This is a genomic window from Caulobacter sp. GW821-FHT11E11 (assembly GCF_058808315.1).
On sequence record NZ_JBXARO010000007.1, the window covers coordinates 1 to 216976 of the forward strand.

Consider the following 216976-nt stretch of genomic DNA (forward strand, 5'->3'; position numbering starts at 1 on the left):
TCTTGCCATGGTCAACGTGACCGATGGTGCCGATGTTGCAGTGCGGCTTATTACGTTCGAACTTTTCCTTGGCCATCGTCTCTACCTTCGCGCCGGCGGTGTTATTGGGGGTAACTCATATGGGGAGCTGGAGCGGGTAGCGGGAATCGAACCCGCATCCTCAGCTTGGAAGGCTGCTGCACTACCATTGTGCTATACCCGCCCAATACCCGGTGGGGGCTAGCGGGGTCGCGATCGGCTCCCGGTCTTTCGGCTCTGGGACCATCCTGGGTTCAGGACGCCCTGTCTCCAGAACTCGTCGCGTGCATGGTGGGGGAAGCAGGACTCGAACCTGCGAAGGCGTACGCCAGGGGATTTACAGTCCCCCCCCTTTGCCACTCGGGACATTCCCCCAAGCACGCGACGGAGTTCCGAAGCCGGCGGCCTTTACCCGGTTCAATGCGCAACAGCAAGCCGTTGAACTTCGAACTGGAACAAAAGCTTCTTTGGACGGTGACGGACGATGCTAAGAGCAGCGCCGGCCGGCCGAGAAACCCTTGGGGCCCCAAATCGGAGCGCGTCTTATAGTGTCCTCTCATTCCGAACGCAACGACCGGAAACGTCCTTCTGCACCCGGACGCGATTTTCGTTCCAAGCCCCGGAAAGAAAACAACTTTTCTCGCGGTCAAGGTGACGCCAAGGACTGGATTTGGGGGACTCACGCCGTTGAAGCGGCGCTTTCGAACCCCCGCCGGCCCGCTCCGAAGCGCCTTCTGGCGACCCCTGACCGCGCCAAGCGACTCAGCCCCGATCTCCAGAAACTTTCCTGCCTGCAGGTGATGGAAGGCCAGGAGATCGCCAAGCAGCTGCCGCAGGGCGCCGTGCACCAGGGCCTGGCGCTGAAGATCGACGAGCCCGAGGCCATGAGCCTCTTCGAGATGGGCACGCCGGCGAAGGGCCTGCTGGTCATGCTGGACCAGATCACCGACCCGCAGAACATCGGCGCCATCTTCCGCTCGGCCGCCGCGTTCGGCGCGACCGGCGTCATCCTGCAGGACCGCCATGCGCCGATCCTGTCGGGCGTGCTGGCCAAGACCGCCGTCGGGGCCATCGACAAGGTGCCCTACGCCCGCGTGGTCAATCTGTCCCGGGCGCTCGAGGAATTGGCCGATCTGGGCTGGCGCGCCGTCGCCCTGGCTGGCGAGGCCGAAGAAAGCCTCGAAACCGTCTTGGACGGACAGGCGACCGTACTTGTTCTGGGTTCGGAGGGTGAAGGTGTCCGCCGCCTGGTCGCAGAGCATTGTGATGCTTTGGGAAAGATCCCGATGCCGGGCGGTTTCGAGAGCCTGAATGTCTCCGCCGCGGCCGCGATCGCCCTTTATGAAGCCTCGAAAGTTCGCGCCACGGAAGAAACCGGTTCGTGAATCCTCTTTAACCGTTTTGATTTCGTCGCAAGCTCGTGCTCTTCTCGCGAACAGTGGTCCGCGAGCGCCTGCTCGCGGAGAATTTCGACATGGGATCGGGGGACCCGATGTTTGTACGTAATGTACGCTTGGCCGCCCTGGCCACTTCGGCGGCCGGTGTGCTGCTGTTGGCCGGGTGCAGCGCTGGCGACCAGGCGAACACGCCGCCGCCGCGTAGCGATTATCAGGCCGATGCGAGTACGCCGGACCTGATGGGCGCCGCGCCGGCTCCGGACGCTAGCCAGGCCCAGGACGGTCTGCTGGGCGGTCCGGCCGCCGCCACGGGCGACACTAGCGTGACGTCGCGTCCGCTGCCGCCGCCCGAGCGCAATACGCATCTGAAGACCTGGCGCCGTCCGGACGGCACGCTGGTCACGGCCATGCGCCCGATCGCCAATCCGAAGGGCTCCAGCCGCCACGAGCAGCGTCCGGTCGCCAAGCCGCACCGCGTTTACGCCACCATCCCGGCGACGCCGAAGCCCGCGCCGGTCGCCAAGGCCCCGGTCGCCAAGCCCGTCGTGACCGCCAAGCCGGTGATCGTGGCCAAGCCGGTCGCGCCGAAGACGGTGGCTCCGGCCCCCGCGCCGGTGCAGGCCGCCAAGCCGGTCCTGCCGGCCAAGCCGCTGGACAAGCCGCCTGTCGTCGCCGTCACGCCGGCGCCCGCCAAGCCGGCGACCAAGCTCGAGAAGCTGCAGGCCGCCGTCGCGCCCGCCGCCACCAACGGCGCCGTCCTGGCCGCCGGCGAGAGCCTGGGCAAGAACCAGCCCGGCCAGGTGACCCTGTCGCTGCCGGCCACGCTGGGCGACCTGATCAAGCAGGAAGCCGCCAAGCTGGGCCTGACCAAGGCCGCCAAGAAGACCAGCGCCTACGCCGAACTCTCGGGCGAAGGTTATGAAGTCACCCCGAACGGCCGCCAGACGGCCGTGGTCAAGCCGGGCGAGCCGACCACCTTCGCGTGGCAGGTCAAGCCGGGTCCGGAAGCTAAGGGCCAGCTGAAGTCGGACTTCGGCGTCGAACTGAACGGCGCCAAGGAGCCGCAAGGCTTCGCCCTGGGCACGATCAGCAAGCGCGTCGCCGCCCTGCCGGAAAAGATCAAGAAGGGCTTTGGCGATCTGGACCTGGGCGTCCTGAACGGCAACATCTCGCTGCCGGGCCTGGGCGCCGTGTCCATGAAGACCGCCCTGGGCGTGGCCCTGGTGCTGCTGGCCCTGATCATCCTGGTCGGCGTCTCGCGCAGCGCTTCGGCTTCGCGCCGCCGCGCCGAGCGTCAGCGCAAGTACCGCACCCTGACCGACTATGGCCGCAACGAGATGGAATTCGAGGACGCCAAGCCGGCCTCGGCCCACGTCTCTTACGTGAACCCGTTCGTGGCCGCCGCCGGTGGCGCGGCCGTGGGCGCGGTCGCCGCTTCGGCCATGTCGCATCATGACGATCATGGCCACGGCCATGACGATCACGGTCATGGGCACGGTCACCACGACGCCCATGCCGCGCCGGCCGACCACGGTCACGGCCATGACGATCACCACGCTCCGGCCGACCATGGCCACGACCTGCACGCTCACGCTCATCCCGAGCCGCACGCGCCGGCCGAGCATGTCTCGTATGCCAACCCGTTCATGGCTAACACGTCGGGCCATGACGACCACGGCCACGGGGCTCACGCCGCGGCCGACCATGGTCACGGCCATGACGAGCACCACGCTCCGGCCGACCACGGCCATGGCGATCACGGTCACGCCGCCCCCGGGCACGACGACCATCACGGCGACCACGGCCATGCGGCTCATGACCCGCACCATGCCAAGGAACCCGAGCACGCCCACTAAGGCGTAGCGCCCGAAAAGCGGACGCCCCGGATCCCTGATCCGGGGCGTCTTTGCTTTTGCGCCGGACCCAGCGTTTTGCGCCTTGCATCACCGCGCGCGTCACCGCATTGAGGACGCATGTTCGAAGCTCTGACGGCCCAACTGGGCGGCCTGCAAGGTCCGCTGACGGCCCTGCTCCAAGTCCTGATGATCGACCTGGTCCTCGCCGGCGATAACGCCGTGGCCGTGGGCCTGGCCGCCGGCGGCCTGCCGCCCAAGGACCGCAAGAAGGTCATTCTGTACGGCCTGGGTGCCGCCGTCGTGCTGCGCATCAGCTTTGCCTTGATCACCACTTGGCTGCTGGGCGTCATCGGCCTGCTGCTGGCCGGCGGCTTTCTGCTGCTGTGGGTTTGCTGGAAGATGTGGCGCGAGATGCGCGAGCAGGCCGCTCACGCCGAGGCCATGGCCGCCATCGACGGCGACGACAGCACCGAGCCGGCCGTCCGCCAGGCCAAGACCTTCAAGCAGGCCTTCATCCAGGTGCTGATCGCCGACGTCTCGATGTCGCTGGACAATGTGCTGGCCGTGGCCGGCGCGGCCCGCGAGCATCCCGGCATCCTGATCTTCGGCCTGCTGCTGTCGATCATCCTGATGGGCGTGGCCGCCAGCGCCATCGCCAACCTGCTGCACAAGCACCGCTGGATCGGCTTCGTCGGCCTGGCCATCGTGCTGTATGTCGCCCTGCACATGATCTGGCAGGGCCACCGCAGCGTGGTCATGGACCTGCACCAGACCAGCGCCTACAACGCCGCCGCCCCGGGCCCGCTGGACATCAGCCCCGACGAGCTGGCCAAGCACAACAAGCACAAATAGCCGGGGCCTAGCGTCCCGACCTGCTTTGCAACCAGCGCGTTTAGCGCGCTGGTAGGGGCGGCAGATCCAGTCGCCGTAGCTCAGCCATCTTGGCGTAGAGCCGCAGGATCGCGTGGTGACGCGTGGTGTCTCCCCGCGTCTCGACCGCCTCGTGCAACCCGATCAAAGCCTTGCGCAAGGCCGCATTGACCCGGTCCAGCGCCGAGAAGGTCAGACCTTCCGTCGACGGAAGACCCGCGACATCCAGCCCATAGTCGGCCGCGGCCTCGTCCAGCACGGCGCGGATCGCCAGGTTCTCGGCCACGCGCGCGGCCACGCCGCGCTCGGTCTCCTGGGCGGCCAGCAGCGACAGGATGGCGACGATGGCGACCTTGCCGGCCATGAACTCGCCCTGCTGCTCGGGCGGGCCAGGATCCATCATGCACAGGAAGTTGCCGACCAGGACGTCGGGCAGGCTGGGCGTCATGACAGGTCCTCCAGGCGCAGCAGCATGGTGGCCAGGATCTCGTCGTGACGGCGCGCGGTGTACCAGCCAGAGACCGCCAGGATCGGCTCCTTGAAGCCGCCGTCGCGATATTCCTTAGCCGCCGAGGTCCAGATCGCCTGGCCCTTCACGGCCGAAAACAGCGACCACCAGGAGAGCGCGGCCTCGTCGACCGGCAGGCCGCTGGTCTTCGACCAGATCGAGAGCGCCTCAGCGCGCGGGATCATGCCGGCGACATTGGCGGCGTCGAAGTGACCCCACAACGGATCGATCGCCCAGGCCAGGTCCTCCAGCGGATCGCCCAGATGGACCATCTCCCAGTCCAGGATCGCCAGGATCTTGCCTGCCCCGTCATGCAGGAAGTTGCCGGTGCGATAGTCGCCATGCACCACCCGCACGGCGCTAGCGGGTGGCGGCGGCTTGCGGCGCAGGGCCCGGATGGCGGCGCGGACGATCGGCTGCGGATGCTGCTCGTCGGCCTCGATGACGTCGGACCATTGGCCAAGGGCCACGCGCCAGCAGTCTTCCCGCGCTGGCGCCGGCGCGGCCTTGGCCAGCGGCAGGCCAGCCGGGTCGGCGGCGGCGATGGTCCCGAGGATCTCGAAGAACCGCTCTCCGATCGCCCGCGCGTGGTCGCCATACGGCAGCACCGTAAACGGCGAGGCCGCCGCCCCGCCCTCGACCCGCTCCATGACGAAGAACGGCCGCTCCAGCTCTGCCCCCTGCGCGTCCATGGCCACCGGGCGCGGCGCGGGCAGCTTGTCGTGGAAGCTCTCCAGCGCCAGGTATTCCAGGTTCCGGTCCGTCTCGATCAGGCTGCCGGTAGGATCGCGGCGCAGGATCAACGGCCGGGTCTCGCCGCCGACCTTGGCGGCGAAGCGATAGGTCTCGCGGCTGGCCCCGCCGGGAATGCGCGAGAGGTCGGCGACCGTGACCGGCTGCCCCCAGGTGCGGGTGAGATACGCCTCCAGGCGCTCGGCCAGGCTCACGGGGCCATGTCCAGGATCGAGGCGAAGCCGGACGGCGCGTGGGGTCCAATCGCCAGCTGCTCGAAGACGCCCCTGCCCTTTCGCGTGCGACCCGCGCCGTCGACATAGGTCACGTCGCTCAGGGCCTGGACGTGCAGCAGATGCGGCATCTTGCGGTCCATGTCGGCGGTGACGAAGTCCTCGCGTTCGACCTTCAATGCGCCGTGGTTCAGGCCGTGGCCCCAGACCGGGTGGTTGTAGCCCAGGCCCAGCATGAAGAACTCGGTCTTGGGCTCGACCGTCACCGAGCCGTCGGCGCCCAAGTCCAGGGTCGCGGCGGCGGCGTGGCGCGTGCCGCTCTTCCAGTCGATAGCGCAGGCCGACTCCGCGAAGCCGCCGAAGTCCTCCTCGCGGCCGCCGTCCCCCAGCCAGACCGCGCGCCGGTTCCAGGCCCGGCCCAGCTCGTCGTCATTGGTGTGGAAGAAGAGACTCCCGTCCTCGAAATTGCACGGCGCCCACAGCCAGAAGAACTGCGGCAAGGCCGGCGGGGCCAGCTCCTGCGGATCGCGCGCGCCGACCGGCCTTACGCCCCACGACCGGTCACGGGTGCCGACGAAGCCGTCGACGCTGGTGCGTACGCCGTCGACCTCGATCCAGCCCGCGTAGCGGCCGTTCTGGGTCAGGCGGGTGTAGTCCAGCAGAGTGCGCGGGCCGTTGCGGCGGATGAAGCGCGGCTCCTCGATCGGGAAGGCGCGGCCTTCGAAGACGATCTCGGCTGTGATGTCGTGCTCCGGCGCGGCGACGGTCAGCTTCAGGCGCTGCAGCGGCGTCTCGACCGCGATGCTGATCGGCCCGACGCTCAGGTCCATCCGCTCCATCTTCAGCCAACGGCTGGCGTGGAGGTTCACCTGGCGGCCGCCCTGCATCACGCAAAAGGCCGCGTCGGCGATGTTGAGATGCGGGTAGACGCCGAACGCTGCGGCGAAGAACAGGTCGCTGCCGTCACCTACTGGCGCGTAGCCGTTGAAGAAGTAGCGATCGTAGAAGTTCCGATCCGTCCCGGCATAGGCCACGGGTTCGGGCGTCTGATGGATCGGGTAATCGTCGCCCCAGGTGAGCGCCATGCCGTCCTCCCCTGATCGATGCGGCGCTCTGCTGCGTAAGGAAGCGGCGTCGCTTTACGTCCAGGTGAACGACGTTAAGGTCGCGCTCTGCGATTGCAACGGTGACGGAACGTAAAGCGGATGAAGGCCTGGACACCCCGGATCTGGACGGGCCTGGCGGCGGTCAGCGGCCTGCTGGCCGTGGTGTTCGGCGCGTTCGCCGCACACGGCATGTCGCAGCCCAAGCCGGTCGAGTGGCTGCACACCGGCTCGCAGTATCAGATGGTCCACGCCCTGGCCGTGTTTGCCGCCTACGCCCTACATCGCGCGGGCGTCAAGAGCATGGGACTGGTCGCGGCGCTGTTCCTGGCCGGGACCGTGCTGTTCTCGGGCTCGCTCTACGCCATGGCCCTGGGCGGGCCTCGCATCCTGGGCGCGGTCACGCCGATCGGCGGCCTGGCGTTCATGATCGGCTGGGTCGTCCTGGCCTGGCGAGCCTTCACCCAGCCTCAGGCCTGAAGCTTCTTCCCACCCGGCAGGGCCAGGAAGAAGATCGACAGCGCCGAGCCGACCAGGCAGGCGAACATCACCCCGGCCACCGGACGCGGGCTACCGTCGTGCAGCAGGCCGCCGGCCCACGACGCCAGCGCGCCCGCCCCGAACGACGCCGAGCCCATCAGGGCCGAAATCGACCCGGCCCGGCGCGGGTCGACGCTGAGCGCGCCCGCCATCGTGTTGCCGCCCATCAGGCCGTACATCGACAGGGCGACGAACAGCAGCGGCAGCACCGTCCACTGACCGCCCCAGCCGGTGAAGGCCGCCAGACTCAGCAGGAAGGCCGCGACGATCGAGGCGATGCTGGCCTTGCTCAGCACCTGGTCCGGAAGGTTTCTGCGGAGCAGAAGCCGGTTGACCTGGCTGGCGCCGATGATGCCGACGGCGTTGAAGGCGAAGATCACATTGAAGACCAGCGGCGAGTGGCCATAGGTCCCCATGATCAGGTCCGGCGCGCCCGAGATGTAGGTGAACAGCACCGCGCCGTTCAGCGCGCCGGCCAGGGCGTAGCCCATCAGCCGACGCATGCCGAACAGGGCGACATAGGCCCTTAGCGGGTTCTCGCCCCGCGCCTGGGCCTCGGTCTCGGCCGAGCGGGACTCGGCCAAGCTGATCGTCACCCAGAGGCCGATCAGGAGGCCAAAGCCGACCAGGACCCAGAAGACGCCGCGCCAACCGGCCAAGAACTGCACGACGCCGCCGAACTGCGGGGCCAAGACGGGCGCCAGGCCCATGATCAGGGTCATCAGCGACAGCACGCGGGCGGTGTCGGCATGGCTGAAACGGTCACGCACCACGGCGCGGGCGATCACCGCGCCCGCGCAGCCGCCCAGGGCCTGGACGAAGCGGGCGGCGATCAGGATCTCGATGCTGGGGACCAGGGCGCAGACCGCCGAGGCGACGATGAACACCCCGATCCCGACCAGCATCGGCAGTCGGCGGCCAAAGCGGTCAGAGGCCGGGCCGTAGATGATCTGGCCGATCGCCATACCGGCGAAGAAGGCCGCCAGGGTCGTCTGGGTCTGCTCGGGACCGGCATGCAGGCTGCGACCAATCGCCGGCAGGCTAGACAGATACATGTCGATCGACATTGGCGCGAAGGCCGTCAGCGCGCCCAGAAGCAGGACGAGACGCCACGGAACGGCGGCGGGCGGCTGGGCAGTGTCGATCATGCGGCCTTTTACGCCCGTTCGGCCGCGGGGAAACCTCAAACCTCCCGTAGAGGAACCTACAAATGGCGCTTGCCCGCCTGACGGGAGCCCTTCAAGTTATCGCCAATCATATAAAGCGGCGGGAGGACGAGCGGTCATGACAGTCAAGAATCCAGGCCTGCCCGAGCCCCAGTACGCTGACGTCAACGGCATCCGCATGGCCTATTACGAGGCCGGTCCGCGCGTAGGCGCGCCCATCGTCTTCTGCCACGGCTTTCCGGAACTGGCCTTCTCGTGGCGTCACCAGATCGCCGCCCTGGCCGCCGCCGGCCGCTGGGTGATCGCACCCGACCAGAGGGGCTATGGCCTCACCCCGGGCCCCGAGGACATCAAGGCCTATGACATGGAGCACCTGACCGGCGACCTGGTCGGGCTGCTGGATCACCTGGGCGTCGAGAAGGCCGTCTTCGTCGGCCACGACTGGGGCGGCATCGTCGTCTGGCAGATGCCGCTGCTGCATCCGGACCGGGTGGCGGGCGTCATCGGCCTGAACACCCCCTTCACCCCGCGCCTGCCGCTGGATCCGATCGAGATGTTCCGCAACGCCTATGGCGAGGACATGTACATCGTCCACTTCCAGAAGCCCGGCGAGGCCGACGCGCGACTGGGCGCGGATCCGGAGCGGACCATCCGCTTCTTCATGCGCAAGCCGAAGGGCAGCCAGGACGAGTTCCTGGGCCGTCCCGCCGAGCGCCGCAGCCTTGCCCTGCAGGACGCCCTGCTCCACTACGACCCGGCAACCGACGACAACCAGTTCCTTCAGCCCGACGAGCTGGCCTTCTTCGTCGACGCCTTCACGCGCACCGGCTTCACCGGCGGCATCAACTGGTATCGCAATTTCACCCGTAACTGGCAGAAGGCCGAAAGCCTGCCGCGCCGGATCGACGGCATCCCCTGCCTGATGATCATGGCTGAGCTGGACGTCGTCCTGCCGCCGGCCATGGCCGACCGCATGGGCGACCAGATCGCGGATCTCGAGAAGGTGCTGATCGAGGGCAGCGGCCACTGGACCCAGCAGGAAAAGCCCGCCGAGGTCAACGCGGCGATCCTGGACTGGCTGGACCGGAAGTTCCCGGCCTAGTTCCGGCCTAGTTCCGGGACGCCAGCATCAGCTCGGCGCGCCGGCGCATGGCGGCGGCCAGCTGCAGCATGGCCAGGGCCGAAACCGGGTCGCGCTCGCCCGCCCGCATCGAATAGACGCTGGCCATGGCGTACAGCGCCTCGGCCTTGTCGACGCCCTCGGCCCCGAACATCTCACCGATCTGACGGTCGAGTTCGGCCAGCTGCGCGGGATTGAGCATCTCGAGCAGTTCGTCGTCTGAATAGTCTTCAGGGGTCAGCTGAGTCATGGGCGGCAACATACAGAACCGGACGAAAGGCGCGAGCCCATCCCAATCCTCCGTTCACAGGCGGATGGGAAACACGTTAGGGTTAGTCTCATGGATCGTAACGCTTCCGCCGCTGTCATGGGTTCCATCGGTCGTCGCGGCCTCTTCCGTGAGGTCGAGCCGTTCTCATTCGGCTGGCTGCCGACCGGCGGCCCGCACGAGATCTATTACGAGGAATGCGGCAATCCGCGGGGCAAGCCTTGCGTGATCCTGCACGGCGGCCCGGGCGGCGCGGTCAATCCGACCATGCGGCGGTTCTTCGACCCGACCAAGTGGCGCATGACCCTGTTCGACCAGCGCGGCTGCGGCCGCTCGCGTCCGAACGCCAGCCTGGACGACAACACCACCTGGAGCCTGATCGAGGACATCGAGCGCCTGCGCGAGCATCTGGGCATCGAGAAGTGGACCGTGTTCGGCGGCTCGTGGGGCTCGACCCTGGCCCTGGCCTACGCCATCAAGCATCCCGACCGCGTCTCGGGCCTGGTGCTGCGCGGCATCTTCCTGCTGACCGAGCGCGAGCTGCGCTGGTTCTACCAGGAAGGCGCCTCGATGCTGTTCCCGGACGCCTGGGAACGGTTCCTGGCCCCGATCCCGGAGGACGAGCGCGGCGACCTGATGGCTGCCTATCACCGTCGTCTTGTGGCCCCCGACCGCCGCGTGCAGCTGGAAGCCGCCGCCGCCTGGAGCCAGTGGGAAGGCGACACCATCTCCCTTCGTGGTCCCGAAGCGCGGCCACCGAAATTCAATGAAGAGGACTTCGCGATCGCCTTCGCACGGATCGAGTGCCACTTCTTCACGAACAAGGGCTTCTTCGAGCAGGACGGCTGGATCCTGAAGAACATCGACAAGATCCGCCACATCCCCGGCTGGATCGTCCAAGGCCGCTTTGACGTCGTCACCCCGCTGGACAGCGCCTGGAAGCTGCACAAGGCCTGGCCCGAAGCCCGCTTCGACATCATCTGGGACGCCGGCCACGCCTCGACCGAGCCGGGCGTCATCGACGGCCTGGTGCGGGCGACGGAAGCGGCGCTGGTCAGCTAGACTGAGGAACCGAAAACCTCGTCCTTCGACAGGCTCAGGATGAGGTTTTCTACTGAACCGCCACAAAAGTAGTCCTCATCCTGAGCCTGTCGAAGGACGAGGACGGCCCCGGGGCCTTAGACCAGCGAACCCTTGCCGCTGGTCACTTCGGTGTAGCGGTGCACGCGCACGGACTGCACGAGGCCAAAGCCGACCATGACCGTCAGCATGACGGTGCCGCCGTACGACAGCATCGGCATCGGCACGCCCACGACCGGGGCCAGGCCCATGACCATGGCTCCGTTGATCAGCACATACAGCGAGAAGGTCGCCGTCACGCCTGCCGCCGACAGGCGTCCGAAATGGCTGTGGCTGATCGAGGCGATGCGCAGGGCCATGAAGATCACCGCGCCGTACAGGAACAGCACGCCGAAGCAGCCGACGAAGCCGAACTCCTCGGCCAGGGTGGCGAAGATGAAGTCGGTCTGCTTTTCGGGCAGGAAGTTCAGTTGGCTTTGCGAGCCGAGGCCAAAGCCCTTGCCCAGCAGACCGCCCGAGCCCAGGGCGATCTTGGACTGCAGGATGTGATAGCCGTCGCCCGAGGGATCCTTCTCGGGGTTCATGAAGGTCAGGATGCGGTTGCGCTGATAGTCGTGCAGCCCGAACATGATGAAGGGCGGAACGGCCACCGCGGCCAGGGCGCCCAGCGCGGCCATGATCCGCCAGGACAGGCCCGCCAGCACCATGATCGCGCCGCCGGTCGCGCCCAGCAGGATGGCGGTGCCCAGGTCGGGCTGCTTGGCAACCAGCAGGAACGGCACGCCGATCATCGCCGCCGGGATCAGCAGCCACCACGACAGCCTGGCCCGGTCGGCCGAAAGGCCGTGATAGAAGCGCGCCAGGGCCAGCACCAAGCCGATCTTCATCACCTCGGACGGCTGGAAACGGAGTGGCCCAATCTGCAGCCAGCGCTGAGCGCCCAGCGAGATGTCGCCGACCAGGTCCACGGCGACCAGCAGCAGCACCCCGACCACGTAGATCGGATAGGCCGCGTTGAACCACCAGCGCAGGTCGCACATGGCCAGCACGATCATGATGATGAAATAGACGCCGAACCGCAGCAGGTGGCGGTCGGCCCAGGGTTCCCACGAGGCCCCGGCGATCGAGAACAGCATCAGCCCGCCCGTCCCCGCGATCAGGGCCAGGACGAGGCAGAAGGTCCAGTCGACCTCCATGAACTTGATGATCGGGCGATCGCGTTCGCCCGGCCGGGTCAGGCCGCCGCTCAGGGTCATTGGGGGCCTCCCTGCGGTGTAGTGGGGGGAATAGCGTCCGGCGCGGGCGGCGGCGTCTCGACCGGATCGTCCGGCGCGGCGCCTTCCACGATATCCTCCGGGACCAGCTCGGGCAGCGGCGTCGGGTTCTCGATGCGGGCGCGGATCTCGGGATCCTTCAGCAGCGCCACGCGCATGACCTCGCGGGCGCGCGGGGCGCCGGCGACGGCGCCGCCCAGGCCACCGTGCTCGATGATGACCGCCACCGCATAGCGCGGTGCGTCATAGGGGGCGAAGGCCACGAACAGGTTGTGGTCCCGCAGTCGCCAGCTGGTGGCGTAGCCCTTGCGGTTCTTGACCCCGTCATAGCTGCGCACCTGGGCGGTGCCGGTCTTGCCGGCCATCTGCACGTCGCCCAGACCCAGCTGGCTCTGGCGATAGGCGGTGCCGCGCACATCGTTGGCCACGGCCGCCATGCCGCCGCGCACATATTCCAGATGCTCCTGCGTGAACGGCAGGTCGGGCACGGCCGCGCCGCTGGGCTGCTCGACGCCGCCCACCGACTTGATCAAGCGCGGGTTCAGGGCCTTCTTGCCGTTGGCCAGGCGCGCGGTCATCACCGCCAGCTGCAGGGCGTTGACGGTCAGAGCCCCCTGCCCGATCCCGTAGCTGGGGGTCTCGCCCGGAAACCAGATCTGGTTGGCCGGATTCTTCTTGAAGGCCCGCTTCTTCCAGGCCCGGTCGGGGACATTGCCCTTCTTCTGGCCGGGAATGCCGATATCGAACAGCTGGCCAAAGCCCATGGCGCGCGCCGCGTTGGCGATGGCGTCGGGGCCGATCTTCAGCGAGGTCTGGTAGAAATAGACGTCGCAGGAGTTCTTGATCGCGTCGTGAAGGTTCTGCGAGCCGTGGCCCTTCGCCTCCCAGCATCGCCAGGTCCGGCCGCCATAGTACCAGCTGCCGCCGCAATGGATGCGGACCTCCGGGTCGATGCCGGCGGTCAGGGCCGCCAGGCCCACGGTCGGCTTGAAGGTCGAGCCCGGCGGGAAGACGCCGGTCAGCGACTTGTCGAGCATCGGCTTGCGCTCGTACTCGGCCAGGGCCTTGTACTCGGGACCCGACAGACCGCGCACGAAGCGGTTTGCGTCGAAGCTGGGAGCCGAGGCCATGGCCAGCAGGTCGCCGTTGCGGATGTCGATCACGACGATGGCGCCGCTTTCGTCGCCCATCACCTCGAGGGCGCGGTTCTGGATATCGGCGTCCAGGGTCAGGCGCACCTCGGCGCCCGGCGTCGGCGGGATGTCGCCGGCCGGATCCAGGCGCACGACGCGGCCTTGGGCGTCGACCTCGGTCTTGGTGGCACCGGCGCGACCGCGCAACGCCTTGTCGAAGGCCTTCTCGACGCCCTGCTTGCCGATCCGGAAGCCCGGGTGGTGCAGCAGTTCCTGGTCCTGGGAGGGGTCGTCCTTGGCCGCCGTCAGGTCGCGGTCCGAGACCTTGGCGACGTAACCGATCACGTGGGCGAAGGCGCCGCCGAACGGATAGACCCGCACCTCGCCCATGTCGGCGGTGACGCTGGGCAGTTCCGGGGCGCGGATGTTGATGCGCGAGAACTCCTCCCAGGAGAGGTCCTCCATCACCACGACGGGAGCCTTGCGCGGGGCGCGGGCCAGTTCCTTCAGCACGCGGTTGCGGCGCGCCTCGTCGATCGGCGCTAGCTTGGCCAGGTCGGTCAGGACGGCCTCGGCGTCCAGGCCCTTGTCCTTGTTGATCATCAGCCGGAAGTTCGGCCGGTTGGACGCCAGCGACACGCCGTTGCGGTCCAGGATCAGGCCGCGCGGCGGCGGTACCAGGCGGTAGTTGAACTGGTTGCCGGCCGAAAGCTTCTGGTAGCGCTGCGCCTCGACCAACTGCAGCTGGGCCAGGCGCCCGCCCAGGGCCAGGAGGCCCAGGCCCGTGAAACCACCCAGCAGGAACGCGCGTCGGTGGAAGACCCCCTGACGCTCGTTGACCTCGAAGAAGAAGATTGACGGTTCGCTCATGGCCTCACCGGAACCGCACGTCGGCGTCCTCGAAGCGATCGACCAGGCGGTGGGCGAACGGGAACAGCAGCGCCGTGACCAGGAACTGCCAGAAGACGGCCAGCAGGCTGGGCATGGCCAGGCTGTCCAGCATCGTGAACAGGAAGCCGCCGGTCATGGCCACGGCCGTCACGCCGGCGAACCAGGCCCACATCATCGGGCGGCTCTGGCCGGTCATGGCGTTGCGCAGGATCAGGACCATGGCGTAGGCGACCAGCAGCGACAGGCCCCACAGACCCGTCGGCCCGCCCCAGAAGATGTCCAGGAACAGGCCCAGGATCAGCAGGGCGAACGGCGCCAGGATCGACGGCCGGATCATGGCCCAGGCGAAGGCCGGGACCATGGCGAACACCGGCTCGGGCAGTTGCAGGCCCCAGATGCGGATCGGCGCGGCGAACAGCACCGTGGCCAGCATGCACATCAGCATCGGCACGCCCAGCCAGCGGCCCGGATTGAGGGCGCGGCCGCCGCTCATGCTCATCGGGGCGCTCCCGTCGGCGCGGGCGCCGGCGAGGTCGTCGCGGCGGCGGCCGGCTTGGGTTGCGCGGGCTTCGGCGCGGCGGGCTTGGGCGCGGTCGCGACCGGCGGCTTGGGCTGAGCGGTCGTGGCGGCCGGAGGCGTGGTGGTCGTCGGGGTGACCGGCTTCGGCGCAGGCGGCGCCGACAGGATCGAGGTCTGCGGATCCTCGGTCGTCACGGGCGGCAGGGTCTTGGCCTGCAGCTCCTTCTCGTTGGCCAGCTGGGCGAAGTCCTTGAACAGCAGGATGCGGATGAAGTCGATCGACGACTGGTCGGCGAACAGCACCACGCGCCAGCGGCCGTCCAGGCCCTTCACGGCCGCGCCCACCGGCAGGCCGCGCGGCACCACGCCGCCGTCGCCCGAGGTCACCACGCGGTCACCCTGCTGGATCGGATCGACGCCGCGCAGATATTCCAGCTTTGGATTGGGACCGCCGTCGCCGGTCAGGATGGCGCGGGCGTTGGTGCGGTCGATCATCACCGGCGTGCGCGAGGCGATGTCGGTGAGCAGCAGCACGCGGCTCACCCCGCGCGAGACGCCGACGATGCGACCGACCAGGCCGCGCTCGTTCAGCACCGGATTGCCGACCACGATGCCCTTCTCAGAGCCGGCGTCGGCCAGGCGGGTGTTGGCGAAGGGACCGCGACTGTCGCTCACTACGCGGGCGGCGGCCATCGGGATCGGCGGATCGGTGCGCAGGCCCATCAACGACTTGAAGCGCTCGTTCTGGTCCTGCAGGGCCAGGGCCCGGTCACGCCACTGGCGCATCTCGGCCAGCTCGGTCTTCAGGCGGCGGTTCTCTTCGGCGATGAAGAAGTAGCTGCGGACATAGTCCAGGCCCAGGCCCGTCCAGCGGCCAGGCGCGGCGATGGCGCCGCTGACCGGGCGCGCCACGGTGTCCACCGTCTGGCGGGTGACACCGTAGGCCTGCTCCTGGAGCGTTTCGCGGCGGTCGGCCAACAGGAAAGCGACGGCGATGACGGCCGCCACGATCAGGGCCACCGCCGCCGTCCAGGTAAGCGGCACTTTCAGGTCGCCGAGGGGACCTTCGCGAAAGGGCACGTACTTGTATCTCCCGGCGCCCCCCGAGGCGCCACTAGAGCAATATTAGCTTACGCCAGCGTGGATTCCAGGACGCCCTTCATCCACTTGGGATGTTCGAGAACCTTGCCGCAGCCCAGGGCCACGCACGACAGCGGATCGTCGGCCACCGTCACGGGCAGGCCGGTGTGGTCGCGGATCTCGGCGTCCAGGCCGCGCAGCAGCGCGCCGCCGCCGGTCAGCATGATGCCCTTGTCGGCGATGTCGCTGGCCAGTTCCGGCGGCGTGGCTTCCAGGGCTACCTTCACGGCTTCGACGATCTGCCCCACCGGTTCGGCCAGGGCGTCGGCGGCCTGCTTTTCGCTGATGCGGACTTCGCGCGGCACGCCCTGCATCAGGTCGCGGCCCTTGACGTCGATCGACAGGCCTTCGCCGTCGGCCGGGGCGCGGGCGGTGCCGATTTCCTTCTTGATGCGTTCGGCGGTCGTTTCGCCGATCAGCAGGTTATGGTGGCGACGCATGTAGCTGATGATCGCCTCGTCCATCTTGTCGCCGCCGACGCGGACCGAGCGCGAATAGACGATGCCCGACAGCGACAGCACGGCCACCTCGGTGGTGCCGCCGCCGATGTCGACGACCATCGAGCCGGTCGGCTCGTGGATGGGCAGGCCGGCGCCGATCGCGGCGGCCATCGGCTCGTCGATCAGGCCGACGCGACGGGCCGAGGCGTTCAAGCAGCTGTCGTTGATGGCGCGACGCTCAACGGCGGTGGCGCCCGACGGCACGCACACGATCACCTTGGGGTTCACGAAGCCCTTGCGGTTGTGAACCTTGCGGATGAAGTACTTGATCATCTCTTCGGCGACTTCGAAGTCGGCGATGACGCCGTCGCGCATCGGGCGGATGGCTTCCATGTGGCCCGGGGTGCGGCCCAGCATCTGCTTGGCCTCTATGCCCACGGCGTGGACGATCTTGCGACCGCCGACATTACGCAACGCCACCACCGACGGTTCATTCAGAACGATCCCCTTGCCCTTCATGTAGATGAGGGTGTTGGCCGTTCCGAGGTCGATGGCGATGTCGTTCGAGATCACGCCGAAGAGGGAAGAGAACATTGAAAACCCTGACTGAGGGGTATGAGGGGCGTAACGGGCGGGCAGATTGGTAGTCAGATCGGAGAAGCAGGGCCTTTTCCGTCCCGGGGACAGGGTCGGCGGAGAAGAAATGGCTCCTACTTCAATTCAATGCGAGGACAACATGATTCCCGCATTTAGGGGATTTCGCCCCAGCCCGCACGCCTTGTCGCCCGACGGGTGCGCCGCCTCCTGGCCGCGCCGTCGCCGAGACGACCGAAAGGCGCGCCGACGCCGCCCGTTTGCCCTGCGAAAGCGTTGATTTCAAGGTCTATTCGCGGGGTCTTCTAAGGCTTTTGCGGCCTAGCTGGCCAAGCACCCCAAAGTGGCGAAATCTAGCCGAGCGCGGCCATGACGACGCCGACCGCCGTTATCGCGCCCGCGGCCATCTGGAAGACGCTCAGACGCTCCTTGAACAGACGGCGTCCGGCGATGGCCGCGACGGGCATTTCGACCACCCCGACCGCCCTCACCGGCCCTACCGGCGACAAGGCCATGGCCGTGAACCACAGGCCCGAGGCCGCCGCGCCGCAGAAGCCCGCCCCCAGCGACTGCTTCCAGGCGGACACCACCGCCTTCAGGGCGTCCGGGTTGCGCCAGGCCAAATAGCTGGTCAGAGCGACGGTCTGGATGGCCTGGACGACCAGCACGGTCGTGAAGGCCGCCGCCGGGGGATGCACCGGGTCCAGGGCCAGGGCCGCCTGCCGGAAGCAATTGGCGCACAGGGCGAAGGCCGCGCCCGAGGCCAGGCCGGCCAGCACCGCGCCCCTGCGGATCACCACCTCGCCGCGCGGCCAGGAGAGTGCGGCGAGGCCTAAGGTCGCGATCAACCCGCCGGCCCAGGCCATCGGGCCTACATGGTCCTGGAACACTAGGGCCCCGAACACCAGGGCGAACGGCAGGCCGCTCTGCTGCAGGGCCGTGCCAAGAGCGAAGGACGAGCGGTGCATCGCCGTCAGCATCGCGGCGGTCGCGCCGATCTGGAACGCCGCGCCGGCGACGCAGGCGACCCAGAACCTGGCCTGCGGGTGGAAATCGAGCCCCGGCGTCAGCAAGACAGCGATCAGGGCGAAGACGGCCGCGAACGGCAGACCGAACAGGAAGCGGACCAGGGTCGCGCCCCAGGGACCCGCCCCGCCCATGACAGAGCGCTGAGCGGCGTTGCGGGCCACCTGGAAGACCGTGGCGGCGATGGTGATGGGGATCCAGATCATGGCTCAGCGCCTCGCCGCGACGATCAGGCCCGACGCCCAGGCCAGGCGCGTCACGATCAGGTCGGGATGAGTGTCCAACCGTTCGACCAGGGCGTCGACCCGCGCCTGGTGGCCTTCCGGCCAGTTCGGCTGGGGCAGCATGTCGTCGATGACGTACAGCCCGCCCCGCTTCAGCAGCGCCAGGGTCTCGTCTAGGGCCTCATACTTGCCGGGCCAGGCGTCGGCGAAGATCAGGTCCAGGCTACCCGGCTGCTGGCTGCGGACGTAGTCCAGGCCATCGGCCAGGACGAAGCGCAGGCGCTCGTCCTTCAGCTGCTCGCGGGCCACGTCCTGAACGACCGGGTCGACATCGACGCTGACCAGCCGAGCGCCGGCGTCCATGCCGTCCAGCAGCCAGGCGGCGGCCAGGCCCGTGCCGGTGCCCAGCTCGAGCAGCCGCCCGCCGGGCTTGGAGGCGGCCAAGAGGCGCAGCAGCGCGCCGGTATTGGCCTCGGAAGGCATGTCGAAGCCGAGCGCGGCCGTGCGCGCCTGGATCGTCGCCCAGGCGGCGGGCGCGGTGTGGGCATTGTCACCGAACATCTCGTCGTTCCTTACGCGGCCCTTACGCGGAGGGGCCTGTTTCCGAATGGAGCCTTTGCGGGCGTTGGACGCACAAACACGGGGTCGGCCCGCTTTGCGGACCAGTCAGAAGAAGGCTTACCGACCATGTCGCCCCACCCGCCCAGGAAAACTCCTCTTAGGCAGGCCGCCCAGTTCCTGCTGGGCGTGCCCACCGAGGGGATCAATCCCGCCCTCGACCGCATGCTGGACCTGGCCGAAGCCACACCGCTGAGCTTCGTGGCCGTCGCCGGACCCGGCGCGGGCGAAGCCATGTGCCAGCTGTGGCGTCGCGGCTATCAGCGCGTCGAGGCCGCCCGCCGGGCCACCTGTGGCGCGGCCGACGAGCGCAGCGACCTGCTGCTGGTCATCGATTGTCAGACCCTGTCCGACGCGCGCGCCGTCATCGCCGCGACCTACACCATGCTGCGTCCCGGCGGCACGCTGGTGGTCGACGCCAGCGCCCTGCTGGACGAGACGCCCCGCCGCGCGCTGTCCGACAGCCTGCGTGAGCTCGGCATGGACGTGCAGCCCCAGGCGCACCTGGGCGCCGAGATCCTGGCCACGCGGCCGTACAGCAATCGTCGCGCGGCCTAGAGGCTCGCGACGCGCTTCCGAATAGGGAGCTTGTGGGGAACCCGGCCTGGCGCATGCCCGGCCGGGTTTTCCAGTTTAGAAGCCGCTGGCGATCGCGGCTTCCGGCCGGCTCTTCTCCTTGCGGGCGAAGAGGTTGTTCAGCGCGTTGACATAGGCCTTGGCCGAGGCGGTGAGCGTGTCGGTGTCGGCGGCCGCGCCGGTGGCGATGCGGCCGTCCTCTTCCAGACGCACCGAGACCTGGGCCTGGGCGTCCGTGCCTTCGGTCACCGCGTGCACCTGGAACAGGCGCAGGGCGGCGCTGTGCGGCACGATCTTGTGGATGGCGTTGAACACCGCGTCGACCGGACCGTCACCGGTCGCTTCGGCCGTGCTCGACACGCCGTCGACGTCCAGGGTCAGCTCGGCCGACTGGCCTTCGGTGCCGGCCACCACGCGCAGGTGCGAGACGCGGATCTTCTCCGAGCCACGCGCCAGGGCGTCGTCGACCAGGGCGATGATGTCGTCGTCGTAGACGTGCTTCTTGCGGTCGGCCAGATCCTTGAAGCGGCCGAAGGCTTCCTTCAGCGCGTTCTCGCCCAGCTCGTAGCCCAGGTCCTTCAGCTTGGCGCGGAAGGCGTGGCTGCCCGAGTGCTTGCCCATGACCAGGCTTGACGGGGCCTGACCCACCGACTCCGGCGTCATGATCTCGTAGGTCTCGCGGTTCTTGAGCATGCCGTCCTGGTGGATGCCGCTCTCGTGCGCGAAGGCGTTCTTGCCGACGATGGCCTTGTTGTACTGCACCGGGAAGCCGGTGATGGCCGAGACGTAGCGGCTGGCGCGGGTGATGTGCGTCGTGTCGATGCCGGTCTGGTAGGGCAGACGGTCGCCGCGCACCTTCAGGGCCATGACGATCTCTTCCAGCGCGGCGTTGCCGGCGCGCTCGCCCAGACCGTTCACGGCGCACTCGACTTGGCGCGCCCCGCCCTGCACGCCGGCCAGGCTGTTGGCGACGGCCAGGCCCAGGTCGTTGTGGCAGTGGGTCGAGAAGATCACCCGATCGGCGCCCTCGACGTTGTTGACCATCCAGTGGAACAGATCGGCATATTCCGACGGATAGGTATAGCCGACGGTGTCGGGCAGATTGATCGTCGTGGCGCCGGCCTTGATGGCGGTCTCGATAGCGCGGCGCAGGAACTGGCGGTCGCTGCGGGTGGCGTCCTCGGCCGACCATTCGACGTCGTCGCGCAGGTTGCGGGCGTGGGTCACCGAGCGGGCGATGATGTCGATGACGGCGTCCGGCTCCATCTGCAGCTTGTGCTTCATGTGCAGGTCGGACGTGGCGATGACCACGTGGATGCGGCCGCGCTGCGTGGGCTTCAGGGCCTCGGCGCAGCGGTCGATATCGACCTGGTGGGCGCGGCACAGGCCGGCGATGGTCGAGTTCTTGACGATCTTGGCCACTTCACGGACGGCCTCGAAGTCGCCGTTCGAGGCGATCGGGAAGCCGGCCTCGATGATGTCGACCCCCATCTCCTCGAGGATCTTGGCCAGTTCCAGCTTTTCTTCCAGCGACATCGAGGCGCCGGGCGACTGCTCGCCATCGCGCATGGTCGTGTCGAAAATGACGACGTTGTCGCGCTTGTCGGAAGCGCTGTTTGCTACGGAAGTCATGGAGATACTCGTCGAATGGGGTGTCTGCGTGCGGGCTGCGGGTTCAACTGTCCCCTGTGCGCCCGGCCACGACGATGCGCGGCCCCTAGAGCGCCCAGGGGCTGGTAAGCAGAAGCGGAAGCAGCTTGCGCGCGACGGTCATGGCGCACTTTCTACACAGCAGCCCAGAATCGAGCAAGCAATTTGCGCCGGCGGAGCAATCGGCCGCAGCCAGCGCAATTATTTTCCACGCGTCGGTTAATTCGGACGCGTAACGATCGGAAAATCCGTCGGGAAGGCGTCGAACCATCCCGTCATCCGGCCCATCGCCGCGCGATCGCCCTCAAGCTTGACCTCCCCGCTCAGGATTTTGGGAAGCAGTGACGTCCCCCGGAACAGTGACTCCAGGAACACCGGCCGGGCCACCGTCAGGGTTGCGTCGGCCTTCTCGCCGCCCGTCGAGGGCTGGGCCACCAGGACGCCGTTGCGCACCTCGACCAAGAAGCGCTCGTTCCGGTCCGGGAAGGCGAACACGATCCGCAGCTTAGCGTCGCCAGCCTTGTCGGCGTTCAGGCGGATGGCCAGGACGTCGAAGATCATCTGGCTGTCCAGGGCGGTGATCATGTCCAGCGGGGCCATGGAGGCTGGCAGCTTGCGCACTCCGCCCCGCAGTTCGTCGGCGCCGGTCAGGTAGATGTTGCGCCACAGGCTGTTCTCGGTCTGGTAACCCATCTGCGTGTAGGCGGCGGCCAGCAGGGTCTTGGCCTCCTTGTCAGCGTCGTCGGCCATGACCGCGTGGTTCAGCAGGGACCCGGCCCAGGCATAGTCGCCCTTCCCCGCCGCCTCCTTGGCCATCGCCTTGACCTTGGCCGCCCCGCCCATGGCCGCGACGTAGCGCTTACCCGCATCGGCCGGCGGCGTGGGAACCAGGTGGGCCGGGTTGGCGTCGTACCAGCCCATGTAGCGCTGATAGACCGCCCGGCTGTTGAAGCTCATCGAGCCGTAGTAGCCGCGATTGAACCAGTCCTTGGCCAGGGCTGGCGGCAGTTGGATCTTCGCGGCGATCTCGTCGCCGGTCAGGCCCAGGTTCATCATCCGCACCGTCTGGTCGTGCAGGTACTTATAGGCGTCGCGATGATCGGCCAGGAAGTCGCGCACCACCGCCCCACCGAAGCGCGGCCAGCCGTGGCTGGTGATCATGGTGTCGGAGACGTCACCGAACAGCCGCAGGGACTCGGTCAGGTCGTCGGCCCAGGCCTTGCTGTCGCGGACCAGCGCCCCGCGTGGGGTGAGGATATTGTGCATCGAGACATTGGCGTTCTCGGCCATATCGAGAATGCGCAGGTCCGGGAAATAGAGGTTCATCTCGGCCGGGGCCTCGGTCGAGGGCGTGTACTGGAAGCGGACCTTCACGCCATCCAGGGTCAGCTCCTGGCCCGTGTGGTCGACGATCACCGTCGGCGGGATCAGGGTGATCGAGCCCCGCGCAATGGTCTGGCCGATGCCGGAGGTGATCTGCCCCTCCACGCCCGGCGGCAGCATGATGCCGAACTGGTACTGGGCCCGGCGGCTCATGGCGTTGCCGGCCAGGATGTTCTCGGCGGCGACCTCCTCCATGAAGCCCTTGGGCGCGACGATGGCCACCCGGCCGGCCTTGACGTCGACTTCGTCCACCACGCCCCGCACGCCGCCGAAGTGGTCGCTGTGGCTATGGGTGTAGACCACCGCCGTGACGGGCAGCTTGCCCAGCTTGTCGTTGACCAGGTCCAGGGCGGCCCTGGCCGTCTCCTTCATGGTCAGCGGGTCGATGACGATCCAGCCGGTGTCGCCGCGCACGAAGGTGATGTTGGAGATGTCGAAGCCGCGCACTTGATAGACGCGGTCGGAGACCTGGAAGAGGCCGTGCTTGGACAAGAGCTGCGCCTGCCGCCACAGGCTGGGGTTCACGGTCGCCGGCGGCGCGCCCTTGAGAAAGTCGTAGGCCGCCAGGTTCCAGGCCGGCTGGCCGTCGTCGCGCTTGATCAGCGGATCGGCGCGCGTGCCCAGGAAGCCCTTGTCGGCAAAGTCGAAGTCCTGGCGGTCCTCGACGGGCAGGGTCGCCGCGAAGGCCTTCTGGCGCTCGACGGTGATCGCGCTGGCCGGGTCCCCTGCTCGCGCCGCGCCCGCCGCCATAACCAAAGCCAAGACGCTGACGGCCAACATGCCCTTGCGCATCATCCCTCCGCTATTTGAAACTTTATAGTTTCATTCTACATAGCACTGATGAGCGAGGTCGCGAAAGTTTCCGTTCCGAGAGGCCGTCCCGGCCAGCCCAAGCCACGCGTCGACAAGGCCGCGCGGGGCCTGGTCGTGCTGGAAACCGCCGTCGAAGTGTTCGCCGAGAAGGGCCTGCAGGTCGCCACCATGCAGGACGTCGCCGACCGCATGGGCGTGGCCAAGATCCTGATCTATCGGCTCTATCCCTCGCGCCAGAGCCTGATCGACGCCCTGTTCGGCGAGATGCTGGCCCGGATCGAGGCCGACGCCGGCCGGCCCTGGGGCGGCTATGGCTCCAGTATCGCGCGGCTGGTGGCCTTGTCGCGGGGCAACCCCAAGCTGGCGCTCCTACTCCTGCGCGACGCGAGGGGCGCGCCGGAAGCCCTGGTCTGGCGAGAGGCCCTGGAAGCGCTGCTCACCAAGCTGATCGAGCCGTTCGTGGCGCCCACGCCCGGCGCCTCGGAGACGCAGAAGGCCACCTGCAAGCACGCGGCCCGCACCTTCATGCCGTTCGTGATCGAGGCCTGGGCGGCCGGGGTCGAGGAAACCGACGGCATGGATGACGAGACCCGCACGCGCTGGTTCGGCGAGATCGTCCGGGCGTGGCGCGAAGCGACCTACGCCGCGGCGGGCCTTAGCCCTCCGCCTCTTCCGCCGCCTCACGCTTCTTGAGCCAGGCGCGGCTGACCAGGCCCATGGCCAGCCAGATGACGATGGCCAGGGCGATCATGACGATGTGCTGCTTGCCGCCGCCCTTCATCGCCTGGACGATCGAATTGCCGGCGAAGGCGGTCAGGGCGATCTTCGGGATGATCCCGATGGCGGTGCCGGCCGCGAAATGGCGCAGGCGCATCGGCGTGACGCCGGCGGCCATGTTGACGACGATGAACGGCGCCGAAGGCACCAGGCGCACGATCAGGCTGGCCATGAAGCCATTCTTGCCGATCATCCGCATGAACTTGTTGACGCCCTCGCCCGCGAAGTCGCGCAGGATCTTCGCGCCATAGGCCCGGCCCAGCCAGAACCCGACCAGGGACGAGACCAGGGTGCCGATCCAGCTGTAGGCGAAACCCGTCCACGGTCCGAAGGCCACCACCGCCGCGGCGATCAGCACGAACTGCGGCACGCCCAGGAAGGCCATCACCGCGAAGGCCGCCACGGCCGCCGGCAGGGCCCATGGCCCGCTGGCCGCGCCCAGCCAGTGCTCGACCGCCGCCTCGCCGTTCACGCCCAGCAGCTGAGCGCCGAACAGGAAGACCACGCCCACGCCTCCGAACAGCACGAACGAGACCGCCACCGTGCGCCAGGCGCGGGCGTCCATGTTGGTGACGAAGTCGAGTATGCGGCGGATCACGGCCCCTCCTCGCGCAGGCGCCGGCTAGGGTCAAGCGGCGCCGCTGAAACGGCGGGCGGACAGGCGCTGCAGAAAGAGGCGTTTTTCCGGCGGGCGCCGCGAAACGCGATCCGGGGACACATGATTCGCCCATCACGACATTTCGGTTGCGTGAGCTTCACATGACAGCGTTACTTATCCACAGGCTGCAAGGGCAGAAAACCTTGGCCTGGTAAGGAGTTTGATCGTGAAGACCCTGGCTGTGATCTCCCGCAAGGGCGGCGCCGGCAAGACGACGCTTTCGGTCAACCTGGCCATCACGGCCCACCTGGCCGGCCTTAGGACCATGCTGGCCGACATCGACCCCCAGCGCTCGGCCTCGGACTCCCTGCGCGCCCGCACGGGCGACGGTCCGGTCCTGTCCGAGATCAACGCCGGCAAGCTGTTCTCGACCCAGGTCCAGGCCCAGCACAGCAATTACGACGCCCTGGTCATCGACACCCCGGCTGCGCCCGAGGCCGACGGCCTGCAGGCGATCAACTGCGCCGACCTGTGCATCCTGGTCTGCCGGCCGACCTTCCTGGACATCGCCTCGGTCGTCCGCTCGGCCGAAGCCGTCCGCCGCCTGGGCAAGAAGGGCTTGATCGTCCTCAGCCAGGCCCCGTCGCGCCGCAACGGCGTCGAGCCGCCCGCCGTGCTGAAGGCCGCCGAAGCTCTGCGCTTCACCGGCATGCCTTTGGCCCCCATCGGCCTGCGCGCTCGCACCGCTTTCCAGCAGTCGGTCGCCCATGGGCGTTCGGTGTGCGAATGGGAGCCGGGCAGCGCTGCCGCCGAGGAAATCTCGCGCCTGTGGGACCTGATCGCCCCGATGCTGCTGGGCCAGGAAGACATCCAGGCCCGCGCCGTCTAACTAGGCCGGATGAAGATTCTGGCCGTCTCCGGCAGCCTGCGCGCCGCCTCGTACAACACCGCCCTGCTTCACGCCGCCCGCGAGCTGGCGCCCGATGAGATGCAGATCGAGGTGTTCGGCCTAGGTGACCTGCCGTTCTTCAACCAGGACGTCGAGGAGCAGGGCGATCCCGCGCCCGTCGCCGCCTGGAAGGACGCCGTGCGCGCCGCCGACGGCCTGCTGATCGCCTGCCCCGAATATAATGGCGGCCTGACGGCGGTGCTGAAGAACGCCATCGACTGGGCCTCGCGCGGCAAGCCCGCCCCGCTGGATGGCAAGCTGGCCTGCGCGCTGGGCGCCAGCCCCGGGATCACCGGCACGGTCCGCGCCCAGGACGCCCTGCGGCTGAACCTCAAGCGCACCGGCGCGGATCTCGCCCCGCTCAGCGACATCCTGGTGGGCCAGGCCCACACCAAGTTCGAGAACGGGACCCTGACCGACGAGCGCACCCGCCAGGCGATCGCGCGTCACCTGGCGAGCTTCGCGGCGGCAGTCCGGGCCCGGTCCTGAGCTGGAGGGCCTAGTCGCCCGCCAGCTTCTTCAGGTCGTAGTCCGGTCCAAAGTCCAGCACGAACACCGGACCCAGCAGGACCGTCTGCTTGGCCGAGCCCAGGTGCAGCGACACGCTGCCGCCGCCGGCCGGGATGTCGATCAAGGCCTTGCCCGGCACGGTGTACATCTTCCATTCGCCGCCGACCTTGAGCCCGCCCTGCAGCGCCGCGTCGTACGGCGCGGCCGCCTGCTGGACGCGCACGGCCGAGATGTCGGCCGTCGCGGGACCGCCGTCGACGCTCTCGGCCTTAGCCCAGAACGCCACCAGCAGCACGTCGCCCTTGGTGACCTTGCCCGTGATGCCCTGCGAAGCGCCGACGCCCCAAGGCTGGTCGCTGGCCGCCTGGACCTCGACCTTCATGGCCCCACCGCCGGCGATGGTCTTGTCCTTGATGGGGCTGCTCTTCTGGCCCGCGCCGTAGATCGCCCAGTTAGCCGACGGCTTGTTGATCGCCTTCTGCAGGATGTCGCCGTCGCCGGACTGGGCGAAGCCCGACGAGGCCGCCCCCATCGCCAGCGCCACGATGGCCAGGGCGATGTACAGAATCTTGGTCTTCATGGTGGTTTCCCTCCCCCTTTTGGCCGTCATCGCGGCCTTGCGTTTCCCCCGAGGACCGCCTCCGTTCGCCGGAAGTCGACCCTACAAATGGTAGCGGTATCTTCGACTCTCGCCGCACGCAAGAACGCGCGTCCCCGAAAGCGTCGCCAAAATGTCTTGAAGCGTCGCTGAAAGCGCCTTGCTGCGTTGCGCCACGGCGAACGGGCGCGTAAACACCGCCGCAATCCTGAAACGGTCCCTCCAACAGACCAAGCCACCCCAGGGGAGTACTAAGATGTCGCTCGAGTCCGCCGCACTGCGGCGCATCGCACCGTCGGCCACCATCGCCATCAGCGCCAAGGCGCGCGCGCTGAAAGCCGCCGGTCGTGACGTGATCGCCCTTTCCGCGGGCGAACCGGACTTCGATACGCCGGACAATATCAAGAATGCCGCGATCGACGCGATCAAGGCCGGCCACACCAAGTACACCGACCCCGACGGCATGCCCGCGCTGAAGCAGGCGATCTGCGACAAGTTCAAGCGCGAGAACGGCCTGGAGTACAAGCCGAGCCAGGTCCACGTCGCCCCGGGCGGCAAGCCGGTGATCTACAACGCCCTGGTCGCCACGCTGAACCCGGGCGACGAAGTGATCATCCCCGCGCCGTACTGGGTGTCGTATCCCGACATGACCCTGCTGGCCGGCGGCACGCCCGTCTCGGTCGAGACCACCGCCGAGAGCGGCTTCAAGATCACGCCGGAAGCCCTGGAAGCGGCGATCACGCCCAAGTCCAAGTGGCTGATCATCAACAGCCCGTCCAACCCCTCGGGCGGCGCCTATACCCGCGCCGAGCTGCAAGCCATCGCCGATGTGCTGCTGCGCCACCCGCAGGTCTGGGTGCTGACCGACGACATGTACGAGCACCTGGTGTTCGACGACTTCGAGTTCACCACCATCGCCCAGGTCGAGCCCAAGCTCTATGACCGCACCCTGACGATGAACGGCGTCTCGAAGGGCTATTCGATGACCGGCTGGCGCATCGGTTATGCCGCGGGTCCCGAAGCGCTGATCAAGGCCATGGGCAAGATGATCAGCCAGACGACCTCCAACCCCTGCTCGATCTCGCAGTGGGCGGCTCTGGAAGCCCTCAACGGCACGCAGGACTTCATCAAGCCGAACGCCAAGCTGTTCCAGGAGCGCCGCGACCTGGTCGTGTCGATGCTGAACCAGGCCCAGGGCCTGCAGTGCCCGACCCCGGAAGGCGCCTTCTACGTCTACCCCTCGTGCGCCGGCCTGATCGGCAAGACCGCCCCCTCGGGCAAGGTCATCGCGAGCGACGAAGACTTCGCCGGCGAACTGCTGGAAGCCGAGGGCGTGGCCGTCGTGCACGGCGCGGCCTTCGGTCTGTCTCCGTTCTTCCGCATCAGCTACGCCACCGCCAACGACGTGCTGGAAGACGCCTGCCAACGCATCCAGCGTTTCTGCGCCAGCGTGAAATAGTCACTATCGGCCCCGCCGGTCTGCTCTCGGGTGGATCGGCGGAGCGATTTTATGCCGTTCATACCGTGGCGCCGAAACCCGAAGCGCCATAAGCACGCTAAGGGATAGCTGTCGCGCTTGGCGGCCACATGGAGGTCGCCGAAATGGCCCGAACGCCGAACTACTCCTTCGAACGTCAGGAACGCGAGCGCCAGAAAGCTCGCAAGGCCGCCGAAAAGGCTGCCGAAAAAGCCGCCGCCAAGGCCGCGCAAGCGGGCGAGACCCCTCCCCGCGACCAAGACGGCAATTGAAAGAACGTTCGTGATCACTTCGACTAACTACAACCACGAGACCGTCGCGCTCGACGGCGAGCATTTCTCCGGCTGCGAATTCCGTGGTTGCCGCCTCGTCTATTCCGGCGGCGAAGCTCCGATCTTCGACAACTGCCGCTTTGAAAACTGCGAGTGGAAGTTCGACGACGCCGCCGAACGGACCCTGGCCCACCTGAAGCTGGTCTGGAACAACGGCGGCAAGGCTCCGGTCCAGGCGCTGATCAAGGAAATCACCGGCGGTGGGCGCTAAGCGCCTAGCCTTCCGGGCGCACCTCGAACAATCGTTTGACGCCTTGTCTCGGCTTGCCCGAGAGTGTCGCCAAGAACGATAGAGGGAGGCGCGCCGTGAGATTGTCCGAGCCCAGGATCCGTCCGCTCGATCCCGCTGAGTGGACGCCCGAACAGGCCGAGGTCCTGGCGCCCCTGGGCGGCGGCGGGGTCATCCCGGCCGGACCGGTGCTGAACATCTTCCGCACCATGGCCCACGCGCCCAAGGCGCTGAAGGCGTTCCTGGGCTGGGGCAATTACGTCCTCTCCAAGAAGAACGACTTGCCGCCGCGCGAGCGCGAGATCGTCATCCTGCGCACCGGCTTTCTGTGCCGCAGCGGCTACGAATGGACCCAGCACGCCGAGATCGGTCGCCGCTGCGGCCTGACCGACGACGAGATCGAGCGCCTGAAGACCGGCCCCGCCGCCGGCTGGAGTCCTGCAGACACCGCCCTGATCCAAGCCACCGACGAACTGCACCACGACCACTTCATCTCGACGTCGACCTGGGAGGCGTTGCGCACGCACTTCAGCGAGAAGCAGGCGATGGACGTGGTCTTCACCGCCGGCCAGTACACCCAGGTCTCGATGCTGCTGAACACCTTCGGGGTGCAGCTGGACGCAGGCCAGACGCTCGATCCTGACCTGAAGGCCTTCTGACCATGCGCCTGGAAGGCAAACGCGCCATCGTCGTGGGGGCGGGCCAGACGCCGGGCGAAACCATCGGCAACGGCCGCGCCATCGCCCTGCTGTTCGCCCGCGAAGGGGCCAGCGTTCTCTGCGTCGACCGCCACCTGGACCGCGCCGAGGAAACCGTCTCCCTGATCGCCGCCGAGGGTGGAACAGCCCATGCCCTGGCCGCCGACATCCGCAAGGCCGACGCGGGCGACGCCATCGTGGCGGCGGCGCAGGCCCAGCTCGGCGGCCTGGACATCCTGGTCAACAATGTCGGCATCGGCGGCGGCGGTGACGGTCCGGCTCATCGCCTGACCGAGGACGCCTTCGAGCGCATCCTCGACGTCAATCTGAAGGGTCTGTGGCGCGTGACCCGCGCCGCCCTCCCCGTGCTGCGCGAGCAGGGGTCGGGCGCGATCGTCAACATCTCGTCCCTGGCCGGGATCGCTGGCGGCGGCCAACTGGCCTACGAGGTTTCCAAGGCTGGTGTAAACCGCCTGACCGCCAGCGTCGCCCAGGCCAATGCCGGCAAGGGCGTGCGCTGCAACGCCGTGGCTCCCGGACTGATGGATACGCCGATGGCCGTCGCCGGCATCGCCGAGATGACCGGCCAGAGCATCGAAGAGGTCCGCGCCAGCCGCAGCGGCCGGGTGCCGCTGGGCGGCGCCATGGGCACAGCCTGGGACACCGCCTATGCGGCGCTGTACCTGGCCAGCGACGAGGCCCGCTTCGTTACGGGCGTCGTGCTGCCGGTCGACGGCGGGATGTCGACCAGGATCGGCTAGTCGTTGATCCAGTCGGTGAGGCCCTCGCGGACATGGACCTCGCGCAGCGCAGGACGCCGGCGGATGGTGTCCAGGTAGCGCTTCAGATTCGGCCAGGCCGTGGCGGGCTTGGGCATGTTGCGGGTCCAGCGGCACAGGATGGTCGCCAGCAGGTCGACCGTCGTGAAGTGGTCGCCGACCAGGTAGTCGTGATCGGCCAGCCGCGCGTCCATCCGCGCCAGACCAGCCTCGATCCGCTCACGGGCGGCCGTCTGCACCGCCTCCTGCGCTTCCCCGCCCGCCGGTTCGTGCGGATAGAACCAGGCGCGGAAGTTGGGCTGGAAGCTATTGGCCAGCCACAGGGTCCAGCTCAGATATTCGGCCCGCGCAACAGACCCGAGCGGTGGGGCGAAGCCGGCCTCCGGGTGGCGTTCGGCCAGCAGGGTCGCGATGCCGGCCATCTGGGTGACCGGTGCGCCGTCGATGATCAGGGTCGGCACCACGCCGTCGGGATTGAGCGCCAGATAGTCCGGCGTCTTGTGCTCGGCCTTGTCGAAGTCGAGCAGGCGGGCCTCGAACGGGACGTCCAACTCCAGCAGCATCCAGTGGATGGCCGTACCGGCCGTGCTGGGCGAACCATAGAGCGTGTACATGCTTGGACCCTCCGCGCTGATGGGCGCGGATAGGCGGCTGCTTCTGCGGGCCGGTCAAGCAAAAGGCCCCCGTTCTCGCGAACGGAGGCCCTTCGAGATCAACAGCCGATCAGGCTCAGTGCTTCTCGCGCCACTGGGCCTTGGCGTCGTCCTTGGTCAGGGCCAGGTGGACCTTGTCGTCGTCGATATATTCCACCCACGACAGCGGGATCAGGTGGTGCTTGAAGCCGCCGCCCAGATCCAGCTTGGCCAGCTCGATCTCGCCGCCGGCGATGTGGTCCACCCGACCGACATGGCCGCCGTCCGAGCCGACTACTTCGTGATGTTCCTTGATCTGCGAGAGGTCGATCATCCGTCGTCTCCTGGGTTAAGCGGGACCGCCGAGGTCCCTCGGGAGATCAAACGGCCACCCCTGCTGCCAAGTTTCGGCTTGCGTCGCGATACAAGTCTTGTTCTTGTTAAGTTCTCATTCATCGAGGCCGTCATGCTGACCCTGTTCCACGCCCCGCGCTCGCGCTCGACCCGCTTTCTGTGGCTGCTGGAAGAGCTGGGCGCGGACTATGAGGTGAAGACGGTCGACATCTATCGCAGCTTCGGCAACACCGGCGCGCGTGACACGGCCAATCCGCACCCGCACGGTCAGGTGCCGGCCCTGCTGGACGAGGGCGTGCTGATCACCGAGTCCGCGGCCATCGCCCTCTACCTGACCGACAAGTTCCCGGCCGCCGGCATCGGCCCCACGATCGGCGATCCCCAGCGCGGTCCGTACCTGTCCTGGCTGGCCTACTATGCCGGGGTGCTGGAGCCCTCGGTCGTCAATCTGTGGAAGCAGCGCCAGGACGACGAGGACAAGAAGACCTACCAGACCCTGGACGATCGCCTGCGCACCACGTTGGAAAGCTCGCCCTGGCTGCTGGGCGACCACTTCTCGGCGGCCGACATCCTGTTTATCAGTCTCCTGCAGTTCGCCCGCCAGATGCTGCCGCCGCACGCGGTCTATGACGACTGGCTGGCGCGCGCCAACACCCGCCCCGCCCTGGCGCGGGCCCTCGCCAAGGACGACGCATGAGCCTTCGCCGCGCCCTTCCGCTGATCCTCGGCCTGGCCCTGGCCGCGCCCGCATTGGCCGATCCCGCGATCGGCAAGCGCGTCGACGCTGTCCTGGCCGACGATGCGGTGACCCTGACCGAGGCCGGCAAGACGGTGCTGGTCTATCGCACCAAGCCGCTGGATCCGGCGGCCGAGCCAGGGCGCGCCAACTATGTCGGCGCGCTCTACGCCCCCGACGGCACGGCCCTGACCGAGGACAAGCCCGGCGACCACCCGCACCAGCGCGGCGTCTGGTGGGCCTGGATGAAGGTGCAAACCGACGGCAAGACGGTCGCCGACGGCTGGTACATGAAGGGCCTGACCTACTTCGTCCGCTCGAAGTCCTTCCTCGGCGACGCCGAGGGCGGCGGGACCCTCACGGTCGATGTCGACTGGATGGTCAATTCGGGTCCGGAGCTGGCCTATGTGGCCCGCGAGACCACCAAGGTCACGGTGCGGCCGCTGAAGGCCGGCGCTCGCCGCGTGGAGTTCGACACCACGATCACGTCTCGCGTGGATGCTTTAGGCCTGGGCGGCAGCGAGGACGATCGTGGCTTCGGGGGCTTCTCGATCCGGCTGGTCGATCCCGAGCACCTGACCTTCTCGTCGGGCGGCAAGATGATCGTTCCCAACGGCTCGGCGATCACGGCCGGAGCCAATATGGGCTTTGCCTGGACCGACGCCGCCTCGCCCGCCTGGGCCGTGGGCCTGGCCTGCAAGGCGAACGGCCAGGCGGTGACGCGCTGGATGCTGTATAATGACCGCTCGATGCAGAACTGCGTCTTCCCCGGCCGCGCGCCGCTGGTCCTGAAGAAGGACGAGGCGCTGCGTCTGCAGGAGACGCTGGTCATCCGTCCCGTCGCGAAGAAGAAGCCCTGATTTCATGGCCGACATCGTCAATCTGAACCAGGCTCGCAAGGCCAAGGCCAAGGCCGACGACAAGGCCCGCGCTTCCGAGAACCGCGCCAAGTTCGGCCGCACCAAGGGCGAGAAGACCCTGGACGCGGCCCGCGCCGACAAGCTCAAGCGCGACCTCGACGGCGCCAAGCGCGAGGACTGAGCGCCTGGCTGGCTTGAAGAAACGCTCGGTGAACCTGGCCGGCCACGCGACCTCGCTGGCCCTGGAGCCGGAGTTCTGGGCCGTGCTGGAACGCGCCGCGACCGGCGAGGCGTTGAGCCTGGCCGGCCTGATCCAGAAGATCGACCTGGAACGGGGGGAGCGGCCGCTGGCTTCGGCGTGCCGGGTGTTCGCGCTGGCGCGGGCTAGCGCCTAGCGAAACCTCGTCCTTCGACAAGCTCAGGATGAGGTTTCTATTGGTACGGCATCAACAATAGTCCTCATCCTGAGCTTGTCGAAGGACGAGGACGGCCCTACCGCTGCTGCTCCACGGCCGGCCGCCGCTGGGTCGGGATCGGCATGGGCTGCGGGTTCGGCGCTTTGCGCAAGGCTGACGGGATGTCGCTGAGGCGCTGGCGCAGGTCGACCTGGTCGCCGGCCATCACGCCCAGCTTCCAGGCGCCCCAGACCGACAGCACCAAGACCGCCACCACCAGCAGCGCGGCCATGAAGCCGCCGCCACTGTCACCGCGATGGGCCTGTCCGTTATGAGCGAGGGTCTTAGCCATGATCAGCCCGGCGCTTTCGGCGCTTCCGGCAGCTTCGGCGCGTCGGGCAGCTTGGGCGCCGAGGCCGAGATGTTCACGTCGACCTTCTTCTTCTGGGTGAAGCCGCCGGACATCATGAAGAAGGCGAGCACGGCTACGACCACGACAAGCCCGCCCACGATGAACGCCAAGCCACTGTTGCCACCGCCACTGCTGGTACCTTCGGCCATGAGAGTCTCCGCGCCTGTTCGGCTGAGGTTGATGTTGGCGGATCAACGGTACGCGACGCGGGAGGTTCCGCTTCGAGGTCTGTAGGGACTTAAGTCGCGCGCACTTTGTGCTACATATGTTCCATGTATCCCGATGATGACTCGCGTGGGGCCCTTGGCGGATTCCCGGGCGACCTCCCCTCTCCGCGCATCTCCGACCTGGCCCGGCCTCAGCCGCCGGTAAGCGGTCATGCCATGCCCAACTACCTGGACGGCCTGAACCCCGAACAGCGCGAGGCGGTCGAGACGACCGAAGGTCCGTTGCTGGTCTTGGCCGGGGCCGGCACCGGCAAGACCCGCGTGCTGACCACCCGCCTGGCCCACATCCTGGCCACCGGCAAGGCGCGGCCGTGGGAGATGCTGGCCGTCACCTTCACCAACAAGGCCGCGCGCGAGATGCGCGAGCGGATCACCCACATCATCGGCCCGGAGGCCGAGGGCCTGCGCTGGCTGGGCACCTTCCACTCGGTGGCCGCCCAGATCCTGCGCCGCCACGCCGAGCTGGTAGGCCTGAAGTCGAACTACACGATCATCGACACCGACGATAACGAGCGGCTGCTCAAGCAGCTGATCGAGGCGGAGAACATCGACGCCAAGCGCTGGACCCCACGGATCCTGTCTCAGATCATCGACAACTGGAAGAACCGCGGCTGGACGCCCGACCGCGTCCCGACCAGCGAGGCCGGCGAGTTCGCCAACGGCAAGGGCATCACCCTATACCGTCAGTACCAGGAGCGCCTGCGCATCCTGAACGCCTGCGACTTCGGCGACCTGCTGCTGCACAATATCAGCCTGTTCACCGGCCATCCCGACGTGCTGGACGAGTTTCAGCGCCGCTTCAAATACGTGATGGTCGACGAGTACCAGGACACCAACGTCGCCCAATATCTGTGGCTGCGGCTGCTGGCCCAGGGCCGCCAGAACGTCTGCTGCGTCGGCGATGACGACCAGTCGATCTATGGCTGGCGCGGGGCCGAGGTCGACAACATCCTGCGCTTCGAGCGCGACTTCGCCGGGGCCAAGGTCGTGCGGCTGGAGTGCAACTATCGCTCGACCGAGCACATCCTGGCGGCGGCGTCCGGCCTGATCACCGCCAACAAGGGCCGCCTGGGCAAGACCCTGTGGACCCCCGCCAAGGGCGGCGAGAAGGTCAAGGTCAGCGGCGTCTGGGACGGCGAGGCCGAGAGCCGGATGATCGCCGACGAGATCGAGCGAGCCAAGAAGGCCGGCCGCAAATACAACCAGATGGCCATCCTGGTGCGCGCCTCGTTCCAGATGCGCGCCTTCGAAGAACGCTTCGTGATGCTGCAGATCCCCTACAAGGTGGTCGGCGGTCCGCGCTTCTTCGAACGGGCGGAAATCCGCGACGCCCACGCCTATCTGCGCCTGATCCAGTCGCCCGACGACGATCTGGCCTTCGAGCGCATCGTCAACACGCCCAAGCGCGGCATCGGCGACACCAGCGTGCAGAAGCTGCTGCAGATCGCCCGGCTCAGCGGCGTCTCGACCGTCGAGGCCGCCCGCCAGATCATCGCCAGCGACGAACTGCCGGCCCGCACGCGCACGGCGCTCAGCAACTTCATCCGCGACCTGGACCGCTGGCGCTCGCTGATCGGCAATGTCCACCATCAGCGCCTGCTGGAAACGGTGCTGGAGGAGAGCGGCTATACCGACGCCCTGCGCCTGGACAAGGGTCCGACCAGCCAGACGCGACTGGAGAACCTGAAGGAACTGGTCCAGTCGATGGGCGCCTTCGAGACGCTGGAAGCCTATCTGGAGCACGTCTCGCTGGTCATGGACCTGGACCGCGAGGCCACCGGCGACGCCGTCTGGATCATGACCCTGCACTCGGCCAAGGGCCTGGAGTTCCCGCTGGTCTTCCTGCCCGGCTGGGAGGAAGGCGTGTTCCCCAGCCAGCGCAGCATGGACGACAAGGGCGAAAAGGGCCTCGAGGAAGAGCGCCGCCTGGCTTACGTCGGCATCACCCGCGCCCGCGAGGAGGCCCGGATCAGCTTCGTGGCCAACCGGCAGGTCTATGGCCGCTGGACCTCGCAACTGCCCAGCCGCTTCGTCGACGAACTGCCCCTGGCCCACGTCGATGCGGCGTCCGAGACCGGCTATTACGGCGGCGGCCCGGGCATGCAGCAGACGGCCGCCTCGCGCTGGGACGACCCCGGCACCAGCGCCTTCCAGGCCGGCAGCTACGACAGCCCCGGCTGGAAACGCGCCCAGGAGCGCACGGCGGGCTTCGGCGAACGCAATCCTGCCTGGCGGGGCCCTCAAGGCGTCCGCGCCGGTTCGTCCGCCCGCTCGGCTCCGATCGAAGGCGAAGGCCGCCTGGTCGCCGTCTCGGCCCCGACCAACAGCGCCTACTCCCGCGGCGACCGCGTGTTTCACGTCAAGTTCGGCTACGGCCAGGTGACGGGGATCGAGGGGAACAAGCTGACCGTGGCCTTCGACAAGGCGGGCGAGAAGAAGGTCATCGACAGTTTCGTCGAGAAGGCTTGATCTCTCCCTTCCCCCTTGATGGGGGAAGGGTTGGGGATGGGGGTGACCTGCTGAACTGGCGGCGGCGCACTGCATCTGACGCTGTGATCACCCCCACCCCTGCCCCTCCCCCATCAAGGGGGAGGGAACGTGTTTCATCGACCTCGCGCCGAATGGCTGCGAGTTGGTGGGGAGGCGACGGAGCGGCCGGGCGAACCCGGAGACCGTGAGTGGTTGTGTGTTTCGGCTCGCTGACCGCTCCGCCAGGCTGTTCTTGTCCGTGAGGATGGGAGGCGTGAGCGTCTTTCAGCTCGGGTCCCCACTAGCCCCCGGACGGGCGCGGACCAAGTCGATCGGCTACATCCGTCTCGACCCCGACGATCCACGATAGGCGGCTTATACGATCACCGCCCTGTCGCTCCGCTGATGGCTTTGCCCCCAGAGACTGCCCGTTCGCCAACCGATCCGCCTAAAGAGTACGGATGGAGCGACTTTCGAGTCTCCAGGAACCGCCAGCGGCCCCGCTCAACCTAGCCCCGTCGCCGTTTTGGGCCGGATCCAAACGCCCTCCCCCGCGACGGGGATGGCTATGATTGTGCGGCGGTTCTGAACGCGGATCATTCAGGGGCGCGTAAAATCGACAAGCGCTTGATTTCGTTGCGTTCGATCTCGCGAATTCCGAGGATAGAGCCGGCTTAATCCCCGCGCCCCGATGCCGCAGGGGTTGAACGCGACAAACGGCTAACCATATGGTACTCAGGAAGCAGCCAAACGCTTCAGCCCAAGACGGCTGAACCTTCAGGCGCTCCTATCGCCCGCCGTCCTCGACGGCCCGGGCGGACACTCTCCACCCTTTATGAATATCGGGTCCGGCGACACGCCCGACCCCTATCTGGAACTTTATGAAAACCACTGTTACCCGTGAGGTCGCCGCCCAGCGCGCGCCCCGCAAGACCGCTACCCTTCACACCATCACGCCTTCGACGCGTCCCACCCAGTCCGACTGGGTCTGGCCCGGCCTGACCCGCGCCCAACTGCGCGACATCGTCATCGAGCAGATCGGCTAGCCAGCCAGGTCTCCCAGGCCCCGACCGCCACCAGCGTCAGGGTCGACAGGATCGACAGGACCAGCGGGCTGACGTGGCTCGCCACCGGGATCAAGGCGGCCAGCAAGGCCAGGCCGACGAGCCGCGTGCGCGACCACTGCTTGAACACCGCCAGCTTGAAGACCAGCACGCCGAGCAAGAACAGCGCCGGTCCGCCGATGACGGCGGCGGCGACCTTGGGATCGGCGTGCCCCACCGGATGGTGGATCACCCACTCGTCGCCCACGGCCGCCACGATGATCCCGGCGATCGGGATCAGGTGGCTGTAGGTATAGGCCAGGCGGGCGATCGCCCCGGGGTCCTCGGACTCGGCGATCGCCTCGCTGGCCGCTTCGGCGGTGAACGAGAAATAGATCCACCACATGGCGATGCTGCCGACCAGGGAACTGGCGAAGGCGGCGACCGTCTCGATCGTCCAGGGAATGCCGACCACGGTCGCCCCGGTGACGATGATCGACTCGCCCAGGGCGATGATCGTGAACAGCGCCGTGCGCTCGGCCAGGTGGCCGCCCTCGACGACCCAGTCGCTGGTGGCCGAGCGGCCCAGGCCCGGCGTCCAGAACCCCACCAGCGCCGACAGATAGTCGATGCCGATGGCCACGAGCCAGGCGATCACCCGCGCCTCGCCGTCCAGCAGGCCGCCGGCGATCCAGAACGCGGCCGACAGCGTCACCCAGGACAGGATGCGCGCGACGTTCATCCGGTGCGCCGGCTCGCGCCAGATGCTGATCAGGAAGAACAGGCTGCGACCGACCTGGATGAAGGCGTAGGCGCAGGCGAAGACCAGCCCGCCCTTGCCGAAGGCGTCGGGGATGGCGGCCGACAGCACCAGGCCCGCCCCCATCAGCAGGAACATCATCAGCCGCACCGGCACCCGCTCGGGATCCAGCCAATTGGTGATCCACGAGGTGCAGACCCACGCCCACCACACCGCCGCCAGCAGCATGGCCGCGTGCAGCACGCCGAGGCCTGTCGGATGGGCCAGGACGGCATGCGAAAGCTGGGTGACCGCGAACACGAAGACGAGGTCGAAGAACAGCTCCACATAGGTGACGCGGGCGTGTTGGTGCTCGTGGCGTTCGCGCAGCAGCGGGCGGGTCTTGGTCATGCGGGCTCCCTCTGTGGCCAGACTAAGGCGAGTCTCGCGAACCTTTTTGGCCTCTCGCGCGCTATGCCGACATGGACCAGCGGCTTGAACAGATCCTGCGCCACCTGAAGGCTTTCGCGGTCACCCGCCCGGTGGCCTATGGCGCTCCGGCCTGCGCCGTCGTCGGCATCCTGGCCGGCCTGGCCATGAAGACCGGGCCACAGGACGCCGGCTACATCGCCGAGATGGAACCGACGCGCGGCGTCTACGAGACGATGGCAGAGCCGACCGCGTGGCCGGCTGGCAAGATCCCCGACTATGTGGTCGGCACCGACTTCCTGAAGATGAGCCAGCCGCCGCCCGTGCAGATGGTCTCGTACGAAGAGCCGGTCTATACGCCGCCGCCGGCGATGGACGTCCCGCCCTATGTGCCGGCTCAGCATGGCCCGGCGACGCCGCCGCCCGATGCGGAGAGCACGCACCGCTGGGCCTCGCAGCGCGGCGATATCCTGGATGTCTCCCTGCCCGAGGACCGACGGCCGCAGCAGCCGATCCCGACGGTCCTGGCCGAGGCGGCCGACGTCGCCGCCACCGGCATGACCTCGCGCTGAAGGCTCGCTTTTTCGCGCCTTTGCCGCTAACGGAGCGGCATGACCGACTACACGCCCCAACAGATCGTCGCCCGCGGGACTCGCGCCGAAGCCGAGACCGCCGCCGACGCCATCGACAACCATCCGGGCCTGGAAGGCGCGACCTACTCGATCCTGGAAGAGGACGAGGACAAGAATGTCTGGCGCATCGACGCCTTCCCGACGACGCAGGAAGAAGACGACGGCGTCATGGCCCTGCTGGGCGAATACGACCTGAAGGTCAATCGCGACACCCTGGCCGACGCCGACTGGCTGGCCATGGCGCTGTCGGGCCTGCCGCCGGTGCGCGCCGGCCGCTTCTTCGTCTACGGCATGCACGATCGCGGCCGCCTGCCGGCCAGCACCGTCAACCTGCGCATCGAGGCCGGCGCGGCCTTCGGCACCGGTCACCACGGCACCACCGTGGGCTGCCTGCAGGCCTATGACCGCCTGCTGAAGGCTCGCCGGTTCAACAAGGTGCTGGACGTCGGCGCCGGCACGGGCCTGCTGGCCATCGCCGCCGCCCGCACGGGCACGAAGCTGGCCGTCGGCACCGACATCGACAAGCCGTCCGTCCGGATCGCCAAGGAAAACGCGCTGGTCAACAAGGCCAACGCGCGCTTCGTCCACGCCTCGGGCCTATCGAACAAGCTGGTCGCCCAGAATGCGCCCTACGACCTGGTGTTCGCCAACATCCTGGCCCGTCCGCTGATCAGCCTGGTCCAGGACATCAAGCACGCCCTGGTTCCAGGCGGCACCGTCATCCTGTCGGGCCTGCTGCGCACCCAGGAGCGGATGGTCAAGGCCGCCTACCTGTCGCGCGGCTTCAAGGTGGTCACCCGCATCCACCGCGACGCCTGGGCGACGCTGGTTCTGCAGCGCCCGTAGGAACTTACCTGATCGGGGTCACGTTTCTCCAGCCACAGACACCTGGCTGGAGGAGCCGCCCCGATGACCTACACCGACCCCAACATCCCGCCGCCGGAACGCCCTATTGAGCGTCACGTCGAGATCCGCGAGCGCAGCAGCGGCGGCGCCGGCTGGCTGATCGCCGGCATGATCGCCATCGTCGCCGTGGTCGCCGTCGGCTTCCTGATGATGCGTCCTACGACCAACGATCCCAACCAGCTGCAGGCCGCCCAGGAGCAGGGTCGCCAGGCCGGACTGGTCGAAGGCGCCCAGGGCGCGGCCCAGAACGCCCAGTTGGCCGCCGAGAACGCCGCCCGCGAAGCCCGCACCACGGCTGACCAGGCGCGCGCCGACACCGCGCAAGCCGCCCGCAGCGCCGCCCAGTCGGCCCAGGACGCCGCCGACCGCGTCGCCTCCAGCCCCAACGACCAGGCCGCCTCGCCGGACAACCCGCCGGCGCAACCGCCCCAGTAATCTTGAAATAATCCACCCTTTCCAGGGCCGGGTCGGGGGATTACATCCGAGGCATGCGCCAGACCTTCGATGAATCCACCGACCCGTCCTTTGGTCCCAAGCACGTCCCGCTGATCCGCGCCGCCATGGCCGCGCAGGGCCTGGACGGCTTCCTCGTGCCGCACGAGGACGAGCACCAGAACGAATACCTGCCCGCCGCCAACGACCGCCTGGCCTGGGCCAGCGGCTTCACCGGCTCGGCCGGAGCCGGCGTGATCCTGAAGGACCGCGCCGCCGTCTTCGTCGACGGCCGCTACACGCTGCAGGTCCGCGACCAGGTCGACCAGGGCGTCTTCGAGATCCGCGACCTCGTCGAGGGTGGCGTGCCCGCCTATCTCGAGACCGCCGAAAAGGGCGCGGTGATCGGCTACGACGCCCGCCTGCACAGCCCCGCCGCCCTGGACGGCCTGAAGGCCGCCGCCCACCGGGCCGGCGCGGTGCTCAAGCCCGTCGCCGCCAACCCGGTCGACCAGGCCTGGGGCGAAGCGCGCCCGGCCCAGCCGATGGCCCCGATCGTCCCGCACCACGTCGAATATGCCGGCGAGGAGTCGAGCTCCAAGCGCGCCCGCGTCGGCGCGTCGGTGGCCGCCTTCGGCGCAGACGCCACGGTGATCACCGCCCCGGCCTCGATCGCCTGGCTGTTCAACATCCGCGGAGGCGACGTCATCCGCTCGCCCCTGCCGCTGTCGCAGGCGATCCTGAACGCCGACGGCACGGCCCGCCTGTTCATCGAGCCGGCCAAGGTCACCGAAGCCCTGCCCGCGTGGCTCGGCAACCAGGTCTCGCTGGAGACGCCGGACAAGCTGGCCGAGGCGCTGGGCGACCTGTCGGGCAAGAGCGTCGTGGTCGACCCGACCCAGTCCTCGGCCTGGTACTTCGACATGCTGGCCGCCGCCGGCGCCAAGGTCGTACGGGCCATGGACCCCTGCACCCTGCCGCGCGCCTGCAAGAACGACATCGAGCTGGACGGCACGCGCGAGGCGCACAAGCGCGACGGCGCGGCCCTGACCCGCTTTCTCCATTGGCTGGCCACCGAGGGCCAGGTCAATCCGCCGGACGAGAAGGAGGCCGTCGCCAAGCTGGAAGGCTTCCGCGAAGCCACCGGCCGACTGAAGGACCTCAGCTTCGACACCATCGGCGCGGCCAACGGCCATGGCGCCCTGCCCCACTATCGCCCGACCGAGCGCAGCAACGAGCGCGCCGCCATGGGCTCGCTGCTGCTGGTCGACAGCGGTGGCCAGTATCTGGACGGCACCACCGACGTTACTCGCACGGTCGCCATCGGCGAGCCGTCGGCCGAGATGGTCAACCGCAACACCCTGGTGCTGAAGGGCCACCTGGCCATCGCCCGCCTGCGCTTCCCGGCCGGCACCACCGGCTCGGCCATCGACGCCCTGGCGCGGATGGCCCTGTGGGCCCACGGCCTGGACTACGACCACGGCACCGGCCACGGCGTCGGCGTCTATCTGGGCGTCCACGAGGGCCCGCAGCGGATCTCCAAGGCCCCGAACGTCATCGCCCTGCAGCCCGGCATGATCGTCTCGAACGAGCCCGGCTACTACAAGGACGGCGAATACGGCATCCGGATCGAGAACCTGGAAGTCGTCATGCCGGCCGAGGACGTCACCGGCGGCGACCGCCCGATGCACCGCTTCGAGGCCCTGACCCTGGCGCCCATCGACCGCCGCCTGATCGACAAGACCCTGCTCACGGCCGAGGAAATCGCCCAGTTCGACGCCTACCACGCCCGCGTGCTGGCGGAGATCGGACCTCGGGTCGAACCCGAGATCCGCGCCTGGATGGAAGAGGTCTGCGCGCCGCTCTAAGGCTCAGGTCGGCGCCTTGACCGCATGCAGGGCCATCTCGGCGGCGAATTCCGCGTCGCTGACCGGCTGCTGGGCCACCAGCAGGCTGCAGTCGACATTGTCGATGATGTACGCGCCCGACTTGCCGTTCCACCAGCGCTCCAGGAAACTCCGGCGTCGGTGGCCCAGCACGACCAGATCGGCGCCGACCTCCTTCACGAAGTTGCTGATGACCGGAGCCGGATCGCCTCGGTAGAGGTGGCCGGTGGCGTTCAGCCCGACGCTCCGCAGCTTGCCCACGCCCTCGTCGACCAGTTGCTGGCTGGCGGCGGCGATCTGCTCGGCCGCGCCGGGCTGCACGCCCTCGGCCATGGCCACGGCGGCGTTGTCGCCCAGAACGCAGAGCAGCCAGACCCTGGCCTCGCAGCGCAGAGCCAACAGCGCCCCCTCGCGGAGGGCGCTGCGCGCCTCATGGCTGCCGTCAAAGGCCAGGACGATCTTCTGATACATGCGCACCTCCCCCAAGGTTTGGGAGAAGGCTACGGGACGCCGGCCCCGGAGTCGACGCGCCCTATTTCAGGCGCGTCCACTTCTGGGTCTTGCACAGCGGCGCGACGATGCAGCCCTTCAGCTTCAGCTCGTTGGCGCTGAGCAGCTCGATCGTGCCCGAATAGGTGCCGCCGTCCTCGGGGTTGTAGACCTTGCCCCCGGTCCACTTGGTCGGGCCGCCGGTGAAGTCGTACAGCATCTGCAGGTTCTTCAGCGGACGGCCGCGCTGGGCCTCGTCCTTGTTCTTGACGTCCTTGCGGGTCGGGTCGGTCTTGATGTGGTCCGAGGTCACCAGCTTGCCGCACAGGCTGTTGCCGCAGCGGGCGATCTCGACCTGGCCGCCATTGCCGGGCGTGGACCACAGGCCGGTGACGTCGGCGGCGAAGGCCGAGCCCGACACAAGCGTCAGAGCGGCGGCGATCATGGCGGTGCGGATCATCTGTTTCTCCCTAATGCGCGTTTTCCAACGCGCGTTTAGGTCCCTCGTTGCGCGATAAGCCCAGTCAGGACAAGGCCGAAGGCAAAAACGAGGCGGGATTTCGAGTTGCGGCGATGCGCCTCAGCCAGCGAAGGCCGGCCGGCGATGCCGCGGCGCCCCACGCGGCGGCGTGTAGCCGTCGTGGGCCAGCCGACCCGGCGTCAGGCCGAGACGCCCCGGCAGGTCGCGCACCTGGGTGACGCCGTGCAATCCCATGGCCGCCAGGGCCACCTGCCCACAGGCATAGGCGTCGGCGGCCGCGTCGTGGTGGGCGAACTCAACGCCCAGGTGGCCGCAGACCACGTTCAGCTTGTGCGACGGCAGCTCCGGCCAGACGCCCCGCGCCACTTGCACCGTACACAGATAGTCGAAGCTCGGCGTCCGCACGTCGTAGTGCTCGCAGGTGCGGCGGATCACGCTGACATCGAACGAGGCGTTGTGGGCGAGAACCAGCGCGCCATCCAGCTCGGGGCGCAGGCGCTCCAGCACGTCCGGCCACTCCTCGGCGTCCTCGACATGCTCGGGCCCGATGCCGTGGAAGGCGATATTGAACCGCGCGAAGCGATTGCCTGGCGGACGGATGTAGTGGTGCTCGATCCGCGCCACCTGGCCGTCCTCGATCCAGGCCAAGCCGATGGAGCAAGGGCTGGACCGCTGCTCGTTGGCGGTCTCGAAGTCGAGCGCGATGACCTTCATTTGGCGACCATCTCCAGCCACTCGTCTTCGGTCATCACCTGGATGCCCAGTTCGGTGGCCGTCTTCAGCTTGGAGCCCGCGCCGGGGCCGGCGACGACGAGGTCGGTCTTCTTCGACACCGACGAGGCGACCTTGGCGCCCAGCCCTTCGGCCTGAGCCTTGGCCTCGTCGCGGGTCATCTTCTCCAGCGAACCGGTGAAGACGATGGTCTTGCCAGCCACGGCGGTGTCGGTCTTGGGCTTGGCGACCGGCTGGATGTCCAGCTGCTCCACCAGATTGGCGACCTTCTGGCGGTTGTGCTCCTCGGCGAAGAACCGGGCCAGGGACTGGGCGGCCACCGGACCGACGCCATCGACGGCGGCGAGGTGCAGATAGTCGTCGCCCGGCGCGCCCGAGGCGGCCTCGACCAGGCCTTGGGCGAAGGCGTCCCAGGTCCCGTAGCGCTGGGCCAGGGCCGCCTTGGCGGGCTTGGTCAGCTTGGGCACCGCGTGGCCGATCTTGATCTCCAGGTCGGCGGCCTCCGGCCACGGATCGGCCAACAGCCCGCCCTTCCCCGCCTCGATCAGCAGGTCCAGCGCCTTGGGGCCGACGCCCTGGGCGGTGGAAAGCTCCAGATAGGTCTCGCCCGGCAGCCCCTTGGCGGCGGCCTCGGCGGCGGCTTGCAGGTCCTCGAAGCGGTCGAAGTTGCGGGCCAGCACGGTCGAGGTCGTCTCGCCAATGTCGCGCGCGCCCAGGCCGTAGATCATCCGGTCCATGCCGATCGTGCGGCGCGCGTCGATGCCCTTGACCAGATTGGCGATCGAGGTCTCGCCATAGCCGTCGCGCTCGCGCAGGGCGGCCAGCTTCTCCTCGTCCTTGGCCAGGCGGAAGATGTCGGCCGGTTCCGTGATCCAGCCCTCGTCGAAGAAGGCCTGCAGCTGCTTCTCACCCAGGCCCTCGATGTCGAAGGCGCGCCGGGACACGAAGTGGCGCAGGTGCTCGACCCGCTGGAACGGACAGGCGAACTCGCCGGTGCAGCGGCGCACCACCGACTCCTGGCCCGAAGCGTTGACCTCTCGGGTCAGCGCCGTCTTCAGCGGGCATTCGCAGACGTGGGGGAATTCGTAAGGCGCCGGCGCCGGGTCGGGACGCGCCGCGATGTCGACCTCGACGATCTGCGGGATCACGTCGCCGGCGCGCTGCAGGACGACCGTGTCGCCGATGCGGACATCCAGGCGGGCGATCTCGTCGCCATTATGAAGCGTGGCGTTGGTCACCGAGACGCCGCCGACGGTGACCGGCTTAAGGCGCGCGACCGGGGTATGGGCGCCGGTGCGGCCAACCTGGATGTCGATGGCTTCCAGGATGGTTCGGGCGCGCTGAGCCGGGAACTTGCGGGCGATGGCCCAGCGCGGCGAGCGCGAGACGAAGCCCAGGCGGCGCTGCTGCTCCAGGTCGTCAACCTTGTAGACGACGCCGTCGATGTCGAAGTCCAGGGTCGGACGCAGAGTCTCGAACGCGGCATAGACGTCCAGTAGGCCCTGGGCGTTCTCGACCCGCTTGGCCGGCGGGGCCGTGGTCACGAAGCCCCATTCGGCCAGCTTCTCCAGCGCGCCCCACTGGCTGTCGGCGAACGGCGCGGAGACCAGGCCCCAGGCATAGCCGAAGAACCGCAGCGGCCGCTGAGCGCTGATCTTCGGATCGATCTGACGCAGCGAGCCGGCGGCGAAGTTGCGCGGGTTGGCGTAGGTGCGCTGGCCGGCTTCCTCGGCGGCGGCGTTGAAGGCGGCGAAGGCGGCTAGTTCGACATAGACCTCGCCGCGCACCTCGATCACGTCGGGCCAGCCCGAGCCCTTCAGGCGGTGCGGGATGTCGGCGATGGTGCGCAGGTTGGCGGTGACGTCCTCGCCTACCCGGCCATCGCCCCGCGTCGCGCCCTGGACCAGCACGCCCTTCTCGTAGCGCAGCGAGGCCGACAGGCCGTCGATCTTGGGCTCGGCGGTGTAGGCCACGGTGTCCGATGGCGACAGCCGCAGGAACCGCCGGATCCGGGCGTCGAACTCGGTCGCCTCGTCGTTGGAGAAGGCGTTGTCCAGGCTCAGCATCGGCACGCCATGCTCGACCGGCGAGAACTGCTCGGCCCGCGCCGCGCCGACCCGCATGGACGGGGAGTTGTCGCGGATCAGGTGCGGGAAGCGGGTCTCGATGTCGAGGTTGCGGCGCTTGAGGGCGTCGTAGTCGCCGTCGCTGATCGTGGGCGCGTCCTGCTGGTGATAGGCCAGGTCGTGGGCCGTCAGGTCGTCGGCCAGGCGCTCCAGTTCCTCGACGGCCTGGGCTTCGGTGAGGTCGGCGACGGGGATCTGAGACACGGGCGGCGAATCCAAGGCGGGAAGTGCGGGCAGGTTAGCAACGTGGCGCGATGCTTGCGACCGGAGGCTTGAAGGAGCCTTCGATGTTCAAAGCCGGCACAAACACCGCCCTGCCCGTCCTGTCGCGGGACGGTCCGCTGGACGCCCTGCGCTTCCTCGCGGCGCTGTTCATCGTGCTCTACCACGTGGCCGAGCGGGCCCCGGTGTCGCTGTTCAGCCTGAGCCCCGCCTTCGGGCGCGGTTATCTGGCCACCGACTTCTTCCTGATGCTGTCGGGTTATGTGCTGGCCCGGACCTATGGTCCGCGCGTGCTGGGCGCCGAGGTGGATACGCTAGGCTTCCTGAAGCGTCGCGTGCAGCGGATTTGGCCGTCGCACCTGGTGATGCTGGCCGCCTTCGTCGCCTTCTTCGTCAGCACGTCGGCGATCGGCCTGGCCCCGCAGAACCCGCAGTGGTTCCAGTGGGACCAACTGCTGCCGCAGATCTTCCTGGTCCAGGCCTGGTTCGTGCCAGGGACCTCGGGCTGGAACATGCCGACCTGGACCCTGTCGGCGCTGATCGTCGCCTACGCCCTGTTCCCGATGGTCTGGCGCAAGGTCGCCGCCACCCAGCGTCCGCTGCAGCTGCTGGCCATGGGCGTCTGCGCCTGGATCGCCATCGACTTCACCGCCCTGATGATCTTCGACGTGCCCAGCTACCAGCTGCCGTTGCGCTTTGGCCTGATCCGCGGTGTGCCACTGTTCATGATCGGCCTGCTGGTCGCTCGCCTGCCGGTCACCACCCTGGCCCGCCGCCAGGCCCTGCCGCTGGCCCTCGCGACCCTGGCCATCGTCATCGGCATCCAGGGCCTGGGGAACTTCGACCACTTCAGCCTAGCCCTGCTGGCTTTCCTGATCTACGCCGCCGGCGCTTCGAAGCCGCGTGCGTGGGCTTGGGCGGGTTAGGCCGGCAAACTGAGCTTCTCGCTGTTCCTGACCAATTCGCTGACGGCGGCCGTGTGGTTCGGCGTGGTGCGGATGGTCGAGAGCAAGCTCAGCCTGCCCGTTGCCGCGACCTGGGCGCTGTGGGCGATGGCCATTCCGGCGACGATCGTCGTGGCCTGGATGTTCGAGCGGATGGTGGATGCGCCGCTGCAGGTTTGGATCAAGGGGCGTTCCCAACAACCGCTCATCCCCGCGAAAGCGGGGAGCCAAGCGGCCTCTCCGCTGGCTGCACGGTTCGGGACTAACGCCTGACTCGGCTTGGGTCCCCGCTTTCGCGGGGATGAGCGGAGTGTGGGTTCAGGCGATTAACGCCCGCGCCGCCGCCCGCGCGGCCTCGGTGACCTCCGCCCCTGACAGCATCCGGGCGATCTCTTCCTCGCGCTGAGCCGGGGTGAGCGGTTCGACCTTGGTTCGGATCGAGGTGTCGTCGCCGGACTTGGAGATCCGCCAGTGGGCGTCGCCACGCGCCGCCACCTGGGCCGAGTGGGTCACGACCAGCACCTGGGCATTGGCCGCCAGGCGCTTCAACCGCAGGCCCACCGCATCGGCCACGGCCCCGCCGACGCCCTGGTCGACTTCGTCAAAGATCATCAGCGGCTGCGGACCGCCGCTACGGGTCGCCAGCGCCGCCTTCAGCGCCAGAGCAAAACGCGCCAGTTCGCCGCCCGAGGCGATGGTTTCCATCGGGCCGAACGGCGCGCCGGGATTGGTCGAAATCTCGAAGGCGATGCGGTCCAGGCCCGTTGGGCCGGCGCGGTCCTCGGGCAGAGGCTCGACCGCGACCCGGAACTTGGCCTTTTCCAGCTTCAGCGGCGTCAGCTCGGCCTCGACGGCCTTGGCGAGGGCGTCGCCGGCGGCGCGGCGTTCGGCCGACAGGGCTTCGGTGGCGTAGAGATAGGCCTCGCGGGCCTCGGCGGCCTCGGCGTCGGCGACCCTCAGGGCGTCTTCCGAGGTTTCGATGGCCTGCAGGCGGGCCGCGAACTCGGCGCGCTTGGCCGGCAGGTCCTCGACCAGGACATTGAGCTTGCGGGCCATGCCGCGCAGGGCGAACAGCCGCTCCTCGGCCTTTTCCAGGCGGTCGGGCTCGAACTCGAAGCTTTCGGCGACATTGTCGATCGCGGCCGTGGCCTCCTGCGCCTCGACGATGGCGCGGTCGACGGCCTCGCAGGCGGCCGACAGGCGGGTCATGGCCGTGCCCTCGGCTGGCGCGCCGGCCTGCAGGGCGCGGTCGCGGGCGCGTTCCAGGGCGCGATAGGCCTGGGCCAGCTTGCCCGTGAAGTTGTCGCCGCCCAGGGCGTCCTGGGCCGAGGCGATGTCGGCCATGGCCTTCTCGGCCGAGCTGAGCAGCGCCCGCTCATCGGCCAGGCTCTGTTCCTCGCCCTCACGGGGGTCCAGGCGGTCCAGCTCGGACAGGCGGAGGGTCAGTTCCTCGGTCTCGGCGGCCGCGCGGCCGGCCAGGTCCCGCAGGTCGTCGGCCTTCTGCCGAGCGGCGCGCCAGCCGCTCCAGGCCGCACCGACGGCGCCGACCGACACACCACCGAACGCGTCCAGCAGGCCGCGATGGGTCTTGGGATCTAAGAGGCCGACGGTCTCGTGCTGGCCGTGAACCTCGAGCAGCAGGGCGCCGAGGTCCTTGAGCACGCCGACGCTGGTGGCCTGATCGTTGACGAAGGCACGACTGCGACCGTCCGGCGACAGCTGGCGACGCAGGACCAGATCCTCGTCGCGGCCGTAGTCCAGGCCCTTCTCGTCGAGATAGGCAAAGGCCGGATGGTCGGCCGCCAGGGCGAACATGGCGGTGGCCGAGGCGTGGCCGGCGGCCCCTCGGCGCACCAGGCCAGCGTCGGCGCGCGCGCCGGTGGCCAGGCCCAGGGCGTCCAGGATGATCGACTTGCCGGCGCCGGTCTCGCCGGTCAACGCGGTCAGGCCCTCGCCGATGGCCAGGTCCAGGCTCTCGATGAGCACGACGTCACGGATGGAGAGGCCGATCAGCATGAAACGCAAGATCGCCGGGAATCAGAGTTTTTCAAAGCGCAAAGACAGAACAAAACAGGATCAGGCCGTTTCCGACGTCCGATCCTGTCGTCGTTACATGCCCAGAACGCCCATCAGGCCCTTCTTGGCCTTCTTTTCACCGGGAGGCGCCAGGGTCGTGCCCTTGTCGCGCGTCAGCACGCGTTCCAGCGCATTGCGCTTGGTGCCGGCCTTCAGCGGCTCGACGGCGGGACGCAGGCCGTTGTCGTTCAGCAGCTTGTAGGCATCGGCGTACCAGCGATCGCCCGGGAAGTTGTAGCCCAGGATCGCGCCGTTGCGCTTGGCTTCGTCCAGCAGGCCCAGGGTCATGTAGCCCTCGACCAGACGGAACAGCGCTTCAGGCGTGTGCGAGGTCGTCTGGTGACGCTCGAGCACGGTCTTGAAGCGACCGATGGCGGCCAGGGTCTGGCCGTTCTTCAGGTAATAGCGACCGATCGCCATTTCCTTGCCGGCCAGCTGGTCGTTGACCATGTCGATCTTCAGGCGGGCGTCGGTGGCGTATTCGGTGTTCGGATAGCGCTGGACGACGTCGCGCAGCGAGGCCAGGGCCTGCTCGGTCGCGGCCTGGTCGCGGTTCACGTCGACGATCTGTTCGAAGTAGCAGATGGCCTTCAGATAGAAGGCGTACTGGGCCGACGGGTTACCCGGGTACAGCGAGATGAAGCGGTCGGCGTCGCCGATGGCCTCATTGTACTGGTTGCCCATGTAGTGGGCGTAGCCGGTCATCAGGATCGAGCGGCGCGACCATTCCGAATAGGGGTGCTGGCGCTCGACTTCGCGGAAATAGTCGACGGCCTCGTTCCAGTTGCCGCGGTCCAGGCGATCGGCGCCCGTGGAGTACAGCAGTTCGACCGGGCGCTCTTCGTAGGCGAGGGTCGGCTTCTTGGACTTGCCGGCGCAACCCGCCACCGACACGGCGGCGAGCAGAGCGGCGATAGTGACGGCCGAACGTCCCGAGAAATTACGAAGCACGGAGTCTCTCACCTTAGAAGCAAACGCGCGCCCCTGCGCCGTGCAAGGCTTCTACACCACGCCGTGAAAGGCGCAAATGCGAAGGCCGAGCGCTAACGCCGGGGAGCTCCCCCTTTAAACCGCTTCAGCTAGTTCCGTCGCGAGAGCGCGAAGGCGCCAGGCGCGCGGCTGGGACAGCAACGCTCTAACCACGGCGTTATTGAGGCCGTGACCGGCCAGAACGCCTTCGAAGCGGCCCAGGATGGGCTTGCCCAGCACATAGAGGTCGCCGATGGCGTCCAGCGCCTTGTGGCGCACGAACTCGTCCGGACGGCGCAGGCCCTCCGGGTTCAGCACACGGTCGCCGTCGATGACCACGGCGTTTTCCATCGAGCCGCCCCGGGCCAGGCCGATGGCGCGCAGGGCCTCGACATCGCGAACGAAGCCGAAGGTGCGGCACTCGGACAGTTCCGAGCGGAACGATTCTTCGTCGACGACCAGATCCACGGCCTGGCGGCCGATGGCCTTGGAGCCGAAGGCGATCTCGAAGGCCACTTCGAAACGATCCGACGGCAGCAGGCTGGCGCGCTTGTCGCCCTCCTCCACCGTGATCGGGGCCAGGATCTCGATATATTGGCGGACGGCTTCCTGCTTGCGGCGGCCGGCGCGGTCCAGGATCTGGACGAAGGGCTCGGACGAGCCATCCATGATCGGCACTTCCGGGCCGTCCAGCTCGACGACGCAGTTGTCGATCGACAGGGCCGCCAGGGCCGCCATCAGGTGCTCGATGGTCGAGACGCGAACGTCGTCGCCATTGCAGATCACGGTGCCCAGTTGCGTCTGGCAGACCGACTCAGGCGTGACGGGGACACGATTGTCGCGGTCATGCAGATCGGTCCGCACAAAGACGATCCCCGCGTCGGGAGCCGCCGGACGCACCGAGACGCGCACATGCGTTCCCGTGTGCAGGCCGATCCCCGCAAAGATCACCGGCCCTGCGACCGTGTGCTGAAAATAACCCGAAGCCGACACTAGAGACCCTTATCGTTGGACGGACAGCTCTACGGCCGCCCTTTCGCCCCGTCTTAGCATCTAGGCTTGATGCTGCGTCGCGGCAAAGCAAAGTCTGTTTCGGATTGTTACGCGCTAACCGACGGATTTAATTACAGTTTTGTCACAGGAAAGCATGCGTCGAAACAGACCGCCGGTCGGCGATCCGTGCTCGGGAATCTCTTGCCTCGCTCCCCTAGCGAGTGGGCGAAAGCAGGACTAGGCTCCGCCGCCAGATGGGATAACCGTTTCCGGGAATTTCGGTTTCATGATCAAGACCTTGCGTTTCGCGGCCTCGGCCGTCGCCCTTGCCGCCGCCCTCGGTGGAGCGGCCTATGCGCAGGCGCCGCAAAAGCCTCACGTCTTCACCGCCAAGGCCATGGCCAGCCTGGATCGACTCAGCGATCCGCGCGTCTCGCCCGACGGCCGCTTCGTGCTCTATTCGGTGCGGACCATGGACTATCCGGCCAACAAGGCCGCGATGTCCCTCTGGATCAGCGACCTGAAGACGAAGATGGCCCCGCGCCGGCTGAAGATCTCGGACGGCGGCGCGTCCAGCGGCCGCTGGAGCGCGGACGGCAAGGCGATCTACTTCTCGTCCAGCCGCGCGGGCGGGACCGAGCAGGTGTTCCGCACCGACGCCAGCGGCGAGACCGCGACCCAGGTGACCTCGGCCCCGTTCGACGTGCTGGCCTACAAGGTCGCGCCGGACGGCAAGACCATCGTCATCGGCCAGGCGGTGTTCCCCGACTGCCCCGACTTCTCGTGCACCGAGGCGCGCCTCGCCGCCAAGACCGCGACCAAGGCCACCGGCGTCGTCTACGACAAGCTGTTCGTCCGCCACTGGGATACCTGGAACGACGGGACCAAGAACCACCTCTTCGCCTACAGCCTGGACGCCAACGGCGTGGCCGCGGGCCAGCCGGTCGATCTGATGAAGGGCTTCGACGGCGATACGCCGACCAAGCCCTATGGCGGCGACGAGGACTTCACGATCAGCCCCGACAGCAAGACGCTCAGCTTCTCGGCCAAGCTGGCCGGCAAGGACGAGCCCTGGACCACCAACTACGACATGTGGGGCGTTCCGCTGGACGGCTCGGCCAAGCCGAGGAACGAGACGGCCGACAACAAGGCCTGGGATACGGCCGAGATCTACTCGCCTGACGGCAAGATGACCGCCTATCGCGCCATGAAGCGTCCCGGCTTCGAGGCCGACCGCTTCGCGATCATGATCTGGGACGAAGCGACCAAGACGGAACGTGAACTGGCTCCGACCTGGGACCGTTCGGCCGACGCCATCGCCTGGAGCCGCGACGGCAAAACGATCTACGCCACCGCGCTGGACGTCGGCCAAGGCAAGCTGTTCGCCATCGACGTCAAGACCGGCAAGGTCACCGCCCTGACCGGCGATGGCCACGTCACCGCCTTCGACGTCGGCCCCAACGGCATCGTCTACGCCTCCGATTCGCTGAAGAGCCCGTCCGAGCTGTTCCTGCTGCCCGCCAAGAAGGGCCCGCCGATCCGCGTGGCCAGCGTCAGCGACGAGGCCCTGAAGGACGTCGCCTGGGGCGAGCCCGAGCAGTTCGACTTCAAGGGCTGGAACGACGAGACCGTGCACGGCTTCTTGCTGAAGCCCGCAAACTTCGATCCGGCCAAGAAGTATCCGGTGGCCTTCCTGATCCACGGCGGTCCGCAGGGCTCGTTCAGCAACAGCTGGTCGTACCGCTGGAACCCGCAGGTCTACGCCAACGCCGGCTATGCCGTGGTGATGGTCGATTTCCATGGCTCGACCGGCTACGGCCAGGCCTTCACCGACGCGATCAGCCAGCACTGGGGCGATCGCCCGCTGGAGGACCTGCAGAAGGGCTGGAGCGCGGCGCTGGGCAAGTACGGCTTCCTGGACGGCGACCGCGCCTGCGCCCTGGGCGCCTCGTATGGCGGCTACATGATCAACTGGATCGCCGGCAACTGGGCCGAGCCGTGGAAGTGCCTCGTGGACCACGACGGCGTCTTCGACACTCGCGCCATGGGCTACGCCACCGAGGAGCTGTGGTTCACCGAGTGGGAAAACGGCGGCGCGCCCTGGCAGCCGAACACGACCTACGACAAGTTCAACCCGGTCGACCACGTGGCCAAGTGGACCAAGCCGCAGCTCGTGATCCAGGGCCAGCTGGACTACCGCATCCCGGTCGAACAGGGCCTGGGGGCCTTCACCGCCCTGCAGCGCAAGGGCGTGCCCAGCAAGTTCCTGTACTTCCCGAACGAGAACCACTGGGTGCTGAAGGCCCAGAACTCGGTGCAGTGGCACAAGGAAGTGCTGGACTGGCTGGACCAGTGGACGGGGAACACGCGGCCCGGGAAGTAGGCCCCGGACCTAACCCCTATCCGCTCATCCCCGCGAAAGCGGGGATGAGCGGTGCTGGGCTGTTTGGCTCAGAGTTTTCCGGTGGCGACGGCGAACGTCAGTCGAGCCTTCTTTTCCAGCTCGCCCATCTCACGCCCAGCCATATAGGCCCGCGCCAGGGCCGCCGGCGCCACGGCCGGGAAGGCCGCCACGGGCAGGCCCTTCACCTCGCCGCGTGCGGCTTTCAGCTGATCCTCGACGCGGCGCTCCACGTCGGCCTGCGTCCAGTCCTCCGGCAGCCGCGAACGGTCTGCCTGCTTCAGCCGCCACAGACCCGACAGCCCCCAGGCCCGCGCCGCGCCCTTGACGGCGTGCGGGTCGGCGGTCGGATCCAGCCGCCGCGCGGCCAAGACCGCCAGCGCTCCGGCCGTGCCGTCGACATAGGCCAGCACCGCCGCCTCGTCCTTCAGTGGGCCTTCGTCCAGGTCGACGAAGCGAGCCTCTGACAGCGCCGCCAGGGCGTTGGGATCGAACTTGGAGGCGGCCAGGGCCTCGACATTGGGATGCTTGCGCGGGGCCTTGCCGGCCGCGATCTCTTCCATGGCCTCGCGCCACCAGGTCAGGCGGATCTCGCCCATCAGGGCGTTGGTGACGCCGCCGGCCACCCGGGCCAGTTCGTAGTTCATGGCGAAGAGCGCGATCACGTCGGCCCGCGCGGCCGCGTCGCCGATGAACCGGCTGGCCAGCCAGCGGTCGGGATCGACGCGGCGGACGAGATCGTCGAGGGTTTCGGTGTCGGCCATGAGCTCAAATAGAAAAGGGCCCGCCGAACTGGCGGGCCCTCCCCTTACAGCGTGTCGCGCCCGGCGTCAGCCGAACAGCGTCTGGTTCATCGCCATGGTCGCCAGCATCGGGATGCTGAGCAGGACGTTGGTGCGCGAGAACAGCATGGCCAGCTTGGCCGCCTTGGCCTTGGCGTCCGCATCGGCCTCGACGATGCCCAGGGCGATCTTCTGGTTCGGCCAGATGAAAACCCAGACATTGAGGAACATCACCGTGGCCAGCCACATGCCGGTGCCGATGAAGGTGAAGCCCATGTCGACGCCGGGCGTATAGCCGCCGGCCAGGCCCAGGGTGGCGGCTTCCAGCAGGTAGCCGCGGCTGAAGGCCAGGATCACGCCCATCACCCAGGTGAACAGCGCCGCCCAGCGGAACCAGAACAGGGCTTCCGGCGCGATGTACTTGCTGACCGCCGGCTTCAGCTCGGCCGGGATCTGCGGCATCACCCGGATCTGCACGAAGTTGAAGTAGTACAGCAGCCCGATCCACAGGATGCCGAACCAGACGTGCAACAGCCGGAAGATGGCTTGGAAATAGCTGCTGTCATGGCCGTGCGGGCTGTGCCCGTAGCCGATGATGATCACCAGGGCCAGCACGACGCTGACGATGATGGTGTTGCGGAAGTTCGAAAGCAGTCCAGACATCGGTTTCCCCCTCGGATCCCTATTGCTTGGACGGGACCTTAGGGCTGTTTCGAGAGTCGGGCAAAGCTCCGGTACCGGAGGTATCTGGACCTGCGGCTAGACCGCGATCAGCGCGGCGGCCAGACGGCGGCCTTCGCTGGCCAGCACGTTGTAGGTTCGTGCGGCGGCCTCGGTGCTCATGAACTCCAGGCCCAGGCCCGCGTCCTTCAAGGCGTCGCGGATGTGACGCGGCGGCAGGGCGTTGTTGAGACCCGTGCCCAGCAGCACGAACTCCACCGCCCCGCCGGCGGCGAACACCTCGGCGAAGGACTCCGGCGTCAGGTCCGCGAGCGACGTCGCGGCCCAGTCGCGCGGCTGATCCTCGATGATCAGCAGCGAGCCGGGCCGCCAGTCACCGGCGACCCGAAAGCCGCCGCCGCCCCAGGCGTCGATGGACGGCGGCTGACGCATCAGGGACGCGAGGCCGCGCCGAGCTTGATCGGCGTGGCTTCTTCGTCGCCGCGCTTCACGCCCCAGATCAGGATCATCGGCAGAGCGATATAGATCGACGAATAGGTGCCGATGATGATGCCGAAGATCATGGTGGTGACCAGCGGGAACAGCACCGGACCGCCGAACGCCATCGTGCCGCCCAGGGCCAGCAGGGCCGTGGTGCCGGTGATGATCGTCCGCGACAGACGCTCGTTTTCCGACAGGTCGATGATGTCGCGCAGCGGCGTCGTCTTGTACTTGCGCAGGTTCTCTTTCAGACGGTCGAAGGTGATGACCTTCTCGTTCATCGAATAGCCGATGACCGTCAGCAGGGCCGCGATCTCGGTCATCGAGAACTCGATGCGCACCACCGACAGCAGACCCAGGGTCAGGACGATGTCGTGGATCACGGCCACGACTGCGCCCGTGCCGTACGACAGGCCGAAGCGGAACCAGATGTAGCCCAGGGTCAGCAGCAGGGCGACGACCAGGGCCTTGAAGCCCGACATCAGCAGTTCGCCCGAGACCTTGGCGCCGACCTGCGAGCGGCTGGTCACCTTCAGGTCGGGGAAGCGCTTGACCAGCTCGGCCTCGACGTGAGCCGAGGCGGCGCTGGCGCTTTCGCCCTTGGCCGGCAGGAACTTGATCATCGCCGAGTTCGGCTGGCTGGTGAACGGCTGGACCTGGGCGTCATGGACGCCGATCTGGTCCATGGCCGTCCGCAGCTCCGACTGCGACACGACCTGGGCCCGGACGATTTCCAGCGCGTTACCGCCCTTGAAGTCGATGCCCAGGTTCAGGCCCTGGAAGAACAGCGAGGCGATCGAGCCGACGATCAGGACCGCCGAGAAGATGGCCGCGACGGGCGCCCAGCGCACGAACTGGTAGTGGGTCGAGCGCGGGATGTAGCGAATGAGGGGCCAACGCATGGTCGGATCTCCTATGCGATCGGCAGCTTCTTCGGCTTGGTGGCCTTGAACCACCAACCGATGAGCACTTGCGTGATGAAGATGGCGGTGAACAGCGACGTGAACACGCCGATCACCAGGGTCCAGGCGAAGCCCTTCACCGGGCCCGAGCCGAAGCCGAACATGATCATGCCCGAGATCAGGCTGGTGATGTTGGCGTCCAGGATCGAGGTCAGGGCCAGCCGGTAGCCGTGATCGGCCGCGGCCATGGGCGTGCGCCCGGCGTTGGCTTCGTCACGCATGCGCTCGTAGATCAGCACGTTGGCGTCGACGGCGACGGCCAGGGTCAGGATCAGGCCGGCGATGCCCGGGAAGGTCAGGGTCGCCTGGCTGAACGACATGATGCCGATGATCATCAGGACGTTGACCACCAGGGCGATGGCCGCGAAGCCGCCGAACAGGCCATAGGCCAGGACGACGAACACGAACATCGACGCGGCGCCGATGGCCAGCGAGATCGAGCCGGCCTTGACGGCGTCGGCGCCCAGTTCGGCGCTGACGGTGCGCTGGTCTTCGATGTTCAGCGGCGCGGGCAGAGCGCCCGACCGCAGCAGCAGCGACAGCTCGTTGGCGCTCTCGACCGTGAAGTTGCCGGTGATGATGCCGCTGCCGCCGGTGATGGCGCCGTTGATGGTCGGGGCCGAGATCACCTTCTTGTCGAGGACGATGGCGAAGCGCTTGCCGACGTTGCGGGCGGTGGCGTCGCCGAACTTGCGGGCGCCCGAGCTGTTGAAGGCGAATTGCACGACCGGGTGGCCGCTCTGCTGGTCGAAGCCCTGCGAAGCGTTGGTCAGTTCCTCGCCCGACACCACGGCCCGCTTCTTGAGCACGTAGACCGGCGCGTAGCCGTCCTCGCTCTGCAGCAGTTCCGAGCCCGGCGGGATGCGGCCGGCCTGGACGTCTTCCGGCGTGACCGTGTCGTCGACCATCTGGAAGGTCAGCTTGGCGGTCTTGCCGATGATGGCGCGCAGCTTCTCCGGATCGCTCTCGCCCGGGGCCTGGATCATGATCCGGTTATCGCCCTGGCGGTTGATCGAGGGCTCCTTGGTGCCCAGGCTGTCGATACGGCGACGGATGGTCTCGATCGACTGCTCGACGGCCTTGGCGGCGTCGGCGCGGATCGCTTCCGGCACGTAGCGCAGCTCGATGCGCTGGTCGGGCTTGCTGGCGATCGCCACGTCACGCCCGCCGATCACCCCGGCCATCGGCGCGCCGATGTTCTTGCGCAGGATGTTCAGGGCGTCGTTGTAGCGCGCGGCGTCACCGATGCGCACGTTGACCACTTCCCCCTGCTGAGCCAGTTCGCCGAACGGGATCTGCTCGGCGCGCAGCTGGAGACGCACGTCCTCGACCATGTTCGACAGTCGCTCGCGGCGCAGGGCCTCGGTGTCGACCTCGTACAGCAGGTACGAGCCGCCTTGCAGGTCGAGGCCGAGGTTCAGCTTCTGATGCGGCAGCCAGGACGGCATGGCGTCCAACGTCTTCTGCGGGAGGACGTTGGGCAGGGAGAACAGGATGCCGAAGATCACCGACAGCGTTACGGCGATGATCTTCCAGCGGGAAAGGGTCAGCATGGATCGTGACTTTTCAGGCGGCGCTACGAACGCCTCGAGACAGGGTGCGGTAGCGCCTTAGTTCTTGGCGTCGTTGGCCGGGGCCGGGTCGCCCTTGGCGCGGACCTCGGTGATCATGCCCTTGACGACCTTCACGGTCACGCCGCTGGCGATCTCGACGCCGACTTCCTTGTCTTCGACGCGGGCGACCTTGCCGATGATGCCGCTGGACAGCACGACGGTGTCGTTGCGCTTCAGGTTGGTGAGCATCGCCTGATGCTCTTTGGCGCGCTTCTGCTGCGGACGGATCAGCATGAAGTAGAACAGGACGACCATCAGGAGGATGGGCGCGAGTTGGACGATTTGAGCGTTCAGGCCGGACATGAGGACTCCAAGAAATTCCGTGAGGCGCGCCGCCTCTAGATAGGGTCGCGCCAAGTCGGCGGAAGCTATGCGTTCGCCTCCCCTTTTGCAATGCAAGCGCACCCGGTATGCAGCGTGCCCATGACTGAAGCGTCCACGCCCCTGCTCGCCCGCATCGCCGACGCCCTGGAGCGCCTGGCCCCGCCGCCGCCGCCCGCGCCCGATTTCGGGGCCGCGCGTCTGTTCCGGCACGAGCCGGGGAACGGGGCCTTCGTACCCGCGCCCGACTATCCGCTGTCGCTGGAGAGCCTGGTCGGCATCGATCGGCAGAAGAACCGCTTCGTCGAGAATCTCCGCCGCTTCGCCGTCGGCGTGCCCAGCAACCACACCCTGCTGTGGGGCGTGCGCGGCACGGGCAAGAGCTCAGTGACCAAGGCCGCCTTCGTCGCCCTGGCCGACGAATTCCCCGCGCTGAAGCTGATCGAGGTCGATCGCGACGAGGTCACGGCCCTGCCGCCGCTGTTCGACCTGCTGCGCGCCCGCTCCGAACGTTTCGTGGTCCTGTGCGACGACCTCTCGTTCGAGGACGGCGCGGCCGCCGCCAAAGCCCTGAAGTCGGCGCTGGAGGGCGGCGTCTCGGGTCCGCCGGAAAACGTGCTGTTCGTGGCCACCTCGAACCGCCGACACCTGATGCCGCGCGACCACGTCGAGCGCCAGGGCGCCATCGCCGCCGCCGAGAACGCGGAAGAAGAGATGAGCGTCTCCGACCGCTTCGGCCTGTGGATCGGCTTCCCGCCCATGGACCAGGACACCTACCTGGCCGCCATCCGGGGTTACGCCGAGCAGTTTGGCCTGCACGCCGAGGACCTGGACCGCCGCGCCCTGCAGTGGTCGACCCAGCGCGGGGCCCGCTCGGGCCGCGTGGCCTGGCAGTTCATCCGCGACCTGGCCGGCGAGCTAGGCGTGAAGCTGCCGGCCTAGTCCTTCAGGTACAGCCACTGCATGCCGCGCATCAGCCCGACCGGGAAGGTGGTTTCGTGGAAGCCGTCCTCGGCCAGGCTGGTCCGCACCTGCAGGCCTGGATAGTTTCGTGATTTCAAGGTCGCTGCGAGCAAGGCCTGGTCGGCGACCATGTCATGCTCGCAGCCCGGACAGCCGCCCGCGCCGGGATGCTCGCGCGAGCCGGTAGCCAGATAGATCCGGGCCTTCAGGTCTTTGTGGCCGGCCGCATAGGCGGCCTCGTCCTTGAGCGCCTGCGTGTCCGCGAACCAGATCGACGGGCTGGTCAGGATGTAGTTCTGGAACGTCTCCGGCGCGTGGAAGGCGATCCACAGGCCAAACAGCGCGCCATACGACTGGCCAGCCAGGGTGCGGTTGGCCGGATCGACGCGATAGCGCCCCTCGACCAGCGGCATCACTTCATCCTTCAGGAAGGCGAAGTGGGCGGGTCCGCCGCCGGTCTCGCCCTTGACCTGCGGATCTCGCCACGGCGTCAGGTCGCGGCGGCGGCTGTCGGCGGGCGCATCGCCCCTGGCCCAGGACAGGCCGACAATGACGAACTCGTTGAACAGCCCCTGGCTGAACGGCACGCGCGACAGGCCCGACGCCACCTGGAAGGTGTAGGGCCCGTCGGTCAGGTACAGCACCGGATAGCGCCGGCCGGCGTTCTCGGGCTTGCCGTAGCCCGGCGGCGTCTTGACGAAGATCTCGTAGTCGCGGCCGCCGGCCTTGGCGCGGATCGGGATGACGGCGCTGTTCTCGATCTCGAAGCCCTGCGACGCGCCGACCGGCCTGGCCGCCGTCGAATCCGAGCCCGCCCCGACCTCGACCTTGGCGACTCCGTCATCGCACGCGGCCAGCCCCAGCGAGAGCGCCGCCGCCAAACCCAGTTCACGCCACGCCATGGGTCACCTCCGACATCGGTACGTTCCGGACCCTAGGGCGACTCCCGCGCCATCACGGTTACCGGCGCGGCTTTTCCTGTGGATCGCGCCTTGCTACTCGATCAAATATGGGAATAGTTCTCGATTATGGGAATAACACTTGACCCCACCGAGCCTTCCGACCACGCCCTGGCCGCGCGGCTGGAAGCCCTGCGTCACGAACGCGGCCTGTCGCTGGACGCGGCGGCCGGGCTGACGGGCCTGAGCCGCGCCACCATCTCACGGATCGAGCGGGGCGAAACCAGTCCGACCGCCAACGCGCTCGGCCGGCTGTGCGGCGCCTACGGCCTGACCATGTCGCGGCTGATGGCGGCGGTCGAGGAGAACGCCCCTCGCCTGCTGCGGGGCGCCCAGGCCGCCCGCTGGCGCGATCCAGAGAGCGGCTACCTGCGCACCCTGATCGCCCCGCCCAGCCAGGACTACGCCACCGAGCTGGCCCTGGGCGAGCTGCCGGCCGGCGCCGAAATCCACTATGACGGCCGCCAGGCGCCGGGCCGCGAGCAGTTCTTCTACCTGCTGGAGGGCGCGCTGAGCCTGGATGTCGAGGGCGAGACCTACCGCCTGGAGCCTGGCGACTGCCTGCGCCACCGGGGCGTCGACGCCACCCGCATCGGCAATCCCGGCGAGACGTCCGCCCGCTACCTGATCATCAACAGCACGACGACCTGAGCCCATGTCCCTTCGCATCGTCCCCGGCGACTTCGATGACGCCCGCATCGTCGCCCTGCTGGCTGGCCACTTCGCCGCCATGCGCTCAACCGGTCCCGAGGAGAGCTGCCACGTCATGCCGCTGGACGCGATGCGCGAGGCGGGCCTGGACTTCTTCGCGGTATGGGATGGCGAGACCCTGGCCGGCGTCGGGGCGATCAAGCGTCTGGACGCCGGGCACGGCGAGATCAAGTCGATGCACACGGCCGCCGCCTATCGCCGGCGCGGCGTGGGCCAGGCGACGCTGGACTACCTGGTGGCGCACGCCAAGGCGTTGGGCCTCTCGCGGCTGAGCCTGGAGACCGGGGCCGGCGACTTCTTTGTTCCGGCCCGCGCCCTCTACGCCCGCAACGGCTTCGAGCCCTGCGATCCGTTCGGCGACTACAAGCCCGACCCGAACAGCGCCTTCATGACCCGCGCACTCGACTAGAGATTGCCGCCCTGCCCCGTCGGCGCGATAATGGCTGGACGTTCGCTGGAGGCGCCGATGGGCAAGCCCTGGTTTCGCACCAAAGTCTACGGCTACGGCGCCGGCTTCCCGTGCAGCTGGGAAGGCTGGGTGGTAATAGTGGTCTTCGTGCTGGCGACGTTCGGCCTGCACACCCTGCCGCCGGCGCTGACCACGGCGCTTCCTTGGCTGGAAACGACTCTGCGGGTGGCTCTGATCCTGGGCTTGATCCTTATCGCCTGGGCCAAGAGCGACAAACCCTGGTTCTGGCGCTGGGGCCGCAAATAGCAAAACGGCCCGCCTCTTTCGAAGCGGGCCGTCTTTCGTTCTAGCGCGGGAGCACCAGGCCGGGATCGATCGGCTTGGCCTTGTCCTTGACCGTGGGCGCATAGCGCATCTCGAAGTGCAGCTTGGGCTCGTTGGTGCCGCCCGTGGCGCCGACCGCGCCCAGCTGTTCGCCCTGGCGCACGGCCTGGCGCATCTTGACGTTGATGCTGGAGAGGTGGGCGTAGGCCGTGACCCAGCCGTCGGCGTGACGGACCAGAACCAGGTTGCCGTAGCTGGGGACCTGGTTGCCGGCATAGGCCACTTCGCCGTCGGCGGCCGACAGCACCGGCGTGCCCTGGGCCGCGCGGATGTCCAGGCCGTCGTTGCGCTGGCCCGTGCTCTTGGCGCCGAAGTCCGAGATGATCTCGCCGCGCACCGGCCAGGCGAACTTGCCCTTGCCCGAGGCGATGATCTCGGCCTCGGTCGGGGCGGCGCTGCTCTCGATGATCGGACGCGAGCTGGGCGGCGGGGACACCGGCTGGGCAGCGACCGGCGCGCTCGGGCGCGGATAGCTGTTGCCGCTGGGCGTGTACGGAACCGGCGCGGACGGCGTGGGAACCGGACGCGGGGCCGGGGTCTCGACCTTGGCGTAGGTGTTCGAGGGCTCAGACGGGGCCGGACGGCTGACCGTGGTCGTGGTCTTGATCGGACCCTTGTCCTTGAAGCCGTCGGGCAGGACCAGCTTCTGGCCCTTCTTGACCGAGGCGCTGGTCTTCAGGTCGTTCTCGGCCGCCAGTTCCTTGACGCTGACATTGAAGCGCTTGGCCACGGCGGTCAGGGTGTCGCCGCTCTGGGCGACATAGGCCTTGGACGTGGTCGCCGGACCCTTGATCCGGGCGCCCAGCTTCAGCGGCTTGTCGGTATCGAGGTCATTGGCGTCGGCCAACTCCTTGATGCTCATGTCGAACTTGCGGGCGATCGCGGTCAGGGTGTCGCCCGACTTGACCGTGTGGACCTCGCGCGGGCCGGCCACCGAGACGACAGCGCCGGTGACGCTGAGCGTGGTGGTGCTGGTCGTCGTCGTTTCCGCCGCCGGCTGATAGGTCGGACGCGACGGCGCGGGCGCCGAGGTGGTCGGAAACGAAGTCGTCGGACGCGTGGTCGGGGCGGGCTCGGCGCCGGCCAGGGTCGAGGAAGACCCAGGCGTACCCGGGATCACGGTAGTGGTCTTGGTCGGGCCCTTGTCCTTGTAGCCGTCCGGCAGGATCAGCTTCTGGCCCTTCTTGATCGCCGAGTTCGACGACAGGTCGTTTTCCTCGGCCAGGGCTGCGGCGGTGACGCTGAAGCGCTTGGCGATGGCGAACATCGTGTCGCCGGTCTGGACCACATAGGCCTTCTGGTCGTCCTTGGCCGGGCCCTTGATCTTCTGGCCGAGCCGCAGGTTGTAGGGCTTCTTGAGGTCGTTCAGTTCGACCAGTTCGGCGCGGGTCGAGCCGAAGCCGCGGGCGATGGCGTCCAGGGCGTCGCCGGACTCGACGACACGCACCTGCGGCTTGCCCGGGACGCTGACCACGGGACCGGCGACGGTGGTGGTGACGACGGTCCGAGGCGGAACCGGACGGATGACGGGTTGCGGCGCCGGCTGCGGCGCGGGCGGCAGCTCGGTGCGGCTGACCGGCGGCGTCAACGGCTGGCTCTGGATCGCCTGCGGCGGCGGCAGGGTCTCGGCCGCGTCGCGCTCGGTCGGGGAATTCTGGATCGGCGCGTCGGCCTGCGGCTGGGCCGGGGCCTGGCTGATCGGGAAGTTGGGGGTCGGACGCGTCGCGGCCGGCGCAGGCGCCTGGCCTTCACGCGCCGGATACTGCGGCGCGTCGGTCGCGCAAGCGGAGAGCGTTCCAGCCGTCAGGGCGATCACCGCCGCTTGCGTCCACAACTGCCTCATAACGTCTCCTTTCCCGCCGGAGCCACCAAAGGGCTCCGCCAGGGTGAATCAACCTTTAACACCGAAGGACGCGGGATGCCGCGTCCTCCAAACTCACTGATCCTTGGCGACGCCGGCCAGCAAAGGCACGAAGCGCACGTCGCAAAGAATCTCTACCCGGAAGCCCCCCTTGCCGTCGCCGGCGTAGCGGCGAAGGCTTTGCACAGGCCCCTTCCCGACCGGCGCGACCAGCACGCCGTTGGGCTTCAGCTGCGAAAGCAGCCGCTTGGGATCATCTTCGGCCGCAGCCGTGACCATAATACGGTCGAACGGCGCCTGTTCGGCCCAACCTTCGCCGCCGTCCCCGAACTTGGTGATGACGTTGGTCAGGCCCAGGGTGTTGAAGCGGCTCTCGGCCTCCTTCATCAGGGTCCGGTAGCGCTCGATCGTATAGACGAGGCGCGATACCTTGCTGAGGATGGTGGTCTGGTAGCCCGAGCCGGTGCCGATCTCCAGCACCCGGCAGCGCGGCTCGATCGTCAGGGCCTGGGTCATAAGGCCGACGATGTAGGGCTGGCTGATGGTCTGGCCGCAGGCGATCGGCAGGGCCGAGTCCTCCCACGAGCGGTCCTTGAACAGGTCCGGCGTGAACAGGTCGCGCGGCGTGGTCTCGATGGCCTTCAGCACCAGGGGATCGGTCACCCCCTGGTCGCGCAGGGCCTGCATCAGGCGCGGCAGGTCGGCCTTGGCGTTCTCGGCGGCCTTGGTCGTCCTTCCGCTCATAAGTCCGCCTTCAGCTTGGGCGGGGCGCCGCCCAGCACACCTTTCAGTGTGTGAACGCTTTCGTGGTGCGTCAGGTCGATGTGCAGCGGCGTGACCGAGATCCGGCCTTCATAGACCGCCCGCAGGTCGGTGCCCTCGGCCGGCTGCGAGGCCTTGGCCGAGAAGCCCATCCAGTAATAGTCGCGGCCGCGCAGGTCGGTGCGCTTTTCCATGTTGCGCAGCAGGCCGTCGCGGAAGCCCTGGCGGGTCACCTCGACCGCCGTGACCTCTTCGGGCGGCACGGCCGGGAAGTTGACGTTCATGACGACGTCCTTGGCCCAGCCGATCTCCAGCAGGCGCTGGACGATGCCGGGACCGAAGTGCTCGGCCGTCTCCCAGTGGGCGACGATCTCGTCGTGCCAATAGTTCAGAGCCTGCGACAGAGCGATCGAGGGGATGCCGTGGGCCATGCCTTCGATGGCGCCGGCGACCGTGCCCGACAGGGTGACGTCCTCGGCGACGTTCTGGCTGCGGTTGACGCCCGACAGCACCAGATCCGGCGCGGGGCCGTCGATCAGCTGCTGCACGGCCATCATCACGCAGTCGGTCGGCGTGCCCTCGACGGCGAAGCGGCGGTCGTCCAGCTTCCGCACGCGGATCGGGTCCGACAGGGTCAGGGCCCGGCTGGCGCCCGACTGCTCGTATTCCGGCGCGCAGATCCAGACGTCGTCGGTCAGGGCGCGGGCGATCTTCTCCAGGCTGGCGAGGCCCGGCGCGTGGATGCCGTCGTCGTTGGTGAGGAGGATCCTCACGCAGCGCCTCCGATGTGGGTGACGCCGCCCATATAGGGCTGCAGCGCGGCCGGGATGTGGATGCGGCCGGCCTCGTCCTGGTAATTCTCCAGCACGGCGACCAGGGTGCGGCCGACGGCCAAGCCCGAGCCGTTCAGGGTGTGCACGAAGTGGCCGCCCTTCTCGCCGGTCTTGCGGTAGCGGGCGTCCATGCGACGGGCCTGGAAGTCGCCGCAGTTCGAGCACGAGCTGATCTCGCGATACATGTTCTGCGAGGGCAGCCAGACTTCCAGGTCGTAGGTCTTCTTGGCGCCAAAGCCCATGTCGCCCGTGCACAGCAGCATGGTGCGGAAGGGCAGCTCCAGCTTCTTCAGCACGGCCTCGGCGCACTCGACCATGCGCTGGTGCTCGGCTTCCGACTGGTCCGGCGTGGTGATCGAGACGAGCTCGACCTTGTAGAACTGGTGCTGGCGGATCATGCCGCGCGTGTCGCGACCGGCCGAACCGGCCTCGGCGCGGAACGACGGCGTCAGGGCCGTCAGGCGCATCGGCAGCTCTTCCTCGGCCACCAGCTGCTCGCGGACGATGTTGGTCAGCGAAACTTCGGCGGTCGGGATCAGCCAGCGGTCGTCGGTGGTGTGGAACAGGTCGTCGGCGAACTTCGGCAGTTGGCCGGTGCCGAACAGCGCCTCGTCCTTGACCAGCAGAGGCGGGCTGATCTCGGTGTAGCCGTGCTCGACCGTCTGCAGGTCGAGCATGAATTGGCCGATGGCGCGCTCCAGGCGGGCGATCTCTTTCTTGAGGACCACGAAGCGCGCGCCGCTCATGCGGGCGGCGGCCTCGAAGTCCATGCCGCCGAGGGCATGGCCCAGATCGACGTGGTCCTTGGGCTGGTTCAGCTTGCCGGCCGGCAGGGCCTTGGCGTCGCCCCAGACGCGCTGCTCGACGTTACCGCTCTCATCCTCGCCCACGGGAACTTCCGCGGCCGGAACGTTGGGCAGGGACGCGAGCAGGTCCTTCAGCTTGCCGCCGACCAGGGCTTCCTCTTCGGCCGCGGTCGCCATGACGCCTTTCAGCGCCTCGACCTCGGCCATCAGGCGCGAAGCCTCGGCCTCGTCCTTCTTGGCCTTGGCCTGGCCGATCAGCTTGGAGCTCTCGTTGCGCTTGGCCTGGGCTTCCTGCAGGGCGGTCTGGGCCGCGCGCAGCTGGGCGTCCAGCTTGACCGCCTGCGCGGCCTCACCCGATCGCCCCTTGGCCGACCAGACGGCTTCAAAGGCTTCGGGATTGTCGCGGATGGCCTTGATGTCGTGCATCGAACGCTAGCTCGGAAGAGGCAGGAGAAACGCCCTCTCTAAGGCGCGTCGGCGGGGGCGCCAAGCTTTCCGGACGGGCTTGCCGGCTCTCAACGGCTTCGTGATCCGGCGCGACGACGGCGAAACCTGGGCGTCATTGCGCGAAATCCGGAAATCGAGACACGTGCGACCGCATGACGCAGGGCTGAAAAGCCATTCTTTCCCCATTTCCCAGCCGATCCGCACGATCGATCCAACTGTTAACGGAAATTAGCCGCACTTCCACACGCCGACTTAATCCCGATCCCCGAAAAGCCGCGCCAAGTTCAGTACGCGTCCTTTCCAGCGGCCCTCCCCGGCCCTCCCGATCATTCATTAGGACTGAGAAACACCATGAAGACGTTCGCCGCTTTCGCCGCCCTCGCCATCGCCGCCGCCGTCGCCGCTCCGGCCGGCGCCAAGACCGCCACTTCGGAAGTGCGCGTCTCGATCACGGGCAAGAACTCGGTCCAGATCGAAAACGAGATCAAGGCCGCCGCTGAAACCGTCTGCGCCGACGTCTCGAAGATCAACGCCGCCGACTGCATCGACAACGCCAAGACGACCGCTCACCGCCAGCTGGCTTCGATCCTGCGCGTCCGTGAAGCCGGCAAGACCCCGGCCACCGAAACCGTCTCGGTCGTCCGCATCGCTCTGAAGGGCAAGACCCGCGAGCAGATCCACGCCGAGATCCGCACCGCCGCCGCCACCGTCTGCAAGGCGCAGCCGAACTTCAGCGTCGTCAGCTACCAGACCTGCGTGACCGACACCGTTCGCGCCGCCAAGGCTCAGCTGCAGGCCCGCGTGGGCGTCGCCGCCTAAGTTTTCACTCGCGTAGTTGAGTGGAATACGGAGGGCTCCGCGGCTCAGTCGCGGGGCCCTCTTCTATGTCCGGGCTAGACCGAGACGATGTCCGTGCCGGCTTCCTCGTCGTCTTCGCGCTTGCGGCGACGTTCGATCAGCCACACGCACCAGATCGAGATCTCGTAGAGCAGGCACAGCGGCACGGCCAAGGTGATCTGGCTGATCGGGTCCGGCGGGGTGACGATGGCCGCCACCACGAAGACCGCGACGATGGCGTAGCGACGGCCCGTGCGCAGCATCTGCGAGGTGACCAGCCCGGCCAGGCCGCCCAGCGACAGCACCACCGGCAGCTGGAAGCTGAGGCCGAAGGCCAGCAGCAGCGTCGTGACCAGGGTCAGATATTCCGACACCCGGGTCTGCAACACCACCTTTACGCCCTCGCCGACGATCTGCTGGCTCAGCGAGAACCACAGCACGAACGGCAACATGACGTAATAGACCAGCGACGCGCCCATCAGGAACAGCACCGGCGAGGCGATCAGGAACGGCAGGAACGCGTTGCGCTCCTTCTTGTACAGGCCCGGCGCGACGAAGCGGTACAGCTGCCAGGCGATGATCGGGAAGGCGATGATGATGCCGCCGAACGCCGCCAGCTTGATGTTGGTGAAGAACTGTTCCAGCGGCGCGGTGGCCTGCAGGGTGATGTCGGCCAGCGACGCGGCCGGGACCTTCTTCACGCCGATCAGCGCCAGGATCAGGTCGAACGAGCCGTGATGGCCGCCGGCGTCCTGCACGGCCTTCAGCCCCTCGGCCACCGTGAACGGGCGGACCAGGAACAGGAAGATCGGCTTCACGAAGGCAAAGCAGATGCCGAACGCCACGGCGATGGCGCCGACGCAGATGATCAGGCGGGTGCGCAGCTCGACCAGGTGGTCCAGCAGCGGCGCGCGCGAGGACTCGATCTCGTCCTCGGTGTCGTATCCGATGGCTTTATCGTTCACGAGACGATGTCCGAAGCGGTCGAGCCGCCGGCCTTGGCGGCGCGCTTACGCGGCGCGCGCACGGCCTTGGGGGCTTCGACGGTAATGTCTTTCTTGGAGGCCGCGGCGACCGACTTCTTGCGCGGAGCGGCCTTGGCGGGCTCGACGATAGCCGGTTCGGCTGCAGCCACGGCCTTCTTGCGCGGCGCGCGCTTGGGCTTCTCGACGATCTCCACGCCCGGCTGAGCCGGCGGCAGGATCGAATTGTCGGTGGTCAGGGCCGGATTGTGGATCTCGCCCCCGGCATAGGGATGCATCTGGGTCGCGCCGCTGGACAGCGAGGCGTCGATGTCGGCGAACACCTGGTCCACACCCACATCCTTGGCGGCGTCGGCGGCTTCCTGCACCGGATTGGTGAACTGGCCCGAGCGCATGGCCTGCACTTCGCGGCGCAGCTCGTCCAGTTCCGACTGGCGGGCCATCTCGTCGAAGCTGGCCCGGAATTCGGACGCCATGCCCCGCATGCGCCCGACGAACTGGCCGAGCTTACGCAACAGAACGGGCAAATCCTTGGGACCGACCACGATCAGGGCGACGGCGGCGATGACAAGGAGTTCTGTGCCGCCGATATCAGGTAGCATGGACGCGCCTTAGAACGGCGGAGCCGACAGGCTCCCCGCGAGGTTGGATCGTCGCGCGGAGAACCCCTCCCCGCGCGCCTGAAGCCTTACGACTTGCGAAGCTCTTCGGCTTCCTGCTCGGTGCGCGGCAGCGCGCCCTTGGACTTGTTGTCAGCCACTTCGCTGCTCGTGTCGTCGTCCTTCAGGCCTTCCTTGAAAGCCTTAATGCCCTTGGCGGCGTCACCCATGATGCCCGACAGCTTGCCGCGGCCGCCGAACAGCAGCAGCACCACGATGGCGACGATGATCCAGTGGATAGGACCGAAACTTCCCATAACCGAGACTCCTTGCGACAGCGCCAGATAGCCGCTGAGACGCGTCGTTACAACATGTCGGAGAATATAGGCGCTCTAGGGGCCGCAGACCATCGTTCACCCTAGGGGAGCGAGCTCGCGAGAGGCCCGGCAAGTTCTGCTCGGTCAAGTTGACCGCCCGGCGCAGCTTCCACCGAACCCATACGCCACAAGTCTTTGAAAAGCATAGCTAAGCCTAGTTGGCGTGCTTCTTGCCAGAATGTCGCACCCCTTGTGTTCGGGAGCGCGTTCGCATGTCGATTTCCTCTATCGGTTCTTCCTCGCCCTATGCCGGCGCCTATAGCGGCATCAGCGCCTCGACGTCGTCGCCCGTGGGCAGCGAGCTGTCGGCCAAGGACGAGTTCCTGAAGTTCCAGGCCATGACCCCGGCCCAGAAGATGCGGGCCATGATGCTGGCCAAGCTGGGTGTGACGGAGGAGCAGCTCAAGGCGATGTCGCCCGAGGACCGCGCCAAGGTCGAGCAAAAGCTCAAGGACATGATCAAGCAGCAGGTCCAGAACGACCCGGACAAGAAGGGCAAGACCGGCCTGGTGGCCGATATCCTGGCCTAGCCGTCGGCCTTTTCCGGCTCGCCCAGGAAGTCCTGGGCGAATTCCGGTGTTTCGCCGTCGTCGAGGTCCAGCGGGTCCTCGTCCTCGTTCGGGCGCAGGCCCAGCGGATCGGGCACGTTGAAGCCCGGCGGCAGGTTCATTTCCAAGAGACCCGCGGCCTTCATCTCGGCGATGCCGGGCAGGTCGCCCAGATTGGCCAGGCCGTAGTGCTCGAGGAACGCGTCCGTCGTTCCGAACGTCACCGGCCGGCCCGGCGTGCGCCGCCGGCCGCGCATGCGGATCAGACCCAGCTCCAGCAGGACGTCGATCGTCCCCCGACTGGCCTGGACGCCGCGCACGGCCTCGATCTCGGCTCGCGTCACCGGCTGGTGATAGGCGACGATGGCCAGGGTCTCCTGGGCGGCCTTGGACAGGCGGCGCGGCTCCTCGCGCTCCTCGGTCATCAGGAACGACAGGTCGCCCGCCGTCTGGAAGCGCCAGCGCTCGGCCACGCAGACCAGCTCGATCCCCCTGCCCTCGTAGCGCGCCCGCAGGCTGGCGATGCCAGCGGCGATGTCGGCGCCTTCCGGCAGGCGCTTGGCCAGGTCGACGTCGCTCAGCGGCTCGGCCGCCGCGAACAGCAGCGCCTCGATGCAGCGCTCGACGAAGAGGGGTTCGAGTTCGACGGTCATTCCGTGATTTCCAGCGGTTCCGCGCGGGTCCGCAAGTAGATGTCCTCGAACGCCCCCATCTGGCGGGCCTCGAGGATGCCTTCCTTCACCAGCTCCAGCGAGGCCGACAGGGTCGAGGCCAGGTACGAGGCGGGCGTCGGGCCATCCTCCTCCTCCAGCGCTCGCTCGATCGGGGCGACGGTGGAGAGGACGGTCCAGTCCTCCATCTTGGGCAGCAGGCTGCGCAGGCGGTCGCGGGCGTCTTCCAGCGGATAGGCGGTCGGCGGGCGCGGCGCGTAGTGGCGGCTGTGCTCGCGCTTGCGCTGCTCGATATAGGCGCTCATCAGGCCGTAGAGGCTGCCCTCCAGCCGGGTCGACGAGACGATCTTCACGGCATCCGGATCGCCGCGCATGAAGACGTCGCGGGCCAGGATCGGGCGCTCCTTCAAGGCCTCGACGGCCTTGCGCATGACGTCCAGCTTGGCCAGGCGGAAGGCCAGCTGGGCGGCCATCTCCTCGGCGGGCGGCTCCTCGGCCTTGGCGCGTTCGGGCTTGGGCAGCAGCAGGCGGGACTTGAGGTAGGCCAGCCAGGCGGCCATTACCAGGTAGTCGGCAGCCAGCGAGAACCGCACGCGGCGGGCCTGCTGCACGAAGGCCAGATACTGCTCGGCCAGCTTGGTGATCGACAGCTGCAGCAGGTCGACCTTCTGGCTGCGGGCCAGCGCGAGCAGGACGTGCAGCGGGCCTTCATAGCCGTCGATGTCGATGACCAGCGCCGCGCCGTCTTCGGCCGCTTCGTCAGCGGCGGCAAAGTCGAAAGTGGGCTGGAAGCCCGTGCTCAAGCGTACTTGCCGTCGAACGCCGCGTCGAAGCGGGCGCGGGCCTGCTCCACGTCGAAGGGCTCGGGAACCTTGACCAGGCGGCCCATCACGGCCTGGGCGCGGCGGCGGGCTTCCTTGGAGAGCTTGCCGACGCCCGACATCACGGCCTTCATCTCGGCCATGTCGCCATTGCAGTGCAGGACGACGTCGCAGCCAGCGGCCAGGCTGTCCTTGGCGCGCTGCTTGAAGTCGCCCGACAGCGCCTTCATCGACAGGTCGTCGCTCATCAGCAAACCATCGAAGCCGATCGACTCGCGAATGATCTTCTTGATCGCCTTCTTGGACGTCGTGGCCGGGTTCTTGCGGTCGATGGCCGTGTAGACGACGTGGGCCGTCATCGCCATCGGCATGTCCGACAGCACGCGGAACGGCGCGAAGTCGCGGATTTCCAGCTCCAGCAGCTTGGCCTTCACGACCGGCAGCTCCAGGTGGCTGTCGCTCAGGGCGCGGCCGTGGCCGGGGATGTGCTTGATGATCGGCAGGACGCCGCCGGCCAGCAGGCCCTCAGCCGCCGCGCGGCCCAGGGTCGCCACCTGCTCGGGCGTGTCGCCATAGGCGCGGTCGCCGATGATCTCGTGGCCCTTGGGGTCGGGCACGTCCAGCACCGGCACGCAGTCGACATTGATGCCGATCGAGCGCAGGTCGTGGGCGATCAGGCGCGAACCCAGGCGGGTGATCTCGCGCGCCGTCAGCGGGTCGTTGGCGACCAGCTCGCCATAGGCGCGGCCCGGCGGATAGATGCGCCAATGTGGTGGCTGCAGGCGGGCGACGCGGCCGCCCTCCTGGTCGATCAGGATCGGCGCATCGGGCCGGCCCACCGTTTCGCGCAGGGCGGCGGTCAGCGCCCTCACCTGCTCGGGATCGGCGATGTTGCGCTTGAACAGGATGAAGCCCCACGGCTTCACGTCGCGGAAGAAGTCGACCTCTTCCCGCGAAAGCGTGGCGCCGGCGCAGCCGAGGATGGCGGCGGAAGACGAAGCGCCCATCAGCAGGCTCATTTGACGAAGCAGGACTTGCCCGAGGCCGAGATGGCCTCGCAGAACGCCTTGGCCGCTTCACGCGAGGCAAAGCCGGTGACCGAGGTGCGGTAGAGAGTGGCGCCGTTCTTGTCGATCGCCTCCACCTTCTTGCCCTTGCCGGACGCCAGGCCGGGGGCGAGGCGGGTGGCTTCGGTCCAGGCCTTGTCGGCCAGGGCGGGCGAGGACAGCGCGCCGATCTGCACCGAGGCCGGGCCCGAAGCGCCAACGACGGGCTTGGGCGCGGGCGTGGCGGCGGCGACCTGCACGGGCTTGGGCGCGGCGGCGACCGGCTTCTGGGTGGCGGCGGTGGCCAGGGATTCGATGGTCGGCGCCGGCTTCGCGGCCGGGGTCGCCGGTTGGGTGGCGGTCGGCGCGGGCTTGGCGGCCGGCAGAGCGGCGGTCTGCACCGGCGTGGTCGGCAGCGGCGCGGCCGGACGGGCCTGAGGCGTCTCGGGCGGCGCGGCGAAGGTCGCCGACGGCTGCGGGTCCTCGTTGTGATAGATCTGCAGGCCCGCGGCCGGATCCTGCGGCTGGTTGGCGGCCGCCGGCGGAGTCTTCATCTGGGCCACTTCGGTCCCGACCGCCTGCGGCGGTTCGTTCGGGTTCCGGATGCCGCCGCGATAGATCATGACCACGGCGACGACCAGCGTCACCAGCACCACCGCGCTGATGATCAGGGTCATGGGCAATGGGCGGGCGCCGCGCACGGGCTGACGCGCGTCGAACGACAGCGGCGCGTCGGTAGGCGGCGTATAGGCCCCGCGGTGCGGATCGGACATCTAGGCAGGCTCCAAATACTCGGGCGCGGATCGAACGCATCGAATCAGACGCGCGCGACCCTAGGTTACCCTTCGCCGACGCGTCCAAGAAGCGTCCGCCCCGCTCAGGTGGCAGACTTCACGCCGCTCGCGTCCCCGTTCCGAGTCTGAAGCCTTACGGCCTAGTTCCAGACGTCGAGGTGGAACAGCTTGCGATGTTCTTCTATCGCGAAGCGGTCGGTCATGCCCGCGATATAGTCGCAGACCACGCGCGCTCGACCAGCTTCGTCGCGGTTCTGCGACTTGGCGAACCAGACGGTCGGCAGGACCTCCGGCTCCTTCAGGAATAGAACGAACATTTCGCCCAGAATACGGCGGGCCTGGCTGCGCGTGCGGTTGACGCGCCAGTGGCGGTACATGCGCTCGTGCAGGAAGGCGCGCAGGCGGGCCAGGTCCTCGGCCATGTCCGGCGAGAAGGCGACCAGGGCGTGGTCCAGGCCGCGCACGTCGTCGGCCGACGACACGCCGGTGGCCGCCGCGCGCTGCAGGGTCTCGCCCATCACGTCGTCGATCATCGCGCCGATCATCCGGCGGATGGCTTCCAGGTGGGTCAGGCGCGGGTCGAGGTCGGGACGCTCGCTCTTCACCGCCGCCAGGATCGGGCCGATCAGCGGCACGTCCATCAGCTCGTCCAGGGTGAACAGGCCCGCGGTGACGCCGTCATCAACGTCGTGGTTGTTATAGGCGATGTCGTCGGCCAGGGCCGCGACCTGCGCCTCGGCCGACGCCCAGGTGTTGAGGCCCAGCTCGTACTCGTTGTCGTACTTCTGGATCGCCTTCCACGAAGGCTTGCCCAGCTTGTTGGTCACCGGACCGTTGTGCTTGATGATCCCTTCCAGGGTCTCCCAGGTCAGGTTGAGCCCGAGAAAGTCCGGATAGCGGTGCTCCAGTTCGGTCACCACGCGGAAGGTCTGCACATTGTGGTCGAAGCCGCCATACGGCTTCATCTGGATTTCCAGCTCGTCCTCGCCGGCGTGGCCGAACGGCGGATGGCCCAGGTCGTGGCCCAGGGCGATGGTTTCGGCCAGGTCGCTGTCCAGGCCCAAAGCCGTCGCCAGCGAGCGGGCCACCTGCGCCACTTCCAGCGAATGGGTCAGGCGGGTGCGGAAGTTGTCGCCCTCGTGCGCCACGAAGACCTGGGTTTTTTCCTTCAGCCGGCGGAAGGCCGAGGTATGGATGATGCGGTCGCGATCGCGCGCGAACGGTGTCCGCGTGCGGCTCTCGTCCTCCTGGAACCGGCGCCCCTTCGACCTGAAGGGATCTTCGGCGTAGGGCGCGCGAGGAACGAAGAACGGGGGCTGGGACATAAACCGCCTTTATCGCTTTGGACGATTTGGCCCCTTCCGAAGAGGCCGCGACACCCTCATATAGTCCGAAGGTGACTTTTCCACAGCCATGACCCAGACAGACTTAACGCTTTCCCAAAACGCCGCCCGCCGGATCAAGTCCATCGCCGCCAGCGAGGGCCGTCCCCTGATGCTGCGCGTCGCCGTCGACGGCGGCGGCTGCTCGGGCTTCCAATACCGCTTCGACCTGGTCGACACCGTCGAGGACGACGACCTGAAGATCGAGCGCGACGACGCCGTGGCGCTGGTCGACGTCGTCTCCCTCGCCCTGCTGAAGGGCTCGGAGATCGACTTCGTCGACGAACTGGCCGGCGCCGAGTTCCGCGTCCGCAATCCGAACGCCAAGACCAGCTGCGGCTGCGGGGTCAGCTTCTCGATCTGAAGCCGCCCCGCCTGACGGTCTTAGTTCATCGACATTGGAAGAAGCAGGCCACGGCGTAGGTCCCGTACGGCAGGCTGAAGATGCAGCCGAGGAACGCGGCGACCTTCTGGTACCAGAAGCGCTTCTTCATCGCCGTATTCCAGCAGCTCTGCCACTTGGTCTTGATGTTGTTCCAGACGCCCTGGGTGATCTTGCCGATCATGCAGGGGAAGAAGCAGTCCCAGAACCCGCCGCAGGCCATGGCGGCCGCCGTGGCGGCCTGGGCCTGGGTGCGCTCGATATAGGGCGCGGGGCTGTCGCCCTCCATGATCGAGGTGCTGTGGGTCGCGCCCTTGGGCCCGATCGACTCGACCGTCGCCGCGCCCTTCTCGCCGCCGCTGACCCGGAACAGATGCCGTTCGCCGTTGGCCAGCACGACCGCGAAGCTCTCGGCCATCACGCCCTTGGCCAGCGGCTTGAACTTGGCCGCTTCGGCCTTGGTCAGTTCGGTCGTCTTGCCCTCGCGGGCGTCCAGCTTGGGCTCTGGCCCGGCGGCCAAACCGATGGCCGGCGCAAAACCGAAGAAGGCCAGGCCCGACCACGCCGCCGCGCGCATCAATCCACGCCTGTCCATAGGCGAAGCAGCGACATGCGAAATCTTGGTTTTCATATGTTTCCTCCTTGCCCGCTCAATGAGCCGAGCACCAGCGGCCCGGACGCGGGGTCGCGACCGGGAGAAAAATCGGCGTTAAACGCTCGTTTTACCTAGGAAAGCGGCCCGAACACTTGCAACGCTCGGGAACAGGTCCAGCGGATACGGTAAGCTCCGTGGAGGACGTGAATACAGCGCCTTGCAATTCTGGCTGTCAAGCTGACGCCGCTCGCGCTCATGGCGAGAGTCTTGGGCGAGAGTCTTGGGCGAGCGTTCAGACCGGCACGAACTGCAAAAGCGTCAGCGCCACCGCGCCCCATGCCAGGGGGATGGCCATCGCCGCCCAGGCGATGACCGTCTCGCCCTTGCGCCACAGGATCCAGCCGGCCAGCGGGGCCAGCAGGCACACCACCCAGAAGGCGGCGGCGAACACGAAACCCAGCCAGGCGACGGGGTTCATCAGGTTGCCGGAGCGGTCGAAGACCAGCGGCGTGAAGATCGCCAGGATGCCGCCCAGCACGGCCAAGCCCAGGCATGCAGCCGTGGCCAGGACCATCAACAGGACCTGTCTCTTGTCGATCGTTTGTTTGCTCGACTTGAGCGCGCCTGTCATGGCCTCTAGCCTCCGCCCGCTGTCTGGAGCCGTCAATGCGTATAGCCACCTGGAACGTCAATTCGATCAACGCTCGCCTGGAAGGCGTGCTGGCCTGGTTCGAATCGGAAGCGCCCGACGTCGCGGTGCTCCAGGAGATCAAATGCGTCGACGAGAAGTTCCCGACCGAGGCCTTCGAGCGCCTGGGCTACAACGTCGTGGTCCACGGCCAGAAGACCTATAACGGCGTGGCCCTGCTGTCGAAGTTCCCGCTGGACGACGTGCGCAAGGGCTTGCCCTTCCTAGTCGACGGCGAGGTCGACGAGCAGTCGCGTTATGTCGAGGCGGTGATCAATGCGCCCACGCCGTTCCGGGTGGTCGGCATCTACCTGCCCAACGGCAATCCGCTCGGCACCGAGAAGTTCGACTACAAGCTGGCCTGGATGCGGCGGCTGCACGCCCACGCCCAGGGGCTGCTCGCTTTCGAAGAGCCCCTGGTGATCCTGGGCGACTACAACGTCATCCCCGAGGCCGAGGACGTGGCCAATCCTGAGGCCTGGCTGGGCGACGCCCTGTTCCAGCCCGAGAGTCGCGGCGCGTTCCGGGCGCTGAAGAACCTGGGCTTCACCGACGCCTACATGCAGGTCGACGGCGCCCCGGGCGGCTACACCTTCTGGGACTACCAGGCCGGCGCCTGGCCCCGGAACCTGGGGATCCGTATCGACCACCTGCTGTGCTCGCCCCAGGCCGCCGACCGCCTGGAGAGCGTCGTCATCCACCGCGACGAGCGCGACAAGGAAAAGCCCTCGGACCACGTGCCGGTCGTCGGCCACTTCAAGGATTAAAGCCGGACTCGACAAACCTCAGGCCTAGCGACAAGTATGTGAACACTCACTTCGGAGGTTCGCATACTTGTAGCCGCCGTGTTGATGCTGGCCCTGGCCGCCGAGGCGCCGGTGCGCACCCTCCATGACGCCACCATCGTCCCGGCGGACAGCAAGACGACGACGTTCCGCGAGGAACGGATGTGCGTGCAGCTGGGCGGGCGTCAGGTCTTGGCCCTGATGACCAGCGGCGAGGCCCGCTCCCGGCGCAAGCTGCAGCTGACCTTGGCCAGTTCCCCCGACGCCGACGCCACCCCCTGCCTGGCGGTGAAGGCGCCCTGATCTTCCGAGCGCCTGACCCTCTGTCAGGGAATCAGGACTCTCGTTAGCCTGCCCCCACTATGAGCGAGCTTGCCCGTCTCCTGTTGTTTGTCGCCATCGCCGGCACGGCGGTGACCTTTCTCGGCAGCCTGGCCATCTGGTACGGCGACGAGGACCGGCGCATTCGCCGCGCCCTGCGCAATGTGCTGAAAAGCGAGCCCGAAGGCGTGGTCGTCGCGCGCGGCCGGGGTCGCGGCGCGGGCTTCTCGTTCGCCACCAACCTGCTCGCCGTGGCCTGGGACCGGGGCGCCTGGTGCCTGGTCTATCGCCTAGACGAGATGATGGGCGCCGAGCTGCTGGTCGACGGCCAGGTGATGGGCCGCGTGTTCCGGGGCGAAGGCCGCCGGGCCATCGACCACGTCGCGCCCCAGGCCGAGCGGGTCACCCTGCGCCTGATCTTCGATGATCCGCGCCATCCCGACTTCACCCTGGACCTGTGGGCGCCGGGCGACGAGCAGCGCCGCGAGACCGCCTCGCCCACCGAACTGGTGCAGGAGGCCAACCGCTGGCTGGCCCGCTGCGAGGCCATCGTCCGCCGCCCGCTGCCGCCGCGTCCGGAAAAACCGGCCGCCGCCGCGCCGACGGTCGCAGCGCGTCCCGCTCCCGCCCCGCCACCGCCGCCCGTGGTCGACGACTTCGACGACGAGGCGTTCGAGGACGAGGACGACGACTTCCACGCGCCGCCCCCGCCCCTGCCCGACACCCCGCCGCCACTGCCGCGTCGCTCGTCGTTCAACGACGTCCCGCGCGCCGCCCCGGCCCGTCCGATCTCGCGCCCGACAACGCCTGCGCCTGCGCCCGCGCCGGCTCCGACACCCGCCCGCCCGGTCGAGCCCGACATGTTCGACGACCCGCCCTGGGACGACGAGGAGGACGCCCCGCCGCCTCCCCCACCGGAACCGGAATACAAACCCGTCTCGAAGGCTCGCCGCGAAACCGCCAGCGACCAGGACGAGCTGCCGTTCGACCTGGACGACTAGGGCCGATCACGCTTTCGACACCGGTAACCGTCGTTCTGCCGTTTTCGTTTGCTGCGACGCACAAGCGGGCGTAAAGCGCCGGCCGCCGGGCGTGAACCGGCGCTTTGGAGCCTCGTGCTTGCATGGCGGGTAAAGACCCCCTCGCCGCGTCCGATCCAGTCCCCTCGACAACTCAAGCTTCCCACCACGGTCACGCGGCTTCGCGTTTCTGGCCGTTGGCGCTGGGCAGCGTGGGCGTCGTGTTCGGCGACATCGGCACCAGCCCCCTCTACGCGTTCCGCGACGCCCTGGCCGAGGCCGCCCGCGACGGCCTGGTCCGTCCCGAGATTATGGGCGTGCTGTCCCTGGCCCTGTGGGCGCTGATCCTGGTCGTGACGGTCAAGTACGTCCTGTTCCTGATGCGCGCCTCCAACAAGGGCGAAGGCGGGGTGCTGTCGTTGATGGCCCTGGCCCAGCAGGGCGCGGCGGGCCGCACCGGCTTGATCTTCGCCCTCGGCACCATCGGGGCTGCCCTGTTCTACGGCGACGGCGTCATCACCCCGGCGGTCTCGGTGCTGTCGGCGGTCGAGGGCCTGAAGTCGGTGAAGGGCTTCGAGCACTGGTTCGGCACGCAGGAAGTCATCGTCGTCAGCCTGGTGATCCTCACCGGCCTGTTCAGCTTCCAGGCCAAGGGCACGGCCAAGGTGGCCCGGATCTTCGGCCCGATCATGGTCTGCTGGTTCCTGTGCCTGGGGGCCCTGGGCATCTGGCACATCAAGGACGATCCCAGCGTGCTGGGCGCGATCTCGCCGACCTATGCGATCTATTTCCTGACCCATCACGGCCTGACCGGCTTCCTGGTCATGGGCGCGGTGTTCCTGACCGTGACCGGGGCCGAGGCCCTGACTGCCGACATGGGCCACTTCGGCCGTGGCCCGATCCAGATGTCGTGGTTCGGCCTGGCCCTGCCGATGCTGGCGCTCAATTACTTTGGCCAGGCCGCCCTAGCCTCGAAGGCCCTGGCCATCGCCGAGGCCAGCGGAACCGCCCTGCCCAACGCCGACTGGTTCTTCCTGATGGCCCCGCACCAGTGGCGCCTGGGCCTCGTCCTGTTCTCCGGCGTCGCCACCGTCATCGCCAGCCAGGCGGTGATCACCGGCGCCTTCTCCCTGACCCAGCAGGCGATCCAGCTGGGCCTGTTGCCCCGCATGGACATCAAGATCACCTCGTCGACCGAGGCCGGCCAGATCTATGTCGCGCCGATCAACTGGCTGCTGTTCGTCGGCGTGGTGCTGGTGGTGCTGTCGTTCCGCTCGTCCAGCGCGCTCGCGCATGCGTACGGCATCTCGGTGACCGGCACGATGGTGGTCACCACCCTGCTGGCCTACATCGTCGTGCGTCACGTCTGGAAGTGGCGCCTGGTCACGGCCCTGGCCCTGATCGTGCCGCTGTTCGCCCTGGACCTGACCTTCTTCACCGCCAACCTGCTCAAGGTGCTGACCGGCGGCTGGGCGCCGCTGGCCCTGGGCGCGGGCCTGTGCCTGATGATGTCGATCTTCGTCACCGGCGCCGAGCGGCTGCGGACCAAGCTCAGCAAGGACGGCCTACCCTTCGCCGACTTCCGCGAGATGATCCTGCGCCGCTCCACGGCCTCGACGCCCGGCACGGCCGTGTTCCTGACCTCGGACCCCGACACCACCCCGCCGGCCCTGATGCACAGCCTCAAGCACTTCAAGGTGCTGCACGAGCGCAACGTGCTGCTGAAGGTGGTCAACGAGACCCGGCCCTACGTGCCCGACGCCGAGCGGATCGAGACGCAGAGCCTGGACGACCGCTTCTCGCTGGTCACCTTGCGCTACGGCTACATGGAAAGCCCCAACATCCCGCAGGCCCTGGCCGCCTGCCGCAAGCAGGGCCTGAAGTTCGACATCATGAGCACGTCGTTCTTCGTCAGCCGCCGCACCGTCGTGCCCTCGACGGCCAGCGACGCCCTGCCGGCCTGGAAGCGCAAGCTGTTCACCTTCCTGACCCGCAACGCCGCCGACCCGACGACCTTCTTCCACCTGCCGCCAGGGCGGGTTGTCGAGCTGGGGACACAGGTCAGTCTGTAGCGCTCTTCAGGTGCGCGGCCAGGGCGTCGATGAACAGGCGGGTCTTGGCCGGCACGAGGCGAGCGCTGGGATAGACCGCCCAGATCGACCACGACTCCAGCACCGCGTCGGCTAGCGGAACCTCGACCAGGCGGCCGGCGGCGACGTCCTCACGGATGTTCCAGTCCGACAGCATGGCCAGGCCCAAGCCGCCCAGGCAGGCCATGTGCAGGGTCTCGATCCCGCTGGCCGTGAAGCGCCCGGCCACCCGCTGCTGCACGGGCTTGTCGCCGATCATGAAGGTCCAGTGCGAGACGCCGGTGATCGCCAGGCACTGGTGGTCGGCCAGATCCGCCAAGACCTTGGGCGCGCCGTGCTCGGCCACATAGGCCGGCGACGCGTAGAGCTTGCGCGGATTGGCGTCCAGGCGGCGGGCGATCAGCGAGTTGTCGCGCAGCACCGCGATGCGGATGGCCACGTCGATGCCGCTGGCGACGATGTCGGTTATGGCGTCGGTGACCTGCAGGTCGACCTGCAGGTCCGGATTGGCCCGCATGAAGGCCGGGATCATCGGCGCCACCATCTTGCGCCCGAACGGAGCGGAGGCCGTCACCCGCAGGATCCCCGACGCGCCGGCGCTCGAGGGGCGGATCGCCGCCAGCGCGGCGGTCTGGTCCTCCAGCATGGCCTGGGCGTGCGGCAGGAAGGCCGCGCCCTCGGCGGTCAGGGACAGGGCGCGGGTGGTGCGGTGGACGAGGCGCGCCCCGACCTCCTGCTCCAGCGCCGCCAGCCGGCGTGAGGCCGCCATCGGCGCGATGCCCAATCGCCGCGCCGCCGCCGCCAGGCTGCCCACCCGCGCCGCCTCGACGAACACGCCGACATCCGTGAGGTCCATTATATCGAATTCCGATCGGCCGACTTATCACATACGCCCGATTATACGCGAAACCGATAGCTCATACATCCCGGCTCAACGGAGAGAGAACACTGCTCTCCATGGAGCCGACCATGACCTTCATCCTTCCCCGCGCCGCCTTCAGGGCCGCGCCACTGGGCCGGGGCCTGACCTTCGCCATGGCGACCGCCGCCGGGCTGGCGGTCGCCAACATCTATTACAGCCAGCCAATGCTGGGCCTGATCGAGCGCGAGCTACCCGGCAAGCTGACGGCGTTCGTGCCGACCGCCACCCAGCTGGGCTACGCCGCCGGCCTGCTGCTGCTGGCCCCGCTGGGCGACCGCGTCGAGCGCAAGACCCTGATCGTCGGCCAGTTCCTGGTGCTGGCCTTCGCCTCGGCCTTCGCCGCCCTGGCGCCTAGCGACGGCTGGCTGCTGGTCGCCTCGCTGCTGCTGGGCATGGCCGCCACGGTCGCCCAGCAGATCGTGCCGCTGGCCGCGCATCTGTCCCCGCCCGACAAGCGCGGCGCGACGGTGGGCGTGGTGATGTCGGGCCTGCTGTGCGGGATCCTGCTCAGCCGCACCGTGGCCGGCTTCGTCGGCACTGGCCTGGGCTGGCGGGCGATGTTCTGGCTGGGCGCGCCGATCGCCTCGTTGGCCGGCTTCCTGATGGCCGCCACCCTGCCCCGCAGCAAACCCGACAGCGACCTGTCCTACGCCGCCCTGCTGGGTTCGCTGGGCAAGCTGTGGACCGAGTTTCCCGCCCTGCGGCTGGCGGCCTTCACGCAAGCCAACCTGTTCGCCGCCTTCACCGCCTTCTGGACGATCCTGGCCCTGCACCTGCAGGAGCCGCGCTTTGGCCTCGGCGCCGACGTGGCGGGCGTATTCGGGATCGTCGGTGTCGTGGGCGTGATGGCCGCGCCCCTGGCCGGCCAGCTGGCCGACAAGCGCGGCCCGCACCTGGCCATCGCCCTGGGCGCGATCCTGACCCTGGTCGCCTGGCTGATCTTCGGCCTGTGGACCTCGGTCGCCGGACTGCTGGTCGGCGTGGTGGTGCTGGACTTTGCAGTTCAGGGCGCGCTGGTCTCGAACCAGCACCTTGTCTACGCCCTCAAGCCCCAGGCCCGCGCCCGGCTGAACACCCTGTTCATGGGCGCGATGTTCCTGGGCGGGGCCGGCGGTTCGGCCGCCGCGGCGGCGGCCTGGACCCACGGCGGCTGGAGCGCAGTGGCGGTGCTCGGCGGCGGCCTGGCGGTGATCGCCACCCTGCTGCAGGTGTCGGGAGGCCGGCGGCGCTAGCGGCCCTTGCGCTGCGCCGCCACGGCCTGACGGACGGTCCGCAGCCACGGATCGTCCGCCTTGGGCACGGCCAGATAGCTGGGCCCGCGACGCCGATCGTTTTCCCAAGGGATGACCTCCCCCACCAACGCCCCCTTGGCGTCGCGGAAGACGAGGTAACGCACGCCCTTCAGCGCGCCGGGAAAGGACAGGCAGGTGCCCGGCGTCAGGTTCAGCGGCGTCAGCTCCACCGCCGTGATCATGGGCGCATTATTGTACATCGCCAGGGACTGGATCGTGCTGTCCGAGCCCGGCCCGACGCCCGTCAGCTGGAAGCGCTTGGCGCCCTGCCCCTTCAGCGTCTCCACGACCCTGTAGCTGAGCCGTGTCACCTCGAACTCGTCGGCCAGCGACACCTGTCCTTCGAACAGATCCTTGCTGAAGCGGATCTGGTCGGGGCCGTTTCCAAACGCCTTTCGCGCGAACGGCGCCGAGGGCAAGCGTTCGGACCGCTCGACAACCACGATATCGATCGCGGCGGCATGGGCGACCAGGTGCTTGGCGATATAGGCCGGCGATGGCTGGCGCGTCCCCGAGGGAACACAGGCCAACGTTGCGCCCGCGCTAAGGCTCAGGACGGTCGCGACAAGGAGCGTCCCGAGCCGCTTCACGCCTTCAGCCCTGCGCCGCCCATTCCACCGCTAGCGCCAGGTCCAGCGCCCGAGCGGCTTCCTCGCCGGTAACCACCGGACGCGGCGCATCGCCCCGCACGGCCTTCAGGAACCCCGCGACCGACAGGCCCAGCGGGTCCTTGCCGGCCGGGGTCTCGGTGAAGTTCTCGATCAGCGGGAACGGGGTGGTGTTGCGGAAGGTGCGGGCCAGGAAGTCGATCTCGACCTCGCCCGAGGGATAGACGACCTTCATGGTCCGCTCGCGGGCCTCGGCGACGCGGGAGCTGTCGAAGACGGCGGTGAAGCCGTTGTCGAAGGTGGCCTCGGCCTTGACCCAGTCGAGCGAGGTCGAGCGGGTGATGGCTCCCTCGCCTTCCACCGCGATAGGCTCGCCGTCGCAGAGCGCCAAGGCCAGGTCGATGTCGTGGATCATCAGGTCCAGCACCACCGAGACGTCGAGATTGCGGTCCGAAGGCGTGCCGCGACGAACGGCTTCCAGGCGCAGCGGCTGTTCGGGAATGTCCAGCAGGCCCATGGCTTGGAACACCACCCGCTCCTGGTGGCCGCAGGCCAGCGGCACGCCGGCCTTGGCGGCGGCGGCGACCATCTTGTCGGCGTCCTCGGGCGACACGGCCAGGGGCTTTTCGGAATAGACCGGCTTGCCCGCCTTCAGCGCGGCCAGGGCCGGCGCGGCGTGATGGACGGCGGGCGCGGCGACCGTGACCACGTCGACCTGCGCCAGGAAGGCGTCGATGTCGTCGAAGGCTTTCGCGCCCAGCGGACCGGCCAGGGCCTCGGCCCGCGCCAGGTCGACGTCGTAGACGCCGACCAGCGTAACGCCGTCCAGCTCGACATACTTCTTGGCGTGATAGCCGCCGAACACACCGGCGCCGACGACGCCTGCCCTGAGAGGCGTGGAAGAAGAGTGGTCTTGGGTCATGCCGGCTGTCTACCGCGCTTCGGGACGGCTTAGAAGCACTGGAGACTTCCGTAAGGGCGCGCTAAACATCCGTTTAAATTAGCAACGCTCGCCAAGAGCAGTTGGAGGAAGCCATGACCACGTCGCGTGAGATCCGCCTGAAGAGCCGCCCCGTCGGCCTGCCCAAGTCCACGGACTTCGAACTGGCCAGCGTCGACCTGGCCGCGCCGGGCGACGGCGAGGTGCAGGTCAAGAACCTGTGGATGTCGGTCGACCCCTATATGCGCGGCCGCATGTACGATCGTCCCAGCTATGTGCCGCCGTTCCAGATCGGCCAGGCCCTGCAAGGCGGCGCGATCGGCGAAATCGTCGCCTCCAACGATCCGGACTACAAGCCGGGCGACATCGTCAACTCCATGTTCGGCTGGCGCGAAGCCTTCAACGCCCACCCGAAATCGCTGGCCGCCGCCGGCATGGGCGCGATCACCAAGATCGACACCCAAGGCGTGCCGCCCCAGGCCTTCCTGAGCGTGGTCGGCATGCCGGGCATGACCGCCTATGCGGGCCTGCTGCGCGTCGCGGCGCTGAAGGACGGCGACGTGGTGTTCGTCTCGGCCGCCGCCGGCGCCGTGGGCTCGGTCGTCTGCCAGATCGCCAAGCTAAAGGGCCACACCGTGATCGGCTCGGCCGGTGGTCCGGAAAAGGTGGCGTTCCTGAAGTCGATCGGCGTCGATCATGTCATCGACTACAAGGCCACGCCCGACGTCGTCGCCGAGCTGGCCAAGGTCGCGCCCAAGGGCATCGACGTCTATTTCGAGAACGTCGGCGGCATCCACCTGGAAGCGGCCATCAACTCGGCCCGCCCGTTCGCCCGCTTCGCCCTGTGCGGGATGATCTCGCAATATAACGAGACCGGTAAGCCGGAAGGCCCGTCCAACATCATCCTGGCGGTCGGCAAGAGCCTGCGCCTGGAGGGCTTCATCGTCTCGAACCACTACGACCTGTACCCGCAGTTCGCGAAAGACATGGCCGAGTGGATCAAGGCCGGGAAGATCACTTGGAAAGAGACCGTTGAAGAGGGCGTCGAGCGCGCGCCGGACGCTTTCATCAAGCTGTTCTCGGGCGAGAACATGGGCAAGATGCTGGTGAAGCTCTCCTAGGAGCCGCCTACTCGCGGGGCTCGAGCTTCGACACCTCGAGCCCCGTCGAGGTCTTCTTGAACTGGAACTTCACCCGCGTCCCCGGCGCGATCGGCGCCTCGGCGATCACGTCCGCATAGACCTTGAACTGGTCGCGGCCAGGCTTGAGGCCCCCAGCGCTCGCGCCGTCGTGATCGAGCGTGAGAATCTGGCCATCCAGGCTGGAAATCACCCCCTGCGCGTCATAGGCGGGTAGCGATTCCGTTGATGGCATGGCCTCGACCACGCCCGGTTTTGAACGGCCGTCTTGCGAAGCTTGACCGCATGCGGTCAAGCTCAGAACGGCAGCAGCGGCGACAAAATACCGAAAATTCATAGCCTTACCGAAATTCCCCAAATCGGCGAGCACCGCTCGTGCGACGCGTTTCCGATGTTTTTTCTCGCAACTGCGAAATCGGCGTGATTTCCGGTAGCGAATTTGTGATCGAAGTTTTACTGTAGGGACGACCGGCGGCTCTCCACGCCGGTTTCGACCGTCACCAAGCTGTCACAGACCGCCCTGCCCGTCCCTAGCGGATACGCAGGCAGGCGGAAAGAGGCTCCAGGCGTCGAAGCATGCGGAGAGAGCCCGGCCCGCCGGAAAAAGTCCGAGAACTGACGATATGAGCGATCGCTCCAGCCTCTTCGACGTGCGCTCCTCCACGAGCGTGACCCTCGATCAGGTCGTTCGCCGTGACACGGTCGAGATCCCGGCCGAGGTTCCGCTGGCCATGCCGGTCCAGCCGCTGGGCTTCTGGCAAGGCGGCTCGCGCCGCGCCGCCTCTGTCGTCGCCAACATGACGATGCGCCGCTGGATCGTGGCCCTGGCGACGATCGTCATGGGCTTCGCCGGCTGGAAGGCCACCTTCGACACCGTGGCCCTGGGCGGCGTGACCCGTCTGGAAGCGGTGGTCGTGGTGCTGCTGGCCCCGCTGTTCCTGGCGCTGTCGCTGTGGTTCTGCACGGCCGTCGCCGGCTTCGTCATCCTGCTGGGCAAGCCCAAGGATCCGCTGGGCATCGACGGCGAGAGCCCGATGCCCAAGCTGCACACCCGCACCGCCATCCTGATGCCGGTGCACAACGAGGACGCCGCCGGCGTCTTCGCCCGTCTGCGCGCCATGGACGCCTCGATCGCCGAGACGGGCCTCTCTCGCCACTTCGACATCTTCGTCCTCAGCGACACCCGCGACGCCCAGGTGGCCCTGGCCGAACAGGCCTGCTTCGCCCGCTTCCGCCGCGAGGCCCACAGCAACGTCTTCTATCGCGTCCGCAAGGAAAACACGGGCCGCAAGGCCGGCAACGTCGCCGACTGGGTGCGCCGCTGGGGCAGCGCCTACGAGCACATGCTGGTCCTGGACGCCGACAGCCTGATGACCGGCGAGGCCATGGTCCGCCTGGCCGACGCCATGGAGCGTCACCCGGGCGCCGGTCTGATCCAGACCATGCCGATGATCATCAACGCCCAGACGATCTTCGCGCGCACTCTGCAATTCGCCACGCGCCTGTACGGCCGCGTCGCCTGGACCGGCTTGGCCTGGTGGTCGGGTTCGGAGAGCTCGTTCTGGGGCCACAACGCCATCGTCCGCACGCGCGCCTTCGCCGAGACCTGCGGCCTGCCGCACCTGGGCGGCCCCAAGCCGTTCGGCGGCGAGGTCATGAGCCACGACGCCCTGGAAAGCGCCCTGCTGCGCCGCGGCGGCTGGAGCGTCCACCTGGCCCCGTATCTGGAAGGTTCGTACGAGGAGAGCCCCTCGAACCTGCTGGACTTCGCCACCCGTGACCGTCGCTGGTGCCGCGGTAACGTCCAGCACGTCCCGCTGATCGCCCTGCCCGGCCTGCACTGGATGAGCCGCCTGCACCTGGTGATCGGCGTGTTGAGCTACGCGCTGTCGCCGCTGTGGTTCATCGCCCTGTCGGCCGGCGTCACCTCGCGCGCCCTGATGCCCGAGCTGAAGAAGGCGGCCTTCACCATGGCCGACCTGCAAGCCGCCGCCCACGCCCTGATCGACTGGCGCGAGATCCAGGCCACCGCCTGGGCCATGATCATTACCTTCGTGCTGCTGTTCGGCCCCAAGATCCTGGGCTCGATCCTGGTCTTCTCGCGCAAGCAGGAAACCAAGGGCTTCGGCGGCAAGCGCCGCGTGGCCGCCGGCCTGGCCGTCGAGATGCTGCTCTCGGCCCTGGTCGCCCCGATGCTGATGTTCACCCAGACCCGCGCGATCGTCGAGATCATGGCCGGCAAGGTCGGCGGCTGGGCCACCCAGCGCCGCGACGCCGACAAGGTCAGCTTCAACGAAGCCAGCGCCGCCATGGGCTGGATCAGCGCCACGGGCCTGGTCCTGGGCGGCGTCTTCTGGTTCACGCCGGACCTGTTCACCTCGACCGCCCCGATCCTGCTGGGCCTGATCGTCGCCGTGCCGCTGACCATGCTGGGCGCCAACAAGGTCGCCGGCCTGAAGCTGAAGACCAACGGCCTGTTCATGACCCCGGAAGAGCGCCGCCCGCCGGCCATCGTCCGTGCGGCCCTGGGCCCGTCCTGCGAGCCGCCGATCCGCTGGTTCGCCCGCAACGGCAGCCCGATCGGCCCGACCAACGAAGTGCGCGACGCCGCCTGATATCGCGTCAAGCGCTTTCCTAGACTGGTCCGGAGGCTCCCGGGGGAGTAGAAGCGCGGCTTCGTTTCTCTCTCGGAGCCGCGTGCCGTGTCGCGTCTGTTCAGCGCCTATGTGATCGTCGACTGGAGCGCGGCAGCCAAGCCGACCACCGGCGCGGATTCCATCTGGATCGGCGTGCTCAAGCGCGACGTGCGCTTCCGGCTGACCTTCGAGAGCTACAACCCCGCGACCCGTGGCGAGGCCGAGACCCGGCTGGCCGCCATCCTCGACGACCTGAAGAAGCGCAACGAGCGGGCCCTGGTCGGCTTCGACTTCCCGCTGGGCTTCCCGCGCGGGCTGTCCAAGGCGCTGTCGCTACCCGGCGAGACCGCCTGGCGCGCGGTCTGGGACCAGCTGGCCAAGATGGTCAAGGACAAGGTCGACAACACCAACAACCGCTTCGGCGTCGGCTCGGAGATCAACCGTCGCCTGACCGGGGGTCCCTTCCCGTTCTGGGGCTGCCCGCCCAAGGACGCGCTGACGACCCTGCAGCCCAAGCGCCCGCGTGAGCATGGTCCGGATGACCTGCCGGAATTCCGCTACGCCGACGAGGCCGCCAAGGGCGCGCACTCGATCTGGAAGCTCTATTACAACGGCTCGGTCGGCGGTCAGGCGATCGTCGGGATCCCGGCCGTGCGCCGCCTGAAGGACGCGCGCGGCGACACCGTGCGGGTGTGGCCGTTCGAAACGGGCTTCAAGACCCTGACCGAGGCCGACCTGGAGGGCGTCGCCACCGTGGTCGCCGAGGTCTATCCGTCGCTGATCAAGTCCGTCCCGGGCGCCGGCGAGGTCAAGGACCTGGCCCAGGTGCGCGGCCTGGCCGAGCACTTCGCCAAGCTGGACGAGGCCGGCAAGCTGGGCGCGATCTTCGCCGCGCCCAAGAGCCTGTCCGAGGACGCTGTCGCAGCCGCCGAGACGGAAGAAGGCTGGATCCTGGGGGCCTAGGCCCCCTCCTCCTGCGCCAGCTTCCGATCGCGCCAGTCCAGCATTCGGAACCGGGTCAGCAGGAAGGCCGCCGCCAGGAAGCTGGTGACGATGATCGAGATCAGCACCCCGTTCAGGCCCATGCCGCGCGGAATGGCCAGGAACCAGGCCAGCGGCCCCATGACCAGGGCGTAGCTGATCAGGTGGGTCACCGTGGGGACCCACACCTCGCCCCGCGCCCGCAGCGCCTGGGCCGCCACGACCTGCACAGCGTCGGGGGCCAGGAAGAAGCAGGCCAGCACCAGGGCCGGCAGGATCAGCTCCAGCGCCGCCGGGTCGGTCGTATAGGCCATGGCCACCCAGTGGCGGGTCGGATAGAGCACCAGGCTCGAGGCCACGCCGACGGCGGCGATCACCGCGAAGGCGATCCAGCCCGCGCGCTTCATGCCTTCCGGATCGCGCGCGCCATAGGCCCGGCCGACCTGGACGGCCGTGGCGGTCGCCATGCCCAGCGGGATCATGAAGATGATCGCCGAGACGTTCAGCACCACCGTATAGGCGGCGACGGCCAGGGCGCTTATCCAGCCGCAGACCAGGTTCATGCCGGCGAAGGCCGAGACCTCGAAGAAGTTCGATGCGCCGGCGCCGTAGCCGATCTTGCGCTGCTCGATCTCGGCCGGGCGGTCGCGAGCGGGCTTGTCGAAGACGCCCAGCGCGCGGGCCTCCTTCATACGCAGCACGTAGATGGCCAGGGCCAGCATCAAGGCGGTGCGGGCGATGAAGGTCGACCACGCCCCGCCCGTCGCGCCCAGGGCCGGCAGGCCGAAGGTCCCTGGCACCAGCAACAGGTTGGCGGCCAGGTTGACGATATTGGCCAGCCACATGAACACCGCGCCCGGCCCCGGCCGCGACAGGCCTTCCAGCCAGAAGGTCAGGGCCACCGACACCGAATAGACCGGCAACGACAGCGAGAAGACGATCAGCGGCAGGGTCGCGCCGTCGGCCAGGCCGTCCTTCAGGCCCAGGCTGTGCAGGAACAGCGAGCCGAACAAAGCCAAGAGCGCCATCGAGCCCAGGCCCAGCCACAGGCCGTAGCTGAGGCCGCGCCGCAGCACCGCGCCGGTCTCGTGCCGCTTGCCGGCCCCGATGGCGCGGGCGGTCATCACCTGGATCCCGACAAGCAGGCCGACATTCATGGTCACGAAGATCGACGACGGCGCCCAGGCCATGGCGTGGAAGCCCAGCTGCTGGGCCGAGAAGTGGCCGACGACGATAGCGTCCGTCAGGCCCATGACCATGATGCCCAGGCGCGACAGGATCACCGGCCCCGCCAGGCGAAGCAGTTCGATCAGATCGGTCATGATGGGGCCGCGCGGCCGCTTCGGAGGAAGCGCCGTTCCGGCCGCGTCGCGCGGCATGGTCGTCACCAGATGTCAAAGAGGCCGGCAAGGTGGCCTATGCCTGCTTTTGCGGCAACACGCATTCGGCGCCGCTTGGAACATCGGTGGCGGCCAGTGGTTCTCCGGGCTCAGTCCTGCAGGAGCGCGCCGTGTCCGAGACCCAGACCCCCGAGTTCGAACAGACCGGCGAACGCGTCGCCCAGGCCTATCGCGACATCCAGGCGCCGCTGGACGCCAAGGAGCAGCGGTCCTTTGAGCCCAAGGAAGAGGACCACAACAGAAGCCACGCCATGCAGGCCGGCGCGCGCCCCTACCCCGCGCCGCCCTACCCCGAGCAGCACCAGGCCAAGCCAGGCGAAGAGTACAGGCTCGACCCCGCCCCGATGTATGACGCGCCCTTCTACAAGGGCTCGGGCAAGCTGGAGCACAAGGTCGCCCTGATCACCGGCGCCGACAGCGGCATCGGCCGGGCCGTGGCGGTGCTGTTCGCCCGCGAAGGCGCGGACGTGGCCATCGGCTATCTCAGCGAAGACACCGACGCCGAAGAGACCAAGGCCGCCGTCGAACGCGAGGGCCGTCGCGCCATCCTGCTGCCCGGCGACGTCGCCGACCCGGCCTATGCCAAGGCGGCGGTCGAGCGGACGGTGGCGCAGTTTGGCCGCCTGGACATCCTGGTCAACAACGCCGCCTTCCAGGAGCACGTCCTCGACTTCGAAGACCTGACCGAGGAGCACTTCGACCGCACCCTGCGGACCAACCTCTACGGCTATTTCCACATGGCCAAGGCGGCGGTGAAGCACCTGCCCAACGGCGGCTCGATCATCAACACCGGCTCGGTGACCGGCCTTCTGGGCAACAAGGATCTGCTGGACTACTCCCTGACCAAGGGCGGCATCCACGCCTTCACCCGCTCGCTGGCCACGCACCTGATCGAGAAGGGCGTTCGCGTGAACGCCGTGGCCCCCGGCCCGGTCTGGACCCCGCTGAACCCGGCCGACAAGCTGGGTCCGGACGTCGCCCAGTTCGGGGCCAAGACCCCGATGAAGCGGGCGGCGCAACCCGAGGAGATCGCGCCGGCCTACGTCTTCCTGGCCTCGCCGCAGATGTCGAGCTACATCACGGGCGAGATCCTGCCGATCATCGGGGGTTACAACGGGGGTTAGTGCGGCCACACCTCGGCCAGCACCTTGGCCTTGCCGTCCTTCAGGCTGACTTCCATCGAGGGCTCGTCCGGTTTGCCGGCCGCGAACAGCTCGTAGATCACCATGCCGTCGGTCTGCTTGCTCTCGATCACGCGGACCGGCTTGATGGCCTTGCCCGAGGCGGCGGCGGTGTCGCGCACCAGTTGCGGCGCGGAGGCCCAGGCGACGTCGCGCTGGGTCTCGACGATCTCCCAGGCGCCGTTCTTTTCCAGCAGGTCGAACTCGATCTCCGAGCCGTCCGGCATCACGCCCTCGACGTCGTAATAGCGGCGGTCGGCGCGTTCCTTCAGCTCGGCTTCCTTGATGGTCATGCCCGGCGCGGCGGCCTTCACGACCGAGGTGACGGCAACGGGGATGTCCTTGACCGCGACCTCGGTCACCTTGGTCTTGGGTCCGTCTGCCAGGGCGGCAGCTGGGGCGACGGCGAGCGCGGCGAGGGTCAGGATGAGGGCGCGGTTCATGGGAGGAATCTCCTGGTCTTCGGGAAGGATGGCCAGGGTTCTAGAACCCCGACGCTGACAACCGCCTGACGCATGCTATGCAATCGGCTCCGAACAAGGAGTCGCAAATGGCCCGCCGCGTCGCTCTCGTGTCCCTGCTCGTCGCTGACTATGACGAGGCGATCGGCTTCTATGTTGGCAAGCTGGGCTTCACGCTCGTCGAAGACACGGACATGGGCCACGGCAAGCGCTGGGTCGTGGTCTCGCCCGGCAGCGACGGCACGAACTTCCTGCTGGCCCGCGCCACCGGCGACCAGGCCGCCGCGATCGGCAATCAGGGCGGCGGCCGCGTCTGGCTGTTCCTGCACACCGACGACTTCGCCGGCGACCACGCCCGCATGAGCGCCGCCGGCGTCACCTTCCTGGAGGAACCCCGGCACGAGGCCTATGGCACGGTGGCGGTGTTCGAGGACCTGTCCGGCAATCGCTGGGACCTGCTGCAACCCAAGCACTGAGAAGAAAAATGGCCCGCCTGCTGACCCTCATCGCGGCGGTCGCCGCGCTCTCCACATCCGTCGCCGAAGCCGCGCCGAAGATCCGCGTGCTGTACCTCGACCAGTCGGTCGGCTTCGTGCACCGCCCCGTCGCGCGGCCCAAGAACAGCAACGGTCCGACGCCCTCCGAGATCGCCCTGGCCGAGATCGGCGCCAAGTCGGGGGCCTTCACGGTCGAGTCGACCCAGGACGCCCGCACCATCACGCCCGAGAAGCTGAAGGACGTCGACGTCCTGGCCTTCTACACCACCGGCGAACTGCCGATCCCGGCCGAGGCCTGGGGCGCGATCCAGAAGTGGGTCGAGAGCGGCAAGGGCGGGTTCCTCGGCCTGCACAGCTCGACCGACACCCATTGGGACTATACCGGACCCGGCCAGACCTATACCGCCTTCATCAACGGCAAGTTCGCCGGCCATCCGTGGACGCAGGGCACACCGATCACCGTCCAGGCTTTGGGCGGCAAGGACCCGCTCAACACCGCCTGGCCGGCCCGGTTCGCCTTCGCCGAGGAGATCTATCAGTACTCGGACTATGACCCCGCCAAGGTCCGCGTGCTGCAGGCCCTGGACTTCACCGAGACGCCGCTGAAGCGCCCCTGGTTCGTGCCCATCACCTGGACCCGCCAGATCGGCCAGGGCCGCCTCTACCACACCAATCTGGGCCACACGCCCAGCACCTGGGACGATCCGCGCTATCGCGCCCAGGTGCTGGACGCCGTGCGCTGGACCGCGCACCGGGCGCCGGGCTCGGCCAAGCCGAACGCCGACGAGCAGGCCCTGTGGGCCCTGCGCTCGCTGCTGGCCTATGACGGCCGCCCGAAGGCGGACGTCGACGCCCGCCTCGCCAAATTGGCCAAGGCCGATCCCGCCTGGCTGCGCGACGCCGCCGCCCGCACCGCCGCCCTGCGCCCGCTGTGGCCAGCCAAGCCCGACAGCGACAAGGCTCCGTTCGAGACGGCCTACAAGGCGGTGCTGGCGGACGTCGAAGCCAAGTCCAACTAGCGGCTCTCGACCACGTCCCCGCTGTCGATGGCGCCCGACGGCCACGGCGCGCGCTTGTCGCCGCGCACCCGCGTCAGGCCGATGAAGGCGCTGGGCACGCCCTCGGCGGCGAAGTCGGGGCCGTCCATCAGCTGGTAGTGCAGGTGCGGGAACATCGAGGTCCCGGAGCTGCCGACGGCGGCGAGCGTCTGGCCAGCCTTGACCTTGTCGCCCGCCTTCACCGTCACGCTGCCCTGCTTCAGGTGGCCAAGCGCGCTGTAGAGACCGTCGGCGTGGCGGATGATCACGTAGTTGCCCAGCACGAGGTTCGAGCGCGCCTTGAAGGTCGAAGGATCAAACTTGCCATCGTCGGTCTGGGCGTTCTCGGTATCGACCACCACGCCGTCGGCGGGCGCGCGGACCGGCTGGCCAAAGCTGAAATAGTCCTCGTTGCGCTTGGGATCGTCGCCGTGGTCCAGACCCATCTCGTCCAGCCGCACGAAGTCGTACGAATAGCGCATGGCGTTGCTGGTGAAGCCGAAGCCCACCAGGGCCGGATGGTGGTAGTCCCAGCGTCGATGGTGGGCCAGGTGGTCGTGGCCGTCCCAGACCCAGACCTTGCCGGCCAGCGGCATCATCAGCTTCAGGGCCGAGGCGGGAGGACTGCGAAACCCGGCCTTGGCCGAGCCCTTCACGGTCGCGCCCTCCCCTTCGCTGGGCGACAGCTCGACCCCGACCCGCACGCCACCGGGCGTGATGTCGGCCGGGATCACCGGGAACGGGTTGAACAACAGCCGCGCCTCGCCGGGCTTCAGCGGCGCGACGGCCAGGGTCTTGACCGAGGCGGCCACGCCATTGCCGTCGACGCGGCGCTCCAGCACCTCGCGGCCCGAGGCGTCGGCGATGTGGATAGTCAGCTGGCCCACCTCCAGCGGCTTGTCGCCGTCGTTGCGGACCAGGATGTCGAAATTGGCGCTGGGGCCTGCGGCGGTGGCTTCCAGATAAGGCCGCTCGGGCAAGATCTTGACGGTCTGGGCAACGGCGACGCTGGCGCACGAGGTCAACAGCAGCGCCGCGAGCGCGGTCTTCACGTGGTTCATGGGGTCCCTCCGAAGCGGACCCTGCCATGCGCCCTCGCGGTCCGCCGCTTAAACCTCCGTCATGTCCGGGCCGAAGGCTTCGGCGGCGTAGGTGCGCAGCTGGGCGGCGATGTCGACCGGCCAGGCCTGGATCCGCGTCTCGAAGCCCGCGTCGTCGCCGGCGAACAGGGCCCGCATGGCCTCCTCGAAGCCCGGCAGGTCGCCACCGATCGCCGAGGCGAAGCGGTAGGCCGCCTCGCGGGCGGCGCGGATGCGGTCTGGGCCTTCGCTCTCGCGGCGGGCGGCCTCGACCAGCTTGCGCAAAGCCACCGACGCTCCGCCCGGCTGGGTGGCCAGCCAATCCCAGTGGCGCGGTAGCAAGGTCACCTCACGAGGCACCACGCCCAGCTTGGGCCGCCCGCGTCCGCGTGGGGCTTCCTCCGGCGGCGCGAGGCGCGCGGTCAGGGCTTCCGGCCCGCCGCTAAGGTCGAAGTCGACGCCCCGGCCGTCGGGGCCGAAGATCAGGACGCCCGTCTCCCCCGCCAGCCGCTGGGCCGCCAGGGCCGCGTCCAGGCGCGAGCCGGCGGCCACGCGGTCCTGGCCGTGGAACACCACAAACAGCTCTTCCATCACATCAATCCCGTGGCGTTCAGCGCCGCGATCCAGTGGGCGCGGCGCTCCTTCAGTCGGCTGTCGCGCCCGAACTTGTCCAGCCCCTCGGCGTCGATCGTCTCGACCGGGTCGAAGGCGAGGGCCTCGGCCCCGTGCGCGGTCCAGGCCGCCTGCAGGGACCGCTCGCGATGCGAGCCCAGACGCAGCGAGAACCAGATGCCGTTCTGACGGGTGGAGAGATCGGCCGTCGACCCGACCCAGGCCTGGCCCGTCGCCAGGCAGCGCACGGCGTAGATGCCGGCCTCGACCTTGCGTTCCTTGTATGCGCGCAGCAGCGCCTTGCGTCCGGACATGGCGAACCTCTTTCCTGAGGCGCGCCTTTTACCCGGATGAAATATGGAGTCAATAAGATCCGGGTAAATTACTCTTTGTTGGACCGGTACGGGATGTACCCCCGTTCGACCATGCGCCGCGTGGCCTCATATACCGCCGACAGCTCGTCATAGGCCGACCGCAGGTGGGCCAGGCGCGCGACCTGGGCTTCGGACAACGAGGCCCCCGCCTCGGCCATCGATGCCGCCTCGGCCACCCACTTGGCGCGGGCGGTGGCGGCGGCGACGGCCAGGCGCTGGAAGCGCTCGGCGTCGACATGGGGGATGGTCGCGCCCAGCACGGCCTTGTTCGAGGCGAAGGCGGTGTAGTCGATCTGCTCGAGATAGCCGCGCAGCCGCCGCTGGACCTGGGGATCGACGTCGCTGGGCTCGAAGTGGTCGCCCGTACGCCGCGTGCTGGAAGTCATGATCGCCATGACGGCCTCCGATCCGGCCGGGAAGCGGCCGCTCAGACCTAAAGGGTGCGCCTTACAGTTTAAGGAGCGATTACAGCCAAGCCACTGACGCGGAGGTTGATTTATTACGCATGTGGCCTAGCCTGCCGAAAACGGAGACGCGCCATGCGCCTGATCGCCCCGCTGCTCGCCCTGGCCCTTGCGGTCGCGCCGCTGCCGGTCGTCGCCCAGACCCCGACCACATCGGCCGCCGGCAAGGCCTCCGACCAGGAGGTCAAGGATCGGGCCGTCGTGACCAAGGCCATGCAGGCCGCCTCGCTGCGGGCCGCAATGGCCTATGAGGCCGAGCTCGCGGAGGCGCTGCGACACGCTCCGGCCGCCTATCCGCAGATCGAAAAGCGCGACGGCGTGACGATCCTGCGCACCAACGCCAGCGACGGCAATGTGGGGTCGACGGTGCTGATGGCCCTGGTGGGCGCCGCCAGGGACGGCAAGTCGGCCACCGTGGTCACGACCTTCAACACCTATGGGATGGCCGCCCTGATGTTGGGCTCGATGGCCAACGAGCGTCGCGACCCGCGCGGCGCCATCGGCTATCTGGACAAGGGCCTGGCCCTGCAGCCGGACAACCTGATCCTGATCACCGAGAAGGGCATGGCGCTGACGGTGCTGCAGCGCTTCTCAGACGCCCTGGAGCTCTACCAGTCGGCCGAGGCCATCGACGACCTCACCAAGATGCTGGACCCGGGCGGCGAAGCCCGGCTGCTGCGCAGCAAGGGCTTCGTCCTGATCGAGCTGAAGCGCCTGGACGAGGCCGAAGCGACCTACCAGGCGGCGCTCGAGCTGGAACCCGACCACGCCGGGGCCAAGGGCGAGCTGGACTATATCCGCAAGCTGCGGGCCGGCGGCCAGCAGTCGGCGATCGGCCTGTTCACCGGTGACAAGGCCAAGGCCGGGAGCGCCGCCGACGCTGTCCCCGCCAAGCCTTAGCTGAGCAGCTTGCGGAAGCTGATACGCACCGTGCGGCCCAGCGGGTCCAGATAGTCCTTCTGATAGGCCTGCGGCGTGACGCCGTTCTGGTCGCGGACGGTCTGCTTGGCGTTCAGCAGGTTGTCGAAGTTCAGCGACACCTGGGAGCCCTTCAGGATCGGGAACTTGTCGACCGCCTTTTTGCGGGCCGGGACGCCGAAGTTGGCGAAGACGTTCACGCCCACGGTGGCGAGGTCCGAGAAGTAAAGGGTCTGGCCGCCGGTCGCGCCGCCGTTGACCCAAGTCGAGGCCTTCCAATTGCCATTGAAGCGCATGCCCAGGCCGTCCTTGAAGTAGCCGCCCTGGATCTGCACCTCATGCCGCGCCTGGCCGCTGCGCGAATTGATCGCCGAGCCATCCAGCTGGTCCAGGACCGGCAGGCCCTTGCGGATGGTGATCTCATCGGCCAGGCGCCAGGTGTGGTAGACCGACAGCTGGAACATGCCCTGCCCCGGCCGCATCATACCAGGAGGCGGACCGCCCATGCCGCCGCCCGGACCACCGGGACCACCACCGCCCATGCGCATCATGCCGCCGCCCCCCCCTGGGCCGCGACCACCGCCCGGACCGCCGAAGCCTCCTGGCGCACCCGGGGTCGGCGTGCCGATCGCCTTGAACAGGTTGAAGCCCCAGCGGATGTTCTCGTTCTCGGCGCTGGCGAAGTTCACCGGCCGCGCGTCGATCGATAGCAGGCGGCCGGTGGAGTCCCGCACGAAACGGTTGGGGAACGCGGCCTCCAGGTCCGGCGTGATGGCCGGGAACGAGGCGATCATGTTCTTGGTCTGCGCCCGCGTGTAGGTGGCGTTGAAGGTCAGCTCGACCTTGTCGATCGGCTTGTAGTTCACGCCCATCTTCTGGACCTGGCGGTTGTCGTTGCGCAGCGCGGCGTTGCCGCCGTCGGTGCGGCTGATGATCACCGTCTGGCCGGTCGTGAAGTCGAACACCGAGACGTTGGGGGTCACGACCACCGGATCGTTGATCTGGTTGGTCGAAGGCGCGCCCTCTTCATCCGTGAAGCTGGCGATGAAGCTGATTTTCTTGATCGGGCTCCAGTTCAGGCCGCCGCCCAGGGTTGTCAGCCCCCCCAGATCCGACAGGTTGTCGTAGCCGACGTTGAAGTTGGCCGACAGGTCGCCGGCCTTGGCCAGGAAGCTCTGGCGCGTGCTGGTCAGGGGTAGGTTGAAGCTGCTCTGGAAGCTCTCGGTGGTGCGGGTGATGTCCCGCATCGTGGTCACGCCCGAGCGGACGGTCTTGGAGTCCAGACCCTTGCTGTTGGCCCCGACCTTGAAGGTCGTCTGCACCGGACCGGCGGGCAGCTGGAAGAGGTTGCCGTTCAGCACCAGCTCGGCGCTGGCCGAGGTCGAGACCGAGTGGGCGGTGTCGGGCGCCGCGGCCCTGTACAGGCTGGGCGAGATGTAGCCGAACGGATTGACGTTCGGGTCGCGCGCCGTCACCGCCGCCTGGAGAGCCGTGATGTCCAGGCCCCGGCCCGTGGTGGTGTCGGTCGCTGTCCGGTCGAAGTCGCCGGTGACGTTCCAGCGCCAGTCCTTGACCCGGCCGTTGGCGGCCATGCTGGCCTGGGTGCGCAAGGTGTCGACGTCGCGAGCCATGGCGCCGGGGACGTCGATGAAACGATAGCCGGTCACGGCCTGCGAGAACGGCGAGAACGGGCTGCCGGCCGGCAGGGTAAAGGTCACGCCCGGCAGGCCCAGCAGCGCGCGGCTCTTGGTGTCCTCGACATTGCCGCTGACGGTCAGCTGGGTCTGCTTGTTGAGGTCCAGGCTGTAGGCGCCGCGCAGCGTGGCCTTATCGACCTGCGACATCAGCGAGCGGTCGCGGGTCAGGTCGCCGGTGTTGTAGCGATTGGCGCTGGAGACGAACTCCGACAGGTCCGCGCGGCCGACCAGGGCGGAACTGGGCACGCCGGCGAAGGTCACCGGGCCGCCGGCCAGGGCCGAGAGGGCGGGATCCAGCTGCACGCCGCCGATGCCGCTGACATTGCCCACGAGATCGAACGGCTGTCCGTTCGGCGTGCGAACGATGTCTCGGTCCTTCTCCAGAAGATACGGGTCGTGCTGCAGCTGGACGTCCACGTTCCAGCGGCGGTCGCCATTGATGTGAACGCGGTTGCCGCTCAGGTTGGGAACCGTGCGCCCGCCGTCGGTCGCGACCCACGCCATCGCCTGGGTCTGCAGCGCGTTGTAGTTCTTCTTGAGGATGATGTTCACGACCCGCTGGTCGGCCTTGTAGCCGTAGCTGAGCGCGACCTCTTCCGGCAGCACCTGGAACTTCTCGATCGCCTCGGGCGGGATCCCCTGGATCTCCTGGAAGCCCGAGATACGGCGGCCATTGACCAGCATCACCGGCCCGCCGCCGCCATCGCGGCCCCGCGTGCTGGTGGTCTGGGGCGTCAGCATGGTCAGCAGCTCGCCGATGCTGGCGGCGCCGAAGCTCTGGATCTCGGCCTCGCCCAGCTCGATCTCAGGCTCGATATTGCCCTCGACCTTGCCGCGCGGGTCGGCCTGGATGGTCAGGCCCTCGACCTCGTTGGGACCGTCTTCCTTGACCGGCGGAACCTCCGGTTTCTTCTGCCCTTCATCGCTGGCGGCGACCTCGGCCGGCGCGGCGAGCGGCGCCAGGGGCGCGGTCACGGCGGCGGTCGTGGGGTCGAGCGCGGCGGCGGCCAGCCCGTAGAGAAGCACGGTCGAAAGGGTCATAGAGGCCCGTGAAACAGGAGTGACGGAAGACGCCGACACGTGTCGCCGCCAACGCTGGGTTGCCGCTCCTTACGGGCCTGAGCCCCACCTCGCAACGCCCCCCGGCGTTAAGAAAAGGCAATGCAGCATAAAGCGCACACTGGTGTGTCCCATAGCCCCGATATCGGGCTCTGAGCGTTGAAATATCGTCACATTTTTGACAACGACATGTTGCTCGAGAAATGATGTTACAAATAGGAAACAAACTGCGCCGTTGGGTCGCAGGGCGTCTGGTCACGCCGGAATCGGCCGCCGCTCGCGGGACAGGCCACACGAGCGGCGCAACCTGAACGCGTCAGCGCTCCAGGAACGGCTGGAAGCCGCCGTAGATCATCCGCTTGCCGTCGAACGGCATCTCGGACTGGTAGTTCTTCAGCCGCTCGTCGGCCATGACCTTGGCGTTGATCTCGTCGCGGCTGGCGCGGTCCTTGTAGGTGATCCACGAGAAGATCACGATCTCGTCGTCCTTGGCCTGGACGGCGCGCGGGAACGAGGTCAGCTCGCCATAGGGCACGTCGTCGGCGATGCATTCGACGTAGGACAGCGCGCCGTACTCCGTCCACACCTCGGCCCCCAGCCGGGCCATCTCCTTGTAGGCGTCCAGTTTGTCCTTGGGCACCGCGAGCACGAAACCATCGACATAGGCCATGACGTTCCTCCTCTGATCGTCGTTGACGGACCAAGGACGTTCGACGGCCGGCGGTTCCGACAGCCTAGCGGACATCCTCGCGAATTTTCTGCATCAGCGCCTGGATGGCCTTGGCGTGACCGCCATTCAGGTCACTTTCCGGGAACACGATCATGGGCGTGTCGGGGGCCAGGCCGCGGCCCTCCAGGTCCTCGCCCTTGGGACCCTTGTAGACCTCGACCGGCAGGCCCAGGGCCCAGCCGTTCGGCAAGGGCTTGGGCATCTGGTCCGAGAACGCCCCGCGCGTGGTCCCGCCCACCTGCTTCACATTGGGCAGGGCCTTCATCATCAGGGTGAAGGTCTCGCCGGCGCTGACCGTGACGTCGCTGGTGACCAGATAGACCGGACCGGTGAACCGCGCCCCGCTGGCCGGCTCGACCCGCACGGGCTGCAGCGGCGCCTTCGCCCCGACGCCGACCTTCGAATAGGCCAGGTGAGACTGCTCGGCGAAGCGGCTGGCGACCCGCGCGCTGATGGTGTCGTAGCCGCCGCGGTTGTTGCTGATGTCGACGATCACCGCCTTGGCGCCGGCGAAGGCGGCGACAGCCTCGTCCAGGATGGCGTCCAGCGGCCGGGGATCGTCGGGCGCGGCGTTGCGGGCGAAGGCGCCCATGGTCACCAGGTTCAGATAGCCGATGTCGTCGACCCGGCCCCAAAAGACGCGGTTTGCGCCAGCCTGGCGGCCCTTGCCCTGCAGGACCTGGGTCAGGACCCCTTCGCGATAGGCGCTCAGCCAGGTCTTCTCGTCGCCGGCTGGATCGGCGGCGCGCACGCGCATCAGGGTCGGGGCGTCGCCGGGCTCCAGGTCGCGGCGATTGCCGTCGACCGTGCCGTGCAGTTCGACATGCGGGTCGTCCAGGCCGGCCAGCAGCTCCGACAGCGCGGTCCACAGCTGGAACTCGGTCGAGTTCGGCGTGACCTTGGCCAGCACGGCGGTCTTGCGCGCCTTCCAGTCGATGCCCGGACGCGCATAGAGTTCGGCGAAGGTGTCGGCCGCGAAGGCGACGATGCGGTCGGGCGTCCAGCCGGCCGCGCTGATGCAGGCGTTGGGGACGTTGGGCAGGCGATCGAACATGTACCGCGTGCCGTCCGGATCGCCGGTCAGGCTGATCGCCCCCTGCCCCTCCGGCCGCCACTGGCTCAGCACCCCGTCGGGATCAGGCTCGTTGCGCGGATCGGGATAGCAGGCCTCGCCGGCGGTCTGGAACAGCTGGGCGCCGTCCGGCCCGAACTGGACGATCCAGCCATAGCCCCGCGACTTCCACGCCCCCCGCAGCTCGGCCGCCACGGACCCGCCCTTGGCCTGCACCGGCCAGAACGGGCTTTCAGCCATGGCCGGCGCGGCGACGGACAAAGCGGCGACGGCCGCCAGGAGACTCAGACGTTTCATGGGCGCGACGGTGAAGATGTCTCCCCCGCCGCGCCAGTGAAATCACCACCACGCTCACAAGCACTTGGCTCGAGAGGCGTTAGGGGCGGACCCCATAGCCATCGCCCGGCGCCACCCACATCACCTTCTGGGACCCGAGCTGCGCCGCGGACTGGCCGTCGATGGTCGTTGACGTGACGAAGTCGGCGCCATCCGGCTTGTAGGTGGTGCAGATCTCCTTCCCCATCATAGGGGCCAAGGCTTGACCGATCTGCTGCCGGATCGTGTCGGCCACTTGCGGCGGAGCCGCTTGGCCGTTCATGGCGAACGCGGCGTCGCTCAGGTCCGGAAGCTGACCACAGATCGCGCCATTTTTGATGGAGACGGGCGCGACCGTGGTCATGGTCAAACCCATCTGCGGCGCCAGCAAGATCTCGGCCTTGTTCGAAATCGAGCCATCGGCGGCGAACACATAGCTCGCCAGTGAATGGCACGACTTCGTCGCCGTATTGGGCATGTGGCATTGCATCTTGCCGGTGCGAGCCGGCGCCAGCGGATCAGCGACGGTCGAGCTGCCTTGCAGCCCGACCAGGATCGCCAAGACAGGCAGCATCACGACTCGGTCTTCAGATAGATCTCCGACCCCTGCTCTTTGAACTTCTCGCTCATCTCGGCCATGCCCAAGGCCGCGTTATCAAGCTGGGCGTCGTTCGGCGCGAGGCCGGCGGCGAAGTCGCGGACTTCGTGGCTGATCTTCATCGAGCAGAACTTGGGGCCGCACATCGAGCAGAAGTGGGCGGTCTTGTGCGCTTCCTTCGGCAGGGTCTCGTCGTGGAACTTGCGGGCGGTTTCGGGGTCCAGGCCCAGGTTGAACTGGTCTTCCCAGCGGAACTCGAAGCGCGCGCGGCTGATGGCGTCGTCCCACATCGCCGCGCCCGGGTGCCCCTTGGCGAGGTCGGCGGCGTGGGCGGCCAGCTTGTAGGTGATGACGCCCGTCTTCACGTCGTCGCGGTCCGGCAGGCCCAGGTGTTCTTTGGGCGTGACGTAGCAGAGCATCGCCGTGCCGAACCAGCCGATCATCGCCGCGCCGATGGCCGAGGTGATGTGGTCGTAGCCAGGCGCGATGTCCGTGGTCAACGGGCCCAAGGTGTAGAAGGGGGCCTCGTGGCAGTGCTTCAGCTGCTCGTCCATGTTGGCCTTGATCTTGTGCATGGCCACGTGGCCCGGTCCTTCGATCATCACCTGGACGCCGTGCTTCCAGGCCACCTTGGTCAGCTCGCCCAGGGTGCGCAGCTCGGAAAACTGGGCCTCGTCATTGGCGTCGGCGGTCGAGCCAGGACGCAGGCCGTCGCCCAGCGAGAACGACACGTCGTAGGCGCGCATGATCTCGCAGATGTCCTCGAAGCGCTCGTAGAGGAAGTTCTCCTTGTGGTGGGCCAGGCACCACTTGGCCATGATCGAGCCGCCGCGGCTGACGATGCCGGTGACCCGCTTGGCGGTCATCGGGATGAACGGCAGGCGCACGCCGGCGTGGATCGTGAAGTAGTCGACGCCCTGCTCGCACTGCTCGATCAAGGTGTCGCGGAAGACCTCCCAGTTCAGGTCCTCGGCCACGCCGTTGACCTTCTCCAGCGCCTGGTAGATCGGCACCGTGCCGATCGGGACGCTCGAGTTGCGGATGATCCAGTCGCGGATGTTGTGGATGTTGCGACCGGTCGACAGGTCCATGACCGTGTCGGCGCCCCAGCGGGTGGCCCAGACCAGCTTGTCGACCTCGTCGGCCACGGTGGAGAGCACGGCCGAATTGCCGATATTGGCGTTGATCTTGACCAGGAAATTGCGGCCGATCGCCATCGGCTCCAGTTCGCCGTGGTTGATGTTGGCCGGGATGATGGCGCGGCCGCGGGCGATTTCCTGGCGCACGAACTCGGGCGTCACGAAGTCGGGGATGCTGGCGCCGAAGTCCTCGCCGTCGCGCACGCACGGACGGTCCTGCTCGCGGCGCAGGTTCTCGCGGATGGCGACATACTCCATCTCGGCCGTGATGATCCCGGCGCGGGCGTATTCCAGCTGGGTGACCAGCTTGCCCGGCTTGGAGCGGTAGATCGTGCGGCTGTTGTCCGGGAACTCCGGGGCCAGGTGCTTGCCCTGGGCGAAGCCGTTGTCCTCGGGCTTCACCTGGCGGGGATCGGTGACGATCTCGACGTCGCCGCGCGCCACGACGAAGGCCTCGCGGGTGCGCGGCAGGCCCTTCTCGATGTCGATGCTGACGGTCGGGTCGCTGTAGGGGCCCGAGGGATCGTAGATCGTCACCGGCGGCTCGTTCGCCGACGGGTGGACGGCCACCTCGCGGAACGGCACACGCAGCTCAGGGAACAGCTCGCCGGCCTGATAGACCTTGCGCGAGCCGGGGATCGGACCGGTCGAGATGCTCTCGGCCACGGATTTGATGGTCGTCTGGATATTCATAGTCGGGCGCTCCTTCGGCTTCGAGGAGACCCGGACGTGTCGCGCTAAGTCGGTTTACGGACGGGCTGCGAGAACACCGACCGCGTTCCCTCCCTTCGCCGGCATGACCCGGATCAGGTTCTACGGGTCAGGGCCAAGGCCCAATCTCAGCCGCGCAAGCGACCCCCCGGTGAACAACGGCCGGACACTAGGCCTGTTGACCTGAAGGTCAAGCGCCGCGTGCGGCCAGGATCACGAAGCCGTCAACGTCGTTACCTTTGCCCTTGCCGACACGAATGGAGCGTGACCGCCTCTGGTCACCGCCTCCGAGGGCAGATCCATGCAAGCTCAACCCGATCGCCGCGCCGTCCTGCTGGGCGCGCTCGCCGCCGGCCTGGCCACGCCGGCCTTGGCCAGGACCACCGCCCGCAACATCGTGCTGGTCCACGGCGCCTGGGCCGACGGCTCTTGCTGGAGCGAGGTGATTCCGCTGCTACAGGCCAAGGGCTTCAACGTCACCGCCGTGCAGAACCCCCTCACCTCGCTGGCCGACGACGTGGCGACGACCCGGCGGGTGCTGGCGCGACAGGACGGTCCCACGGTGCTGGTCGGCCATTCGTGGGGCGGCGTGCCGATCACCGAAGCGGGCCTGGATCCCAAGGTCACCGCTCTGGTCTATGTCGCCGCCCGCGCGCCGGACGTCGGCGAGGACTTCAACGCCCTGGCGGCGACCTATCCGACCATGCCGGTCCGGGCGGGCGTGGTGACGGTCGACGGGTATTCGTGGCTGAACAAGGATGTCTTCGTCCGTTTCTTCGCCGGCGATGTCGCGCCGGCGAAGGCCCTGGCGCTGTACGCCACCCAGCAACCGATCGCCGCCACGCTGTTCGCCGGCAAGACCACGGTCGCGGCCTGGCGCGAGAAGCCCAGCTTCTACGCCGTCTCGGCCAACGACCAGACGACCAATCCTGACCTGGAGCGCTTCGTGGCCAAGCGGATGAAGGCCACGACGATCGAGCTGCCATCCAGCCACGTGTCGATGATCTCGCACCCCAAGGCGATCGCCGATCTGATCGTCCGCGCGGCCGGGTGACGGTTATTTCACTTGCCGGCGGCGGGCGGCCACGCGATCCGGGAGACCGACGTTCTTCCGGAGATCCGCCATGATCCGCCGCCTGCTGCTGCCGGCCCTCTGCGCCCTGGTCGCCACGCCCGTCCTCGCCCAGGAGGCCTATCCGAAGCGGATCCTCTCCCCCGGCGGCGAGGTGATCATCCCGTCGGCGCGGTCCCAGAAGTCCTATGACGAGATCAAGTACGCCCCGGCCCGGCGCGTGGGCGACACCCTCTACGTCTCGGGCGTGATCGTCGGCCGGGCCAAAGACGAGGGCACGGATGCGGAGTCGTTCAAGACCCAGGTCCGCCGCGCCTTCGTCAGCCTGGACGCCACGCTGAAGGCGGCCGGGACCAGCTTCGACAATGTGGTGATGATCAACAGCTTCCACGTCTGGGAAGGCCCCGATCAACCGGCCCCGCGCTGGGAGCAGCTCAACCTGATCAACGCCGTGAAGAGCGAGTTCATCAAGGGCCCCAGCCCGGCCTGGACCGCCGTTGGCGCCACCGGCCTGCTGGCGCCGGGCGGCATCGTCGAGATCCAGCTGATCGCCTACGTGCCGCCGAAGTAGGTCAGCTTCGGTCGCAGAGACCAGCCTTGCGCATACGCTGGTCCAGGTCCTTGAGCTTCGGGTCGGTCGGATGCAGCTTGCACAGCGGCGCGGCCTCGCGGACAGCGTCCTCGTAGCGCTGCTGCGAGGCCAGGATCCCGACCAGGAAGTTGCGCAGATAGGCCTCGAAGTCCGGCCCCATGTCGCGCGCCAGGATCTCGCGCTCGGTCAGGGCCAGGCGGATCTCGGTCTCGGCGTTGATGTAGTTCTTGGCCTCGATATAGGCGTGGGCCATCTGCAGGCGGGCGCGCGGATCGCGCGGATAGGCGGCGACCAGGGCGCGGGCCTTCGCCTCGTTCGCCCAGCCCTTGGCGGGCAGCATGAAGTCGGGGACCAGCGGCTGGCCGCGCTCGATATAGCTCTGGTGGCGCGTGGCCACGAGGGCGAAGGCCAGCACGGCCATGGCCAAGCCTGCGCCGGCCAGGCCCCAAAGCAGACGGCTCTGGCGGGGGTTGTCGGTGTCTTCGTCCCAGGTGGCCAGCAGCACGAAGCCCAGCACCCCGCCGGCCACCGCGCCGCCCAGGTGGCCGTTGTAGTCGGTGGTCGAGCCCAGGGCCGCGCCGAACGGGATCAGCGACGGGATGAACAGGCGCAGGGTGATCCAGCGCAGGCGCTTGGCGTGCTCGTGCATCGACGGATGCAGGCTGCACATCAGGATCATGGCGAGCAGGCCCATGATCGCGCCCGAAGCGCCGACCGAGACCACGTTCTGCTTGTTCAGCAGCAGCGAGGCCAGCGCGCCGCCGACACCCGAGATCACGAAGGCCGCCGCCAGCCAGGAACGGCCGACGACCCGCTCCAGGGTGATCGCCGCGAAGGCCATGACCACCGCATTGCCGACGATGTGGGCGAGATTCCCGTGCAGCAGAGGCGCGGTGAAGATCCGCCACCACTCGCCGTCCTTGAAGACCAGGTCGCGGCTGACCCCGCCGACAGCGGTCAGGTGGTGGACGCTCATCTCCATGCCCGGCCCCATGGGCAGGCCCGCGGTAGGCTGGAAGATGAAGATCAGGGCCAACAGCGTCAGCAGGCCGATGCTGAGATACGGCGTCTTGTCGAAGCCCGTGGGCTCGATGCTGGCGACCGGCGCCCTGGCCGGCGGTGCGACGCGCTCGGGCGTCGCCGTCCAGGCCCGGGCGGGCTCCCGGGCTCCCTGGGGCGGCGCCGCGCGGCGACCGAACGTGGATGTCGAGGACATCGGCCTGGCTCCAACTCAACCAGGAGGATGCCGCGACATCCCTGACGTCCCGTAAATGGGTTTGGTTACTAGAGGCGTGACGCCGAGAAGGTGTCGCACGCGGCCGGGTCGCCCTGGTCGTAGCCGCGCGTGAACCAGCGCATGCGCTGGGCGCTGGTGCCGTGGGTGAAGCTGTCGGGCACGACCTCGCCCTGGCTGCGCTTCTGGATGGTGTCGTCGCCGACCGCCGCCGCCGCGCCCAGGCCGTCCTCGATGTCGGCGCGGTTGATGACGATCTTGCCGCCCGAGGCCTTGTCGGCATGCGTCGCCCAGACGCCGGCATAGCAATCGGCCTGCAACTCCAGCCGCACCGAGCCGCTCTCCTCGCCGCGCGCGCCCAGGCGGCGGGCCTGCTGGTCGGCGCCCAGCAGGTGCTGCACGTGGTGGCCGATCTCGTGGCTGACGACATAGGCGCGGGCGAACTCGCCCTTGGCCCCGAAGCGGCTCTCCAGCTCGCTCCAGAACGACAGGTCCAGATAGACCTTCTGGTCGGCCGGGCAATAGAACGGCCCCATGGCCGACTGGCCCGTGCCGCAGCCGGTGCCGGTGGCCTGCTTGTACAGCACAATGGCCTCGGGCGGACGGTAGTCGACGCCGGCGTTGCGGAAGATCGGCGTCCAGACATCCTGGTTGGACGCCTCGATCACGTCGATGAACTGGCCGTCGCGGTCGGAGACCTCACCGCGCGTCCCTTCCTGCTGGGCCGGCTGCTGCAGGCCCTGCGTCGCTTCCAGGGTCGTGCGCGGATCGATGCCGAACACGAAATAGCCGATGGCGGCCAGCACCACCGCGCCGATGCCGCCGCCGGCGATGCCGACAGGCCCCAGACCGCGCCGGTCCTCGATGTTGCCGGACCGGCGGCCGCCTTCCCACTCCATGGGTGATCCTTGCTGCTAGCGTTGTTTCGGTTCGCTGGCCGGGCGGATGGCCCGGATGCGTGCATTGCTCTCGGCCAGGGCTTCCTGCGTCAAGCGCTCAAGCTGGAGAGTCTGGGCGGAAAGGTCGGTGTCGCGCCGCGGCGGCTCGTCCGTCGTCAGCGGCCGCAGGCTGGGCAAGGCGCGCTGGGCGTCCAGGCCGCGCAGCCGCACGGCCGTATCGGCGCGGGTCTGGGCGTTGGTGATCTCGGTCTGGCTGGCCGACAGCTCGCGCCGCGCGTCCTGCAAGGCGTGCTCGGTCATGAAGCGGTTTTGCAACACGGTCTGGGCATAGGCCGCGCCGCCCAGCACGGCCAGGCTCCCGGACAGAAGACCGGCCGTCAGCAACAGAACTCCGCGCGTCATCGAACACTCCTGGCTACAGGGCGACCGACGACGCGCCGAGGCGTATCAGGGCCGCTTGACCGTGAAACGCGCGAGCTCGGTCTTCGGCGCCAGCCAGTCGGGCGCCAGTTCCGATGCACGGTTGTAGTCGCGATAGGCGGCGTTCAGGTCGCCCAGGCCCTCATTGGCCAGGCCGCGATTGAAGAAGGCCTTTTCGGGATCCTTCACGCCCAGGGCCAGGCCCCGGTCGATCTGCTCGACACCTTCGCGATAGCGGTCCTCGCCGACATAGGTGGCGCCGCGGTTCACATAGGCCTCGCCCAGGTCCGGATCGATGCTGGAGGCCTGGTCGAAGTCGGCGCGGGCGGCGCCGAACTGGCGCTGGCGCATCTGCAGCACGCCGCGGTTCACATAGGTCCGGGCGCGGTCGCGGAAGTTCAGGGTCTCGACCTGTAGGGCCGTGGTGCAGGCCAATACGGCCCGCCCGTCGGTGCGTCCTTTGAGGGCCGCATCGGAGCACTCTTGAGCCGCGCCGCTGCCGATCACCATGTTCGAGGCGGCGGCCGGGCCGGCAATGGACAGAAGCGCCGCCGCGCTCAGCGCGGCGAACGAGATCATTCGCATCATGTCGTCCTCCCATGGGCCGGTCTCGAGGCCGGCCCTAATGACAGGCATCATAGCACCAAGAGGTCAGGTCCGACATGGTTTCCACAGGGCGCGCGCGTGCTAACAGAGGCGGCGAGTCCCTTCAGGAACCGCGTCCCCATGCATCTCGCCCGCTTCCCCCGCGCCCGCTTCGCCCACCTGCCGACGCCGCTGGAGCCCCTGCCCCGCCTGGGCGCAGAGCTCGGCATCGACCTCTGGGTCAAGCGCGACGACTGCACGGGCCTGGCCGGCGGCGGCAACAAGACCCGCAAGCTGGAGTTCCTGCTGGGCGAGGCCCTGGCCCAGGGCGCCGACACGCTGGTGACGCAAGGCGCCGTCCAGTCCAACCACGTGCGCCAGACCATCGCCGCCGGCGCGCGCTACGGCCTGAAGACCGAAGTCATCCTGGAGGAGCGCACCGGCTCCAAGGCCAGCGACTACATGGGCAACGGCAACGTCCTGCTGGACAAGCTGATGGGCGCGGCGATCCGCTATGTGCCGGGCGGCACGGACATGGTCGCCGAGCTCGAGAGCACGGCCGAAAGCGTCCGCCAGCGCGGTGGCAAGCCCTATGTCATCCCCGGCGGCGGCTCGAACACGGTCGGCGCCCTGGGCTATGTCGACTGCGCCCGCGAGTTCGTCGTCCAGGCCGACAAGATGGACCTGAAGTTCGACCGCTTCGTCACCGCCACCGGCAGCGCCGGCACCCATGCGGGCCTCGTCGCCGGCTTCGCCGCCCTGTCGGTCGACATCCCGATCCTGGGCTTCGGCGTGCGCGCGCCCAAGGCCAAGCAGGAAGAGAACGTCTTCAACCTGGCCGTCGCCACCGCCGAGAAGATCGGCGCGGCCGGCCGCGTTAAGCGCGAGATGGTCGTGGCCGACTGCGACTATGTCGGCGAAGGTTACGGCCTGGTGGATCAAGGCGTGATCGACGCCCTGGCCCTGGCCGCCCGCACCGAAGGCCTGCTGTTCGACCCCGTCTATTCGGGCAAGGCGCTGAAGGGCCTGATCGACCAGGCCGGCAAGGGCGCGTTCAAGGGTGAGCGGGTGGTGTTCCTGCACACCGGCGGCGCGCAGGGCCTGTTCGGCTATCAGAGCATCCTGGAACCCGCGCTGTGAGCAAGATCCTGGGCGTTCTCGGCGGCATGGGCCCGGCCGCCACCCTGGACTTTCTCGCCAAGCTCCAGGCCGCCACGCCGGTCAAGCGCGAGCAGGACCACCTGCGCGTGCTGGTCGACATCAATCCGCACGTACCCGACCGCAATGTCAGCACGTCCGATCCCGGCCCGGTGCTCGCCGCCATGGCCAACGGCCTACGGGACGGCGGGGCGCAGGTGCTGGCCATCGCCTGCAACACCGCCCACGCCTATGCCGAGGCGGTCCAAGCCTCGGGCCTGCCGCTGGTCGACATGCTGGAAACGGCCGGCCTGGCTGCCCAGGCCAAGGGCGCCAGCGTCGTCGGCGTGCTGGGCACCAGCCTGGCGCTGGGCCTCTATCGCGACCGCTTCTCGCACATGGGGCTGGAGGTGGTGATGCTGGATGACCACGAGCAGGTCGAGTTCATGGCCCTGCTCTATCGCATCAAGCAGGGCGACCTGGGCGCGGCCTCCCGCGAGACCATGGCCGCCCTCGCCCATCGCCTGGTCGGCAAGGGCGCTCAGAGCGTGGTGGCGGGCTGCACGGAAGTGCCGCTGGTGCTGGGCGCGGCGGATCTGTCTGTGCCGTTCCTGGACGCGACGGAAGAACTGGCCAAGCGCTGCGTGGTCGCCTGCCTGGAAGCCTAGCTAGCTGTTCAGGGTCTTGAATGGGACGTCGTCGTTCGACGCCTCGAACAGGCCCAGGACGGCGGCCGCGCCGCGCGAGGCCTGGGCCATGCGCAGCAGCGCCGCGCGGGCGTGAGCGTTGTCGGCGATCTCGGCCTGTCGCTCGAGATGCTCGGCTTCGAAGATGTGATCGTTGCGGTTCCCCATGCCGCAAACGTTTACAGGACATGAATGACACCGCCATGCGACCGCTGGACGCACACCGTTCATTAACCAAGGTTTGGCGTGCGCCCGATTGTCACAGAATGTTAAATCGCAAGCATAGCGACAAATGAAAACGCCCCCGGACCTGGAGGGTCCGGGGGCGTTGTCCTGTTCCCCAACAGGACGGCGTCGGCGGCGCTGAAACACGAGCGCGGCGGCGTCGCCTCAAAACTGATGACGCCTATTTCGCCGAACGCAGATCGACAGGCAACGCGTCGCCCTGTCGCAGGCCCCATTTTGAGGAGCCGGTCAAGCTAGAAATCGTTTGCGATCAATGGGCTCGACCGGAAACCGCGCTTTCTCCCGCGACGAGGCGCCGCAGTCACACCCCCAAATGGGACCGGTCGCAAAAATGGGTGGTCAAATCGATGACACCGGTAGCAAGCTGCATTCAGATCGTCGCTGCAAGACGACGGGGCCCCCGCGGCCCGGGAGGAACGCTTCTAACGCATGCCCCTTCCGGTACGATGGCGGCTCCGCGCCTGTCGGAGTTATCGCATGCCGCTCAGCCCCATTTCCCGTCGCCGCCTGATGGCGACCACGGCCGCCGCCTTCGCGGCCGCCGGGACCTTCAGCCCACTCACGGCCTTCGCCCAGACCAGCAAGGGCCAAGCGCTGGACGTGATGAAGAAGGCCACCAGGTTCATGGTCGAGAAGGCCGCCTACAAGGGCGGCTATGTCTGGGCCTACCTGCCCGACTTCTCGCGCCGCTGGGGCGAGATGGAAGCCTTCCCGACGATGATCTGGGTGCAGCCGCCCGGCACCGGCACGGTCGGCCACCTGTTCCTGGACGCCTACCACGCGACCAAGGACGAGTATTACTACGACGCCGCCTGCAAGGCCGCCGACGCCCTGATCGCCATCCAGAACCCGGCCGGCGGCTGGAACTATATCGGCGACCTGGCCGGCGAGGCCTCGCTGAAGAAGTGGTACGACACCATCGGCAAGAACGGCTGGCGCCTTGAGGAATTCCAGCACTACTACGGCAACTGCACCTTCGACGACGAAGGCACCGCCGAGTGCTGCAAGTTCATGCTGCGCATGTACGTCGAGAAGAAGGATCCCAAGTACAAGGCCGCCTTCGAGAAGGCCCTGAAGTTCGTCCTCGACAGCCAGTATCCGGTCGGCGGCTGGCCCCAGCGCTTCCCGCTGAAGGACGAGTTCCATCACCACGGCAACCCGGACTACACCAGCTTCATCACCTTCAACGATGACGTGGTCGGCGAGAACATCGAATTCCTGATCATGGTCTACCAGGCCCTGGGCGACAAAACCGTCCTGGACCCCATCCGCCGCGCCATGGACTGCTACGTCGCCTGCCAGCAACCTGCGCCGCAGCCGGGCTGGGGCCTGCAGCACACCGTCGCCGACCTGAAGCCGGCCGGCGCCCGCACCTACGAGCCCAAGGCCTTCGCCACCCACGCCAGCGCCAGCTGCCTCTCACAGCTGATGACCTTCTACCAGCTGACCGGCGATCCGAAGTACATCGCCCGCGTGCCGGAAGCCCTGGACTGGCTGGACAGCGTGCGCCTGCCCGACGACGTCATGCCCGGCAAGGCCCGCTATCCGACCTTCATCCAGATCGGCAACGGCCGGCCGCTGTACGTGCACCGCACCGGCTCGAACGTCGTCAACGGCCGCTACTACACCGACGAGAACCCCGAGAAGACGGTCACCCACTACTCGTCGTTCCGCAATGTCGACGTCAAAGGCATGCGCGCGCGCTACGAGAAGCTGAAGGCCATGGGCCCCGAAGAGGCCAGCAAGCACTCGCCGCTGAAGGGCCAGCGCGCCCTGCCCAAGTACTTCATGGTCAAGGACCTCTCGGTCGACGACCTGACCGTCGGCGGCGACCTGTCCAGCTCGGCGACCAAGGGCGTCCAAGCCGATCCGGCCAAGGTCGCCAAGCTGACGGCCGAGCTGAACGCCGAGGGCTGGTGGCCCACGCCCCTGACCTCGACCAGCCAGCCCTATATCGGCGATGGCCCCGCCACCCCGACGCCGGGCGACTTCTCCGAGACCAAGGTCGGCGACAAGTACGACACCTCGCCCTATCCGGATCCGCATCCGGCGATCGGCATCTCCACGGGGGCGTTCATCGCCAACATGGCGACGCTGATCAAATATATCGACGCCTAGGCGATCAGACGCGTCTCGGCCGGCGTCACTTCGGCGAGCAGCCGGCCGAGCGCGTACTGATAGAGGGCGATGTCGTTCTGGTTCTGCGACAGCAGCTGGCGATGCGCCTTCGGGCTCAGCGCCGCCTCGCCCGCATCCTCGCCGCCCGTGACGTTCAGCCGACGCACGCCCGGCAGCTGCCCCGCGAAGGCCATGTCGGCCCAGGCCAGCGACTCGTAGGGGTGCTCGCAGACATAGAACCAGACCATCTGGTCGATCAGCGCCTTGGCCGAGGTATGGTCGCCCTCATAAATCGGCGACCAGCCCGAGCCGGTCAGCTGGCGGAAGTGGTGGTCATAGGTGTGGATGACCACCGCCGGGTCGTCGCAGGTCACGAAGTCATCCAGCGAGAGCTGCTTGGCCAGTGACACCGCCCGCCAACGCGGATCGCGCGCCTGGGCATCCCCCATCTCCACCACGTGGCGGAAATAGCGGTAGACCGAAACCACCCGGTCGACCGGCCAGCGGAAGTTCGTCGCCGCGGCCATTCCCTCGCCCACCGCCTGATAGATATCGAAGCCGTAGTGGCCGGCATAAAGCCCGTAGCCGGCGAAGGCGCCGTAGCAACCTGCGCGCGCGGCATGGTCGGTCGCATCGTTCTCGATCACCGGGCAGCGGCGCTCGGCGGGGAACAATCCCTTCAGGGCGGAGACCAGGGACGTCCCGCCCGCCTTGGGATTATGGAAGAAAAAGAGCCGCTCGACCACGCTCCGCCCCGCCGCTGACAAGGCGTCGAGTCGCGACACCTCAAGTTGTCTAACGTAGAAGCGTCACCATTCCGTCGTGAATTCGGCGGCGAACATGGAAAAAAGTCGCGGCGTGTGTTCGGCTGGAAATCATCCCGGCTCGGAATGCACGCGCCACATTTTCGAGCCCTCAGGAAACCGTCTCGCCCAGAGCCGCGCGCACGACGTCGGGAGCATGGTCGATGACCCGCAGATAGGCGGCCAGGGCGGCGTCCGGACGGGCGTCACCGTGCTCCAGGTCCTCCAGCAGGGTCAGGTCTATGTGGAAGACGCGGGCGAAGTCGGCCTGCGACAGCCCGGTGCGCCAGCGCACCGCCTGGACCAGAGCGCGGGCGGACCGAGCGCGCGCGGGGGTGGCGGCTTCGTCGATCGCGGGGTCTCGGGTCATCATGGTTACGCTCCTGGACTAACGCTCCCCCTGTGACGCCCTTTTAGGACGTCCCCATTGCAGAAATTCGACGGCTTTGAGTCAGGGCGTGTCTAGCGCGTGTTCGTCAGAGCGCGCGCCTTGGCGTCGACCTGGTCCACGCCGCGCAGGGCGTCGCCGGACGCCTCCAGCATGGTGTTGAACACCTTCAGGTCGCCGGTGGTGATGTGCTTGATCTTCTTGTCACGCGACCACTCCAGGCCGATCAGTTGACCCAGGCGGCAGGCCTTGGGCAGCAGGGCCGGCTGCTCGCGGGGGCCGCCTTTGATCAAAAGCTTGCCGACCACCTCGTTCCAGTTGGGCCCGCCAGGCAGGCACAGGGGCAGGTGATCGCAGTCGCCCGTCCAGAAACGCTTGTACCAGCGGGCGTGCTCGGGGGTGTCGTACTTCAGGGCGGTGCTGGGCGCGACGACGCCACGGCAGTCGCCGCGCACGAACTCGTCGGCGCGCGCGCTATTAGTCGTCAAAAACGCTCCGACCACGATCAAACTTAGAAAACGGATCAATCCGAAAAACCCCGAGACAAGCTGGGCTGTTCTTAAGACCGATCCTTCGACAAAAATGCGGCGGTGGCTTCGATCGCCTCGACCAGGCTTACCCGTTCCAGGGTCACCCCCTCGGGCAGGCTGGAAAACAGCCGCGTGGGCGCGGCGGCGTCCAGCATGACAAAGACGCCCCGGTCGTCGGCGCGGCGGATCAGGCGGCCGAAGGCCTGGCTGATGCGAGCGCGGGCCACGGCGTCGTCATAACCCTTGCCGCCGAAGCGCAGGCGGCGGGCCTTGTGCAGCACGTCCGGACGCGGCCACGGCACACGATCGAAGACCAGCAGGCGCAAGCTACGGCCCGGCACGTCCACCCCGTCGCGGATGGCGTCGGTGCCCAGCAGGCACGCGTCCTCCTCGGCCCGGAAGATGTCGACCAGCGCCCCGACCTCCAGCGGATCGACGTGCTGGGCGTAGAGCGCCAGGCCGTTGTCGGCCAGGGGCGCGGCGATACGTTCGTGCACGGCCTTCAGACGGCGGATGGCGGTGAACAGGCCAAGCCCACCGCCGCCGGCGGCCAGGAACAGCTCGCGCATGGCGGCCGAGACCTGGCGCGGGTCTTCCTTGTTCACATCCGTGACCACATAGGCCTTGGCGTGGTTCTCGTAGTCGAACGGCGAGACCAGCCGGAGCACCTTCGGCGCGGTCGGCAGGCGAGCGGCGCCCGTGCGCATCTCGGCCAGGGCGAACGGATCTTCAAGGGCCGGGTCGACCAGGGTGGCGCTGGTCACCAGCACCCCGTGGGCGGGCGACAACACCGCTGCGCGCAGCGGCTCGGTCGGGTCCACCCAGTGACGGCGGCAAGCGGCGTCGACGACTCGGCCGTACAGGAAGGTGGCCTCGAACCAGTCGACGAAGTCCGGGTCGGTCTCGCTGGGCTCGACGTCGTCGTCCTCGATGGCCTTCAGGATCGAGCGCCAGGCCGGCAGGGTCATGCGGGCGCGGCGGTCCAGGCCCCGCAGAGCCCCTTCGATGCGGGCGCGTTCGGAGGTCCCCAGGTGCTCGGCGTCCTCGTCCAGCACGTCTTCCAGGGCGCGGGCCAGGGCCAGCAGCGGGGCTTCGATGGCGGCCAGGGCCTTGGCGGCCTCCGGCGCGCGCTCACGAACGAGGTCGGTGGCGGGCCGCGCGTCGCATTGCAGGCCAAGGTCGGCCCCGCCGCGATCGCTGGTGCGGGCGCGCAGCTGCTCGATCACCGCGACCAGGAAGTTCTCGATCGGCCCGATCGGATTGATCTGGCCGTCCGGCGGCGCGACCCGGCCCGACCAGCCCTCGCCCGGCAAGGCGGCGGCGGCCTGGATGACCTGGTTCATCGCCCCCCGCGCGCCCTCGCGGTCGCCCAGGATGTCGAGCAGGCGCGCCTCCAGACCCCTGCCCCGTCGGCCGCGCCCCTCGGGTCCCCGGATCCAGCGGCGCAGCTCAGCGGCCTCCGCGCCCGACAGGGCAGCGGAAAAAGCGCTATCGGCGGCCTCGAACAGGTGGTGCCCCTCGTCGAAGACGATGCGCTTGAGGCTGGTGGTCTCGTTGTCGCTCTTCAGCCCCCGCGCCGTCCGCGCGCCGTCGAAGGCGGCCTGGGTCAAAACGAGGGCGTGGTTGGCAATGACGATGTCGGCGCGCTTGGACGCCCGCACGGCCTTCTCGATGAAGCAGATGCGATAATGCTGGCAGCCGGCGTGGATGCATTCGCCGCGCCGGTCCACGAGGTTCGAGGCGCTGGCCTGGGCCGAAGGCGGCACCGCCGACAGCGTCGGCAGCCAGGCCGGGAAGTCGCCGCCGGTCATGTCGCCGTCACGGCTGGCGCGCACCCAGCGGGCGGTCAGAGCCAGGCCGATCAGGTCGCCATTGCCCAACTGGGCGCTGTTGATCTGCTCCTGGAAGTTCAGCAGGCACAGATAGTTCTCGCGCCCCTTGCGGACGACGGCCTTCTTGGCCCGCTCCTTGGGGTCGGGATAGATCGACCGGCTCTCGCGCTCGATCTGGCGCTGCAGGGCGCGGGTATAGGTGCTGATCCAGACCGAAGGCCCATTGGCCTCGGCCCACAACGAGGCGGGCGCCAGATAGCCCAGGGTCTTGCCGACGCCCGTGCCGGCCTCGGCCAGCATCATGCGCGGCTCGCCCTCACGCTCTCGCGGCTGGAAGGCGAACGATGCCTCCTTGGCGTAGGTCGCCTGGGCCTCGCGCACCTCCTCCAGCCCCGAGCGTTGCAGCAGCTCGTTCAGGCGCAGTTCGACGCGTTCGGGATCGATCGGCCGCGAACCGGCCTCGCCGGGCGGAGCCTGGTCTTCCCATTCCAGCAGGCGCGCCCAGACGTCCAGGCCCGAGCCCCGGAAGTGGTTGCCGGCCTGGACCGAGCGCAACGCCCCGATCACGGCGGGGCCCCACGACCAACCGGCCTTGGCCAGCGTCTCGGCGACGGCCAGGGCCTCCTCGCGCGAGGGCACGGGCGCCAGGGCCAGGTCGCGCAGCAGGACGTCGGCGCTCTCGCGCAGGCTCTGGGCTTGCTCCGCCGCGCCATGCGGCTCGCGCAGGCCCAGCGCCATGGCCAGGCCCACCGCCGACGGCGCGCAGAAGGCGGCCGGGCGGACGAAGGCGTGCAGCTCCAGCACGTCGAACAGGCGCGGATGGCGCGAGGGCGGCGACAGGTTCAGGCGGCGGGCGGTCATGGCCGCGTGGGCCACCAGGACGGGGCCGTGCTCGAACAGGTCGCGGGCGTCCGGCGGACGCAGCATGCGGCCTTCGCCGCCGCCATCAGCCATGCCGGCGCGCGGCCCGGGCAGGACGACCAGGGCGGGAGCCAGGTCCAGAGTCGGTGGGAAAGCAGTCACGCGAGTCTGTTAGCAAAAACCGGCGCGAAACAGAATAAGAACAGGACGATCTAGCCGATCGAGCCGTCGTCTTCCTCGTCGTCCAGGCCCAGCAGCCGGTTGACCGCCTTCTGGGCCTTGCGGCGCAGCTCGGGGTCCTTGCTCTCAGCGGCCCGGCGGTACATCAGCAGGGCCAGCTCCTCGCTGGCCGCGATGCCCTGGCCGCGCTCGCACATGATGCCCAGGTCGTACCAGGCTTCGAGATAGCCGCGGTCGGCGGCCCGCTGGAACCAGCGCATGGCCTCGGTGTAGTTGACCGGCACGCCCTCGCCATTGTGGTGCACGACGCCCAGGTTCGACATGCCTGCGGCCAGGTCGTTACTGGCGGCGGCGCTGTAGAAGCGCAACGCCTCGCCGTGGTCGCGCTTCACGCCCGTGCCTTCCGAGTGCAGCCGGCCCATCTCGTTCATGGCGTCGGCCGAGCCCATCTCGACCGCCTTGCGCAGCATGGCCACGCCCTTGGCGTTGTCGACCCGCGTGCCGTAGCCATCCAGATAGGCCTCGCCAGCGCTATAGGCCCCGCGCGCCAGGCCGGCGTCGGCGGCCTTCAGGTACCAGGCGAACGCCAGGCGAGGGTTGGCCTTGATGCCATCGCCGCCTTCGTGGGCGACCCCGACATTGTACATGCCGTTCGGATCGCCCCGTTGCGCGGCCTCGCTGTAGAGCTTCAGCGCCGCGCGCCGGTCCTTCGGCACCCCGTCCGCCCCGTCGAAATAGACATTGCCCAGCTCGACCATGGCGTCGGTGTCGCCGCGCGCCACGCCCTTGCGCAGCCAGGCCAGGGCCTGGGGCACGTCGCGGGTGACGCCCTCGCCGTCCAGATAGAATTTGGCCAGGTCGACATAGCGGCTGGCGTCGCCGCCCTGGGCCTCACGCAAGGTCGCCTCGAAGGTCGCCTTAGCGTCGCCGGTGTCCGCCCATGCGAAAGGCCCGCCGGTCATCGCCAGCGTCAGGGCCAATATCGCGGGCAGCACTCTGGTACGCATCACGTCCCCACCGTCGCCTGATCGTCGGCATCGGCGGACGGGGCGTCAAGCCAGACAGCCTCCCGCGCGTTACCGTGCAACCGGACTCGCCCGATACGGGTTCAAAAGACGGGTGAAACAGAAGGGGAACATGCTATATCGCGATCAATGCTCGCAGGCGACGCCCTTCCCCAACGCTTCCAGGACTGGTTCGCCGCCCGCGGCTGGAGCCCCCGCGCGCACCAGCTGGCCATGCTGGAGAAGGCCCGCGAAGGCCGCGGCGCGCTGCTGATCGCCCCGACCGGCGGCGGCAAGACCCTGGCCGGCTTCCTGCCCAGCCTGATCGAGCTGGCCGAGCGTCCGCCGCGCAACACGCCGGCCGGGATTCACACCCTCTACATCTCGCCGCTCAAGGCCCTGGCCGTCGACGTCGAGCGCAACCTGCTGACCCCCATCCGCGAGATGGGCCTGCCGATCGTGGCCGAGAGCCGCACCGGCGACACCGGCGAAAGCCGCAAGGCGCGCCAACGGGTCAAGCCGCCGGACATCCTGCTGACCACACCCGAGCAGTTGGCCCTGTTCTGCGCCTGGGAAGGCGCGCGCGAATACTTCGCCGACCTGCGCTGCGTGATCATCGACGAGGCCCACGCCATCTGGCCGTCCAAGCGCGGCGACCTGCTGGCGCTGGACTTGGCGCGCCTGCAGCAGTTCGCGCCGAACCTACGGCGCGTGGGGCTGTCGGCGACGGTCGACGACCCGGACCTGGTGCGCAAGTGGCTGGGCGTGAACGGCCGCGACAGCATCGACCTCGTCCTCGGCTCCGGCGGCGCCCAGCCGGTCGTCGAGGTGCTGGTCTCCGGCGGTCGCGTGCCGTGGGCGGGCCATACGGCCGAGCACGCCATGGCCGAGGTCTATGAGATCATCAAGGCGTCCCAGACGGCCCTGATCTTCGTCAACACCCGCTTCCAGGCCGAGTTCGCCTTCCAGCGCCTGTGGGAGCTGAACGAGGCGGACCTGCCGATCGCCCTGCACCACGGCAGCCTGTCGGCCGAGCAGCGCCGCAAGGTCGAGGCCGCCATGGCGCGCGGCGAACTGCGGGCCGTGGTCTGCACCTCGACCCTCGACATGGGCATCGACTGGGGCGACGTCGACCTCGTCATCCAGCTGGCCGCGCCCAAGGGCGCCTCGCGGATGGTCCAGCGGATCGGCCGCGCCAATCACCGCCTGGATGAGCCCAGCCGCGCCCTGTTCGTGCCCGCCAGCCGCTTCGAGATGCTGGAATGCCGCGCCGCCGCCGACGCCATCCTGGAGAACCACCTGGACGGCGATCCGCCCCGTGTCGGCGTCCTAGACGTCCTGGCCCAGCACATCATGGGCTGCGCCTGTTCCGAGCCCTTCAAGCTGACCGAGCTCTATGACGAGATCTGTTCGGCCGGCCCCTATGCCGAGCTCTCCTGGGAAGATTTCGAGACCGTCGTCGATTTCGTCTCGACCGGCGGCTACGCGCTGCGCACCTACGACAAGTTCCGGCGCGTCGTGCAGACACAGGACGGCTTGTGGACCGCCCGCGACGGCCATGCCCGGCAACAGCACCGCATGAACGTCGGGGTCATCGTCACGCCCGGCATGATCAACATCCGCATCGGCGGCGGCAAACGCCCCATGGGCGGTCGTAAGATCGGCGAGGCCGAAGAAGGCTATTTCGAGCAGCTGACGCCCGGCGACACCTTCATCTTCGCCGGCCAGGTCTGGCGCTACAACAGCCTGGTCGGGGCCGACGCCTTTGTCTCGCCCGCGCCCAACGACGACCCGAAGATGCCCAGCTGGGGCGGCTCGAAGTTCCCGCTGTCGACCTATCTGGCCAGCCGCGTGCGCCAGATGATGCATGACGAGCGCGAATGGACCGCCCTGCCCGGTGATGTCCAGGAATGGCTGAGTTGGCAGAAGGTCCGCTCGGCGATCCCCGATGAAGGCGAGATGCTGCTGGAGACCTTCCAGCGCGGCAAACGCTTCCACATGGTCTGCTATCCGTTCGACGGTCGCCTGGCCCACACCACCCTGGCCATGCTGCTGACCCGGCGGCTGGACCGCCTGGGCGTCGGGCCGCTGGGCTTCGTCTGCAACGACTACGCGCTGAACATCTGGGCCCTACGGCCGATGGACGATCTGGATCTCGACGACCTGTTCGCCCAGGACATGCTCGGCGACGACCTGGAGGCCTGGCTGGACGAGAGCTTCATGATGAAGCGGGCCTTCAAGCATTGCGCCCTGATCGCCGGCCTGATCGAGCGTCGCCACCCCGGCGCCGAGAAGTCCGGGCGACAGGTGACCTTCTCGACCGACCTGATCTATGACGTGCTGCGCAAACACCAGCCCGACCATCTGATGCTGCGCTGCGCCCGCCATGATGCGGCCACGGGCATGCTGGACATCGCCCGCCTGGGCGACATGCTGACCCGCGTGCAGGGCCGCATCCGCCACGTCCGGCTAGACCGCGTCTCGCCGTTCGCCGTGCCGATCATGCTGGAGATCGGTCGCGAGCGCGCGCCGGGCGACGCGGCCGGCGAAATGATCCTGGCCGAGGCCGAGGAAGACCTGATCGCCGAGGCCATGTCGTGACGCGTTTCTCCCCCTCCACCTGCGGCGGCCTGCGGATCGCCCTCTCCAACGTCGAGGTCATGCTGCGCTGGTCCGGCGCCCTTTGGCTGGAGCGCGAGAGCACCCTGGTGGTCGCCGACCTGCACTTCGAAAAAGGCAGCAGCTACGCCGCGCGGTTCGGCCAGATGCTGCCGCCTTACGACACCCGCGAAACCCTGGACCGCCTGGACCGCGAGCTGGCCCTGCTCGCGCCCGAGCGGCTGATCTTCCTGGGCGACAGCTTCCACGACGGCGACGGCGAGGCGCGGCTGGCGGCCGACGACTACAAGCGGCTGGAAGGCCTGGCCCTGGGCCGGGACCTGGTCTGGGCGGTGGGCAACCACGACGCCGACGGCCCCAAGGTCCTGCCTGGCGACATCATCGACGAGGCGGCGGTCTCGGGCCTCACTCTGCGCCACGAACCCCTGCCCGGCGTCCAGCTGGGCGAGGTGGCCGGCCATCTGCACCCGGCCGCCAAGGTCTCCAGCGGCCGAGGTGTCACGCGTCGCCGCTGCTTCGTCACCGACGGCCAGCGTCTGGTGCTGCCGGCCTTCGGAGCGTTCACAGGCGGGCTGAACATCCTGGACGAGGCGTTCTCGAATCTGTTCGCCGGTCCGATGCTGGCTGGCGCCCTGGGTCCCAGCCGGGTCCACGCGGTGGGCATGAAGTCGCTGCGGCCGGACTAGTCCTGGCGGAGGATGCTCTCATAGTCCTGACCGCCGTAGAAGATCCCGACAATCACCACCTGTCGGCCCTTCAAGGCGTAGATGACTGTCACTCGCCGGAATGAGAGCGTGCGCAGGCCTGGCCGCACGTCGAAACGCGGCGCTCCGCGCTCGGGAAAATCGCGCAGACTTTCACAGCGCTCGACAATCGCGTCGGTGAAATGAGCTGCGGTGGTCGGCGACGCCTCGATGGCCAAGTAGTGGTAAAGCGCGAGAAGCTGAGCTTCTGCTTCAGGCGTGTAAGTGATCGCGTAGTCGCTCATCAGGCCTTGGTGGCGCGCGCGTGCGCGGCGGCAAGGCTAGCCCGTACATCCTTGCTAGAACGTCCTCTGGACGGGTCGGCCTCGAAGGCATCGTAGGCCTTGGCCGCCTCACCGTTGAGCCATGTCTCTAGCGCCCGCTCCTGGGCTTGGAGTGCGCGCAGACCTTCGCGGATCACTTCGCTCTCGCTGGCATAGGCGCCCGAGTCGACCTTGGCCCGGACTTGGGCGGCCATTTCGTTGGGAAGTGTGACGCTGAGCTGCTTGGTCGATCGCATGAGAGGCCTCAGATTTAGATAGGATTAAATCCCATCGCCTCGAAACCGACAAGCATGTCGCGCTACATATGCAGCGCCTGCTCCAGCGAAAACGCCAGCGAGATCGCCGCGCCGGCGGTCAGCAGGGTGCGCATGCGGGGGCGCCAGGTGGGGCCGTCGTGGTCGGTGACGTCCCAGACCCATTGCAGCAGGAAGACCAGCAGGAAGCCCGACAGCTGCCAGGCCGGCTCGAACTTCAGCTCGCCCAGCAGCAGACCGAATCCGGCCAGGGGGAACAGCAGCGAGATGCCCAGCACCGACCAGCGCGGGCTGATGTTCTCGATCTCGAGCCCGCTGCGCACGCCGCCGAAGTACGAGACCATCGCCGCCGAATAGGCCAGCAGTGAGATCAGCGCCGGCTTCTGCACGGGCCCGGGGCCGTAGCAGAACAGGCCCGACGCGAGGAAAAAGGGAATAAGGGTCGATAGGCCAAAGACCCATACCGCCGGCGGCACCGGCGTCCGCACCCCCGCGGACTCGTTCATGACTCAACTCCTTCGGAAGGCCACCGAAGCGGCCCACCCTGCCCCGAGCGCGACTATTACCGACACGAGCCCATAGGTCCACGGACGATCTTTGGAGAAGACATACAGGGCCCGCTCGGCCCCGGCCTTCTCGACCACGAAGGCGCGATCGCGGATCGAGATGGGCTTACCGTCCTGGAAGAGGACGATTCTGGCAGTGTATTGGCCGATCGGAGCCTCGGCGGGCAGATCCAGTTGGGCGCGGAACAGGCCCTTGTCCACAAAGCGGACGCCTTGCGGATCGGCGGCGTAGAGGCCGGCCTTCTCCTTCAGGCGCAGCACAGCGCGCCGCCAGTCGAGATAGTCGGCGCCGAGTCGGCTGACCACGACGTCACGGACGCCGTACGTCGTCTCGACCCGCTGCTCCAGCGGCGCGGCGATGGCGAGGTGCTCCAGCCCCGCGCCCAGGTGGCGCAGGGGCGCGAAGCCGGCGATGTCCTGCAGCTTGCGGGTCGAGGCCACGTGGTAGAAGCCCGGCGCGCCGCGGAACACCACCGGGCGGCTGTTCAGCCACAGGCCGGCGACCTGGGTCTTGCGGGCGATCCGCAGCGGCGTCTCGGGGCCACGCACGATGACGACGACGTCGCTGGGCTTGTCCTTGGGATCGAAGACCGCGCCGTACAGCACGATGCGCGCACCCCGGAAGCCTGAGCTGACCCGGATCTCGGTGTCGGTCAGGGCGGCCGAGACAGCCGGCGCCGGAGGCGCTTGAACGAGAGGCGGCGCGGGAGGCGCCTCGACCAGCGGGATCATCGCGCCACCCCGGTCATCAGGATGAAGGCCTCGTCGGGCTTGATGAACAGGTCCGCGCCCATGCGCAGGCCGACGGCCAGGACCAGCAGGGCCAAGAGCGCCCGCAGCTCCTCGGCGCGGAAACGGCCCGAGGCGCGCGCGCCCAGTTGCGCGCCGATCACCCCGCCGATCAGCAGCAGGGTCGCCAGCACGATGTCGACCGTCTGGTTGCGGCCGGCCTGAAGCACGCTGGTCAGCGAGGTGGTGATGACGATCTGGAACAGGCTGGTGCCCACCACCACCGGCGCGGGCATGCGCAGCAGGTAGATCATCGCCGGCACCAGGATGAAGCCGCCGCCCACGCCCATCACCGCCGACAGGACGCCGACAAACACGCCCAGCAGGATCGGCGGGATGACGCTGATATAGAGCCGCGAGCGCGGGAAGCGGACCTTGAACGGCAGGGCGTACAGCAGCGCCGGCCGGCGGTCGCGGCGGGGCTTGGGCGGCTGGCCGCTGCGACGGCGCAGGATGGCCCCGACCGACTCGGTCAGCATCAGCGCGCCGATCACGCCCAGAAACAGCAGGTACGAGACCGATACGGCAAGGTCGGCCTGGCCGATCAGGCGCAGCCAGCGGAACACCTCGACCCCGGCAAACGAGCCGATCGCCCCGCCGCTGGCCAGCACCGCGCCCATCTTGAAGTCGACGACACGCTTCTTGCTGTAGGCGATGACGCTGGAGACCGACGAGGCGGCGACGTGGTTGGCTTCGCTGGCCACGGCCACGACCGGTGGGATGCCTAAGAACACCAGCACCGGCGTCATCAGGAAGCCGCCGCCGATCCCGAACATCCCCGAGATGAAACCCACGAGTCCGCCCAGCACCACCAGCAGCAGCGCGTTCACCGAGACCTCGGCGATGGGAAGGTAGAAATGCAAAGCTCGCGCGGCCCTTGCGGCGTCAGGGATATCCCTGATTGCCGGTCGAGGCCTTGCGCGTCAACGCGTGCCTAACGCGCGTAGACCGACAGCTTGTTCAGGGTCTCGCCGTCGACGCTGCCCGAGGCCGGCAGGCCTTGGTCGCGTTGATAGGCGGCGATGGCCATGCGCAGGGCCGGCGAAGCGACGCCGTCGCGCGGACCTTGGTAGTAGCCCAGTTGCGACAGCACCCGCTGGGCCAGGCCCAGATTGGCGTTGGCGGCCGGGGCGGCGCTGGGCGACAGGCTGGCCGTGGTCTGGGCCTGCGGGCGGAAAGCCTGGGCTGAACGGTCTGCAGTCTGCTGGGCCTCGGCGGTCAGCTGGGCGCGCAGGGCCGTGGCGCGGCTGCGGGCGGTGGCGTCACCGGCGCGGCCGGCGATCACGTACCACTTGTAGGCCTCGGCCGGGTTCTGGCTGACGCCGTAGCCGCCTTCGTACAGCTGGGCGAGGTTGAACTGGCTGTCGACGAGGCCGAGATCCGCGGCCTTGCGGAACCAGGTGGCGGCGGTGGTCACGTTGCGCGGACCGCCCTCGCCCTTGAAGTAGTAGAGCGCCAGGTTGTGCATGGCGCGCGGGTCGCCACCGGCGGCGGCGCGTTCGCTCCAGCGGCGGGCCTCCGGCATGTCCAGCTTCACGCCGCCCTTGCCGGCCTCGTACATCTTCGAGAGGTAGAACTGGGCGGCGGGATACCCACCGTTGGCGGCCTTGCGCAGGCCGTCCAGGCCCGTGCGGTCGCCGGTCTCGATCTTGCGGACGCCGTCCTCGAACAGGGCTTTCGCCTCGTCGGTCGGCTGGGCCGGGGCGTCGGCGGCGACCGAGGTCGCCTGGCCAGCCGTCAGGGCCACGGCGGCGCGCGGGGCGCCCGGCGTGGTGTCGGCTTCCGGACCGTTGATCTCGACGTCGGACTTGCGAGCAGCGATGGCGTCGGCCACACGCGGCGGCAGCGCGCCGGCGCCGTCGGTGTTGAGCAGCAGCAGACCGCCGACGCCGGCGCCGACGGCGGTCGCCGAGCCGATGACCACGGCGACGACCGCCACGGTGGCGCCCAGGCGGTTCTTGGTCTTCTTGCCGGCGAAGCCAAAGCCGCTGAACAGCGACGAACCCGACTTGTCAGCCTTGGCCTTGGCCTTCTTTTCCGGCTTGGCCTTAACGTTACCCTTGGCGTCCGAGGCGGCCGCGGCGCGGGCGGCGGCGCGGGCCTGCTCGATGATGTCGCGGGTCGACATCGGACGGGCGGGCTCGGCGGGCGCGAAGTCGGAGACTTCCGGTTCGATCTCGTAGCGCGGCGCTTCCGGCTCGAAGCCGTCAGCCAGGGCGTAGTCGTCGTGACCGAAGGTGCGGTCTTCCGGCTCGGCGGCCGGGAACTCGGCGACGTCGTAGGCATGCGAGGGGGCCGACGCGCGCGACGGGGTCGGCGGGGCGTCGAAGACGTCCTCTTCCTCGATCTCTTCATGGCCGCTGAACGAGGCCGACTGGTTGAAGTAGCTCTCTTCGAACGGCGAGACCGGCGGCGGCGCGGCGCGAGCCGGCGCGGGGGCCGGGGTCGGCGCGGCGACAGGAACCGGAGCGGCCTCCAGCTTGCGCGCGGTGTCGTGCAGGCGGGTGTCGATCTTCTCGCGCGCTTCTTCCAGCATGCGGAGCGTGCGCTCCTCGCTCTGGCGGATGCGGTCGATCAGTTCCTGGCTGGAGCGCTCGTGACGCTGGTTCAGGCGCTCGGTGACGCGGGCGACCTGCTCGCCGACATCGTCGATGGCCAGGGCGTTGCGACGCTCGGCGCTGCCGATGCGCTCTGCCAGCTTCTCGGTGATGCGGGCGATTTCCGTGCCCAGCTTTTCCAGGGCTTGAGCCTGGACGCTGTCGGCGCGGTTCAGCTTGTGCTCGACGGTGGCGGCGATGCGCGCCACCTCCCCGCCGACCTGCTCGATGGCGGTGGCGTTGCGCTGCTCGGCGGCCTGGACGCGGCGGTTGAAGGCGTCGGCGACGCCGACCACTTCACGGCCCATGCGCTCGATGGCCTGGGCCGAGCGTTGCTCGGCGGCCTGCACGTGCGCGGCCATCTCGCCCAGCTTGCGCTCCATGCGGTCGAAACGACCGTCGGCGGAGTCGCGCAGCTTGGCGGCCATCTCGACGCGAGCGGCTTCCATCTTCTGGGCCAGGTTGGCGGCCAGGCTGTCCAGGCGCTCTTGCACGCCAGCGGCCGGATTGGCGCCTTCGACCGCGCCCATGCGCTGGTCCAGGGCCGAGAACGACGAGCTCATATCGCGAAGAGCCTCGCTGGTGCGGGTCTCGGCGGCTTCCAGGCGTTCGGCCAGGCGCGCCACGACGGCGTCGACCAGGGCAGACGGATCCTGAGGAGCAGCGACAGGTTGTTGTTCGTTGATGCGGGCTTCCAGGGCGGCGATCGCCTCCCGGGTGCGAGCCTCGCCGTCATAGAGATGACCGGCGACCTTGCCCAAGGCGCCTTCCAGGGCGCGCAGGGCTTCAGCCGAACGCGGGCCGGCCGCCTCGGTCTCGATACGACGCACGCGCTCGGTGGCGCGGGATTGCTCGGTCTTAAGCTCGTCCACAGCGCCTTCGAAACGGGCGGCGACGGCGATCTGTTCACGCTCGGATTGTCCCAAACGCGTGAGCGCGTCGCGGACCGAGTGGTCGATGCCGGAAATGGCGGCGGCGTTGCGGCCTTCGGCGGCCTCGATACGCTGGGTCAGGCGGTCCAGGGCCACGGCCACGCGGCCGACCTCGTCCGCCGGGTGTTCGGCGATCTCGATGCGCGACGGCGCGTCGTCCTTGACGATTTCCAGATAGGCGCGGTTCGGCGCGTTTTCAGAACCGGAATTAAGGTCCGGACCCTGACCATCGCCTTCGATGATCATGCGATTGAGCCATTCGCCCAGAGTCATGCCGGAGCGACGCGCGAGGTCTTTAGCGACCTCTCGTGCCTTGGGGTCGATCCCCTTTACGCTCCATGGCGACGCCGCAGTCATTGCGAATCGATCTCCTCGCATCTGAGGAAAACGCTAGTCACCGATTCCTGGGGTGTAAACGCGACCAAAACGCCAGATGTAGTGGTCAGACGATTCATTGTGGAGGAATCGGAACGGAGTCCCAAGGTTCTGTAGCGTGGTTAAAACGCAAGAGGGTTAACGCACGTTAACCATTTGCCAGGCCGATTGTCGCAGGCCTAGAAGCGGCCATGGACCTGACCCTAACGATCGCCGCCGCGGCAACGTTCCTGATCCTGGCCGTCTTCTGCGGCTGGCGCGGCGCGCGTCCGATCAATGTTCTAAAGGGCCCGCGCATGGTTCCGTGGCGCCCCTTGATGATGGTCTGCGTGGTCGGGCTGATGCTGATGCTGGTGCACTTGGCCAATCTCCTGGGCGTCCAGACCGGCAACCAGCAGCGCTACTAGGTCGCAGGAGTCGCACCCCTCAGTTGGGGGCCTTCTTGGGCCGTTTCGTCAGCCCCGACATGCCGCCCGAGGACAGCAGACCGATGTCGGCGAGCAGGAAAGGGATGGCCCACTTGTGGGGCGCGGCAATGTAGCGCGGCTGCCAGACGGGGTCGTACTTGTCCTTGTACCGCCGCACGCCCTGGAAATTGTAGATCTCCTCGCCGCGCTCGTAGAGCAGCCGGCCGACGCGCGACATGATCGGCGCCAAGGGGCGATCCTCCAGGCCGGCCAGTGGGGCCATGCCGAACTCGAACGCCTGGTAGCCCTCGTCCTTACCCCACTGCAGGAGCTCGACGAACAGGTAGTCCATGACGTTCTTGGGCGCCTCGTCGGAGTAACGCATCAGGTCCATCGAGAACGAGGTCTTGCACGCCGTCAGCCACATCGTGGCGAAGGCGACGATCTTGCCCTCCTCGCCCCGCACCACCGCGACCGGGAACTCGGCGACGTACCGCGGATCAAAACCGCCCATCGAGAAGCTCTTCTCGCCGCCGGCATGGTGGCTCAGCCAGGCGTCGGAGATCGCCTTCAGCTCGTCCATGATCGCTGTGGCGGCGCCCACGGGCAGGACTTCGAAGGCCGCCCCGCCCTCGCCGGCCTTGCGCCAGTTGCGGCGCAGCACCTCGCGGCGGCGGCCGGCCAGGCTGAAGGCTTCCAGCGGCACGGCGGCGCTCTCGCCGGTCTTCTGGATAGCCAGGCCCAGATCCACGGAATCGGGCAGGTCTTCGGGACCCAGGCCATAGAAACCCGCGCGCGCGGCGTGGGCGTCGGCCAGTTCGCGGAAGCGCCAGAACAGCTCCATGCGCTCCTCGTTCTTGCCGACCGGCGCCCCCAGCGCGATCCACGACCGCCCCCGCACGCCGAACATCAGGAAACTCTCGCCCGAAGCCGAGAACAGGAAGCGCTTGTCGCCCAGCAGAGCCAGGTTGGCGCTGGGCTCGGCGTCCTGCGCCTTGGCCAGGATGGCGCGGACCCGGTCGAACTCGGGATCGGTGTCATCGACCACCGACGGCGTCGCGGCGGTAGCGATCAGCCGCCAGATGCCGACGGCCAGCAGCACGATGGCCGCCGAGACCGAAGAGCGGATGGCGCGGGCGGCCTCGTCATGGTCCTGCAGCACCCGGATCCAGGACTTGTCGGCAAATTCCGTGTGGTTGAACGACCACCAGCCCAGCAGGCTGGCGCCGATCAGGGCCGCGGCGGCCGATAGCAGCCAGCCGGGCGTGATCTCCATGCGGGTCAGGGCCGCCTTGCGCGGGAAGGCGTCGTGGAACGGCAGGATGGCCAGGAAGCAGACGGCCAGCATCGCCGTCTCTTCCCAGTTCAGGCCCTTGAAGATGGCCAGCACCGCCGAGGCGGCCAGCACGATCAACGCCGCCCACCAGGCCGCGCCCAGCCGCGCGCGCAGGCCGAACGCCAGCAGCAGCAGGACCAGGCCCAGGATGGAGGAGAAGAAGTGGCTGATCTCGATCAGCAGGTCCGGCGCGAAGGCCAGCAGCAGCAGGAACCGGGTCGGCTCGGAGGGCGTCGCCCCCGAGGCCAGCAGCATGACCCCGGACGACGCGGCCAGGATCGCCGCCAGGGTCGGGGCGATCGCCAGGGCCGCGGGCCTGAAAACTGTCGAGGACATCCAGATCCCGGAATGACGAATCCCCAGCGGGATCCAGCAACAGGTCCTCCTATAGCGCGCAAACCGTGACATGGTCGCGGATCAAGATGCGAACGACTGTTTGAATCAACTTGCCGCCGCCGTCGCGTGGCGTAGTGTGTCGGGTAACAAGACGTCCGCTTAGGGAGATGAACGATGGCCGATTTCGGGGGAACCGAGCTCGACGCCTTCCGCGCCGAGACCCGCGCCTGGCTGGAGGCCAACTATCCCAAGTCCCTGAACGCCCCGATGGGCGAGGACGACGCCCCGTGGGGCGGCCGCAAGATGGTCTGGAAGAACCCCGACGCCAAGCTGTGGCTGGACCGGATGGCCGAAAAGGGCTGGACCGCTCCGATGTGGCCCAAGGAATACGGCGGTGGCGGCCTGTCCAAGGCCCAGAACAAGGTGTTGGAGCAGGAGCTGCGCCGCCTGAAGGCCCGCCCTGCCCTGATGAGCTTCGGCATCTGGATGCTTGGTCCGGTGCTGCTGGAATACGCCACCGAGGAGCAGAAGCAGCGCTTCCTGCCCCAGATCGTGAAGGGCGAGATCCGCTGGTGCCAGGGTTATAGCGAACCGGGCGCCGGCTCCGACCTCGCCTCGCTGCAGACCAAGTGCGAGGACAAGGGCGACCACTATCTGATCAATGGCCAGAAGGTCTGGACCAGCTATGCCGACCAGGCCGACTGGATCTTCTGCCTGGTGCGCACCGACACCACCAAGAAGCACGAGGGTATCTCGTTCGTGCTGTTCGACATGACCTCGCCCGGCGTCGAGGCCCGCCCGATCAAGCTGATCAGCGGCTCCTCGCCCTTCTGCGAGACCTTCTTCGACAACGTGAAGGTCCCCAAGGAGCAGTTGGTCGGCAAGCTGAACGGCGGCTGGGACATCGCCAAGCGCCTGCTGCAGTACGAGCGCCAGAACATCAGCGCCTCAGGCTTTGGCGGCGGTGGCGGTCTGTCCCCGGTCGAGGCCGCCAAGAAGGAGATCGGCGTCGACAGCGAAGGCCGCATCGCCGACGGCGACTTCCGCGCTCGTCTAGCCGCGCATTCGATGGACGCCCACGCCTTCATGCTGACCGTGCGCCGCGCCGAGACCGAGTCCAAGCAGGGCTCGGGTCCCAGCGCCGCCGTCTCGATCATCAAATACGCCGCCGCAAAGATGAACCAGGAGCGCACCGAGCTGTTGGTCGAGGCCCTCGGCCTCCAGGGTCTCGGCTGGGAAGGCGAAGGCTTCGCTGCCGAAGAACTGGCCGCCCCGCGCGCCATGCTCCGCGCCAAGGGCAACTCGATCGAAGGCGGCACCAGCGAGGTGAACCTCAATGTCGTCGCCAAGCGCGTCCTCGGGCTCCTGGACCACCAGTAGTCCGATGATCGAGTTCTGGTACGAGTTCGCCTCGACCTATTCCTATCCGGCGGCCATGCGCATCGAGCGGCTGGCCGCCGACAAGGGCGTGGCCGTGGCCTGGCGGCCGTTCATCGTCGGTCCGCTGTTCCATGAGCAGCAGGGTCTGAACGACAGCCCGTTCAACGCCGTCCCGGTCAAGGGCGAGTACATGTGGCGCGACCTCGAGCGCGTCTGCGAGGCCGAGGGCCTGCCGCTGCATCATCCCAGCCAGTTCCCGCGCAACAGCCTGCTGGCCGCCCGCGTGGCGCTGGTCGGGATCGAGGACGGCTGGACCCCGGCGTTCAGCCGCGCGGTCTACCAGGCCAACTTCGTCGACGACCTGGACATCGGCAGCCCCGAGGTCCTCAGCGTCCTGATCGCCGAGGTCGGCGCGGGTCCCGAGCACGTGCTGGCCGCTGCCCAGTCCGCCCCGATCAAGGCCCTGCTCAAGGACCATGTCAGCATGGCCAAGGAGCGCGGCCTGTTCGGCGCGCCCAGCTTTCTCACCGCCGACGGCGAGCTCTTCTGGGGCAACGACCGTCTGGAACAGGCCCTCGACTGGGCCGTCCGTCATCAATCCAGGGAGCACGCCTGATGGCCGTCCTGACCGAAGAACAGACCATGCTGCGCGACGCCGCCAAGGGCTGGGCCAGTGAAAGCGCGCCCGTCGGCGCCCTGCGCAAGCTGCGGGACGGCAAGTCCAAGCAAAGCTTCGACCCGGCCGCCTGGGCCGAGATGGGCGAGATGGGCTGGGCCGGGGTGATCGTCCCGGAAGAGCATGACGGCTCGGCCTTCGGCTATCTGGGCCTGGGCCTGATCCTGGAAGAGACCGGCCGCACCCTGGCCGCCTCGCCCCTGCTCTCCACCGCCATGATCGGGGCCTCGGCTCTGAACCTGGGCGGCTCGGACGCCCAGAAGGCCGCCTGGCTGCCCAAGATCGCCACCGGCGCGGCCGTCGCCACCCTGGCCGTCGATGAAGGCTCGCACCACAATCCGGCCCGCACGGCCCTGACCGCGACCAAGGGCGGCGCGGGTTACGTGCTGAACGGGACCAAGATCTTCGTGCTGGACGGCGAGGCCGCCGACCTGCTGATCGTCGTCGCCCGCACCAGCGGCGCCGGGACCGAGGGCCTGACCCTGTTCCTGGTCTCCGCCGACGCGCCGGGCGTGACCCGCACCCACCTGTCGCTGCTGGACTCGCGCGGCGCGGCCCAGATCGCCTTCGACGGCGTCGAGGTCGGCGCGGACGCGGTGCTGGGCGAGGTCGACAAGGGCTGGGCGGTCCTGGAGCCGGTGCTGGACCGCGCCTATGCGGGCCTGGCGGCCGAGATGCTGGGCAGCGCCTCGGCGGCCTTTGACATCACGCTGGACTACATCAAGACCCGCACCCAGTTCGGCCAGGTCATCGGCACCTTCCAGGCGCTGCAGCACCGCGCCGCCAAGTGGTTCACCGACATCGAGACCACGCGCTCGTGCGTCGAAGCCGCCCTGGAAGCCTTCGACGCCGGCGGTGACACCCGCGCCCTCGCCTCGCTGGCCAAGGCCAAGGCGTCGGAGCTGGTCCACCTGGCCTCCAACGAGATGGTCCAGATGCACGGCGGCATCGGCATGACCGACGCCCACGACAGCGGACTGTACATGAAGCGCGCCCGCGTCACCGAGGCCCTGTTCGGCGGCGCCAGCTTCCACCGCGACCGCTACGCCCGCCTGATGGGCTTCTGACTTTTTTGCTTACGCGCGTCCGGGCGGCGAACCGCTCCACACTTCGCCTGACGCGCTACCCCCAGTCCTGGGGATAGGCCCTTCCTACAGCCCCCGGATACCGTCGTTCTCGAACTGACGGACCGGGGGTCCCGCGAAGAGCGGGTTTCAAAGACGGCTTCCGTCCAGGGGAGCCATCATGACCAAGCTTATCGCCACCGTTACCGCCCTGGGCCTCGCCCTCGCCGCGACCGCCGCCCAGGCCCAGACACTGCAGCTAACCTATCCGACCGACGCGTCGATGAGCTGCGACCAGATCAGCGCCGAGATGACCCGCATGGACCAGGTGATGGGCGTCTCGAACGGCGCCATCGCCAGCGCCGAGGGCGCCGCGCGCGGGGCCGAGACCGCCGCCAGCCTGGGCATCAACGCCGCGCTCTACAGCGGCGCCCTGGGCCGGGTGCCTGGCCTGGGCATGTTCGCCAACGCCGCCGCCTCGCAGGCCAAGGCCGCCGCGGCCGCCAAGGCTCAGCGCGAAGCCCAGAACATCCAGATCGCCCAACAGCGTCGGGCCGTGATGGCCGGCCTCTACCAGGGCAAGTGCGGCGTGGCCGCCGCCGTGGTTCCCGCCACCCTGACGACCTCCAGCCCAGCGCCGGCCGCCCTGCCGACCCTGGCCACGACCCAGGACGTCATCCTGCGCGGCTCGGCCGCTCCTAACGGCGCGGCCGTCGGCACGGTCAAGGCCGGCGGCGCGGTCTATCCGACCGGCCAGCGCAACGGCGTCTGGATCGAGGTCGACGACGAAAACGGCGCCCGGGGCTGGATGTCCTCGGCCTTCGCCAAGGCGAAGTAGCCGGCCAACGCCCGGTCGTGCGACTTCAGGGTAGCTGGCGACCGCGCGCGTGGGACCAGGCGGCCAAGGCCCCCTCCCCTTCCCTAGGGTTGGGCCTCCGCCTGAGGCGTGGGATCCGCCGCCCGCGCCACCGGCCCTTCCTTGCGGTTCCCCGATCGCAAGGAAGGGCCCCCATGCCAACCGAATCCTTCAACTGGGCCGCCGCAAGGCGGCCCTTTTCTTTGCCTGCTCTAGATGATCTGAGGTTGAGGACGACTTAGACTGAGCAGTTATGTCGGGAACCCGACAAACATACAGCATGCCAAATGATCGATACCCACAAAGAGTTCGCCCGACTCTTCTCTTTTTGCCGCGCTCCTGACTGGATTGTGTCGGCTAAGCGACGGCGCGGCCCAGCTGTCCCACCTATAGCTTGCAACCCTTGCCGTGAGACGGCGTTCGATTCCCCATGACTGGGCCGTTAGCGACCTTGAAGAACCGCTTGCTTTCCGCATTGCCGTCCGAAGACAGGGGTCTGCTCACACCTCATCTTTCCACGGTCGACCTCGAGAAGGGCCGCCTTCTCTACGATCCGGGCGACCTGGTCGATCAGGTCTATTTCCCGATCGACTGCGTCATCTCGCTGATGACCCTGATGGAGAACGGCGCGGCCATCGAGTCGGCCACCATCGGTCGCGAGGGCGCCCTGGGCCTGATGGCCGCCGTCGCGCCGCGTCAGTCGCTCAGCCGCGCCATCGTCCAGGCGCCGGGCTCGGCCCTGCGCATCGCCTCTGGGCCGCTCCATGACGCCTGGAGCCGCAGCCCCGCCCTGCGCACCCTGGTCGATCGCCACAACGAAGCGCTGTTCGGTCACGCCATCCAGTCGGTGGCCTGCAACGCCCTGCACGCCGTCGAGGCGCGCTTCTGCCGCTGGCTATTGTCGTGCCACGACCGCTTGGACACCAACACCGTCAGCCTGACCCAGGAGTTCCTGGCCGACATGCTGGGCGTCCAGCGCACCACCGTGACGGCCGTCGCCGGCTCGCTGCAGACCAAGGGCCTGATCCGTTATCGCCGGGGCGTGGTCGACATCCTGGACCGCGCGGGCCTCGAGGCCATGACCTGCGAGTGCTACGGCGCCGTGCGCCGGGGCTACGAGCGGCTGCTGCCGGCCTCGTTCGCCTCATAAGGAAAATCCCGGGCCCTGGCCCGGGATCTCCAGTCTCAATCGATTAGCGGCGGCGGGCCGGCGATGGCGCGTGCGCCAGGCGCAGCAGGTTCGCCGCGCCCGGAGCGCCGAACGGCGTGCCGGCCACGACCAGCAGGCGTTCGCCCGGGGCGACCAGACCCAGCTCCAGGGCCTTGCTCGAGGCGTCGGTGGTGACGACCTCCAGGCTGTCGGGCTGGGCGCTGACGCGGGGCTCGACGCCCCAGCACAGGGCCATGCGGCGCACGGCGTTGATGTCGGGCGACAGGGCCAGCACCGGCTGCAGCGGGCGCTCGCGGGCCAAACGGCGCGCGGTCGCGCCCGTGGTGGTGAAGGCCACCAGGCACTTGGTCGAGCCGGACTTGGCCGCGCCGGCGGCGGCGACCACCAGCACGTCGGCGTCATCGTCGTCGTGCTTCTGTTCGGCCTGCATCACCTCGGGCCAGCGCGGATCGCGCTCAACCCGCTCGATGATGCGGTTCATCATCGACACCGACTCTTCGGGATATTCGCCGGCCGCCGATTCCGCCGACAGCATCACCGCGTCCGCGCCCTCATAGACGGCGTTGGCGACGTCAGAAGCCTCGGCGCGGGTGGGCGTCGGCGAGCTGATCATCGATTCCAGCATCTGGGTGGCGACGATCACCGGGATGCCGCGCTCGCGCGCCGCCCGCAGGATGACCTTCTGAGCCACCGGCACCTCTTCGGGGGCCATTTCGACGCCGAGGTCACCACGGGCCACCATGACGCCGTCGCACAGGTCGAGGATCGGACCCAGCACCTTCAGGGCCTGGGGCTTTTCGATCTTGGCCAGCACCGCGGCGCGGCCTTCGACGATGCGGCGCAGCTCGGCCATGTCTTCCGGGGCCTGCACGAACGACAGGGCGATCCAGTCGACACCGAGACGGAGGGCGAAGGCCAGGTCCTCGCGGTCCTTGGCGGTCAGGGGCGACATCGGGATGACGACGTCCGGCACCGCCACGCCCTTGCGTTCCGACAGCTTGCCGCCGTTGGCGACCGTGGTGTTGGCATAGCCTGGACCGGCGTCGGTCACGACCATGCGCAGCTTGCCATCGTCCAGCAGCAGGGTGGCGCCCGGCCGCATGGCGGTCAGGATTTCCGGATGCGGCAGGTGAACGCGCGTCTCGTCGCCCGGGGTCGGGTCGCTGTCAAAGCGGAAGGCCTGGCCGGCCTTCAGGATCACCGGACCGTTGGCGAACTTGCCGACGCGCAGCTTGGGACCTTGCAGGTCCGCCAGGATGCCCAACGGGCGATCGACGATCTTCTCGGCCTCGCGGATCGCGGCATAGACCGCCGCGTGGGTCTCGTGCGCGCCGTGGCTGAAGTTCAGGCGGAACACGTCAGCCCCGGCCTTGGCCAGGGTGACGATCATGTCGAGCGAACTGGAAGCGGGGCCGATCGTGGCGACGATGCGGGAGCGACGGGCGCGGATCATGCCGTCGCTCCTTCTTTTTGGATCAGCTTGGCGGACAGAAGGCGTCGCCCTCGTTGGAAGCCAGTCTGATTTCGGTGAATGACAGAGTCATGCGTCCGGCGGTGGACAGCGAGAAGGGGGACGAAACATGCGTCATGTCCGCGCCCTTGGCCTTGAAGCAGGAAAGTTTGATCTTGGCCGTACGCCATTCGCCGAGTTTCGCACCTGACAACGTTGACGTTACGTCTACCGTCGCCCCACAGGATTCGCCACAGGCGATGCCGAGGGAAACCGGTTTCTCTGGGGACGCATCGACCCGATAGCGGATCGAGACCGCCATGTCGCCGGTGGTCTGGCGCGACAGGTCGACGGGCTGTCCCAGCACATTCAACGAACCAGAACCCTCTCCGCTCCACGTCGCCTGGCGAGCGTTTTCCTGCGCGCCGGCGTCGACGGTTTTCAGCGACACGGCCCCGCCGACGTTCAGCGTCCACGGCGCGGGCGCGCGGCCGGCGACGAAGTAGCGGTCGACATTGGCCTCGGCGCTGGCCGCTCCGGGGTTCTCCGATAGCGCCGCGAGCTTCCCTCCATTTGGGCCCGGCTTGGCGTAGCTCAGGCCATAGCCATAGGGGAACAGCGGATCGTAGTTGGCGTCGCCGACGTTGAGCGGCTCCTGGTCGGCGCGCTTGGGCCAGCTGAACGACAGCTTGCCCTTGAAGTCGTTGCGCGGCTTGCCGGCCGCGTCACCCACCAGCACGTCGGCCACGCCGCCGCCTTCCGAGCCCGGCAGCCAGGCCGCCACGAAGGCGTCCGAGGCGTTGATCTCGGGATTGGTCCACATCGGCCGCCCGCTGAGGAACACCGCCACCACCGGGATGCCGGCGGCCTTCAGCTTCTTGAGCAGGGCCAGGTCGGTCTTGTCGCCCGGCTGGTACTCGGTGCTGGCGACGTCGCCCTGGAACTCGGCATAGGGGTTCTCGCCGAACACCACGATGGCCACGTCGGGCTTCTGCTTGAAGTCGCCCGAGGTCGACAGCTCGGCGCTGCCGCCGCCGGCCTTCACGGCCTCGGCGATGCCGCCATAGATCGACTGGCCGTGCGGGAAGTCGCTGTTCTTGTTGCCCGTGCCTTGCCAGGTCAGGGTCCAGCCGCCGGCCGCCTTGCCGATGTCGTCGGCGCCGTCGCCGGCCACCAGCACGCGGGCCGAGCTTTTCAGCGGCAGCACGCCGTCGTTCTTCAGCAGCACCAGCGACTTGCGGACCGCCTCGCGGGCCACCGCGCGGTGGGCGGGCGAGCCGAGCAGCTCGTACTTGCCCTCCAGCGGGCGCTTGTTCTCGAACAGGCCCGACTTGACCTTGACCCGCAGGATGCGGCGCACGGCGTCGTCGATGCGCGCCATCGGGATCTGGCCGGCCTTCACCTGCGCAAGGGTGTTGTCGTACAGGCCCTTCCAGCTGTCGGGGGCCATGATCATGTCCATGCCGGCAATATAGGCCTGGGCGCAGTTGGTGTTGGTGCAGCCCTCGACCTGGCCGTGGGCGTTCCAGTCGCCGACGACGAAGCCCTGGAAGCCCAGCTTGCCCTTCAGCACGTCGGTCAGCAGGCTCTTGTTGCCGGTGTGCTTGACGCCGTTCCAGCTGGAGAACGAGACCATCACCGACAGGATGCCGGCGTCGATGGCGGGCGGATAGCCGGCCGCGTGCAGGCGAACCAGATCCGCCTCGGAGATCTTGGCGTCGCCCTGGTCCTTGCCGCCTTCCGTGCCGCCGTCGGCCAGGAAGTGCTTGGCCGAGCCAGCCACGTGGGCGGCGCCCAGCGGCTTGCCGGCGACCAGCGGCCCCTGCAGGCCCAGGGTCATCGGGCCGGAATAGCTCTTCACCACTTCCGGGTCCTCGGCGTAGCCTTCGTAGGCGCGGCCCCAGCGCTCGTCGCGGGGCACGGCCACGGTGGGGCCAAAGGTCCAGTCGGCGCCGGTGGCGACCATCTCTTCTGCGGTGGCTTCGCCGATGCGGCGGATCAGGTCCGGATCACGCGCCGCGCCCAGGCCGATATTGTGCGGGAAGATCGTCGCGCCGACGACGTTGTTGTGGCCGTGCACGGCGTCGACGCCGAACATGATCGGGATTTCCTGGTGACCGCCGCGGTTCTCGAGCGCCGCGGCGCGATAGGCGCGGATCCACTCCACCCAGCGCTGGGGCGTGGCGCGGTCATTGCCGTCGGGGGCGCTGTTGCCGCCGACCAGGACCGAGCCCAGGCGGTACTTCTTGAGTTCCTCGGGGGTGATCGAGGCGCCATCGGCCTGAATGGTCTGGGCGACCTTCTCCTCGACGGTCATCTGGCCCATCAGCTGGGTGATGAAGGCCTCGGTCTTGGCGTCGGTGATCGCGGCCGGGCTGGCGGCCTTGGGCCACGCCTCCGGGTGCGCCGTCGCATCGCCAATATTACTTGGGGGGGTCTGGGCCGAGGCGGCGCTGGCCAATCCTCCGGCGAGGATCAAAGCCAGGGCGGAGGCGGCGGCAAAGCGACCGTATGCGGACATCGTGTTTCCCAGGATACGCCCGCCCCCCAGGCGGACCATGTGAACTGTAGAGAAAAGCGCTCGGCGCGGCGCTTGCGGGATGTCCGCGCCGAGCGAAAGAGAAGCGGTCAGGGCCGCTTGGAGGGGAGTGATCGTGCGCACAGGATGGCGCGACGGACGCTGGTCCGGTCAGGCGAGGTCATGGCGTTTCCTCCTGACGCCGCCTTACCGTGGGCGACCGTCTTGATCCCTGCGATCTCACGTAAAACGGACAGCGCTGTCAAGGATAATTGATTGCGGTAACATCGATCACATCCCGAAAAGCGGCTAACCCGGCGCTTGGCCGGTGGATTCCCGGACCACCAGCTCGAAGTCCAGCAGGCGCGACGGCGGCGGCGCGCCCTCCTCCCGCTCGACGCCGTGCATCAGCATGTCGGCGGCGGCGCCGGCCATGGCGTGGATGGGCTGGCGGACGGTGGTCAGCTGCGGCCAGGTGATCTTGGCCCCCGGCGTGTCGTCGAAGCCGGCGACCGACAGCTGAGACGGCACGTCCAGGCGCAGGCGGTTGGCGATGGCCATGACGCCCAGCGCCATGTCGTCGTTCGAGGCGAAGACGGCGGTCGGACGGTCGGCGCCGCCCAGCAGCTTCTCGGCCGCCTCGAAGCCCGAGCGGAACGAGAACCAGCCCTGCTCCACCCGGTCGTCGCGGATCGGCAGGCCGGCGTCGCGCATGGCGTCGATGAAGCCTTGGTGGCGATGGTGCGAGGCGCCGTGGTCGGGGTGGCCGATGATGAAGCCGATGTCGGTGTGGCCCAGCTCGATCAGGTGCTTGGTCATCTCATAGGCGGCCAGGCGGTCGTCCATGCTGACCCACGGGGCGCGGTCGACATCGCCGCCCGGGGCGATGCGGACATAGGCGACCCCTTCCCGCTCCAGCGCGGCCAGCACGATCGGATGGTCGCTGAGCGGCGGCGTCAGGATCACCCCGTCCATGCGCAGCGTCGCCAGCATCGGCGCGACCTGGTCCTCGACGTCGGCGGTCGAGTCGATCGGCTCGACGATCAGGTGGAACCCCTCCTGCCGGCAGCGCGCGATGGCGCCCAGCTGCACGTCGGTGACGTAGCCGGGGCTGGGGTTGTCGAAGAAGACGCCGATCAGATAGGCCTTCGAGCCCGCCAGGCTGCGGGCCGAGATGTTGGGGCGGTAGTTCAAGGCGGCCACGGCGGCCTGCACCCGGTCGCGGGTGTCGGCCTTGACGTTGGGCTCACGGTTGAGGACCCGCGAGACGGTCTTGATCGAGACGCCGCTCTCGCGCGCCACGTCGTGGATCGTGATCTTGGCGCTCAATTCCGTCCCTCGCCGCCCCGATTCGTTCGGTGTGGCGCATACTTAGCCATGACAAGGCTGTCATGGCGAGCCCCCGTCGCGCGCGCCCTAAAACCGCCCCAGGGTCCCCCTGGTATAACGTCGCTGCGTCCCGCGCGCGCGACAGAGGGGCTGCCTCGCATGAAACCATCCGACCTGATGACGGCTCTGGTCGTCGGGGCGTTCGCCATGGCCCCGTCCCTGGCGGCGGCCCAATCGTCCATCCCGCCTCAGACGCTGGGACGGCTGGATGTCCTGGGTCGCTTCGCCGCCGCGACGCCCTTCTGCGAGTCCCTCGGCTACACCCTGGTCGATCGCGACGGCCAGGCCTTCGCGGGCGAGATCGCCAAGATCGCCGAGCGCGTCGGAGCCAATCCGCAGGAGGCGCAGGCCGCGGTGGCCGCGTCGAAGGCGCGCGAGACCACCGAGACGCTGGCTGCGCGCGACCGGGTCCAGGCCAATCTGAAGGATCCCGGCGGAGACCGCGCCCTGCGCGAGTTCGCCGACGGACTGTCGGTCCGCTGCCGCCGCGCGGTCGACGATCCGGTGGGCAGCGTGCTGATGAAACCGCCGGCGGGCGCGGTCAGCACCCTGTCGCTGCGTTATGTCGACAGTCAGCTCGCGCCCTACGGCCGGGCCGGCTGGCAGTCGCGGTACGTGCTGGCGGGCGGCGAAGTGGCCGAGGCGGTCGGTACATGCGACGCGCGGCTAAGCCGCGCCCAGGGCCGCGCCTACCTGGCGGAGCTGCGGGATCCGACCCGCTTCTCGCCCGACATCAACGACACTATCCAGGCCTGGCTCGACACGCGGATCGCCCAGGGGCGCGAGGCCGCCAAGACGGCTCCGCCCAGCGCCGCCCAGTGCGGCCAGATGCTGGCCAAACGCAAGGCGACGCTGCTGAAAACGCCGGTGGACTAGCCTCTTTAAGAGACCGCCGCCCGGCCCTCCGGCGTCAGCGCCACCGCGGCGCCGATCAGCGCCGTGTGCGGGTGCAGGATGACGTGGGTCGGGATCGCCTGGGTGAAGCCCGACAGGCGGCCCTTGGCGTCGAAGCGCTCGCGGAACGGGCTCTTTTCCAGGATGTCGATGATGCGGGGCGCGATGCCGCCGGCGATGAACACGCCGCCCCGCGCGCCCAGGGTCAGGGCGATGTCGCCGGCCGTCGAGCCCAGCACCGCGCAGAAGCGGTTCACGGTGGCCAGGCTGTCGGCGCAGCCCTCGACCGCGCGTTCGGTGATCTGCTTGGCGGCCAGGGCCTCGACCTTGCGGCCTTCGGCGGCGGCCAGGGCGACATGCAGGTCTTCCATGCCCGGACCCGACAGGATGCGCTCGACCGAGACGCGGCCGCCGTCCAGCTGCTTGGTCAGGGCGCGCAGCACCTCGATCTCGACCTCGTCCAGCGGCGCGAAGGCGACGTGGCCGCCTTCGGTGGCCAGCGGGATCTCCTGGCCGTGACGACGCACCAGGCCGGCGACGCCGAAGCCGGTGCCCGGACCAAGGATGGCGAGATCGCCTTCGCCCGAGGTCGGCAGATGGCCGATCTGGCGCAGGTCCTTGGGACCCAGGCGCGGCGCGGCCAGGGCCTGGGCGGTGAAGTCGTTGATCAGCTTGGCGTTCCGGAAGCCGCCGGCGCGACGCAGGCTGTCTTCCGAGATCCGCCAGTCCAGGTTGGTCATGTGGACCGAGCCGTGCTCGATCGGGCCGGCCACGGCCACCACCGCCTGGTCGGGATGGCGCACGCCGACCTTCTGCAGATAGGCCGCGATGGCGTCCTCAGCCGTGCCGTAGTCCTCGCCCTTATAGGTCGTGGGCTCGATCAGGCGCGGGTCCTGACCGTCGAATTCGACCAGGGCGAAGCGGGCGTTCGTGCCGCCGATATCGCCGACGAGACCCAGACCCGGGCTGTGATTGCCGTCCATAACCTAGCGCTTCCTCAAGCAAAGACGGAGGCGCCGGCGTCGGCCGCGCCGACCCCGCTGCGCATCCACCCAAACAATTCCCTACCAAAGCCCGGCTTGGACGCCGGGACGTTCGCCGGCGTACGGGCCAGCAGCGCCGCCTCGTCCACCAGGATCTTCAATTCGCCGGTCTCGGCGTTGACGCTGATCACGTCGCCGTCCTGGACATAGGCCAGGGGCCCGCCCTTGGCGGCTTCCGGCGTCACGTGGATGGCGGCGGGGGTCTTGCCCGAAGCGCCCGACATGCGGCCGTCGGTGACCAGGGCGACCTTGTAGCCGCGGTCCAGCAGCACCGAGATCGACGGCGACAGGTTGTGCAGTTCCGGCATGCCGTTGGCGGCCGGGCCCTGGAAACGCATCACCACGACCACGTCGCGGTCCAGCTCGCCGCGCTTGAAGGCGGCGATGAAGTCTTCCTGCTCCTGGAACACGGCACAGGGGGCTTCGATCACGTGGTGCTCGGGCTTCACCGCCGAGATCTTCATGACGCCGCGGCCCAGGTTGCCGGCCAGCAGACGCAGACCGCCTTCCTTGCTGAACGGGTCGGAAACCGGACGCACGATGGCGGTGTCCAGGCTCTCTGCCGCGCCTTCGCGCCAGCTGAGGACGCCGTCCTCGAGGTGCGGCTCCTGGGCGTACAGCGACAGGCCCGGACCGGCGATGGTCTGGACGTCCTCGTGGACCAGGCCAGCCTTCAGCAGCTCGCGGATCACGAACGCCATACCGCCGGCGGCCTGGAAGTGGTTCACGTCGGCCGAGCCGTTCGGATACACGCGGGCCAGCAGCGGGGTGGCCTTGGAGATGTCGTCCAGGTCTTCCAGCGTCAGCAGCACGCCGGCCGCGTGGGCCATGGCGATGATGTGCAGGGCCAGGTTGGTCGAGCCGCCGGTGGCCATCAGGCCGACCACGCCGTTGACGATCGACTTCTCGTCGATCATCCGGCCGACCGGAATGAACTCGTTGCCTTTGTTGGTCACGGCGGCGGCGCGGCGCGCGGCTTCCTTGACCAGGGCTTCGCGCAGCGGCGTGTTGGGGTGGACGAAGGCCGAGCCGGGCAGATGGAAGCCCATCAGCTCCATCAGCATCTGGTTGGTGTTGGCCGTGCCGTAGAAGGTGCAGGTGCCAGGGCCGTGGTAGCTGGCCTGTTCGGCTTCCAGCAGTTCGGCGCGACCGACCTTGCCCTCGGCGTAGAGGGCGCGGATGCGGGCCTTCTCGCTGTTGGGCAGGCCCGAGGTCATCGGCCCGGCGGGCACGAACAGAGCCGGCAGATGGCTGAAGGTCAGAGCGCCCATCACCAGACCTGGGACGATCTTGTCGCAGACGCCCAGATACAGCGCCGAGTCGAAGGCGTCGTGGGTCAAGGCGACGGCCGTGGCCATGGCGATGACGTCGCGCGAGAACAGCGACAGCTCCATGCCCGGACGGCCCTGGGTGACGCCATCGCACATGGCCGGCACGCCGCCGGCGAACTGGGCGGTCGCGCCCACTTCACGGGCTGCGACCTTGATCAGCGCCGGATACTCTTCCAGCGGCTGGTGGGCCGACAGCATGTCGTTATAGGCCGAGACGATGCCGATGTTCGGCGCGTTCGGGTCCAGCGCGCGGACCTTGTCGACACCCGGCGAGGCGGCGAAGGCGTGAGCCCAGTTGGCGCAGGACAGCTTGGCCCGGCCCGGCTGGCTGTCGATCGCGTGCTGCATGTTGGCGAGGTAAGCCGCGCGGCTGTCCTTGCTGCGTTCGATGATGCGAGCGGTGACTTCGGCGATGACCGGGTTCATGGCGCTTACTCCGCCCAGAGGATGCGGACCTTGGCGCGGTCCTGCTTCAGGATGGCGGCGACCGGCAGGGCCGGATCGACGTCGCCTTCCAACAACGCTTTCTTGGCCGCGCCGGTGACCAGCAGCACGATCAGGTCGGTGCGGGTCAGGGCGGCCAGGGTCAGGCTCAGGCGCTGGATGTCCGGAGCCGGATCGCCGGGCGGCACGGCCAGGACCGAGCGCTCCGAATGCAGGTCCAGGCCGCGCGCCAGCACCGGATTGCCCGGGAACAGCGAGGCGAAGTGGCCGTCGGCGCCCACACCCAGCAGCACCACGCCGAACGGCGCGGCGGCGATGACGCCCTCCTCCGCCTTCAGCGCGCTCTCCTCGTGACTGACGCCCTCGAAGAACAGCGGCGCGAACTCGGCCTTGCCGGCCTCGCCCGTCAGCAGGTGACGACGAACCAGGCCTTCGTTGCTGCCCGGATCGGTCGGCGGCAGGAAGCGCTCGTCGGTCAGGGTGACCGTAATCTTGTCCCACGGCGCGGTCATGCCGGCCATGCGGTCATAGACCGGAGCCGGCGTCGTGCCGCCGGTGGCCGCGAAACCCGCCTTGCCGTGGGTGGCGACGGCGTTGGTCAGCGCCCCGATCAGGATCGAGGCGGCGGCGTCATAGAGGTCTTCGCGGGAGCCGAAGGCTTCGAACTTGGCCATGACTTAAGCCTTCCAGGACCGGCCGCCGGGCGAGATCAGCCCCTGCGACGATTGCGGCCCCCAGGTGCCGGCCGCGTAGTGGGCCGGCTCGATGCCAGCCTCGGCCCAGGCGGCCGAGACGGCGTCGATGAACTTCCAGGCCTGCTCGACCTCGTCGCGACGCACGAACAGCGTGCGGTCGCCGCGGAAGGCGTCCACGAACAGCTTCTCGTAGGCGATGCGGCGACGGCCGCCGCTCTGGCCGAACGACAGCGACAGCGGCAGCGACTGCAGGCGCATGCCCTCTTCCGACAGGCCCGGACGCTTGTTCATGATCGTCAGCGAGATGTCTTCGTCCGGCTGCAGGTCGATGACCAGGCGGTTGGCGCACAGTTCGCCGTCGGTCAGCGGGCCGAAGATGTTGTGCGGCAGCGGCTTGAACTGGACGACGATCTGGGTGCGGCGGTCCGGCAGGTTCTTGCCGGTGCGCAGGAAGAACGGCACGCCGTCCCAGCGCCAGTTGTCGATCGCCACCTTCATGGCCACGAAGGTCTCGGTCTTGGTGGGCTTGCCCACTTCCTCGACATAACCCGGACGGGCCGAGCCCTCGACCACGCCGGCCACGTACTGGCCGCGCACAGTGTCGTGGGCCACCGTCTCCTTGGTGAAGGGGCGCAAGGACCGCAGAACCTTGACCTTCTCGTCACGGACCGCGTCGGGGTCGAAGCCCGACGGCGCCTCCATGGCGACCAGGCACAAGAGCTGCAGCATATGGTTCTGCACCATGTCCCGCAGCGCGCCGTACTCGTCGTAATAGGGCCAGCGGTCGCCGACCTTCTCGGTCTCGGCGATGGTGATCTGCACGTGGTCGATCGTGTTGCGATCCCACAGGGGCTCGAACAGCACGTTGGCGAAGCGCAGGGCGGTCAGGTTCTGGACCGTTTCCTTGCCCAGATAGTGGTCGATCCGGAAGACCTGGCTTTCGTCGACCACGGCGGCGACGGCGGCGTTGGTGGCCTTGGAGCTCTCCAGGTCGCGACCCAGCGGCTTTTCCAGGATCAGGCGGGCCTTGGGACCGGTCAGGCCGGCGGCTTGCAGCGCCTGGCAGGCCGGGCCGTACAGGCTGGGCGACAGCGAGAAGAAGATCACCAGGTCGCCGTGGGCGCCGATGCGCTCGGCCAGCTTCTTGGTGTCGTCTTCGCTGGTGATGTTGGCGGGCACGTAGTCGAGGCGGGCGGCCAGACGGTTCCAGACCGCCTCCTCCACCGTCGCGCGCTTGCCCAGTTGCTCACGAACCAGGGCGCGATAGCTGGCGGCGTCATGGTCCGCGCGAGCAACGCCGATGATGCGCAAGTCGTGCGGCAGCAGTCGATCAAGTTCGAGGAAATACAGCGAAGGCAAAAGCATTCGCAGAGCCAGATCCCCCGCGCCGCCAAGCAGCACCAGGACCTCGCGGCCGTTATCGCCGTCGTCTTTTTTCTTCACCAATGTCGTCCACCCTATGACAACGTTGTCATGACATGCCTGCGGCAGAAAGGCAAGCACTCGCGGCTCCTCCCGTCATATGGGACAGGAGGCGGGCTCTAACTAGGCTAAACGTCTAGAGCCCGCCATAAGACCAATCGGGTTTTGACGGGTGAATTTTCGGTGACGCAGGCACGCTCCGAGGCCGGTCATGCCTCGAAGTTCAGCGAAATTGGCGCTGACGGGAAACGCCCTGCCCCAACAGCTCGCTTCAGCGAGCGCCGGCGGGCTTTCCGGTGCGGAAACGGTCCTTCATCCGGCCGATCCAGCCATTGAAGGCCTCGTTGTCGGCGGTGACGCGGCTGAAGTCGGACGCCGAGAGCGATTCGACATTCATGCCCTGCAGGGCCACCCGCAGGCCGTCCGGGTTATTGGCGCTGTCGACGAAACCCGACCAGCGCTGGCGCAGGCGGGCCAGCGACTTGTCGTCGTCGGCAAGGCTGTAGGCCACGGCCGCGCGCAGCAGGCGGGCCTCGTCGCCGGGAGCGAGAGCGCCCGGGGTCTTGAAGCGCTCGCCCAGCGACCGTTCGTACATCGCGCCGGCCAGCGGCCAGGTGTGCTGCTTCCAGGCGATCTCGGCGCGGATCTCCTGGCCGTCGCGGCTGGCGTCCTTCTCGATCAGCTCCACGGCGTCGTCGTAGCGGCCCAGGCTCATCAGGGCGCGAGCCGTGGCCAGGCGACGCTCGGCGTTCAGGGCTGGCGGCAGGATCGTGGACCGGGTCGCGTTGATGGTGTCCAGCGCGTCTTCCGGCTTCTTGTTCATCAGGTAGATCCAGGCCAGGTCGGTGGCGACCTGGGCCTTGGGCACGCCGTTCAGGCGGTTGTCGACCTGGTACTTGAGCAGCTTGCCGGCGTCGTCCAGCAGGTCGACATCGACCAGGCGGCGCACCAGGTTGCGAACCATCTGGTCGCCGTCGGCGCCGATCGGGGTCAGGTCCTGGAAGTCGTAGAACAGGCCCACGGCCTGGATCGGCTGCATGCCGTCGGCCAGGCCTTGCAGGAAGAGCTGGCGGAAGGTGTTGGACAGGTCGTTCTGCAGCGCCACGGCTTCCGGGCGGTCCGGCAGCTGGCGGCCGGCCGAGCGCAGCACTTCCAGCGCCTCGCGATAGCGGCCCTGGTCGATATAGAGCTTGCCCAACGCCCGGATGACTTCCAGCTCGACACCGTCGCCGCGCCAGCGATAGCGCAGCTGGTTCAGGGTCTCGGCGGTCTTGGCGGCGGTGATCTGGCCCTTGGCGTAGCCCAGCTGGGTCGCGTGCAGGATGGCGGGCGTGGCCAGGCGATCGATCGGCGACTTGGCGATGGCCTGGAACATGCGCTGCGCGCGGACCTTCTCGCCCTTGGCTTCGAAGATGCGGGCCTGGGTCAGGCGGATTTCCAGCTGGTCGGCGATCGGGACCTTGGGCTGGGCCAGGGCCTTGGTGATCAGCTGCATGGCGCCGGTCAGGTCGCCGACGCCCAGCGCCGCCTGAGCCTGGGCGTGCAGGAACCGCGCGCGCCAGACCGGCGGGAACAGGTCGAGCGCCCGACCACCGCCCGAGAACTTGCTGCGCGCATCGGCCCACTGGCCCTGCTTGGCCGAGATGTAGCCGCGCCACATGGCGCTGGACGGGTCGTCGCTGAGGACGGGCGAGGAGAAGTCGGCGTCGGCCTCGGTCAGGCGACCAGCCATCACCTTGGCCACGCCGCGCAGGCCGCGGAACTCGGCGTCGCCCAGCAGGGTCTGATGCTTGCGGCCCGCGGCGTTCAGTACGCCGATGGCCTCGAACGACATCTGCGAGCCGACCAGGAAGCGGGCCAGGGCCATGCGGGCGCCGGTGTCGCTGTCCTTGCCGTCGCCTTCCGGCGCGGCGGGAATGGCGCCTTGCAGGGCGTTGTAGCGGGTCAGGAACCCGCCCGAGCCGGTCTTGGGCCAGTTTTCCAGGTCGATCAGGGCCGGCATCGACATCGGCTGCGGCGCGCCGGCGGCGGCCTCTTCCGGCGGCGTGTTGGCCGAGATCGGCGACAGGATCAGGCCCTTGGGCCGGCCGATGCGCAGCAGGTCGCCGTCGGCCTGGACCAGGAGGTCGGTGGCGTAGGTCTCAATGGCCAGGCCCTGCACCGACTGCAGCAGCGCCATCTCGACATATTCGCGGCGCGACGGCAGGCCCTTGGACGGGGCCAGGGCCGGGGCCACGATCATCTTGTCGCCGACGGCCGGGTCGTCGACCCAGACCGCCTTGGTCACACCCGAGACGGTGGCCGACAGTGTCGCCGGGTGCACGCTCTCGTCGCGCGCCACCTTGATGACGTCGGGGCTTTCTTGCGAGCCGGGGCCCAGGCTGATCTTCCACAGACCGCCCTGCCCTTCGGCCACATAGGGCTTGCCGGCCTGGGTGACGATGCGCAGCGCGCTGTAGTCCGCGCCCTTGAAGACCTGGAACTTGGAATAGCCGATGCTGGACGAGGGCAGCTTGGAGGTGTCGAGGCGCGCGGGCGTGTCGAACACGATCCAGACGGCCTCGCCGCGCCGGAAGACGGCTGCGCCCGCGGGCGCAGCCCAGTTGAAGGCCAGGGTGACCTGCTGGTCCTGGCGCTCGAACTCGACCTTGACCACGCCGCCGGCGGGCATGGGGTTCGGACGGCCGATCGGCGCGGCGGCCGTGGCCGTCTGCTGGCTCGCCGGCGGCGCGCCCGGACGGGCGAAGATGTTGACGAAGTCGACGCCGTCGGCGTTGCCCAGACGCGCGTCGGCGTCGTCGGTCAGGGTCAGCACGATCTCGAGCACGCCGTTGACGTGGCGGGCCTCGGAGGCCTTCACCCAGCGCGGCGGGGCGATCTTCAGGCTGGAGAGATCGGGATTGGCGTCGCGGTTGAAGCGCAGCACCAGGGTCTGGCCCTCGCGGTGCGAGACCATCCGCGCGCCGCCGGCCCAGTGGAACTCGACCCGCGAGAAGTCGGCAGCTTGCGCGACGCGCACGTCCAGCGAGCCGCGCGCCGCGACGGGCGGCGGCGCGGCGTAGCCGGACGGCGCCAGCGTCCCCGCGATGACCGCGGCGGTGACGCTGGAGCGCAGGAGCTGACGAAGGGTCATGGGCCTCGCTTAGCCTGCTTTCTTGGGAGCCGACTTGGCCTTGGGCGCCGCGGCGCCGGCCAGACCGGCATCGGCCTGCTGCGTCGGCGCGGCCGCGCCCGGAGCGGCGGCGGCGGCGTTGTCGGCGATCGCGGCCTTGCCCTTTTCCACGGCCGGATTGGCCATGCGCGAGGCCAGGCGCTCGGTCAGGATCTTGGCTTCGCCCGGCGCCATGTTCGCCAGGATCTGCGACAGGGCGCGTTCCTTCATCTTGGCGGCGATCGGCAAACGAACTTCGTCTGAAAGCAGGGTGATGCGAGCGGCGGCGTCCTTGGGCTTCATGCCCTGATAGACGGTGACCAAGCGATCGACCTCGGCCTGCTTCTGGTTGTCGACCTGGCCCAGCAGCCCCTGGATATCGCCCTTCAGGCCAGTCAGGGACTTCATCTTGGCGTCCAGCTTGGCCTCGGCGGCGGCCAGCAGCTGCAGCTGGACGTCGATGTCCTGCTCGCGCTGGTCCAGCTGGCCGCGACGGGCGCCCAGGCTCTGCAGCACGCGCAGTTCGGCGGGCGACAGGCCGGCTTCCTTGGCCAGGGCGTCGGCCGATGGGGCGCAGACGCGCGGCGGCGGGGCGTTGGCGGCGGCCGGCTGGCCAGCGCCCTCGGCCGAAGCCGCCTGTTCGCCGTCCTTCTTGCCTTCCGGCTTGGCGACGCCTTCAGCGAAAGCCTTGGCCCCGCCCAGCAGGTCGGGCAGCGACTTGGCGCCGGCCATGGCGTTGATCGCCAGCACGCCGCCGACAGCGACGCCGACCAGGGGGAGGATGCGAGGAACGTTCTTCATCAGCGGGGCGCTCTGGGGTTGCTTCCGGGACGCGAGCCATCGGTCGGTCCGTCGAAGAGGTCATCATCGATCCGCGTCCGTGAACGCGGGGTTTCGCGGGCGGCGCTGGGGCCTCCCAGATTGGGGCGAGCGGCCGGCGGAAGGCGATCTTCGCGATCCAGCAGACGCTCGAAATCTTCGGCCTTCAGCCGGCGTTCCGGCTGAGCGGCGGGGTCAGGCTCACGGCGCGTCGGCGCCGGACGCTCGACGCGCTCCGGACGGGCGGCGGTCGGGGCCGGCAGCGGACGGCTGGTCCGCTCTTCCAGCTGGGCCGCCAGGGCCTGGGCGCGCTCGATGCGCAGCGCCAGGGTCTCGGCCGCCTCGTCGGTGGCCGCGCGCAGGTCGGCAAGGCCCTGCTCGGCGCGGGCCGCGGCCTGGTCCAGTTCCGTCACCGCCTTGGCGAAGCCCTCGTGGCTGTCGCGCAGGGCCTTCAGGCGGCGCTCGAGACGCCAGCCGAAGACCAGCGCCGCGATCAACAGCACCGCGAGGAACCCGTTCATGGCGAGGGCGATCAGGCTCATTTCAGCTTCTGCACGGCCTTCTTGGCGGCGGGCGTCAGCGGCGCCTCGGCCCGGATGGCGATCGAGTGGTTGCGACGCCCCATGCGGCCGCGCGTCAGCCGGATGGTCCCGGCCCGCAGCTCGACCAGGCTGTCGGGCGTGGCGTTCAGCATCAGCGTGTCGCCGACCTGCATGTTCAGCACGCGCGACAGCGGCACCTGCTGTTCGTCCAGCACGGCGCGAACCTCGGTCTGGGTGGTCCACAGCTCGGTGGCCAAGTGGCCTTCCCAGATGTTGTCGCGACCGAACTTCTCACCCATGAACTGCTGCAGCAGCATCTTCCGGATGGGTTCCAGCGTGGCGTAGGGCAGCAGCAGCTCGATGCGGCCGCCGCGGTCTTCCATGTCGATGCGCAGCTTGACCAGGATCGCGGCGTTGGCCGGACGGGCGATGGCCGCGAAGCGCGGGTTGGTTTCCAGGCGGTCCAGCGAGAAGCCGACCGGATGCAGAGGCTCGAAGGCGGCCTTCAGGTCGTGCAGCACCACTTCGATCATCCGCTGCACCAGCACGCGTTCGATCGTGGTGTAGGGACGGCCTTCGATACGCATGGCCGCGGTGCCGCGACGGCCGCCCAGCAGCACGTCGACGATCGAGTAGATCAGGTTGGAGTCGACCGTCAGCAAGCCGTAGTTGTCCAGTTCCTCGGCCCGGAACACCGCCAGGATGGCCGGCAGCGGGATCGAGTTCAGATAGTCGCCGAAGCGGATCGAGCTGATGTTGTCGAGGCTGACCTCGACGTTGTCGGAGGTGAAGTTGCGCAAGGACGTCGTCATCAACCGCACCAGGCGGTCGAAGACAATTTCCAGCATCGGCAGGCGCTCGTACGAGACCAGCGCCGAGTTGATGATGGCGCGGATGCCCGTGCGGTCTTCGCCGCCGTCGCCGGAGAGGTCGAAGCCCAGCAGGCTGTCGATCTCGTCCTGGTTCAGGATGCGCTCCGAACCGGCCTCGCCGCCGCCGTCGTCCCAGCCGCCCATGCCGCCGGAGAAGTCGCCGAACTCGTTGCCGCCGCCAGCATCGCCGCCGCCATCAAAGGCGCCGGGGGGATTTTGCGAGGCCCATTGGGCCATCGCCGCCTGATCGTCGATTTCGTCCGCCATGTTCATTTGCCCAACCAGCCCGAAGGCTAATTGATCAGCATCTCCTCGATGAGGACCGCGTTCACCTTGGCCGGCGCGGCGACCAGGTTCACCCGGCGCAGCAGCTCGACGCGTAGTTGGAAGGTGCCCTGCGAACCATTCAGGTCCTCGGGGCGCAGTTCGCGCAGGAAGGTCTGGAACATGTCCTGCAGCCTGGGCAGATTCGGCGTCAGCGCCTCGGCGGTGTCCTCGTCGGGCAGCTCGAAGGTCAGCTTCAGCTTCAGGAAGGTCGACTTGCCGTCGGCCGTCTGCATGTTCACGACGATGTCGGGCAGCGTGTAGAAGACCACGCCGTCGGGGCCTTCCTTGATCACGGGAGCCGGACCGCCGGCGGCAGCGCCTTCCTTGCCGCCTTCGCCGCCCTCGCCGCCTTCCTTCTTCTTCTCTTTCTTCTTTTCCTTCTTCTCTTCCTTGCCGTGCTCGCCGGCTTCCGCCGCGGGCTTGGGCTTCATCAGGAAGAAGGCCGCGGCTCCGCCGCCGCCCAGCACCAGGACGCCCGCCGCGATCGCGATGATCAGGATCGGCGGCTTCTTTTTTGCAGGAGCTTCGCCCTCGGCGCCCTCTTCGCCTTCGGGGGCGGGAGCTTCCTTTTCGGGTTTCTTGGCCACGCGTGCGGTTCCTTGGAATCTATACCCGTACACATGCGGGGGACATGGTTAACGATGTGTTTTGGAAGCCATTCTGTCGCAGGCTGAATCTGCCCGGCAGACTCCTCCACACACCCCTGCGTTAACCTTCCTATTTGTTGATTTATAACGCGTTTCAGGGCTGGCACGAAGGTTGCTTCTAGGGATGCGGCGCATTTGTCGCGCCAGTCGCCCCGAGTTAACTCGCCATGGACAACGCGCTCTACGTCGGCCTCTCGCGTCAGATGACGCTGCGCCGCCAGCTCGACATCGTGGCCAACAACATCGCCAACGCCAACACGACCGGCTTCAAGACCGAGGACCTGATGGTCCGCACGGAACAGGCCAAGCCGGCCAAGACCCTGGATGGCGCGGCCCCGGTGAAGTTCGTCCTGGACGACCGGGTGGCTCGCGACTTCACGCAAGGCGCCATGACCAAGACGGGCGGCGACTTCGACCTGGCCATCGAGGGCAATGGCTTCTTCCACATTCAGACCGCCTCGGGCGATCGCTACACCCGTGACGGCCGCTTCACGACCAATCCGGAAGGCCAGCTGGTCACCGAACAAGGCAACCAGGTCCTGGACGAAGGTGGCGGCGCGATCACCATCGACCCGACGCTGGGCCCGGTCTCGATCGGCAAGGACGGCACGGTCAGCCAGGGCGCGGTTCGCGCCGGCCGCATCGGCGTGGTCCGCCCCGACGACCTGGCCTCGTTGGCCAAGGACGGCGACAACCTCTACCGCAACACCACCAACACCACCCTGGCAGCCGCCCCGGACGCCCGCGTCCATCAGGGCATGCTGGAATCCTCGAACGTCCAACCGGTCATCGAGATCACCAAGCTGATCGAGATCCAACGCGCCTACGAGGGCGTGGCCAAGATGATGGACAACACCGCCGAACTCTCGCGCAGCGCCGTCGAGCGTCTGGGCAAGCTCAACTAAGGAACGCTAGCGATGCAAGCTCTCCGCACCGCCGCTTCGGGCATGTCGGCTCAACAGCTGAACGTCGAAGTCATCTCGCACAACATCGCGAACATGAACACCGTCGGCTTCAAGCGCCAACGGGCCGAGTTCCAGGACCTGCTGTACCAGCAGGTCGAACGCGCGGGTTCGCAGTCGTCCAGCAACGGCAACGTCGTCCCGACGGGCGTGCAGGTCGGCGGCGGCGTCAAGGCCGGCTCGGTCTATCGCATCACCGAGCAAGGCACTCCGACCCTGACCGACAACCCGCTGGACGTCGCCATCCAGGGCAAGGGCTATCTGCCGATCCTCATGCCCTCGGGCGAGACGGCCTACACCCGCGCCGGTAACTTCTCGACCAACGACCAGGGCCAGATCGTCACCGAGGACGGCTACACCGTCCAGCCGGGCATCACCGTCCCGCAGAACGCCACCGACATCATCATCGGCAAGACCGGCCTGGTGCAGGTGAAGCTGGACGGCCAGACCGACCCGCAGACGATCGGCCAGATCCAGCTGGCGACCTTCATGAACGAAGGCGGCCTGGAACAGATCGGCGACAACCTGCTGCTGGAAACCGCCGCCTCGGGCGCGGCCACCCTCGCCGCCCCCGGCGAGCCGGGCTTCGGCACCCTGATGCAGCACTACACCGAAGCGTCGAACGTCGACGCGGTGACGGAAATCACTCAGCTGATCACGGCCCAGCGCGCCTACGAGATGAACTCGAAGGTGATCACCACGGCCGACCAGATGCTCCAAGCCACCTCGCAGCTGCGCGGTTAAGATCATGAAGACCCTGCTCCTCGCCGCCGCCGCCACCCTGGTCATCACCGCGATCGCCGCCCCGGCCTTCGCCGGAACGCCTGTGACTCTGCGCAACGACACCACCGACTCCGACGGCCGCATCACGCTGGGCGACCTGTTCGACGGTGTCAGCGGCCCGGCCGCCAACCTGGTGGTCGCCGCCCGCATGGGCCCCACCGCCGTGCTCGATGCCGGCCAGGTGCAGGTCTCGGCCCGTCGCGCCGGCTATGACTGGACCAACGGCAACGGGATCCGCCGCATCATCGTCCGCGAAGGCCTCGACAACGGCGGCGTCTCGGGCAATGGCGTCGTTGGCGCCAGCGCTTCGCGCGGCAATGTGGAAGTTCTTGCCTATGCCCGCAGCATGGCGGCCGGCGAAATCGTCCAGCCCCAAGACCTGATCTACGTGAAGATGGCCGGCGCCCCTGCCGACGCCCCCCGCGACTCGGACGCCGTCATCGGTCTGGCGGCCAAGCGCCCCCTGCGTGAAGGCAGCGCGGTGTCCCTGCGCGATGTTGCCGCAGCCCAGGTCATCAAGAGCGGCGACCTGATCACCATCACCTACGACGAAGGCGGAATTTCCCTTACGCTTCAAGGGAAGGCCATGGCCGCCGCCGCGGCCGGCGACGTCTTCGCGGTCCAGAACATCCTCTCCAAGAAGATCATTCAGGCGGTCGCGACCGGTCCCGGAAGCGCCGCCGTGGGCCCGCAGGCCCGGAGCTTGCAAGCCCGTTCGCAACCCGTCCGTTTCGCCGCTCGCTAAGAGGTAGCCCACCCCATGCGTCGCCCCGTTCTCATCGCCGCCGCCGTCCTGCTCGCTCCGCTGGCCGCCTGCTCCACCGTCACCGAAGCCGTGAAGGGCCCGAACCTGGCCCCGGTCGGCTATCCGGCCGCCCTGGCTCCGATGGAGCAGCAATACGTCTCCTCGCGTGAGCCGGCCCCGCAGGCTGCCTCGGCCAACTCGCTGTGGCGCGTCGGCGCCCGCGCCTTCTTCAACGATCAGCGCGCCAGCCGCGTCGGCGACATCCTGACCGTGATGATCGACATCGACGACAGCGCCAGCACCAAGAACCAGACCGCCAGCTCGCGCACCTCGAACATGAAGGCCGGCATCCCGAACCTGCTGGGCCTGGAATCGAGCCTGGGCAAGGTGCTGCCGGGCGGCTTCGATCCGGCCAACGCCCTGAACACCAACTCGGCCACCACCAATGCCGGCGCCGGCAGCGTCCAGCGCTCGGAAAAGATCAGCCTGACGATCGCCGCCGTGGTCAGCCAGGTCCTGCCGAACGGCAACATGGTCATCCAGGGCACCCAGGAAGTCCGCACCAACGCCGAGCTGCGCCAGCTGACCGTGGCCGGTATCGTGCGTCCGGAAGACATCTCCTCGGCCAACACCATCAAGCACACGCAGATCGCCGAAGCCCGCATCAGCTACGGCGGCCGCGGCGACATCAGCCGCGTACAGAAGACCCCGGCCGGCCAGTCGCTGGTCGAGAAGTTCTCGCCCTTCTAAGCGAGACGGAACGTCGAACCTGACGGGCGCGGCGGCCGCAAGGCTTCCGCGCCCGGTTTCGTTTCAGGAGCCATTCGGGCCCCCGCTGCGTTGATCGAGCGAGGAGGACCATCCCATGGCGTCCCGCATCGCTCTTGCCGCCCTCGCGCTCATGACCGCCGGCCTGGCTGGCTGCGCGCACGAGAAGGTCGCGGAAGGCGGCTATCGCTGGGCCTATCTCGAAGCCGCGCAGGAAGCCCCGCGCCTGGCCTATGGCCGTCCCAACAGTGACGACGTCCTGCTGATGATCAGCTGCCGCCCCGGCCAGGATCAGGTCGATGTCTCGGCGCTGGGCCTATCGGGCTCGGAGATCGTCCTGACCTCGGGCCGGACAGAGAGCCGTTTCCCCGCCGACGCGCTGGAAGACGAGGTTTCTGGCGGCAAGCTGCTGGAAGGCCGCGGCCGCACCAGCGCCCCAGCCCTGGCCAACTTCCGCAAGTCGGGCGACCTGGACCTAATGGCCCAAGGCGCGCGCCACAGCCTGACGGCAGGATCTGCCGACCAGGGTCACGTGAAGGCCTTCTTCAAGGCCTGCGGGGTTTAGGCTTCAAGCCCGGCGGCCAGTCCCGGCCGCGCTGACATTGTCCATGCCCAGGGCGGATAGGGCGCCGCGCAGGATGCCGTCGGCGTCTAGGCCGGCCTGGGCGTACATGGCGTCGGGCTTGTCCTGGTCCTGGAAGACGTCGGGCAGGCACAGGGTGCGGATCTTCAGGCCGCGATCGAACGCGCCATGCTCGGCCAGGGCCTGCAGCACGAAGGCCCCGAAGCCGCCCATCGAGCCTTCTTCGACCGTGATGATCGCCTCGTGCTCGCGCGCCAGGCGCAGCAGCAGGTCGAGATCCAGCGGCTTGGCGAAGCGGGCGTCGCAGACAGTAGCCGAGAGGCCGCGCGCGGCCAGCAGGTCGGCGGCCTTGAGACTTTCCGACAGGCGGGTGCCGAACGAAACGATGGCGACGCTGGTCCCTTCGCGGACGATGCGGCCCTTGCCGATCTCCAGCGGCTGGATGTCGGTCGGCATCTCCAGGCCCAGGCCCTCGCCGCGCGGATAACGGAAGGCGCTGGGGCGGTCGTCGATGGCGGCGGCGGTGGCGACCATGCGGGCCAGCTCGACCTCGTCGGCGGCGGCCATCAGCACCATGCCGGGCAGAGCGCCCATGAAGCCGATGTCGAAGCTGCCGGCGTGGGTGGGGCCGTCGGCGCCGACCAGGCCGGCGCGGTCCATGGCGAAGCGCACCGGCAGGCCCTGGATGGCGACATCGTGCACCACCTGGTCGTAGCCGCGCTGCAGGAAGGTCGAATAGATCGCCGTGAACGGCTTCATGCCGTCGGCGGCCAGGCCCGCGGCGAAGGTCACCGCATGCTGCTCGGCAATGCCGACGTCGAAGGTGCGGTCCGGGAAGGCCTTGCCGAAGATGTCCAGTCCCGTGCCCGAGGGCATGGCGGCGGTGATGGCGACGATCTTGTCGTCCTTCTCGGCCTGGCGAACCAGTTCCTGGGCGAAGACCTTGGTGTAGCTGGGCGGGCCGGCGGCCGCCTTCTGCTGCTGGCCGGTGACGACGTCGAACTTGGCCACGGCGTGCAGCTTGTCGTCGGCGCCCTCGGCCGGGGCGTAGCCCTTGCCCTTCTGGGTGACGCAGTGGACCAGCACCGGCTTGTCGCCGAAGGCCTTGGCGTTCTTGAGCACGCTGACCAGGGCGTCCATGTCGTGGCCGTCGATCGGGCCGACATAGTGGAAGCCCAGCTCTTCGAAGAAGGTGCCGCCGGTGACCATGCCCCGGGCATATTCTTCCGCCTTGCGGGCCGCTTCACGCATCGGGGTCGGCAGCTTTTCGACGACCGTCTTGCCCAGCTTGCGCACCGAGCGGTAGGCGCCGCCCGAGACCAGGTTGGCCAGATAGGCGCTCATGCCGCCCACCGGCGGGGCGATCGACATGTCGTTGTCGTTGAGGATGACGATCAGGCGCTTGGTGGTGTCGGTCGCCGCGTTCATCGCCTCATAGGCCATGCCCGCGCCCAGCGAGCCGTCGCCGATCACGGCGATGACGCTGTTGTCCTCGCCCTTGGCGTCGCGCGCGGCGCAGAAGCCCAGCGCCGCCGAGATCGAGGTGGCCGCGTGGGCCGCGCCGAACGGGTCGTACTCGCTCTCGGCCCGCTTGGTGAAGCCCGACAGGCCGCCGCCCTGGCGCAGCGTCTTGATGCGGTCGCGGCGGCCGGTGAGGATCTTGTGCGGATAGGCCTGGTGGCCGACGTCCCAGATGACGATGTCCTTGGGCGTCTCGAACACGTGGTGCAGCGCAACGGTCATCTCGACCACGCCCAGGCCCGCGCCCAGATGCCCGCCCGTCACCGACACCGCGTCGATCATCTCGGCCCGGACCTCGGCGGCAAGCTGCTTGAGTTCCGGTACCGACAGGCCCCGCGTGTCGGCGGGCGAGGCGATGGTGTCGAGCAGTGGCGTTTTGGAAGACATGTTTGACAAAAGCGCGGTCAGTTGCGGCGGTCCAGCACGAAATCAACGCTTTCGCGCAGATGTTCGGCTCGTTCGCCAAAGATTTCGAGATGGGAACGGGTCTGGTCGGCCAGAAGCGCCACGCGCTCTTTCGCCGCGTCCAGCCCCAGCAGGGTGACGTAGTTGGCCTTGCCCATGGCGGCGTCCTTGCCGCCGGTGGCCTTGCCCATGGTCTCGGGGTCGCCCTCGGCGTCCAGGATGTCGTCGACGATCTGGTAGGCCAGCCCCAGGTCCTGGGCGAAGGCCATCAGCGCGGCGCGCTCGGCGTCCTTGGCCCGGGCGATGATCAGCGGGATCTCGAAGGCGAAGGCGATCAGGGCGCCGGTCTTCAGGCGCTGCATGCGCGCCACCGCGCCCAGGTCGTCGCGGACGCCCAGGATGTCGATCATCTGACCGCCAGCCATACCCTTGGCGCCCGAGGCGATGGCGAGCTTCCGCACCAGCTCCGAACGGACATGGCCGTCATCGTGGGTGTCGGGGTGGGCCATGATCTCGAAGGCGGCCGTCTGCAGGGCGTCGCCCGCGAGGATGGCGGTGGCCTCGTCATATTGCTTGTGCACGGTCGGACGGCCGCGGCGGACGTCGTCGTCGTCCATGGCCGGCAGGTCGTCGTGGACCAGGCTGTAGGCGTGGATGCACTCCAGCGCGCAGGCCGCGCGCAGCACCGGCCGCTCGGGCAGGTCGAACATCTTGCCGGTCTCGAGCGCGAAGAACGGGCGCAGGCGCTTGCCCGGGCCCAGGGCCGCGTAACGCATGGCCTCGGTCAGGCGGGTCTCCGGCCCATCGGCGCGCGGCAGCAATTCATCCAGCGCCACCGTGACGATGTCGGCGGCCTGGACGATGCGCCGCGCCAGATCGGACGGGGCCAGATCGGTCATCAGTTGAACTCGGCCGCTTCGGCGGCGACGGCCCCGCCTTGGCCGAGAACGATCTTCTCGACCTTAAGGCGCGCGGCCTCCAGCTTCTTCTCGCAGTGGGCCTTCAGGGCCGCGCCGCGCTCGTAGATGTCGATGGAGCGCTCCAGCGGCGCCTGGCCCGACTCCAGCTCGGCCACGATCCGCTCCAGCTGCGCCAGGGCTTCCTCGAAGCTCAGGGCGGAGATGTCTGCGGGGGGGCTGGCGGCGTCGGTCATTTCAACTCTCAGGTGAACAGGCGTGAGCCTAGTGTCCCAGGCCGACGCGAGCAACGGCCTAGAGCCTGGGCGTGGTTAAGGGAAGAGGGTTTGCGAGATCAGGGACAGATCAGGCGCGGCGGAAGCGCTTGATGCTCCAATAGGCGTGCCCCTCGTCGACCAGTTTCGTCAGGCCGCGCTGCTTGAGCGCATCGGCGATCATCCAGTTGAAGAAGCCGTGGGCGACCACCAGCACGTTCTGGCCCTGGTCCGACAACTCGACCAGCAGGTCGGCGGCCTTGCCGGCCCGGACCTCGGCCTGCGCGCGAGTCTCCTGGCCGCCGTGGTTGTTGAAGAACCACCACCAGAAACGGGCGAAGAAACCCAGGCGCTTGGGCGACATCTTCAGCCACAGCGGCCAGGGCGGCGGCGGCAGCGGGGCCTCGATGAACATCGGATCGGTGGCGAAGGCCCGGCCCCTGGTCACCGCCTCGGCGGTCTCGATGGCGCGGCGGCGGGTCGAGGCGATGATGGTGTCGACCTCGAGGGCGATGACGATCAGCTGGTCCGGCGGGGTCTGGCCTTCCTTCAGGCCGCCCACCTCGTAGCGCGCCCACCACTCGCCGTATTCAGGCGCGTTGAGCTTCACCTTGCGCGACAGGGCGGGTTCGCCGTGGCGGGCCAGGGTGATGACGCCCGGTCGCACGGGCGGGGATGCTTGGTCGGCGGTGGTGACGTCGGCCATGTTGTAGAGAAGTCGGTCGGCCGATGGCCGTTCCGTCCTCTCACCCCTCCTGAAGAGCGCGCACATGCGCGGCGGCGGAACGCCCCAGCGCCTGGAGGTCGTAACCGCCCTCGAGCGAGGACACAACCCGGCCCTTGGCGCGGGCCTTGGCCACCGAGACGATCGCGCGGGTCGCCCAGGCGAAGTCGTCCTCTTCCAGGCTCTGCGCCGACAGCGGATCGCGGACGTGGGCGTCGAAACCGGCCGAGACGATGACCAGTTCGGGCGCGAAGGCGTCGACCTTGTCCATCAGGCCCTCGAATCGCGACCGCCAGGTCTCGCGCGGCGCATGCGGAGCGACGATGGCGTTGGCGATGTTGCCCACGCCCCGCTCCGACGGATCACCGGTGCCGGGATACAGCGGCGACTGGTGGATCGAGGCGAAGAACACCGTTGGGTCGTTCTCGAACACCGCCTGCGTGCCGTTGCCGTGATGGACGTCGAAGTCGACGATCGCCACCCGCTTCAGCCCCGCCGCCTGAGCCGCGCGGGCCGCCACGGCGACGTTGGAGAAGACGCAGAAGCCCATGGCCGTCCCTGGCTCGGCATGGTGCCCCGGCGGTCGCACGGCGCAGAACGCCCGCTCGGTCTCGCCCGCCGCCACGGCCCGCACCGCCGCCGCGCAGGCTCCGGCCGCCCGCCGCGCCGCCGTCAGGCTGCCGGTCGACATCACCGTGTCCGGATCCAGCGACCGCCGGCCGCTGCTGGGCGCGGCGGCAAAAACGGCCTCGACGAAGGCTTGGGGATGCACCCGCAGCAGGTCCTCAACATCGACCAGCGGCGCGTCCTGGGGCTCCAGCTCCAGGTTAGGATCATCGTTCAGGGCGTCGATCACCGCCCGCAGGCGCTGGGGGCTCTCCACGTGGCCGTCGCCGGGCTGGTGGTCCAGCATGTCGAGGTGGGTGTAGAGGGCCAGGGTCATCGGTCAGCCGGCCTTGCGCTCAGGCTCGGCCGTCAGGCCCAGCACATTGGCGTCGCCCCAGGCCTTCAGCGCGCAGATCACCGGCTCCAGGCTCTTGCCCTTGGTCGACAGCGAGTATTCGACCTTGGGCGGCACCTCGGCATAGACCGTGCGGACGATCAGGCCATCGGCCTCCAGCTCGCGCAGTTGCTTGGTCAGCATGCGCTGGGTCACCGCCCCCAGCTTCCGACCCAGGGCGTTGAAGCGCATGCGACCGCTCATCAGGTGGAACAGGATGACGCCCTTCCACTTGCCGTCGATCAGGCCCAGCGCCGCCTCGACACCGCACTCCTTGGGGTCTTCCATCGCAGGCCTCACAGTATCCAATTGGGTACTACATACAGAAAATGACCGTACTTGCGAAGATCGTATCGTGGAGCGATCTCCCTGCTGCGGTTCGAAACCGCCCATCTTTCTGGAGACCAACATGAAGATCGTCGGCTTCCGCGAGCTGCTGCCCGCCACCGATCCCAACGCCCTGCTCGACCTGGAAGCGCCCGATCCCGTGGCGACCGGCCACGACATCCTGGTGCGGGTGAAGGCCGTCTCGGTGAACCCCGTCGACACCAAGGTCCGCAGCCGCGCCCAGCCGGCTGAAGGCGAGGTCCGGATCCTGGGCTACGACGCCGCCGGCGTGGTCGAGGCGGTCGGCGAGGCCGTCACCCTGTTCTCGCCTGGCGACGAGGTGTTCTACGCCGGCGCGATCCATCGCCCGGGCTCGAACGCCGAGCTGCACCTGGTCGACGAGCGCATCGTCGGCAAGAAGCCCAAGACCCTGGACTTTGCCCAGGCCGCCGCCATGCCGCTGACCTTCATCACCGCCTGGGAACTGCTGTTCGACCGCCTGGGCGTGGCCCGCGACGGCGGCGAGGGTCAGACCCTGGTGATCATCGGCGGGGCGGGCGGCGTCGGCTCGGCCCTGATCCAGCTGGCCCGCAAGCTGACCAAGCTGAACGTCGTGGCCAGCGCCTCGCGCGACGAGACCCGCCAGTGGGTCGAGGGCCTGGGCGCGCACCAGGTGTTCGACCACGGCCAGCCGCTGGCCGACGAATTGAAGCGCCTGGGCCTGGAAGCGCCGGCCTATATCGCCGTGCTGACCCACAGCGCCGAGCACTTCCTGCAGGTCTCGGACGCCATCGCCCTGCAGGGCAAGATCGGCATCATCGAGGCCGACGGCGACCTCAACATCCGCCCGCTGCAGGCCAAGGCCGCCTCGATCCACTGGGAATATATGTTCGCCCGCCCGCAAGGCACGCCGGACATGATCGAGCAGCACAGGCTGCTGACCGAAGTCGCGGACCTGGTCGACCAGGGCGTGCTGCGCACCACCCTGACCCAGGTGGTCGGCAAGATCCGTGCGGCCGACCTCCTGGAAGCCCACCGCATCGTCGAGAGCGCCCGCACCATCGGCAAGGTGGCGCTGGAAGGGTTCTAGAGCGCGTTGCAAAGGTCCGGTCATGGCGGCTACCAAGTCGTCATGACCGACACCCTTCGCCGCGCCACCATCGAAGACGCCGACACTGTGTCCAGCCTGGGCGCGCGGACCTTCACGGAAACCTTTGCCCACCTCTATCCGCCCGAGGACCTGGAGACCTTCCTGGCCTATGCCTACGGGCTGGAGCGGACGCGGAACGACCTGGCTCATCCCGACAAGGCGACTTGGCTGCTCGAGGACGAGGACGGCGAGGCGATCGGGTATGCTTTGGCTGGGCCGTGTGATCTGCCGCATGACGAGGCGAGCGCCACGGATGGTGAGCTGAAGCGGATCTATGTGCTGAAGAGCCACCAGGGTGGCGGGCGTGGGTCGTTGCTGCTGAACACGGCGCTGGACTGGCTGGGCCCGCGCAGGATCTGGATCGGCGTGTGGTCGGAGAACTTCGGGGCCCAGAAGCTGTATGGGCGCATGGGGTTCGAGAAGCTCGGGGAGTATTTCTTCAAAGTCGGCGAGACGAACGACCTGGAGTTCATTCTCAGGAGAGCCTGAACTTCCCCCCACCTGATCGCTTCGCGATCGTCCGCCCCCCCCAAGACGGGCGGAACATGATCCTTCTTCCCCCTCCGGGGGAGGAGCGCGCCAGCGCGGAGGGGGCAAGTTCTTCAGCTCGGTTGCGTCCCGTTTGAGAACCCTCCACAATCGAACATCTGTTCGAAAGCCGCGCCGATGTTCCTTCGCTTCTTCTCCGAGCTCCGCCAGGCCAAGGTTCCCGTCAGCCTGCGCGAGTACCTCCTGCTGATGGAGGCCCTGGACAAGGACGTCATCGATCGCCGGATCGAGGACTTCTACTTCCTGTCGCGCGCCAGCCTGGTGAAGGACGAGAAGAACCTCGACAAGTTCGACCGCGTGTTCAGCCACGTCTTCAAGGGGCTGGAGACGGTCAACGAAGGCCTCGCCGCCGACATCCCGGAAGAGTGGCTGAAAGCCCTGACCGAGAAGTTCCTCACCGACGAGGAGAAGGCGCAGATCGAGGCGCTGGGCGGCTTCGAGAAGCTGATGGAGACCCTGCAGGAGCGTTTGCGCGAGCAGAACAAGCGCCACGAGGGCGGCAACAAGATGATCGGCTCGGGCGGCACCTCGCCGTTCGGCAATAACGGCTACAATCCCGAAGGCGTGCGCATCGGCCAGGACAAGAGCCGCCACGGCCGCGCGGTGAAGGTCTGGGACAAGCGCGAGTACAAGAACCTCGATGACTCGGTCGAGCTGGGCACCCGCAACATCAAGGTCGCCCTACGCCGCCTGCGCAAGTTCGCCCGCACCGGCGCGGCCGACGAGCTCGACCTGAACGGCACGATCAAGGGCACGGCCGAGAAGGGCTATCTGGACATCCAGATGCGCGCCGAGCGCCGCAACGCCATCAAGGTGCTGATCTTCTTCGATATCGGCGGCTCGATGGACGGCCACATCAAGCTCTGCGAGGAGCTGTTTTCCGCCGCCAAGACCGAGTTCAAGAACCTGGAGTTCTACTACTTCCACAACTGCCTCTACGAGACGGTCTGGAAGGACAATAAGCGCCGCCACACCGAGAAGATCCCGACCTTCGACGTGCTCCACAAGTTCCCGGCCGACTACAAGATCATCTTCGTCGGCGACGCGACCATGAGCCCGTACGAGATCACCTATCCAGGCGGCAGCGTCGAGCACTGGAACGAGGAGCCCGGCGCGATCTGGATGCAGCGGGTCACCGACATCTATCAGAGCTGTATCTGGCTGAACCCGACGCCAGAGCGGCACTGGGACTACACCCAGTCGATCGGCGTGATGAAGCAGATCCTGTCGGACCGCATGTATCCGCTGACCCTGGAAGGCCTGGACAAGGCGATGCGCGAGCTGGTGCGGGGCTGACGCCCCTCCCCCTCGCGCGCCCTAGTGCGTCGCAGACGGATCTGCAGGGTGGCCGGCGATGTCGGTCGTCGTCGCCTGACCAACCAGGCCCACCGACGCGTCGTCATAGTGGTCGTTGGCGATCGTCGTGCCGACCTTGAACGTCGCGGTGGTCGCGCCGCCAAGCAGGATGAAGACGTCCTCGCGCCCGTCGCCATCCAGATCGAAGCCGACGCGGACGCCCGACACGACCTTACTCACGTCGGTCACCTGCGCGGCGGTCGCCTCACCCAGCGTCGCGCCTTGCGCGGCCAGCACGTCATTGACGGCCGCCGTGTTGACAACGGTCATCTCGCCCTTGCCCTGCACCGACAGGTGGTCGCCCTTGGCGGCCGAGAAGTCGAGCACGACGCCCAGCAGGGCGTCGGTCTTGTTCGTCGGCTGCTCGGCCGAGAGCAGGAAGGTGTCGGCGCCGGCGCTGCCGGACGCCACCACGCGCGCGTTCATGACGATGGTGTCGTCGCCCGCGCCGCCGTCGATGCGGTCGATCTGGCCCGCGCGCGCGCCGCCGCCGTCGATATAGTCGTTGCCGCCGCCGCCGGCGATCACGTCGCCGTCCGACGTGCCGTACAGGTAGTCATTGCCGTTGGTGCCGACCATCGCCGCCTTGGCGCCGGCGAAGGCCATCTCCCGGACATCGCCGCTGCTCAGCGACAGCTCGTACTGGCCTTCAGGCTCGGCTTCGGCCCGCGGCGCCGAGGCCGTGGCGACCGAGGTCGAGGTCTGGACGTGGGCCACGTGGGCGCCGTCGACCGCGGGCAGGCCGTCGTGGCTCTGCGTGGCGGTCTCGATCACGACGCCCCGGGCCGTGACGGCCTTCACCGGCGTCGCCGCCGCGGCCTCGCCGGCCACGTGGGCCTGCGGGGTATGGCTCTGATCACGATCGGCCTCGAGATTGAGGGCGGCGATCAGCTTGGACGCCACACTCTCGATCTCGGGATCGTCGACGCGCGGCAGGTTCTCGAAGTTCAGGCGGCCGGCCTCGCCCAGGTCGACGCCGCGCAGTTCCAGGTACAGGCCCACGGCGATGACCAGCGACAGGAAGGACTGGGCTTCGCGGCTGGACGGGTTGAACGCCACCACGACACCGGTGGGGTCATCGACGTTCGAGGCCAGCACATGGCGCAGGGCGCCCCACAGGCTGCCAACCTGGTGGAACATGTCGACCGCCGCATCGTGCACCACGAACTGGCCGTCGATGCGGGCGATGTGGACGACCACGTCCTGGTTGCCATCGGTGACGACGTACCAGGGATCGCCAGAATCGGTCTGGCCGAACACGCCGTCGACCTCGCCATAGGTCGAAGCCAGTTGCTGGGTGAGCAGCAACAGCAGGCCCCGCTCGTTCGCGGACCAGTCACTGGCCGGAGGCCGGGGGCTGAAGGCTAGGATCTCACCCATTCAAAGCTCGTCAGGCTTGCGCCGCTCTGTCCGCGACAGGCTCGGCCTCTTCGGCCGCGCCGTCGAACAGCAGGCGGTACAGCTCAGGTTCGTAGTATCGCAGCAATGTGCGGGCGAATTGCCCAGGTTCAAGCCCCAGGCTCTCGGCCCAGACGGCTTGGGCCTCGATCGGCACGCGACCGAGACCGTTCTCCACCTGAGACACGAAGGTGTAATAGCGCAAACCGGTCTTCTCGGCCAATTCCGCTTGTGTCAGGCCTACCGCTTCACGCGCAGCCTTGAGCCAACGCCCCGCCTCACGGCGGAGAGTCTTGGTCAACGCCGCCTTGGCGGGGTTCATCGCCGTTCTGGACATCGCTAAGCCGCTTCCGCGCCCAACTGCGGGCGCTCCCCTAGTTGTTACACATTGCGTAAAAACGCAACAATCCGTTGTCGACCCATCATGAGGTCTTGCGGATCATGTTTTCCGCACGTACAGTTTTTATGCAACTATTTTGAGCGCAACAAACGCATGTTCGTTTCGATCGATCCCGCCCACTCCCGCGCCGCAGCCCTGGCGCAGCCGCGCCTGTCGCTGATCATGGTCGTCTACATGACCGGTCCGGCGCTGATGGAAAGCGTGCGCCACGTGCTGGCCGAGCCGCTGGTCGAGGAATTCGTCATCGTCGACAACGGCTCGTCCCTGGCCGACGCGGCCTGGCTGCGCGAGCTGGCCCGCCGCGAGCCGCGCGTGCGGCTGCTGCAGGGCCTGGGCAATATCGGTTTCGCCCGCGCCGCCAATCTAGGCGCGGCCGCGGCCAAGGGCCAGGCCCTGGTCTTCCTCAATCCCGACGCGTTCCTGACCCCCGGCGCAGTGGCGGCCTTGGCCGACGCCGCCCGCGATCGCCCTTCGCCCTGCGTGATCGGGGCCCGGGTCTTCAACACCGACGGCACAGAACAGCGGGGCGCGCGACGCGGCGAGATCACGCCCGTCACGACCCTGCTTACCCTCTCGAAGCTTAGCGCCACCCTGCCCCCGCTGCGCCGCTTCGAGATCCACCGGGAGAGCGAAGCCCCCCCTTCGCACCCGGTGGACACCCCTACGATCTCGGGCGCCTGCTTCTACATGTCGGCGTCCGACTTCCACGTCCTTGGCGGTTTCGACGAGGGCTATTTCCTGCATGTCGAGGACGTCGACCTGTGCTGGCGCGCCCGTCAGCGGGGCGGCAGCGTGCTGTTCCAGCCCAACGCCCGCATCATCCACGTCGGTTCGACCAGCAAGGAAAACCCGCTGATCGTCGAGTGGCACAAGGGCAAGGGCCTGGTCCGCTACTTCCTCAAGCGCGCCGACAGCCCGCAGCGCAAGCTGCTGGCCCTGGTGCTGGCCCCGCTGATCCTGGGTGTGGCCGTGGCCCGTCCGCTGCTGCGCCAGCTGCGTCGTGGCCGCATGGGCCGTCCGGTCGAGCGCCTGGCGCCCCTAGCCAAGCCGCCCTTGACGAAATCGGCGGCCTGAAGCCTCACTGGATCACCCGAAGGTTGATCCCGTCATGCGCCGACATCTCGCTCTCACCGCTCTGACCTGCGCCCTGCTGGTCGCCTCGACCGCTCACGCCCAGCGCCAGCGCGGCGACGAGAGCTGGGGCAAGACGGGCGTGTCTTACCTGCAGTACCGCACCGACGCGGTCGAATGCGCCTATCGCGTAGGCCAGGACGCCCCGGTCGAGTACGCGCTGGTCGACCTGATCTTTCCGAACAACATGCCAGGGACGGCGGCCGGGTCCGACGCGATCTCCATCAGCCAGATGATCGAGGCGGCGGATCCGGGCAGCGGCCGCATGAGCCGCCCCTTCCGCCAGATCTCCAGCCAGCTTCGAGAACCGCTGGCCAAGTGCCTGGGCGAGCGCGGCTATCGCCGGTTCCGCCTGACCAAGGACCAGGTCAAAGAGCTGCGGTCGCTGTCGGCGGGCTCCAAGGCCCGGCAGGTCTTTCTGTGGAACCTGGCCGTCGACCCACAGGTCCAGCAGCGCCAGCGGCGCTAGCCCGTCGGAGGTTTCATGCAGGCCGCGTCGACCACGCTCTCGTCGAACGCGCCCGGCTCGGGCTTGGTCCAACCGCGCTCCTCGAAGGCGTAGGCCGTCTCGGCCCCCTTCAGATTGTTCTCGGGATAGCGATAGACCGCCAGGCTGCGGAACGCGCGCGTCTGGCAGTCGACGTCCTGGGCCATGCGTTCGGAGCGGAAGGTCAGGCCGGCCTCGCTTTGCGGCGCGCGGAACTCGTGGCGCACCCAGACCCGCTGCCAGGTCTGCCCCGCCGGCGTCTTGCCGGTCTTGGCGAAGGTGATGACGCCCTTGTCCTCGCCCACGCCCAGGAACGGCCAGCCGATCCCCTCGATACGCTCCGACCACCGGGGCGCGGCCTTGGTCTTCTGTTCGGGGGCGGTAATGGTGACGGAATCGATCTTGGACTGATCGTCCTGGGGCGGCGCGGAAACTGCCGCCGCCTGCCCGCCCAGGAGCAAAAAGGCCGTCAGCATGCCGATCATCGGTGAGTCCCCACGCGCTAAACGGGAAAAGCCTAAACGCGAACGGCGTTACGCGCTACAGCAAGCGCTATTGACGCTTGCGCCAAATTCGAACGCCCGTAAGACTTCCCTACGGGTAAAGGGGAATATGTAGTGAGTCCGACCACCGACGCCGCCGCTTCTACCGAAGTCGAGGCCGCCGAGACCGAAGCCGCCACCAAGAACCTGGTTTTCGTGGCCGCCGAGCGCCTGTTCGCCCTGCACGGCTTCCAGAACGTCTCGGTGCGCGACATCACCGCCGCCGCCGGCGTGAACCTGGCCTCGGTGAACTATCACTTCGGGTCCAAGGACGCGTTGCTGTTCGAGATCTTCAAGCGCCGCACGGCCGAGCTCAACCGCGAGCGGGCCAAGATGCTGCACGAGGCCAACGACCGCAACGCCGGCGCGCCGCCGGTCCGCGAGATCCTGGCCGCCCTGCTGACCCCGCCGCTGCGCTGGCTGGCGCCGGACCACGAGCGCCGCATCTCGCTGCAGTTCCTGATCCGCGCCCGCAGCGAAGGCACCGACGAGATCCGCACCGTGTTGAAGACCGACGTCTCGCACCTGCGCCGCTTCTCCGACGCCCTGCTGCGCGCACGTCCCGACCTGTCGCCGGAAGACGTCTACTGGCGGCTGCACTTCACGCTGGGCATGCTGCACAACAACCGCTTCGCCGAGTTCGACCGCCTGAACGTGCTGTCGGAAGGCCAGACCAGCGAGTCCGACGTCGTGGCCCTGCTGGAGCGCATGCTGGCTTTCGCGGAAGCGGGTTTCAAAGGTTAGGAACCTTGGCCATGCCGGCGCGTTTGACGCTCCGGCATGGGACGGCTCCGCATTCTCCACGAGACGCGGTACTACTATGAACGGCCGGTGCGGTTTGGACCGCAGCGGCTGCTGATCCGTCCACGCGACAGCCACGCCCTGCGCATCGTCGAGGCCAGCCTTCGCCTCTTCCCGCCCGGCGCCACGCGCTGGAGCTACGACGCCAACGGCAACTGCGTCTGCATCTTCGAGCCCAGCGGCAAGTCGGACGCCATGCGGGTGGCCAGCGAACTGGTCATCGACCGCTATCCCGCGCCCCTCGTCCCGCAGCGGATCGAGAACCCCGACACCCTGATGCCCATCGTCTATTCCCGCGAGGATCGGGCGACCCTGGAGCCGTTCATCGCCCCGGTCACCGACGATCCGGACGCGGTGCTTCTGCGCTGGCTGCGGGGTCTGGCGACCCACAAGGACGAGCCGGCCCTGGCCTTCCTGCTGCGCATCAACGAGCTGATCCACAGCCAGTTCAGCTACTGCACCCGCCACGAGCAAGGTGTGCAGACCCCGGTCGAGACTCTGCAGAAACACAGCGGCGCCTGCCGCGATCTGGCCTGGCTGATGGTCGAGGGCCTGCGCCGCCTGGGCTACGCGGCGCTGTTCGCCACGGGCTACATCCATTCGCCCGGAACCGGCATCCGCGGCGCGGGGGCGACCCACGCCTGGTGCGAGGTATTCCTGCCCGACCTGGGCTGGCTGGAGTTCGACCCGACCAACGGCCTGGCGGAATCGCCTGACCTGATCCGCGTCGCCGCCACCCGAACGCCAGCTCAAGCGTTACCCGTCTCGGGCGCCATTATCGGCGACCCCGGCGCGGCGCGTCTTCAAGTTTCCGTGGACGTGCGGTTAGTCGACGCCGGCAACCCGGCGGTGTGATAATTTCAGTGGCGTGCGGGAGGAAAAGCCCATGACCAGAGGCTTCCAGAACCAAGACCCAATGCAGAACGTCTGCTTCCCCAAGGCCGAGCCCAAGGCTCAGCACGGCCGCAAGCCCGACGAGGCCTGCGTGAAGCTGAAGGAAAAACGGACCTTCGAGCCCAAACCCGGCCACTAAGGCGGAAGCGTAACCCCTTGGAGCCACTCGCGGTTCGGTTGTCAGGCGAGCCGTCTATACATGTGCGCCTGGGAACGTTAACTTCCGTTAGGGGATATGGGGAGCTGCTCGAGCATGCGACGCGTCACGCTCGTATGTCTGCTGACGACGGCCGGCGTCGCGATCGTGGGATCGGCGACGGCGCTGTCGACTCGCGCCCCTGAGCAATTCAACCAGACCCTGACCCTGGCCGGCGGCCCCGACGCGGCGAGCGCCGCCTATGTCGATGATCCGGACGCCCCGATCGCCACGGCCCGCTACGGCGGCGAGCGCTCGCGCGCCGTCCCCGAGACGCCGACTGTAGAGGCCTATGCCACGCCGGCGACCGCCACGGTCGCGCTGGCTGGCGGTCCCGCCGACGTCGGCCTGGCAGGCGCGCCCGCCCCGCAAGCCGTCGCCGAGCAGACCGCCCCGAACCCCGTCCCCGCCAAGGCCGAGCCCGCGCGTCCCGCCGCCCGCCTGCTGGCCGAGGCCCCCATGCCGCGCCGCGCGCCGGTGCTGGCCCTGACCCGGGTTCACGAGGTCCGTCCGTACGGCAAGGTCCTGAAGGTCGAGGTCAACGATCAGCCCCTGCCCTTCACGCCCCTGGGCATGCAGTCCAGCGCCGTCAAACGCATCACCCTGACCGCCAACAGCCTGGTGTCGAAGACCCGCGCCTCGGCCGAGGACCTGCGCCGCAGCCGCTGGATGCTGTTCGCCGCCAGCTCGGGCAAGGCCTATGGTCTGAACCTGATCCGCGACACCCTGGGCGGCTGGCGCAACGCCGGCTACAGCGAGGACAAGGTCGCCCGCTTCGGCAGCCGCCAGATCGGCCTGGGCTGGCGCAAGGACAACCGCCAGGTCTCATTGACCGCCACACGCCGCAAGCTCACCTCCATCGACTATTCCGACAAGGACACGGTCGTCGGCGTGACGGTCTCGGTGCGCGGGAAATAGCGCCGCTTGTGATCCTCGTCCTTCGACAGGCTCAGGATGAGGATCAGGGCAATTCAGTAGAACCTCATCCTGAGCTTGTCGAAGGACGAGGTTCGGCCCCTCAGCGCTAGGCCTTCTTCACCGGCCACAGCGCATCCGCCGGCCGCCGCAGCACCTCGGCCGCCTTCGCGTGCAAACTGGCTGGCGCGAGCTTGCCGCTCTTGGCCGCCGCGGTCGTCCAGGCTTCCAGATTGCCGCCCGTCCGGTCGTAGCCGTCGGCCTTCAGCAGGCCATAGAGCCCCGCCGCCAGCACATGCATGCCGTCATCCGCCTGCTCCCAGCGCTTGTGCGGCTCCTGCGCGAAGCCCAGGCGCTCGCTGACGATCTGCTCCAGCGCTTCGACCATGTCCTCGTTCAGCAGGCCCTCCAGGCTGTTGTAGCCGAAGGCCGGGTCGTGCTCGGCGACGATCTTCTTGAGCAGGACGTCCTTCTCCAGCACCGCCAGGGCGGCCTTGGCGGCGGGGCCGTCCATCGGGAACGGCGGGTGTAGCACCTCGTGGGCGGCGTTGCGCAGCACGATCTCGTCGGGCCAGGTGATGCCGGTGATGAAGCGCTGGCCCTGCACGCGGATGCCGTGCGGCTTGTTGAACCACAGCAGGACGATCTCCAGCGAGGCGTCCAGCGGCCGGCCCAGCAGGCGCTCCTGTTCGGCGATCACGTCGTAGCCGGCCAGCTTCTGGCGCAGGGCCGGCAGGCGGGTCCCAGCCGTGGGCGCCAGCATCCGCTGGCGCAGGTCGACGAAGCCGGCCTGGCGCAGACCGTCCAGCACCAGCCGGAGGCGCGGCCGGCGAGCGATGAACAGGTCCCAGTCCTTCTGGTCCCAATAGGCGCTGGCCTTGTAGGTCGGCAGGATCGCCGTCTCGGCCGCGTCCAGGGCGGCGATCACCGCGTCCAGCGTGTCGATCGGCGCGCCCGACATCAGGGTGCACAGGCCCGGCCCCAAGAGCTGGTTTTCCTTGTCGGCCTCGGCCTGCAGGCTGGCCATGGCCTCCATCGCCGCCTTGGGCATGCGCGGCAGGACGTCGGCCAGCTCGTCCTTGTAGTAGCGGGCGTAAAAGTCCTTGCCCGACAGCGGACCCAGGAAGCACAGGGCGTCGAAACCCTCCGACAGGCTGACCTTCCACTGGGTGCGGATCGGCGCGGCCAGGGCGGGCGAGACGGAGACAGCGGCGAGCGCGGCGGCGGTGAGGAAAAGCTGGCGTCGGTTCATGGCGCACAGCTTCGCCGCGCCCGGCTGTTGCGGTCTTGAAAGGATGTGACCGACGCCCGTCTGGACCCTGGCGTCGCACGGGCGTAAAGCGCCCTCGTGTCCGATCAGTCCTCCGCGCCCTCCCCGCTCTCGACGCGTCTCGTCTCGATCGCCGTGGCCAGCGCGCTGTTGATGGAGTTCATCGACTCCACAGCCCTGTCGACCGCCCTGCCGACGCTCTCACGAGCCTTCGCGGTCGACCCGATCCACCTGAAGCTGGCCCTGACCTCCTACATTCTCGCGCTGGCGGTGTTCACGCCAGCCAGCGGCTGGGCGGCGGAAAGGTTCGGCGCGCGGCGGGTGTTCCTGTCGGCGATGATCGTCTTCCTGCTGGGCTCGGCCCTGTGCGGCCAGTCGCGCAGCCTCGAGGCGCTGGTCGCCTCGCGTATCATCCAGGGCATCGGCGGAGCGATGATGACGCCGGTGGCGCGGCTGATCGTGGTCGGGGCCTCGCCCAAGGACAAGCTGCTGGCGGCCATGGGCTGGTTCACCATGCCCGCGCTCGTTGGCCCGCTGATCGGCCCGCCGATCGCAGGGCTTGTGCTCAGCGTCGCCGACTGGCCGTGGATCTTCTACATCAACCTGCCCGTCGGCCTGCTGGGCATGGTCGCCGTCCTGCGCTTCGTGCCCAGGAGCGAGCCTCGCCGAGACCTCGGCCGCTTCGACACCCCCGGCTTCGTCCTGTCAGCCCTGGCGGTCAGCGGCCTGGTGATCATGGCCGAGACGGCGGGCGTCAACCTGCTGCCGCCCTGGGTCCAGGTCGGGCTGCTGGTGCTGTCGGTAGCCTGCGGGGCGCTCTATCTGCGGATCTTCAAGCGCACCGGCCGGCCGATCCTGGACCTCTCACTGCTGCGCTATCCCACCTATCGCGCCAGCCTGCTGGGCGGGACGCTGGTGCGGCTGGGCATCGGGGCGACGCCGTTCCTGATGCCGCTGCTGCTGCAGGTGGCGCTGGGTTGGACGCCGCTGCGGGCCAGCCTCGTCACCATCGCGACGGGGTTCGGCATCCTGATCGCTCGCCCGTTCGGCGCGGCCCTGCTGCGGCGGATCGGCTTCCGCTCGTCCCTGGCGCTGTTCGTGGTGCTGACGGCGGTGATGACCACCGCGCCGGCCTTCTTCCGCAACTCGACGCCGATGTGGGTGATGATGGCGATCTTGGTCCTGGCCGGCTTCGTCCGCTCCAACCAGTTCATCGCCGCCAACACCATCGCCTATGCCGACGTGCCGGAAACCTCGACGGCGGCGGCCTCGACCCTGTCGGCCGTGACCCAGCAGGTCGGCCTGGCCCTTGGGGTCAGCTTCGGCGGCATGATGCTGCACTGGGCGCGCGGCGCGGATGGCGCCCTGACGCCGGACCGGTTCACGATGCCGTTCGTAGCGATCGGCGTGGTGACCCTGCTGGCCCTGCCGGTCTATCTGGCCCTGGACAAGGACGCCGGCTCGGCGATCAGCGGCCGGAACCGGGCGGCCTAGGCCTTGGTGCGACGCCCGCCACGCGAGTGATTGGCGGTCATCGGATCGGGCTTCTTCGGCGGGACCCAGCCTTCGGGCCGCCTCGGAACGGGCTGGTCGGTGCCCAAGCCCATCTTGCCGGGCGTCTGGCGCTGGAAGTACGAGGCCTGAGGCTGGCTCTCGACGTCACGCACCATGGCGCTGTGCTGGATACCCTCGATCTCGATCCGCAGCTTGCCGGCGGTCTCGAAATCCTGAGCCGCGACGGCCGCTTCCATCTGCTCTTTAAGTTCGTCGAGATGCGACATGGACGCCTCCAGGGGACTTGCCCCTGAAGAACGCCCGAAGTCGTGGTTTAGCCTCGAGCCGCCGCGATGCGGGCGCGGGCGATCTCGTCGGCAACCAGGTTGGCCGGACGCTTTTCCGAGATCGACTGGTCGATGACCTCGGCCAGGGTCTGGGCCAGGCGGTCCAGCTTGGTCGAGACCCACTCGCCGTCGAACGCGCTGCCGGCTTCCAGGGCGCGGATCTCGGCGGCCACGTTGATGATGCCGCCGCCGTTGATGACGTAGTCGGGGGCGTAGAGGATGCCGCGATCGAACACGGTCTGGCCGATCATGGCGTCGGCCAGCTGGTTGTTGGCGCCGCCGGCGATCACCTTGACCTTCAGGCGCGGCAGGGTCGTGGCCGAGATCGCGCCGCCCAGGGCGCAAGGGGCGAAGACGTCGGCCTCGACGTCGAAGATGGCGTCGGCAGGGACGATCGTCGCGCCGGTCTTGGCGGCGACCTCGTTCAGGGCCTGCTGGTTGACGTCGGCGATGGTCAGGACCGCGCCGGCGGCGTGCAGCTTCTCGGCCAGATAGGCGCCGACATGGCCCACCCCCTGGATGGCGACGTGGACGCCCTGCAGGTCACGCTTCAGGGCGCGCTCGACGCACAGGCGCACGCCGCGGAACACGCCCTCGGCGGTCACCGGCGACGGGTCGCCCGAGGCGGCCGCGTGGCCTTCCAGGCCGGCCACGAAACGGGTTGTCTTGCGGGTGCTTTCCAGGTCCGACGGCGAGACGCCGACGTCTTCGGCCGTCCAGTACTGGCCGCCCAGGCTGTCGACGGCGCGGCCGAAAGCCTCGAACAGTTCCGGCGTCTTCTGGCTGCGGCTGTCGCCGATGATCACGGCCTTGCCGCCGCCGAAGTCGAGGTCGGCCATGGCGTTCTTGTACGACATGCCGCGCGACAGGCGCAGGGCGTCGGTCACGGCCGCGTCGCTGCTGGAGTAGTCCCACATGCGGCAACCGCCGGCCGCCGGGCCGCGCGCGGTCGAGTGGATCGCGATAATCGACTTCAGACCAGTTTTTTCATCGAAGAAAGCGTGGACGCCTTCGTGTCCCTCGAAATCGGGGGAATCGAACAAGGTCATGCTGTCGGTCTCGCCTCAGCTAGAATGAACGTGGCGGCGGTGTACGCCCGCTCGCCTCGGCTCACAAGCCCGAAGCCTGACGTTGCGACGACTTGCGTTTCTTGGCCTTCGGCGGGTCCAACGCTGTCATGGCCGCAAGCGTTGCCGGAATGGGCATCGCGCCCGAGGGCGGCCAGGGCCCGGGGGCGTCGCGCAGGAAGGCCTCGGCGTCGCTCCAGACGTTGGACGCCTGCTTGTCGACCAGCAGCAGGTGGTAGCCCTTGGCGTAGTAGGCGGTCTTCGCGCCGGGCTTGAGGCGCGCCACGGCTTCAACCGTCGCCTCGCGAGGGATGATGTGATCGTTGGCGCCGTAGAACCAGGCCGTGGGGACATTGACGCCGCCCGGCGACCTCCAGGCCCGCTCCATCAGGTTCACCAAGCCGTAGATGGTGTCGGAGCGCGCGCCCCAGATCATCAGCGGGTCGCGACCCATGCGACGCAGCTCGTCGATATTGTCGGACGCCATGACGTCGCGGACCAGCCACTCCGGCGGCTTGACCACCCAGCTGCGGGTGGCGTGGGCGGTGATCCACAGGCTGAGACGATTGGGCAGCGGCTGGTTGGACCAGCCCCAGACGGCCGGCGCGAACAGCATCAGCTTGTCGACCGGCGGCGGGGTATCCGAGGCCATGGCGCTGATGGCGAGACCACCGCCCATGCTGATCCCGGCCAGGGCGACCTTGGCGTTCGGGTGCGGCTCGCGGACAGCCGTGATCAGGGCCCGGACATCGTCGAGCACCAGGTTGGCCGGCGCCCAGACCCCGCGCTCGGGCGAGCGGCCAAAGCCCCGGACGTCCAGGGCGTAGGTCGCGATCCCCCTGCCCGCCCACCAGTCGGCCGCCAGGTGATAGGCGTTCGAGTAGTCGTTCATGCCGTGCAGGCCGACCACGACCCAGTCGGGCTCCGTGGCCGGCAGCCAGCGCATGAGGCCTAGCGTCGAACCATCGAAACTGACGAAACCATCGTCGGTGATCCTGGGGCCGCGAAAGCCCAAAGCCGCCAGTTCGGGCCGCTGCTTCAGCGGTGCGCAGGCGCTCAGCACGGCGGCGGACGCGGTCAGGATCAGGGCGCGGCGGTTCATCGGCCCAGAATGTCCGCGACACGTTGGCGAAGGAAGGGCACGACCTCTTCCTCGAACCACGGATTGCGCTTCAGCCAGCCGGTGTTGCGCCAGGACGGGTGCGGCATGGGCAGGACGTTCGGTCCGAACTCGCGCCAGCGGGCGATGGTTTCGGTCATGGTCTTGCTGGTCCGGCCGGGCAGCGCCCAGTCCTGGGCGTAGCTGCCGACCAGCAGGGTCAGCTCGACATTGGGCAGCTCGGCGAGCAACGGCGCGCGCCACGTCGCCGCGCAGCGCGGCGGCGGCGGATAGTCGCCGCCCTTGGGATTGGTGCCCGGAAAGCAGAAGGCCATGGCCGCCACGCCGATCTCGGGCCGGCCGTAGAAGGTCTCGCGGTCGATGCCCATCCACTGGCGCAGGCGGTTTCCTGACGGGTCGTTGAACGGCAGGCCGGTTTCGTGGACCAGCCGCCCCGGCGCCTGGCCGGCGATCAGGATCCTGGTCTCCTCGCGCACCCGCGTCACGGGCCGAGGCACATGCGGCAGGTACGGCGCGCACGCCCGGCAGGCGGCGATGTCGGCCAGGATCTGATCAAGCGGCATGGTCGCCACTTAAGCCCGCCGGCTGCGAAAACAAGCGCGGCGCAGGGTCGCTGCTAGCGCACCAGGGCCAGCACATCCGCCAGGCGATAGCCCGCCGTCGCGACGCGGGCGTCGGCCACGCTTCGCATCTTGGCCATGTAGCCCGGCGGCAGCACCGGCGCCTTGGCCTTGTCCGGCGACCGGGGCAGCGCGCCGTCGCGATAGGCGACGCCCTTGGCCAAGACCCAGCTTTCACGCTCCCAGGCCTCCAGAGCGGCCGAACCATCGGCGACGCGCGCCGGACGCGGATAGACCTTCTGGACCGTGGCGGCGATCGCCTCGGCGCCGGCCTCGTTACTGGCGGCCACACGGTTGGGCGCGCTGTCCCACAGTTCGTGCATGTCGACGGGCGGCGCGCCCTTCTCGCGCCGGACGAAGGCCAGGCTGCCAGCCCGATCGCTCTTGGGATAGTCCCACGACAGCCAGTGCCCGGCGTGCAGCGGCTGATGCTGGTCGCCGACGATGTGCATGAGCCAGCACAGGGCGATGGCCCGCTGGGGGCGCGGCGCCTTCACATCACGGGCGATGGCCAGTTGCTCGGCGAAGGCCTTCTCGGCCTTGCCCGCCGTGAACGGCAGCACGAACCGCGACGGCGAGACCAGCTTCAGGGCGTAGTGCCAATCGGGCCGGTCGTTGGGGCTGCCGCGCGTGTCGTCGGGCCAGACGGCCATCAGGGCGAACAAGCGCCGCTCGCGCGCCTTGCCGGTCAGGCCGGCCAGGCGCTTCTCGAACCGGGCGCGGTCGGGGTGGCCCTGCATGATCGCGACGATGGCGGCCACCGCCTTTGGGTCACGGACAGAGAGCGTGTCATAGGCGATGTCGCCGACCGCCATGTGGCCCTGATCGTTCCAGGCCAGGGCCGGCGCGGGCGTCAGCGCGCCCAAGGCCATGGCCGTCGATACGGCCACGGCGATCACGACCTTGCGCATGTTCACTCCCCTTTCGGGGCAGAACACGGCCCGGCCGCCCTGGGGTCAAGCTTCCGTAGCGTCGTCGCCGGTTTCGTCGCCCTCGACCGTGTCCTCGAACGAGGTCGGATCGCCTTCCAGGCGCGTGCGGATGCGGTAGACGCCGCGGAATTTCTCGGGGTTCACCGGCTTGTTGTGGCGCAGGATCACCACCTTGCCCTCGCGGGCCAGCTCGATGGCGTTGGTGCGCACGTGGCCCAGGATCTGCTGCCAGCGCTCGGGCTGGACCGCCTTGGCGACGTTCATCGGGTCGATCGACTTGCCCTCGGCCAGAGGCGCCAGCAGGGACAGGATCGTGTCTTGGATCGGGGAGGTCATGAGCGCTCTCCTGCCACGGATTGTCAGCGGAGGCGAGACCGGCGGCTTGCGCGCGGCCATACGCCCTTCTAACTGAACACCGATAAGAACAAGCGGAGGGGATCGGCCATGGACGGCGGAAACGACATCTGGAGCGGCCCGCGACTGGTGGAAGACGGCGAATGGGCCGGCTGGCGCACCTGGTCGGGCATGGATCCGTTCGAGGACCAGTCTGGGCCCTTCTACTTCCAGGAAGCCGAAGACGGTCGCATCACCGCCGCCTTCCGCGCCGAGACCAAACACATGAACGGCGGCGGGTTCATGCACGGCGGCTGCATGATGACCTTCGCCGACTACTCGCTGTTCGCGATCGGCTGGAAGGCCCTGGCCGACAGCCGCGCCGTGACCGTCAGCCTCAACGGCGAGTTCATCGGCCCCGCCCGCCCCGGCGACCTGGTCACCTCGACCGGCGAGGTGATCAAGGCCGGCGGCTCGCTGCTGTTCATCCGCGGCCTGATCTCGACCGGCACAGGCCCGATGCTGAACTTCTCGGGCGTGGTGAAGAAAATCCGCACCCGCTAGGCGGCCATCCCCGCCTTGGCGGCCGGGCGCTCCAGCATGGCGTTGAACCAGCGGTTCACGTGGGCCAGCTCCGGATCGGGCCGCCACTTGATCATGCGGCCAAAGTCGATGCTGGCTACCGTCACCACATCGGCGATGGTCACGCGATCCGTGGCGATGAAGGCGCTCTCGGCCAGGCGGCGGTCCAGCATCTTCAGGCTGCGCTTGGCGCCGTCGAGATTGTAGGCCGCCACCTCCGGGATCTGCGCCTCCAAGGCCGCCATGCCCGGATGGCTGTGGCGCACGCCCTGCATGATCGGCGTGGCGACCATCAGCTCGGCGCGCCGCAGCCACATCTCGATGATCGCCGTCTCCTTGGCGTCGCGCCCGAACAGGTTCGGCTCGGGATAGACGCTTTCCAGATAGCGGCAGATGGCGACCGACTCGGTGATCACCGTCCCGTCGTCCAGCTCCAGCGCCGGCATGTGCGACAGCCCGGCCTTGGCCCGGTACTCGGGCGACTTGTGCTCGCCGCCCATGATCGACAGCGTGACAATCTCGACGTCGTCGATCCCCTTCTCCGCCATGAACCAGCGGACACGCCGGGGATTGGGCGCGCGGAGGCAGTCATAGAGTTTCATACGAAAAATCCTCCCGGCTTTTGACCGGGAGGATGCTTGGTTTTCGCTACGGAATGAAAGCGACTTAAAGCCCGAACAGCGCCCGGGGCATGAGGCCGATCAAGGAGCCGGTGAGGCAGGTGGCCAGGAAGCCGGCCATCATGGCTTTCCAGACCAGGCTCAGCACCTCGGCGCGGCGTTGCGGCACCAGGACCGAGAAGCCGGCGACGTTCATGCCGACCGAGCCGATGTTGGCGAAGCCGCACAGGGCGTAGGTCATGATCATGCGGGTGCGTTCGTCCAGCGCCACGCCGCCGACCTTGGCCAGCTGGATGAAGGCGGTGAACTCGGTGAGAATCAGCTTCACGCCCAGCAGGCCGCCGGCGGTGCCGGCTTCCTTCCAGGGCACGCCCATCGACCAGGCCAGGGGCGAGAAGACCACGCCCAGGCCGCGCGCAATGCTCAGCGGCTGGCCGCCGACCATGGGCATGGAGCCCAGGATCTTGTCGACCATGGTGGCCAGGGCCACGAAGACGATCAGGGTCGCGCCGACGTTCAGCGCGATCTGCAGGCCGTCGGTGGTGCCCTTCATGACGGCGTCGATCGCGCTGCCGTAGGTCTTGTCCTCGGCGGCCAGATCGAGGTCCCCGCCCTTCTCCATCGGATCGGACGGCACGATGATGCGGGCCAGCAGCACGCCGGCCGGGGCCGAGATGATCGAGGCGGTCAGCACGTGGGCGGCGGCGTTGGGCAGCACACCGGCCAGGATGGTGGCGTAGGCGACCATGGTCGAGCCCGAGACGCAGGCCATGCCGACCGTGATCAGCATGAACAGCTCGGAGCGCGACAGCTTGTCGAGATAGGCGCGGATGAAGATCGGGCCCTCGATCTGGCCCATGAAGATGGTGGCGGCGGTGGCCAGGGCCGGCGGACCGCGCAGGCCCAGCGTCTTCTGGAAGATGAAGCCGAAGCCCTGGGCGGCCCATTTCAGGATCTTCCAGTGCCACAGCAGCGCCGACAGGGCGCAGACCACCAGGATCACCGGCATGACGCGGAAGGCGAAGATGAAGCCCGCGTTCGGGTTGCTGATCGTGTAGGGCTGGTCGCCCCCGGCCAGGAAGCCGAACACGAAGGCGGTGCCGGCCTGAGTCGAACTGGCCAGGCCCTCGACGGCGCCGTTGACGCCCTGCAGCAGTTGGCGCGCCTGGGGCAGGCCGAATAGCACCACCACCAGCAGCACTTGGACGACGAGGGCGGCAATCGCCAGAACCCACGGGAATCGCTTGCGATTCTCGGATACGAGCCAGCAGAGACCCAGGGTGAGCGCCAGACCCGCCAGGGCCTGAACGTTCTCAGGACGGAACATCAAGACGAAGACCTTACTAAAGTGGCGCGCGCCCCCGCGACGCCGGCCAAGGGCGAAGAATGACACCAAGTCAGCGGTCGCACGCAAGCGCCTTGAGTAAGGAATGGTTAAGGAAGCGACGCGGCGCCTAAGTCAGAGCCTTATTACCGAACAAACTGTCATCCCGGCCAAGCGCGTAGCGCGCCGAGCCGGGATGACAGGCTGGGGCAGCTACGCCGTGACACTCGTCCCACTGCTGGCGCTCGACGACGACGACGACGTCAGCGCCGTGTCCAGTTGGGCCAACAGCTTCTGCATCAGGTCGGCCGCGGCCGTGGAGCCCGAGAGCAGGCTGGTCAGGGACGAGGTGGAGTCGGTGCTCGTCTCCTTGCCCTGGTCGAGCAGGGCCTGGAACTCCGTACCGCTCAGCGCCCCGTCGCCGTCCTGGTCGGCGGTCTTGATCAGGTCGGAGGCGGCGCTGGTCGCGTCCGTGCTGTCGCTGCTGCCTGCGGCAGCCAGCTCGTCGGCCGAGACGATGCCGTCCTCGTTGGTGTCGAGGCTGTCGAACACGCCGCTGGCGCTGGAGGTCCCGTTGGCGCTCTGCGTTCCACCGCTAGGCGGCGGGCCCGGTGGCGGACCGCGCGTGGCCTGAGCCGACTGATTGGCCGAAGCCGTGGAGATCGCGCTGGAGATCTCCTCGGTCGACAGGCTGCCGTCGCCGTCGCTGTCCAGGGCCGCGACGATGTCTGCGGCCATCTTGTCCTCCAGACCCTGCCCCTTGACCTCGTCGGGCGCATTGGCGGCCAGGGCGGTGGAGATCTCGCTGCTGGTCAGCAGGCCGTCGCCGTCGGCGTCGCCCGCCGACATCACCGAGCTGGCGACGTCGTCGACCGACTGGGTCGACAGCAGCGACGACAAGGTATCGCCGCCGAAATGTTGGCCGGGTCCGCCGCCGCCGCGCATGGGCGGTGGGCCGCGATCCTGGCCCGAGCCCTGCACATTTTGCCCGATCGACTGGAACTCGGTCTGCGACAGCTGCCCATCGCCGTCGGCGTCGGCGGTCTTGAAAGCCTCCGCCTGCTGAAGCTGGCGCAGCTGCGCCCAGTTCGTAGAGGAAGTGGCGCTTGTAACGCTCATCTCGCTCTCCCTTGGTTGAAGCGTCGAAAGGCCGACGCCTCCGAAGAGGAGCTAGAAATGTTCCAGCTTGCCGTGTGTTGCGGGGGTGAAACGAAGCGCCTCAGCGCCCCGCCAACTCTTTCACCAGGTCGGCGCGGTCATAGACCTTGTCCAGCGCCTGGGTGATGGCCACGGCCGACAGCGAGACGGTGCGATTGCGGGTCCCGTCATAGCCATAGGCCCCGCCCAGCGACGGCAGGTTGCCGTCGAACGCCACCCCGATCAGCCGTCCCTTGGCGTCCAGCACCGGCGAGCCGGAATTGCCGCCGACGATGTCGTTGGTGCTGACGAAGTCCAACGTCGTGTCGGGCTTCAGCTGGTCCTTGGCCTCCAGCCAGCGCGGCGCGGCGGCGAAGGGATCAACGCCCGTCACCCGATCGTAGAACCCGGCGAAGTCCGTCGCGGCCGGGATCGCCCTGCCCCGCTCTTCCCAGCCGGCGACCTTGCCGTAGGAGAGGCGCAGCGAGAACGTCGCGTCCGGATAGACGCTGTCGCCCAGCACGGCGAAGCGGGCCTTGGCGATCTTCTCGGCCGCGATGTCGGTCGGGCCCGAGACCCGGGTCTCGTAGGCGGCCCGAGCCTCGCGGGCGATGGGATCGGTGCGCAGGATGAAGCGGACCAGCGGATCCTCGGAAGCCTTGATCGCCTCAAGGCCGCCCTTCCAGAGGGCCATGCGCGCCTCGGGATCGACGAGCTGTGTCTCGGCCAGCGCCTTGGCGATCTGCTCGGGGCTCTCGCGACCCAGCAGCGCCTTCACCCGCGGGTCGTCGACGGTCAGGGTCTCGCGGGTCTTGAGCAGCCAGTGCTCCAGATAGAGTCGCTCCACCGCCGGATCGGCCATGGGTCCGTCGGCCAGCTTGCGCTCAATCAGCGGCAGACGGGCGTCGACATATTCGGGCAGGCGCTCGGCGTCGGGCTTCTCGCGCTCCTGGGCCGCGCGCACCAGCAGACGGGCGTAGTAGTAGAGGTCCGAGTTGCCGCCATATTCCAGCATGCGCCAGGGCAGGAACAGCTCGGCGGCCGCCTGCTGGGCCTGCGCGATGTCATCCCAGGCCTGGCCCGTCTGCGCCGCGAGCGCCGGATCGGCGGCGACCTTGGCGCGCAAGGCGTCCTCATCGGCGCGCTTGGCGTCCAGGAAGGCCTTGTCGTTGAGGGTGAACTGCTTGCCCAGGCCCAGCTTGTAGCTGTTCTGCACCCAGGCCAGGGCCTGGCTGGCGACACGGGCGTGCTCGGCGCTTTCCTGGCCGAACTGGATGAGGCGGCCACGCAGCTCGGCCCGCTGCAGCTGCAGCACCGGCAGGACGAGGTCGCGCTGGGTCTCCAGCTGGGCCACGGTCAGCTGGCGTTCGGTCGAGCCCGGATTGCCGACGACGAAGGTCGGCTCGCCCGGGGCCGGCGGCGTGTCGCGCCAGGCCAGGTGATCGCGCGTCGCGGCCGGTTTGCCGTCGACATAGAGCCGCACGAAGGCGACGTCGAAGGCGTAGCGCGGGAAGTTGAAGTTGTCGGGATCGCCGCCGAACGAGGCCGAGGCCATCTCGGGCATGAAGACCAGCCGCACGTCGCTGTAGCGGCGGTACTTGTACACCTTGTACTGGCCGCCCCGGAAGAAGCCGATCGCCTGGCAACGCAGCGTCTGGTCCATGCCGCAGGCGGCCAGCTCGGCCACCGCCATGGCCCCGTCGCGAGCGCGGACGAAGTCGCGCCCGGTCTTGCCGGCGACGGCGCTGCGCACCTGACCCGTGACGTCGATGATGGTCAGCAGCACCTCGGCCTGAACGCCCGCGCACTTGCGCTCCTCGCCCCGGCCGTCGGTCAGGAAGCCGTCCTGGACGTAGTCCTGACCGTCACGGGTCGACAGCCCTTGGGCGCAGTCGGCGACGCAGTGGCTGTTGGTGATCGCCAGCCCCTGGCCACTGACCAGTCCCGCCGAGCAGCCGGTGGTCAGGCGCACGGCCGAGGCCTGCGCGGCGTCCAGCCAGCTCTGATCCAGGGTCACGCCGGTGGCCGCCTTGATGCGCTCGACCGGGATCTTGTCGAAGGTCCACATGCCCTCGTCGGCCCGCGCGGAGGCCGTCGCGGCGAACGCCAGCACCAGGCCGGAAGCCGCGCGAAGGATCGTGAAGGGCGGGTCGGATTTCAGCACTGCCGATGTCGTTAGCCTCGCCGAAGGCGCCCATCCAGCCCGTTCCGCTTGCCGCGCGAATATTTCATCCCGGAAATGCGCCTTACCCCGATTTAACTTGGCCGTCCCGCGATCGCCGGTCATTGCTGCAACCAACGGTTTCGGGGGAGCAAGAGTCGGAATGTCGTTGGCCTTGGCCACTCTTCTCTACGAGTGGCGACGTTACATGGCGGCGGTCGTCGCCTTGGCCTTTTCGGGCCTGCTCATCTTGGCCCAGGTCGGCATCTTTGTCGGCATCGGCAAGGGCTTTACCGCTCAGATCGACCGCGCCCGCGCCGACATCATGGTCCTGGGCCCCGGCGCCAAGGCCCTGTTCGGCGGCCCGTCCGGCCTGCCCCGCCGCATGATCCCGCTGGTCTACAGCCATCCCGAAGTCACGCAGGTCGCCCCGCTGGACGGCTCTGGCGGCCGCTTCCAGAACATCCTTTCCGCCGAGGAGCAGGCCAAGGAAGAGGCCCGCGCCAAGCGCGCCGGCAAGGGCAAGAGCGGCGGCTCGGCCCGCAAGAGCGAGTTCGTCAACGTCACGGTGATCGACGCGATCCCCGGCTACGTGACCGTGCCCACCGACTACACCCAGTCGATGATCGAGGCCCTGCGTCGCCCCTACGCCATCGCGGTCGACGAGACGGCGCTGAAGCGCCTGGGCGTCAAGAAGGGCGACAAGGCCCTCTACAACGGCAAGACCGTCTATGTGGCCGTGATCACCAAGGGCTATCCCAACATCATCCAGCCCACCCTGGTGATGTCGCGCGACACTCTGCGGATGCTGGGCGAGGCCGACACCGGCCAGCGCGTCGGCCCGCTGATGGTCGAGATCCAGGACCCGGCGCGCGCCGAGATCGTCGCGGCCCAGCTGAACAAGAAGGCCGACGGCAAGTTCCGCGCCTGGACCCGCCAGGAGCTGGCGGACGCCAACTCCGGCGCGATGCTGGGCGACCAGATCATCGTCATCATCCTGGGCTTCTCGGCCTTCCTGGGCCTGCTGATCGGCGTCGTCATCACTTGGCAGACCCTGCGCGGCGCGATCATGGCCAACATCAAGGAGTTCGCCTCCTTGCGCGCCCTGGGCGTGTCGATGGGCGATCTGCGCAACATCGTCATGGAGCTCAGCTTCTGGGTCGGCGTCGTCGGCGTCCTCGCCGCCGGCCTGCTCACCTGGCTTGTGTCGCTGCTGGCCATCCTGGGCGGCGTGCCGATGTACTTCCCGCCCACCCTGATCATCACCGTCGCCGTGTTCCTGGTGGTGATCGCCATGGTGTCGGGCTTCCTGTCGCTGGGCATCCTCAAGAACAGCCAACCCGCGGACCTGCTGCGATGACCGGCACCAACAACGCTCACAAGCGCGGCGAGACCGCCCTCGAGGCCAAGGGCCTGGTCAAGCGGTTCAAGACCGGCCGCACCTTCATCGAGGTGCTCAAGGGCGTGAACTTCGACGCCAAGCACGGCGACGTGACCATGGTCATGGGCCCCTCCGGCTCGGGCAAGTCGACCCTGGTCGCCGCCCTGTCGGGCCTGCTGAAGCCCGACGAAGGCCACGTGGCGGCGCTGGAGGCCGACGACCTCTGGTCCCTGTCACGCGGCAAGATCGACAAGTTCCGTCTCGACCACTGCGGCTTCATCTTCCAGGGCTTCAACCTGTTCCCGGCCCTGTCGGCCAAGCAGCAGGTGATGACGGCGCTGAAGTACCAGGGCGTCGGCAAGGGCGAGGCCTCACGCCGGGCCCAGGCGGCGCTGGAGTCGGTGGGCCTGGGCGCCCGCGTCAACCAGCGCCCGTCAGAACTGTCGGGCGGCGAGAAGCAGCGCGTGGCCATCGCCCGCGCTCTCGCCAAGAACCCGAACCTGATCTTCGCCGACGAGCCGACCTCGGCCCTCGACGGCGAGAACGGCCAGATCGTCATCCGCCTCCTGCGCGAGGCCGCCTCCATCCGGGGCGCGGCGGTGATCTGCGTGACCCACGACCCGCGGCTCGAGGCCTATGCCGACCGCGTCATCCACATCGAAGACGGCCGGATCCTGGACGACGTGCGGAGAACGCCCGACGCCAATCCCGCGCCGCTCAGCCACTGATTTCCTGGGGGAATTTTAGAAAATGCCCGCGTTCCTGCGCCGCCCCGCCTTCTACATCGTCCTCGTCGTCGTGCTCGTGCTGGGCGGCGGCGTCTTCTACATGAAGGGCCAGGCGGCCGAGAAAAAGAAGAAGCTCGAAGCCGCCGCCGCGCAGGAGGAGCCCTCCCCTTACGCCGCCATCGCCCAGGGCAAGGCCGACGTCGAGGGCGGCGTGATCCAGGTGGCCGCGCGCCGCCAGGGCATCGTCCGCGAGGTCTATGTCCAGGAAGGCGATATCGTGAAGATGGGCCAGCCGCTGGCCAAGCAGGAGGACGACGACGTCCGCCTGGCCTCGCAGACCGCCGCCGCCGCGCTGTCCTCGGCCCGCGCCCAGCTGACGCTGTTCCAGGTGCAGCTGCGCACGGCGCAACGTGAGTTCAACCGCCTGCAGAACCTGTCGGCCTCGAACTTCGTCGCCGGCCAGCGCCTGGACGCCGCCCGCGACCAGATCGCCTCGGCCCAGGCCAATATCGGCGCCCAGCAGGCCGCCATCGGCGTGGCCAAGGCCCAGGTCGCCCAGGCTCAGTACAACCAGGAACTGACGATCATCCGCGCCCCGGCCGACGGCCGCATCGCCCGCCGCCAGGCCAATCCGGGCGCCGGCGCCTCGACCCTGAACGTCACGGCCATGTTCGACCTCGAGCCCAACACCCAGCGCATCGCCCGCGCCGAGATCGTCGAGGCCGACATCCCCAACGTGAAGATAGGCCAGGAGGTCGAGATCCAGCCGGAAGGCAATCCGGACCTGACCTACACCGGCAAGGTCCTGCGCCGCGCCGCCGTCTTCGGCGCCCGCAAGCTGGCCTCCGACGACCCCAGCCAACGCAGCGACGAACGCGTCGTCGAGGTGGTGGTGAGCGCCGACGGCGCGCCGCTGCTCGTGGGTCAGCGGGTGCTGGTGAAGTTCATGAAGCCGGGCCAGAAGGCCGGCGTAAAGCGGGATAAGCCGGCTCAGCCGATGGCGGGTGGGATGACGAAGAAGAAGGCGTAGAGTGCGCGGAGGGAGCGGACGACATATGTCCGCTCTCGGCCGATCTCGGACGCCGCGCGCATCGTACCGACGAGCGCCGCGGAGAGCGCCGGCAGCTACGCAGCCGCCTTGGCCATCAAATCCGTAAGCTGCTGATCCGCATAAGGCTTGCCGATGAAGTAACCCCGCGCAGGCATCTGCTCGACGGTTGGCTGTTCGCGACCAGAGGTCAAGACAACGCCCATCAGCGGCCAGCGGGCCCTGACCGCGATGGCCAGGGCAAAGCCGTCCATGCCGGGCATGTTGATGTCGGTGAACAGAACGCCGATCTCAGGGTTTTCACGCAGGAAGTCCAGCGCCTCGGCCCCGTCATCGGCCTCGGGGATCAGATACCCAGCGTCTCGAAGACAATCCGCCGCGGCGCAGCGAATGAGCGGCTCATCATCGACCACCAGGATCGTCGTCCGCTTCGCCAAGTTTGCCATGACAGTCCGAACGCCCGGGTCACCTCACGGTTCCGCCCAAATTGGTTAAGAGATTGAGGTGGCGTCGCTTTTTAGCGGGCGAGGCGCGCTTGAGAGAAGCGCAGGTTCGTCTGCAATCCATGGGCCGTCCATTCGCGCGACCACTGCCCCCGCAGCTGGCGCACGATGGCGTTTTCAAGGAGCACGCTGCCAAAGCCGCCGCCCTGGATGTCCTCGACCAGCGCCGTAGCCGTGGCGAGGTGTTCGCGCCAGGTGACGGTCACTTCGTCGCCGTCCCGGGTCATGTCGATCTGAACCTTGCCGTCCGGGTGACCCAACGCGCCGTATTTCAACGCATTGGTCGCCAGTTCGTTGATGATCAGCGCGATGGAGGTGGTGGCAGTCAGGCCTATGCGAACATCGTCGCCGGACACGACCACCCGCCGGTTGGCGCCATCCAGGTCACCATAGGGTTCCAGCAGCACATGCAGGAGCACCAGCAGGGTCTGCGGCGCGATGTGAGCGCTGCCCACCACCTCTGGCGGCGTCACATAGGCCATGGCCCGACCCAGGCCAAATAGTCGCGTCCGCAGCGCGTCGGCGAACGGCCGGGCCGCGGCGTCCGCCCTGGCGGACAGCGAGATCACGCCATCGACCACGGCGAACATGTTCTTGATGCGGTGCGCCAGCTCCCGCACCAGCAAGGACTTCTCCTCGCTGGTCTTGAGGCGTTCGGAGATGTCCATCGAGACCCCGACCAGGCGCAGGGGCGCGCCGTCGACGCCGCGGATGACGTCGGCGCGCATCTGGATGAACCCGATGGCCGCGTCGGCGCGCACGATCTGGAACTCGATCGCGAAATCGCCATCGACGTCGGTGCTCTTGAACGCGTCCCGCACTCGGCGGCGGTCGTCGACGTGGACAGCCTCCAGCAGTTGCGGCAGGTCGAACGCTTCGGCGGCGGGCCGCCCGAAGTTCTCCCTGAACACCGAGGAAGCGTTCAGCACGCCCGTGACCAGGTCCAGATCCCAGAGTCCCATGCGCCCGGCGCCGGTCGCGAACCGAAGCCTTTGTTCGCTGTCGTGCTGCGCCTGCAGCCGGCGGGCCGACTCGGTCGCCAGGTCGGCGTTGTGGCGTTCGAGGTCTTCCAGCCGCTGCAGCTCGGCCGTCACGTCGAACTGGCTGGCGATAAAGTAGCTGAGCTCGCCGCCTGCGTCGTGGACCGGCGCCATCTGCAGTCGGTTCCAGAACGCCGAACCGTCCTTGCGATGATTGCGGACGTCGATGACGATCGCCCGCCCGGCCTTCACGGCGGCGCGGATGGCCTCGACAACCACGGGGTCGGACTGCGGGCCCTGCAGGAACCGACAATTGAGCCCGATCACCTCTTCGCGCTCATAGCCCGTGAGTTCGCAGAAGGCGTCGTTGACGAACACCAGCGGATTGTCGGCCATGCGCGGATTAGTGATGATCATCGGCGTGCCGGTCGCCCGGACGGCGGCGGCGAACGGGTCGCTGTCACCGCCGAACCCGGCGAACGCACCGCTCCAGCCGGGCGTCAGGACGGTCGGCGCGGATGAAGCTTTCGAGCGCGGCGCTTGAGGCATGTCATATCCGGCGCACGCCCAGGTCATGACAGCTAGAAGTGTCCCTGCCGATTGCCTTCTACCCGTAGCGGGTCCCAGGCCCGCAAGCCAGCGGGATGAGGTCCGCCAGGAGCGCCCGCTGTTCCGCAGCCCGCTCGATCGCGCTGGCGTCAGACCCTCCAGGGGGATTGGCGCGCCTGAATGCTCGGCCTTCGCGATCTCGACGTCAGCAAAAACAAGCGCTTGTCGATTTTACGCCCCTCTCAATCCCCCGTGCTAAAAACGCCCGCACAATGCTTGCACCTCGTCGCGAGGAAAGGGCGCGTTGGCCAGCGACCGAACGTGGCGGCGGGGGGCGATCGAGCGGTGGAGGTCCGAGGGGGATACTCGGACGGTCCGGGGACCTGGTTTCGCTGCCAGGCCCGCCCGTCGTCGGCGTGGTCGAAGGCCCAAGGGTGTGTCACTGCCCCTCTTCGACCGCCGGGCGCTTTTCGGAAACGGAAGGGCCCGGGTCCCGCTAAGGCCTGAACAGGGCCACCCGGCGGGACGCTGGCGGAAAACGGTCGCACGGAGCGTCGGGCTTCGTCGAAACGGTAACCAATACTCACAACTCCGGACGCTGTCCGGCGCTCCGCGTCCCTTTCCATCGCTTCAGCGGACCGCCGCGTGAAGTCGAACGATCGTGCGTGCGGCGAAGGAGCGCTCCCCTTGACCTCCCCTCTCCCGCGCCGCACAACACGGCCAAACCGAACACGCGTTTGAGGAGACGACGGGCATGACGGACATCCGCTTCGACGGCAAGGTGGCGATCGTGACGGGGGCCGGTGGCGGCCTGGGCCGGCAGCACGCCCTGGAGCTGGCCCGGCGGGGCGCCAAGGTCGTGGTCAACGACCTGGGCGGCAGCGTCGACGGCTCGGGCGGCTCGTCCGAAGCGGCCCAGAAGGTCGTGGCCGAGATCGAGGCCTTCGGCGGTGAGGCCATCGCCCACGGCGCCTCGGTGACCGACGACGCTGGCGTCGCCGACATGGTCAAGACGACCATGGAAAAGTGGGGCCGGATCGACATCCTGATCGCCAACGCCGGCATCCTGCGCGACAAGACCCTGACCAAGATGGACCTGGCCGACTTCGAGCTGGTCATGCAGGTGCACGTGTTCGGCACTTTCAAGCCGATCAAGGCGGTCTGGGACATCATGAAGGCCCAAAACTACGGCCGCATCGTCGTCACCACCTCGTCGTCGGGCATGTACGGCAACTTCGGCCAGAGCAACTACGGCGCGGCCAAGATGGCGGTGCTGGGCCTGATGAACACCCTCAAGCTCGAGGGCGCCAAGAACGACGTGAAGATCAACGCCATCAGCCCGGTCGCGGCCACCCGCATGACCGTGGGCCTGATGCCGCCGGAAGTGCTGGCCAAGCTGGCTCCGGAATATGTCACGCCGGGCGTCGTGTACCTGGCCTCGGAAGACGCCCCCACCGGCGCGATCCTGACCGCCGGCGCCGGGGCCTTCGCCCTGTCGCGCATCTACGAGACCGAGGGCGTCTATCTGGGCGAAGACGGCCTGTCGGCCGAAGAGGTTCGCGACAGTTGGGACAAGATCACCGCCGAGGACGGCCAGAAGGCCTACTTCAACGGCGGCGAGCAGGGTCAGAAGTTCTTCCGCAAGATGGCCGGCGGCTGACCTAACGTAAGCATAGACACATTCCGGACAAGGTTCGGTAGAGTTTTGACATAACAGTGATTGATGCGGGGCCTTCGCGGCCCCGCTTCTTTAGCAAAACTGACAAAATTGCTGTTCAGGACAATTTATAGCAACGCTATTTGAACAGATACGTTAAACGCGGCGCTCCTCGAGCGTCACCTGACGTTCGGCGGGCCTCTTCCTCCCCAAGAAGGTCGCTGTAAAATGTCTCTCTCGCGTAACAGCCTCGCCGCCGGCGTCGCTCTGCTGGCGCTCGTCGCCGCCACCCAGGCCTCGGCTTCGGCCTTCTACCTCCAGGAACAGTCGGTGCGCGGCACCGGTCGCGCCTATTCGGGCGAAGTCGCCGACAAGGGCGTCGGCAGCCTGTGGTGGAACCCCGCCTCGATCGCCGGCATCGAAAAGAGCGAAGCCGTCTTCGGCCTGAACATGATCCAGGTGAACTCCAAGGTCACCAACAACGGCTCGACGATCACCCGCCCGGTGCCGCCGGCCGGCGTGACCACCCCGATCGGCGGCGCGGGCATCGCCTACGACCCGATCAATGACGGCGTCGTGCCGAACGGCGGCGTCGCCTTCAAGATCAACGACAAGCTGTCGCTGGGCATCAATGTCGCCGCGCCGTACAACTTCACGACCGAGTACAACGCCGACAGCTGGACCCGCTATGACGCGCTGAAGTCGCACCTGCGGACCATCAATGTCGACGGCGTCGTGGCCTACCGCGTCAACGACATGATCGACCTGGGCGTGGGCGTCACCGCCCTGTACGCCGACGCCGAGCTGACCAACGCCCTGCCCAACATCTCGCCGCTGCAGGCCGATGGTTCGCAGTCGCTGAAGGGCGACGGCTGGGCCTATGGCTACACGGTCGGCGCGCAGGTCCACCCGTCCAAGAGCCTGACGATCGGCGCCAGCTATCGCAGCAAGATCGACCAGAAGCTTGACGGCACGGTGAAGGTCGCCGGCCTGCTGGCCCCGATCCCGGCCGCCAACAACTTCACCGCCGACGGCCAGGCCAAGATCACCCTGCCCTGGATCGCCAACCTGGGCGCCCGCTGGGCCGTGAACGATGCGTGGACCCTGAACGCGTCGGTCAGCCGCGTGGGCTGGGGCGAGTTCGACGCCATCCGCGTCACCTTCCCGGGCGGCGGCTCGACCAGCGCCCAGAACTACAAGGACGTGACGACCTACGCCGCCGGCGTCGACTACCAGGCCTCGCCGCGCTTGACCCTCCGGGCCGGCGTCCAGTTCGACCCGACCCCGACCCCGGACGTCGGCCGCACCGCCCGCGTGCCGGACGGCGACCGCATGATGTACGCCGCCGGCGCCACCTGGGTCGCGACCGACAACATCAAGCTGGACGCCGCGATCAGCTACATCAGCTTCGACGACACCACGATCACCCGTGACGACGTGACGGCGACCAGCTCGACCGTCCGCCTGCGCGGCGACGTGACGGGCTCGGCCGTCGTGCTGTCGCTGGGCTCGCGCTTCAGCTTCTAAGGCTGAGCGAAAGCTGAAACGAGAAGCCCGCCTGGAGCGATCCGGGCGGGCTTTTTGCTTAGTGGCTGACGCTCTTCCAGAGGGTCTTGGCCGCCTCGACGAACACTTGGGCCGCCTGGCCCTTGGGCTCGGAGATCACGGCGGGAACGCCTTGGTCGCCGCCGACGCGGACGGCGATCTCGATGGGCACGCGGCCCAAGAGCGGCGTCTTCAGGCGCTCGGCCTCAGCGACGCCGCCGCCTTCGCCGAAGATCGGGATCGGGGCGCCGGTCGAAGGATCGGCGAAGAAGGCCATGTTCTCGATCAGACCCAGGATCGGCGTCGCAGTCTTCTCGAACATCGCCGCGGCGCGGCGGGCGTCGATCAGGGCGATCTCCTGGGGCGTGGTGACCAGCACGACGCCGTCGATGCGCAGCTTCTGCACCAGGGTCAGCTGGACGTCGCCGGTGCCGGGCGGCAGGTCGACGACCAGCACGTCCAGCGGCGCCGCCTCCGAGCCCCAAGCCACGTCGTGGATCATCTGGCGGACGGCCGACGAGGCCATCGGCCCACGCCAGATCATCGCCTTGCCCTCGTCGACGATGAAGCCGATCGACATCAGCCTGACGCCATGGGCTTCCAGCGGCTGGAGCTTATTGTCCTCGAACAGCGGATCGCCATCGACGCCCATCATCTTGGGGGCCGAGGGGCCGTAGATGTCGGCGTCCAGCAGGCCGACGCGCAAGCCCATCTTGGCGAACGCCACTGCCAGATTGGTCGAGACCGTGGACTTGCCCACCCCGCCCTTGCCCGAGGCCACGGCGATGACGTGGCGGACGTGGGCGGGCTTCTCGGCTTCCGGCGGCGGGACCATCTTGGCCTGAGGGTCCTCGGTGACCTTGGCGCCCTTGCGCACTCGGGTCGCGCCCTCGGCGGCCTGGGCGGTCAGCACGACCTGGGCCTGCTCGACGCCGGGCAAAGCGGCCAGGGCCTTCTCGGCGGCGTCGCGGATCGGGGCGTAGGACGCGGCCTGGCTGGCCGGCACTTCCAGCATGAAGCCGGCGCGGCCGTTGCGGACCACCAGGCCCTGCACCAGGCCGGCGGCGACCAGCCCCTGCCCGCTCGCCGGGTCGACGATGCGGTCCAGCGCCACGCGGGCGTCGTCTAGGGTTGCGGTCACGGGGAGGCCTCCAGTCAGGAGGGCCTCATATCCGCGCGACCGCCAGTCATTTCAAGCGCCTTAGCGCTCGACGATGTCCTTCTGCTGCGGGGCCAGCTTGGCCAGCAGCTTGTTCTGGGCCGCGAACGGGACCTTCTCCTGGTCCATGGCGAACTGCAGGTTCTCGATCAGGGCGTTCATGTCGCGATTGGTCGTGCCCTGGTCCTTGTGCGAGCTCTTCATGTCCTTGCCGGTGTAGTCGCAGCCGCCGCCCAGGATGTAGCAGAACTGCTCCTTCAGGGTCCGCTTCAGGCGCACCTTATCGGCGGCGGCGAAGAAGTCCTTGATCCGGGGATCGGCGAAGTTGCGCTCGACCATGGTCTCGACGATGCGGTCGATGCCTTCCTTGCCGTGGAAGGCCTCGAACACCTTGGCATCCGTCATCGGCGTCGCGCCGGCATTGGCGTTCGACTGCTTGTAGGCGTCGACCGGCTTCTCGCCGGGCGGCGTGGCGTCCTGAGCGAAGGCCGAGCCGGTGATGGCCAGAGCCGCAACGGCGGCGAGGACGAAGGTCTTTTTCATCGTTTCAGTCCCCTTAGAAGCCGGCTTGCAGCGACAGGTAGAACCCGCGCTGGTTCTTGAAGGTGGCGATGTCGCCCAGGTCCACATAGGCCCCAGTCACCGACAGATGCTTGTTCACGGCATAGGCGACGAACAGGTCCTTCCAGTCGTCTTCCTTGGCGAAGCCCAGGTTGCTGGGCTTGGTGCGGTACTCGGCCCCAACCACCAGGCGCTTGCTGAGCAGGTAACCGGCCGAGCCTTCGAACTGCGGCTTGTAGCTGTCGTTCTGGTCGCCGCCGAAGCCCAGCAGGCCCGACTGGTTGGCCTTGGTCAGGCGCACCGTGCCGTTCAGCACCAGCGACTGGTTCAGCAGCAGCTTCGTGGCGGCCACGTAGAAGTCGACGCCGCTGTCCTTCTTGGCGCCGACGGCGCGGACGATGGCGTCCTGATTATTGTCCTTGTACTGGGCCCCGACGCTGACCTGCGGGACCCAAGTGTCCTGAGTGTAGACGGCGTCGCCCAGCACCCGGACCTTGGCGCCCAGCACCGTCTGCTTGAAGGTGAAACCCTTGCCCAGGCCGAGTTTCGCGCCCGTCGCGCCGGTGTCGAACTCCTGGCGGGCGGCCGACAGCTCGATGCGGTCATGCCAGCCGACGGCGGCGCCATAGGTGCGCAGGCTGTAGTCCTTGACGTCGACATAGGTCCCGTGGACCTCGCCGCCAACGCCGTGATTGGTGTCGTTGCCGGCGATCACGGCCCAGGTCGAAAGACCCCCGCCCGCGCTGCCCTCGACGGTGCTGACACCGTGGGTCAGCAACAGCTTGCCGCCAGTCTCGATCTCGCCAGCTTGGGCGCCAGACGCGCAAACGGCCAGCAGGGTCGCGGCGATCGCCGCGCTCGAAAGTCGCTTCATAGCCCCCTCCACAGAGAGCCGGCGACAAGCCCCACTCGAGCGCCGACGATCGGGACCGTGACCGCGAAGCTTTTACAGAGGGTTTCCAAGTAAATGCCCGATACCCGGAATAGTGTCGCACCCCGTGTCGCACCCCTAGCTACACGTTAACGAGCATTTCATCCCGTAAGCGCTAGAAAAGGCCTCATGAAGCGCCTCGTTCTACTTCTGATGGCCATGCTTTGGGCTGGACCAGCCCTGGCGGGTGATTTCACCGTCACGGTGCGCGGCGCCGATGGCAAGCCCGTGCCCGACGCCGTAGTCATGGTCTATCCTAACGGCCAGCCGACGAAGGGGCCGATCAAGTTCCCCTGGCCCTATCGCGTGGCCCAGCAGAACATCCAGTTCACGCCGTTCATGCTGATCGTTCCGGTCGGCGCGGACGTGGCCTTCCCGAACCTCGATAAGGTGCGCCACCACGTCTACTCGTTCTCGGCCGGCAACAAGTTCGAGATCAAGCTGTACGGCCACGAAGAGAACCGCACCGCCAGGATGAGCACGGTCGGCGTCGCGGCGATCGGCTGCAACATCCACGACCAGATGGTCGGCTTCATCCGCGTGGTCGACACCCAGTACGCCGGCAAGACCGACGCCAACGGCGTGGTCACGATCCAGGATGTCCCGGCCGGCGCCATCAAGGCCAGCGTCTGGCACCCGTACATGCGGGCCATGAAGAACGAGAAGACCCTGTCGACCACCAGCCTGCCCGGCGGCGCGGCACGCGAGCAGGTGTCGGTCGAGCTGCGCGCCCCGGCGGGACACTGATCCGCCGATGTTCCAGCGCCTCCAGACCAAGCTGACCGTCCTTTATGCCGGGCTGTTCGCCCTGGCGCTGAGCGTCGTGGCGGTGACGGTCTACGTGGCGATCGCCAGCAACGCCCAGCGGGCGGTGCGCGAGGAAATGGCCGCGTCGGGCACGGTGTTCGACCGCATCTGGGCCCTGCGCACCCAGCGCCTGCATGACGGGGCCGAGCTTCTGTCGCGCGACTTCGGCTTCCGCGCCGCCGTCGCCACCCACGACCGCCCGACCGTGGAGTCGGCGGTCGCCAACCTGCGCCAGCGCCTGGGCCTCGATGTGGCCTTCACCGTCGGCGTCGACGGCGAGGTGGTGGGCCTGGATCCGGCCCGCCTGGACCTCGAAAAGCTGTGGAGCGCGCTGGACGCCGAGGACGGCGCGCAAGGCGTCTTCGCCATCGACGGCAAGCCCTATCAGCTGATCTCGGCCCCCATCCTGTCGCCCACCCTGACCGGCTGGATCGTCTTCGCCGCCAAGCTGGACGAGCCCGAGATGCAGGCCCTGGAGACACTGTCGGCCATCGGCCTGGACGCCCAGGTCTTCGACCAGCGCGGCGACCAGTGGGTCTCGGCCGACACCGGCCCCGTCAACGAGCCGCTGACCGCCTTCGTCGCCAAGGCCATGCACGACAAGCTGCGCGCCCCGGCCCTGCTGCGCGGCGGCGCCGACACCCTGGTGCTGGTCAAGCCGATCCGCGCCCTGGACAAGACCTCCGGCGCGGCCCTGGTGCTGCGTTATCCCGTGGCCCAGGCCATGGCGCCCTATCGTCCTCTGATGGCCGCCGTGATCATGGTCGGCCTGATCGGCGCGGCCCTGGTGGCCGCCGCCAGCTGGGCCCTGTCGCGCGGCCTGACCAAGCCGATCGTCGCCCTGGACATCGCCGCCAGCCGCCTGCGCGATGGCCAGGACGTCAGCGTCGAGGTGACCACCCAGGACGAGATCGGGCGCCTTGCCCAAAGCTTCAATCAGATGGCCTCCGAGATCCGCGAGCGCGAGGCGGACATGATCCGCCAGGCGCTGCACGACGGCGAAACCGGCCTACCCAACCGCCGCGCCCTGGAACGCGCCATCCAGATGCGCCTGGCAGAACTTGAGCCGGGACAGCAGGTGGTGATCAGCGCCATCGGCTTCGACCGCTTCCCGCAGGTGCGCGCCGCCATCGGCTACGAGCTGGCCACAGAACTGGTGGCCAAGCTGGGCCAGCGGATCATGGAATACGCGCCGAACGCCTTGGTCGGTCGCCTGACGACATCCATTCTTTGCGTCGTCACGGCCTCCAACAGCCTGGACGACCTGCTGGCCCGCGCCGACGACGCCCTGGCCGTGATGGAAGCTCCGATCCAGGTCGGCGGCGAACCGGTGGACGTGCACATCACCCACGGCCTGGCGGCGACCGCGATCGATGAACTGGACGCCGGCCGCCTGATCGAACGCGCTCTGATCGCCCTGGACCAGGCCCGCGCCGCCCACAGGAAGTTGATGGCTTTCGACCCCGTCGCCTACGGCGACCCGGCCGCGAACCTCTCTCTGATGAGCGAAATGCTGGAGGCCGTCCGCAAGGGTGAGCTCTATCTGAACCATCAACCCAAGCTGGACCTTCGCACCGGCCAGATCACCGGCGTCGAGGCCCTGGCCCGCTGGAACCACCCGACCCGCGGCTTCATCCGCCCCGACCTGTTCGTCGGCATGGCGGAGGAAACCGGCCACATCCGCGCCCTGACCGACTATGTCCTGGCCCAGGCCATCGAGGACCAGTCCCGTCTGCGCAGCGCCGGCCACGACGTACTGATGTCGGTGAACATCTCGGGCCGCCTGGTCGACGACCACGCCTTCGCCGAATACGCCATCGCCCAGGTCACCGCCGCCGGCGCGCGCCTGTGCTTCGAGATCACCGAGACCGCCGTGATCGGCAATCCCGACGTCGCCCTGTCGGTGCTGGACCGCCTGGCCGAGGCCGGCATCCCGGTATCGATCGACGACTATGGCTCGGGCCTGTCATCCCTGGCCTATCTGAAACAGATCCGCGCCGACGAGCTGAAGATCGACAAGGCCTTCGTCATGACCCTGGAGGCCGGCGGCAAGGACGCCCTGCTGGTCAAATCCACGGTCGACCTGGCCCACAGCCTGGGCATGAAGGTCACCGCCGAGGGCGTCGAGACCCGTGAGGGCTTGGCGGTCCTGCAACTGATGGGCTGCGACCTGGCCCAGGGCTATCACATCGCCAAGCCGATGGGCCTGGACAAGCTGGTCGACTTCCTCGGCGAATGGTCGATCGACCTGCCGGCCCCGAAAGAGACGCGGCAGGACGAAGCCCGCAAGAGCGCCTAAGCGGCCTCTTCCACCGACACCTTCAGCAGGTCCAGCACGTGGTGCAGACTGTCGGCGATGTGGACGCACTTGTCGTGCATCTCTTCATTCGGATCGAGGATGTCGGGCACCATCACCGTCATCATGCCGGCCGCGTGGGCGGCGCGCACGCCGGGGTGGCTGTCTTCCAACGCCAGGCAGTGGGCCGGGTCGACGCCCAGGCGTTCAGCGGCCAGCAGGTAGGGATCCGGGTTCGGCTTGTGCTTGGTCACGTCGCTGTGGGCGACCACCGCGTTGAAGCGGTGCAGCAGGTCGAAGCGCCCCAGATACTTCTCGACCGCGACCATGCCGTTCGAGGTGGCGATGCCGCGCGGCAGGCCCAGATCATCCAGATAGTCGAGGATCTCGATGACCCCGGCCTTCAGCTTGGTCTCGGCCGCCAGCAGGTCCTCGACGTCGGACCAGACCCGCTCGAAATAGGCCTGGACCGGGAATTCCTCACCGTACAGCTCGCGCAGCATGACCCCGCACTCCGGCGTGGTCTTGCCCACCATCGAGGCATAGGTCTCGCCGGTGAACTGAACCCCGAAGACGGCGCCGGCCTCGATCATGGCGGCGCGATAGACGATCTCGGTGTCCAGCAGCAGGCCGTCCATGTCGAAGACGACGGCGTCTACCCGGCGGGGAAAGCTCACTTATAAAACTCCTCGGTCGTGTAGCCCTGGAAGTAGAGCAAGGTCGTCAGGTCGGTGTGATCGACCTTGGCGTGGGCCTGGGCGGCCACGATCGGCTTGGCGCGATAGGCGACGCCCAGGCCGGCGGCCTCGATCATCGCCAGGTCGTTGGCGCCGTCGCCCACGGCCAGGGCGTCGGCCGGGGTCACGCCCAGGTCCGCCGTCTCTTCGTTGAGCGCGGCCAGCTTGGCTTCCTTGCCCAGGATCGGATCACCGACCTGGCCGGTCAGGACGCCGTCCAGCTCGATCAGGGTGTTGGCGCGATTCAGGTGGAAGCCCGCCGCCTGCGCCACCCGGCTGGTGAAGAAGGTGAAACCGCCCGAGACCAGGGCGCAGCGCGCGCCGTGCTTGGCCATGGTGCGGACCAGGGTCTCGGCGCCCGGGTTCAACCGGACCCGCTGGTCGTAGCAGCGCTGCAGCGCCTCGACGCCCAGGCCCTTCAGCATGCCGACCCGCTCGCGCAGGGCGCCCTCGAAGGCCAGTTCGCCACGCATGGCGCGCTCGGTGATCTCCGAGACCTGCTCCTTGACCCCGGCGAAATCGGCCAGCTCGTCCAGGCACTCGACGTTGATGATCGTCGAGTCCATGTCGGCGATCAGCAGGCGCTTGCGCCGGTTCTCAGCGGACTGGACCGCGAAGTCGACCGGCAGATCGGCGACGGCGATCACGACTGCCGCCTTGATCGCCGCGACCTCGCCCTCGACCAACAAGTCGATCGCACCCTCGCCCAGCGCCGTCTCAACGGCTTGCGGGAAGGCTTCCACAGCGGCGGCGCGCGCCGTCTTCAGAGCGAAAGGATCGGACGAGACGAGCGTAATGGCCAGCATGGCGTGGCGGCTATTGGACACCGGCCGCCGCGTCAACCCCGAGCGGCAGACTTTAAGAAGCGGGTGTCGCCATGACCGTCGCACAGCGGTTGAACAGCGCCATCGTCGCCCGTCGCCCCTCGCCGCTCTTGATGTCCTTCACGCCTTCGAAACGTTGGGCAAGGAAGGCGACCGACCGCCGATGCGTGTCGGACGGGCTGACGCCCTGGGCGGCAGCCTCGGCGAAGGCGGCGTTGTAGGTCACCGTCGCATTTGCCGCCACCATCCGCATCATCGCCATGCCGCCCTCGCGATTTGGGCCCCCGAAGCGCTGCCCCAGCGCTGGAATGACCTTCACGACCTCATCGAACGACACGAACATCATCCCGCAGCCCAGCCGCTCGTCCAGGGTCGCGGGCGGCGGGAGGGACACGGAGGTCTGAGCCATGGCCGGCGCCGCGATCAGGGCCGCGATCGTCATCGAGATGGCGCCAAGGCCGCGTTTCATGGAATGTCCGTTCATTCGTATCTCCCACCGTGAGCTCGACCAGAGATTGTCCACGCAGATCACACTGATCGCCGGCCCGACGGCAAGCGGTAAATCGGCCTACGCCCTGCGTATGGCCGAGGAGACCGGCGGCGAGATCGTCAATGCCGACTCCATGCAGATCTATGCCGGCCTGCGTGTCCTGACCGCCGGCCCTTCTCCCGAAGAGACCACCCGCGCGCCGCATCACCTGTTCGAAGTGGTCGACGCCGCCGTCGGCTGGTCGGTCGGCCGCTGGCAGGAGGCTGCCATCAAGGTGCTGGCTGAGATCGAGTCGCGCGGCAATCCGGCCATCATCGTCGGCGGCACCGGCCTCTATTTCCGCGCCCTGACCCACGGCCTGGCCGACGTGCCGCCGGTGCCCGACACCCAGCGCGAGATCTCCGGCCTGCTCTATGCCGCCCGGGGCGAGGAGGAATTCCGCGAGATCCTCAAGCCCCTAGACCCCGAGGCCGAGGCCCGCATCGAGAGCGGCGACCGCCAGCGCCTGGTCCGCGCCCACGCCGTGGCCATCGCCACCGGCAAGTCGCTGACGTCCTGGCAGACCGACACCAAGCCGGCGCTCGCCCCTGGAAGCTGGAAGGGCGTGGTGCTGGATCCGCCGCGCGCCGACCTCTACGCCCGCTGCGACGCGCGGCTGTCGGTGATGGTCGAGCACGGCGCGCTGGACGAGGTGGCGGCCATGGAGGCGCGAGGCCTGGATCCTGCCCTGCCCGCCCTAAAGGCCGTCGGCTATCGCGAATTCGCCGCCCACCTGCGCGGCGAGACCACCCTTGACCAGGCCCTGGACGCCGCCCGGCAGGAAACCCGCCGCTACGCCAAGCGCCAACTGACCTGGTTCCGCAACCAGACGCCGGACTGGGAGAAGGTCAGCGTTCCGTGATCGTCACGCCGGTGCGGACCAGGCGCGGCTTTACAGCCAGTTGGTAGTCCTCGTCGAACATCTGGTCCTTGAGGCGGTCGAGGGTGGCGATCACCCGATCCTCGGCGGCCGTTACCGGCTTGGCGAAGACTTCGCAGGCTGTTCCGGCGGGCAGGTCGGTCTGGCCGTTGTCGATGGCCTGCAGCGGCTTGGTCGCACCCTCCTCGCAGCCGAGGAAACCACTGATCGAGTAAAAGCAGAGGTCGCGTTGCAGGTACGACTCGACGGTCCAGGCGCACGGGATGGCCGACACGGTCACGCCTTCCGGCACGGCCGGAACCGCGCCCGGCTTGGCGATCGTGCGCAAGAAGATTTGGTAGCGCACCACCACGCTCTCGGTCCGGCCGGCCTTGGCCAGGGTCAGCGACTTGGCCTTCTGTGAGACCGGCGCCAAGCGCTGCAAGGTCGGCGGCTGAGGTGGCGCCGGCGCGGTCGCGGCGGGCGGCGGGGCGGCTTGCAGCAGCACGAGGATCTCCGAGGTTGAGCTTGGCCATGATGAGCACGCCCGCTCAATCTTGGCGATAGCTGTCGATCACGCCTGTTTGCACGCCCGCGCCTTGGCCCTATGGAGGGGCAACACCAAGGAAGCCCGATGTCCGACCTCAACGCCCTCGCCGAACGTGTCGCCGCCGCCTTGACCGCCCGGGGCGAGACCGTCGCCATCGCCGAGTCCTCGGCCGGCGGCCTGATCTCGGCGGCGCTGCTGGCCGTGCCAGGGGCGTCGAAGTTCTATGTCGGCGGGGCGGTCGTCTACACGGCGCGGGCCCGCCTGACGCTGATGGACATTCCGCAGAAGGCCATGGACGGCTTGCGGTCGGCCAGCGAGCCCTATGCCGTGATGCTGGCCCGCGTGGCCCGCAAGAACCTGAAGGCGACCTGGGGCCTGTCGGAGACCGGCGCGGCCGGGCCGGACGGCAACCGCTATGGCGACGCGCCCGGCCACTGCTGCTCGGCCGTGGTCGGCGAAGAGGTCTCGGTCAGCGCCACGCTGGAGACCGGCGGCGACCAACGCCCCGCCAACATGCAAGCCTTCGCCGCCTTTGCGCTGGAGCAACTGGCCCAGACGCTGGAAGCCCAGCCCGCCGCCTAGACCGTCCCGAACAGGCTGTAGGCGAACTCGTCCATCGCCTTCTGGGTGATGCCGGTATTGTTCAGCAGCACGACGGTGGTCTGGTCGTCGAAGCGGTGGCCCAGCACCGAACGGTAGCCGGCCGCCCTGCCCGTCTCCCAGGCGAACACGCGCGGCATGCCGTCGGCGAACAGGCTCTTCACCCGGCCGCCCAGCGCATAGTCCTGGTCGGGCCAACCCACGGTCAGCAGCTGCTTCTTGCGGTCCGGCGGCAGGAACCCGCCGTCGAAGATCGCGTGCGCGGCCTTCAGCAGATCGCCCGCCGTGCTGGCGTAACCCCCGCTGGCCGCGAAGAACGGGAAGCGCTCGTTGGTCTGCCGAACCAGCGGCTCCAGCGTGCGGTACGAGGCGGCGATGTTGGGCGGATCGACCGGCGTGGTGCGAGTCAGGCCAAGCGGCCCGGTGACCAGCTCGGTCATCGCCTCCGCATAGGCCTTGCCCGTCACCGCCTCGATGATCGCGGTGATGATCACCCAATTGGTCAGGACGTAATCGAACTTCGTCCCCGGCTCGAAGGCGAGATCCCCCGAGCACCACAGCTTCACCGCTTCGGCGGTCGTGAAGCTCTTCTTGAACAGATCCGGATCCGGATTGGCCTTGGTCCAGGTCGCGAAACCGTTCGGCACGCCGCTGATGTTGGTCATCAGGTGGCGCAGCTTGACCTTCGCCCCGGTGTCGGCGCGGTAATCGGGCAGATAGGTCGAGATCGGCGCGTCCAGATCGAGCTTGCCGGCCTGGACCAGCTTCAGGATCGCCGTCGAGGTCAGCCACTTGGAGATCGAGGCGATCACATAGGGCGTGTCCAGCGTGGCGGGCGTCTTGGCCTCGATGTCGGCGAACCCGACCGTCCGTGAGTAGATCGGCTTGCCGGTCTTGCCGATCAGCACCACGCCCTGGAACGGCTGCAGCTTGAGGAAAGCGTCGACCGCCTTGTCCGCCGCGCGGCCGGACAGCACCGTCGCCGATGCGTTTTCGACAAGACCTAGGGCGGCCGCTCCGGCCAAGAATTCACGCCGTCCGAACACTCTCACGCTCCTTGATTTCAGGCGCGCGACCGTGGCGGGGAAAACCTGCCCCTGTCACGTGAATCTCCGGTAAGGTCACACCGCCCAGAAAAGGCACATCCTTGCGGCAAAGCGCGCCTTGACGCTCCAGCTGGCGCATGTCATGACCCATTCCGTAGCTTTGGAGCAAGACTCGTGCGCAAAACCATGATCGTACTTATGGAGCGGCCGTTCGCGGGGTGACCTTGAAGTCACGTCGTAGCTCGGTCGCGCGCGCAAAGGTCCTTCGGGACCTTTTTTCTTTTCCGCCTACCACCAGTCCAGCTTTCCGCCCTTCCCCATCCGGATCCGTCCCATGACCGCCCATCAGACCATCGAGAGCCAAGCTCCCGCAGACACCGCCGATCGCGCCATGACCGGCGCCGAGATCGTGGTTCGCGGCCTCGTGGACCAGGGGGTCGAGGTCCTGTTCGGCTATCCGGGCGGCGCGGTCCTGCCGATCTATGACGCGCTGTTCCACGAGCCGCGCCTGCAGCACATCCTGGTTCGCCACGAGCAGGGCGCGACCCACGCCGCCGAAGGCTACGCCCGCAGCTCGGGCAAGCCGGGCGTCGTCCTGGTCACCTCGGGTCCGGGCGCGACCAACGCCATCACCGGCATCATGGACGCCCTGATGGACTCGATCCCGATGGTCGTCATCACCGGCCAGGTCCCGACCCACCTGATCGGCACCGACGCCTTCCAGGAAGCCGACACCGTCGGCATGACCCGCTCGTGCACCAAGCACAACTACCTGGTCAAAGACGTCCGCGACCTGCCGCAGATCATCCACGAGGCCTTCAAGATCGCCACCACCGGCCGTCCGGGTCCGGTGCTGATCGACATCCCCAAGGACGTCCAGTTCGCCAAGGGCGAATATTACGGCCCGACGGAAGTCGCCTCGACCCACGCCTATGCGCCCAAGACCAAGGGCGACGCCAACCGCATCGCCGACGCGGCCAAGCTGATCGCCGGCGCCCGCCGCCCGATCTTCTACACCGGTGGCGGCGTCATCAACGCCGGCCCCAAGGCCAGCGAAGCGCTGCGGGAATTCCAGGCCCTGACAGGCGCGCCGGTGACCTCGACCCTGATGGGCCTGGGCGCCTTCCCGGCGGCCGATCCGGCGTGGCTGGGCATGCTGGGCATGCACGGCACGTTCGAAGCCAACAACGCCATGCACGACTGCGACGTGATGATCTGCGTCGGCGCCCGCTTCGACGACCGCGTCACCGGCCGCCTGGACGCCTTCTCGCCGGGCAGCAAGAAGATCCACATCGATATCGACGCCTCGTCGATCAACAAGAACGTCCGCGTCGACCTGCCGATCGTCGGCGACGCCGGTAGCGTCCTGGAAGACCTGATCGCCGCCTGGAAGGCCGGCGGGCATCAGCCGAACAAGGCCGCCCTGACCGACTGGTGGGCCCAGATCGACCAGTGGCGCGCCCGCCAGTGCCTGAACTACCGGCGCTCCGAGACGGTCATCAAGCCGCAGTACGCCGTCGAGCGCCTGTATGAACTGACCAAGGGCAAGGACGTCTACATCACGACGGAAGTCGGCCAGCACCAGATGTGGGCGGCGCAGTTCTTCCGCTTCGAGGATCCCAATCGCTGGATGACCTCGGGCGGCCTGGGCACCATGGGCTACGGCCTGCCCGCCGCCATCGGTGTACAGATGGCCCATCCGGGGGCGCTTGTCGTCGACATCGCCGGCGAAGCCTCGATCCAGATGTGCATCCAGGAGCTGTCGACCGCGATCCAGTTCGACCTGCCGGTCAAGATCTTCATCCTGAACAACGAGTGGATGGGCATGGTCCGCCAATGGCAGCAGCTGCTGCACGGCGAGCGCTACAGCCACTCCTATTCCGACAGCCTGCCCGACTTCGTGAAGCTGGCCGAGGCCTATGGCGCCGTCGGCATCCGCTGCTCGGACCCGGCCGAACTGGACGGCAAGATCCTGGAGATGATCAACAGCGACAAGGTCGTGGTCTTCGACTGCCGCGTCGAGAAGCATGAAAACTGCCTGCCGATGATCCCCTCGGGCAAGGCCCACAACGAGATGATCATGGGCGAGGTCGAGGACATCGGGAATGTGATCGGGGCCGAGGGCGCGGGGTTGGTGTAAGGCGCGCCACGCCCTCGCCCTTCCCTATCCTTTTGGCATAGAAGCGATCCATGACCGCCAACGTCCAACCTGCTCCCGCCTCGGCCTACGACCTTAGCCCCACCGGGCAGGTCGAGCAGACCGCCACCTTCGCCCTGCTCGTCGACAACGAGCCCGGCGTGCTGCATCGCGTGGTCGGCCTGTTCGCCGCGCGGGGCTACAACATCGAGAGCCTCACGGTCGCCGAGACCGATCGCAAGGCCCACACCAGCCGCATCACCGTGGTGACCCGCGGCACGCGTCAGGTGCTGGAGCAGATCGAGGCCCAGCTGAACAAGGTGGTCAACGTCCGCCGCGTGCACGACGTGACCCGCGACCCGAACGGCGTCGAGCGCGAGCTGGCCCTGGTCAAGGTGCGCGGCTCGGGCGTCGATCGCGTCGAGGCCCTGCGCATCGCAGAGATCTTCCGCGCCAAGCCGGTCGACACCACGCTGGAAAGCTTCGTGTTCGAGATCTCGGGCGCGCCGTCCAAGATCGACAAGTTCCTGGACCTGATGCGCCCGCTAGGCCTGGTGGAACTTTCCCGCACGGGCGTCCTTTCCATCGAGCGGGGCGTCGAAGGGATGTAAGCGATGAGCGGCCTGACCGGACTAATCGCAGGGCTCCTGGCCCTCGCCGCCGTCCAGCAAGGCCCGCCGCCCGCGCCCTTTCCTGATCCGGCGACCTGGTGGTCGCCGGACGTTCCGCGCCCGCCGTCGGAACTCGAACCGCTGTACAATCGCCGCCTCGGCCGCGACGAGCGGCCCATCCCGATCGACAACGGCGTCGAGCCCCTGCTCTACCGCCTGTGGGGCCTACCGCCGCTGCAGAGCCAGGTGCTCAAGCGCGGCGAGCTAATCCTGGAGGTCTGGGCCCGGCCCGCGCGCGGCGTGCGCCAGGCCGTGGTCCGCGTCACCCTTCGCCGCGACGGCCGCGCCTTCGTCCAGGCGCGCGCGGGCCTGGGTTGCTGCACGCCCGAGATCGGCCGGCGGGTCGACATCAACGCCGAGCTCGCCGACATCCAGATCGCGCCGTTGAAAGCCTTGTCCGGCGATCCGGCCTGGGGCCAACCGCGCTCGGTCATCGTCGACTATGGCGGCGGCGCGGTGTCGGCCCTGTGCGTCGATGGCGTCTCGTGGGACGTGACCCTGCTGGTCCCCGGGCAGGCGCGCCACCTGCGCCGCGCCTGCGACGACGCTGAGGTGGGCTCGATCGCGCCGATCCTGGCGGCCGCCGTAGGCGCCGCGGCCGGCCGTGATCCGCGCTTCGACGCCGTGCTGCCTCGGGGCGCGGACTTCTCGCGACAAGCGGATGCCTACCGGTCGCTGATCGGGTCGGGCGGCCGATTGATCCCGGGCGAGAGCAACCGGCCGCAGCCGCCGGCGGTTCCGATCCCGCCGGACGAACCGCCCGAGAGCGTCAGCCCACCTTCAGGATCTTGAAGCGATAAAGCAGCGCGCCGAGGATCGCGCCGATCGCCGGGGCCACGAAGAACAGCCACAGCTGCGCCAGGGCCTGACCGCCGACCAGCACCGCGGGCCCAAAGCTGCGGGCCGGATTGACCGAGACGCCCGTCACCTGGATGCCGACGATGTGGATCACCGCCAGGGCGATGCCGATGCCAAGGCCGGCAAAGCCGGGCGCGGCGTCAGCGCCGGTGGCGCCCAGGATGACGATGACGAACAGCGCCGTCATCACGATCTCGAACACCAGGGCGGCGTGCAGCGAATAGGCGCCCAGATAGCCGGGACCCCAGCCGTTCTGGCCGAGGCCATGGGCGGTCCCGCCGGCGATGCAGGCCAGCACGGCCGCGCCGGCCAGGGCGCCGGCGAACTGGGCGACCCAGTAGAGCCCCATCTCCTTGGCGCTCATCCGGCCGGCCACGAACGCCGCCAGGCTGACGGCCGGATTGACGTGGCAGCCCGAGACCGGACCGATCCCATAGGCCAGAGCGATGATCGCGAAACCAAAGGCCAGGGCGGTGCCCAATTGGCCGACATGGTCTCCGCCAAGAACCGCCGCGCCGCAGCCGAATAGAACCAGAGCAAAGGTCCCGATGAATTCAGCAACAATCTTTGACATTTTGCGTCCTCCCCGACTGAACTTGAGCAAGTTCACCTTATGTCGTGGAGTCGACTATGCACCTTATCGGTGAGTCTCCAAATATCTCTACCGACCTCAGGCGCCCGCCATCTGCTCGGGCTGCTCACGCAGCCGCGCCACGTCCCGCAGCGGCGGGGCTCCGAACAGGCGGGCGTACTCCCGGCTGAACTGCGAGGGGCTGTCGTAGCCGACCGTGTGGCCGGCGGTGGCCGCGTCCAGGCGCTGGACCAGGATCAGCCGGCGGGCTTCCTGCAGACGGATCTGCTTCTGGTACTGCAGCGGCGACAGCGAGGTCACGGCCTTGAAGTGCTGGTGCAGGGCCGAGGCGCTCATGCGGGCCTCCTCGGCCACGGCGTCGATGCTGAACGGCTGGTCGAAGTGGCGCTTGATCCAGCCGATGGCGCGGTTGACCTGGCGCAGGCGACCGTCGCGGCGGGCGATCTGGGCCAGGCGCGGGCCCTGCGGGCCGGTCAGCAGGCGATAGAGGATCTCGCGCTCGATCAGCGGAGCCATGACCGGGGCGTCCTCGGGTGCGTCCATCAGGCTGACCATCCGGCAGGCGGCGTCGAACAACTGCGGCGTCATCGCCCCGGCCGACATGCCGCCGACCAGCGGCGCGGCGGCGTCCAGGCGCGCGGCCAGGCCGCACTCCATGATCATCTCGCTGATCAGATTGGCGTCCAGCACGATGCGGAAGCTGAGATAAGGCTGCTCGGGCGAGGCCTCGACCACCTGGCCCGTCACCGGCACGTCGATCGACGACAGGAAGAAGTTGCGCTCGTCGTATTCGTGCACCGTCTCGCCGACCAGCACCCGCTTGCGGCCCTGGGCCAGCACGCAGAAGGACGGGTCGTGCAGGGCGTGCGACGGCTCGCTGGGCGCGTGCAGCCGGTAGAGATTGACCCTGGGGCAGCAGGTGTCGAGCGGCCCCTCGTCCGGCGTGAATCGTTCAATCAGGGCGGCCAGCGCCTCGCGCGTGCTCATGCAATTTCCCTTTTCGCAGCGAGGCTATTTATAGGCCTTGCACGATCCTCCGTCATGCGACGGCGTTCGGTTCTGGATTTTCGTGCAAGCATGCCGGAGCATCGGTCTACCGACTGGACGGACCCGTGCTGCATATTGGCCTCGTTCCGCACCCCAACGCGGCCAACCCCAAAATCAGAGCTCCGCGATGAGACGCTACACGCCCCGACGCGGCGTGACGGCTCCGCGCTGGTTCGTCGCCGCCCTGCTGGGCGGGACGGCCGCGCTGACGGCCGCCACCGCCGCGCTCCCTAACCTTACGCCCGCACCCGCCACTACCGCCTGGAGCATCGCCCCATGATGATGTCCGCCATCGTTCCCCACATCCCGGTCGCCGGCGTCTGGACCTCGCCCGACGGCCACATCAGCCTCGAACTGCGCGCCGACGGCCGCTTCATCGAGACCCGCGACGACTTCGCCGACGTGTTCACCGGGGTCTATGTCCTGGTCGGCGAGAGGCTGAAATTGTTCGAGGATCGCGGCGCGGTCATCAGTGGCACGCTGGTGGACGGCCGTCTAAGCCTGGGGACAGCCTGAGCCTCGCCCTTCCATTGGCTGGACGAACCCCCTATATTGGAATTGTCCGACCTCGGTCGGACTATGGGGATAAACGCGCACGTAATAAGCGGACTGGACCCGGGTGCGATTCCCGGCGGCTCCACCAATCTCTCCCAAGTTATCATGGGACTGCATGGGGCCGATCAGCATCGACAGACGTGTAAAGGTGTATGCTTTCTCTCGGCTTGATCCACCGTTCCGGGTCATTTTTCTAAATGCGAACGATAACTTCGCTGAAGAGTTCGCCGTCGCCGCGTAATGCGGTGCAGGTGAATTCGCCTCTTAAGTCCTAGGGGTTCAGATCCCTAGGCGGGGCCCGGAGGGAGCCTGCCAACAGAATCCCTCCACTTTCCTCACATCGCTGTGAACGACATCGTTTGCGGACCTCCGGAATCGGCAGCCACCCGCTTTGCGCGAAGCTTCCGACGCGCTACGTTCCCGGCTTCGTTTTCAGTTCGAAGTATCGACTCCGCGCATGTCCCAGACCCAACCGCCCGAAGACCTCATGCAGTACGAGGCCATGGCCCAGGACGCCCTGCGCGGCGTGGTCAAGGCGGCCCTGAAGAAGGCGGCCGCCCCCGGTGGCCTGCCCGAGCCGCACCACCTGTACATCACCTTCAAGACCAAGGCGGCCGGCGTCTCGGGTCCGCAGGACCTGCTGGGCAAGTACCCGGACGAGATGACCATCGTCCTGCAGCATCAGTACTGGGACCTGGCCCCCGGCGAGACCTTCTTCTCGGTCACGCTGAAGTTCGGCGGCCAGCCCAAGCGCCTGTCGGTGCCCTACGCGGCCCTGACGCGCTTCTATGACCCGTCGGTGCAGTTCGCGCTGCAGTTCACCGCCCCCGAGGTCATCGAGGACGAGCCCGAGCCGGAACCGGAAGCCGAGGACAAGGCTCCCGCCCCCACCGGCGAAGAGGGCCCCAAGATCGTCTCCCTGGACCAGTTCCGCAAGAAATGAGCGACGTCGCCTCGGACGCTCCGCAGATCCTGACGGACGAGGCGATCCTCGCGCGCTTCCGCGCATCCAAGAGCCAGCCGACCGGATCCCAGACCCTGGGCTTCGAACTGCTGGCCGTGCGCCAGGCCGACCGCGAGGTCGAGGTCGGTTTCACGGCGCGCGCTGAACTGCTCTGCAACCCGATGGGGCAGATCCAGGGCGGTTTCGTCTGCGCCATGCTGGACGAGAGCATGTCGGTCGCCGGCATGATCACCTCGGGCATGACCCACGTGGTGCCCACACTTGAGATGAAGACCAGCTTCCTGCGCCCGGCCATGCCCGGGTCCCTACGCGGCGTCGGCCGCGTGGTGAAGTGGGGCCGCACGGTCTGCTTCATGGAGGGCGAGCTCTACGACGCTGAGGGCCGCCTGCTGGCCAAGTCGACGGGCACGGCGATCCCGACACCCTTCGCCAACTTCAAGAAGAAGTAGGGGGCGGGCTCATGCGGGGAGCGGCGGCGGTCATCGGACTTCTGGCTCTGCTCTTCGCCCCGCTGGAGCCTGCGCGCGCGGCGGGCCCGTTCGCGAACTGGACGGCCGTGGTGGTGGCCGGCGATTTCCACGCCCATTCCGGCGGTCCCACCGAGGCCTTCGACAACGCGCGCCGCGACGTCGCCAAGGCCCTGGTCGAGCTGGGCTTCGACAAGGACGCCGTCCAGCAGTTCTCGGTGCGCCCCAAGCGTTATCCCGCCGACTCGCCGGCCCAGTCGGACGCCCGGACCATCTACGACGCGCTGCGCGTGAAGGCCGAGACCGCCAAGGCCGGGTGCCTGTTCTACATCAGCACCCACGGCAGTCCGGAGGGAGCGATTCTCGGCGAACAGCTGCTGCGCCCGCATCTGCTGGCCGCAATGCTGGACGACGCTTGCCCCGCACGCCCCAGCGTGGTCGTGATCTCCGCCTGTTTTTCGGGCGTCTTCATCCCGCCGCTGCAGAAGAGCGACCGCCTGATCCTGACCGCCGCCCGCCCCGACCGCGCCTCGTTCGGCTGCGGCGAGGACGACAAGTATCCCTATTTCGACGACTGCTTCCTCTCCGTAGCCCCGCAGGCCAAGGACTTCGCGGCCCTGGGCGCTGGCGTGCAGGCCTGCGTGGCGCGCCGCGAGAAGGAGACCGGCGCCGAGCCCGCCTCCGAACCGCAGGTCTGGATCGGGGCCGCCCTGCGCCCGATGCTGCCGCTCTACGCGTTCAACCGGAGCAAAACGAAGTCGCCGTGACCGGTGATCGGGTTTGACCCTGGCGGCCAGCACGTTACACAAACCCTTGGAAGTTTTCCGCTTCACGGACTTTTCCGCTCTACCTAGGGGACATCGTTGACGTCGCGCGTTTCGCCCGCGGCCGCCTTCCTGGCGGCCTTCATCGCCCTTTGCGCCCTGGTCGGATCGGAGGCGCTGGCGCAGGACGCTTCGCCGCCGGCCGCCGCCCCGTCCGAACCCATCCTGAATGCCGCGCCGCGTCCGTATGCCAGCCTGCGTCCGCGCCGCGTGCGCCCGCGTCCCGCCGCCGCGACGCCTGCCCGCCCGGTCCCGGCCGCCGTCGTCGCGCCGGCAGCGCCCGCCGCAGTTCCGCCGCCGGTTCCTTCGGCCGCCGCCCCCCTGCCCGGCCCGGAGCTGGAAGCCTTTGTCGACGGCATCGTCCGCCGCTCGATGAGCCGCGACCACATCGCCGGCGCGACCATCTCGGTGGTCCAGAACGGCCAGGTGGTGCTGAAGAAGGGCTACGGCTTCGCCAATCTGGGCCAGCGCCGGCCGGTCGATCCGGACAAGACCCTGTTCCGCGTCGCCTCGATCTCCAAGACGTTCACCTGGATCGCCCTGATGAACGAGATCGAGGCCGGCCGCATGCGCCTGGACGGCCCGGTCAATGTCTACCTGCCCCAGCCGCTGCAGGTGAAGGACCAGGGCAAGAAGACGCCGGTGCGCCTCAAGGACCTGATGACCCACACGGCGGGCTTCGAGGATCGCTCGCTGGGCCAGCTGTTCGAGCGTGATCCCAATCGCGTGCGGCCGCTGAACGACTATCTGCGCCAGGAGCGTCCGCGCCGGGTGCGCGAGCCGGGCCTGCTGCCCAGCTATTCCAACTACGGCGCGGCCCTGGCCGGCGCCGCCCTGGTCAACGTCACCGGCAAGCCGTTCGAGCAACTGGTCAGCGAAGAGATCATCCTGCCCGCCGGCATGAACCACACGACCTTCCGCGAGGCCCGCCCGTGGAACGACCGCCTGCCCGCGCCGATGAACGAGGCCCTGGCCGCCGAGCTGTCGGACGGCTTCTCGTGGACGCCGATGGGTTGGAAGACCCAGCCGCGCGAGTTCATGGGCCAGGTCGCTCCCGCCGTCTCGGCCTCCAGCACGGCCGGCGACATGGCGCGCTACATGACCCTGCTGCTGAACGGCGGCACGATCGACGGCAAGACGGTGTTCTCGCCCAAGACAGCCCTGGCCTTCCGCACGCCGATGTACCGCCCCGCGCCGGAAGCTGCCGGCTGGAACGCCGGCTTCCAGGACATGTCGCTGCCGGGTAATCGCCGCGGCTACGGCCACGGCGGCGCGACCCTGTATTTCCACTCGAACCTGGTGATCGTGCCCGACCTGGGCCTGGGCATCTTCGTCTCGGTCAATACCGACAGCGGCGCCAACCTGCCCGCCAGCCTGCCCGGGACCATCATCGAGCACTTCTACGCCCCCGCTCCGGCCGTGCCGCCGGCCAGCGCCCTGAGCTACGACCAGGCCCGCGCCTATGAGGGCGACTACCTGACCACCCGCCGCGCCTATGGCGGGCTGGAGGGCTTCACCAACCGCATCATCGGCCGCGCCAGCGTGCGCGCCACGGCCGACGGCCGCCTGGCGATCATGGACGGCGGCGTCAGCACCCTGTTCAACGGCACCGAGCGCCCCGGCGTGTTCAAGGCCGTCGACAGCGCCCTGACCCTGGTCTTCGACACCAATGGCGACAAGCCTTCGCGCTTCTACGCCGCGCGCGGCTGGTCGACCTATGAGCGGGTCGGCTTCTTCCGCTCGGCCGGCCTGCTGGCCTGGACCGCGGTGATCGCCGGCCTGGCCAGCGCCGCCACCATCCTGGGCGTGATGTTCCGCAACCGCCGCGAGGCGCGCCAGACCCCGGTCCAGGCCCGCGCCAGCCAGATGCAGACCATGCAGGCGGTGCTGTGGCTGATCTCGGCCGGCTGCATGGGCGTGTTCTCGGCCAAGGCCGCCGACCAGACCAACGTCTTCTTCGGCTGGCCCTCGGGCTGGCTGATGAGCGGTTCGGCCTGCGCCCTGGTCGCCGCAGTGCTCAGCATTCTCACGCTGGGCGTCCTGCCGATGGTCTGGCGCGGTGGCCGCCGGGTCGACAGCTGGAGCAGCGGTCGCAAGGTGGCCTTCACCTTCAGCGCCCTGCTCTTCGTGTTCCTGGGCGTGCTGCTGGGCGCTTGGGGCTATCTGGTGCCCTGGGGCCGCTAAGACCCAGCGTCCCGTCACGATCCACTCGTAAGGTCGTCTCCCGGCGCCCGCCTTGCAGAACTTCGTTCTGGGAGACGAGCGAGGGAGACGCGACGTGTCAAAACTGGACGGTTTGGCGTTTGGGGGAACGGGACTGGCGGCCTGGTCGGCGGCCACCCTGTTTTACGCTGCTTTCGGAGGGGGCCTCCTGGAGAGCGCCTTCTGGTTTTACGCGATCAACGCGTTCGCGGCCGCTGCAACGGTCACGTTCGCCTTCCAGGCGGTGGCGCGGCTGACGCACACGCCGCGCCGCCGCCGGCTGTTCCCGATGCTGCTGTTCTCGACGCCCGGCCTGGTGGCCGGCGCCCTGGTCATCGCGCGTTATGCCGAGGTCATGCCGACCAGCGACCCGGTCAGCATCGGCCGCTACGGCGCCTTCCTGGCGGTGACCTATGTGGCCGTGGCCGCCTCACTCTTCGAGCGTGCGCCGCATAAGGTTTGAGTTCAGCTTGCGCACCTGGATGACGATCCGCTCGCGATCGCCCGGCCGTCGCTCGACCAGCAGCCGGGCGACCTGGGCGTCGTCGTGGAAGGCATAGCCCTTGATGGCGTCCAGCAGGGCCTTGGCCAGGTTGTCCAGGTCCATCCAGGGCGGCTCGCCGACATATTCCATGCCGATCTCGACATTGAACTCGCCCCAGGCCGGGCGCGAGCCTCGCCACGACTTGCGGAAGAACTCGTAGATCAGCGGCTTGTAGTACTTGCCCTGGGTGGTCAGGCCGTCGACCACGATGGTCAGCTCGCCCCCGACCTCGCGGGCGCGGACCTTGCCATGGTGAGTCCAGTCGTCTTCGAGCAAGCTTTCAGAGCCTCAAGTGGATCCCGCGCTTGTGCAGGGGGATCAGGATCGCGGTGATCAGGCCAAGAACCAGAACCGCGCAGGCAAGGGAAGCCAGATAAGGGTCGGCGATGACCTTCATCACCAGGGCGTAGACATAGCCCTGCGGCGACGGGTCCACGCCAGGCATGATGTCCATGCCGCCGAACACGCCGAACAACTGCGAGAGGATGAAGGCCAGGATGGCGTTGCCGCCCAGCACGACCAGCAGATAGCCCAGGCGCGGCCCGCGCGGCGATCGCGCCAGCATGTCCAGGCCGACGAAGGCCACGGTCGAGACGCCGCTGCTCAGCAGCGCGAAGCTGGGCGTCCAGATGCGCTTGTTGATCGGGATGGCGTGATCCAGGAAGAGGCCGGCGGCGATCAGGAAGAAGCCCAGGGCCAGCACCCACATCAGCTTGCGCTCGCCCCGCGCCGCCAGGTTCGCCACGATCGCGCCGATCAGCACATTGACCGTGGCCGGCAGGGTCGAGAGCAGGCCCTCCGGGTCGTAGGTGACGCCGACGCCCTCGGTCACGCCCCAACGCCACAGGTGCGGGATCGTGAACACCACGCGATCGATATAGGCCGGCAGCGAGCCGTTGGAATCCAGGCGTCCCGCGCCAAAGCCCGGAACCGGCACGAAGGCGATCAGCGCCCAGTACAGCGCCAGCAGCCCCACGGCCGCAACCGCCGCTGCCGCCAGGTTGAACCTCAGCCGCCCGCCCTCACCGCGCCCGGCGGCGAACACGCAGATCGCCGTCGCCAGGGCGTAGCACAGCGCGATCCGCTGCAGGATGCCGGGGATGCGCAGGTTGGCCAGGTCGAAGGTCGGCAAGGCGTTCAGCACCAGGCCCAGCAGGATCAGCAGCCCCGTGCGCCGGGCGACCTTCAGCCACAGCGCCCCGCCCGCTCGATCGGCCGGCGTCAGGCGCGGGACCATCAGGCCGATGGCCATACCCACGCAGTAGAGGAAGGTCGGGAACACCAGGTCTCCCGGCGTCCAGCCATGCCAGTCGGCGTGCTTCAGCGGGGCGTAGGTCATCTCCCACGAACCGGGGCTGACCACCAGGATCATGCCGGCGACCGCCAGGCCACGCAGCAGGTCCAGCGCGACCATGCGCTGGCTCGATGAACTCGACATCCGTCCTCCCCGACTAGGCTCTCAGGCTTCCAGCATCTCGGTCAGCTTGAGCACCGTGTTCCAGTTGCGCGTGGTGCCGACCGGATTGCGCTTGGTCTTCTTCCAGTCCCGATCCAACAGCGAGTCGGCCATGCTGATGGGAAAATCCAGATAGAGCTCGCGTGGCCCCACCACGAACCGCTCGGGCCCGGTGTTGGCCGCCCGCAGGATCTCTTCGTCGCCGTCCGGCAGCGGGACCTTCAGGAAGTTGACGATGACGTGGCTGGGATGATCCAGCGCCTCGGCCTTAAACGGGTTGCCGTCGACCAGCGCCCGCAGTTGCGCCGGCGAGCGGACCATGAAGTCGGTGTGCAGGCCCATGCGCTTCTCGAGCGCGTCTTCCAGTTCGGCCTCCAGCGCCTCGCCGCCCTTGTGCTCGCCCCACAGCAACAGGTTGCCGCTGGCCAGATAGGTCTTGGCGGTCGCGAAGCCCGTGTCTTGGGCGATCCCGAGGAGATCCTCTTTCAGCACCTTGCGCTTGCCGGTGTTGATCGAGCGCGGCAGCGCGACATACGCGCTCACTGGGGCGTTCATCCGGG

General features: G+C 68.2%; 223 protein-coding genes, 2 tRNA genes, 1 other RNA gene, 2 pseudogenes and 1 riboswitch. Of the genes and pseudogenes, 97 read left to right on the forward strand and 131 right to left on the reverse strand.

Going from position 1 to position 216976, the window contains the following annotated elements; all coding sequences use genetic code 11:
- The 3 genes from AC1RR5_RS17580 to AC1RR5_RS17590 form a co-directional block, all read right to left on the reverse strand.
- On the reverse strand, nt 1-76 hold a 76-nt coding region (locus tag AC1RR5_RS17580; protein ID WP_334349513.1), incomplete at its 3' end, for a hypothetical protein.
- 52 nt (nt 77-128) lie between these two features.
- Nucleotides 129-202 (reverse strand) — tRNA-Gly (locus AC1RR5_RS17585).
- A 105-nt stretch (nt 203-307) separates the two neighbouring features.
- Nucleotides 308-393 (reverse strand) — tRNA-Tyr (locus AC1RR5_RS17590).
- A 173-nt stretch (nt 394-566) separates the two neighbouring features.
- Here AC1RR5_RS17590 and rlmB point away from each other — a divergent pair.
- The 3 genes from rlmB (at nt 567) to AC1RR5_RS17605 (ending at nt 4123) form a co-directional block, all read left to right on the forward strand.
- Complete coding sequence (gene rlmB / locus AC1RR5_RS17595) at nt 567-1403, forward strand: 23S rRNA (guanosine(2251)-2'-O)-methyltransferase RlmB (RefSeq protein ID WP_492924105.1); 837 nt, start codon at nt 567-569, stop codon at nt 1401-1403.
- 107 nt (nt 1404-1510) lie between these two features.
- Nucleotides 1511-3271: a stalk-specific protein StpX gene (stpX, locus tag AC1RR5_RS17600; RefSeq protein WP_492923398.1), complete on the forward strand. Its 1761-nt coding sequence runs from the start codon at nt 1511-1513 to the stop codon at nt 3269-3271.
- Between the two features lie 117 nt (nt 3272-3388).
- On the forward strand, nt 3389-4123 hold the full coding sequence (locus AC1RR5_RS17605) for a TerC family protein (RefSeq protein ID WP_492923400.1): 735 nt from the start codon (nt 3389-3391) through the stop codon (nt 4121-4123).
- Between the two features lie 40 nt (nt 4124-4163).
- On the opposite strand, the gene AC1RR5_RS17610 is transcribed toward AC1RR5_RS17605, so the two are convergent.
- Genes AC1RR5_RS17610 through AC1RR5_RS17620 form a run of 3 tightly spaced genes read right to left on the reverse strand, consistent with a single transcriptional unit; the run spans nt 4164 to nt 6699 of the window.
- Nucleotides 4164-4589, reverse strand: a complete 426-nt coding sequence (locus tag AC1RR5_RS17610) for a hypothetical protein (RefSeq protein ID WP_492923402.1) — start codon at nt 4587-4589, stop codon at nt 4164-4166.
- Nucleotides 4586-5596: a phosphotransferase family protein gene (locus tag AC1RR5_RS17615; RefSeq protein WP_492923404.1), complete on the reverse strand. Its 1011-nt coding sequence runs from the start codon at nt 5594-5596 to the stop codon at nt 4586-4588. The genes AC1RR5_RS17610 and AC1RR5_RS17615 overlap by 4 nt, the downstream gene beginning before the upstream one ends.
- Complete coding sequence (locus AC1RR5_RS17620; protein ID WP_492923406.1) at nt 5593-6699, reverse strand: Rv3169 family protein; 1107 nt, start codon at nt 6697-6699, stop codon at nt 5593-5595. The genes AC1RR5_RS17615 and AC1RR5_RS17620 overlap by 4 nt, the downstream gene beginning before the upstream one ends.
- Nucleotides 6700-6819: 120 nt before the next feature.
- Here AC1RR5_RS17620 and AC1RR5_RS17625 point away from each other — a divergent pair, with 120 nt between their 5' ends.
- Entirely contained in the window at nt 6820-7197 is a 378-nt protein-coding gene (locus tag AC1RR5_RS17625) for a DUF423 domain-containing protein (RefSeq protein ID WP_492923408.1), read from the forward strand.
- On the opposite strand, the gene AC1RR5_RS17630 is transcribed toward AC1RR5_RS17625, so the two are convergent.
- Nucleotides 7188-8405 carry a multidrug effflux MFS transporter gene (locus AC1RR5_RS17630; RefSeq protein WP_492923410.1) on the reverse strand — a complete coding sequence of 406 codons (1218 nt, stop codon included), beginning with the start codon at nt 8403-8405 and terminating at the stop codon, nt 7188-7190. The two genes, AC1RR5_RS17625 and AC1RR5_RS17630, sit on opposite strands and share 10 nt — an antisense overlap.
- Nucleotides 8406-8541: 136 nt before the next feature.
- On the opposite strand from AC1RR5_RS17630, the gene AC1RR5_RS17635 reads away from it, so the two are divergent.
- A complete protein-coding gene (locus tag AC1RR5_RS17635) occupies nt 8542-9525 on the forward strand; it encodes an alpha/beta fold hydrolase (RefSeq protein WP_492923412.1) in 984 nt (327 codons plus the stop codon).
- A gap of 7 nt (nt 9526-9532) precedes the next feature.
- On the opposite strand, the gene AC1RR5_RS17640 is transcribed toward AC1RR5_RS17635, so the two are convergent.
- The gene (locus tag AC1RR5_RS17640; RefSeq protein WP_492923414.1) at nt 9533-9793 is read right to left on the reverse strand and encodes a low temperature requirement protein A; all 261 of its coding nucleotides are present in this window, start codon (nt 9791-9793) and stop codon (nt 9533-9535) included.
- Between the two features lie 90 nt (nt 9794-9883).
- Between AC1RR5_RS17640 and pip the strand changes: the two genes are divergently transcribed.
- Nucleotides 9884-10873, forward strand: a complete 990-nt coding sequence (pip, locus tag AC1RR5_RS17645; RefSeq protein WP_492923416.1) for a prolyl aminopeptidase — start codon at nt 9884-9886, stop codon at nt 10871-10873.
- A 116-nt stretch (nt 10874-10989) separates the two neighbouring features.
- Here the strand turns inward: pip and rodA are convergent, their stop codons facing one another.
- From rodA to AC1RR5_RS17680, 7 genes are all read right to left on the reverse strand, one after another.
- Entirely contained in the window at nt 10990-12147 is a 1158-nt protein-coding gene (gene rodA, locus AC1RR5_RS17650; protein WP_492923418.1) for a rod shape-determining protein RodA, read from the reverse strand.
- Nucleotides 12144-14168 (reverse strand): penicillin-binding protein 2, encoded by a 2025-nt coding sequence (gene mrdA / locus AC1RR5_RS17655; RefSeq protein WP_492923420.1) that lies wholly within the window; start codon nt 14166-14168, stop codon nt 12144-12146. The genes rodA and mrdA overlap by 4 nt, the downstream gene beginning before the upstream one ends.
- 4 nt (nt 14169-14172) lie before the next feature.
- Nucleotides 14173-14688, reverse strand: coding sequence for a hypothetical protein (locus tag AC1RR5_RS17660; protein WP_492923422.1), 516 nt, complete (start codon nt 14686-14688; stop codon nt 14173-14175).
- A complete protein-coding gene (gene mreC / locus AC1RR5_RS17665; RefSeq protein ID WP_492923424.1) occupies nt 14685-15788 on the reverse strand; it encodes a rod shape-determining protein MreC in 1104 nt (367 codons plus the stop codon). Before mreC ends, AC1RR5_RS17660 begins: the two co-directional genes overlap by 4 nt.
- A 50-nt stretch (nt 15789-15838) precedes the next feature.
- Nucleotides 15839-16882, reverse strand: coding sequence for a rod shape-determining protein (locus tag AC1RR5_RS17670; RefSeq protein WP_004623009.1), 1044 nt, complete (start codon nt 16880-16882; stop codon nt 15839-15841).
- Between the two features lie 353 nt (nt 16883-17235).
- Entirely contained in the window at nt 17236-18114 is an 879-nt protein-coding gene (locus AC1RR5_RS17675; protein WP_492923426.1) for a DMT family transporter, read from the reverse strand.
- Between the two features lie 3 nt (nt 18115-18117).
- Nucleotides 18118-18693, reverse strand: coding sequence for an O-methyltransferase (locus AC1RR5_RS17680; protein ID WP_492923428.1), 576 nt, complete (start codon nt 18691-18693; stop codon nt 18118-18120).
- 126 nt (nt 18694-18819) lie between these two features.
- On the opposite strand from AC1RR5_RS17680, the gene AC1RR5_RS17685 reads away from it, so the two are divergent.
- Nucleotides 18820-19308, forward strand: a complete 489-nt coding sequence (locus AC1RR5_RS17685) for a hypothetical protein (protein ID WP_492923430.1) — start codon at nt 18820-18822, stop codon at nt 19306-19308.
- A 75-nt stretch (nt 19309-19383) separates the two neighbouring features.
- Here the strand turns inward: AC1RR5_RS17685 and AC1RR5_RS17690 are convergent, their stop codons facing one another.
- Both AC1RR5_RS17690 and AC1RR5_RS17695 read right to left on the reverse strand, forming a co-directional pair.
- Complete coding sequence (locus AC1RR5_RS17690) at nt 19384-20958, reverse strand: 2-isopropylmalate synthase (RefSeq protein WP_492923432.1); 1575 nt, start codon at nt 20956-20958, stop codon at nt 19384-19386.
- Nucleotides 20959-21195: 237 nt separating this feature from the next.
- Nucleotides 21196-23151: an alkyl/aryl-sulfatase gene (locus AC1RR5_RS17695; RefSeq protein ID WP_492923434.1), complete on the reverse strand. Its 1956-nt coding sequence runs from the start codon at nt 23149-23151 to the stop codon at nt 21196-21198.
- 48 nt (nt 23152-23199) lie between these two features.
- Here AC1RR5_RS17695 and AC1RR5_RS17700 point away from each other — a divergent pair, with 48 nt between their 5' ends.
- A complete protein-coding gene (locus AC1RR5_RS17700; RefSeq protein WP_492923436.1) occupies nt 23200-23865 on the forward strand; it encodes a TetR/AcrR family transcriptional regulator in 666 nt (221 codons plus the stop codon).
- Here the strand turns inward: AC1RR5_RS17700 and AC1RR5_RS17705 are convergent.
- Nucleotides 23828-24547, reverse strand: a complete 720-nt coding sequence (locus AC1RR5_RS17705) for a TVP38/TMEM64 family protein (RefSeq protein ID WP_492923438.1) — start codon at nt 24545-24547, stop codon at nt 23828-23830. The two genes, AC1RR5_RS17700 and AC1RR5_RS17705, sit on opposite strands and share 38 nt — an antisense overlap.
- A 226-nt stretch (nt 24548-24773) precedes the next feature.
- Between AC1RR5_RS17705 and AC1RR5_RS17710 the strand changes: the two genes are divergently transcribed.
- Nucleotides 24774-25436 carry an AAA family ATPase gene (locus tag AC1RR5_RS17710; RefSeq protein ID WP_492923440.1) on the forward strand — a complete coding sequence of 221 codons (663 nt, stop codon included), beginning with the start codon at nt 24774-24776 and terminating at the stop codon, nt 25434-25436.
- Nucleotides 25437-25445: 9 nt separating this feature from the next.
- Nucleotides 25446-25985 (forward strand): NADPH-dependent FMN reductase, encoded by a 540-nt coding sequence (locus AC1RR5_RS17715; protein WP_492923442.1) that lies wholly within the window; start codon nt 25446-25448, stop codon nt 25983-25985.
- Between the two features lie 10 nt (nt 25986-25995).
- On the opposite strand, the gene AC1RR5_RS17720 is transcribed toward AC1RR5_RS17715, so the two are convergent.
- A complete protein-coding gene (locus AC1RR5_RS17720) occupies nt 25996-26586 on the reverse strand; it encodes a hypothetical protein (RefSeq protein WP_492923444.1) in 591 nt (196 codons plus the stop codon).
- Nucleotides 26587-26860: 274 nt separating this feature from the next.
- Here AC1RR5_RS17720 and AC1RR5_RS17725 point away from each other — a divergent pair, with 274 nt between their 5' ends.
- The 5 genes from AC1RR5_RS17725 to AC1RR5_RS17745 all read left to right on the forward strand — a co-directional run bounded on the left by AC1RR5_RS17725 (nt 26861) and on the right by AC1RR5_RS17745 (nt 30101).
- Nucleotides 26861-28063: a pyridoxal phosphate-dependent aminotransferase gene (locus tag AC1RR5_RS17725; RefSeq protein WP_492923446.1), complete on the forward strand. Its 1203-nt coding sequence runs from the start codon at nt 26861-26863 to the stop codon at nt 28061-28063.
- A 128-nt stretch (nt 28064-28191) separates the two neighbouring features.
- Nucleotides 28192-28353 (forward strand): hypothetical protein, encoded by a 162-nt coding sequence (locus AC1RR5_RS17730; protein ID WP_492923448.1) that lies wholly within the window; start codon nt 28192-28194, stop codon nt 28351-28353.
- 10 nt (nt 28354-28363) lie between these two features.
- Nucleotides 28364-28624 carry a hypothetical protein gene (locus AC1RR5_RS17735; protein ID WP_492923450.1) on the forward strand — a complete coding sequence of 87 codons (261 nt, stop codon included), beginning with the start codon at nt 28364-28366 and terminating at the stop codon, nt 28622-28624.
- 95 nt (nt 28625-28719) lie between these two features.
- Nucleotides 28720-29301: a carboxymuconolactone decarboxylase family protein gene (locus tag AC1RR5_RS17740; RefSeq protein WP_492923452.1), complete on the forward strand. Its 582-nt coding sequence runs from the start codon at nt 28720-28722 to the stop codon at nt 29299-29301.
- Between the two features lie 2 nt (nt 29302-29303).
- A complete protein-coding gene (locus AC1RR5_RS17745; RefSeq protein WP_492923454.1) occupies nt 29304-30101 on the forward strand; it encodes an SDR family NAD(P)-dependent oxidoreductase in 798 nt (265 codons plus the stop codon).
- Here the strand turns inward: AC1RR5_RS17745 and AC1RR5_RS17750 are convergent.
- Both AC1RR5_RS17750 and AC1RR5_RS17755 read right to left on the reverse strand, forming a co-directional pair.
- The gene (locus tag AC1RR5_RS17750) at nt 30098-30733 is read right to left on the reverse strand and encodes a glutathione S-transferase family protein (RefSeq protein ID WP_492923456.1); all 636 of its coding nucleotides are present in this window, start codon (nt 30731-30733) and stop codon (nt 30098-30100) included. The two genes, AC1RR5_RS17745 and AC1RR5_RS17750, sit on opposite strands and share 4 nt — an antisense overlap.
- A gap of 115 nt (nt 30734-30848) precedes the next feature.
- Entirely contained in the window at nt 30849-31085 is a 237-nt protein-coding gene (locus AC1RR5_RS17755) for a DUF2171 domain-containing protein (RefSeq protein WP_492923458.1), read from the reverse strand.
- A gap of 132 nt (nt 31086-31217) precedes the next feature.
- Between AC1RR5_RS17755 and AC1RR5_RS17760 the strand changes: the two genes are divergently transcribed.
- From AC1RR5_RS17760 to AC1RR5_RS17775, 4 genes are read left to right on the forward strand one after another with little or no spacing between them, the layout of a single operon-like run.
- A complete protein-coding gene (locus tag AC1RR5_RS17760; protein ID WP_492923460.1) occupies nt 31218-31802 on the forward strand; it encodes a glutathione S-transferase family protein in 585 nt (194 codons plus the stop codon).
- Nucleotides 31799-32701 carry a DUF6807 family protein gene (locus AC1RR5_RS17765; RefSeq protein WP_492923462.1) on the forward strand — a complete coding sequence of 301 codons (903 nt, stop codon included), beginning with the start codon at nt 31799-31801 and terminating at the stop codon, nt 32699-32701. Before AC1RR5_RS17760 ends, AC1RR5_RS17765 begins: the two co-directional genes overlap by 4 nt.
- Nucleotides 32702-32705: 4 nt before the next feature.
- Nucleotides 32706-32882 carry a DUF4169 family protein gene (locus AC1RR5_RS17770; RefSeq protein ID WP_492841159.1) on the forward strand — a complete coding sequence of 59 codons (177 nt, stop codon included), beginning with the start codon at nt 32706-32708 and terminating at the stop codon, nt 32880-32882.
- Between the two features lie 4 nt (nt 32883-32886).
- Nucleotides 32887-33096, forward strand: a complete 210-nt coding sequence (locus AC1RR5_RS17775) for a ribbon-helix-helix domain-containing protein (RefSeq protein ID WP_492924107.1) — start codon at nt 32887-32889, stop codon at nt 33094-33096.
- Nucleotides 33097-33193: 97 nt separating this feature from the next.
- Here AC1RR5_RS17775 and AC1RR5_RS17780 read toward each other — a convergent pair whose 3' ends face one another.
- Nucleotides 33194-33448 carry a hypothetical protein gene (locus AC1RR5_RS17780; RefSeq protein ID WP_492923464.1) on the reverse strand — a complete coding sequence of 85 codons (255 nt, stop codon included), beginning with the start codon at nt 33446-33448 and terminating at the stop codon, nt 33194-33196.
- Between the two features lie 2 nt (nt 33449-33450).
- A complete protein-coding gene (locus AC1RR5_RS17785) occupies nt 33451-33657 on the reverse strand; it encodes a hypothetical protein (protein WP_492923466.1) in 207 nt (68 codons plus the stop codon).
- A gap of 123 nt (nt 33658-33780) precedes the next feature.
- Between AC1RR5_RS17785 and AC1RR5_RS17790 the strand changes: the two genes are divergently transcribed.
- Both AC1RR5_RS17790 and AC1RR5_RS17795 read left to right on the forward strand, forming a co-directional pair.
- Nucleotides 33781-36204 carry a UvrD-helicase domain-containing protein gene (locus AC1RR5_RS17790; RefSeq protein WP_492923468.1) on the forward strand — a complete coding sequence of 808 codons (2424 nt, stop codon included), beginning with the start codon at nt 33781-33783 and terminating at the stop codon, nt 36202-36204.
- An 881-nt stretch (nt 36205-37085) separates the two neighbouring features.
- Nucleotides 37086-37250, forward strand: coding sequence for a hypothetical protein (locus AC1RR5_RS17795; protein ID WP_492923470.1), 165 nt, complete (start codon nt 37086-37088; stop codon nt 37248-37250).
- Here AC1RR5_RS17795 and AC1RR5_RS17800 read toward each other — a convergent pair.
- Nucleotides 37231-38397 (reverse strand): low temperature requirement protein A, encoded by a 1167-nt coding sequence (locus AC1RR5_RS17800; RefSeq protein WP_492923472.1) that lies wholly within the window; start codon nt 38395-38397, stop codon nt 37231-37233. The two genes, AC1RR5_RS17795 and AC1RR5_RS17800, sit on opposite strands and share 20 nt — an antisense overlap.
- A gap of 71 nt (nt 38398-38468) precedes the next feature.
- On the opposite strand from AC1RR5_RS17800, the gene AC1RR5_RS17805 reads away from it, so the two are divergent.
- The 4 genes from AC1RR5_RS17805 (at nt 38469) to AC1RR5_RS17820 (ending at nt 42253) form a co-directional block, all read left to right on the forward strand.
- On the forward strand, nt 38469-38987 hold the full coding sequence (locus AC1RR5_RS17805) for a hypothetical protein (RefSeq protein ID WP_492923474.1): 519 nt from the start codon (nt 38469-38471) through the stop codon (nt 38985-38987).
- A 39-nt stretch (nt 38988-39026) separates the two neighbouring features.
- On the forward strand, nt 39027-39893 hold the full coding sequence (locus tag AC1RR5_RS17810; protein ID WP_492923476.1) for a 50S ribosomal protein L11 methyltransferase: 867 nt from the start codon (nt 39027-39029) through the stop codon (nt 39891-39893).
- Nucleotides 39894-39956: 63 nt separating this feature from the next.
- On the forward strand, nt 39957-40388 hold the full coding sequence (locus AC1RR5_RS17815; protein WP_492923477.1) for a hypothetical protein: 432 nt from the start codon (nt 39957-39959) through the stop codon (nt 40386-40388).
- A gap of 53 nt (nt 40389-40441) precedes the next feature.
- Nucleotides 40442-42253 carry an aminopeptidase P family protein gene (locus AC1RR5_RS17820; protein WP_492923479.1) on the forward strand — a complete coding sequence of 604 codons (1812 nt, stop codon included), beginning with the start codon at nt 40442-40444 and terminating at the stop codon, nt 42251-42253.
- Nucleotides 42254-42256: 3 nt separating this feature from the next.
- On the opposite strand, the gene AC1RR5_RS17825 is transcribed toward AC1RR5_RS17820, so the two are convergent.
- The 4 genes from AC1RR5_RS17825 to ligA form a co-directional block, all read right to left on the reverse strand.
- A complete protein-coding gene (locus AC1RR5_RS17825) occupies nt 42257-42742 on the reverse strand; it encodes a universal stress protein (protein ID WP_492923481.1) in 486 nt (161 codons plus the stop codon).
- 61 nt (nt 42743-42803) lie between these two features.
- Nucleotides 42804-43220 carry a DUF2147 domain-containing protein gene (locus tag AC1RR5_RS17830; RefSeq protein WP_492923483.1) on the reverse strand — a complete coding sequence of 139 codons (417 nt, stop codon included), beginning with the start codon at nt 43218-43220 and terminating at the stop codon, nt 42804-42806.
- A 120-nt stretch (nt 43221-43340) separates the two neighbouring features.
- Complete coding sequence (locus AC1RR5_RS17835; RefSeq protein WP_492923485.1) at nt 43341-43976, reverse strand: 3'-5' exonuclease; 636 nt, start codon at nt 43974-43976, stop codon at nt 43341-43343.
- Nucleotides 43952-46303, reverse strand: coding sequence for an NAD-dependent DNA ligase LigA (gene ligA / locus AC1RR5_RS17840; protein ID WP_492923487.1), 2352 nt, complete (start codon nt 46301-46303; stop codon nt 43952-43954). Before ligA ends, AC1RR5_RS17835 begins: the two co-directional genes overlap by 25 nt.
- 83 nt (nt 46304-46386) lie before the next feature.
- On the opposite strand from ligA, the pseudogene AC1RR5_RS17845 reads away from it, so the two are divergent.
- A pseudogene (locus AC1RR5_RS17845) lies at nt 46387-47538 on the forward strand (acyltransferase family protein).
- Nucleotides 47539-47583: 45 nt separating this feature from the next.
- On the opposite strand, the gene recN reads toward AC1RR5_RS17845, so the two are convergent.
- The 3 genes from recN to lpxC form a co-directional block, all read right to left on the reverse strand.
- Entirely contained in the window at nt 47584-49281 is a 1698-nt protein-coding gene (gene recN, locus AC1RR5_RS17850; protein ID WP_492923489.1) for a DNA repair protein RecN, read from the reverse strand.
- A 93-nt stretch (nt 49282-49374) separates the two neighbouring features.
- Nucleotides 49375-50304, reverse strand: coding sequence for an outer membrane protein assembly factor BamD (locus tag AC1RR5_RS17855; RefSeq protein ID WP_492923491.1), 930 nt, complete (start codon nt 50302-50304; stop codon nt 49375-49377).
- A 102-nt stretch (nt 50305-50406) separates the two neighbouring features.
- Nucleotides 50407-51303: a UDP-3-O-acyl-N-acetylglucosamine deacetylase gene (gene lpxC / locus AC1RR5_RS17860; RefSeq protein ID WP_492923493.1), complete on the reverse strand. Its 897-nt coding sequence runs from the start codon at nt 51301-51303 to the stop codon at nt 50407-50409.
- 286 nt (nt 51304-51589) lie between these two features.
- Between lpxC and AC1RR5_RS17865 the strand changes: the two genes are divergently transcribed.
- A complete protein-coding gene (locus AC1RR5_RS17865; RefSeq protein ID WP_492923495.1) occupies nt 51590-53686 on the forward strand; it encodes a S9 family peptidase in 2097 nt (698 codons plus the stop codon).
- Between the two features lie 68 nt (nt 53687-53754).
- Here AC1RR5_RS17865 and AC1RR5_RS17870 read toward each other — a convergent pair whose 3' ends face one another.
- From AC1RR5_RS17870 to yajC, 6 genes are all read right to left on the reverse strand, one after another.
- On the reverse strand, nt 53755-54468 hold the full coding sequence (locus AC1RR5_RS17870) for a squalene/phytoene synthase family protein (RefSeq protein ID WP_492923497.1): 714 nt from the start codon (nt 54466-54468) through the stop codon (nt 53755-53757).
- A 66-nt stretch (nt 54469-54534) separates the two neighbouring features.
- Nucleotides 54535-55149, reverse strand: coding sequence for a urate hydroxylase PuuD (locus tag AC1RR5_RS17875; RefSeq protein ID WP_295111846.1), 615 nt, complete (start codon nt 55147-55149; stop codon nt 54535-54537).
- A gap of 96 nt (nt 55150-55245) precedes the next feature.
- Nucleotides 55246-55599 carry an Mth938-like domain-containing protein gene (locus AC1RR5_RS17880; RefSeq protein ID WP_492923499.1) on the reverse strand — a complete coding sequence of 118 codons (354 nt, stop codon included), beginning with the start codon at nt 55597-55599 and terminating at the stop codon, nt 55246-55248.
- Nucleotides 55599-56549, reverse strand: coding sequence for a protein translocase subunit SecF (gene secF / locus AC1RR5_RS17885; RefSeq protein WP_492923501.1), 951 nt, complete (start codon nt 56547-56549; stop codon nt 55599-55601). The genes AC1RR5_RS17880 and secF overlap by 1 nt, the downstream gene beginning before the upstream one ends.
- Nucleotides 56550-56560: 11 nt before the next feature.
- Entirely contained in the window at nt 56561-58162 is a 1602-nt protein-coding gene (secD, locus tag AC1RR5_RS17890) for a protein translocase subunit SecD (RefSeq protein ID WP_492923503.1), read from the reverse strand.
- Nucleotides 58163-58219: 57 nt separating this feature from the next.
- Complete coding sequence (gene yajC, locus AC1RR5_RS17895) at nt 58220-58525, reverse strand: preprotein translocase subunit YajC (protein WP_492923505.1); 306 nt, start codon at nt 58523-58525, stop codon at nt 58220-58222.
- Nucleotides 58526-58645: 120 nt separating this feature from the next.
- On the opposite strand from yajC, the gene AC1RR5_RS17900 reads away from it, so the two are divergent.
- Complete coding sequence (locus tag AC1RR5_RS17900; RefSeq protein WP_492923507.1) at nt 58646-59485, forward strand: ATP-binding protein; 840 nt, start codon at nt 58646-58648, stop codon at nt 59483-59485.
- On the opposite strand, the gene AC1RR5_RS17905 is transcribed toward AC1RR5_RS17900, so the two are convergent.
- Entirely contained in the window at nt 59482-60408 is a 927-nt protein-coding gene (locus AC1RR5_RS17905; RefSeq protein ID WP_492923509.1) for an alpha/beta hydrolase, read from the reverse strand. The genes AC1RR5_RS17900 and AC1RR5_RS17905 overlap by 4 nt on opposite strands.
- Before the next feature lie 126 nt (nt 60409-60534).
- On the opposite strand from AC1RR5_RS17905, the gene AC1RR5_RS17910 reads away from it, so the two are divergent.
- The 3 genes from AC1RR5_RS17910 to AC1RR5_RS17920 are packed head-to-tail and all read left to right on the forward strand — an operon-like array spanning nt 60535 to nt 61891.
- Nucleotides 60535-61116: a helix-turn-helix domain-containing protein gene (locus AC1RR5_RS17910; protein ID WP_492923511.1), complete on the forward strand. Its 582-nt coding sequence runs from the start codon at nt 60535-60537 to the stop codon at nt 61114-61116.
- 4 nt (nt 61117-61120) lie between these two features.
- Nucleotides 61121-61585 carry a GNAT family N-acetyltransferase gene (locus AC1RR5_RS17915; RefSeq protein ID WP_492923513.1) on the forward strand — a complete coding sequence of 155 codons (465 nt, stop codon included), beginning with the start codon at nt 61121-61123 and terminating at the stop codon, nt 61583-61585.
- Between the two features lie 30 nt (nt 61586-61615).
- The gene (locus tag AC1RR5_RS17920) at nt 61616-61891 is read left to right on the forward strand and encodes a hypothetical protein (RefSeq protein WP_492923515.1); all 276 of its coding nucleotides are present in this window, start codon (nt 61616-61618) and stop codon (nt 61889-61891) included.
- A gap of 40 nt (nt 61892-61931) precedes the next feature.
- Here AC1RR5_RS17920 and dipM read toward each other — a convergent pair whose 3' ends face one another.
- The 4 genes from dipM to serS all read right to left on the reverse strand — a co-directional run bounded on the left by dipM (nt 61932) and on the right by serS (nt 66657).
- On the reverse strand, nt 61932-63812 hold the full coding sequence (gene dipM / locus AC1RR5_RS17925; RefSeq protein WP_492923517.1) for a cell division endopeptidase DipM: 1881 nt from the start codon (nt 63810-63812) through the stop codon (nt 61932-61934).
- Nucleotides 63813-63905: 93 nt separating this feature from the next.
- On the reverse strand, nt 63906-64574 hold the full coding sequence (locus AC1RR5_RS17930; protein ID WP_492080935.1) for a protein-L-isoaspartate(D-aspartate) O-methyltransferase: 669 nt from the start codon (nt 64572-64574) through the stop codon (nt 63906-63908).
- Complete coding sequence (surE, locus tag AC1RR5_RS17935) at nt 64571-65365, reverse strand: 5'/3'-nucleotidase SurE (protein WP_492923519.1); 795 nt, start codon at nt 65363-65365, stop codon at nt 64571-64573. The genes AC1RR5_RS17930 and surE overlap by 4 nt, the downstream gene beginning before the upstream one ends.
- Nucleotides 65362-66657 carry a serine--tRNA ligase gene (serS, locus tag AC1RR5_RS17940; protein ID WP_492923521.1) on the reverse strand — a complete coding sequence of 432 codons (1296 nt, stop codon included), beginning with the start codon at nt 66655-66657 and terminating at the stop codon, nt 65362-65364. The genes surE and serS overlap by 4 nt, the downstream gene beginning before the upstream one ends.
- A gap of 372 nt (nt 66658-67029) precedes the next feature.
- Between serS and AC1RR5_RS17945 the strand changes: the two genes are divergently transcribed.
- Nucleotides 67030-67497: a hypothetical protein gene (locus tag AC1RR5_RS17945; protein WP_492923523.1), complete on the forward strand. Its 468-nt coding sequence runs from the start codon at nt 67030-67032 to the stop codon at nt 67495-67497.
- Between the two features lie 74 nt (nt 67498-67571).
- Here the strand turns inward: AC1RR5_RS17945 and tatC are convergent, their stop codons facing one another.
- From tatC to AC1RR5_RS17960, 3 genes are all read right to left on the reverse strand, one after another.
- A complete protein-coding gene (tatC, locus tag AC1RR5_RS17950) occupies nt 67572-68480 on the reverse strand; it encodes a twin-arginine translocase subunit TatC (RefSeq protein WP_492923525.1) in 909 nt (302 codons plus the stop codon).
- Nucleotides 68477-69100 carry a Sec-independent protein translocase protein TatB gene (gene tatB / locus AC1RR5_RS17955; RefSeq protein ID WP_492923527.1) on the reverse strand — a complete coding sequence of 208 codons (624 nt, stop codon included), beginning with the start codon at nt 69098-69100 and terminating at the stop codon, nt 68477-68479. The genes tatC and tatB overlap by 4 nt, the downstream gene beginning before the upstream one ends.
- Nucleotides 69101-69186: 86 nt before the next feature.
- Complete coding sequence (locus AC1RR5_RS17960; protein WP_454759342.1) at nt 69187-69414, reverse strand: twin-arginine translocase TatA/TatE family subunit; 228 nt, start codon at nt 69412-69414, stop codon at nt 69187-69189.
- 272 nt (nt 69415-69686) lie between these two features.
- Between AC1RR5_RS17960 and AC1RR5_RS17965 the strand changes: the two genes are divergently transcribed.
- On the forward strand, nt 69687-70004 hold the full coding sequence (locus AC1RR5_RS17965) for a hypothetical protein (protein WP_492923530.1): 318 nt from the start codon (nt 69687-69689) through the stop codon (nt 70002-70004).
- Here the strand turns inward: AC1RR5_RS17965 and scpB are convergent.
- From scpB to AC1RR5_RS17990, 5 genes are all read right to left on the reverse strand, one after another.
- Complete coding sequence (gene scpB, locus AC1RR5_RS17970; protein ID WP_492923532.1) at nt 70001-70675, reverse strand: SMC-Scp complex subunit ScpB; 675 nt, start codon at nt 70673-70675, stop codon at nt 70001-70003. The two genes, AC1RR5_RS17965 and scpB, sit on opposite strands and share 4 nt — an antisense overlap.
- Nucleotides 70672-71496: a segregation and condensation protein A gene (locus tag AC1RR5_RS17975; protein WP_492923534.1), complete on the reverse strand. Its 825-nt coding sequence runs from the start codon at nt 71494-71496 to the stop codon at nt 70672-70674. The genes scpB and AC1RR5_RS17975 overlap by 4 nt, the downstream gene beginning before the upstream one ends.
- Complete coding sequence (gene nagZ, locus AC1RR5_RS17980) at nt 71493-72533, reverse strand: beta-N-acetylhexosaminidase (RefSeq protein WP_492923536.1); 1041 nt, start codon at nt 72531-72533, stop codon at nt 71493-71495. The genes AC1RR5_RS17975 and nagZ overlap by 4 nt, the downstream gene beginning before the upstream one ends.
- On the reverse strand, nt 72530-73333 hold the full coding sequence (gene ftsN, locus AC1RR5_RS17985; RefSeq protein ID WP_492923538.1) for a cell division protein FtsN: 804 nt from the start codon (nt 73331-73333) through the stop codon (nt 72530-72532). The genes nagZ and ftsN overlap by 4 nt, the downstream gene beginning before the upstream one ends.
- 161 nt (nt 73334-73494) lie before the next feature.
- Complete coding sequence (locus AC1RR5_RS17990; RefSeq protein ID WP_492923540.1) at nt 73495-74679, reverse strand: deoxyguanosinetriphosphate triphosphohydrolase; 1185 nt, start codon at nt 74677-74679, stop codon at nt 73495-73497.
- A gap of 88 nt (nt 74680-74767) precedes the next feature.
- On the opposite strand from AC1RR5_RS17990, the gene erpA reads away from it, so the two are divergent.
- Entirely contained in the window at nt 74768-75100 is a 333-nt protein-coding gene (gene erpA, locus AC1RR5_RS17995) for an iron-sulfur cluster insertion protein ErpA (protein ID WP_492923542.1), read from the forward strand.
- Between the two features lie 25 nt (nt 75101-75125).
- Here erpA and AC1RR5_RS18000 read toward each other — a convergent pair whose 3' ends face one another.
- The gene (locus tag AC1RR5_RS18000) at nt 75126-75695 is read right to left on the reverse strand and encodes a hypothetical protein (RefSeq protein WP_492923544.1); all 570 of its coding nucleotides are present in this window, start codon (nt 75693-75695) and stop codon (nt 75126-75128) included.
- 310 nt (nt 75696-76005) lie between these two features.
- Nucleotides 76006-76344 (reverse strand): hypothetical protein, encoded by a 339-nt coding sequence (locus tag AC1RR5_RS18005; RefSeq protein ID WP_492923546.1) that lies wholly within the window; start codon nt 76342-76344, stop codon nt 76006-76008.
- Between the two features lie 35 nt (nt 76345-76379).
- Here AC1RR5_RS18005 and xth point away from each other — a divergent pair, with 35 nt between their 5' ends.
- The 4 genes from xth (at nt 76380) to AC1RR5_RS18025 (ending at nt 80598) form a co-directional block, all read left to right on the forward strand.
- Nucleotides 76380-77168 (forward strand): exodeoxyribonuclease III, encoded by a 789-nt coding sequence (xth, locus tag AC1RR5_RS18010; RefSeq protein WP_492923548.1) that lies wholly within the window; start codon nt 76380-76382, stop codon nt 77166-77168.
- Nucleotides 77169-77246: 78 nt separating this feature from the next.
- Nucleotides 77247-77489: a hypothetical protein gene (locus tag AC1RR5_RS18015; protein ID WP_492923550.1), complete on the forward strand. Its 243-nt coding sequence runs from the start codon at nt 77247-77249 to the stop codon at nt 77487-77489.
- Between the two features lie 59 nt (nt 77490-77548).
- A complete protein-coding gene (locus tag AC1RR5_RS18020) occupies nt 77549-78508 on the forward strand; it encodes a hypothetical protein (protein ID WP_492923552.1) in 960 nt (319 codons plus the stop codon).
- 122 nt (nt 78509-78630) lie between these two features.
- Nucleotides 78631-80598, forward strand: coding sequence for a potassium transporter Kup (locus AC1RR5_RS18025; RefSeq protein WP_492923554.1), 1968 nt, complete (start codon nt 78631-78633; stop codon nt 80596-80598).
- On the opposite strand, the gene AC1RR5_RS18030 is transcribed toward AC1RR5_RS18025, so the two are convergent.
- Nucleotides 80588-81472: a LysR family transcriptional regulator gene (locus tag AC1RR5_RS18030; RefSeq protein WP_492923556.1), complete on the reverse strand. Its 885-nt coding sequence runs from the start codon at nt 81470-81472 to the stop codon at nt 80588-80590. The genes AC1RR5_RS18025 and AC1RR5_RS18030 overlap by 11 nt on opposite strands.
- A gap of 113 nt (nt 81473-81585) precedes the next feature.
- On the opposite strand from AC1RR5_RS18030, the gene AC1RR5_RS18035 reads away from it, so the two are divergent.
- On the forward strand, nt 81586-82770 hold the full coding sequence (locus tag AC1RR5_RS18035; RefSeq protein ID WP_492923558.1) for an MFS transporter: 1185 nt from the start codon (nt 81586-81588) through the stop codon (nt 82768-82770).
- On the opposite strand, the gene AC1RR5_RS18040 is transcribed toward AC1RR5_RS18035, so the two are convergent.
- A complete protein-coding gene (locus tag AC1RR5_RS18040) occupies nt 82767-83360 on the reverse strand; it encodes a hypothetical protein (RefSeq protein ID WP_492923560.1) in 594 nt (197 codons plus the stop codon). The two genes, AC1RR5_RS18035 and AC1RR5_RS18040, sit on opposite strands and share 4 nt — an antisense overlap.
- 64 nt (nt 83361-83424) lie before the next feature.
- Nucleotides 83425-84360, reverse strand: a complete 936-nt coding sequence (locus AC1RR5_RS18045) for a Gfo/Idh/MocA family protein (protein ID WP_492923562.1) — start codon at nt 84358-84360, stop codon at nt 83425-83427.
- Between the two features lie 113 nt (nt 84361-84473).
- Here AC1RR5_RS18045 and AC1RR5_RS18050 point away from each other — a divergent pair, with 113 nt between their 5' ends.
- Entirely contained in the window at nt 84474-85499 is a 1026-nt protein-coding gene (locus AC1RR5_RS18050) for an NADP-dependent oxidoreductase (protein WP_492923564.1), read from the forward strand.
- A gap of 7 nt (nt 85500-85506) precedes the next feature.
- Here the strand turns inward: AC1RR5_RS18050 and AC1RR5_RS18055 are convergent, their stop codons facing one another.
- On the reverse strand, nt 85507-85887 hold the full coding sequence (locus AC1RR5_RS18055; protein WP_492923566.1) for a copper-binding protein: 381 nt from the start codon (nt 85885-85887) through the stop codon (nt 85507-85509).
- Nucleotides 85888-86140: 253 nt separating this feature from the next.
- Here AC1RR5_RS18055 and mdoH point away from each other — a divergent pair, with 253 nt between their 5' ends.
- Nucleotides 86141-88132 carry a glucans biosynthesis glucosyltransferase MdoH gene (gene mdoH / locus AC1RR5_RS18060; RefSeq protein WP_492923568.1) on the forward strand — a complete coding sequence of 664 codons (1992 nt, stop codon included), beginning with the start codon at nt 86141-86143 and terminating at the stop codon, nt 88130-88132.
- Between the two features lie 87 nt (nt 88133-88219).
- On the forward strand, nt 88220-89116 hold the full coding sequence (locus tag AC1RR5_RS18065; RefSeq protein ID WP_492923569.1) for a cobalamin biosynthesis protein CbiG: 897 nt from the start codon (nt 88220-88222) through the stop codon (nt 89114-89116).
- Here the strand turns inward: AC1RR5_RS18065 and AC1RR5_RS18070 are convergent.
- Nucleotides 89113-90513, reverse strand: a complete 1401-nt coding sequence (locus tag AC1RR5_RS18070; RefSeq protein WP_492924109.1) for an MATE family efflux transporter — start codon at nt 90511-90513, stop codon at nt 89113-89115. The two genes, AC1RR5_RS18065 and AC1RR5_RS18070, sit on opposite strands and share 4 nt — an antisense overlap.
- Before the next feature lie 131 nt (nt 90514-90644).
- Here AC1RR5_RS18070 and AC1RR5_RS18075 point away from each other — a divergent pair, with 131 nt between their 5' ends.
- The gene (locus AC1RR5_RS18075; protein WP_492923570.1) at nt 90645-91658 is read left to right on the forward strand and encodes an SDR family oxidoreductase; all 1014 of its coding nucleotides are present in this window, start codon (nt 90645-90647) and stop codon (nt 91656-91658) included.
- On the opposite strand, the gene AC1RR5_RS18080 is transcribed toward AC1RR5_RS18075, so the two are convergent.
- Nucleotides 91655-92158: a hypothetical protein gene (locus tag AC1RR5_RS18080; protein ID WP_492923571.1), complete on the reverse strand. Its 504-nt coding sequence runs from the start codon at nt 92156-92158 to the stop codon at nt 91655-91657. The genes AC1RR5_RS18075 and AC1RR5_RS18080 overlap by 4 nt on opposite strands.
- Nucleotides 92159-92265: 107 nt before the next feature.
- Between AC1RR5_RS18080 and AC1RR5_RS18085 the strand changes: the two genes are divergently transcribed.
- Nucleotides 92266-92652, forward strand: coding sequence for a VOC family protein (locus tag AC1RR5_RS18085; protein ID WP_492923572.1), 387 nt, complete (start codon nt 92266-92268; stop codon nt 92650-92652).
- Nucleotides 92653-92660: 8 nt separating this feature from the next.
- Nucleotides 92661-93692, forward strand: coding sequence for a ThuA domain-containing protein (locus AC1RR5_RS18090; RefSeq protein ID WP_492923573.1), 1032 nt, complete (start codon nt 92661-92663; stop codon nt 93690-93692).
- Here AC1RR5_RS18090 and AC1RR5_RS18095 read toward each other — a convergent pair.
- From AC1RR5_RS18095 to AC1RR5_RS18110, 4 genes are all read right to left on the reverse strand, one after another.
- Complete coding sequence (locus AC1RR5_RS18095) at nt 93689-94771, reverse strand: peptidoglycan DD-metalloendopeptidase family protein (RefSeq protein WP_492923574.1); 1083 nt, start codon at nt 94769-94771, stop codon at nt 93689-93691. The two genes, AC1RR5_RS18090 and AC1RR5_RS18095, sit on opposite strands and share 4 nt — an antisense overlap.
- Nucleotides 94772-94819: 48 nt before the next feature.
- On the reverse strand, nt 94820-95380 hold the full coding sequence (locus AC1RR5_RS18100; protein WP_492923575.1) for a DUF2239 family protein: 561 nt from the start codon (nt 95378-95380) through the stop codon (nt 94820-94822).
- Entirely contained in the window at nt 95380-95715 is a 336-nt protein-coding gene (locus tag AC1RR5_RS18105; RefSeq protein WP_492923576.1) for a GIY-YIG nuclease family protein, read from the reverse strand. The genes AC1RR5_RS18100 and AC1RR5_RS18105 overlap by 1 nt, the downstream gene beginning before the upstream one ends.
- A 68-nt stretch (nt 95716-95783) precedes the next feature.
- On the reverse strand, nt 95784-96170 hold the full coding sequence (locus AC1RR5_RS18110; protein ID WP_492923577.1) for a hypothetical protein: 387 nt from the start codon (nt 96168-96170) through the stop codon (nt 95784-95786).
- A 144-nt stretch (nt 96171-96314) separates the two neighbouring features.
- Here AC1RR5_RS18110 and AC1RR5_RS18115 point away from each other — a divergent pair, with 144 nt between their 5' ends.
- Entirely contained in the window at nt 96315-97139 is an 825-nt protein-coding gene (locus AC1RR5_RS18115) for a tetratricopeptide repeat protein (protein WP_492923579.1), read from the forward strand.
- Here the strand turns inward: AC1RR5_RS18115 and AC1RR5_RS18120 are convergent.
- The 5 genes from AC1RR5_RS18120 to thiC form a co-directional block, all read right to left on the reverse strand.
- A complete protein-coding gene (locus tag AC1RR5_RS18120) occupies nt 97136-99895 on the reverse strand; it encodes a TonB-dependent receptor (RefSeq protein WP_492923581.1) in 2760 nt (919 codons plus the stop codon). The two genes, AC1RR5_RS18115 and AC1RR5_RS18120, sit on opposite strands and share 4 nt — an antisense overlap.
- Nucleotides 99896-100229: 334 nt before the next feature.
- Complete coding sequence (locus AC1RR5_RS18125; protein ID WP_492923583.1) at nt 100230-100583, reverse strand: DUF1428 domain-containing protein; 354 nt, start codon at nt 100581-100583, stop codon at nt 100230-100232.
- 64 nt (nt 100584-100647) lie between these two features.
- Nucleotides 100648-102012 (reverse strand): S41 family peptidase, encoded by a 1365-nt coding sequence (locus AC1RR5_RS18130; RefSeq protein WP_492923585.1) that lies wholly within the window; start codon nt 102010-102012, stop codon nt 100648-100650.
- 79 nt (nt 102013-102091) lie between these two features.
- Nucleotides 102092-102607, reverse strand: coding sequence for a hypothetical protein (locus AC1RR5_RS18135; protein WP_492923587.1), 516 nt, complete (start codon nt 102605-102607; stop codon nt 102092-102094).
- Nucleotides 102604-104460, reverse strand: a complete 1857-nt coding sequence (thiC, locus tag AC1RR5_RS18140; RefSeq protein ID WP_492923589.1) for a phosphomethylpyrimidine synthase ThiC — start codon at nt 104458-104460, stop codon at nt 102604-102606. Before thiC ends, AC1RR5_RS18135 begins: the two co-directional genes overlap by 4 nt.
- Before the next feature lie 73 nt (nt 104461-104533).
- Nucleotides 104534-104639, reverse strand: a riboswitch (TPP riboswitch).
- A gap of 140 nt (nt 104640-104779) precedes the next feature.
- Here thiC and AC1RR5_RS18145 point away from each other — a divergent pair.
- Both AC1RR5_RS18145 and AC1RR5_RS18150 read left to right on the forward strand, forming a co-directional pair.
- Entirely contained in the window at nt 104780-105532 is a 753-nt protein-coding gene (locus AC1RR5_RS18145; protein ID WP_492923591.1) for an alpha/beta hydrolase, read from the forward strand.
- 70 nt (nt 105533-105602) lie between these two features.
- Nucleotides 105603-106121, forward strand: coding sequence for a RidA family protein (locus tag AC1RR5_RS18150; RefSeq protein WP_492923593.1), 519 nt, complete (start codon nt 105603-105605; stop codon nt 106119-106121).
- A gap of 1 nt (nt 106122) precedes the next feature.
- On the opposite strand, the gene AC1RR5_RS18155 is transcribed toward AC1RR5_RS18150, so the two are convergent.
- The 4 genes from AC1RR5_RS18155 to AC1RR5_RS18170 form a co-directional block, all read right to left on the reverse strand.
- Entirely contained in the window at nt 106123-107358 is a 1236-nt protein-coding gene (locus AC1RR5_RS18155) for a rhomboid family intramembrane serine protease (RefSeq protein ID WP_492923595.1), read from the reverse strand.
- Nucleotides 107359-107426: 68 nt separating this feature from the next.
- Nucleotides 107427-108275, reverse strand: coding sequence for a KPN_02809 family neutral zinc metallopeptidase (gene ypfJ, locus AC1RR5_RS18160; RefSeq protein ID WP_492923597.1), 849 nt, complete (start codon nt 108273-108275; stop codon nt 107427-107429).
- A gap of 15 nt (nt 108276-108290) precedes the next feature.
- Entirely contained in the window at nt 108291-108677 is a 387-nt protein-coding gene (locus AC1RR5_RS18165; RefSeq protein ID WP_492923599.1) for a hypothetical protein, read from the reverse strand.
- 45 nt (nt 108678-108722) lie between these two features.
- The gene (locus tag AC1RR5_RS18170) at nt 108723-109283 is read right to left on the reverse strand and encodes a tetratricopeptide repeat protein (protein WP_492923601.1); all 561 of its coding nucleotides are present in this window, start codon (nt 109281-109283) and stop codon (nt 108723-108725) included.
- Nucleotides 109284-109421: 138 nt separating this feature from the next.
- On the opposite strand from AC1RR5_RS18170, the gene cuyA reads away from it, so the two are divergent.
- Nucleotides 109422-110420 (forward strand): D-cysteate sulfo-lyase, encoded by a 999-nt coding sequence (cuyA, locus tag AC1RR5_RS18175; RefSeq protein ID WP_492923603.1) that lies wholly within the window; start codon nt 109422-109424, stop codon nt 110418-110420.
- Nucleotides 110417-111085, forward strand: coding sequence for a cysteate racemase (gene cuyB, locus AC1RR5_RS18180; RefSeq protein WP_492923605.1), 669 nt, complete (start codon nt 110417-110419; stop codon nt 111083-111085). Before cuyA ends, cuyB begins: the two co-directional genes overlap by 4 nt.
- Here cuyB and AC1RR5_RS18185 read toward each other — a convergent pair whose 3' ends face one another.
- Nucleotides 111086-111271, reverse strand: a complete 186-nt coding sequence (locus AC1RR5_RS18185; RefSeq protein ID WP_492923607.1) for a hypothetical protein — start codon at nt 111269-111271, stop codon at nt 111086-111088.
- 555 nt (nt 111272-111826) lie between these two features.
- Between AC1RR5_RS18185 and AC1RR5_RS18190 the strand changes: the two genes are divergently transcribed.
- Nucleotides 111827-113467, forward strand: a complete 1641-nt coding sequence (locus AC1RR5_RS18190) for a pectate lyase (RefSeq protein ID WP_492923608.1) — start codon at nt 111827-111829, stop codon at nt 113465-113467.
- On the opposite strand, the gene AC1RR5_RS18195 is transcribed toward AC1RR5_RS18190, so the two are convergent.
- The 5 genes from AC1RR5_RS18195 to AC1RR5_RS18215 all read right to left on the reverse strand — a co-directional run bounded on the left by AC1RR5_RS18195 (nt 113464) and on the right by AC1RR5_RS18215 (nt 119068).
- Complete coding sequence (locus AC1RR5_RS18195; RefSeq protein ID WP_492923610.1) at nt 113464-114213, reverse strand: hypothetical protein; 750 nt, start codon at nt 114211-114213, stop codon at nt 113464-113466. The two genes, AC1RR5_RS18190 and AC1RR5_RS18195, sit on opposite strands and share 4 nt — an antisense overlap.
- Before the next feature lie 169 nt (nt 114214-114382).
- Nucleotides 114383-114643 carry a helix-turn-helix domain-containing protein gene (locus AC1RR5_RS18200; RefSeq protein WP_492923612.1) on the reverse strand — a complete coding sequence of 87 codons (261 nt, stop codon included), beginning with the start codon at nt 114641-114643 and terminating at the stop codon, nt 114383-114385.
- Between the two features lie 89 nt (nt 114644-114732).
- A complete protein-coding gene (locus AC1RR5_RS18205; protein WP_492923614.1) occupies nt 114733-115146 on the reverse strand; it encodes a hypothetical protein in 414 nt (137 codons plus the stop codon).
- A 71-nt stretch (nt 115147-115217) separates the two neighbouring features.
- Entirely contained in the window at nt 115218-118043 is a 2826-nt protein-coding gene (locus AC1RR5_RS18210) for an ATP-dependent DNA helicase (RefSeq protein ID WP_492923616.1), read from the reverse strand.
- Nucleotides 118044-118093: 50 nt separating this feature from the next.
- Nucleotides 118094-119068 (reverse strand): SEL1-like repeat protein, encoded by a 975-nt coding sequence (locus AC1RR5_RS18215; RefSeq protein ID WP_492923618.1) that lies wholly within the window; start codon nt 119066-119068, stop codon nt 118094-118096.
- Nucleotides 119069-119215: 147 nt separating this feature from the next.
- Between AC1RR5_RS18215 and AC1RR5_RS18220 the strand changes: the two genes are divergently transcribed.
- Both AC1RR5_RS18220 and pdeM read left to right on the forward strand, forming a co-directional pair.
- The gene (locus AC1RR5_RS18220; RefSeq protein WP_492923620.1) at nt 119216-121666 is read left to right on the forward strand and encodes a ligase-associated DNA damage response DEXH box helicase; all 2451 of its coding nucleotides are present in this window, start codon (nt 119216-119218) and stop codon (nt 121664-121666) included.
- The gene (gene pdeM / locus AC1RR5_RS18225) at nt 121663-122370 is read left to right on the forward strand and encodes a ligase-associated DNA damage response endonuclease PdeM (RefSeq protein WP_492923622.1); all 708 of its coding nucleotides are present in this window, start codon (nt 121663-121665) and stop codon (nt 122368-122370) included. The genes AC1RR5_RS18220 and pdeM overlap by 4 nt, the downstream gene beginning before the upstream one ends.
- Here pdeM and AC1RR5_RS18230 read toward each other — a convergent pair.
- From AC1RR5_RS18230 to AC1RR5_RS18255, 6 genes are all read right to left on the reverse strand, one after another.
- Entirely contained in the window at nt 122367-122672 is a 306-nt protein-coding gene (locus tag AC1RR5_RS18230; protein WP_492923624.1) for a type II toxin-antitoxin system RelE/ParE family toxin, read from the reverse strand. The two genes, pdeM and AC1RR5_RS18230, sit on opposite strands and share 4 nt — an antisense overlap.
- Entirely contained in the window at nt 122672-122947 is a 276-nt protein-coding gene (locus tag AC1RR5_RS18235) for a type II toxin-antitoxin system ParD family antitoxin (RefSeq protein WP_492923626.1), read from the reverse strand. The genes AC1RR5_RS18230 and AC1RR5_RS18235 overlap by 1 nt, the downstream gene beginning before the upstream one ends.
- A 62-nt stretch (nt 122948-123009) precedes the next feature.
- On the reverse strand, nt 123010-123471 hold the full coding sequence (locus AC1RR5_RS18240; protein ID WP_492923628.1) for a DUF3429 domain-containing protein: 462 nt from the start codon (nt 123469-123471) through the stop codon (nt 123010-123012).
- A 3-nt stretch (nt 123472-123474) separates the two neighbouring features.
- On the reverse strand, nt 123475-124263 hold the full coding sequence (locus AC1RR5_RS18245; RefSeq protein WP_492923630.1) for a TIGR02186 family protein: 789 nt from the start codon (nt 124261-124263) through the stop codon (nt 123475-123477).
- Nucleotides 124260-125183 (reverse strand): sulfite exporter TauE/SafE family protein, encoded by a 924-nt coding sequence (locus tag AC1RR5_RS18250; RefSeq protein WP_492923632.1) that lies wholly within the window; start codon nt 125181-125183, stop codon nt 124260-124262. The genes AC1RR5_RS18245 and AC1RR5_RS18250 overlap by 4 nt, the downstream gene beginning before the upstream one ends.
- Nucleotides 125184-125254: 71 nt before the next feature.
- A complete protein-coding gene (locus AC1RR5_RS18255; RefSeq protein WP_492923634.1) occupies nt 125255-128206 on the reverse strand; it encodes a peptidoglycan-binding protein in 2952 nt (983 codons plus the stop codon).
- Between the two features lie 209 nt (nt 128207-128415).
- Between AC1RR5_RS18255 and AC1RR5_RS18260 the strand changes: the two genes are divergently transcribed.
- Nucleotides 128416-128631, forward strand: a complete 216-nt coding sequence (locus AC1RR5_RS18260) for a hypothetical protein (RefSeq protein WP_492923636.1) — start codon at nt 128416-128418, stop codon at nt 128629-128631.
- A 19-nt stretch (nt 128632-128650) separates the two neighbouring features.
- Here the strand turns inward: AC1RR5_RS18260 and AC1RR5_RS18265 are convergent, their stop codons facing one another.
- Entirely contained in the window at nt 128651-130303 is a 1653-nt protein-coding gene (locus tag AC1RR5_RS18265; RefSeq protein WP_492923638.1) for a phosphatidylglycerol lysyltransferase domain-containing protein, read from the reverse strand.
- 174 nt (nt 130304-130477) lie between these two features.
- On the opposite strand from AC1RR5_RS18265, the gene AC1RR5_RS18270 reads away from it, so the two are divergent.
- From AC1RR5_RS18270 to AC1RR5_RS18290, 5 genes are all read left to right on the forward strand, one after another.
- On the forward strand, nt 130478-131683 hold the full coding sequence (locus tag AC1RR5_RS18270; protein ID WP_492923640.1) for an acyl-CoA dehydrogenase family protein: 1206 nt from the start codon (nt 130478-130480) through the stop codon (nt 131681-131683).
- A gap of 4 nt (nt 131684-131687) precedes the next feature.
- Nucleotides 131688-132299 (forward strand): 2-hydroxychromene-2-carboxylate isomerase, encoded by a 612-nt coding sequence (locus AC1RR5_RS18275; protein ID WP_492923642.1) that lies wholly within the window; start codon nt 131688-131690, stop codon nt 132297-132299.
- Nucleotides 132299-133426: an acyl-CoA dehydrogenase family protein gene (locus tag AC1RR5_RS18280; protein ID WP_492923644.1), complete on the forward strand. Its 1128-nt coding sequence runs from the start codon at nt 132299-132301 to the stop codon at nt 133424-133426. Before AC1RR5_RS18275 ends, AC1RR5_RS18280 begins: the two co-directional genes overlap by 1 nt.
- 178 nt (nt 133427-133604) lie before the next feature.
- A complete protein-coding gene (locus AC1RR5_RS18285; RefSeq protein WP_492923646.1) occupies nt 133605-134261 on the forward strand; it encodes an SH3 domain-containing protein in 657 nt (218 codons plus the stop codon).
- A 481-nt stretch (nt 134262-134742) separates the two neighbouring features.
- Entirely contained in the window at nt 134743-135429 is a 687-nt protein-coding gene (locus AC1RR5_RS18290) for a Crp/Fnr family transcriptional regulator (protein ID WP_492923648.1), read from the forward strand.
- Between the two features lie 43 nt (nt 135430-135472).
- On the opposite strand, the gene pyk is transcribed toward AC1RR5_RS18290, so the two are convergent.
- The 3 genes from pyk to AC1RR5_RS18305 form a co-directional block, all read right to left on the reverse strand.
- Complete coding sequence (pyk, locus tag AC1RR5_RS18295; RefSeq protein ID WP_492923650.1) at nt 135473-136903, reverse strand: pyruvate kinase; 1431 nt, start codon at nt 136901-136903, stop codon at nt 135473-135475.
- A 22-nt stretch (nt 136904-136925) separates the two neighbouring features.
- Nucleotides 136926-139421 (reverse strand): glycoside hydrolase family 3 protein, encoded by a 2496-nt coding sequence (locus AC1RR5_RS18300; protein WP_492923652.1) that lies wholly within the window; start codon nt 139419-139421, stop codon nt 136926-136928.
- 306 nt (nt 139422-139727) lie between these two features.
- The gene (locus tag AC1RR5_RS18305) at nt 139728-140747 is read right to left on the reverse strand and encodes a LacI family DNA-binding transcriptional regulator (protein ID WP_492923654.1); all 1020 of its coding nucleotides are present in this window, start codon (nt 140745-140747) and stop codon (nt 139728-139730) included.
- Between the two features lie 159 nt (nt 140748-140906).
- Here AC1RR5_RS18305 and AC1RR5_RS18310 point away from each other — a divergent pair, with 159 nt between their 5' ends.
- Nucleotides 140907-141683, forward strand: a complete 777-nt coding sequence (locus tag AC1RR5_RS18310; protein ID WP_492923656.1) for a hypothetical protein — start codon at nt 140907-140909, stop codon at nt 141681-141683.
- 5 nt (nt 141684-141688) lie between these two features.
- Here AC1RR5_RS18310 and glk read toward each other — a convergent pair whose 3' ends face one another.
- The 9 genes from glk to fliL all read right to left on the reverse strand — a co-directional run bounded on the left by glk (nt 141689) and on the right by fliL (nt 152934).
- Nucleotides 141689-142684, reverse strand: a complete 996-nt coding sequence (gene glk, locus AC1RR5_RS18315) for a glucokinase (protein ID WP_454715102.1) — start codon at nt 142682-142684, stop codon at nt 141689-141691.
- 14 nt (nt 142685-142698) lie between these two features.
- Entirely contained in the window at nt 142699-144501 is a 1803-nt protein-coding gene (gene edd / locus AC1RR5_RS18320) for a phosphogluconate dehydratase (RefSeq protein WP_492923658.1), read from the reverse strand.
- 5 nt (nt 144502-144506) lie between these two features.
- Nucleotides 144507-145193 carry a 6-phosphogluconolactonase gene (gene pgl, locus AC1RR5_RS18325; RefSeq protein ID WP_492923660.1) on the reverse strand — a complete coding sequence of 229 codons (687 nt, stop codon included), beginning with the start codon at nt 145191-145193 and terminating at the stop codon, nt 144507-144509.
- A 3-nt stretch (nt 145194-145196) separates the two neighbouring features.
- A complete protein-coding gene (gene zwf / locus AC1RR5_RS18330; RefSeq protein ID WP_492923662.1) occupies nt 145197-146657 on the reverse strand; it encodes a glucose-6-phosphate dehydrogenase in 1461 nt (486 codons plus the stop codon).
- Nucleotides 146658-146907: 250 nt separating this feature from the next.
- Nucleotides 146908-149769: a tetratricopeptide repeat protein gene (locus AC1RR5_RS18335; protein ID WP_492923664.1), complete on the reverse strand. Its 2862-nt coding sequence runs from the start codon at nt 149767-149769 to the stop codon at nt 146908-146910.
- Nucleotides 149770-149778: 9 nt separating this feature from the next.
- Nucleotides 149779-150588: a MotE family protein gene (locus AC1RR5_RS18340; RefSeq protein ID WP_492923666.1), complete on the reverse strand. Its 810-nt coding sequence runs from the start codon at nt 150586-150588 to the stop codon at nt 149779-149781.
- Nucleotides 150588-151148, reverse strand: a complete 561-nt coding sequence (locus AC1RR5_RS18345) for a DUF6468 domain-containing protein (protein ID WP_492923668.1) — start codon at nt 151146-151148, stop codon at nt 150588-150590. The genes AC1RR5_RS18340 and AC1RR5_RS18345 overlap by 1 nt, the downstream gene beginning before the upstream one ends.
- Nucleotides 151145-152287 carry a flagellar motor switch protein FliM gene (gene fliM / locus AC1RR5_RS18350; RefSeq protein ID WP_492923670.1) on the reverse strand — a complete coding sequence of 381 codons (1143 nt, stop codon included), beginning with the start codon at nt 152285-152287 and terminating at the stop codon, nt 151145-151147. The genes AC1RR5_RS18345 and fliM overlap by 4 nt, the downstream gene beginning before the upstream one ends.
- Before the next feature lie 26 nt (nt 152288-152313).
- Nucleotides 152314-152934, reverse strand: coding sequence for a flagellar basal body-associated protein FliL (fliL, locus tag AC1RR5_RS18355; RefSeq protein WP_492923672.1), 621 nt, complete (start codon nt 152932-152934; stop codon nt 152314-152316).
- Between the two features lie 227 nt (nt 152935-153161).
- Here fliL and flgF point away from each other — a divergent pair, with 227 nt between their 5' ends.
- The 5 genes from flgF to AC1RR5_RS18380 all read left to right on the forward strand — a co-directional run bounded on the left by flgF (nt 153162) and on the right by AC1RR5_RS18380 (nt 156817).
- Nucleotides 153162-153899, forward strand: coding sequence for a flagellar basal-body rod protein FlgF (gene flgF, locus AC1RR5_RS18360; RefSeq protein WP_492923674.1), 738 nt, complete (start codon nt 153162-153164; stop codon nt 153897-153899).
- Nucleotides 153900-153911: 12 nt separating this feature from the next.
- Nucleotides 153912-154700, forward strand: a complete 789-nt coding sequence (gene flgG, locus AC1RR5_RS18365) for a flagellar basal-body rod protein FlgG (RefSeq protein ID WP_492923676.1) — start codon at nt 153912-153914, stop codon at nt 154698-154700.
- Nucleotides 154701-154704: 4 nt separating this feature from the next.
- On the forward strand, nt 154705-155484 hold the full coding sequence (gene flgA / locus AC1RR5_RS18370) for a flagellar basal body P-ring formation chaperone FlgA (RefSeq protein ID WP_492923678.1): 780 nt from the start codon (nt 154705-154707) through the stop codon (nt 155482-155484).
- Nucleotides 155485-155499: 15 nt separating this feature from the next.
- The gene (gene flgH, locus AC1RR5_RS18375) at nt 155500-156234 is read left to right on the forward strand and encodes a flagellar basal body L-ring protein FlgH (RefSeq protein ID WP_492923680.1); all 735 of its coding nucleotides are present in this window, start codon (nt 155500-155502) and stop codon (nt 156232-156234) included.
- A gap of 115 nt (nt 156235-156349) precedes the next feature.
- Complete coding sequence (locus AC1RR5_RS18380; RefSeq protein WP_492923682.1) at nt 156350-156817, forward strand: hypothetical protein; 468 nt, start codon at nt 156350-156352, stop codon at nt 156815-156817.
- A gap of 3 nt (nt 156818-156820) precedes the next feature.
- Here AC1RR5_RS18380 and dxs read toward each other — a convergent pair whose 3' ends face one another.
- The 6 genes and pseudogenes from dxs to AC1RR5_RS18410 form a co-directional block, all read right to left on the reverse strand.
- Entirely contained in the window at nt 156821-158743 is a 1923-nt protein-coding gene (dxs, locus tag AC1RR5_RS18385; RefSeq protein ID WP_492923684.1) for a 1-deoxy-D-xylulose-5-phosphate synthase, read from the reverse strand.
- A 17-nt stretch (nt 158744-158760) separates the two neighbouring features.
- Complete coding sequence (locus AC1RR5_RS18390; RefSeq protein WP_492923686.1) at nt 158761-159660, reverse strand: polyprenyl synthetase family protein; 900 nt, start codon at nt 159658-159660, stop codon at nt 158761-158763.
- The gene (locus tag AC1RR5_RS18395; RefSeq protein WP_492923688.1) at nt 159660-159914 is read right to left on the reverse strand and encodes an exodeoxyribonuclease VII small subunit; all 255 of its coding nucleotides are present in this window, start codon (nt 159912-159914) and stop codon (nt 159660-159662) included. Before AC1RR5_RS18395 ends, AC1RR5_RS18390 begins: the two co-directional genes overlap by 1 nt.
- 109 nt (nt 159915-160023) lie before the next feature.
- Nucleotides 160024-160682, reverse strand: a pseudogene (locus tag AC1RR5_RS18400) (histidine phosphatase family protein).
- Nucleotides 160679-161599: a histone deacetylase family protein gene (locus AC1RR5_RS18405; protein ID WP_492923690.1), complete on the reverse strand. Its 921-nt coding sequence runs from the start codon at nt 161597-161599 to the stop codon at nt 160679-160681. The pseudogene AC1RR5_RS18400 and the gene AC1RR5_RS18405 overlap by 4 nt, the downstream one beginning before the upstream one ends.
- A gap of 3 nt (nt 161600-161602) precedes the next feature.
- Complete coding sequence (locus AC1RR5_RS18410) at nt 161603-161944, reverse strand: winged helix-turn-helix transcriptional regulator (RefSeq protein ID WP_492923692.1); 342 nt, start codon at nt 161942-161944, stop codon at nt 161603-161605.
- A gap of 121 nt (nt 161945-162065) precedes the next feature.
- On the opposite strand from AC1RR5_RS18410, the gene AC1RR5_RS18415 reads away from it, so the two are divergent.
- From AC1RR5_RS18415 to AC1RR5_RS18425, 3 genes are all read left to right on the forward strand, one after another.
- The gene (locus AC1RR5_RS18415; RefSeq protein ID WP_492923694.1) at nt 162066-163073 is read left to right on the forward strand and encodes a zinc-binding alcohol dehydrogenase family protein; all 1008 of its coding nucleotides are present in this window, start codon (nt 162066-162068) and stop codon (nt 163071-163073) included.
- A 42-nt stretch (nt 163074-163115) separates the two neighbouring features.
- A complete protein-coding gene (locus AC1RR5_RS18420; protein ID WP_492923696.1) occupies nt 163116-163622 on the forward strand; it encodes a GNAT family N-acetyltransferase in 507 nt (168 codons plus the stop codon).
- A 177-nt stretch (nt 163623-163799) separates the two neighbouring features.
- A complete protein-coding gene (locus AC1RR5_RS18425; protein WP_492923698.1) occupies nt 163800-164978 on the forward strand; it encodes a vWA domain-containing protein in 1179 nt (392 codons plus the stop codon).
- Nucleotides 164979-164999: 21 nt separating this feature from the next.
- On the opposite strand, the gene AC1RR5_RS18430 is transcribed toward AC1RR5_RS18425, so the two are convergent.
- Nucleotides 165000-166418 (reverse strand): calcium-binding protein, encoded by a 1419-nt coding sequence (locus AC1RR5_RS18430; protein ID WP_492923700.1) that lies wholly within the window; start codon nt 166416-166418, stop codon nt 165000-165002.
- A gap of 10 nt (nt 166419-166428) precedes the next feature.
- Nucleotides 166429-166773: a helix-turn-helix domain-containing protein gene (locus AC1RR5_RS18435; protein ID WP_291870269.1), complete on the reverse strand. Its 345-nt coding sequence runs from the start codon at nt 166771-166773 to the stop codon at nt 166429-166431.
- Between the two features lie 156 nt (nt 166774-166929).
- Here AC1RR5_RS18435 and AC1RR5_RS18440 point away from each other — a divergent pair, with 156 nt between their 5' ends.
- Nucleotides 166930-167910 carry a glycosyltransferase family 2 protein gene (locus tag AC1RR5_RS18440; protein WP_492923702.1) on the forward strand — a complete coding sequence of 327 codons (981 nt, stop codon included), beginning with the start codon at nt 166930-166932 and terminating at the stop codon, nt 167908-167910.
- A gap of 34 nt (nt 167911-167944) precedes the next feature.
- On the forward strand, nt 167945-168436 hold the full coding sequence (locus AC1RR5_RS18445) for a hypothetical protein (protein ID WP_492923704.1): 492 nt from the start codon (nt 167945-167947) through the stop codon (nt 168434-168436).
- Here AC1RR5_RS18445 and AC1RR5_RS18450 read toward each other — a convergent pair.
- The gene (locus AC1RR5_RS18450; protein ID WP_492923706.1) at nt 168433-168939 is read right to left on the reverse strand and encodes a surface-adhesin E family protein; all 507 of its coding nucleotides are present in this window, start codon (nt 168937-168939) and stop codon (nt 168433-168435) included. The two genes, AC1RR5_RS18445 and AC1RR5_RS18450, sit on opposite strands and share 4 nt — an antisense overlap.
- A gap of 132 nt (nt 168940-169071) precedes the next feature.
- Here AC1RR5_RS18450 and AC1RR5_RS18455 point away from each other — a divergent pair, with 132 nt between their 5' ends.
- From AC1RR5_RS18455 to AC1RR5_RS18470, 4 genes are all read left to right on the forward strand, one after another.
- A complete protein-coding gene (locus AC1RR5_RS18455; protein ID WP_492923708.1) occupies nt 169072-169740 on the forward strand; it encodes a TetR/AcrR family transcriptional regulator in 669 nt (222 codons plus the stop codon).
- A gap of 36 nt (nt 169741-169776) precedes the next feature.
- Nucleotides 169777-170652 carry a transglutaminase family protein gene (locus AC1RR5_RS18460; RefSeq protein WP_492923710.1) on the forward strand — a complete coding sequence of 292 codons (876 nt, stop codon included), beginning with the start codon at nt 169777-169779 and terminating at the stop codon, nt 170650-170652.
- Between the two features lie 31 nt (nt 170653-170683).
- Nucleotides 170684-170830, forward strand: a complete 147-nt coding sequence (locus tag AC1RR5_RS18465; RefSeq protein ID WP_492923712.1) for a hypothetical protein — start codon at nt 170684-170686, stop codon at nt 170828-170830.
- A gap of 114 nt (nt 170831-170944) precedes the next feature.
- Nucleotides 170945-171805 (forward strand): hypothetical protein, encoded by an 861-nt coding sequence (locus AC1RR5_RS18470; RefSeq protein WP_492923714.1) that lies wholly within the window; start codon nt 170945-170947, stop codon nt 171803-171805.
- A gap of 106 nt (nt 171806-171911) precedes the next feature.
- On the opposite strand, the gene AC1RR5_RS18475 is transcribed toward AC1RR5_RS18470, so the two are convergent.
- Nucleotides 171912-173054 (reverse strand): hypothetical protein, encoded by a 1143-nt coding sequence (locus tag AC1RR5_RS18475; RefSeq protein WP_492923716.1) that lies wholly within the window; start codon nt 173052-173054, stop codon nt 171912-171914.
- A gap of 96 nt (nt 173055-173150) precedes the next feature.
- Here AC1RR5_RS18475 and AC1RR5_RS18480 point away from each other — a divergent pair, with 96 nt between their 5' ends.
- Complete coding sequence (locus AC1RR5_RS18480) at nt 173151-174566, forward strand: MFS transporter (protein ID WP_492923718.1); 1416 nt, start codon at nt 173151-173153, stop codon at nt 174564-174566.
- Here the strand turns inward: AC1RR5_RS18480 and AC1RR5_RS18485 are convergent.
- From AC1RR5_RS18485 to AC1RR5_RS18510, 6 genes are all read right to left on the reverse strand, one after another.
- Nucleotides 174563-174853, reverse strand: a complete 291-nt coding sequence (locus AC1RR5_RS18485) for a UvrB/UvrC motif-containing protein (RefSeq protein WP_492923720.1) — start codon at nt 174851-174853, stop codon at nt 174563-174565. The genes AC1RR5_RS18480 and AC1RR5_RS18485 overlap by 4 nt on opposite strands.
- 47 nt (nt 174854-174900) lie before the next feature.
- Complete coding sequence (locus tag AC1RR5_RS18490; RefSeq protein ID WP_492923722.1) at nt 174901-175962, reverse strand: Leu/Phe/Val dehydrogenase; 1062 nt, start codon at nt 175960-175962, stop codon at nt 174901-174903.
- Nucleotides 175963-176023: 61 nt separating this feature from the next.
- Complete coding sequence (locus tag AC1RR5_RS18495; RefSeq protein WP_492923724.1) at nt 176024-177082, reverse strand: alpha/beta hydrolase; 1059 nt, start codon at nt 177080-177082, stop codon at nt 176024-176026.
- The gene (locus AC1RR5_RS18500; protein WP_492923726.1) at nt 177079-177663 is read right to left on the reverse strand and encodes a uracil-DNA glycosylase family protein; all 585 of its coding nucleotides are present in this window, start codon (nt 177661-177663) and stop codon (nt 177079-177081) included. The genes AC1RR5_RS18495 and AC1RR5_RS18500 overlap by 4 nt, the downstream gene beginning before the upstream one ends.
- Before the next feature lie 53 nt (nt 177664-177716).
- Complete coding sequence (locus tag AC1RR5_RS18505; protein ID WP_492923728.1) at nt 177717-178631, reverse strand: S1/P1 nuclease; 915 nt, start codon at nt 178629-178631, stop codon at nt 177717-177719.
- A gap of 45 nt (nt 178632-178676) precedes the next feature.
- On the reverse strand, nt 178677-178988 hold the full coding sequence (locus AC1RR5_RS18510) for a DUF3253 domain-containing protein (RefSeq protein WP_492923730.1): 312 nt from the start codon (nt 178986-178988) through the stop codon (nt 178677-178679).
- A 108-nt stretch (nt 178989-179096) separates the two neighbouring features.
- Here AC1RR5_RS18510 and AC1RR5_RS18515 point away from each other — a divergent pair, with 108 nt between their 5' ends.
- Nucleotides 179097-179549: a PaaI family thioesterase gene (locus AC1RR5_RS18515; protein ID WP_492923732.1), complete on the forward strand. Its 453-nt coding sequence runs from the start codon at nt 179097-179099 to the stop codon at nt 179547-179549.
- Here the strand turns inward: AC1RR5_RS18515 and AC1RR5_RS18520 are convergent.
- From AC1RR5_RS18520 to AC1RR5_RS18535, 4 genes are all read right to left on the reverse strand, one after another.
- Nucleotides 179546-180169, reverse strand: a complete 624-nt coding sequence (locus AC1RR5_RS18520; RefSeq protein WP_492923734.1) for a glutathione S-transferase family protein — start codon at nt 180167-180169, stop codon at nt 179546-179548. The two genes, AC1RR5_RS18515 and AC1RR5_RS18520, sit on opposite strands and share 4 nt — an antisense overlap.
- Before the next feature lie 64 nt (nt 180170-180233).
- Nucleotides 180234-181514, reverse strand: coding sequence for a NupC/NupG family nucleoside CNT transporter (locus AC1RR5_RS18525; RefSeq protein WP_454715052.1), 1281 nt, complete (start codon nt 181512-181514; stop codon nt 180234-180236).
- Between the two features lie 210 nt (nt 181515-181724).
- Nucleotides 181725-182630 (reverse strand): EF-hand domain-containing protein, encoded by a 906-nt coding sequence (locus AC1RR5_RS18530; RefSeq protein ID WP_492923736.1) that lies wholly within the window; start codon nt 182628-182630, stop codon nt 181725-181727.
- A gap of 100 nt (nt 182631-182730) precedes the next feature.
- Nucleotides 182731-184812, reverse strand: a complete 2082-nt coding sequence (locus tag AC1RR5_RS18535; protein WP_492923738.1) for a S46 family peptidase — start codon at nt 184810-184812, stop codon at nt 182731-182733.
- A 160-nt stretch (nt 184813-184972) separates the two neighbouring features.
- On the opposite strand from AC1RR5_RS18535, the gene AC1RR5_RS18540 reads away from it, so the two are divergent.
- Genes AC1RR5_RS18540 through AC1RR5_RS18550 form a run of 3 tightly spaced genes read left to right on the forward strand, consistent with a single transcriptional unit; the run spans nt 184973 to nt 187948 of the window.
- On the forward strand, nt 184973-186169 hold the full coding sequence (locus tag AC1RR5_RS18540) for an ABC transporter permease (RefSeq protein ID WP_492923740.1): 1197 nt from the start codon (nt 184973-184975) through the stop codon (nt 186167-186169).
- Complete coding sequence (locus tag AC1RR5_RS18545) at nt 186166-186918, forward strand: ABC transporter ATP-binding protein (RefSeq protein WP_492923742.1); 753 nt, start codon at nt 186166-186168, stop codon at nt 186916-186918. Before AC1RR5_RS18540 ends, AC1RR5_RS18545 begins: the two co-directional genes overlap by 4 nt.
- A 22-nt stretch (nt 186919-186940) precedes the next feature.
- Nucleotides 186941-187948, forward strand: coding sequence for an HlyD family secretion protein (locus AC1RR5_RS18550; protein ID WP_492923744.1), 1008 nt, complete (start codon nt 186941-186943; stop codon nt 187946-187948).
- A gap of 95 nt (nt 187949-188043) precedes the next feature.
- Here AC1RR5_RS18550 and AC1RR5_RS18555 read toward each other — a convergent pair whose 3' ends face one another.
- Together AC1RR5_RS18555 and AC1RR5_RS18560 are read right to left on the reverse strand one after the other, a co-directional pair.
- Complete coding sequence (locus AC1RR5_RS18555; protein ID WP_492923746.1) at nt 188044-188412, reverse strand: response regulator; 369 nt, start codon at nt 188410-188412, stop codon at nt 188044-188046.
- A 71-nt stretch (nt 188413-188483) separates the two neighbouring features.
- Nucleotides 188484-189998, reverse strand: a complete 1515-nt coding sequence (locus AC1RR5_RS18560; protein ID WP_492923747.1) for a PAS domain-containing protein — start codon at nt 189996-189998, stop codon at nt 188484-188486.
- 754 nt (nt 189999-190752) lie between these two features.
- Between AC1RR5_RS18560 and AC1RR5_RS18565 the strand changes: the two genes are divergently transcribed.
- Both AC1RR5_RS18565 and AC1RR5_RS18570 read left to right on the forward strand, forming a co-directional pair.
- Nucleotides 190753-191658, forward strand: coding sequence for an SDR family NAD(P)-dependent oxidoreductase (locus AC1RR5_RS18565; RefSeq protein WP_492923749.1), 906 nt, complete (start codon nt 190753-190755; stop codon nt 191656-191658).
- A 225-nt stretch (nt 191659-191883) separates the two neighbouring features.
- Nucleotides 191884-193182 carry an outer membrane protein transport protein gene (locus AC1RR5_RS18570; RefSeq protein ID WP_492923751.1) on the forward strand — a complete coding sequence of 433 codons (1299 nt, stop codon included), beginning with the start codon at nt 191884-191886 and terminating at the stop codon, nt 193180-193182.
- Nucleotides 193183-193240: 58 nt separating this feature from the next.
- Here the strand turns inward: AC1RR5_RS18570 and AC1RR5_RS18575 are convergent, their stop codons facing one another.
- Genes AC1RR5_RS18575 through AC1RR5_RS18585 form a run of 3 tightly spaced genes read right to left on the reverse strand, consistent with a single transcriptional unit; the run spans nt 193241 to nt 195794 of the window.
- On the reverse strand, nt 193241-194341 hold the full coding sequence (locus AC1RR5_RS18575; RefSeq protein ID WP_492923753.1) for an Mrp/NBP35 family ATP-binding protein: 1101 nt from the start codon (nt 194339-194341) through the stop codon (nt 193241-193243).
- 60 nt (nt 194342-194401) lie between these two features.
- Nucleotides 194402-194902: a group I truncated hemoglobin gene (locus AC1RR5_RS18580; protein ID WP_492923755.1), complete on the reverse strand. Its 501-nt coding sequence runs from the start codon at nt 194900-194902 to the stop codon at nt 194402-194404.
- Between the two features lie 13 nt (nt 194903-194915).
- A complete protein-coding gene (locus AC1RR5_RS18585; RefSeq protein WP_492923757.1) occupies nt 194916-195794 on the reverse strand; it encodes a DUF3034 family protein in 879 nt (292 codons plus the stop codon).
- Nucleotides 195795-195980: 186 nt separating this feature from the next.
- Between AC1RR5_RS18585 and AC1RR5_RS18590 the strand changes: the two genes are divergently transcribed.
- Nucleotides 195981-196598, forward strand: a complete 618-nt coding sequence (locus tag AC1RR5_RS18590; RefSeq protein WP_492923759.1) for a cupredoxin domain-containing protein — start codon at nt 195981-195983, stop codon at nt 196596-196598.
- 7 nt (nt 196599-196605) lie between these two features.
- On the forward strand, nt 196606-198957 hold the full coding sequence (locus tag AC1RR5_RS18595; protein WP_492923761.1) for a putative bifunctional diguanylate cyclase/phosphodiesterase: 2352 nt from the start codon (nt 196606-196608) through the stop codon (nt 198955-198957).
- On the opposite strand, the gene AC1RR5_RS18600 is transcribed toward AC1RR5_RS18595, so the two are convergent.
- Genes AC1RR5_RS18600 through AC1RR5_RS18610 form a run of 3 tightly spaced genes read right to left on the reverse strand, consistent with a single transcriptional unit; the run spans nt 198954 to nt 200957 of the window.
- Complete coding sequence (locus AC1RR5_RS18600; RefSeq protein WP_492923763.1) at nt 198954-199631, reverse strand: HAD family hydrolase; 678 nt, start codon at nt 199629-199631, stop codon at nt 198954-198956. The two genes, AC1RR5_RS18595 and AC1RR5_RS18600, sit on opposite strands and share 4 nt — an antisense overlap.
- Nucleotides 199628-200497 carry a phosphoserine phosphatase SerB gene (serB, locus tag AC1RR5_RS18605; RefSeq protein WP_492924111.1) on the reverse strand — a complete coding sequence of 290 codons (870 nt, stop codon included), beginning with the start codon at nt 200495-200497 and terminating at the stop codon, nt 199628-199630. The genes AC1RR5_RS18600 and serB overlap by 4 nt, the downstream gene beginning before the upstream one ends.
- A 52-nt stretch (nt 200498-200549) precedes the next feature.
- Nucleotides 200550-200957: a hypothetical protein gene (locus AC1RR5_RS18610; RefSeq protein ID WP_492923765.1), complete on the reverse strand. Its 408-nt coding sequence runs from the start codon at nt 200955-200957 to the stop codon at nt 200550-200552.
- A 25-nt stretch (nt 200958-200982) separates the two neighbouring features.
- On the opposite strand from AC1RR5_RS18610, the gene miaA reads away from it, so the two are divergent.
- Nucleotides 200983-201906 carry a tRNA (adenosine(37)-N6)-dimethylallyltransferase MiaA gene (gene miaA, locus AC1RR5_RS18615; protein ID WP_492924113.1) on the forward strand — a complete coding sequence of 308 codons (924 nt, stop codon included), beginning with the start codon at nt 200983-200985 and terminating at the stop codon, nt 201904-201906.
- On the opposite strand, the gene AC1RR5_RS18620 is transcribed toward miaA, so the two are convergent.
- Nucleotides 201893-202411 carry a hypothetical protein gene (locus tag AC1RR5_RS18620; RefSeq protein WP_492923767.1) on the reverse strand — a complete coding sequence of 173 codons (519 nt, stop codon included), beginning with the start codon at nt 202409-202411 and terminating at the stop codon, nt 201893-201895. The genes miaA and AC1RR5_RS18620 overlap by 14 nt on opposite strands.
- A gap of 126 nt (nt 202412-202537) precedes the next feature.
- Here AC1RR5_RS18620 and AC1RR5_RS18625 point away from each other — a divergent pair, with 126 nt between their 5' ends.
- Complete coding sequence (locus AC1RR5_RS18625) at nt 202538-203035, forward strand: CinA family protein (protein ID WP_492923769.1); 498 nt, start codon at nt 202538-202540, stop codon at nt 203033-203035.
- Here AC1RR5_RS18625 and AC1RR5_RS18630 read toward each other — a convergent pair.
- Nucleotides 203032-204099, reverse strand: a complete 1068-nt coding sequence (locus AC1RR5_RS18630; protein ID WP_492923771.1) for a serine hydrolase domain-containing protein — start codon at nt 204097-204099, stop codon at nt 203032-203034. The genes AC1RR5_RS18625 and AC1RR5_RS18630 overlap by 4 nt on opposite strands.
- 174 nt (nt 204100-204273) lie before the next feature.
- Between AC1RR5_RS18630 and AC1RR5_RS18635 the strand changes: the two genes are divergently transcribed.
- From AC1RR5_RS18635 to AC1RR5_RS18650, 4 genes are all read left to right on the forward strand, one after another.
- Entirely contained in the window at nt 204274-204321 is a 48-nt protein-coding gene (locus AC1RR5_RS18635; RefSeq protein ID WP_024265762.1) for a hypothetical protein, read from the forward strand.
- Between the two features lie 112 nt (nt 204322-204433).
- Entirely contained in the window at nt 204434-206239 is a 1806-nt protein-coding gene (locus AC1RR5_RS18640) for an acetolactate synthase 3 large subunit (protein ID WP_492923773.1), read from the forward strand.
- A gap of 50 nt (nt 206240-206289) precedes the next feature.
- A complete protein-coding gene (gene ilvN, locus AC1RR5_RS18645) occupies nt 206290-206847 on the forward strand; it encodes an acetolactate synthase small subunit (RefSeq protein WP_492923775.1) in 558 nt (185 codons plus the stop codon).
- 3 nt (nt 206848-206850) lie between these two features.
- Nucleotides 206851-207699 carry a hypothetical protein gene (locus AC1RR5_RS18650; protein ID WP_492923777.1) on the forward strand — a complete coding sequence of 283 codons (849 nt, stop codon included), beginning with the start codon at nt 206851-206853 and terminating at the stop codon, nt 207697-207699.
- Here AC1RR5_RS18650 and AC1RR5_RS18655 read toward each other — a convergent pair.
- The gene (locus tag AC1RR5_RS18655) at nt 207677-208339 is read right to left on the reverse strand and encodes an aquaporin (RefSeq protein WP_492923779.1); all 663 of its coding nucleotides are present in this window, start codon (nt 208337-208339) and stop codon (nt 207677-207679) included. The genes AC1RR5_RS18650 and AC1RR5_RS18655 overlap by 23 nt on opposite strands.
- Nucleotides 208340-208435: 96 nt before the next feature.
- Nucleotides 208436-209344 carry an AraC family transcriptional regulator gene (locus tag AC1RR5_RS18660; RefSeq protein ID WP_492923781.1) on the reverse strand — a complete coding sequence of 303 codons (909 nt, stop codon included), beginning with the start codon at nt 209342-209344 and terminating at the stop codon, nt 208436-208438.
- Between the two features lie 187 nt (nt 209345-209531).
- Here AC1RR5_RS18660 and AC1RR5_RS18665 point away from each other — a divergent pair, with 187 nt between their 5' ends.
- The 8 genes from AC1RR5_RS18665 to AC1RR5_RS18700 all read left to right on the forward strand — a co-directional run bounded on the left by AC1RR5_RS18665 (nt 209532) and on the right by AC1RR5_RS18700 (nt 214879).
- Nucleotides 209532-209684 carry a hypothetical protein gene (locus AC1RR5_RS18665; RefSeq protein ID WP_492923783.1) on the forward strand — a complete coding sequence of 51 codons (153 nt, stop codon included), beginning with the start codon at nt 209532-209534 and terminating at the stop codon, nt 209682-209684.
- Nucleotides 209681-209920 carry an Atu4866 domain-containing protein gene (locus AC1RR5_RS18670; RefSeq protein ID WP_454715021.1) on the forward strand — a complete coding sequence of 80 codons (240 nt, stop codon included), beginning with the start codon at nt 209681-209683 and terminating at the stop codon, nt 209918-209920. The genes AC1RR5_RS18665 and AC1RR5_RS18670 overlap by 4 nt, the downstream gene beginning before the upstream one ends.
- A 5-nt stretch (nt 209921-209925) precedes the next feature.
- Nucleotides 209926-210290: a transfer-messenger RNA gene (ssrA, locus tag AC1RR5_RS18675) on the forward strand.
- A gap of 126 nt (nt 210291-210416) precedes the next feature.
- The gene (locus AC1RR5_RS18680) at nt 210417-210902 is read left to right on the forward strand and encodes an SspB family protein (RefSeq protein WP_492923785.1); all 486 of its coding nucleotides are present in this window, start codon (nt 210417-210419) and stop codon (nt 210900-210902) included.
- Nucleotides 210899-211372 (forward strand): PaaI family thioesterase, encoded by a 474-nt coding sequence (locus AC1RR5_RS18685; RefSeq protein ID WP_492923787.1) that lies wholly within the window; start codon nt 210899-210901, stop codon nt 211370-211372. Before AC1RR5_RS18680 ends, AC1RR5_RS18685 begins: the two co-directional genes overlap by 4 nt.
- A gap of 11 nt (nt 211373-211383) precedes the next feature.
- On the forward strand, nt 211384-212157 hold the full coding sequence (locus tag AC1RR5_RS18690) for a C13 family peptidase (RefSeq protein ID WP_492923789.1): 774 nt from the start codon (nt 211384-211386) through the stop codon (nt 212155-212157).
- 96 nt (nt 212158-212253) lie between these two features.
- Nucleotides 212254-214398 carry a serine hydrolase domain-containing protein gene (locus AC1RR5_RS18695; RefSeq protein ID WP_492923791.1) on the forward strand — a complete coding sequence of 715 codons (2145 nt, stop codon included), beginning with the start codon at nt 212254-212256 and terminating at the stop codon, nt 214396-214398.
- 94 nt (nt 214399-214492) lie between these two features.
- A complete protein-coding gene (locus AC1RR5_RS18700; RefSeq protein ID WP_492923793.1) occupies nt 214493-214879 on the forward strand; it encodes a hypothetical protein in 387 nt (128 codons plus the stop codon).
- Here the strand turns inward: AC1RR5_RS18700 and AC1RR5_RS18705 are convergent.
- The 3 genes from AC1RR5_RS18705 to AC1RR5_RS18715 are packed head-to-tail and all read right to left on the reverse strand — an operon-like array spanning nt 214847 to nt 216971.
- Nucleotides 214847-215236 (reverse strand): RusA family crossover junction endodeoxyribonuclease, encoded by a 390-nt coding sequence (locus AC1RR5_RS18705; protein ID WP_492923795.1) that lies wholly within the window; start codon nt 215234-215236, stop codon nt 214847-214849. The two genes, AC1RR5_RS18700 and AC1RR5_RS18705, sit on opposite strands and share 33 nt — an antisense overlap.
- 4 nt (nt 215237-215240) lie before the next feature.
- The gene (locus AC1RR5_RS18710; RefSeq protein WP_492923797.1) at nt 215241-216398 is read right to left on the reverse strand and encodes an acyltransferase family protein; all 1158 of its coding nucleotides are present in this window, start codon (nt 216396-216398) and stop codon (nt 215241-215243) included.
- A 21-nt stretch (nt 216399-216419) separates the two neighbouring features.
- Nucleotides 216420-216971 (reverse strand): DUF1697 domain-containing protein, encoded by a 552-nt coding sequence (locus AC1RR5_RS18715; protein ID WP_492923799.1) that lies wholly within the window; start codon nt 216969-216971, stop codon nt 216420-216422.
- Nucleotides 216972-216976 lie beyond the last annotated feature (5 nt).

What these genes read in the sequence shown, in the direction of transcription:
- stpX (WP_492923398.1), top strand. Translation starts at nt 1,511, where the DNA reads ATGTTTGTACGTAATGTACGCTTGGCCGCCCTGGCCACTTCGGCGGCC.
- AC1RR5_RS17605 (WP_492923400.1), top strand. Translation starts at nt 3,389, where the DNA reads ATGTTCGAAGCTCTGACGGCCCAACTGGGCGGCCTGCAAGGTCCGCTG.
- AC1RR5_RS17610 (WP_492923402.1), bottom strand. Translation starts at nt 4,589, where the DNA reads ATGACGCCCAGCCTGCCCGACGTCCTGGTCGGCAACTTCCTGTGCATG.
- AC1RR5_RS17620 (WP_492923406.1), bottom strand. Translation starts at nt 6,699, where the DNA reads ATGGCGCTCACCTGGGGCGACGATTACCCGATCCATCAGACGCCCGAA.
- AC1RR5_RS17625 (WP_492923408.1), top strand. Translation starts at nt 6,820, where the DNA reads ATGAAGGCCTGGACACCCCGGATCTGGACGGGCCTGGCGGCGGTCAGC.
- AC1RR5_RS17630 (WP_492923410.1), bottom strand. Translation starts at nt 8,405, where the DNA reads ATGATCGACACTGCCCAGCCGCCCGCCGCCGTTCCGTGGCGTCTCGTC.
- AC1RR5_RS17635 (WP_492923412.1), top strand. Translation starts at nt 8,542, where the DNA reads ATGACAGTCAAGAATCCAGGCCTGCCCGAGCCCCAGTACGCTGACGTC.
- AC1RR5_RS17640 (WP_492923414.1), bottom strand. Translation starts at nt 9,793, where the DNA reads ATGACTCAGCTGACCCCTGAAGACTATTCAGACGACGAACTGCTCGAG.
- pip (WP_492923416.1), top strand. Translation starts at nt 9,884, where the DNA reads ATGGATCGTAACGCTTCCGCCGCTGTCATGGGTTCCATCGGTCGTCGC.
- rodA (WP_492923418.1), bottom strand. Translation starts at nt 12,147, where the DNA reads ATGACCCTGAGCGGCGGCCTGACCCGGCCGGGCGAACGCGATCGCCCG.
- mrdA (WP_492923420.1), bottom strand. Translation starts at nt 14,168, where the DNA reads ATGAGCGAACCGTCAATCTTCTTCTTCGAGGTCAACGAGCGTCAGGGG.
- AC1RR5_RS17660 (WP_492923422.1), bottom strand. Translation starts at nt 14,688, where the DNA reads ATGAGCATGAGCGGCGGCCGCGCCCTCAATCCGGGCCGCTGGCTGGGC.
- AC1RR5_RS17670 (WP_004623009.1), bottom strand. Translation starts at nt 16,882, where the DNA reads ATGTTCTCTTCCCTCTTCGGCGTGATCTCGAACGACATCGCCATCGAC.
- AC1RR5_RS17675 (WP_492923426.1), bottom strand. Translation starts at nt 18,114, where the DNA reads ATGATCTGGATCCCCATCACCATCGCCGCCACGGTCTTCCAGGTGGCC.
- AC1RR5_RS17680 (WP_492923428.1), bottom strand. Translation starts at nt 18,693, where the DNA reads ATGTTCGGTGACAATGCCCACACCGCGCCCGCCGCCTGGGCGACGATC.
- AC1RR5_RS17685 (WP_492923430.1), top strand. Translation starts at nt 18,820, where the DNA reads ATGTCGCCCCACCCGCCCAGGAAAACTCCTCTTAGGCAGGCCGCCCAG.
- AC1RR5_RS17690 (WP_492923432.1), bottom strand. Translation starts at nt 20,958, where the DNA reads ATGACTTCCGTAGCAAACAGCGCTTCCGACAAGCGCGACAACGTCGTC.
- AC1RR5_RS17695 (WP_492923434.1), bottom strand. Translation starts at nt 23,151, where the DNA reads ATGCGCAAGGGCATGTTGGCCGTCAGCGTCTTGGCTTTGGTTATGGCG.
- AC1RR5_RS17700 (WP_492923436.1), top strand. Translation starts at nt 23,200, where the DNA reads ATGAGCGAGGTCGCGAAAGTTTCCGTTCCGAGAGGCCGTCCCGGCCAG.
- AC1RR5_RS17715 (WP_492923442.1), top strand. Translation starts at nt 25,446, where the DNA reads ATGAAGATTCTGGCCGTCTCCGGCAGCCTGCGCGCCGCCTCGTACAAC.
- AC1RR5_RS17720 (WP_492923444.1), bottom strand. Translation starts at nt 26,586, where the DNA reads ATGAAGACCAAGATTCTGTACATCGCCCTGGCCATCGTGGCGCTGGCG.
- AC1RR5_RS17725 (WP_492923446.1), top strand. Translation starts at nt 26,861, where the DNA reads ATGTCGCTCGAGTCCGCCGCACTGCGGCGCATCGCACCGTCGGCCACC.
- AC1RR5_RS17730 (WP_492923448.1), top strand. Translation starts at nt 28,192, where the DNA reads ATGGAGGTCGCCGAAATGGCCCGAACGCCGAACTACTCCTTCGAACGT.
- AC1RR5_RS17745 (WP_492923454.1), top strand. Translation starts at nt 29,304, where the DNA reads ATGCGCCTGGAAGGCAAACGCGCCATCGTCGTGGGGGCGGGCCAGACG.
- AC1RR5_RS17750 (WP_492923456.1), bottom strand. Translation starts at nt 30,733, where the DNA reads ATGTACACGCTCTATGGTTCGCCCAGCACGGCCGGTACGGCCATCCAC.
- AC1RR5_RS17755 (WP_492923458.1), bottom strand. Translation starts at nt 31,085, where the DNA reads ATGATCGACCTCTCGCAGATCAAGGAACATCACGAAGTAGTCGGCTCG.
- AC1RR5_RS17760 (WP_492923460.1), top strand. Translation starts at nt 31,218, where the DNA reads ATGCTGACCCTGTTCCACGCCCCGCGCTCGCGCTCGACCCGCTTTCTG.
- AC1RR5_RS17765 (WP_492923462.1), top strand. Translation starts at nt 31,799, where the DNA reads ATGAGCCTTCGCCGCGCCCTTCCGCTGATCCTCGGCCTGGCCCTGGCC.
- AC1RR5_RS17770 (WP_492841159.1), top strand. Translation starts at nt 32,706, where the DNA reads ATGGCCGACATCGTCAATCTGAACCAGGCTCGCAAGGCCAAGGCCAAG.
- AC1RR5_RS17780 (WP_492923464.1), bottom strand. Translation starts at nt 33,448, where the DNA reads ATGGCTAAGACCCTCGCTCATAACGGACAGGCCCATCGCGGTGACAGT.
- AC1RR5_RS17785 (WP_492923466.1), bottom strand. Translation starts at nt 33,657, where the DNA reads ATGGCCGAAGGTACCAGCAGTGGCGGTGGCAACAGTGGCTTGGCGTTC.
- AC1RR5_RS17790 (WP_492923468.1), top strand. Translation starts at nt 33,781, where the DNA reads ATGTATCCCGATGATGACTCGCGTGGGGCCCTTGGCGGATTCCCGGGC.
- AC1RR5_RS17795 (WP_492923470.1), top strand. Translation starts at nt 37,086, where the DNA reads ATGAAAACCACTGTTACCCGTGAGGTCGCCGCCCAGCGCGCGCCCCGC.
- AC1RR5_RS17800 (WP_492923472.1), bottom strand. Translation starts at nt 38,397, where the DNA reads ATGACCAAGACCCGCCCGCTGCTGCGCGAACGCCACGAGCACCAACAC.
- AC1RR5_RS17805 (WP_492923474.1), top strand. Translation starts at nt 38,469, where the DNA reads ATGGACCAGCGGCTTGAACAGATCCTGCGCCACCTGAAGGCTTTCGCG.
- AC1RR5_RS17810 (WP_492923476.1), top strand. Translation starts at nt 39,027, where the DNA reads ATGACCGACTACACGCCCCAACAGATCGTCGCCCGCGGGACTCGCGCC.
- AC1RR5_RS17815 (WP_492923477.1), top strand. Translation starts at nt 39,957, where the DNA reads ATGACCTACACCGACCCCAACATCCCGCCGCCGGAACGCCCTATTGAG.
- AC1RR5_RS17820 (WP_492923479.1), top strand. Translation starts at nt 40,442, where the DNA reads ATGCGCCAGACCTTCGATGAATCCACCGACCCGTCCTTTGGTCCCAAG.
- AC1RR5_RS17825 (WP_492923481.1), bottom strand. Translation starts at nt 42,742, where the DNA reads ATGTATCAGAAGATCGTCCTGGCCTTTGACGGCAGCCATGAGGCGCGC.
- AC1RR5_RS17830 (WP_492923483.1), bottom strand. Translation starts at nt 43,220, where the DNA reads ATGATCCGCACCGCCATGATCGCCGCCGCTCTGACGCTTGTGTCGGGC.
- recN (WP_492923489.1), bottom strand. Translation starts at nt 49,281, where the DNA reads ATGCTGATCGGCCTCTCCATCCGTGACGTCGTGCTCATCGAGAGCCTG.
- AC1RR5_RS17865 (WP_492923495.1), top strand. Translation starts at nt 51,590, where the DNA reads ATGATCAAGACCTTGCGTTTCGCGGCCTCGGCCGTCGCCCTTGCCGCC.
- AC1RR5_RS17870 (WP_492923497.1), bottom strand. Translation starts at nt 54,468, where the DNA reads ATGGCCGACACCGAAACCCTCGACGATCTCGTCCGCCGCGTCGATCCC.
- AC1RR5_RS17875 (WP_295111846.1), bottom strand. Translation starts at nt 55,149, where the DNA reads ATGTCTGGACTGCTTTCGAACTTCCGCAACACCATCATCGTCAGCGTC.
- AC1RR5_RS17880 (WP_492923499.1), bottom strand. Translation starts at nt 55,599, where the DNA reads ATGCGTCAGCCGCCGTCCATCGACGCCTGGGGCGGCGGCGGCTTTCGG.
- secF (WP_492923501.1), bottom strand. Translation starts at nt 56,549, where the DNA reads ATGCGTTGGCCCCTCATTCGCTACATCCCGCGCTCGACCCACTACCAG.
- secD (WP_492923503.1), bottom strand. Translation starts at nt 58,162, where the DNA reads ATGCTGACCCTTTCCCGCTGGAAGATCATCGCCGTAACGCTGTCGGTG.
- yajC (WP_492923505.1), bottom strand. Translation starts at nt 58,525, where the DNA reads ATGTCCGGCCTGAACGCTCAAATCGTCCAACTCGCGCCCATCCTCCTG.
- AC1RR5_RS17900 (WP_492923507.1), top strand. Translation starts at nt 58,646, where the DNA reads ATGACTGAAGCGTCCACGCCCCTGCTCGCCCGCATCGCCGACGCCCTG.
- AC1RR5_RS17905 (WP_492923509.1), bottom strand. Translation starts at nt 60,408, where the DNA reads ATGGCGTGGCGTGAACTGGGTTTGGCGGCGGCGCTCTCGCTGGGGCTG.
- AC1RR5_RS17910 (WP_492923511.1), top strand. Translation starts at nt 60,535, where the DNA reads ATGGGAATAACACTTGACCCCACCGAGCCTTCCGACCACGCCCTGGCC.
- AC1RR5_RS17915 (WP_492923513.1), top strand. Translation starts at nt 61,121, where the DNA reads ATGTCCCTTCGCATCGTCCCCGGCGACTTCGATGACGCCCGCATCGTC.
- AC1RR5_RS17920 (WP_492923515.1), top strand. Translation starts at nt 61,616, where the DNA reads ATGGCTGGACGTTCGCTGGAGGCGCCGATGGGCAAGCCCTGGTTTCGC.
- dipM (WP_492923517.1), bottom strand. Translation starts at nt 63,812, where the DNA reads ATGAGGCAGTTGTGGACGCAAGCGGCGGTGATCGCCCTGACGGCTGGA.
- AC1RR5_RS17930 (WP_492080935.1), bottom strand. Translation starts at nt 64,574, where the DNA reads ATGAGCGGAAGGACGACCAAGGCCGCCGAGAACGCCAAGGCCGACCTG.
- serS (WP_492923521.1), bottom strand. Translation starts at nt 66,657, where the DNA reads ATGCACGACATCAAGGCCATCCGCGACAATCCCGAAGCCTTTGAAGCC.
- AC1RR5_RS17945 (WP_492923523.1), top strand. Translation starts at nt 67,030, where the DNA reads ATGAAGACGTTCGCCGCTTTCGCCGCCCTCGCCATCGCCGCCGCCGTC.
- tatB (WP_492923527.1), bottom strand. Translation starts at nt 69,100, where the DNA reads ATGCTACCTGATATCGGCGGCACAGAACTCCTTGTCATCGCCGCCGTC.
- AC1RR5_RS17960 (WP_454759342.1), bottom strand. Translation starts at nt 69,414, where the DNA reads ATGGGAAGTTTCGGTCCTATCCACTGGATCATCGTCGCCATCGTGGTG.
- AC1RR5_RS17965 (WP_492923530.1), top strand. Translation starts at nt 69,687, where the DNA reads ATGTCGATTTCCTCTATCGGTTCTTCCTCGCCCTATGCCGGCGCCTAT.
- scpB (WP_492923532.1), bottom strand. Translation starts at nt 70,675, where the DNA reads ATGACCGTCGAACTCGAACCCCTCTTCGTCGAGCGCTGCATCGAGGCG.
- nagZ (WP_492923536.1), bottom strand. Translation starts at nt 72,533, where the DNA reads ATGAGCCTGCTGATGGGCGCTTCGTCTTCCGCCGCCATCCTCGGCTGC.
- ftsN (WP_492923538.1), bottom strand. Translation starts at nt 73,333, where the DNA reads ATGTCCGATCCGCACCGCGGGGCCTATACGCCGCCTACCGACGCGCCG.
- AC1RR5_RS17990 (WP_492923540.1), bottom strand. Translation starts at nt 74,679, where the DNA reads ATGTCCCAGCCCCCGTTCTTCGTTCCTCGCGCGCCCTACGCCGAAGAT.
- erpA (WP_492923542.1), top strand. Translation starts at nt 74,768, where the DNA reads ATGACCCAGACAGACTTAACGCTTTCCCAAAACGCCGCCCGCCGGATC.
- AC1RR5_RS18000 (WP_492923544.1), bottom strand. Translation starts at nt 75,695, where the DNA reads ATGCGCGCGGCGGCGTGGTCGGGCCTGGCCTTCTTCGGTTTTGCGCCG.
- AC1RR5_RS18005 (WP_492923546.1), bottom strand. Translation starts at nt 76,344, where the DNA reads ATGACAGGCGCGCTCAAGTCGAGCAAACAAACGATCGACAAGAGACAG.
- xth (WP_492923548.1), top strand. Translation starts at nt 76,380, where the DNA reads ATGCGTATAGCCACCTGGAACGTCAATTCGATCAACGCTCGCCTGGAA.
- AC1RR5_RS18020 (WP_492923552.1), top strand. Translation starts at nt 77,549, where the DNA reads ATGAGCGAGCTTGCCCGTCTCCTGTTGTTTGTCGCCATCGCCGGCACG.
- AC1RR5_RS18025 (WP_492923554.1), top strand. Translation starts at nt 78,631, where the DNA reads ATGGCGGGTAAAGACCCCCTCGCCGCGTCCGATCCAGTCCCCTCGACA.
- AC1RR5_RS18030 (WP_492923556.1), bottom strand. Translation starts at nt 81,472, where the DNA reads ATGGACCTCACGGATGTCGGCGTGTTCGTCGAGGCGGCGCGGGTGGGC.
- AC1RR5_RS18035 (WP_492923558.1), top strand. Translation starts at nt 81,586, where the DNA reads ATGACCTTCATCCTTCCCCGCGCCGCCTTCAGGGCCGCGCCACTGGGC.
- AC1RR5_RS18045 (WP_492923562.1), bottom strand. Translation starts at nt 84,360, where the DNA reads ATGACCCAAGACCACTCTTCTTCCACGCCTCTCAGGGCAGGCGTCGTC.
- AC1RR5_RS18050 (WP_492923564.1), top strand. Translation starts at nt 84,474, where the DNA reads ATGACCACGTCGCGTGAGATCCGCCTGAAGAGCCGCCCCGTCGGCCTG.
- mdoH (WP_492923568.1), top strand. Translation starts at nt 86,141, where the DNA reads ATGAGCGATCGCTCCAGCCTCTTCGACGTGCGCTCCTCCACGAGCGTG.
- AC1RR5_RS18070 (WP_492924109.1), bottom strand. Translation starts at nt 90,513, where the DNA reads ATGCCGCGCGACGCGGCCGGAACGGCGCTTCCTCCGAAGCGGCCGCGC.
- AC1RR5_RS18080 (WP_492923571.1), bottom strand. Translation starts at nt 92,158, where the DNA reads ATGAACCGCGCCCTCATCCTGACCCTCGCCGCGCTCGCCGTCGCCCCA.
- AC1RR5_RS18085 (WP_492923572.1), top strand. Translation starts at nt 92,266, where the DNA reads ATGGCCCGCCGCGTCGCTCTCGTGTCCCTGCTCGTCGCTGACTATGAC.
- AC1RR5_RS18090 (WP_492923573.1), top strand. Translation starts at nt 92,661, where the DNA reads ATGGCCCGCCTGCTGACCCTCATCGCGGCGGTCGCCGCGCTCTCCACA.
- AC1RR5_RS18095 (WP_492923574.1), bottom strand. Translation starts at nt 94,771, where the DNA reads ATGAACCACGTGAAGACCGCGCTCGCGGCGCTGCTGTTGACCTCGTGC.
- AC1RR5_RS18100 (WP_492923575.1), bottom strand. Translation starts at nt 95,380, where the DNA reads ATGGAAGAGCTGTTTGTGGTGTTCCACGGCCAGGACCGCGTGGCCGCC.
- AC1RR5_RS18105 (WP_492923576.1), bottom strand. Translation starts at nt 95,715, where the DNA reads ATGTCCGGACGCAAGGCGCTGCTGCGCGCATACAAGGAACGCAAGGTC.
- AC1RR5_RS18110 (WP_492923577.1), bottom strand. Translation starts at nt 96,170, where the DNA reads ATGGCGATCATGACTTCCAGCACGCGGCGTACGGGCGACCACTTCGAG.
- AC1RR5_RS18115 (WP_492923579.1), top strand. Translation starts at nt 96,315, where the DNA reads ATGCGCCTGATCGCCCCGCTGCTCGCCCTGGCCCTTGCGGTCGCGCCG.
- AC1RR5_RS18120 (WP_492923581.1), bottom strand. Translation starts at nt 99,895, where the DNA reads ATGACCCTTTCGACCGTGCTTCTCTACGGGCTGGCCGCCGCCGCGCTC.
- AC1RR5_RS18125 (WP_492923583.1), bottom strand. Translation starts at nt 100,583, where the DNA reads ATGGCCTATGTCGATGGTTTCGTGCTCGCGGTGCCCAAGGACAAACTG.
- AC1RR5_RS18130 (WP_492923585.1), bottom strand. Translation starts at nt 102,012, where the DNA reads ATGAAACGTCTGAGTCTCCTGGCGGCCGTCGCCGCTTTGTCCGTCGCC.
- thiC (WP_492923589.1), bottom strand. Translation starts at nt 104,460, where the DNA reads ATGAATATCCAGACGACCATCAAATCCGTGGCCGAGAGCATCTCGACC.
- AC1RR5_RS18145 (WP_492923591.1), top strand. Translation starts at nt 104,780, where the DNA reads ATGCAAGCTCAACCCGATCGCCGCGCCGTCCTGCTGGGCGCGCTCGCC.
- AC1RR5_RS18150 (WP_492923593.1), top strand. Translation starts at nt 105,603, where the DNA reads ATGATCCGCCGCCTGCTGCTGCCGGCCCTCTGCGCCCTGGTCGCCACG.
- AC1RR5_RS18155 (WP_492923595.1), bottom strand. Translation starts at nt 107,358, where the DNA reads ATGTCCTCGACATCCACGTTCGGTCGCCGCGCGGCGCCGCCCCAGGGA.
- ypfJ (WP_492923597.1), bottom strand. Translation starts at nt 108,275, where the DNA reads ATGGAGTGGGAAGGCGGCCGCCGGTCCGGCAACATCGAGGACCGGCGC.
- AC1RR5_RS18165 (WP_492923599.1), bottom strand. Translation starts at nt 108,677, where the DNA reads ATGACGCGCGGAGTTCTGTTGCTGACGGCCGGTCTTCTGTCCGGGAGC.
- AC1RR5_RS18170 (WP_492923601.1), bottom strand. Translation starts at nt 109,283, where the DNA reads ATGATGCGAATGATCTCGTTCGCCGCGCTGAGCGCGGCGGCGCTTCTG.
- cuyA (WP_492923603.1), top strand. Translation starts at nt 109,422, where the DNA reads ATGCATCTCGCCCGCTTCCCCCGCGCCCGCTTCGCCCACCTGCCGACG.
- AC1RR5_RS18185 (WP_492923607.1), bottom strand. Translation starts at nt 111,271, where the DNA reads ATGGGGAACCGCAACGATCACATCTTCGAAGCCGAGCATCTCGAGCGA.
- AC1RR5_RS18190 (WP_492923608.1), top strand. Translation starts at nt 111,827, where the DNA reads ATGCCGCTCAGCCCCATTTCCCGTCGCCGCCTGATGGCGACCACGGCC.
- AC1RR5_RS18200 (WP_492923612.1), bottom strand. Translation starts at nt 114,643, where the DNA reads ATGATGACCCGAGACCCCGCGATCGACGAAGCCGCCACCCCCGCGCGC.
- AC1RR5_RS18215 (WP_492923618.1), bottom strand. Translation starts at nt 119,068, where the DNA reads ATGCGTACCAGAGTGCTGCCCGCGATATTGGCCCTGACGCTGGCGATG.
- AC1RR5_RS18220 (WP_492923620.1), top strand. Translation starts at nt 119,216, where the DNA reads ATGCTCGCAGGCGACGCCCTTCCCCAACGCTTCCAGGACTGGTTCGCC.
- AC1RR5_RS18230 (WP_492923624.1), bottom strand. Translation starts at nt 122,672, where the DNA reads ATGAGCGACTACGCGATCACTTACACGCCTGAAGCAGAAGCTCAGCTT.
- AC1RR5_RS18235 (WP_492923626.1), bottom strand. Translation starts at nt 122,947, where the DNA reads ATGCGATCGACCAAGCAGCTCAGCGTCACACTTCCCAACGAAATGGCC.
- AC1RR5_RS18240 (WP_492923628.1), bottom strand. Translation starts at nt 123,471, where the DNA reads ATGAACGAGTCCGCGGGGGTGCGGACGCCGGTGCCGCCGGCGGTATGG.
- AC1RR5_RS18245 (WP_492923630.1), bottom strand. Translation starts at nt 124,263, where the DNA reads ATGATCCCGCTGGTCGAGGCGCCTCCCGCGCCGCCTCTCGTTCAAGCG.
- AC1RR5_RS18255 (WP_492923634.1), bottom strand. Translation starts at nt 128,206, where the DNA reads ATGACTGCGGCGTCGCCATGGAGCGTAAAGGGGATCGACCCCAAGGCA.
- AC1RR5_RS18260 (WP_492923636.1), top strand. Translation starts at nt 128,416, where the DNA reads ATGGACCTGACCCTAACGATCGCCGCCGCGGCAACGTTCCTGATCCTG.
- AC1RR5_RS18265 (WP_492923638.1), bottom strand. Translation starts at nt 130,303, where the DNA reads ATGTCCTCGACAGTTTTCAGGCCCGCGGCCCTGGCGATCGCCCCGACC.
- AC1RR5_RS18270 (WP_492923640.1), top strand. Translation starts at nt 130,478, where the DNA reads ATGGCCGATTTCGGGGGAACCGAGCTCGACGCCTTCCGCGCCGAGACC.
- AC1RR5_RS18275 (WP_492923642.1), top strand. Translation starts at nt 131,688, where the DNA reads ATGATCGAGTTCTGGTACGAGTTCGCCTCGACCTATTCCTATCCGGCG.
- AC1RR5_RS18280 (WP_492923644.1), top strand. Translation starts at nt 132,299, where the DNA reads ATGGCCGTCCTGACCGAAGAACAGACCATGCTGCGCGACGCCGCCAAG.
- AC1RR5_RS18285 (WP_492923646.1), top strand. Translation starts at nt 133,605, where the DNA reads ATGACCAAGCTTATCGCCACCGTTACCGCCCTGGGCCTCGCCCTCGCC.
- pyk (WP_492923650.1), bottom strand. Translation starts at nt 136,903, where the DNA reads ATGATCCGCGCCCGTCGCTCCCGCATCGTCGCCACGATCGGCCCCGCT.
- AC1RR5_RS18300 (WP_492923652.1), bottom strand. Translation starts at nt 139,421, where the DNA reads ATGTCCGCATACGGTCGCTTTGCCGCCGCCTCCGCCCTGGCTTTGATC.
- AC1RR5_RS18310 (WP_492923656.1), top strand. Translation starts at nt 140,907, where the DNA reads ATGAAACCATCCGACCTGATGACGGCTCTGGTCGTCGGGGCGTTCGCC.
- glk (WP_454715102.1), bottom strand. Translation starts at nt 142,684, where the DNA reads ATGGACGGCAATCACAGCCCGGGTCTGGGTCTCGTCGGCGATATCGGC.
- edd (WP_492923658.1), bottom strand. Translation starts at nt 144,501, where the DNA reads ATGAACCCGGTCATCGCCGAAGTCACCGCTCGCATCATCGAACGCAGC.
- pgl (WP_492923660.1), bottom strand. Translation starts at nt 145,193, where the DNA reads ATGGCCAAGTTCGAAGCCTTCGGCTCCCGCGAAGACCTCTATGACGCC.
- AC1RR5_RS18335 (WP_492923664.1), bottom strand. Translation starts at nt 149,769, where the DNA reads ATGACCCTTCGTCAGCTCCTGCGCTCCAGCGTCACCGCCGCGGTCATC.
- AC1RR5_RS18340 (WP_492923666.1), bottom strand. Translation starts at nt 150,588, where the DNA reads ATGAAGAACGTTCCTCGCATCCTCCCCCTGGTCGGCGTCGCTGTCGGC.
- AC1RR5_RS18345 (WP_492923668.1), bottom strand. Translation starts at nt 151,148, where the DNA reads ATGAGCCTGATCGCCCTCGCCATGAACGGGTTCCTCGCGGTGCTGTTG.
- fliM (WP_492923670.1), bottom strand. Translation starts at nt 152,287, where the DNA reads ATGGCGGACGAAATCGACGATCAGGCGGCGATGGCCCAATGGGCCTCG.
- flgF (WP_492923674.1), top strand. Translation starts at nt 153,162, where the DNA reads ATGGACAACGCGCTCTACGTCGGCCTCTCGCGTCAGATGACGCTGCGC.
- flgG (WP_492923676.1), top strand. Translation starts at nt 153,912, where the DNA reads ATGCAAGCTCTCCGCACCGCCGCTTCGGGCATGTCGGCTCAACAGCTG.
- flgA (WP_492923678.1), top strand. Translation starts at nt 154,705, where the DNA reads ATGAAGACCCTGCTCCTCGCCGCCGCCGCCACCCTGGTCATCACCGCG.
- flgH (WP_492923680.1), top strand. Translation starts at nt 155,500, where the DNA reads ATGCGTCGCCCCGTTCTCATCGCCGCCGCCGTCCTGCTCGCTCCGCTG.
- AC1RR5_RS18380 (WP_492923682.1), top strand. Translation starts at nt 156,350, where the DNA reads ATGGCGTCCCGCATCGCTCTTGCCGCCCTCGCGCTCATGACCGCCGGC.
- dxs (WP_492923684.1), bottom strand. Translation starts at nt 158,743, where the DNA reads ATGTCTTCCAAAACGCCACTGCTCGACACCATCGCCTCGCCCGCCGAC.
- AC1RR5_RS18390 (WP_492923686.1), bottom strand. Translation starts at nt 159,660, where the DNA reads ATGACCGATCTGGCCCCGTCCGATCTGGCGCGGCGCATCGTCCAGGCC.
- AC1RR5_RS18395 (WP_492923688.1), bottom strand. Translation starts at nt 159,914, where the DNA reads ATGACCGACGCCGCCAGCCCCCCCGCAGACATCTCCGCCCTGAGCTTC.
- AC1RR5_RS18405 (WP_492923690.1), bottom strand. Translation starts at nt 161,599, where the DNA reads ATGACCCTGGCCCTCTACACCCACCTCGACATGCTGGACCACCAGCCC.
- AC1RR5_RS18410 (WP_492923692.1), bottom strand. Translation starts at nt 161,944, where the DNA reads ATGGAAGACCCCAAGGAGTGCGGTGTCGAGGCGGCGCTGGGCCTGATC.
- AC1RR5_RS18415 (WP_492923694.1), top strand. Translation starts at nt 162,066, where the DNA reads ATGAAGATCGTCGGCTTCCGCGAGCTGCTGCCCGCCACCGATCCCAAC.
- AC1RR5_RS18420 (WP_492923696.1), top strand. Translation starts at nt 163,116, where the DNA reads ATGACCGACACCCTTCGCCGCGCCACCATCGAAGACGCCGACACTGTG.
- AC1RR5_RS18425 (WP_492923698.1), top strand. Translation starts at nt 163,800, where the DNA reads ATGTTCCTTCGCTTCTTCTCCGAGCTCCGCCAGGCCAAGGTTCCCGTC.
- AC1RR5_RS18430 (WP_492923700.1), bottom strand. Translation starts at nt 166,418, where the DNA reads ATGGGTGAGATCCTAGCCTTCAGCCCCCGGCCTCCGGCCAGTGACTGG.
- AC1RR5_RS18435 (WP_291870269.1), bottom strand. Translation starts at nt 166,773, where the DNA reads ATGTCCAGAACGGCGATGAACCCCGCCAAGGCGGCGTTGACCAAGACT.
- AC1RR5_RS18440 (WP_492923702.1), top strand. Translation starts at nt 166,930, where the DNA reads ATGTTCGTTTCGATCGATCCCGCCCACTCCCGCGCCGCAGCCCTGGCG.
- AC1RR5_RS18445 (WP_492923704.1), top strand. Translation starts at nt 167,945, where the DNA reads ATGCGCCGACATCTCGCTCTCACCGCTCTGACCTGCGCCCTGCTGGTC.
- AC1RR5_RS18450 (WP_492923706.1), bottom strand. Translation starts at nt 168,939, where the DNA reads ATGATCGGCATGCTGACGGCCTTTTTGCTCCTGGGCGGGCAGGCGGCG.
- AC1RR5_RS18460 (WP_492923710.1), top strand. Translation starts at nt 169,777, where the DNA reads ATGGGACGGCTCCGCATTCTCCACGAGACGCGGTACTACTATGAACGG.
- AC1RR5_RS18465 (WP_492923712.1), top strand. Translation starts at nt 170,684, where the DNA reads ATGACCAGAGGCTTCCAGAACCAAGACCCAATGCAGAACGTCTGCTTC.
- AC1RR5_RS18470 (WP_492923714.1), top strand. Translation starts at nt 170,945, where the DNA reads ATGCGACGCGTCACGCTCGTATGTCTGCTGACGACGGCCGGCGTCGCG.
- AC1RR5_RS18475 (WP_492923716.1), bottom strand. Translation starts at nt 173,054, where the DNA reads ATGAACCGACGCCAGCTTTTCCTCACCGCCGCCGCGCTCGCCGCTGTC.
- AC1RR5_RS18485 (WP_492923720.1), bottom strand. Translation starts at nt 174,853, where the DNA reads ATGTCGCATCTCGACGAACTTAAAGAGCAGATGGAAGCGGCCGTCGCG.
- AC1RR5_RS18490 (WP_492923722.1), bottom strand. Translation starts at nt 175,962, where the DNA reads ATGACCTTGTTCGATTCCCCCGATTTCGAGGGACACGAAGGCGTCCAC.
- AC1RR5_RS18495 (WP_492923724.1), bottom strand. Translation starts at nt 177,082, where the DNA reads ATGAACCGCCGCGCCCTGATCCTGACCGCGTCCGCCGCCGTGCTGAGC.
- AC1RR5_RS18500 (WP_492923726.1), bottom strand. Translation starts at nt 177,663, where the DNA reads ATGCCGCTTGATCAGATCCTGGCCGACATCGCCGCCTGCCGGGCGTGC.
- AC1RR5_RS18505 (WP_492923728.1), bottom strand. Translation starts at nt 178,631, where the DNA reads ATGCGCAAGGTCGTGATCGCCGTGGCCGTATCGACGGCCATGGCCTTG.
- AC1RR5_RS18510 (WP_492923730.1), bottom strand. Translation starts at nt 178,988, where the DNA reads ATGACCTCCCCGATCCAAGACACGATCCTGTCCCTGCTGGCGCCTCTG.
- AC1RR5_RS18515 (WP_492923732.1), top strand. Translation starts at nt 179,097, where the DNA reads ATGGACGGCGGAAACGACATCTGGAGCGGCCCGCGACTGGTGGAAGAC.
- AC1RR5_RS18520 (WP_492923734.1), bottom strand. Translation starts at nt 180,169, where the DNA reads ATGAAACTCTATGACTGCCTCCGCGCGCCCAATCCCCGGCGTGTCCGC.
- AC1RR5_RS18525 (WP_454715052.1), bottom strand. Translation starts at nt 181,514, where the DNA reads ATGTTCCGTCCTGAGAACGTTCAGGCCCTGGCGGGTCTGGCGCTCACC.
- AC1RR5_RS18530 (WP_492923736.1), bottom strand. Translation starts at nt 182,630, where the DNA reads ATGAGCGTTACAAGCGCCACTTCCTCTACGAACTGGGCGCAGCTGCGC.
- AC1RR5_RS18540 (WP_492923740.1), top strand. Translation starts at nt 184,973, where the DNA reads ATGTCGTTGGCCTTGGCCACTCTTCTCTACGAGTGGCGACGTTACATG.
- AC1RR5_RS18545 (WP_492923742.1), top strand. Translation starts at nt 186,166, where the DNA reads ATGACCGGCACCAACAACGCTCACAAGCGCGGCGAGACCGCCCTCGAG.
- AC1RR5_RS18550 (WP_492923744.1), top strand. Translation starts at nt 186,941, where the DNA reads ATGCCCGCGTTCCTGCGCCGCCCCGCCTTCTACATCGTCCTCGTCGTC.
- AC1RR5_RS18555 (WP_492923746.1), bottom strand. Translation starts at nt 188,412, where the DNA reads ATGGCAAACTTGGCGAAGCGGACGACGATCCTGGTGGTCGATGATGAG.
- AC1RR5_RS18560 (WP_492923747.1), bottom strand. Translation starts at nt 189,998, where the DNA reads ATGCCTCAAGCGCCGCGCTCGAAAGCTTCATCCGCGCCGACCGTCCTG.
- AC1RR5_RS18565 (WP_492923749.1), top strand. Translation starts at nt 190,753, where the DNA reads ATGACGGACATCCGCTTCGACGGCAAGGTGGCGATCGTGACGGGGGCC.
- AC1RR5_RS18570 (WP_492923751.1), top strand. Translation starts at nt 191,884, where the DNA reads ATGTCTCTCTCGCGTAACAGCCTCGCCGCCGGCGTCGCTCTGCTGGCG.
- AC1RR5_RS18580 (WP_492923755.1), bottom strand. Translation starts at nt 194,902, where the DNA reads ATGAAAAAGACCTTCGTCCTCGCCGCCGTTGCGGCTCTGGCCATCACC.
- AC1RR5_RS18585 (WP_492923757.1), bottom strand. Translation starts at nt 195,794, where the DNA reads ATGAAGCGACTTTCGAGCGCGGCGATCGCCGCGACCCTGCTGGCCGTT.
- AC1RR5_RS18590 (WP_492923759.1), top strand. Translation starts at nt 195,981, where the DNA reads ATGAAGCGCCTCGTTCTACTTCTGATGGCCATGCTTTGGGCTGGACCA.
- AC1RR5_RS18595 (WP_492923761.1), top strand. Translation starts at nt 196,606, where the DNA reads ATGTTCCAGCGCCTCCAGACCAAGCTGACCGTCCTTTATGCCGGGCTG.
- serB (WP_492924111.1), bottom strand. Translation starts at nt 200,497, where the DNA reads ATGCTGGCCATTACGCTCGTCTCGTCCGATCCTTTCGCTCTGAAGACG.
- AC1RR5_RS18610 (WP_492923765.1), bottom strand. Translation starts at nt 200,957, where the DNA reads ATGACGATCGCGGCCCTGATCGCGGCGCCGGCCATGGCTCAGACCTCC.
- miaA (WP_492924113.1), top strand. Translation starts at nt 200,983, where the DNA reads ATGGAATGTCCGTTCATTCGTATCTCCCACCGTGAGCTCGACCAGAGA.
- AC1RR5_RS18625 (WP_492923769.1), top strand. Translation starts at nt 202,538, where the DNA reads ATGTCCGACCTCAACGCCCTCGCCGAACGTGTCGCCGCCGCCTTGACC.
- AC1RR5_RS18640 (WP_492923773.1), top strand. Translation starts at nt 204,434, where the DNA reads ATGACCGCCCATCAGACCATCGAGAGCCAAGCTCCCGCAGACACCGCC.
- ilvN (WP_492923775.1), top strand. Translation starts at nt 206,290, where the DNA reads ATGACCGCCAACGTCCAACCTGCTCCCGCCTCGGCCTACGACCTTAGC.
- AC1RR5_RS18650 (WP_492923777.1), top strand. Translation starts at nt 206,851, where the DNA reads ATGAGCGGCCTGACCGGACTAATCGCAGGGCTCCTGGCCCTCGCCGCC.
- AC1RR5_RS18655 (WP_492923779.1), bottom strand. Translation starts at nt 208,339, where the DNA reads ATGTCAAAGATTGTTGCTGAATTCATCGGGACCTTTGCTCTGGTTCTA.
- AC1RR5_RS18660 (WP_492923781.1), bottom strand. Translation starts at nt 209,344, where the DNA reads ATGAGCACGCGCGAGGCGCTGGCCGCCCTGATTGAACGATTCACGCCG.
- AC1RR5_RS18665 (WP_492923783.1), top strand. Translation starts at nt 209,532, where the DNA reads ATGAGACGCTACACGCCCCGACGCGGCGTGACGGCTCCGCGCTGGTTC.
- AC1RR5_RS18670 (WP_454715021.1), top strand. Translation starts at nt 209,681, where the DNA reads ATGATGATGTCCGCCATCGTTCCCCACATCCCGGTCGCCGGCGTCTGG.
- AC1RR5_RS18680 (WP_492923785.1), top strand. Translation starts at nt 210,417, where the DNA reads ATGTCCCAGACCCAACCGCCCGAAGACCTCATGCAGTACGAGGCCATG.
- AC1RR5_RS18685 (WP_492923787.1), top strand. Translation starts at nt 210,899, where the DNA reads ATGAGCGACGTCGCCTCGGACGCTCCGCAGATCCTGACGGACGAGGCG.
- AC1RR5_RS18690 (WP_492923789.1), top strand. Translation starts at nt 211,384, where the DNA reads ATGCGGGGAGCGGCGGCGGTCATCGGACTTCTGGCTCTGCTCTTCGCC.
- AC1RR5_RS18710 (WP_492923797.1), bottom strand. Translation starts at nt 216,398, where the DNA reads ATGTCGAGTTCATCGAGCCAGCGCATGGTCGCGCTGGACCTGCTGCGT.
- AC1RR5_RS18715 (WP_492923799.1), bottom strand. Translation starts at nt 216,971, where the DNA reads ATGAACGCCCCAGTGAGCGCGTATGTCGCGCTGCCGCGCTCGATCAAC.